The sequence below is a fragment of the Paenibacillus sp. FSL H8-0332 genome (assembly GCF_037963835.1).
In the GTDB taxonomy this organism is placed as follows: domain Bacteria; phylum Bacillota; class Bacilli; order Paenibacillales; family Paenibacillaceae; genus Paenibacillus_AQ; species Paenibacillus_AQ rhizoplanae.
On record NZ_CP150145.1, the window covers coordinates 5822801 to 6053486 of the forward strand.

General features: G+C 52.7%; 202 protein-coding genes, 3 rRNA genes and 1 riboswitch (2 of these 206 cut by a window edge). Of the genes, 63 read left to right on the top strand and 142 right to left on the bottom strand.

Features of this window, described 5'->3' with window-relative positions:
• Positions 1-73: the final stretch of a histidinol-phosphatase gene (locus NST43_RS25155; protein ID WP_339220031.1), read on the top strand. 737 nt of this gene lie to the left of the window's left edge; 73 of the gene's 810 nt are visible here — the last part of the coding sequence; its start codon lies beyond the left edge, outside the window; its stop codon occupies positions 71-73.
• Between the two features lie 187 nt (positions 74-260).
• Here NST43_RS25155 and NST43_RS25160 read toward each other — a convergent pair whose 3' ends face one another.
• The 8 genes from NST43_RS25160 to NST43_RS25195 form a co-directional block, all read right to left on the bottom strand.
• A complete protein-coding gene (locus NST43_RS25160) occupies positions 261-1001 on the bottom strand; it encodes an NADPH-dependent oxidoreductase (protein WP_339225523.1) in 741 nt (246 codons plus the stop codon).
• A gap of 344 nt (positions 1002-1345) precedes the next feature.
• Positions 1346-1888 carry a GNAT family N-acetyltransferase gene (locus tag NST43_RS25165; RefSeq protein WP_339220033.1) on the bottom strand — a complete coding sequence of 181 codons (543 nt, stop codon included), beginning with the start codon at positions 1886-1888 and terminating at the stop codon, positions 1346-1348.
• 52 nt (positions 1889-1940) lie between these two features.
• The gene (locus tag NST43_RS25170) at positions 1941-2876 is read right to left on the bottom strand and encodes a metallophosphoesterase (protein WP_339220034.1); all 936 of its coding nucleotides are present in this window, start codon (positions 2874-2876) and stop codon (positions 1941-1943) included.
• A 58-nt stretch (positions 2877-2934) separates the two neighbouring features.
• Positions 2935-3642 (bottom strand): ion channel, encoded by a 708-nt coding sequence (locus NST43_RS25175; RefSeq protein ID WP_339220035.1) that lies wholly within the window; start codon positions 3640-3642, stop codon positions 2935-2937.
• 99 nt (positions 3643-3741) lie between these two features.
• A complete protein-coding gene (locus NST43_RS25180; protein WP_339220037.1) occupies positions 3742-4575 on the bottom strand; it encodes a DUF3891 family protein in 834 nt (277 codons plus the stop codon).
• Between the two features lie 275 nt (positions 4576-4850).
• Positions 4851-5615 (bottom strand): succinate dehydrogenase iron-sulfur subunit, encoded by a 765-nt coding sequence (gene sdhB / locus NST43_RS25185; protein WP_209994542.1) that lies wholly within the window; start codon positions 5613-5615, stop codon positions 4851-4853.
• Between the two features lie 38 nt (positions 5616-5653).
• The gene (gene sdhA, locus NST43_RS25190) at positions 5654-7396 is read right to left on the bottom strand and encodes a succinate dehydrogenase flavoprotein subunit (protein ID WP_339220039.1); all 1743 of its coding nucleotides are present in this window, start codon (positions 7394-7396) and stop codon (positions 5654-5656) included.
• Positions 7397-7447: 51 nt separating this feature from the next.
• Positions 7448-8113 (bottom strand): succinate dehydrogenase cytochrome b558 subunit, encoded by a 666-nt coding sequence (locus NST43_RS25195; RefSeq protein ID WP_209994539.1) that lies wholly within the window; start codon positions 8111-8113, stop codon positions 7448-7450.
• 414 nt (positions 8114-8527) lie between these two features.
• Here NST43_RS25195 and NST43_RS25200 point away from each other — a divergent pair, with 414 nt between their 5' ends.
• Positions 8528-9427 (top strand): LysR family transcriptional regulator, encoded by a 900-nt coding sequence (locus tag NST43_RS25200; protein ID WP_209994537.1) that lies wholly within the window; start codon positions 8528-8530, stop codon positions 9425-9427.
• A gap of 114 nt (positions 9428-9541) precedes the next feature.
• Here NST43_RS25200 and NST43_RS25205 read toward each other — a convergent pair whose 3' ends face one another.
• The 8 genes from NST43_RS25205 to NST43_RS25240 form a co-directional block, all read right to left on the bottom strand.
• Positions 9542-11191 carry an ABC transporter substrate-binding protein gene (locus NST43_RS25205; RefSeq protein ID WP_339220040.1) on the bottom strand — a complete coding sequence of 550 codons (1650 nt, stop codon included), beginning with the start codon at positions 11189-11191 and terminating at the stop codon, positions 9542-9544.
• Between the two features lie 66 nt (positions 11192-11257).
• Positions 11258-12157 carry a carbohydrate ABC transporter permease gene (locus tag NST43_RS25210; RefSeq protein WP_339220042.1) on the bottom strand — a complete coding sequence of 300 codons (900 nt, stop codon included), beginning with the start codon at positions 12155-12157 and terminating at the stop codon, positions 11258-11260.
• Positions 12158-12171: 14 nt separating this feature from the next.
• Entirely contained in the window at positions 12172-13131 is a 960-nt protein-coding gene (locus tag NST43_RS25215; protein WP_339220044.1) for an ABC transporter permease subunit, read from the bottom strand.
• Between the two features lie 458 nt (positions 13132-13589).
• Positions 13590-14573, bottom strand: coding sequence for an IS3 family transposase (locus NST43_RS25220; protein WP_339225388.1), 984 nt, complete (start codon positions 14571-14573; stop codon positions 13590-13592).
• On the bottom strand, positions 14459-14755 hold the full coding sequence (locus NST43_RS25225) for a transposase (protein ID WP_339218171.1): 297 nt from the start codon (positions 14753-14755) through the stop codon (positions 14459-14461). Before NST43_RS25225 ends, NST43_RS25220 begins: the two co-directional genes overlap by 115 nt.
• A gap of 373 nt (positions 14756-15128) precedes the next feature.
• Positions 15129-17396 carry an AraC family transcriptional regulator gene (locus NST43_RS25230; RefSeq protein WP_339220046.1) on the bottom strand — a complete coding sequence of 756 codons (2268 nt, stop codon included), beginning with the start codon at positions 17394-17396 and terminating at the stop codon, positions 15129-15131.
• 242 nt (positions 17397-17638) lie between these two features.
• Positions 17639-18307 carry a TrkA family potassium uptake protein gene (locus tag NST43_RS25235; RefSeq protein WP_209994529.1) on the bottom strand — a complete coding sequence of 223 codons (669 nt, stop codon included), beginning with the start codon at positions 18305-18307 and terminating at the stop codon, positions 17639-17641.
• A 12-nt stretch (positions 18308-18319) separates the two neighbouring features.
• Positions 18320-19690, bottom strand: a complete 1371-nt coding sequence (locus NST43_RS25240) for a TrkH family potassium uptake protein (RefSeq protein ID WP_339220048.1) — start codon at positions 19688-19690, stop codon at positions 18320-18322.
• Between the two features lie 253 nt (positions 19691-19943).
• On the opposite strand from NST43_RS25240, the gene NST43_RS25245 reads away from it, so the two are divergent.
• From NST43_RS25245 to NST43_RS25260, 4 genes are all read left to right on the top strand, one after another.
• Positions 19944-20324 (top strand): GntR family transcriptional regulator, encoded by a 381-nt coding sequence (locus NST43_RS25245; RefSeq protein ID WP_339220050.1) that lies wholly within the window; start codon positions 19944-19946, stop codon positions 20322-20324.
• A 1-nt stretch (position 20325) separates the two neighbouring features.
• Positions 20326-21060 carry an ABC transporter ATP-binding protein gene (locus tag NST43_RS25250; protein ID WP_339220051.1) on the top strand — a complete coding sequence of 245 codons (735 nt, stop codon included), beginning with the start codon at positions 20326-20328 and terminating at the stop codon, positions 21058-21060.
• Positions 21057-22628 (top strand): hypothetical protein, encoded by a 1572-nt coding sequence (locus tag NST43_RS25255; protein WP_339220053.1) that lies wholly within the window; start codon positions 21057-21059, stop codon positions 22626-22628. The genes NST43_RS25250 and NST43_RS25255 overlap by 4 nt, the downstream gene beginning before the upstream one ends.
• 76 nt (positions 22629-22704) lie before the next feature.
• Complete coding sequence (locus tag NST43_RS25260; protein ID WP_339220055.1) at positions 22705-24408, top strand: CPBP family intramembrane glutamic endopeptidase; 1704 nt, start codon at positions 22705-22707, stop codon at positions 24406-24408.
• Positions 24409-24498: 90 nt separating this feature from the next.
• On the opposite strand, the gene NST43_RS25265 is transcribed toward NST43_RS25260, so the two are convergent.
• From NST43_RS25265 to NST43_RS25280, 4 genes are all read right to left on the bottom strand, one after another.
• Positions 24499-29073, bottom strand: a complete 4575-nt coding sequence (locus tag NST43_RS25265) for a discoidin domain-containing protein (RefSeq protein ID WP_339220057.1) — start codon at positions 29071-29073, stop codon at positions 24499-24501.
• A gap of 563 nt (positions 29074-29636) precedes the next feature.
• Positions 29637-31694: an excinuclease ABC subunit UvrC gene (gene uvrC / locus NST43_RS25270; RefSeq protein ID WP_339220059.1), complete on the bottom strand. Its 2058-nt coding sequence runs from the start codon at positions 31692-31694 to the stop codon at positions 29637-29639.
• A gap of 178 nt (positions 31695-31872) precedes the next feature.
• Positions 31873-32190: a thioredoxin gene (gene trxA / locus NST43_RS25275; protein ID WP_036701616.1), complete on the bottom strand. Its 318-nt coding sequence runs from the start codon at positions 32188-32190 to the stop codon at positions 31873-31875.
• Between the two features lie 241 nt (positions 32191-32431).
• Positions 32432-32923 carry a GNAT family N-acetyltransferase gene (locus NST43_RS25280; protein ID WP_339220062.1) on the bottom strand — a complete coding sequence of 164 codons (492 nt, stop codon included), beginning with the start codon at positions 32921-32923 and terminating at the stop codon, positions 32432-32434.
• Positions 32924-33062: 139 nt separating this feature from the next.
• Here NST43_RS25280 and NST43_RS25285 point away from each other — a divergent pair, with 139 nt between their 5' ends.
• Together NST43_RS25285 and NST43_RS25290 are read left to right on the top strand one after the other, a co-directional pair.
• Complete coding sequence (locus tag NST43_RS25285) at positions 33063-33224, top strand: YqzM family protein (protein WP_339220064.1); 162 nt, start codon at positions 33063-33065, stop codon at positions 33222-33224.
• Between the two features lie 208 nt (positions 33225-33432).
• Positions 33433-34806, top strand: coding sequence for a glycoside hydrolase family 43 protein (locus tag NST43_RS25290; protein ID WP_339220066.1), 1374 nt, complete (start codon positions 33433-33435; stop codon positions 34804-34806).
• 104 nt (positions 34807-34910) lie between these two features.
• Here NST43_RS25290 and dnaI read toward each other — a convergent pair whose 3' ends face one another.
• The 3 genes from dnaI to NST43_RS25305 all read right to left on the bottom strand — a co-directional run bounded on the left by dnaI (position 34911) and on the right by NST43_RS25305 (position 37923).
• Positions 34911-35870, bottom strand: coding sequence for a primosomal protein DnaI (gene dnaI, locus NST43_RS25295; protein ID WP_209994519.1), 960 nt, complete (start codon positions 35868-35870; stop codon positions 34911-34913).
• 18 nt (positions 35871-35888) lie between these two features.
• On the bottom strand, positions 35889-37436 hold the full coding sequence (locus NST43_RS25300; RefSeq protein WP_339220068.1) for a helicase DnaB: 1548 nt from the start codon (positions 37434-37436) through the stop codon (positions 35889-35891).
• Between the two features lie 190 nt (positions 37437-37626).
• Entirely contained in the window at positions 37627-37923 is a 297-nt protein-coding gene (locus tag NST43_RS25305; RefSeq protein ID WP_025707684.1) for a YuiB family protein, read from the bottom strand.
• Positions 37924-38193: 270 nt separating this feature from the next.
• Here NST43_RS25305 and hemQ point away from each other — a divergent pair, with 270 nt between their 5' ends.
• Positions 38194-38952: a hydrogen peroxide-dependent heme synthase gene (gene hemQ, locus NST43_RS25310; protein WP_339220070.1), complete on the top strand. Its 759-nt coding sequence runs from the start codon at positions 38194-38196 to the stop codon at positions 38950-38952.
• Between the two features lie 162 nt (positions 38953-39114).
• Here the strand turns inward: hemQ and NST43_RS25315 are convergent, their stop codons facing one another.
• Both NST43_RS25315 and NST43_RS25320 read right to left on the bottom strand, forming a co-directional pair.
• Positions 39115-39387: a hypothetical protein gene (locus tag NST43_RS25315; RefSeq protein ID WP_339220071.1), complete on the bottom strand. Its 273-nt coding sequence runs from the start codon at positions 39385-39387 to the stop codon at positions 39115-39117.
• A gap of 1 nt (position 39388) precedes the next feature.
• Complete coding sequence (locus NST43_RS25320) at positions 39389-40582, bottom strand: NAD(P)/FAD-dependent oxidoreductase (protein ID WP_173131751.1); 1194 nt, start codon at positions 40580-40582, stop codon at positions 39389-39391.
• Positions 40583-40883: 301 nt separating this feature from the next.
• Between NST43_RS25320 and NST43_RS25325 the strand changes: the two genes are divergently transcribed.
• Entirely contained in the window at positions 40884-41882 is a 999-nt protein-coding gene (locus NST43_RS25325; RefSeq protein WP_209994512.1) for an NAD(P)/FAD-dependent oxidoreductase, read from the top strand.
• Positions 41883-42010: 128 nt separating this feature from the next.
• Here NST43_RS25325 and sda read toward each other — a convergent pair whose 3' ends face one another.
• Both sda and NST43_RS25335 read right to left on the bottom strand, forming a co-directional pair.
• On the bottom strand, positions 42011-42154 hold the full coding sequence (gene sda / locus NST43_RS25330; protein WP_173131749.1) for a sporulation histidine kinase inhibitor Sda: 144 nt from the start codon (positions 42152-42154) through the stop codon (positions 42011-42013).
• A 327-nt stretch (positions 42155-42481) separates the two neighbouring features.
• Positions 42482-43144 carry a YheC/YheD family protein gene (locus NST43_RS25335; RefSeq protein WP_209994511.1) on the bottom strand — a complete coding sequence of 221 codons (663 nt, stop codon included), beginning with the start codon at positions 43142-43144 and terminating at the stop codon, positions 42482-42484.
• Between the two features lie 199 nt (positions 43145-43343).
• Between NST43_RS25335 and NST43_RS25340 the strand changes: the two genes are divergently transcribed.
• Together NST43_RS25340 and NST43_RS25345 are read left to right on the top strand one after the other, a co-directional pair.
• Complete coding sequence (locus NST43_RS25340) at positions 43344-43553, top strand: hypothetical protein (RefSeq protein ID WP_339220075.1); 210 nt, start codon at positions 43344-43346, stop codon at positions 43551-43553.
• Positions 43554-43890: 337 nt separating this feature from the next.
• Positions 43891-46686: an O-antigen ligase family protein gene (locus NST43_RS25345; RefSeq protein WP_339220077.1), complete on the top strand. Its 2796-nt coding sequence runs from the start codon at positions 43891-43893 to the stop codon at positions 46684-46686.
• Positions 46687-47080: 394 nt separating this feature from the next.
• Here the strand turns inward: NST43_RS25345 and NST43_RS25350 are convergent, their stop codons facing one another.
• The 10 genes from NST43_RS25350 to NST43_RS25395 all read right to left on the bottom strand — a co-directional run bounded on the left by NST43_RS25350 (position 47081) and on the right by NST43_RS25395 (position 56117).
• Positions 47081-47632: a GNAT family N-acetyltransferase gene (locus tag NST43_RS25350; protein ID WP_339220079.1), complete on the bottom strand. Its 552-nt coding sequence runs from the start codon at positions 47630-47632 to the stop codon at positions 47081-47083.
• Between the two features lie 114 nt (positions 47633-47746).
• Entirely contained in the window at positions 47747-48523 is a 777-nt protein-coding gene (locus tag NST43_RS25355) for a VOC family protein (RefSeq protein WP_339220081.1), read from the bottom strand.
• A complete protein-coding gene (gene proC, locus NST43_RS25360; RefSeq protein ID WP_339220083.1) occupies positions 48523-49338 on the bottom strand; it encodes a pyrroline-5-carboxylate reductase in 816 nt (271 codons plus the stop codon). The genes NST43_RS25355 and proC overlap by 1 nt, the downstream gene beginning before the upstream one ends.
• Positions 49339-49354: 16 nt before the next feature.
• Positions 49355-50188: a MetQ/NlpA family ABC transporter substrate-binding protein gene (locus NST43_RS25365; RefSeq protein ID WP_339220084.1), complete on the bottom strand. Its 834-nt coding sequence runs from the start codon at positions 50186-50188 to the stop codon at positions 49355-49357.
• Between the two features lie 12 nt (positions 50189-50200).
• Positions 50201-51220: a uroporphyrinogen decarboxylase family protein gene (locus tag NST43_RS25370; RefSeq protein ID WP_339220085.1), complete on the bottom strand. Its 1020-nt coding sequence runs from the start codon at positions 51218-51220 to the stop codon at positions 50201-50203.
• Positions 51221-51247: 27 nt separating this feature from the next.
• On the bottom strand, positions 51248-51907 hold the full coding sequence (locus NST43_RS25375) for a methionine ABC transporter permease (RefSeq protein WP_209993154.1): 660 nt from the start codon (positions 51905-51907) through the stop codon (positions 51248-51250).
• Entirely contained in the window at positions 51882-52925 is a 1044-nt protein-coding gene (locus tag NST43_RS25380) for a methionine ABC transporter ATP-binding protein (protein ID WP_209993155.1), read from the bottom strand. Before NST43_RS25380 ends, NST43_RS25375 begins: the two co-directional genes overlap by 26 nt.
• A 42-nt stretch (positions 52926-52967) precedes the next feature.
• Positions 52968-54128 (bottom strand): amidohydrolase, encoded by a 1161-nt coding sequence (locus NST43_RS25385; RefSeq protein ID WP_339220088.1) that lies wholly within the window; start codon positions 54126-54128, stop codon positions 52968-52970.
• A 21-nt stretch (positions 54129-54149) separates the two neighbouring features.
• Complete coding sequence (locus tag NST43_RS25390; protein ID WP_076161480.1) at positions 54150-54812, bottom strand: GntR family transcriptional regulator; 663 nt, start codon at positions 54810-54812, stop codon at positions 54150-54152.
• A gap of 945 nt (positions 54813-55757) precedes the next feature.
• Entirely contained in the window at positions 55758-56117 is a 360-nt protein-coding gene (locus tag NST43_RS25395) for an iron-sulfur cluster assembly accessory protein (RefSeq protein ID WP_339220090.1), read from the bottom strand.
• Between the two features lie 396 nt (positions 56118-56513).
• On the opposite strand from NST43_RS25395, the gene mqnE reads away from it, so the two are divergent.
• Together mqnE and NST43_RS25405 are read left to right on the top strand one after the other, a co-directional pair.
• Entirely contained in the window at positions 56514-57620 is a 1107-nt protein-coding gene (gene mqnE / locus NST43_RS25400) for an aminofutalosine synthase MqnE (protein WP_339220091.1), read from the top strand.
• A gap of 78 nt (positions 57621-57698) precedes the next feature.
• Positions 57699-58760 (top strand): NAD(P)/FAD-dependent oxidoreductase, encoded by a 1062-nt coding sequence (locus NST43_RS25405; protein ID WP_339220092.1) that lies wholly within the window; start codon positions 57699-57701, stop codon positions 58758-58760.
• Between the two features lie 22 nt (positions 58761-58782).
• Here NST43_RS25405 and NST43_RS25410 read toward each other — a convergent pair whose 3' ends face one another.
• The gene (locus NST43_RS25410; RefSeq protein WP_209993161.1) at positions 58783-59037 is read right to left on the bottom strand and encodes a DUF1450 domain-containing protein; all 255 of its coding nucleotides are present in this window, start codon (positions 59035-59037) and stop codon (positions 58783-58785) included.
• An 82-nt stretch (positions 59038-59119) separates the two neighbouring features.
• Between NST43_RS25410 and NST43_RS25415 the strand changes: the two genes are divergently transcribed.
• Positions 59120-59368: a NifU family protein gene (locus NST43_RS25415; RefSeq protein ID WP_036701687.1), complete on the top strand. Its 249-nt coding sequence runs from the start codon at positions 59120-59122 to the stop codon at positions 59366-59368.
• Between the two features lie 186 nt (positions 59369-59554).
• On the opposite strand, the gene NST43_RS25420 is transcribed toward NST43_RS25415, so the two are convergent.
• The 14 genes from NST43_RS25420 to NST43_RS25485 all read right to left on the bottom strand — a co-directional run bounded on the left by NST43_RS25420 (position 59555) and on the right by NST43_RS25485 (position 75814).
• Positions 59555-60418 (bottom strand): MetQ/NlpA family ABC transporter substrate-binding protein, encoded by an 864-nt coding sequence (locus NST43_RS25420; protein WP_209993162.1) that lies wholly within the window; start codon positions 60416-60418, stop codon positions 59555-59557.
• A gap of 58 nt (positions 60419-60476) precedes the next feature.
• A complete protein-coding gene (locus tag NST43_RS25425) occupies positions 60477-61145 on the bottom strand; it encodes a methionine ABC transporter permease (protein ID WP_339220094.1) in 669 nt (222 codons plus the stop codon).
• The gene (locus tag NST43_RS25430; RefSeq protein WP_339220096.1) at positions 61145-62161 is read right to left on the bottom strand and encodes a methionine ABC transporter ATP-binding protein; all 1017 of its coding nucleotides are present in this window, start codon (positions 62159-62161) and stop codon (positions 61145-61147) included. Before NST43_RS25430 ends, NST43_RS25425 begins: the two co-directional genes overlap by 1 nt.
• 100 nt (positions 62162-62261) lie before the next feature.
• Positions 62262-62396, bottom strand: a riboswitch (SAM riboswitch).
• A 91-nt stretch (positions 62397-62487) separates the two neighbouring features.
• Positions 62488-63234: a Cthe_2314 family HEPN domain-containing protein gene (locus NST43_RS25435; protein ID WP_339220098.1), complete on the bottom strand. Its 747-nt coding sequence runs from the start codon at positions 63232-63234 to the stop codon at positions 62488-62490.
• A 26-nt stretch (positions 63235-63260) separates the two neighbouring features.
• Positions 63261-65033 carry a UbiD family decarboxylase gene (locus NST43_RS25440; protein WP_339220100.1) on the bottom strand — a complete coding sequence of 591 codons (1773 nt, stop codon included), beginning with the start codon at positions 65031-65033 and terminating at the stop codon, positions 63261-63263.
• Between the two features lie 61 nt (positions 65034-65094).
• On the bottom strand, positions 65095-66030 hold the full coding sequence (locus NST43_RS25445; RefSeq protein ID WP_339220101.1) for a COX15/CtaA family protein: 936 nt from the start codon (positions 66028-66030) through the stop codon (positions 65095-65097).
• A gap of 94 nt (positions 66031-66124) precedes the next feature.
• Complete coding sequence (locus NST43_RS25450; protein WP_036722030.1) at positions 66125-66469, bottom strand: thioredoxin family protein; 345 nt, start codon at positions 66467-66469, stop codon at positions 66125-66127.
• A gap of 114 nt (positions 66470-66583) precedes the next feature.
• Positions 66584-68212: a polysaccharide biosynthesis protein gene (locus NST43_RS25455; protein WP_339220102.1), complete on the bottom strand. Its 1629-nt coding sequence runs from the start codon at positions 68210-68212 to the stop codon at positions 66584-66586.
• Positions 68213-68238: 26 nt separating this feature from the next.
• Positions 68239-68724: a DUF456 family protein gene (locus tag NST43_RS25460; protein ID WP_209993169.1), complete on the bottom strand. Its 486-nt coding sequence runs from the start codon at positions 68722-68724 to the stop codon at positions 68239-68241.
• A gap of 264 nt (positions 68725-68988) precedes the next feature.
• A complete protein-coding gene (locus tag NST43_RS25465) occupies positions 68989-69768 on the bottom strand; it encodes a Cof-type HAD-IIB family hydrolase (protein ID WP_209993170.1) in 780 nt (259 codons plus the stop codon).
• Between the two features lie 94 nt (positions 69769-69862).
• On the bottom strand, positions 69863-71977 hold the full coding sequence (locus NST43_RS25470; RefSeq protein ID WP_209993171.1) for a penicillin-binding transpeptidase domain-containing protein: 2115 nt from the start codon (positions 71975-71977) through the stop codon (positions 69863-69865).
• Between the two features lie 33 nt (positions 71978-72010).
• Positions 72011-74074, bottom strand: a complete 2064-nt coding sequence (locus tag NST43_RS25475; protein WP_339220104.1) for a penicillin-binding protein 2 — start codon at positions 74072-74074, stop codon at positions 72011-72013.
• A 107-nt stretch (positions 74075-74181) separates the two neighbouring features.
• Positions 74182-75321, bottom strand: coding sequence for a transglutaminase domain-containing protein (locus NST43_RS25480; RefSeq protein WP_339220105.1), 1140 nt, complete (start codon positions 75319-75321; stop codon positions 74182-74184).
• A 49-nt stretch (positions 75322-75370) separates the two neighbouring features.
• Positions 75371-75814, bottom strand: a complete 444-nt coding sequence (locus tag NST43_RS25485; RefSeq protein ID WP_036722049.1) for a hypothetical protein — start codon at positions 75812-75814, stop codon at positions 75371-75373.
• Between the two features lie 253 nt (positions 75815-76067).
• Here NST43_RS25485 and NST43_RS25490 point away from each other — a divergent pair, with 253 nt between their 5' ends.
• Positions 76068-77246, top strand: coding sequence for an MFS transporter (locus NST43_RS25490; protein WP_339220107.1), 1179 nt, complete (start codon positions 76068-76070; stop codon positions 77244-77246).
• A gap of 110 nt (positions 77247-77356) precedes the next feature.
• Complete coding sequence (locus tag NST43_RS25495) at positions 77357-77716, top strand: DNA primase (RefSeq protein WP_209993174.1); 360 nt, start codon at positions 77357-77359, stop codon at positions 77714-77716.
• A gap of 107 nt (positions 77717-77823) precedes the next feature.
• Here NST43_RS25495 and NST43_RS25500 read toward each other — a convergent pair whose 3' ends face one another.
• Both NST43_RS25500 and cyoE read right to left on the bottom strand, forming a co-directional pair.
• A complete protein-coding gene (locus NST43_RS25500) occupies positions 77824-78441 on the bottom strand; it encodes an SCO family protein (protein ID WP_036722056.1) in 618 nt (205 codons plus the stop codon).
• A 31-nt stretch (positions 78442-78472) separates the two neighbouring features.
• Complete coding sequence (gene cyoE / locus NST43_RS25505; protein WP_209993176.1) at positions 78473-79405, bottom strand: heme o synthase; 933 nt, start codon at positions 79403-79405, stop codon at positions 78473-78475.
• Positions 79406-79611: 206 nt separating this feature from the next.
• On the opposite strand from cyoE, the gene NST43_RS25510 reads away from it, so the two are divergent.
• Both NST43_RS25510 and NST43_RS25515 read left to right on the top strand, forming a co-directional pair.
• The gene (locus NST43_RS25510) at positions 79612-80616 is read left to right on the top strand and encodes a metal-dependent hydrolase (protein WP_339220109.1); all 1005 of its coding nucleotides are present in this window, start codon (positions 79612-79614) and stop codon (positions 80614-80616) included.
• Positions 80617-81167: 551 nt separating this feature from the next.
• On the top strand, positions 81168-81359 hold the full coding sequence (locus tag NST43_RS25515; protein ID WP_339220111.1) for a hypothetical protein: 192 nt from the start codon (positions 81168-81170) through the stop codon (positions 81357-81359).
• Here the strand turns inward: NST43_RS25515 and trpS are convergent.
• On the bottom strand, positions 81356-82351 hold the full coding sequence (gene trpS, locus NST43_RS25520) for a tryptophan--tRNA ligase (protein WP_339220113.1): 996 nt from the start codon (positions 82349-82351) through the stop codon (positions 81356-81358). The two genes, NST43_RS25515 and trpS, sit on opposite strands and share 4 nt — an antisense overlap.
• A 448-nt stretch (positions 82352-82799) precedes the next feature.
• Between trpS and NST43_RS25525 the strand changes: the two genes are divergently transcribed.
• Positions 82800-83768: an aldose 1-epimerase gene (locus tag NST43_RS25525; RefSeq protein ID WP_339220115.1), complete on the top strand. Its 969-nt coding sequence runs from the start codon at positions 82800-82802 to the stop codon at positions 83766-83768.
• A gap of 104 nt (positions 83769-83872) precedes the next feature.
• Positions 83873-84106 (top strand): alpha/beta-type small acid-soluble spore protein, encoded by a 234-nt coding sequence (locus NST43_RS25530; protein WP_036701727.1) that lies wholly within the window; start codon positions 83873-83875, stop codon positions 84104-84106.
• Positions 84107-84220: 114 nt separating this feature from the next.
• On the opposite strand, the gene NST43_RS25535 is transcribed toward NST43_RS25530, so the two are convergent.
• Positions 84221-84595, bottom strand: coding sequence for an O-methyltransferase (locus tag NST43_RS25535; RefSeq protein ID WP_339225524.1), 375 nt, complete (start codon positions 84593-84595; stop codon positions 84221-84223).
• A 391-nt stretch (positions 84596-84986) separates the two neighbouring features.
• Positions 84987-86786: a M3 family oligoendopeptidase gene (locus NST43_RS25540; RefSeq protein ID WP_339220117.1), complete on the bottom strand. Its 1800-nt coding sequence runs from the start codon at positions 86784-86786 to the stop codon at positions 84987-84989.
• Between the two features lie 105 nt (positions 86787-86891).
• Here NST43_RS25540 and NST43_RS25545 point away from each other — a divergent pair, with 105 nt between their 5' ends.
• Positions 86892-87080 carry a YycC family protein gene (locus tag NST43_RS25545; RefSeq protein WP_339220119.1) on the top strand — a complete coding sequence of 63 codons (189 nt, stop codon included), beginning with the start codon at positions 86892-86894 and terminating at the stop codon, positions 87078-87080.
• On the top strand, positions 87077-87307 hold the full coding sequence (locus tag NST43_RS25550) for a hypothetical protein (RefSeq protein ID WP_339220121.1): 231 nt from the start codon (positions 87077-87079) through the stop codon (positions 87305-87307). Before NST43_RS25545 ends, NST43_RS25550 begins: the two co-directional genes overlap by 4 nt.
• Before the next feature lie 119 nt (positions 87308-87426).
• On the opposite strand, the gene NST43_RS25555 is transcribed toward NST43_RS25550, so the two are convergent.
• Both NST43_RS25555 and NST43_RS25560 read right to left on the bottom strand, forming a co-directional pair.
• Entirely contained in the window at positions 87427-88131 is a 705-nt protein-coding gene (locus NST43_RS25555) for a DUF2225 domain-containing protein (RefSeq protein WP_339220123.1), read from the bottom strand.
• A gap of 29 nt (positions 88132-88160) precedes the next feature.
• Positions 88161-88544, bottom strand: a complete 384-nt coding sequence (locus tag NST43_RS25560) for a globin (RefSeq protein ID WP_339220125.1) — start codon at positions 88542-88544, stop codon at positions 88161-88163.
• Between the two features lie 483 nt (positions 88545-89027).
• Here NST43_RS25560 and ylbJ point away from each other — a divergent pair, with 483 nt between their 5' ends.
• The 4 genes from ylbJ to NST43_RS25580 all read left to right on the top strand — a co-directional run bounded on the left by ylbJ (position 89028) and on the right by NST43_RS25580 (position 94134).
• Positions 89028-90296 carry a sporulation integral membrane protein YlbJ gene (ylbJ, locus tag NST43_RS25565; protein ID WP_339220127.1) on the top strand — a complete coding sequence of 423 codons (1269 nt, stop codon included), beginning with the start codon at positions 89028-89030 and terminating at the stop codon, positions 90294-90296.
• Positions 90297-90428: 132 nt separating this feature from the next.
• Positions 90429-91226, top strand: coding sequence for an NAD kinase (locus tag NST43_RS25570; protein WP_209993187.1), 798 nt, complete (start codon positions 90429-90431; stop codon positions 91224-91226).
• Between the two features lie 244 nt (positions 91227-91470).
• Positions 91471-92649 carry a copper amine oxidase N-terminal domain-containing protein gene (locus tag NST43_RS25575; protein WP_339220129.1) on the top strand — a complete coding sequence of 393 codons (1179 nt, stop codon included), beginning with the start codon at positions 91471-91473 and terminating at the stop codon, positions 92647-92649.
• Positions 92650-92682: 33 nt separating this feature from the next.
• Positions 92683-94134 (top strand): S41 family peptidase, encoded by a 1452-nt coding sequence (locus tag NST43_RS25580; protein ID WP_339220131.1) that lies wholly within the window; start codon positions 92683-92685, stop codon positions 94132-94134.
• Between the two features lie 267 nt (positions 94135-94401).
• On the opposite strand, the gene NST43_RS25585 is transcribed toward NST43_RS25580, so the two are convergent.
• Both NST43_RS25585 and lipA read right to left on the bottom strand, forming a co-directional pair.
• Positions 94402-95049 carry a YutD family protein gene (locus NST43_RS25585; protein ID WP_339220132.1) on the bottom strand — a complete coding sequence of 216 codons (648 nt, stop codon included), beginning with the start codon at positions 95047-95049 and terminating at the stop codon, positions 94402-94404.
• A 453-nt stretch (positions 95050-95502) separates the two neighbouring features.
• Complete coding sequence (gene lipA / locus NST43_RS25590) at positions 95503-96408, bottom strand: lipoyl synthase (protein ID WP_209993192.1); 906 nt, start codon at positions 96406-96408, stop codon at positions 95503-95505.
• A gap of 234 nt (positions 96409-96642) precedes the next feature.
• On the opposite strand from lipA, the gene NST43_RS25595 reads away from it, so the two are divergent.
• Positions 96643-97752, top strand: coding sequence for a M23 family metallopeptidase (locus tag NST43_RS25595; RefSeq protein ID WP_339220133.1), 1110 nt, complete (start codon positions 96643-96645; stop codon positions 97750-97752).
• 59 nt (positions 97753-97811) lie between these two features.
• Here the strand turns inward: NST43_RS25595 and NST43_RS25600 are convergent, their stop codons facing one another.
• Positions 97812-99512 (bottom strand): alpha amylase N-terminal ig-like domain-containing protein, encoded by a 1701-nt coding sequence (locus NST43_RS25600; protein ID WP_339220134.1) that lies wholly within the window; start codon positions 99510-99512, stop codon positions 97812-97814.
• A 116-nt stretch (positions 99513-99628) separates the two neighbouring features.
• Here NST43_RS25600 and NST43_RS25605 point away from each other — a divergent pair, with 116 nt between their 5' ends.
• Positions 99629-100657 (top strand): LacI family DNA-binding transcriptional regulator, encoded by a 1029-nt coding sequence (locus NST43_RS25605; RefSeq protein WP_339220135.1) that lies wholly within the window; start codon positions 99629-99631, stop codon positions 100655-100657.
• Positions 100658-100847: 190 nt separating this feature from the next.
• Here the strand turns inward: NST43_RS25605 and NST43_RS25610 are convergent, their stop codons facing one another.
• The gene (locus NST43_RS25610; RefSeq protein ID WP_339220136.1) at positions 100848-101519 is read right to left on the bottom strand and encodes an alpha/beta fold hydrolase; all 672 of its coding nucleotides are present in this window, start codon (positions 101517-101519) and stop codon (positions 100848-100850) included.
• Positions 101520-101885: 366 nt separating this feature from the next.
• Between NST43_RS25610 and NST43_RS25615 the strand changes: the two genes are divergently transcribed.
• The 4 genes from NST43_RS25615 to NST43_RS25630 all read left to right on the top strand — a co-directional run bounded on the left by NST43_RS25615 (position 101886) and on the right by NST43_RS25630 (position 109249).
• Positions 101886-102902, top strand: a complete 1017-nt coding sequence (locus NST43_RS25615) for a DUF6385 domain-containing protein (RefSeq protein ID WP_339220138.1) — start codon at positions 101886-101888, stop codon at positions 102900-102902.
• A 162-nt stretch (positions 102903-103064) separates the two neighbouring features.
• A complete protein-coding gene (locus NST43_RS25620; protein WP_339220140.1) occupies positions 103065-105137 on the top strand; it encodes a glycosyltransferase in 2073 nt (690 codons plus the stop codon).
• A complete protein-coding gene (locus NST43_RS25625) occupies positions 105134-106780 on the top strand; it encodes a glycosyltransferase (protein WP_339220141.1) in 1647 nt (548 codons plus the stop codon). Before NST43_RS25620 ends, NST43_RS25625 begins: the two co-directional genes overlap by 4 nt.
• Positions 106781-107299: 519 nt before the next feature.
• On the top strand, positions 107300-109249 hold the full coding sequence (locus NST43_RS25630; protein ID WP_339220142.1) for a glycosyltransferase: 1950 nt from the start codon (positions 107300-107302) through the stop codon (positions 109247-109249).
• A 122-nt stretch (positions 109250-109371) separates the two neighbouring features.
• On the opposite strand, the gene NST43_RS25635 is transcribed toward NST43_RS25630, so the two are convergent.
• The 13 genes from NST43_RS25635 to NST43_RS25695 form a co-directional block, all read right to left on the bottom strand.
• On the bottom strand, positions 109372-109752 hold the full coding sequence (locus tag NST43_RS25635) for a hypothetical protein (protein WP_209993202.1): 381 nt from the start codon (positions 109750-109752) through the stop codon (positions 109372-109374).
• A gap of 321 nt (positions 109753-110073) precedes the next feature.
• Positions 110074-110964 carry a glycoside hydrolase family 43 protein gene (locus NST43_RS25640; protein ID WP_339220144.1) on the bottom strand — a complete coding sequence of 297 codons (891 nt, stop codon included), beginning with the start codon at positions 110962-110964 and terminating at the stop codon, positions 110074-110076.
• 31 nt (positions 110965-110995) lie between these two features.
• Positions 110996-112837 (bottom strand): beta-L-arabinofuranosidase domain-containing protein, encoded by a 1842-nt coding sequence (locus tag NST43_RS25645; protein ID WP_339220145.1) that lies wholly within the window; start codon positions 112835-112837, stop codon positions 110996-110998.
• 18 nt (positions 112838-112855) lie between these two features.
• Positions 112856-113626 carry a carbohydrate ABC transporter permease gene (locus NST43_RS25650; protein ID WP_339225525.1) on the bottom strand — a complete coding sequence of 257 codons (771 nt, stop codon included), beginning with the start codon at positions 113624-113626 and terminating at the stop codon, positions 112856-112858.
• Between the two features lie 56 nt (positions 113627-113682).
• Positions 113683-114570, bottom strand: coding sequence for a sugar ABC transporter permease (locus NST43_RS25655; RefSeq protein WP_209993206.1), 888 nt, complete (start codon positions 114568-114570; stop codon positions 113683-113685).
• Between the two features lie 85 nt (positions 114571-114655).
• Positions 114656-116059, bottom strand: a complete 1404-nt coding sequence (locus NST43_RS25660; protein WP_339220146.1) for a sugar ABC transporter substrate-binding protein — start codon at positions 116057-116059, stop codon at positions 114656-114658.
• 127 nt (positions 116060-116186) lie between these two features.
• Positions 116187-117953 carry a sensor histidine kinase gene (locus NST43_RS25665; protein WP_339220147.1) on the bottom strand — a complete coding sequence of 589 codons (1767 nt, stop codon included), beginning with the start codon at positions 117951-117953 and terminating at the stop codon, positions 116187-116189.
• Positions 117950-119545, bottom strand: a complete 1596-nt coding sequence (locus NST43_RS25670) for a response regulator (protein ID WP_339220149.1) — start codon at positions 119543-119545, stop codon at positions 117950-117952. The genes NST43_RS25665 and NST43_RS25670 overlap by 4 nt, the downstream gene beginning before the upstream one ends.
• Before the next feature lie 287 nt (positions 119546-119832).
• Complete coding sequence (gene yunB, locus NST43_RS25675) at positions 119833-120657, bottom strand: sporulation protein YunB (protein ID WP_339225526.1); 825 nt, start codon at positions 120655-120657, stop codon at positions 119833-119835.
• A gap of 583 nt (positions 120658-121240) precedes the next feature.
• The gene (locus NST43_RS25680; RefSeq protein ID WP_339220150.1) at positions 121241-121855 is read right to left on the bottom strand and encodes a VTT domain-containing protein; all 615 of its coding nucleotides are present in this window, start codon (positions 121853-121855) and stop codon (positions 121241-121243) included.
• 246 nt (positions 121856-122101) lie between these two features.
• Entirely contained in the window at positions 122102-122986 is an 885-nt protein-coding gene (locus NST43_RS25685) for a glycine betaine ABC transporter substrate-binding protein (RefSeq protein ID WP_339220151.1), read from the bottom strand.
• A gap of 14 nt (positions 122987-123000) precedes the next feature.
• Positions 123001-123837 (bottom strand): proline/glycine betaine ABC transporter permease, encoded by an 837-nt coding sequence (locus NST43_RS25690; RefSeq protein ID WP_209993213.1) that lies wholly within the window; start codon positions 123835-123837, stop codon positions 123001-123003.
• On the bottom strand, positions 123834-125033 hold the full coding sequence (locus NST43_RS25695) for a glycine betaine/L-proline ABC transporter ATP-binding protein (RefSeq protein WP_209993214.1): 1200 nt from the start codon (positions 125031-125033) through the stop codon (positions 123834-123836). The genes NST43_RS25690 and NST43_RS25695 overlap by 4 nt, the downstream gene beginning before the upstream one ends.
• Before the next feature lie 254 nt (positions 125034-125287).
• Between NST43_RS25695 and NST43_RS25700 the strand changes: the two genes are divergently transcribed.
• Positions 125288-125842 (top strand): GbsR/MarR family transcriptional regulator, encoded by a 555-nt coding sequence (locus NST43_RS25700; RefSeq protein ID WP_209993215.1) that lies wholly within the window; start codon positions 125288-125290, stop codon positions 125840-125842.
• Between the two features lie 309 nt (positions 125843-126151).
• On the opposite strand, the gene NST43_RS25705 is transcribed toward NST43_RS25700, so the two are convergent.
• On the bottom strand, positions 126152-131137 hold the full coding sequence (locus NST43_RS25705) for a carbohydrate binding domain-containing protein (RefSeq protein WP_339220152.1): 4986 nt from the start codon (positions 131135-131137) through the stop codon (positions 126152-126154).
• 282 nt (positions 131138-131419) lie between these two features.
• Here NST43_RS25705 and NST43_RS25710 point away from each other — a divergent pair, with 282 nt between their 5' ends.
• Positions 131420-132445 (top strand): LacI family DNA-binding transcriptional regulator, encoded by a 1026-nt coding sequence (locus tag NST43_RS25710; protein WP_209993217.1) that lies wholly within the window; start codon positions 131420-131422, stop codon positions 132443-132445.
• 217 nt (positions 132446-132662) lie between these two features.
• On the opposite strand, the gene NST43_RS25715 is transcribed toward NST43_RS25710, so the two are convergent.
• Complete coding sequence (locus tag NST43_RS25715) at positions 132663-133673, bottom strand: ketoacyl-ACP synthase III (RefSeq protein WP_339220153.1); 1011 nt, start codon at positions 133671-133673, stop codon at positions 132663-132665.
• 204 nt (positions 133674-133877) lie between these two features.
• Between NST43_RS25715 and NST43_RS25720 the strand changes: the two genes are divergently transcribed.
• Genes NST43_RS25720 through NST43_RS25735 form a run of 4 tightly spaced genes read left to right on the top strand, consistent with a single transcriptional unit; the run spans position 133878 to position 136077 of the window.
• Positions 133878-134447 carry a TetR/AcrR family transcriptional regulator gene (locus NST43_RS25720; RefSeq protein WP_339220154.1) on the top strand — a complete coding sequence of 190 codons (570 nt, stop codon included), beginning with the start codon at positions 133878-133880 and terminating at the stop codon, positions 134445-134447.
• Between the two features lie 12 nt (positions 134448-134459).
• Positions 134460-134969, top strand: a complete 510-nt coding sequence (locus NST43_RS25725) for a flavodoxin family protein (RefSeq protein WP_339220155.1) — start codon at positions 134460-134462, stop codon at positions 134967-134969.
• Positions 134966-135604 (top strand): hypothetical protein, encoded by a 639-nt coding sequence (locus NST43_RS25730; RefSeq protein WP_339220156.1) that lies wholly within the window; start codon positions 134966-134968, stop codon positions 135602-135604. Before NST43_RS25725 ends, NST43_RS25730 begins: the two co-directional genes overlap by 4 nt.
• A gap of 53 nt (positions 135605-135657) precedes the next feature.
• The gene (locus NST43_RS25735) at positions 135658-136077 is read left to right on the top strand and encodes a hypothetical protein (RefSeq protein ID WP_339220157.1); all 420 of its coding nucleotides are present in this window, start codon (positions 135658-135660) and stop codon (positions 136075-136077) included.
• Positions 136078-136211: 134 nt separating this feature from the next.
• On the opposite strand, the gene NST43_RS25740 is transcribed toward NST43_RS25735, so the two are convergent.
• The 5 genes from NST43_RS25740 to NST43_RS25760 all read right to left on the bottom strand — a co-directional run bounded on the left by NST43_RS25740 (position 136212) and on the right by NST43_RS25760 (position 142282).
• The gene (locus NST43_RS25740; protein ID WP_339220158.1) at positions 136212-137555 is read right to left on the bottom strand and encodes a glycoside hydrolase family 28 protein; all 1344 of its coding nucleotides are present in this window, start codon (positions 137553-137555) and stop codon (positions 136212-136214) included.
• Positions 137548-138675 (bottom strand): glycoside hydrolase family 88 protein, encoded by a 1128-nt coding sequence (locus NST43_RS25745; protein WP_339220159.1) that lies wholly within the window; start codon positions 138673-138675, stop codon positions 137548-137550. Before NST43_RS25745 ends, NST43_RS25740 begins: the two co-directional genes overlap by 8 nt.
• A gap of 68 nt (positions 138676-138743) precedes the next feature.
• Positions 138744-139619: a carbohydrate ABC transporter permease gene (locus NST43_RS25750; RefSeq protein WP_339220161.1), complete on the bottom strand. Its 876-nt coding sequence runs from the start codon at positions 139617-139619 to the stop codon at positions 138744-138746.
• A 21-nt stretch (positions 139620-139640) separates the two neighbouring features.
• Entirely contained in the window at positions 139641-140609 is a 969-nt protein-coding gene (locus NST43_RS25755) for a sugar ABC transporter permease (protein WP_339220163.1), read from the bottom strand.
• Between the two features lie 113 nt (positions 140610-140722).
• A complete protein-coding gene (locus NST43_RS25760) occupies positions 140723-142282 on the bottom strand; it encodes an extracellular solute-binding protein (RefSeq protein ID WP_339220165.1) in 1560 nt (519 codons plus the stop codon).
• A gap of 653 nt (positions 142283-142935) precedes the next feature.
• On the opposite strand from NST43_RS25760, the gene NST43_RS25765 reads away from it, so the two are divergent.
• On the top strand, positions 142936-144129 hold the full coding sequence (locus NST43_RS25765) for an IS256 family transposase (RefSeq protein WP_339220167.1): 1194 nt from the start codon (positions 142936-142938) through the stop codon (positions 144127-144129).
• Between the two features lie 234 nt (positions 144130-144363).
• Here NST43_RS25765 and NST43_RS25770 read toward each other — a convergent pair whose 3' ends face one another.
• Positions 144364-144675 (bottom strand): hypothetical protein, encoded by a 312-nt coding sequence (locus NST43_RS25770; protein WP_339220169.1) that lies wholly within the window; start codon positions 144673-144675, stop codon positions 144364-144366.
• Positions 144676-144786: 111 nt separating this feature from the next.
• Here NST43_RS25770 and NST43_RS25775 point away from each other — a divergent pair, with 111 nt between their 5' ends.
• Positions 144787-144966 carry a ribbon-helix-helix protein, CopG family gene (locus tag NST43_RS25775; RefSeq protein ID WP_339220170.1) on the top strand — a complete coding sequence of 60 codons (180 nt, stop codon included), beginning with the start codon at positions 144787-144789 and terminating at the stop codon, positions 144964-144966.
• 135 nt (positions 144967-145101) lie between these two features.
• Entirely contained in the window at positions 145102-145311 is a 210-nt protein-coding gene (locus NST43_RS25780; RefSeq protein WP_339225527.1) for a DUF6809 family protein, read from the top strand.
• Positions 145312-145379: 68 nt separating this feature from the next.
• Here NST43_RS25780 and NST43_RS25785 read toward each other — a convergent pair whose 3' ends face one another.
• Positions 145380-145784 carry a GNAT family N-acetyltransferase gene (locus tag NST43_RS25785; RefSeq protein WP_339220171.1) on the bottom strand — a complete coding sequence of 135 codons (405 nt, stop codon included), beginning with the start codon at positions 145782-145784 and terminating at the stop codon, positions 145380-145382.
• A gap of 201 nt (positions 145785-145985) precedes the next feature.
• Between NST43_RS25785 and NST43_RS25790 the strand changes: the two genes are divergently transcribed.
• On the top strand, positions 145986-147128 hold the full coding sequence (locus NST43_RS25790) for a Fic family protein (RefSeq protein ID WP_339220172.1): 1143 nt from the start codon (positions 145986-145988) through the stop codon (positions 147126-147128).
• Positions 147129-147439: 311 nt separating this feature from the next.
• Here the strand turns inward: NST43_RS25790 and NST43_RS25795 are convergent, their stop codons facing one another.
• The 4 genes from NST43_RS25795 to NST43_RS25810 form a co-directional block, all read right to left on the bottom strand.
• Positions 147440-148837 carry a helix-turn-helix domain-containing protein gene (locus NST43_RS25795; RefSeq protein WP_339220173.1) on the bottom strand — a complete coding sequence of 466 codons (1398 nt, stop codon included), beginning with the start codon at positions 148835-148837 and terminating at the stop codon, positions 147440-147442.
• A 251-nt stretch (positions 148838-149088) separates the two neighbouring features.
• The gene (locus tag NST43_RS25800) at positions 149089-149544 is read right to left on the bottom strand and encodes a GNAT family N-acetyltransferase (RefSeq protein WP_339220175.1); all 456 of its coding nucleotides are present in this window, start codon (positions 149542-149544) and stop codon (positions 149089-149091) included.
• Positions 149545-149566: 22 nt separating this feature from the next.
• Positions 149567-150028 carry a GNAT family N-acetyltransferase gene (locus tag NST43_RS25805; protein WP_339220176.1) on the bottom strand — a complete coding sequence of 154 codons (462 nt, stop codon included), beginning with the start codon at positions 150026-150028 and terminating at the stop codon, positions 149567-149569.
• A gap of 124 nt (positions 150029-150152) precedes the next feature.
• Entirely contained in the window at positions 150153-151682 is a 1530-nt protein-coding gene (locus NST43_RS25810; protein ID WP_339220178.1) for an extracellular solute-binding protein, read from the bottom strand.
• A gap of 185 nt (positions 151683-151867) precedes the next feature.
• Between NST43_RS25810 and NST43_RS25815 the strand changes: the two genes are divergently transcribed.
• Complete coding sequence (locus NST43_RS25815; protein ID WP_339220180.1) at positions 151868-154207, top strand: AraC family transcriptional regulator; 2340 nt, start codon at positions 151868-151870, stop codon at positions 154205-154207.
• On the opposite strand, the gene NST43_RS25820 is transcribed toward NST43_RS25815, so the two are convergent.
• The 3 genes from NST43_RS25820 to NST43_RS25830 form a co-directional block, all read right to left on the bottom strand.
• Positions 154182-154946, bottom strand: a complete 765-nt coding sequence (locus NST43_RS25820) for a hypothetical protein (RefSeq protein WP_339220182.1) — start codon at positions 154944-154946, stop codon at positions 154182-154184. The genes NST43_RS25815 and NST43_RS25820 overlap by 26 nt on opposite strands.
• Before the next feature lie 159 nt (positions 154947-155105).
• On the bottom strand, positions 155106-156935 hold the full coding sequence (locus tag NST43_RS25825) for an APC family permease (protein ID WP_339225528.1): 1830 nt from the start codon (positions 156933-156935) through the stop codon (positions 155106-155108).
• A 279-nt stretch (positions 156936-157214) separates the two neighbouring features.
• Complete coding sequence (locus NST43_RS25830) at positions 157215-157631, bottom strand: MarR family transcriptional regulator (protein WP_339220184.1); 417 nt, start codon at positions 157629-157631, stop codon at positions 157215-157217.
• A 143-nt stretch (positions 157632-157774) separates the two neighbouring features.
• On the opposite strand from NST43_RS25830, the gene NST43_RS25835 reads away from it, so the two are divergent.
• Together NST43_RS25835 and NST43_RS25840 are read left to right on the top strand one after the other, a co-directional pair.
• Entirely contained in the window at positions 157775-158248 is a 474-nt protein-coding gene (locus tag NST43_RS25835) for a DUF2798 domain-containing protein (protein WP_339220185.1), read from the top strand.
• A gap of 161 nt (positions 158249-158409) precedes the next feature.
• Positions 158410-159108 carry a DUF6710 family protein gene (locus tag NST43_RS25840; RefSeq protein WP_339220186.1) on the top strand — a complete coding sequence of 233 codons (699 nt, stop codon included), beginning with the start codon at positions 158410-158412 and terminating at the stop codon, positions 159106-159108.
• Between the two features lie 283 nt (positions 159109-159391).
• On the opposite strand, the gene NST43_RS25845 is transcribed toward NST43_RS25840, so the two are convergent.
• Positions 159392-160363 carry a LacI family DNA-binding transcriptional regulator gene (locus tag NST43_RS25845; RefSeq protein ID WP_339220188.1) on the bottom strand — a complete coding sequence of 324 codons (972 nt, stop codon included), beginning with the start codon at positions 160361-160363 and terminating at the stop codon, positions 159392-159394.
• Between the two features lie 138 nt (positions 160364-160501).
• On the opposite strand from NST43_RS25845, the gene ascB reads away from it, so the two are divergent.
• The 4 genes from ascB to NST43_RS25865 all read left to right on the top strand — a co-directional run bounded on the left by ascB (position 160502) and on the right by NST43_RS25865 (position 166069).
• The gene (ascB, locus tag NST43_RS25850) at positions 160502-161923 is read left to right on the top strand and encodes a 6-phospho-beta-glucosidase (RefSeq protein WP_339220189.1); all 1422 of its coding nucleotides are present in this window, start codon (positions 160502-160504) and stop codon (positions 161921-161923) included.
• Between the two features lie 550 nt (positions 161924-162473).
• Positions 162474-163946, top strand: a complete 1473-nt coding sequence (locus NST43_RS25855) for a hypothetical protein (RefSeq protein ID WP_339220191.1) — start codon at positions 162474-162476, stop codon at positions 163944-163946.
• Positions 163947-163961: 15 nt separating this feature from the next.
• Positions 163962-164648, top strand: a complete 687-nt coding sequence (locus NST43_RS25860) for a response regulator transcription factor (protein ID WP_209993253.1) — start codon at positions 163962-163964, stop codon at positions 164646-164648.
• Positions 164649-164650: 2 nt separating this feature from the next.
• Positions 164651-166069: a HAMP domain-containing sensor histidine kinase gene (locus NST43_RS25865; RefSeq protein WP_339220193.1), complete on the top strand. Its 1419-nt coding sequence runs from the start codon at positions 164651-164653 to the stop codon at positions 166067-166069.
• Between the two features lie 26 nt (positions 166070-166095).
• Here NST43_RS25865 and NST43_RS25870 read toward each other — a convergent pair whose 3' ends face one another.
• The 13 genes from NST43_RS25870 to NST43_RS25930 form a co-directional block, all read right to left on the bottom strand.
• On the bottom strand, positions 166096-166569 hold the full coding sequence (locus NST43_RS25870; protein WP_339220195.1) for an OsmC family protein: 474 nt from the start codon (positions 166567-166569) through the stop codon (positions 166096-166098).
• Between the two features lie 63 nt (positions 166570-166632).
• Positions 166633-167334, bottom strand: coding sequence for a metallophosphoesterase (locus NST43_RS25875; protein WP_339220197.1), 702 nt, complete (start codon positions 167332-167334; stop codon positions 166633-166635).
• A 76-nt stretch (positions 167335-167410) separates the two neighbouring features.
• A complete protein-coding gene (locus NST43_RS25880) occupies positions 167411-168208 on the bottom strand; it encodes a dihydrodipicolinate synthase family protein (RefSeq protein ID WP_339220199.1) in 798 nt (265 codons plus the stop codon).
• Between the two features lie 122 nt (positions 168209-168330).
• A complete protein-coding gene (locus tag NST43_RS25885) occupies positions 168331-169422 on the bottom strand; it encodes a hypothetical protein (protein ID WP_339220201.1) in 1092 nt (363 codons plus the stop codon).
• Positions 169423-169525: 103 nt separating this feature from the next.
• Positions 169526-170878, bottom strand: coding sequence for a HAMP domain-containing sensor histidine kinase (locus NST43_RS25890; RefSeq protein WP_339220203.1), 1353 nt, complete (start codon positions 170876-170878; stop codon positions 169526-169528).
• Positions 170879-170880: 2 nt separating this feature from the next.
• Complete coding sequence (locus tag NST43_RS25895) at positions 170881-171540, bottom strand: response regulator transcription factor (RefSeq protein WP_209993260.1); 660 nt, start codon at positions 171538-171540, stop codon at positions 170881-170883.
• Positions 171541-171736: 196 nt separating this feature from the next.
• Positions 171737-172603 carry a hypothetical protein gene (locus tag NST43_RS25900; protein ID WP_339220205.1) on the bottom strand — a complete coding sequence of 289 codons (867 nt, stop codon included), beginning with the start codon at positions 172601-172603 and terminating at the stop codon, positions 171737-171739.
• A gap of 277 nt (positions 172604-172880) precedes the next feature.
• Positions 172881-172997 (bottom strand): 5S ribosomal RNA (gene rrf, locus NST43_RS25905).
• Positions 172998-173145: 148 nt separating this feature from the next.
• Positions 173146-176074, bottom strand: a 23S ribosomal RNA gene (locus NST43_RS25910).
• A gap of 268 nt (positions 176075-176342) precedes the next feature.
• A 16S ribosomal RNA gene (locus NST43_RS25915) occupies positions 176343-177901 on the bottom strand.
• Together the 16S, 23S and 5S rRNA genes form the textbook arrangement of a ribosomal RNA operon.
• Before the next feature lie 194 nt (positions 177902-178095).
• Positions 178096-178980, bottom strand: a complete 885-nt coding sequence (locus tag NST43_RS25920; RefSeq protein WP_339220207.1) for a hypothetical protein — start codon at positions 178978-178980, stop codon at positions 178096-178098.
• A 156-nt stretch (positions 178981-179136) separates the two neighbouring features.
• On the bottom strand, positions 179137-179907 hold the full coding sequence (locus NST43_RS25925; protein WP_339220209.1) for a class III extradiol ring-cleavage dioxygenase: 771 nt from the start codon (positions 179905-179907) through the stop codon (positions 179137-179139).
• Positions 179908-179913: 6 nt separating this feature from the next.
• Positions 179914-180573 (bottom strand): alpha/beta hydrolase-fold protein, encoded by a 660-nt coding sequence (locus tag NST43_RS25930; RefSeq protein WP_339220211.1) that lies wholly within the window; start codon positions 180571-180573, stop codon positions 179914-179916.
• A gap of 159 nt (positions 180574-180732) precedes the next feature.
• On the opposite strand from NST43_RS25930, the gene NST43_RS25935 reads away from it, so the two are divergent.
• Positions 180733-181284 carry a helix-turn-helix domain-containing protein gene (locus NST43_RS25935; RefSeq protein WP_339220213.1) on the top strand — a complete coding sequence of 184 codons (552 nt, stop codon included), beginning with the start codon at positions 180733-180735 and terminating at the stop codon, positions 181282-181284.
• Positions 181285-181345: 61 nt separating this feature from the next.
• Here NST43_RS25935 and NST43_RS25940 read toward each other — a convergent pair whose 3' ends face one another.
• Both NST43_RS25940 and NST43_RS25945 read right to left on the bottom strand, forming a co-directional pair.
• Positions 181346-182134, bottom strand: coding sequence for an RNA methyltransferase (locus NST43_RS25940; RefSeq protein WP_339220215.1), 789 nt, complete (start codon positions 182132-182134; stop codon positions 181346-181348).
• 31 nt (positions 182135-182165) lie between these two features.
• Positions 182166-182825: a TrkA family potassium uptake protein gene (locus NST43_RS25945; protein WP_209994089.1), complete on the bottom strand. Its 660-nt coding sequence runs from the start codon at positions 182823-182825 to the stop codon at positions 182166-182168.
• Between the two features lie 195 nt (positions 182826-183020).
• Between NST43_RS25945 and NST43_RS25950 the strand changes: the two genes are divergently transcribed.
• Positions 183021-183257 carry a small acid-soluble spore protein SspI gene (locus tag NST43_RS25950; RefSeq protein ID WP_036700271.1) on the top strand — a complete coding sequence of 79 codons (237 nt, stop codon included), beginning with the start codon at positions 183021-183023 and terminating at the stop codon, positions 183255-183257.
• Between the two features lie 122 nt (positions 183258-183379).
• On the opposite strand, the gene NST43_RS25955 is transcribed toward NST43_RS25950, so the two are convergent.
• The 10 genes from NST43_RS25955 to NST43_RS26000 all read right to left on the bottom strand — a co-directional run bounded on the left by NST43_RS25955 (position 183380) and on the right by NST43_RS26000 (position 192800).
• Positions 183380-184966 (bottom strand): peptide chain release factor 3, encoded by a 1587-nt coding sequence (locus tag NST43_RS25955; protein WP_209994090.1) that lies wholly within the window; start codon positions 184964-184966, stop codon positions 183380-183382.
• Between the two features lie 325 nt (positions 184967-185291).
• A complete protein-coding gene (zwf, locus tag NST43_RS25960; RefSeq protein WP_209994091.1) occupies positions 185292-186842 on the bottom strand; it encodes a glucose-6-phosphate dehydrogenase in 1551 nt (516 codons plus the stop codon).
• A gap of 209 nt (positions 186843-187051) precedes the next feature.
• On the bottom strand, positions 187052-187855 hold the full coding sequence (locus tag NST43_RS25965) for a hypothetical protein (protein ID WP_339220219.1): 804 nt from the start codon (positions 187853-187855) through the stop codon (positions 187052-187054).
• 146 nt (positions 187856-188001) lie between these two features.
• Positions 188002-188661: a response regulator transcription factor gene (locus NST43_RS25970; RefSeq protein WP_036700278.1), complete on the bottom strand. Its 660-nt coding sequence runs from the start codon at positions 188659-188661 to the stop codon at positions 188002-188004.
• Positions 188662-188676: 15 nt separating this feature from the next.
• Entirely contained in the window at positions 188677-189711 is a 1035-nt protein-coding gene (locus tag NST43_RS25975; RefSeq protein WP_209994093.1) for a sensor histidine kinase, read from the bottom strand.
• Positions 189712-189747: 36 nt separating this feature from the next.
• On the bottom strand, positions 189748-190395 hold the full coding sequence (liaF, locus tag NST43_RS25980; RefSeq protein ID WP_209994094.1) for a cell wall-active antibiotics response protein LiaF: 648 nt from the start codon (positions 190393-190395) through the stop codon (positions 189748-189750).
• Positions 190396-190577: 182 nt separating this feature from the next.
• Positions 190578-191285, bottom strand: coding sequence for a PspA/IM30 family protein (locus NST43_RS25985; protein WP_036700284.1), 708 nt, complete (start codon positions 191283-191285; stop codon positions 190578-190580).
• Between the two features lie 3 nt (positions 191286-191288).
• On the bottom strand, positions 191289-191768 hold the full coding sequence (locus NST43_RS25990; protein ID WP_209994095.1) for a PspC domain-containing protein: 480 nt from the start codon (positions 191766-191768) through the stop codon (positions 191289-191291).
• 4 nt (positions 191769-191772) lie between these two features.
• The gene (locus tag NST43_RS25995) at positions 191773-192450 is read right to left on the bottom strand and encodes a PspA/IM30 family protein (RefSeq protein ID WP_209994096.1); all 678 of its coding nucleotides are present in this window, start codon (positions 192448-192450) and stop codon (positions 191773-191775) included.
• 47 nt (positions 192451-192497) lie between these two features.
• Positions 192498-192800, bottom strand: a complete 303-nt coding sequence (locus tag NST43_RS26000) for a hypothetical protein (protein WP_036731138.1) — start codon at positions 192798-192800, stop codon at positions 192498-192500.
• 110 nt (positions 192801-192910) lie between these two features.
• Here NST43_RS26000 and NST43_RS26005 point away from each other — a divergent pair, with 110 nt between their 5' ends.
• From NST43_RS26005 to NST43_RS26025, 5 genes are all read left to right on the top strand, one after another.
• Positions 192911-193129: an S-layer homology domain-containing protein gene (locus NST43_RS26005; protein WP_339220224.1), complete on the top strand. Its 219-nt coding sequence runs from the start codon at positions 192911-192913 to the stop codon at positions 193127-193129.
• A 124-nt stretch (positions 193130-193253) separates the two neighbouring features.
• Entirely contained in the window at positions 193254-193940 is a 687-nt protein-coding gene (locus NST43_RS26010) for a response regulator transcription factor (protein WP_209994098.1), read from the top strand.
• Positions 193937-194971 (top strand): HAMP domain-containing sensor histidine kinase, encoded by a 1035-nt coding sequence (locus NST43_RS26015; protein WP_339220226.1) that lies wholly within the window; start codon positions 193937-193939, stop codon positions 194969-194971. The genes NST43_RS26010 and NST43_RS26015 overlap by 4 nt, the downstream gene beginning before the upstream one ends.
• Positions 194972-195067: 96 nt before the next feature.
• Positions 195068-195766, top strand: coding sequence for an ABC transporter ATP-binding protein (locus NST43_RS26020; RefSeq protein WP_209994100.1), 699 nt, complete (start codon positions 195068-195070; stop codon positions 195764-195766).
• Entirely contained in the window at positions 195763-198267 is a 2505-nt protein-coding gene (locus NST43_RS26025; RefSeq protein WP_339220228.1) for an FtsX-like permease family protein, read from the top strand. The genes NST43_RS26020 and NST43_RS26025 overlap by 4 nt, the downstream gene beginning before the upstream one ends.
• 66 nt (positions 198268-198333) lie before the next feature.
• Here NST43_RS26025 and NST43_RS26030 read toward each other — a convergent pair whose 3' ends face one another.
• From NST43_RS26030 to NST43_RS26065, 8 genes are all read right to left on the bottom strand, one after another.
• Complete coding sequence (locus NST43_RS26030) at positions 198334-199119, bottom strand: helix-turn-helix transcriptional regulator (protein ID WP_339220230.1); 786 nt, start codon at positions 199117-199119, stop codon at positions 198334-198336.
• A gap of 28 nt (positions 199120-199147) precedes the next feature.
• Positions 199148-200119 carry an EamA family transporter gene (locus NST43_RS26035; RefSeq protein ID WP_339220232.1) on the bottom strand — a complete coding sequence of 324 codons (972 nt, stop codon included), beginning with the start codon at positions 200117-200119 and terminating at the stop codon, positions 199148-199150.
• A 51-nt stretch (positions 200120-200170) separates the two neighbouring features.
• On the bottom strand, positions 200171-200629 hold the full coding sequence (locus NST43_RS26040) for a hypothetical protein (RefSeq protein WP_339220233.1): 459 nt from the start codon (positions 200627-200629) through the stop codon (positions 200171-200173).
• A 48-nt stretch (positions 200630-200677) separates the two neighbouring features.
• Positions 200678-203104, bottom strand: a complete 2427-nt coding sequence (locus NST43_RS26045; protein WP_339220235.1) for an ABC transporter permease — start codon at positions 203102-203104, stop codon at positions 200678-200680.
• Positions 203101-203775, bottom strand: coding sequence for an ABC transporter ATP-binding protein (locus tag NST43_RS26050; RefSeq protein WP_339220237.1), 675 nt, complete (start codon positions 203773-203775; stop codon positions 203101-203103). Before NST43_RS26050 ends, NST43_RS26045 begins: the two co-directional genes overlap by 4 nt.
• Before the next feature lie 89 nt (positions 203776-203864).
• Complete coding sequence (locus NST43_RS26055; protein WP_339220239.1) at positions 203865-205001, bottom strand: HAMP domain-containing sensor histidine kinase; 1137 nt, start codon at positions 204999-205001, stop codon at positions 203865-203867.
• 38 nt (positions 205002-205039) lie between these two features.
• Complete coding sequence (locus tag NST43_RS26060; protein WP_339220241.1) at positions 205040-205714, bottom strand: response regulator transcription factor; 675 nt, start codon at positions 205712-205714, stop codon at positions 205040-205042.
• Positions 205711-206289, bottom strand: coding sequence for a transcriptional regulator (locus NST43_RS26065; RefSeq protein ID WP_339220243.1), 579 nt, complete (start codon positions 206287-206289; stop codon positions 205711-205713). The genes NST43_RS26060 and NST43_RS26065 overlap by 4 nt, the downstream gene beginning before the upstream one ends.
• A gap of 223 nt (positions 206290-206512) precedes the next feature.
• On the opposite strand from NST43_RS26065, the gene NST43_RS26070 reads away from it, so the two are divergent.
• Genes NST43_RS26070 through NST43_RS26095 form a run of 6 tightly spaced genes read left to right on the top strand, consistent with a single transcriptional unit; the run spans position 206513 to position 211871 of the window.
• Positions 206513-207394, top strand: a complete 882-nt coding sequence (locus NST43_RS26070) for a sugar ABC transporter permease (RefSeq protein WP_339220244.1) — start codon at positions 206513-206515, stop codon at positions 207392-207394.
• Positions 207395-207426: 32 nt separating this feature from the next.
• A complete protein-coding gene (locus NST43_RS26075; protein ID WP_339220245.1) occupies positions 207427-208269 on the top strand; it encodes a carbohydrate ABC transporter permease in 843 nt (280 codons plus the stop codon).
• Between the two features lie 34 nt (positions 208270-208303).
• A complete protein-coding gene (locus NST43_RS26080; protein WP_339225529.1) occupies positions 208304-209647 on the top strand; it encodes an ABC transporter substrate-binding protein in 1344 nt (447 codons plus the stop codon).
• A gap of 35 nt (positions 209648-209682) precedes the next feature.
• Entirely contained in the window at positions 209683-210567 is an 885-nt protein-coding gene (locus NST43_RS26085) for an HAD-IA family hydrolase (RefSeq protein ID WP_339220246.1), read from the top strand.
• Positions 210564-210905, top strand: coding sequence for a multidrug efflux SMR transporter (locus NST43_RS26090; RefSeq protein ID WP_339220248.1), 342 nt, complete (start codon positions 210564-210566; stop codon positions 210903-210905). The genes NST43_RS26085 and NST43_RS26090 overlap by 4 nt, the downstream gene beginning before the upstream one ends.
• Before the next feature lie 39 nt (positions 210906-210944).
• Positions 210945-211871, top strand: a complete 927-nt coding sequence (locus NST43_RS26095; protein WP_339220249.1) for a metallophosphoesterase — start codon at positions 210945-210947, stop codon at positions 211869-211871.
• A 123-nt stretch (positions 211872-211994) separates the two neighbouring features.
• Here the strand turns inward: NST43_RS26095 and NST43_RS26100 are convergent, their stop codons facing one another.
• From NST43_RS26100 to NST43_RS26175, 16 genes are all read right to left on the bottom strand, one after another.
• Positions 211995-212843, bottom strand: coding sequence for a MetQ/NlpA family ABC transporter substrate-binding protein (locus tag NST43_RS26100; RefSeq protein ID WP_339220250.1), 849 nt, complete (start codon positions 212841-212843; stop codon positions 211995-211997).
• A gap of 34 nt (positions 212844-212877) precedes the next feature.
• Complete coding sequence (locus NST43_RS26105; RefSeq protein WP_339220252.1) at positions 212878-213540, bottom strand: methionine ABC transporter permease; 663 nt, start codon at positions 213538-213540, stop codon at positions 212878-212880.
• On the bottom strand, positions 213533-214294 hold the full coding sequence (locus NST43_RS26110) for an ATP-binding cassette domain-containing protein (protein WP_339225530.1): 762 nt from the start codon (positions 214292-214294) through the stop codon (positions 213533-213535). The genes NST43_RS26105 and NST43_RS26110 overlap by 8 nt, the downstream gene beginning before the upstream one ends.
• Positions 214295-214599: 305 nt before the next feature.
• Positions 214600-215562 (bottom strand): carbohydrate ABC transporter permease, encoded by a 963-nt coding sequence (locus NST43_RS26115; RefSeq protein ID WP_209994117.1) that lies wholly within the window; start codon positions 215560-215562, stop codon positions 214600-214602.
• Positions 215562-216536, bottom strand: a complete 975-nt coding sequence (locus NST43_RS26120) for an ABC transporter permease subunit (protein WP_036700357.1) — start codon at positions 216534-216536, stop codon at positions 215562-215564. Before NST43_RS26120 ends, NST43_RS26115 begins: the two co-directional genes overlap by 1 nt.
• 90 nt (positions 216537-216626) lie before the next feature.
• Complete coding sequence (locus NST43_RS26125; protein ID WP_339220254.1) at positions 216627-218318, bottom strand: sugar ABC transporter substrate-binding protein; 1692 nt, start codon at positions 218316-218318, stop codon at positions 216627-216629.
• A 112-nt stretch (positions 218319-218430) separates the two neighbouring features.
• The gene (locus NST43_RS26130; protein WP_339220256.1) at positions 218431-219978 is read right to left on the bottom strand and encodes a response regulator; all 1548 of its coding nucleotides are present in this window, start codon (positions 219976-219978) and stop codon (positions 218431-218433) included.
• A 3-nt stretch (positions 219979-219981) separates the two neighbouring features.
• Positions 219982-221805: a histidine kinase gene (locus NST43_RS26135; RefSeq protein WP_339220257.1), complete on the bottom strand. Its 1824-nt coding sequence runs from the start codon at positions 221803-221805 to the stop codon at positions 219982-219984.
• A gap of 145 nt (positions 221806-221950) precedes the next feature.
• Positions 221951-223498, bottom strand: a complete 1548-nt coding sequence (locus NST43_RS26140; protein ID WP_339220259.1) for a response regulator transcription factor — start codon at positions 223496-223498, stop codon at positions 221951-221953.
• 375 nt (positions 223499-223873) lie between these two features.
• Complete coding sequence (locus NST43_RS26145; RefSeq protein ID WP_339220261.1) at positions 223874-224353, bottom strand: YbaK/EbsC family protein; 480 nt, start codon at positions 224351-224353, stop codon at positions 223874-223876.
• A gap of 19 nt (positions 224354-224372) precedes the next feature.
• Positions 224373-224936, bottom strand: coding sequence for an XRE family transcriptional regulator (locus tag NST43_RS26150; RefSeq protein ID WP_209994123.1), 564 nt, complete (start codon positions 224934-224936; stop codon positions 224373-224375).
• A gap of 412 nt (positions 224937-225348) precedes the next feature.
• Complete coding sequence (locus NST43_RS26155) at positions 225349-226740, bottom strand: ADP-ribosylglycohydrolase family protein (protein ID WP_339220263.1); 1392 nt, start codon at positions 226738-226740, stop codon at positions 225349-225351.
• Between the two features lie 3 nt (positions 226741-226743).
• A complete protein-coding gene (locus NST43_RS26160) occupies positions 226744-227700 on the bottom strand; it encodes a nucleoside hydrolase (protein WP_339220265.1) in 957 nt (318 codons plus the stop codon).
• Positions 227701-227957: 257 nt separating this feature from the next.
• The gene (locus NST43_RS26165) at positions 227958-228896 is read right to left on the bottom strand and encodes an ABC transporter permease (RefSeq protein WP_036700375.1); all 939 of its coding nucleotides are present in this window, start codon (positions 228894-228896) and stop codon (positions 227958-227960) included.
• Complete coding sequence (locus NST43_RS26170; RefSeq protein ID WP_209994126.1) at positions 228893-229939, bottom strand: ABC transporter permease; 1047 nt, start codon at positions 229937-229939, stop codon at positions 228893-228895. The genes NST43_RS26165 and NST43_RS26170 overlap by 4 nt, the downstream gene beginning before the upstream one ends.
• Positions 229932-230686: the 3' end of an ABC transporter ATP-binding protein gene (locus NST43_RS26175; protein WP_209994127.1), read on the bottom strand. The gene runs 808 nt beyond the window's last position; the window shows 755 of its 1563 coding nt (coding positions 809-1563); its start codon lies beyond the right edge, outside the window; its stop codon occupies positions 229932-229934. Before NST43_RS26175 ends, NST43_RS26170 begins: the two co-directional genes overlap by 8 nt.

A 230686-nucleotide genomic window follows, 5' to 3' on the forward strand; every position in this document is an offset into this window, starting at 1 on the left:
CAGGCTGAAGGAGATCGGATTTCAGTACTGGGTCTATTACAAGCAGCGCGGGAAGATCAAGGTTGCGCTGTAATCCTATAACGCAAAAAACCGTTCTGCAAGAAACTTGCGAAGCGGTTTTTTGCTATTCAGCTACGCCCATTCCCACCCGAATTCATTCTTACTTGGGCATTTTGCCCGGCGTTACGGACCGAGGAGCTCTTATTTCTGCTGAACCAGTCCCTAAGAGAGCTATCCCGTCTTCAATTGTACGTGAAGTATTATGCCTTGTTCAGATTCTCACAGGTGAAGCCCTGCTGCTTCAACGTATGCTGCGCATCCCCGTACTGCGGATTCAAGGCATAGAAGCGGGCAATCGTACTGCTCCAGTCCCTTTCCGTCAGCCCCTGCGCCTTCAGCGACTCACGGTGGGCCGCATTATATTCTTCGATCAGGCCCTTCTGATCGGGATTATAGACTTCCTCGTGATATACAGCCGCGATAGGCAGGCGTGGTTTCTTCGGCTGTTCTCCCGCCGGATAGCCAATGCAGAGGCCGACCACCGGGAATACATACTCTGGCAGCTGCAAAAGTTCAATCACCCCTGCCGTGTTGCGGCGCACGCCCCCAATCGGAATAATCCCCAGCCCCAGCGACTCGGCGGCAGCTACTGCATTCGATAGTGCAATGCCGACATCCGTAGCCCCAACGAGCAGTGCGTCTATGTCCGCAGCCGTTTCAAACGGCTGGCTTTCCAGCTCCGCCGCAAGCTTGGCCCGGTGAAAGTCCATGCAGAACACCAGAAATACCGGCGCTTCCGCCACATGCTTCTGGTTACCGCTCAGCACTGACAACTGCTGCCTGCGTTCCTCGCTGCGTACCGCAATCATCGATACCTGCTGGCCGTTCACCCAAGAGGGCGCCGCCTGGGCTGCCTCAATAATCGTCTTCAGCTTCCAAGGCTCCACCGCCTGCCCACTATATTGCCGGAACGAACGGTGGTTCATAAGTAATCTAATCACATCATTCAAAGGTTCATTTCCTCCCCATCTATACTTAACTTACCCATGTACCGTATACCATTTAAACTATCATAGCCCATTCCCCTTGGAGACTGCCAGCACACAATGTTTATACCGCAAGTGGGGTGGCTACGAATTCAGGGGCACTTATGCTCCTCATTCGCTCGTCCAGCCCACTTCAGGCCAATCCAATGGGATTTATCCCTTTCATCGGGAGCCCATGCCCGCACATGCCCAAAAAAAATGGACCCGAATCATCGGGTCCCAACAGCAGTTATATTTTCAAAAGGGGGTCATGTACTTAGTTTAACCGCTGACTGTTAGAGTTTGATAACGGCATTATTTCAATTGTGTAACAATGTGAAGACTTTCATTACGTCGCCCGAGCCGTCTGCCATCGGCAGGGTCCGCTCCAGGGTCAGGCCGTTCCTCAGCATGACCTGGGCGGACCGGTAATTATCTCCCCGGCAGCGCCCCTCGACCCTCTTCAGTCCAAGTTCACCGAATCCGTAGGCCAGCAGCAATCCCAGAGCCTCAGTCGCATACCCGCGTCCCCACCATAACGGATTCAGCATATAACCCAGAACCGCCTGGCCCTCCTGCCGGTTCCAGTTCTGCAGGGAGACTGAGCCGATCAGCTCCGGCTGGCCTAAGATATAGATTCCTGCATGTAGCGCGCCGGGATCATAGCCGTGCAGCATCCGGTTCACCAGCTTATCCAGCACACCCTGCCGGGAAGTCGATCCGTGGCGCAGCTGAATATGCGGCTGCACCTCCGGGTGGGAGAGCAGCGACTTCAGCTGCGCTCCGTCGCCGGACGCCATATTCTTCAGTTCTATCCTAGAACCTTGCAGCGACATCCCCATGATCATCTCATAAGTGCTCATGAACTTCTCCCTCTTCTTCTCCCGCCTATGGCGTCCCTCTCATGCAGTCCGTCTACCCCCGGCGCAGAGTCAGCACGGTAAGCTCCGGGCGGCACAGGAAGCGCAGCGGCATCAATGTCTCGCCGAAGCCCCTGTTCACATACACTGGCATGGCCTTATTCTCTGTATAATACAAGCCGTCTATGTATTTCTGAGATCCGTAGGGCGTGAACGGCGCGCCGACCAGCGGCAGGCGAATCTGACCGCCGTGGCTATGCCCCGAGAGCTGAAGGTGAAACGGGTACGCTTCCGCCACATCGGCGTAATCCGGCTCATGCATCAGCAGGACCGTGAAGATGCCGTCCGGAATATCCCGCACTGCTGCCTCCGGGTCCGGCTTGCCGTGCAGCATGTCATCCAGTCCTGCTACAGCAATCATCGCTCCGCCTTGCTTGATCAGATAGGACTCGTTCCGCAGGACGCGGAATCCGGCCTCCGTCAGCAGATGGGTCAGCAGCTCCGTATTCTTGTAATCGTGATTCCCGAGGATGGCATACTTCCCAAGCGGGGCTTCCAGCTCTGCGAGAATGGGGACCGAGTCGGTCAGATCTTCAGCATAGCTGTCTACGATATCCCCGGTGAAGCAGATCAGATCCGGCTGTTCTTCTATGATATGCTTCGTCAGCCGGGCCAGATCCTTCGCATCCTTGTTGAAGCCCAGATGCACATCGCTGAAATGGACCAGCCGGGTCCCGGCGAACGCGGACGGCAGCTCCGCAAGCAGCAGCTCCCGGCGAGTCACCTCTAACCAATTCGGCTCCCCTTGCCAGGCATAGCCGCCGGCGAGGAGGCCTGCGCCAACTACCGCGCCTGCTCCCCGGGCCAGGAACTGGCGGCGGGTCATCTTGCGGCCGCCCCGGCCTTCCGGCTTCGGTGGCCCTGTTCCCGCGCCATTCGCAGCAGCAGGAACCGTACGCTCGGGAGAGCCCCCGAACGGTTGTTTGCTCATAGGGAGATTCTCCTTTCTATCCTTGCAATCTATGCGGTTAATATCACTAATGATTTCCTTACGGACCGTGCGGGTCCATCTCATCCTGCTTCTCCGATACCGCTTCATCCACCTTGTCATCAATATCCACTTCTATCGCTGCCTCAACCTCTTCTTCCGTACCGGGTCCAAGGATTTTGCGGAACAAGCCCAGCATGGACAGCGCATAGGCGACCGTAATGAAGCTGAAGCAGATCTGCATAACTACAACCAGCCTTGAGGTATTGTCTATGGGAGCTATATCCCCGTAACCGACTGTCGTAAAAGTAGCCACGCTGAAATAAAGGAACGTAATCAACTGGCTAAGCAGATCCTGGCCCAAGCCTTCTCCCTGGAACGAGGACTGTCCAAACAGCTTATATATCGATGTATATACGATTGTAAAAAAAAGAATGCAGGTGAACGCAGCGATGCTGATCCGGACCAGCGTCTGCTGCAGCCTGACTTCCTTGCTGTTGGAATCCCTGATTTCATGGAATATAAACAGAATATAGAACAGGACTGAAGCCAGGACAAAAAACAGAATCAGTCCGCGCAGTCCCCGGTTGCCGGGCACAATCGTACCCAGATCGATCAGGTTCAGCAGGTCCTCCGCCGAGATCAGCGCATAGATCAGAATAGGAGCGAGCAGCACGCCTCTGCCCATCCAGTTCAGCTTCAACCGGGCAAACCTCAGTACCAGGAATACGATAACAATGATATTGAAAGCCCAGATCCACCATGCCATGGCCTTTACGCTCCTGTTCTATGCTCCCGGCTTCCCGCCGGGAAGGTCCTTATCCGGTCCTGCCGATACTCGCAGAGCAGCGGCTTGCCCGGACTTATACTAGCTCTTAGTGCGCTGACCGGCTCCGGTCTTAGCATGCGAATCTTCTTCCGGTCCGCTTATGACTCTGATCCGGCATTCTTCCTCAGGAGCCTCGCGGTAGGCGCGGGCAATTCCCTTATCCTTAATGTCCGCCCGGCTGACCCAACGCTGCTTGAAGCTAACTTCAACCTCCTGCGTGAACGGGAACGGAGTCAGGGTCAGCGTAGCGCTATCCTGCCACTCAGCCTCAATGGCACGGCCGGAGGTGAAGCTGAACTCCTCGCTGCCGGAGAAGCCGTCTGCGAACCAGGGATGCTTCTCTGATTCGGCGCTGCCCGGCTTGCTGAGCGCCAGGAACAACGACAGATCATCGCAGAATTGCAGCAGTCTCGCGTCATAATACAGCTCGCCTGCTTCAAGCGGCTTGCTCTGCTCCAGCGCCCGGTGGATACGGGCTCTACGGTCTGCCTCACCCTCCAGATATTGTGTCAGCTCCGGGCACTCCTCACCCGACACCTCAATCAGACGTTCAAAGTGCGAGCTGCACAGCAGCGCCCCGTATGGCGTCTTCGCTTCCACCTCATCGATTCCCCGTCTATAGAAGGTCAGCTTCGGCACAACCGGGAAATCGAGGAAGCTGTATGGCATTCCCTCCGCATCATTCCAGAACGGTGTCTCATCCAGATCAATCCAGCCCCGGTCATGGTTGCTTACTGCCCAAAGTACCTCAGCCCGGCGGCCTTCAGCGGGCGTATGCTCTTCCTTGAACCACTCAGCAAATTCTCCGGCCAGCAGCCCGTGCTCATGCTGCTTCGTCATTACAAGCATTCCATCCTGTTCACGACAAATCACAGTCATTCCTCCCCGTTATCCGCTGTCAGGCGGTTTTCTTCAGCTATGTAGATTATAACATATTCACCTATATTTATCGGAACCTGCGGACGTATGGCTATTCTATGCAGCTTCAGGCTCTTCATTACAGGCTGTCTACACATGTACCCTTTTTCCAGCCGACCAGAAACATCCGTACCTGTTACTATGCCAGGCGCAGCCAAACAGACCACCCAGGAATTATACCTGAATGGCCTGCTACGATTCTGCTTATAGCAAAAGGGTCTAGAATGCCGTCAGACACCCAGCCAGCGCTTGAACATATGCTTCGTCGTCTGCTTGTTGATCTCGGCAATAGAGGTTGTGAGCGGAATGCCCTTCGGGCAGGCCCGCACACAGTTCTGCGAGTTACCGCAGCCGTCGATGCCGCCGTCTTCCATGAGCGCATCGAGGCGATCCTCAGCGTTCATCTCACCTGTCGGGTGAGCGTTGAACAGGCGCACCTGCGAGATGGCTGCCGGCCCGATGAAGTCGGTCTTCTCGTTAACATTCGGGCAAGCCTCCAGGCAGACGCCGCAGGTCATGCATTTGGACAGCTCATAGGCCCACTGGCGCTTCTTCTCCGGCATACGCGGTCCCGGACCAAGATCATACGTGCCGTCAATCGGAATCCAGGCCTTTACCCGCTTCAGAGCATTGAACATCCGGCTGCGGTCAATCACCAGATCGCGGACGACCGGGAAGGTCTTCATCGGCTCAATGCGCACCGGCTGCTCCAGATTGTCGATCAGCGCTGCACAGGCTTGACGGGGCTTGCCGTTGATTACCATCGAGCAGGCGCCGCAGACCTCTTCGAGACAGTTGGATTCCCAGCACACAGGAACCGTATTATCGCCTTTTGCATTCACCGGATTCCGCTGTATCTCCATCAGCGCACTGATTACGTTCATCCCCGGACGGTAGGCAAGCTCGAACTCCTCCGTATAAGGGCTGGTCTCCGGTTCATCCTGGCGGGTAATAATAAATTTCACATTTTTGGGAGCTGCTGCTGTTTCCGCCATGTCAGTTACCTCCTAGAAAGTTTGGTTAGTCTAGCCGGTCAATCCTTCGAGTAATCCCGCACGCGCGGAGGAATCAGCGATACATCGACTTCCTCGTAGGAGATCTGCGGGCCGTCAGCTGTCCAGGCGGCTTTGGTGGTCTTGAGGAATTCCTCATCGTTACGCGTCGGGAACTCCGGCTTGTAATGTGCGCCCCGGCTCTCATTGCGCAGCAGCGCTCCAAGCGTCATGGCCTCCGACAGCTCCAGCATATTCCACAGCTGGCGGGTGAACGCTACGCCCTGGTTGCTCCAGCGCGAGGTGTCGCTCATGTTGATGTTACGGTAACGTTCCTTCAGTTCTTTGATTTTGCCGATCGTCGCTTCGAGCTTCTTGTTCTCACGCACCACGGTCATATTCGCCGTCATCCATTCGCCAAGCTCCTTATGGATCACGTAAGCATTCTCTGTGCCAGTCATCCCCAGCAGCGACTCATATTTATCGGTCTGCGTCTTGTGGAAGCTGTCGAACACCGTGGAGGAGATATCCTGCACCGATTTCTTAAGGCCCTTGATGTATTCCACAGCCTTCGGACCGGAGACCATCCCGCCATAAATGGCAGAGACCAGGGAATTCGCGCCCAGACGGTTGGCCCCGTGGTATTGATATTCACATTCCCCTGCCGCGAACAAGCCGGGAATATTCGTCATTTGATTATAGTCGACCCACATGCCGCCCATTGAATAATGCACAGCCGGGAAGATTTTCATCGGAATTTTGCGGGGATCATCCCCCATGAACTTCTCGTAGATTTCAATAATGCCGCCGAGCTTGACGTCAAGCTCCTTCGGGTCCTTATGCGACAGATCCAGGTAGACCATGTTCTCGCCGTTAATGCCCAGCCCCTGATCCACACACACATTGAAAATCTCACGGGTAGCAATATCGCGCGGCACCAGGTTACCGTACGAGGGATATTTCTCTTCAAGGAAGTACCACGGCTTACCGTCCTTATAGGTCCAGATCCGTCCGCCTTCACCGCGCGCCGATTCCGACATCAGCCGCAGTTTGTCATCGCCGGGAATCGCCGTCGGGTGAATCTGAATGAATTCCCCGTTCGCATAATGCACACCTTGTTGATACACGGCGCTTGCCGCAGTTCCTGTGTTAATGACCGAGTTCGTGGTTTTGCCGAAAATAATCCCCGGACCGCCGCTGGCCAGAATGACCGCGTCCGCCGGGAAGGTCTGAATCTCCATCGTCTTGAGATTCTGGGCGCTGATGCCGCGGCAGACCCGCTCGTCATCCAGAACCACCGAGAGGAATTCCCAGTTCTCGCTCTTGGTAACCAGGCCTTCCGCTTCCCAGCGGCGCACCTGCTCATCCAGCGCATACAGCAGCTGCTGACCGGTAGTCGCCCCGGCGAACGCTGTGCGGTGGCGCTTCGTTCCGCCGAACCGGCGGAAGTCGAGCAGCCCCTCCGGGGTACGGTTGAACATTACGCCCATCCGGTCCATCAGGTGAATAATGCCTGGTGCCGCTTCGCACATGGCCTTCACTGGAGGCTGGTTGGCCAGGAAGTCGCCGCCGTAGACGGTATCGTCGAAATGCTCCCAAGGCGAGTCACCCTCGCCCTTGGTATTCACGGCGCCATTGATGCCGCCTTGCGCGCAGACGGAATGTGATCTTTTGACAGGGACCAGTGAGAATAGATGTACATGCGCGCCGGATTCAGCGGCCTTAATGGTAGCCATCAGGCCGGCCAGACCGCCGCCCACGATGATGATATCGGCTGATGCCATGATTGTTCCCCTCCTAAAAGTGTGATGAGCCTATGGTTCTTCGCTTATATTCTAAATGAAACTGCGCACTGACTGCATCGCCGTAGCGGCAGTTTGGAATTCATCGTTACGGAAGGTAACCAGCGACAGGACGAACATGAAAGTAACGAGAACGAAAATACCGAGACATAGTACAGACGATACTCTCTGCGAACGCGGACCCACCGTGATTCCCCAGCTGATCAGGAACGACCAGAGACCGTTGGAGAAGTGGAAGCAGGCGGCCACGATTCCGACAATATAGAGAGTCATCAGCAGCGGCTGGGTCACAATGTTATGCATCACTCCGCCAAGCTGATCATGCTCCACCTTGCCGAGCGCTACCTGAACGCGGGTGTCCCACAGATGCCAGACAATGAAGATGAAGGTAACGACTCCGCTGATCCGCTGCAGCGTATAACGCCAGTTGCGCTCAAGATTGTAGCGGTTCAGGTTCGGCTTCGACTGGTACGCGATGTACAAGCCGTATACTCCATGGTACAGGAGCGGCAGCCAGATGCCAAACAATTCCAGGAAGAAAACCAGCGGCAGGCTGTTCAGCCAGAGCACACTGTCTGTGAAACCGGAAGCGCCACCCTCTACTGCTGCGAAGTTCGTCAGCATGTGCTCAAGGAAGAATGCCCCGAGCGGGATAACGCCGAGCAAGGAATGAATCTTTCTGGAATAAAAACCTCTCATGCAAAGTGTCCCCTTTCCATATAAAACAGCGTTTTCACAAGTCTTTTTAAAGAGCATACACCGCCGGGAGTACAGTTGAAACAGGGCAGCGGCAGGCTTGATTTACCGGCTAATAGTCTGTTTTCACCACTATCCATTGTTTTCCCGGACTTTGCTGAATAATTCACAATATGTGAATATCTTGTGTCACTTTTCATGTTACTCTTTTTTTGCTTATAAGGGAATTGCAATCTAATTATTAATCGTTATACAATAAATGCATAAGAATATTTTTTATCTGATAATAATTCTCATTTAGCTTCATTAATAACTGACAATCCAGGGTTGTCTTCCGGCCATTTGGAGAAGCCCGGTTCATCGGCAATGCTTTTTATCACAATTGAATGGGAATTTGGAAGAGAGGAGCACGATGAAATGTACGATGATTTAGATGCTTTTGCTGCGGTGGTGGAGCACTCCAGCCTGAACCGGGCCTCGCGCCAGCTCAACCTGTCCCAGCCGGCCCTCTCCCGCAAAATCTCCAAGCTGGAGGAACGGCTCGGCGTCGCCCTGTTCAACCGCTTCGGCAAACGCCTGGAGCTTACAGAGGTAGGCCGCCTTACCTACACCTATGCGCTGGAGCAGCGTCAGCAGCGTTCCAAATTCCTGGAAGCGTTATCGAAGTTCAAGGAGGGCGAGCCGCAGCTAGTGACCCTGGGCGCCAGCCTGACCACACTGCAGACAACCCTGCCTCCTCTGGTAAAAGCGTACACAGAGAAATATCCGGCAGCCGAGCTGAAGCTCATCACCGGGAAGACCCATGAAATGGTCACCGCTGTCAGCGAAGGTAAATGCGATGTCGCCATCATCGCCTCCCAGGTCCAGGAGCCGGGGCTGCGCTGTATCCCGCTATTCGAGGACCAGCTCCGGCTGGTCGTCTCCGAGCAGCATCCGCTGACCCTGACGCCGCGGCTCACGATGGAGCATCTCTCCCGGCTGCCGATGATTCTTTTCTCCAAGGGAACCTGGTACCGCCGGACGACAGATGATCTGTTCCAGCGCTGCGGGGTTGATCCCGATGTACGGATGGAGATCGACTCCTTCGAGGCCATCGTCCGTCTGCTGCCGACCATCAAGGCTGCGGCCCTGCTGCCGAATTCGTATCTGCGCCCGGAGCTGCTGAATGGCGGGGGGCTGGTCTCCCTGCACATCAAGGAGCTGGAACAGACGCAGCGGACCACTTGTCTGGTCTATCAAGGCAGCGGCGGACTCAGCACGGCAGCGCGCTGCCTGGTGCAGGTCACGGAGGATGTCTTCCTGAACAGCCGCGAGTAGCGGCGGGGAACACGGCAATCACCCGGCAAGCCTCCGTAATACTACGGATGGGTCTGCCGGGTGAGGATACTGCCGGGTAATTCTTTTGCTATACTAAGCTAGACATACACCGAATTAACGGAATTTGCCTGCATCAATTGCTGCCTGCTTCTCATCGAGAATCTCCTGGTAGCCTGCCTCCAGGTACGTCTTCTTGGCGGCTTCATACGTAGCATCAAATTCAGCTTCCGGAGCGAGTACCACCTTCACATACAGCTCCTGGAACAGCGTGTTCAGATCCGCCTTGTATTCGTTCACCTTCTCCAGCACCACATTGAACAGGGCATCCGGTGTACGGAATTCGGCAACCTCGTCATAATACTTCACCAGATCATCCGCCAGCGGCTCATAACCGGCCGGTGCCCAGTTGCGCAGGTTGGCCTTACGGGTCTTAGCTTCATCCGGGTACTGGGCAATTTCCGTCACCAGACCCCAGTAGTCCTTGTTATTGTTCTGTGCCAGCACCGCTTCGCCCTTATAATCCGGGTTCTTCAGCGCAATGCCGTCTGCGTCAAGCGTATAGTTCTCCCCTTCGATCCCGTTCTGGAACTTGAACAGGTTCTCCGGCTGGCTAAGCCATTCCAGATACATCCACACGGCTGCGCGTTCTTCCGGCTTAGATTCATAGTTAATCCCCATGATGAAGCCAAACGGCCAGTAAGCGCGTCCCTGAGGCTTATTGCCTTCTGGAACCCCGGCATACGGAGGCACTACCGCAAATTTGGCATCCGGGTTATTCTGTAGCGTAGCCGCAAAGACATCGGTGTTATTCGCCAGATAGAAGCCGAAGTTGCCGGTTTTGCCTGCCACAAATTCAGCCTTAATCTTCGGCTCATCATTGCGCAGATAGAATTCCTTATCAATCAGGCCATTATTATACTGATAATTGAGGTTACGCAGGTAAGCCTCTGTCTCCTCCGTAGTCAGATCGGCCACACTGAGATCGGAATACAGCGCACGATACTTCGCATCCACCGGCCATTTGCGGAACGGATAGTTGAAGTTGAAGAAGTTCTGCAGCAGATTGCCGCCGCTTACCCCGAGTCCGGCTTCCTTCCACTTGGCCAGCATCTCGTTATACTTCTCCAGCGATGTCAGATCCTCAACCTTCATGCCTACCTTTTCCACCCAGTCCTTGCGGATAATATTGACGAAGTTGTCAGCTTCAGGACGAGCAGCGAAGAAGAAGGTCTTCTGATCATCCACGGTACCATACTGTTCAATCGTCTCACCCATACTTTTCCAGTAGGTCGGCGCATAATTTTGAATCTCCGCATAATCAAGCGGCTGCATCACATCCTCACCATAATAAGTAAGCGCTTGCGGCATATCATAGTGGAAAATAATGTCCGGAGCCTTATGCGAAGCCAGGAGCTGTTCGAAATCCGTTACTTCTTTGGAGCGGGTAATCGGCACATAGTTAACCTCTATATTATATTTGTCGCCGAACTCCGCCTGCACCCAGCGGGTATAATAGTTATCGGACACGTTCCAGCCTTCATAGGCACGCTCATAGACGGGAATGTCGAGCGAGACTTTTTTCTCGAAGCCCTTGGAATAATCCGGATAGGCCCCTTCGGCCTGATTCGTAGCAGCGGCTGTCTCAGCCGGCTTATTGCTGGATTCGGCTGTACCCTTAGTATTATTTCCCCCGGAGCACCCGGCCAGCAGGCCGGCCGTCATGACGGATGCCATCATTAACGAATACACGCTTCTTTTACTCATCGCAATTCCCCCATTTTTTTGAATTTTCGTAATTCCAAAGAATGACTATATACCAGAGACGCAGGATTACTCCTTGACGGCTCCAAGCATAACACCTTGAACGAAGTATTTCTGGACGAACGGATACACACAGAGAATAGGCAAGGTAGCGAATACAACGACTGACGCCTTCAGGACTTCGGGATTGCTGAGCTGCACCTGGCTGGCCTCCAGCTGGAAGCTTTCACTTGCCTGAATGACCAGATAATACAGCTTGAGCTGAAGCGGCCGGAGCGAGGTCTCATGCTTGATGTAGAACAATGCGTCCTGATAAGCATTCCAGCGTCCCACCGCATAGAAGAGGGCGAGTGTCGCCATAATCGGCTTGGATAAAGGCAGCACAATGCTGAACAGAATCCGGAAATGTCCGGCACCGTCGATCCGCGCAGATTCCTCCAGACTGACGGGAATCCCGCTGGTCAGCGAGGTTTTCATAATCAGCAGATTGAAGGCACTGAAGGAGAGCGGCAGCACCAGTGACCAGATGGTATCCATCAGCCCCAGATTATTGATGTTCATATAGTCGGGGATAATGCCCCCGCTGAAATACATGGTGAACAGGAAGATGAAGGTGATCACCCTGCGGCCCTTGAACTGGGTCCTGGACAGCGGATAGGCGGCGCAGATGGTCAGGATCATACCCAGAATGGTGAACAGCACAGTCACGATGACCGAGATGTACAGGGAACGGAGGATGCTGGCATCCGCGAAGATTTTTTTATACGCTTCAATGGTGAAGCCCTGCGGCCACATAAAGACTTTATTGGCAATGACGTAGGAGTCAGAGCTCAGCGATTTCGACACAACATGAATGAACGGCAGCAGGCAGAATAACGAGATGATAATAATGACGAGACGGATCAGCGTTTCCCAAATATCGATACGTGCTTTATGGGGTGCGGCAGTGCCTCCGGCTATTGCTTTCATGGTTCCTCTCCTTTCTACAAAATCCCATCCTCGCCAAGCTTCTTGGCTACGCGGTCCGCGGAAATGACCAGAATAATTCCGATGACGGACTGGAATAATCCGATGGCGGTCGCCCGGCTGAAATTGCCGCTCTCGATCCCCCAGCGGTACACCAGGACGGGTATGGTAGTGGTGTACTCCGTGGTCGCTTTATTTTGCAGCGCATAGATACGCTCGAAGGAGCCGTCCATTACTTTGCCCAGCGCCATAATCAAGAGCGTCACAATTGTTGCCCGGATCGATGGAAGAGTGATATTCCACACCTTTTTCCAGCGGCCTGCCCCGTCTACCGTAGCAGCTTCATACATCTCGGGGTTGATCCCGCTCATCGCCGCCAGGTAGATAATCGTGCCCCAGCCCATGCTCTGCCAGACCCCGATCACGAGATAGCTGATCAGCCAATTCGTATCCTGCTGCAGGAATGGAATCCGGGTGCCTCCCATCAGTTCTATGAGGTTGTTGACCGCGCCGCCCCCCTCACTGAGGAGCTGATAGGCGATGGCTCCGATAATGACCCAGGACAGGAAGTGGGGCAAATAGAGCACCGTCTGATTGATTCTTTTGAACCGTACGCTCTTGATCTCGTTCAGCAGCAGAGCCAGCACAATCGGCATCGTGAAGCTGAAGCACAGGTCAAGCACGTTCAGCAGCAGGGTGTTGCGGACGGCCCGGATGAAATCAGGCTTGGCGAACAGGTCCTGGAAGACCTGCAATCCGGCCCATTCACTGCCCCAGAAGCCTCTGGCAATCTTATAATCCTTGAAGGCGATTACAAGTCCGGTCATCGGCAAATATTTGAATACGATGACAAAAGCCAGTGGAAGCATCACCAGCAGATAGAGCTGCCAATCCCGCTGTAAATAATAGCCGAACCCCTGTTTTCTTCTTAATAAAGGACTGTGATTTTTTTGTGAAGCGCTTGCAGCTTTCAACATATTCACCTCCTGCGTTGAATTCTTCTTGCCGGTTGCCGGCTTATGTTCTCCGGCCTGGTTCCCATGCTACTGCCTTTGCCGGGGTATGAATATCATGAGTATTGATGATCACCTATCACAATTGATTGCCGCCCGGCGCTCCAGGCCTCAGCCGCAGGAGAATAATCAAAACTGATAGGCATTCCCAAAATTAATAAAGCGTTTTCATTTATGGGTTCAGGTACAAACCGGATAAAAATGCATGGTGAGGGAGAGGACAGGGGGATTGGGGAGCGGTGAGGAGATATTTGGAAACGATCAGGGAGCAATTAGGGAGCAATGAAAATTATTAGGGAATGATTAGAGAGCTACTGTGGCTAACACCGCCTGCTTTTAACTAAATTTAATAGGATTTATACACTCCTACTTTCCACGGATTCAGGGGCACTTTGGACTCCTGTCAAGAAAGTAGACAGCAACTACATCGTTTTTCGCTTAAATGTGGCTGCAAACTGAACCGGAGAAACGTAACCGAGCGCCCCATGGATTCGTTTGCGGTTGTAGAAAAATTCAATGTACTGGAAAATGGCATCATACGCCTGTTGCTTCGTTTTAAATCGATTCCAGTACACCAACTCTTTTTTTAAGAGGCTGTGAAAAGATTCGATACAGGCGTTATCATAACAGTTCCCTTTGCGGCTCATGCTTGCGGTCATCTGGTACGTCTTTAGGCGTTCCCGGTAGTCTTCAGAGGCGTACTGGGAGCCTCGATCCGAATGGTGAATTAAGCCCTTCCCGGGGCGTTTGGCCTTGTAGGCAGCGTCCAGAGCGCCTTGTACGAGGTCAGTGGTCATCCGGTCGCTAAGCCGCCAGCCGACAATCTCCCGGGTACACAGGTCCAGCACACTCGCCAAGTACATTCGTCCTTCCCGGCAGGGAATGTAGGTGATATCCGCCACCCACGTCTGGTTCGGCTTTTCCGTGTGAAATTGCTGGTTTAACAGGTTGGGGGCAATGGGTAACGGATGGTTGGAGTCGGTGGTGCATACGCGAAATCTCTTTGCGACACAAGAGCGCAGACCCCGTTCTTTCATGTACTTGCCTACCGTGCGTTCACTGACCTGGTGCCCTTCACGCTCTAAGAGAACCTTGATTTTGGGGCTGCCATAGCGACCCTTAGAGTCATGAAAATGATAGGCAATCCGCTTCAGCAACAAGGCTTTGCGGCTGGCTTGAGGGCTGGGCTTTGCTGTTCTCCATTTGTAGTACCCGCTCCGGGACACCTGAAAGACATTGCACATCTTCTCCACGCGGAACTCGGAGCGATGATCTTCAATAAACTGAAATCTCAGTTCTTTGGATTGCTGAAGATGTGCACGGCTTTTTTTAGGATTGCCATCTCCTCTGTCAGCTCTGCGAGTTCGTGCTCCCGCTCCTTCAGTTGACGTTCCAGCTCTCTGTATTTGTCTGGAGTAACGATGGGCTCATTCTCAAACTGCCGGTACTGTCCTAGCCATTTATGCAACGTTTTGGCGGGGACATCCAGTTCCAGGGCCAGTTCCGCCACCGTTTTCGTCTGCTCCTGGATGTACTTGACGGTCTGTCTTTTGTATTCTTCATTGTAGCTTCTCCGTGTTCCACTCATGGGGACACCTCCTCGTTAAACTTATTATCTCTATTCTCTTAACGGGTGTCCACGGTTAACACTAACAGCACTTGTGCTCTTCATTTGCTCATTTAGCTAACTTCCGCTCGATTCAGGGGCACTTGTGCTCTTCATCCGCTCACTTCGGCTCCATCAGAGGGATTTATCCCTCTTATTTCCGCATCCAGCCCACTTTCGGCTCCATTAAAGGGATTTATCCCTCTCATTCCCGTTGCCTGCCCACTTTCCAAGGACAAGCCGAAACAACGCAGTCCTTGAAAGGAGTTACCATTCCGCCAGGGATGGGTTTCCATGGGTTTCTATGAGTTTCCATGGGTTTCCATGGGCTTTATGCCCATCTATCTATGAGCTTCTAAGAACTCTTACTCTTCGCCGACTTGTAGCCGCTTGGCGGCATGCCTTCATACTTGCGGAAAAAGCGGTTGAAGCTCTGCACATTGGCGTAACCGACCTCTGCGGCAATCTGCTTGATCGTCAGCCCCGAATCCAGCAGCAGCTCCTTGGCCTTCTCGATCCGCAATTGATTCACGAAATCAATCATGCTGCTTCCGGTTTGCTCATAGACAATCTTGCGCATATAGGAGTAGCTGATGCCTATCTGCTTGGCCATGTCCTCGAAGACAATCTCTTCCCGGTAATGCTGCTTCAGGTACTCCATGATCCGCTGCGCATAATTGGTCTCATGAGTACTGCGGTCCAGGCACTGTACAATCTCACAGTAAAAATCATACAGGTACTCCTCCAGCTCATCCAGCGTATCCATCGCGGCGAGAATCGAATACACGTTGCCCCGGCCCATAATCATCCGTCCAGTCCCAAGGTGATTCTCGCGTAGATGCTTGATCGTCGCGCCCATCAGCTGATAATAGATGAACATAATGTTATCGTAGGAGATATTGTCCTCTGCCGAGATCTGGCTGCGGATACTCTGCAGCTCCTTGAAAATTCCCGCCAGGTCGCCGGCATCCAGGAAATTCAGGATTCGCCGCTCGCTGCTCTCAGAGTCAACATACTTGCGGCTGTTATCCTCCTCGTCATGCCAGTACATAATGCTTCCGGCTCCCTTGATCATCCGGCGCTTGATCACTTCCATCGCTTCAAAGAGCCGCAGCGCCACCCGCTCGGGAGCATCCGTCCGCCCACTCACCCCAATCGTGACCGAATGCTCCAGCAGCTCAAGGGACTGGTCGCGGATCTCCTCCAACGCCTGGTGAATCAGTGTGCTGTGTGCCTCCCTCTCCTCCGGGGCAAAGTTCAATACAATCACTGTACAGCCTTCATTATGGTAGACGCTGCGGGCGACAATTGCATCCGGGAACAAGCTCTCATACTTCGCACTCAGCAAATACCGGTGATAGCTGCGCGTCTCGACATTGGTATGGCCCACGTATCTTCTATACTGGTCGATGGAGACCACCACCACTATGTAGCAGGCATGCGGAAAAACCTCCGTGATCCGCGCCGGAATCTCACCGCGCAGCAGACGGTGTACGGCCAAACTGCGGGTATCCTGTTCACGCTCCTGCAATAGCTGAAACAGACTCTCTTCCTCCTCCTGCATCCGTTTAAAAGCCAGATCCAGGAAGGCCAGCTCATTCTTGTTCACTACGCCCACATCAATCTTCGAGCGGATCGTCTGCACCAGCTGCCTCAGGGGCCTGGATAGCCAGGTGGCAAGGAAGATGGCCAGCAGCGTCCCCAGTACAATGATCGCCCCGGTCAGCAGAATAATATTCCCCTGCATCTCTCTGGATTTGGTCATCAGCTCATCCATGGAGCTCCAGCTTACATTCCACCACCCCGACAAGGAGGAGCGGCTCCAGGCATACACCGTCCGTTTGCCCTCCAGCTTGCGGAAGGTGTAGCCTTCACTGGCTTCCTGATTCAGAATCTCCTGTAAGAACGGCAGCTTACGGCTGTCGGAGAGCAGCATGGACCGATCATTGAAGGAGATCACCGTACCCGCAGCGTCCAGCAGCAGGTAGTTGCTGTCGCCCACCTCGGTAGCATGCAGATATTTGCCGATCTGGCTCTCCTTCATGTTGACGACAATCACTCCCCGGGTGGTGGTGGACAGGCGGTTGAGGGGATACACATAAGATACAACGTTCTCGCCCGACGCAAGCTTACGTGGCACCCACACCCCGCTAATCCCCCGGCGCCCCTTAAGCGCTTCAGTAATCCATCCGATAGGCTCATAGCGGGCAAGCGTCGTGATGCTACTGTCGGTAGAGAAGACATAATCCGAATCCTCCAGGACAAAGAATGAAGAATACACACCGTCCACCCGGCGGTTCAGGTTCAGCAGCTCCTTAGTCACGGACAGCGCCAGACTTACATTGTTATAGTTGGCGTTAATCTCATCGTAGGTCTCGAAGCTGCGGATGCGGTCAAAAATATTCGTCGCCGCCAGACGCGACGTATCCTGGGCCAGATTAGCAAGCGCGTTCTCGTTCAGCCTGCGGTTGGCATTAAGCCCGGCCAGCGTGGATTCCCCGATAGCTGCTTCAGAGTTCTGTATAATCTGTGACCCGCTATACCAGGTCAGGACGGCTGTAGGAATAGCCATAATGCAGAATAAAATCAACGCCAGCTGCAGGATCATCGGTGTTTTTTTCATCACATATCCCCCTAAGGATTTCTATGTTACCGCTTACAATATTTTTATTTTATCATTTCAGGATACATTTTACATATGTGTATAGGAAAATTTTTCAACCCCCGCTTGGCATGTTACAGGCTAGTGTACAGGCGCTCTGATGTGCGGATGCAGGCTTACGCCGAAACAACAAAAACGCCTGGATGTATAGCCATCCGGGCGTTTTTAGCTTTCTTTTATCGGGATAGGCTGGCTGGCAGTCCTTACTCCGCATTCACCGCTTCATCCTCGAATTCCTCGATACTGTGATTGGAGCCGATTACCACCATGATATCCCCCTGATGCACATGATCATGCGCGGTCGGGGCAACGATGATGCCGTCCTCGCGGTTCAGGGCAATGATGCTGCAGCCGTATTTGGCGCGGGTATTCAGCTCGGAGAGGCTTTTACCGTTCATGCAGGCAGGCACCGTCAGCTCAACGACCTTGTAATCCTTGGAGATCTCGATATAATCAAGCAGATTCGGCGTCACCAGCTGGTGAGCCACGCGGATACCCATATCCCGCTCCGGGAAAATCACCCGGTCCACCCCCAGCTTCGACAGCGCACGGCCATGCAGAATGGAAATGGCTTTGCCGACCACCTGCTTGACGCCCAGCTCCTTGAGCAGAATTGCGGCCAGAATACTCCGCTCCATATTATCGCCGATCGCCACAATGCCGCAGTCGAAGTTACGCACCCCGAGCGAACGCATAATCCCTTCATCCGTAGCATCCGCCATGACGGCATGCGTCAGCCGTCCGGTCATCTCCTCCACCCGCTCCTCCTGGTGGTCAATGCCAAGCACCTCGTAGCCCATAGACATCAGCTCCAGCGCCAGACTTGAGCCGAAGCGGCCCAGGCCGATTACAACAAACTGCTGTGGTTTCATGACTTGATTCCCCTATCCAATTATCATTTTGCCTTCCGGATATTTATATAATAGTTTCCCCTGTCTCGGACCGAGCGCATACGCCAGCGTCAGCAGTCCCAGCCGTCCGGCGAACATCGTCAGGCAGATCAGAATCTTGCCGACCTGCGTCAGCTCCGGGGTCAATCCCAGACTCAGTCCGACATTGGCAAACGCTGAGATTGTCTCGAACAGAATCATCAGATATGGCAGCCCCTCTGTGGTTGAGAGCATCATCGAGACCGTAACGATCAGCAGCAGCGCCAGCAGCGTAATGGTCAGTGCCTTGAACACGCGCTCCTGAGCCAGCCGGTAATGGAAGAGCACGATGTCTTCGCGGCCGCGCAGCATGGAGATTACAGCTCCGATCATCAGCGTGAAGGTCGTGGTTTTGATGCCGCCGCCGGTAGAGCCCGGGGAAGCCCCGATGAACATCAGAATCACGATGAAGAACTGAGTGGCTTGACGCAGCCCCGTGATATCCAGTGTGTTAGCTCCCGCCGTACGCGGTGCAACCGATTGGAACAGGGAGGCCCATAGCTTGCTCCCGAGGTTCAGCGGTCCCAGGGTCCGCGAATTAGTGAACTCGAAGATGAAGATGACCACCATTCCGGTCACAATCAGTCCGGCTGTCATCGACAGCACCACCTTGCTGTGCAGCGACAGCCGCCGGGTGCGGCGGAAGTCGGCCAGATCGGAGATGACGATGAAGCCGATTCCCCCGGAGATGATCAGGAACATAACGACCAGGTTAATGACAGGGTCTCCGACATAGCTGATAAAGCTATGATCATGCCCGCCGAACAGATCGAATCCGGCGTTATTGAACATCGACACCGCATGAAATACCCCATAGTAGACCGCGCGGCCAAACGGCATATCCACCGCCCAGCGGATGGACAGGAGAAGCGCTCCCGCAGCTTCAATGACCAGGGAATAGAGCAGCACCTTGCGGATCAGCCGCACAATCCCTTCCATCGAGCTCTGATTCATGGCTTCCTGAAGAATCAGCCGGTCACGCAGTGAGATTCTGCGCCTGAACACCAGCGCAAACAGCGTAGCCATCGTCATGAACCCGAGCCCGCCGATCTGGATCAGCACCAGAATGACCGCTTGTCCAAAGCCCGTAAGATGGGTCCCGGTATCCACCACAGCCAGTCCGGTCACACAGGCGGCGGAGGTGGCCGTGAACAGCGCGTCCAGGAAGCGGAGCGGCTGGCCGGGTACGCTGGATACCGGAAGCATAAGCAGCAACGTGCCGATGAGGATGACCGCAGCGAAGCTCAGCACCAGGATTTGCGGAGGAGCCAGCTTCAGGAATCGGAAGCCGGTGATCTTGGAAGACGGTGACGCCAAACTTCTCATCCTTTCAGGGTTCCTTATTAGAAGTTACGAATCGATCAGTATCAGATAAGCATACAAAATTATATACGTTATTGCCTAACTTCACAAAGACTCATTTTCTATATACAAGCAAACACAGCTTGAGAAGCATAAAAGTCCTGTTTTTCTAAAATACTTCTTGAAATTGTATGGTGCCTGGTGGTACACTAGCATCATAAAGTGTATGGTCAGTATCCATACACACCATAAAGAGAAAACAGAAGGGAGGACACAGGTGGATTCTACCTTTGAGCTATTACCGGAACACTTCCTGATTAATCCGTCACTTCCGATCTATGAACAGTTTGTTGGCGCTATCCGGGAACGGATTGTTAGCGGTATCATTCCACCGGGATCACGTTTACCCTCTGTCAGGGACCTGGCAGCAGGCAGAGGCGTCAATCCCACCACTGCCGCCCGGACGTACCAGGAGCTGGAGCGGATGGGGCTGATTGTGACCTACCGTGGTCAGGGAACCTTTGTCACCCGGGAAGAAAGTGTCATTAAGGACGCACGCAGGGCAATCATCCGGCAGGCTGTACAGCAGTTCAAGGACATTGCCGCTGCGCTTGGGCTTACCGCAGAGCAAATGCTGCAATTCGATGAGGAGGATTGAAATGATGAATATGAATAGACCGGCACAAGAGACACCCGCCGCTCCCGCTGCGGTAGAGTGCCAAGATTTACGGTTAGAGATTAAGAACCGGGTGATCCTGGACGGCATTAGCTTCCACATTCCCCAGGGCAGTATCACCGGCCTGCTTGGACCTAACGGTGCAGGCAAGTCCTCCCTGCTGCGGATTATATCCGGTCTGATCCCCGCAGGGTCCGGCACGGTCAGCATTAACGGAAGACCCGCTGGTGTTGAGCGGCTCGGAGAGCTCTCCATGCTTCCTGACCGCAGCAGTCTGCCCGGCTGGCTGACCGTGCAGGAATGGCTGGGCTTCGCCGCAGGCATCTACCCGGACTGGGACAGCAGCAAGGCCGCAGAGCTGCTACTCAGCCTATCCGTCACACCGGACTCACTAATCTCCACCATGTCCCGCGGCGAGGAAGCCCGCCTGCAGCTCTTAACCTGCCTCTCGCGTCAGGCAGCGCTAATTATTCTGGATGAGCCGTTCACCGGTGTGGATCTGATCTCCAGAGAAGTGATTGCCTCTGCTGTGGTAGGGGAGATGGCAGGCGGCTGCCGGACCTTCCTAATTGCCACCCATGATATCCGGGAAATGGAGCTTCTCTTTGACCGGCTGATTCTGATCGGCGGCGGTCGGATTCAGGGAATTGATGATGTGGATCAGCTGCGGCACTCCGGCTATTCTGTGGAGTCACGCTACCGGGAAGTGTTCGCATGACGGCGCTTAAGACTCTTGTGAAGCTGGAATATAGCCGCTATCGTCTGAATAAAGTACATGAGCTGCTGGCTGGCCTGGCTCTGCTGGCTGTATTGCTGCCTGCCGGCCTGTTCTTCCCGCTCTCCGGCATCACTCCACAGTCTCCGTTCCTTACGGCTGCGATGCTGCTGTGGATTATCGTGATGGGAGTATCCGCTATACATATGATAATTTTTTACGGGCAGCGGCATAAGGATTGGTTCCTGACTTTTCCGGTCCCGCGGCTTACCCTGCTCAAGGCCAAGGCGTTCAGCCTGCTGAAGCTCAGCCTGAGAATAGCCGTTCCCATCTTCACTGCCGCCGCTGTGCTCTACGGACTCTCTGTTCTGTCCGGCCGGTATGAGCCGCTGCCCGCCTTAAGGTTCATCTATACATTGATTGCTTACAGTTTGCTCATTCTCACTCTGTTGCCTCTGGCCATCATGAGCGGTCTGCTGATCAGTGTGCTATTGTCTATCCGCAACCTGGCACTGAATCTGCTGCTTGCCGTTCCTTATTCACTGCTCTGGCTGGCACCTTTAACAGCCGCCATTCTGCTGAATGATACCACTACAGCCGCTGCCTTCTACGGGTCTGAGTATCTCTCACCGCAATATATGCTAATATATAGCGTGATAGTGCTCGTTCTCGACCTGATCGCTTGTTATGTCCTGCTACCCATAATTGCCGGCAAGGGATTCCGTTCGCTCCCTCAGCCGGAGAGCAGGCTGTCCGGAACCTCGTCGCCCCTGCGTTCCGGCTCTACGCAGCCATGGAGAACAGCCCGTTCTGCACGTTCTACAGGCAGCCCTTCTCCCTTGCTGAGCTTATACAGACTGGATGCCAGCCGGCTCCGCTCCATGGAAAGGCATAGGAGTGTAATGGTATTGAAGCTCGCTCTTCCGGTTCTTATGGCGGTTGCCGCTTATTTCTTAACCAGCGACCTTGAGGCTTTCCTGACATGCATCGGAATTCCCTTTACCCTTCCTGTGATGTTCGGGTTCTTGTGGATGCTTTCCCGTAGCAGCCTGGAACAGAAACAGTTGTCTTGGTGGCTGCTGTTTCCCCAGAGCCGGCTGCGTCTGCTGCTCTCCGGAGTTGCCGCTGTATGGGTTACGGTCATGCGCATCCTTCTCGTGCTGTTCTGTTCCATGCTTGCCGGCATTGCAGCAACACAGGTTATCGGGAGTCCCGCTCCATATCACATAAGCTTATATATATCCTGGCTGTGGTATTCCCTGGTTGTCTATACGCTGGCCTTGACACTGGGGCTGGGTGTGCTGCAAAGCATCTATTACCTAATGAAATCCAAGGCACTGGCACCATTGCTCTTTGTAGTGATAATGGCCGTCATGCTCATCCTGCCCCAGATCAGCAAATATCTGTTTCCAGAGCAGTTCACCAGTGCTCCTTATCCGTCATGGTCCATTCCCGGCCTCGCCGCCCTGATCGGTCTGCCGCTTGCCATGTGCTGCACCGCAGCAGGCGCCAAGTATTTTCACCTGGCACTGGGAACAAATAAAGAGCAGGCGGTCAAGAAACAGGCATAAGCCCGGCCATCCTCACGTAAGAGGATAGTACGGCATTTCAAGAAAGCAAGATAAATTCAGACCAAGGAGGCGTTCCATGAATCCCGTCGGCCAGCCCCTGCATCAGCGGCCCCTTACTACCAAACTTATCCTTGCTGGAATTCTCGGACTGGTTCTATTTGTCATGTTCCAGATCGCTCCCCAGCTCCTCTCCGGCTCAGGCGGGGATACAGCCCTTCTCAGCAAAAGCGAAATCCGGGAGAAGGCCGCCGCATTCGCCGCTGGGCAGCTCGGACACGAAGCCGGAGGCCAGGATGAATGGGTCATTCTGTACAAAACGGACTCTTCCTTCTACGGCTATATGTCCCGCGAGAAGCTGCTCCCGGACTATTCTAAGAATAAGCTGGATCAGCGCTATCCGTTCGATGTCTACCATGCGGTGCTCTATACGTCCGGAGAGGCGGCAGCCCGGCTGGCAGTCGATCTCAATATGTATACCGGCGAGCCTGTGGCTTTTGCTATTGGCGCCGATGCCGATGCTGCGGCCGGACAGAATTACGGTGAGCGGCCTGCGGCAACAACCAAACGTACCAGTACAGCCAATCCTGTAAGCAGCATACCGGACCTGAGCCTGGAGGCAAAAGAAAGCCTCGCCCGCCCCTGGCTGAAGCTATGGGGGGCCAATCCCTCCAAGCTGAAGATTGAGGCTAACGCCGGTGGCTACGGGCTTGTCTATTCCGACAGCTCCGTCACCATAGGCGAATTACCGCTTAAGTATCAATTCAATTATCTGAACGGCGAGGTCTCTTATTTCCGAGCCGGATTCTCGGCTCCCGCCTGGCATGATACTTATGTGGACGGACAGACCTCACTTGCCAAGAAGCTCACCTTGTTCGGATACGGTCTGCCTACCCTGCTGCTGGGTATCCTGGCGATGATCTACGGCATTCTGCGCAGGAAGCATACTTCATGGAAGCGCGGAATTTTCCTGAGCTCCGTCCATTTCCTGATCATGATGGTCAGCAGCTACAATATAGTGTCCGAATCTGGCAGCGGCAGCGCTGAGGCAAGAGTTACAGCAGTAGTCATGTTCATCATCTACGTTCTGTACAGTCTGCTGATGTCGCTCCTGCTCTACTTCTCCCTGGTCGGAGGGGACGGCTTGTGGCGCTCCGAGGAGAAGCTGAATCCTTGGCCCCGGGCCTCCGAGCCCGGCTACGGCCACTATGTACTGAAGAGTATTCAGGCTGGTTATATCTGGGCCTTCATCCTGCTTGGCGTGCAGACCGTCATGTTCATTATTCTGTCCTATACGCTAGATAACTGGTCGACCACAGATGCCAGCCAGTCGCCTTACAATATGAAATATGCCTGGCTGCTGCCTATTGTAGCCTGGCTTGCCGGCCTCTCGGAGGAGGCGGTCTACCGTCTGTTCGGTATCCGCATGCTGAAAAAGCTGGTCAAGAATACGCTCATCGCTTCACTGATTACAACACTGATCTGGGCGCTCGGGCATACGCTGTACCCGATCTATCCGGTCATCTCGCGTCCGATTGAGCTGACGGTGATCGGTCTCCTGTTCAGCTATATTTTCATCCGGTACGGGTTCATCGCAGTGATGTTCAGCCATGTGGTATTCGACAGCATCCTGATGGGGGCTACGCTGATCTTCATGAAGGATACAGTGAATATCGGAGCAGGTATCGTCACGATTGTTCTACCGTTCATCGTAGGTTACCTGGTCTACCGCTTCAACCCTCCACGGGAGCCGGAGCTGGAAAAGCCGGTTCGTCTTCAATAAGCACATTCAGCGGCTGCGCCTCCTGATCCGGGATAGCGCAGCCGCTGCTGTATAGTTATGCTGTCCAGACTGACTTGTGCATTCTGTGCACTAATAGACGGACAATTCCCATAAAGAGTAGCCATATTGTGTGCCGCGCTGCGTCCCGTTCACTTTCACGTACCGCGAGCTGACCGGGGTGAAGCTGATATCGTCGATGTCTCCGTCCCCGGCTGTCGACGTATACGCCGTTGTCCAGTTCGTGCCGTCTGCTGAAGTCTCAATTGTGTAGGCTTTGGCGTATGCCCCCTCCCAGTTCAGCAGGACGCGGCTGACCGTCTGGGCAGAGCCGAGATCCACCTGAATCCACTGCGGATCACTGAAGGCCGACTCCCAGCGGGTGCCAAGATCTCCGTCCACAGCACCGGCAGCGGGCTGCTTCAGATTCTCCGAAGCGGTCACCGCCTTGTTCAGCGCAAGGTTCACAGTTGGCGTTGTGCCGCCGGTAATCACCTGCTGCACAAAAGCATCATTGTATCCCTCAGCAGTGACTGTAATCGTGTAAGTCTTCGCCGAGGGGAACAGCTCAGTGTTCAGTGTGATTGTACCCGCTGCCACAGTATAATTCGCTGCCGCTGCGGTCACTCCATCCACCTTCACCGCAGTAATTGCATTTCTCCAGGCCGCATTGTCCGTGAACGTCAGCTCAATCGGCTGACCGGCGGTGTTCTGGGTGGTATCGGCTGTCAGTGCAGGCGGAGCGGTTGGCGTCACGGCCCCGCCGCTGCCGTACACTTCCAGTTCCCATAAGGAATAGCCGTACTGCGTGCCGCGCTGCGTCCCGTTCACTTTCACATACCGCGCATTGACCGGAGTGAAGCTGATATCATCGGCAGCCCCGTCCCCGGTTGTCGTCATATACACCGTGGTCCAGTTTGTACCGTCTGCCGAGGTTTCGATCGTGTAGGCTTTGGCATACGCCCCCTCCCAGTCCAGCAGCACGCGGCCAACCGTCTGTGCAGAGCCAAGATCCACCTGAATCCACTGGGGATCACTGAAGTCTGATTCCCAGCGCGTGCCCGGGTTCCCGTCCACAGCTGCGGCAGCGGGCTGCTTCGGATTCTCCGAGACAGTCACCGCCTTGTTCAGCGCAAGGTTCCCTGTTGGCGTTGTGCTGCCGGTAATCACCTGCTGCACCGAAGTATCACTATATTTGTCCGCAGTGACTGTAACCGTGTAAGTCTTCGCCGTAGGGAACAGCACAGGGTTCAGTGTGATTGCACCGGCTGCTACGGTATAATCCGTTGCGGCCGCCGTCGTTCCATCCACCTTCACCGCATTGATTGCATTTCTCCAGGCCGCATTGTCCGTGAACGTCAGCTCAATCGGTTGGCCGGCTGCGTTCTGAGTGGTATCGGCTGTCATGGCAGGCGGAGTAAGCAGCGTATCCGTGGTGACCTTCGTCGGGTCCACCTTCACCAGCTTCTTGGCTTCGACTACAGCCGAGCCTGTCACTCCTCCGCTGTTGCGGAACGTAACGGTTATGGCCGCATTCGTCGGATTCCAGACCAGCGCGCGGTAGGCGGAACCTTTTTTATACACCGTTGCACTGTAGCCGTTCTCCGCCCAAATGTCTTTGGTGCGTGATCCAAGCGTGGCCATATTGTGCACGAACCAGTACGTGTTGTACAATTCGTTCTGCTGCGGCAGTGCCGGATTCCATTTATTCAGCACCGCCTGCGGATCGCTCAGCGCCTGGATCGGCCAGACAATATGGTACCAGTCCGGTTCCGGCCCGCCGTTATCGGCCACGAAGCCGCTGTATAATCCAGCCGCCTTAGCCGTATCGAACCCGTAGCTGGTTAAATATTCTGCTGTAGGCAGCCAGTGAATGCCATAGACATACACCGGATTCCCGTTGAAAAAGGTGCCGAAGAAATTCGAGCTTCCGTAAATCTGGCCCACCGTTTTATGCGTATAGCCCGGCAGCCAGTTATCCTGGTCGTAGTTGAACCAGTACTGCTGTACTGCTCTAAGCTCCGTCGTGAAGCCCATAATGGACGCATCGCGGAAGGCTGTATTGCCGGTCAGCGTGCTCCACATATATTGGCCGACCCAGCCGAACAGCGATTCCCCTGCTGCTTCCTGGTTATTGCCGCTGTCATTGTCCGCATACCCGCCGGCCCAGGAATGACCTTCATACGGGTCGAAGTTGCGGAAGTACGGGTACTTAGGGTCTGTCTTCGACGGATTGGCATAATCCCGGATCAGCTCATCGACCATTCCGCTGAATTTATTTCTGAAGTCGGTATCATAGGTGGCGAGCACGGCCGATGCAAAAACATAATAGCCATACGTGAAATGATGGTCCGTGATGCCGGAGTTCGCGCCGAACTCGCTGTTTTTATAGATCAGTGTTCCCCAGTCAGAGTTGTAGTCGAAATAATAATCGGTTTCCCCCGAGGTGTACGTATACCAGTCTGTAAGCACCGTCTTCATCCGGGAGAGGAACAGATTCTTGTAGCTCTCATTGCCGATCTGATCGGCGATCAGCACACCCATGGCCAGCGGATGCAGCTTCTTGCCCTGCCAGTACGCATCGGCCTGCATCAGATTGGTGGCGGTGTCTGTATCCAGCAGCGCCAGGTAATTCAGCAGATCCTGACGGGAATAGGTAGAATCGCCCGGCTCGGTGAACTGCGGCACAATGCCGTGGAATTTATCCGTAGTGGCGAACGAATTGCCCTCTGTCACCTTCATCGTTCCGCGGATGGACGGGAAGGAGACGGCGGTCAGCGGTGTTGTGGTCACCTTCCACTGGTGGGGAAGCTGTGCCATCAGCGTGGTATTCGGGAAGCCCGAACGCTTGAGTTCTGTCACCGCATTGAAGGTGGTCGTGACATCAGAGGTCGTCTCGTTGAAGGTATAGGCCACCTTCGTATCCATCACGAAGGCATAGCCGTGCTGGTAGAAATAATTCAGATTGGACGGTGCCGGAAGAGCCGACAGGGACAGGTAATTCTGGCCTCCTCCCAGCTGAATTTTGAGCTTGGCGCCCACCCGCTTGAAGGTTGTACCGGCCGGAGCATACAGACCATAGTGTCTGGTTACCATTTCAGGCGTTGGCGCCCCGTTGGAATTGGTGACCGCAATGCCGATATGGTCTGCAGTCACGGTGTCGCCGTCTGCAGCCAGAATCGTAGTATTGCTGTCATTAAAGAAGCGGGCCCCGGCCGGCAGATACACTTCAGGACTGGACGGATCGCTGAACTGCGAATAGAGGTAAGGCGAGCCTTTGACGAACGTTGTCTTCAGCTTCTCCGCAGCGCCATCGCTTAACACCGCAGTCGCCGACCAGTCGCCGTAACCGGTAATCCGATTCGACATCCCCGAAGTATTAATGTTGCCGGCCATCAGGAACAGGTCCGAGCTTCCCCCCGCTTCCTGCGCCTTGCCGTCGGCGCTTAAGTAGCCTGCACCCGGGTTCAGAATACTTAGGCCCTGCTTGGTATATTTCGATTTGAGCGGAAGAGTAACGATGCCGTTACCAAGCTGATTAATCATGATCGACTGCCACCATTCATTGGAAGGCAGCGGCGCAGTCAGCGCATCCGATTTGTACAGCGGATATTTAGGCTGGGGTACCGAGAGGTCATTCGCGGCATGGCTGCCCTGGCCTACGGCCACTGTGGTCAGCGCCGGCAGGGCCGGAATGTTATAGACCGGCTTGGGATCGCCTGCCACATAATCATAGGCCTGGAATTCAAAGATCGAGTACCCGAAGGAGGTGGCTCTGCTGATGCCCTTCATCCGCAGATAGCGGCCGCTGGCATAGACGGGAAGATTAAGTGTGCCTCCGTCGCCGTGAAGCTCGCGGTATACCGTAGTCCATGAGCTGCCGTTATTCGAGACCTGAATATCATAGATCCGGCCGGCAGCGGCCTCCCAGTTAATAATAATCCGGCCCAGCGTGCGCACACTGCCAAGGTCAACGCTCAGCCATTCATTATCGGTAGCGTTGGAAGACCAGCGTGTGCTCAGGTTACCGTCCGCCGCTAGTTCCGGCAGGGTTGAGCCGGGAGGGAGATAGTCGGCCACCTGATAGGATGAAGCTGCCGCAGACTTGTTCAAGGCCACATTCGGCCCCAGAACCACCGGAGGAGGATTAACGCCGCCGGTGCCATATACCTCGAACTCATAGAGGGAGATACCGTATTGCGTCAGGTTTCGCTCCGTAGCAAATACCCGGACATACCGGCCGGTGCCACTGAGCGTGAGCTCATCCACACCGCCATCACCCGTAGTTGTGGAGTAGACATCACTCCAGTTCAATTCGTCAGCGGATACCTGGATTTTGTAAGCTTTGGCGTATGCCCCTTCCCAGCGGAGCACAACGTGGTCTACCGTTGCAGTTGCCCCGAGATCCACATAAATCCAGTTCGGGTCCGTCCCCCATGAACTGCTCCACCGGGAACCTGTATTGCCGTCCACCGCCAGATCCGGGGTATTATTGCCCTCCGTGCCCGATGCATACGCCGGCCGGTCTGTGGAGAGCAGATAAGAGTCCGCGGCATATGCCCGTCCGGGCGGAAGAACCTGCACGAGACTCAGCAGCATGACGATGCTTAGAATAAGAGCGGTCCCGCTGATTCCCCTCTTGCGTCTTAAAGATTTTGAATATACCATTCCCTTTATCCTCCTCTTTACGATTGGATTGCAGCTCTTCAGCCTGTAAACCTGACTTTTTCCGGAGTCCATTTCCCGGAGTCTGCATCAGCCCCTTTACCCTGGTTCTGGAAGTTCACACCTTTCACACAAGCGCTTTCATAGATTCATAATAAGCGTACCCCTTACCGAAACCGGTTGCAATTGTTAAAAGCGACGATTTATGCAGAATATAAAGATTTAGCTAATTGTGCAGCGAAAGATTACGGAACTTCACCACATTTGCGCATTGTGTTCGATTTTCCGCACACATTCGGCTCGCGCACCCCCGCCATGCGCATTGTGTTCGGTTTTTCGCCTACATCTGGTCCACGCGCCTCCGCAACTCCCAATGTGTTCGGTTTTTCGCCTACATTTGGTCTACGCGCCTCCGCCATGCCCACTTTGTTCGGTTTTTCACACACATTGGCCTACCTTCAAGGGGATGTAGCGGGATTTCTGACGATACCCTCCATTCCTGACCAAACCCAAAGAAGCCGGCCCACATGGGGCCGGCTTCTGTTCCGTTACCGTTCAAATCTATTTTAGATTGACGGCTCCTCGTCCTTCAGCGCCTCCAGAATCTGGCCGGCCAGCTTCTCGCCGATGGACAGCACCTTGAAATCCTCAATGGAGGCTTCCTTGATCTTCTTGAGCGAGCCGAAATGCTTCAGCAGCAGCTTCCGGCGCTTATCCCCGATGCCCGGAATCGAATCCAGCTTCGAGGTGACCATCGACTTGCCGCGCTGCTCCCGGTGGAACGTAATGGCGAACCGGTGAACCTCATCCTGGATACGCTGCAGCAGGTAGAACTCCTGGCTGTCTCTGGCAAGCGAGACCGGCTCAGCGGAATCGCCCACCAGCAGCTGGGCGGTTCTGTGCTTGTCATCCTTGACCAGACCGCAGACCGGAATGAACAACCCCAGCTCATTCTGCAGAATGTCGATCGCCGAAGAGATCTGGCCCTTCCCTCCATCGACTACGATCAGATCCGGCTGCGGCAGATTCTCCTTCAGCACCCGTTCATAACGCCGCCGGATCACCTCGCGCATCGTCTCATAATCATCCGGCCCTTGTACGGTGCGGACCTTATACTTGCGGTACTCTTTGCGGGAAGGCTTGCCGTCGATGAAGACCACCATGGCCGAGACCGGATTGGCCCCCTGGATATTCGAGTTATCAAAAGCTTCGATCCGGTTCAGCGAGTCCAGCCCCAGGCTCTGCCCCAGACTGCTGGCCGCCCCGGAGGTACGCTCTTCATCCCGCTCAATCAGGCGGAATTTCTCATTCAACGCGACCCGGCTGTTCTGGCAGGCCATGCCGATCATCTGCTTCTTCAGCCCGCGCTGCGGCACCAGCACCTTGATGCCCAGCCATTCCTGCAGGGCGGCTGCGCCTCCAGCCGCATCCACGGTCCCTTCGGCTACCGCCTCCTGCTCCTCCTGCTCCTCCTGCCCCTGCACAGCGTCATCAGCCGCTGCCAGAGCAGCCGCAAGTGCCTCACCTGCGCTGACCGTCTCACCGGTCTGCACACTGGCCTCCGACTCATCCTCTGCGCCTAAGGCTGCCATCAGCGCCTGTCCGCTCGGCATTCCCCCAGCCTCCGGTCCGCCGCTTCCCTGACCAGCGGCGCTATCTGCTTCCGGCGGAAGCATTCCGGCACTTGCCATATCCGGCAGCAGGATCTCCTGCGGCAGCGCGGGATTGTCGCTGTAATACTGCGTCACATAAGACATGAAGTCACTGTACGCTTCCCCGTAGAACGGAAAAGCCGACGAGTGGCGCTGAATCATTTTACCCTGCCGCATATACAGAATCTGCACACACATCCAGCCCTTATCCACCGCATAACCAAAGACGTCACGGTCCTTGGTATCAGCCGTATTGATCTTCTGCTTCTCCATCACGGCATCGATGTGCTGAATCTGGTCGCGCAGCTCCTTGGCCCGCTCGAAATACAGCTCCTCGGCCGCCTCCTGCATCTTCTTCTGCAGATCCTTCCTCACCGCATCATGCCCTCCGCCGAGGAACGACGAAATGTTCTGGATGATCTCCTCATAAGCAGACTTCGGCACTTCCTTCTCGCACGGCGCCAGGCATTGGCCCATGTGATAGTACAGGCAGACCTCCTTCGGCATTACCCCGCATTTGCGCAGCGGATACATCCGGTCCAGCAGCTTCTTGGTCTGCTGAGCCGCGTAGCTGTTCGGATACGGGCCGAAATATTTAGCTTTATCTTTCAGCACCCGGCGGGTAACCTCCAGGCGCGGATGAGCTTCGTTGGTGATTTTCAGATAAGGAAAGGTCTTGTCATCCTTCAGCAGCACGTTGTAGCGCGGCATATGCTTCTTGATCAGATTGCACTCCAGAATGAGTGCTTCCATATTGCTCGACGTCACGATATATTCGAAATCCACAATATTGGCGACCAGCCGCTGCGTCTTCCCGTTATGGCTGCCGGTGAAATAAGAACGCACGCGGTTCTTCAGCACCTTGGCCTTGCCCACATATATAATCGTACCCTCTTGATTCTTCATCAGGTAGCAGCCGGGCAGATCGGGCAGCAGCGCAAGCTTGTTGCGGATATTATCCATATAATCCATAAGTTCTCCCCCACCTGTTACTACAGCGTTATAAGGTAAGTGTAGAATAGAATGTACTACAGATTCAAGCCTAAATATAGAACATCCGTTTGTATTGGACACACAAAGCGCCTTCGGTAGACCGAAGGCGCTTTGTGTGAAGGGGCCGCAGGCCCCGGTTACAGCAGGTTATAATCAATTATTGATGTTTGGCAACGATATTCTTAAGGGAATCCTTGGAGTTCAGTCCTACGACTTTGTCCACAGGCTGACCGTCTTTGAAGAAGATCAGAGTAGGAATACTCATTACTCCAAAACGGGAAGCTGTCTCAGGATTCTCATCTACATTCAATTTAGCGATCTTCACATCGTCACCCAGCTCGGTGGACAATTCCTCGAGAATAGGGGCAAGCATTTTGCAAGGGCCGCACCAAGGTGCCCAGAAATCTACTACTACAGTACCTTGACCTTCCACTTCGTTCACGAAGGATTGGTCAGACACGTTTACGATAGCCATGATATTGTTCCTCCTCAAAAAGTTTTGTTGAGCTTAAGCTGTACGAAATAACTTCCGCTTCTATTAGCCTGAGCCAAGTCCGCAGAATTTACTCCGAGATCATAGCGGGATAAAATGCTTCATGTAATATGATAACCAAATTATCATTTACCGACACATCCCCAGTATAACATAAATACAATGCATTTGTTATATATTTCGAGAAATTATATTGCATAAAATTAATTTGTCTTTTAACGATTTAGACTTTGTCCCTGAGATTCAGCTTCATAGTCCATGAGGTACCGGCTGTCCCGACATACTCGAAGCCGAGCTTGTTATATAACCGGACGGCCGCCTGATTCTCCGAATCAACACTGAGCGAAAGTGACGGGTATCCATCGGATAAAGCTTGCTGTATGATGCCCTCCATAAGCCTGATTCCCAATCCCTGCTGCCTGTAGTCAGACCGAATAGCAACGCCTAATTCCGGCGTCTGCGCATCCACAAATCCGTAGCCCTGGTTCGTCTCGTCAAATAGCCTGTACCAGGCAGCACCTGCGGGCTGATTGTCCACCAGTGCGATTACCGCCCTGTCACCTTGTCTCCCCCAATGTTCGTTGTACTTCGCAATCCCCGGAGAATTCAGCAGCTCACTTCTGGGAGGCTTCCCTTGTTCAATATGAATGGACTCGTAATGCATATCCATAAGAAAATCATATTCCTGCGGTTCCATAGGTCTTATATGTATCATAAAATCACCCTTCTATCTTTACATCTTCCCTGCATCTTCGTATACTTGAAGAAAGCGCATTAATTGTCAATGACTTCTCTCACATGTATAACTGTAACCCACTTCATGCAGTCATGCAACAGCAAGGAGGAAGAAGCGAATGGACGTCAATGTCAACGCACAGGTCCGTGACCCGCGGGAGCATATCAATGAGGAGCCCCGCAATGATCTCGGTGATCTGCTGGCCGGTTTCTTCGGAATGACCGGCTTCATGACCGTGGTCTTTTTCGGAATGGTGATCATCAAGTTTTTGTCTGAATAGCTGCGTAGTTGCAGTGTCCGGTATTCTTCGCCCAGGCATGGGCAGGATGCCGGGTTTTTTTTGCGTTCATTTTGCGCTCCAGCGGGAATTGCTGAGAATAACATAAATTTACAATTTCATAAAAAGAAAACACATTTTTGTTTCGCAGAAGCCGTGTTACTCTGTATGCGAAAGCGCTTTTATCTAATAAATGAAGGAGGAAGGAAGAATGAAAAAGCTTGTCAGCCTTGCTGTCGCAGGCTTGTTGGCATCGGCGCTATATTCCCCGGTATCGTTCGCCGACAACCCTGTTGTGCAGACCCTCTATACGGCAGACCCGGCCCCGCTTGTATACAATGACACGGTTTACCTGTACACCGGACATGACGAAGACAACTCGACCTACTATACGATGAATGATTGGAGGGTCTACTCTTCCAAGGACATGGCGAACTGGACAGATCACGGGTCACCGTTATCCTACAAGGCTTTCAGTTGGTCGAGCGGAGAAGCTTGGGCCAGCCAGGTCATTGAGCGCAACGGCAAATTCTACTTTTATGTCACGGCAAAAAGCACTTCGCTTGGTCGGCCCGCCATCGGAGTCGCTGTCTCGAACAGCCCGACCGGCCCGTTCGTGGACGCCATCGGCAAACCGCTTGTCTCCAGCAGCTGGGGCGATATTGATCCGACAGTATATGTAGACAGTGACGGCCAGGCCTACCTCTACTGGGGGAACCCGACGCTGAAATATGTGAAGCTGAACCCGGATATGATCTCATACAACCAGAGTACAGGTATTGTTCAAGTGCCTATGACCACAGAGAGCTTCGGTGTGCGAAACGGCAATGCTGACAGACCTACCCTCTACGAAGAAGGACCCTGGTTCTACAAACGCGGCAGCTTATACTACATGGTCTACGGCGCAAGCGGCATTCCCGAGAATATCGCCTACTCCACCAGCTCTTCGCCTACCGGCCCGTGGAAGTACCGGGGAATTATCATGCCCACGCAGGGCGGCAGCTTCACGAATCACCCGGGCATCATCGATTTCAAAGGGCGCTCCTATTTCTTTTATCACAATGGCGCGCTGCCTGGAGGAGGCGGCTTCACCCGGTCGGTGGCGGTAGAGCAATTCACCTACAACGCGGACGGGAGCTTCCCGATCATCAACATGACAACCGCCGGACCGCAGCCCATCGCCACGCTCAATCCCTATGTCAGAACACAGGCCGAAACCAGCGCATGGGCAGCCGGGGTAGAGACCGAGACCACCTCGGATACGGACGGGGGAATGAATGTCGGCTTCATCGATCATGGCGATTATCTCAAAATCAAAAATGTGAACTTCGGCGCCGGAGCTGCAGCCTTCGAAGCACGGGTAGCATCGGCAGGCAGCGGCGGCAATATTGAGCTGCGGCTGGACAGTCCGACTGGAACACTGGTCGGCACCTGTGCGGTCCAGAATACCGGGGGCTGGCAGAGCTGGGTGACCAAGACCTGCATGGTCAGCGGAGCAAGCGGGACCCATGACCTCTATCTGAAATTCACAGGCGGCAGCGGGTATTTGTTCAATATGAATTGGTGGAAATTCAGCGCCAACTAAATCTAAGCATAGCGAAAAGGGACCCCGGCCAGATGATGGCGGGGTCCCTTTTTGCGTTGAAAGTAACTTACCTTGCAATATGCTTAATGCTGCTACTGTACCCCTTAGCCTCTGGCACTGCCACGCTGGTTCTCCCCATGCAGGGGAATGACGTCCACGAACGGGGCGATCCGGTCCATCAGCCGCTGGCCCTTGTAGACCTCTTCGCCGTCCTTGCTGGTGATGCTGAGATGCTTCTCCAGCCCGTCCAGCGGATAATTTGAGGTGTAGAAGGTCGGCTTGCGGTTCATCCGGTAGTTCAGGATCGCTCCGAGCACATGGTCACGCGCCCAGGGATTGAGATTCTCGGCTCCGATGTCGTCGAAGATGAGCAGATCGCAATTCTTCATCGTATCGACCATTTCCTTCAGCTTCTGGTTGTCCATCATAATCAGCTTCAGTTCCTCGATGAAATCCGGCATATAAACAATCACGCCACTGTAGCCCGAGATGGCAAGCTCATGGAGCAGATAGCACATCAGGAAGGTTTTGCCCGTACCGAAGCTGCCCTGCAGATAAATGCCCCGCGAAGTCAGGCCCTCTGCACGTACTGTTGCTATATAGTCAAATATCTTGTTCACGGCTGAGGCCCGCCGGGGGTCCTTGCCCATAATATCCATCTCATCATATCCGCCGTTCAGTACCCGCTCATCCACATAGAAGCTGCGAATCCGCTTGCGGACATTATCCTGATTGTCCTGCGCAATCTTGAGCTTGCACGGCGTCTTGCGTTCATAGAGGTCTGTTACACCATTCACCGTCTCCACCGTAAGCTTGCTGTAATGCCCCTGGAAATCATTCGGGCAATTCGCCAGGCCGGGGCAGTTCTTACAATGCCGGTCCTCCTCAACATACTGGTATAACCGGCTCAAATGCAGCCGCAGCCGGGACTCCTCCAGCTCGGGATGCTCAGCCTGAAGCTCCTTGACCAGGGGATGGTTCAGCAGGGTCTGCTCCAGGTCACGGGAGCGCTGGCGCAGAGCAGGGTTATTCATCGAACGCAGCACTTCGCCCATGGACTCCATCGCTGCACCTCACTTTCTTCAGGGCGTTCTCAGAACGCCTTTTTTCTTGCTGGCCTTAATCTCGGCCGCTTTCTTCATCATCGCCGCGAATTCTTCTTCCGATACGGTTCCGGCACTGCCGTCATCAAGCACAATCGGAATCTCCTGCTTGCCGGAACGGCCACCGCTCTTCGTATACGAACGCTGGCGGGTTCCCGGGGTGCCTGTACCGGAGGAGGCGGAAGCCGCCCCCTTGCCCTTCACCTTCGACTGGTCGCGGATATAGCGCACGGCCTTCTCGTAAGTATTCACCTGCTTGACCAGCATATTGGAGGCAATCGCCTCCACGAAGTTGCGGTTCATCCGCTGATCGCCGCCGGAAGCCACCATCGTCATCAGATAATGGATCAGTACATTGATCACTTCGCCGTTCAGCTTATAGTTCAAATCAATCTTCTCAAAGATATCCATGAGCTGTCCCGGAACTGCCCCGGGGAAAAATGTCTGCAGCAGCCGTGTATAAGGCTCGTTGCGCAGCATCATATTATATTGGTGAATGTCGCATTTGGACAGAAATTGCGGAGGCACTTCTACATAAAATTCCATTTCGACCGATTGTTCCACCGGCGCGCCGGAAGGATCACTCTCGTCAGCGGCAGAACGCAGCGATACCACCTTGGCCGCGGCGATCTCTCTTTTCTCCTGGCGCTTCAGATCCTGGCGGAAATGCTGGCTCGCCTTGTATTGCAGCGTATCCAGAATCACCTCTCCGTCCGGCGTGAAGACATCGTCCTCATCCAGCAGACGGCACACATCCTGCGGGCCAAGCTCGTATTTGCGGGCCACATAATTAATGACGCCCATCTGATTATGGTCAAAACGCAGCTTCTCCACATGCGCACGGTTCACCGATTCACGCGGGAAGCGCAGGATAATATCGCTGTAGGCTATATTCGAATCCGCCTCTTGATTGGTGCCGGGCTGACGCACAGAAGCTACCTCGGCCAGAGCCTGCTCCAGCTCATAGTCGATCACATGGGTGTTCAGCTCAAAAATATCATAAAAGGGCAGTGAAATATTCTCTTTTCCCATCGACCGCCCGCTCCATTCCTCCGGTTCCCGGTGCCAGAACTGCTCGCGCAGCGACAACACGGCGAACTTGCCGATCTTATCCCGGAGCAGCAGCGTCAAATGCTGGGTTGCAAAAAAATCAGCCGGCGACAGCGGCGGCATTAGTTCGTACTCGTACATATAATCATCGTTCTCCGCGGCATACAGCCGGCAGGTCTGCAGCAGTCCCACCGCTTCCAGCCGGGAAGCCTGGTCTACCATATATTTACGGCCCTTCTCGTTGGGTTCAACGCCCAGCGTCATAAAGAGCCTGCGCTGCTGCTCCACCCCGGAATAACCGATAGATTCAGCCGGAATATGCTCGAACAGCAATCTGTACAGGCTGATGGCGAATGCGCCTACCATCGGCTGATAGACAGAGCCCAGCATCCGTCCGTCCAGATGGCTTAGACCGAATTCGCGGGAAACGCAGTACCGATGATGTTCAGTGAAATGATGCAGGTTGCTCATACGCATCTGCGGATACCTCCCCCTCTTCTATACGATATACGAAATCATATAGATTTCTATTCTATCACAAAACACCCGGCCGGAAATGTAAAATAAAGAGGAATCCTTGGCTCTTCTGGCGGAAAAAGCAAGAAAAAACGGCTTCTCCCCGGTAGGAGATTAGCCGTTTCTTGCTGTACTGCCCTTCAGGCGGCGCTTAGAACATTTTGTATCCGCCCAGCCGCAGCTTCTGAATGGTCCAGCCGCTCAGCACCGCTCCGGCAAGACCGGCTATGCCGGTAAGATAATCCACGATGTGGAAGGTAGAGAGGTGCTCCCATAAGGACATCGCGCTCCGGTCCCAGATGGAGTAGACCACCACCGGCAGAATGACAATAACGAAGAGATAGGCGGGAAACCAGGTGGTCTTCATTAGCATATTAAGAATGAAGCCAATGCCGAACATCATCACAAAGAATAAAACGGCCAGAACAAACACCGGAATAAATCCCATCGTACCGCCATCCCCTCTCTCTATAAAGAACCGCACACCCAAGCTTATATAATAGTAAGTTTACTAGAAAAAATGTAGCGAAGCAATGAACATTATCGCGCGGAATACCGGGATAAGCCTGAATGGGGGCCTCAGCGTTTGCTCTCTACCGCCCGCTGCGCTACAATGCAAATAGCACCCGACCTATGTTCATACATATTTAACGTATGCGAACAGAGAAGATTTTACGCGAAGGAAAATACACCCGATAACTTATAAGGAGTGAACAACTTGAACGAAGCCGCTTTGACACTGGAAGGCTGGTATGCGCTGCATGACTTCCGCTCGCTGAACTGGACAGCCTGGACGGCAGCCGATGACGAAGAACGGGCAGTTGCCCTGGAGGAGCTGCATGCCTTCATGCAGGAGTGGGGACCTGTCGAGGAAGCGAAGGAGGGCAGCTCTGCCGCCTATTCCATCGTTGGCCAGAAGGCTGATTTCGTGATGATGTTTCTGCGTGAGAGTCTGGAGGCGCTGAATGCGCTGGAGACCGCTTTTAACAAGATTGCCTTTGCCCAATATACGACCAAAGCCTATTCCTATGTCAGTATCGTTGAGCTCAGCAACTATGCCGCAGGAGGAAGCGCCGGAGACGGCAGCGATCCGATGCTGAATCCGCATGTGGCCGCCCGGCTGAAGCCTGTTCTGCCGCAAATGAAGCATATCTGCTTCTACCCGATGAACAAGAAGCGCGAGCTTGCCGACAACTGGTATATGCTCGATATGGACAAACGCCGTGAATTAATGCATTCGCATGGCCTGATCGGCCGCGGCTACGCCGGCAAGGTGAAGCAGATCATCACCGGCTCCGTGGGATTCGATGACTGGGAATGGGGAGTAACTCTGTTCGCCGAGGACGCGTTGCAGTTCAAGAAGCTCGTCTACGAGATGCGCTTCGATGAAGTCAGTGCCCGCTACGGCGAGTTCGGCCCCTTCTATGTCGGCAATCTGCTGACCGAGGAATCGTTTGAAGAGATGCTTAAGCTGTAACAGCATAAACGCAAATAGACCGCCCCCCTCTAGCAAAGGTATGCGGTCTATTTGTCGTATCCTGTTTGTCCGAGGCCTACCGCCCTTAAAAGCGGCTATTGCACCCGAGAGCCGCGCTTGCAACACGGCTCTCTTTGCATTGTACGTCTTTTCTACCTCCACTTATACCGAAGGTTCCTTATCGTCCTCGTCCGCTTCATCCTCATCCCGCAGGCTCTCCAGATATTCAGCCGTCGCCCGGTCACGTGCGCGGCCCTTATCCTTCAGGCGCTCAATGGCCGGGAGAATGAGAATGTCGATTTCTTTCTGGATATTGTAGGCCAGATCATACCGCGTCTGATCCTCCAGATAAGAGCCTACCTCAATCAGAGCGTTATAGCGGTCCAGCTCCTCACGCGTCAATAGTCCGCGAACTTGTACGCTGCAGTGACGCATCTTAGAGGAATCTTCCTTTTTTGAGCACGAGCGGAATACCGCCGATGATGAGCAGGTAGCGCATATCGACTACCTTCTTCAATTGCGCTGCGGTCCAGCCCTTATATGTCTTGTCGCCTACTACAGCAATTCCCTGGCCCTTGCCCAGCGAAGCTACGGTCCCCTTGTTGCTGAAGGCGAACTTCTTCGGCTGCTGGCTGCGGATGGCCGCTACGAGATTATGTGCACAGCACTCTCCCTGCTGCATAGCAATCTGTGCCGTCGGAGGGTACGGACGTCCTTCCGGATTAATCATAAGGGAGCCGTCACCAATGATGAAGATGTTCTCATGTCCCGGAGCCCGCAGATATTCGTCTACCTTCACCCGTCCGCGCATAGCTTCGAATCCGGCAGCTTCGATTAGACGGTTCCCGCGGATCCCGCCGGTCCATACGATTGTGGAGGCTTTGATCTCTTCACCTGTGGCCAGAATCACGCCGCCAGGCAGGCATTCCTTGATCGCTACGCCCATTTTGAAGGTTACACCCTTCTTGGTGAGTACGGTCATGGCATGCTCAACCAGCTCCGGCGCGAACCCCGGCAGCGCCGTAGGCGCAGCTTCTATATTATAGATGTTGACCATGCTTGGATCGACATCAAATTCTTTGCATAGTGCAGGAATCCGGTCAGCCAGCTCCGCTACAAATTCAATCCCGCTGAAGCCCGCACCGCCAATGACGAAGTTGATATGCTCCTGTGCATTATTCTCATTCTTGTATTTGGCGAACTGGTACTGGATATGCTCCCGGATCAGCCGCACAGAGTTGATGCTGCGGATGGTCAGCGCATATTTGTCGAGTCCCGGAATCCCGAACGTTTCAGGCTCACCGCCAAGGGCAATCACGAGGTAATCATACGAGAGCGTTCCATCCTCCAGAATAACCTTCTTCTGCTGAGTGCGAATCTCCTGCACCGAGGATTTGACAAGATCGATCTTGAACTCATCGATTAATTTGGAGATAGATACGCGTGTATGCTCGATGCTGTCCGTGCCCGCTGCAGGCATATGCAGATGGGTCGTGAAATAGTGATATTCATGGCGGTTAACCAGGGTTACATCGGCTTCATTATAATTCAAAGCTTTCTGTAGCCTCTGGGCGGTCAAAATTCCTCCATATCCCGCGCCTAAAATAACGATTTTGGGAATACTGCTCATGTTCCGGCTCCTTCCAACAGGTGAATCTGTCTATGTGTTATTTTTTGTTAAAAAATCAGGTTTCTTTTGTGAATTTATACACTTAAATTCAGAAGAATTTCCAATAAAACTTAAAGGATTTCTAAAATAACCATATCCATTGTAAACCTTAGTATCGTTTTAATCAAATATAATCATACAACAAAATGTCACACTTTTTCATTAAAATCAAGGCCTTTGCAGGCAGGTGTCACTATGTTTATAATGAGTAGGTACGCTTGTATGGCATTTTGAAACTATCAACTCGGAGGTGTAGTATTTCATGACAATAGAGCAAACCGTTCCTATGAGCGATATGCTAATTATAGGCGGGGGACCAGCCGGTATGTTTGCCGCATTTTACGGCGGTATGCGTCAAGCTTCAGTAACCCTTATTGAGAGTATGCCCCAACTTGGAGGGCAGCTTGCTGCTCTGTATCCTGAGAAATATATTTATGATGTCGCAGGCTTCCCTAAGGTCACCGCACAGGAACTGGTGGATAACCTTTCCCGGCAGATGGAGCTGTTCCAGTCCGATATCCGTCTGGAGGAGAAAGTCGTATCGGTTGTGAAACAGGAGGAGCGCCACTTCATCGTCACCACCGACAAAGCTGAATATCACACCAGAGCCATCATCATCACCGCAGGTGTAGGCGCATTTGAACCGCGTCGTCTGGAGGTCCCTGATGCACAGCGCTTCGAGAAAGCCAACCTGCATTATTTCGTCAGCGATCTGAATGCTTATAAGGATAAGAAGGTGCTGATCAGCGGCGGTGGCGATTCTGCCGTGGACTGGGCGCTTATGCTGGAGCCCATTGCCGAGCAGGTCACACTGATTCACAGACGGGATAAATTCCGTGCGCATGAGCATAGTGTAGAGAATCTGATGAATTCCAAGGTGAACGTTATTACGCCATCCGAGATTACCGGGCTGCACGGTGAAGAATTCATTACCAAGGTCACCTTGTCCCATATCAAGACCAAGGAAACTCAGGAAATCGAAGTAGACAGCGTTATTGTCAATTTCGGCTTTGTCTCCTCCCTGGGACCGATTGCCGAGTGGGGAATCGAGATCGAAGGCAACTCTATTGTGGTTGACTCCCGCATGGAGACCAGCATCCCGGGAATCTTCTCCGCTGGCGATATTACCACCTATCCGGGCAAGCTGAAGCTGATTGCTGTCGGATTCGGAGAAGCGCCTACTGCCATCAATAATGCCAAGGTGTATATTGATCCGGAAGCGAAGCTGTCTCCCGGACACAGCAGCAATCTTAAGCTCTAGAATTTATCGCTTATTGATAATAAAAGGGTATCCTTTCAGGTTGATTCCACCTCAACTTGAAAAGATACCCTATTTCTTGGTGCTTGCGGTTTAATTAATTCCAATGCTGCAGAAATGTGCTCTGATCTTTAATGAAGAACCGCATGGACTGGAGAGTGTAAGTTCCGTTTGCGAATTTCAGCGAGAAGCAGGGCGATGAAATCATGCTCTAAATGCAGCTCTATAGCTCTGTGATAGGAGTCCAGCAGCATCTCATCCGACAATTCAACCATAACGTTCACCTACCTTTCCTTTATTTGGATCTGAATCTATCATAGCAAACTATCATTTTTCGAACAAGCGTTCTCATTATCCACAAGCTGCTGTGGAGATCCTGTGTATAATATGTTAGTAAGGGTTATATTGTCAGGAATTCCGCAGTGGACTATGGGGATAACAGTTATACACAGGGCTGAAACCTGACATCTCCACAAAAAAACTTTTTTAGAATGTTCATAATTGGCTGGGATATTTCTTGTTGTATTACCTCGGATTTCAAACAACTAAACGCAATATTAGCCTATTACTATATTTATCGTCAAATATAAAAATTTTATTAATCATTTTGGTCTTGTATTTACTTCCAAAATCCAAATCTTCCCCCGATGATCCACGGCATAATCGAAGCCCAGTTCACCGATCCCAGGAAAATGACGCTCCAGCAGCTCGATACAGACTATAGTCAGCCTGCGCATCTCCGCCTTCTTGGAAGACGTCCCCACTCTCGGCAGTGATCTTCGCAGTCCCTGACGGCAGCTAAGCATTGTACCCCCTTTGCAGAGATTCGTAACGAACAATCCCGGCCGGGCTACTCTCCCTACCATAGAGCGGAACTCCCAGTGATCGCCGACCTTCACCACCTTGACCCGGTAATCAATCGGGCGCCCGGAGATCCGTGCAAGGGAGATCCCCTGCTGAATCAAATATTTCCGTTTCACCTTGAATCTGTCCAGTGCCTGGCGCATGGAAGTGAAGTCTCCATAGATACGTGTGTTCTGCATATACGTGAAGCCGTACCCCCTATGATCCCGGAACACCTTGATGACACCATATCCTCCTCCGCCTACAACCGGCTTGATGACAACATTACCGTAGCTTCCAAGCATCGCGGACAATCCGGCAGCACTATATTCCCGCGTTCTCGGAATGTAACCGGCAACCCGTGAATCGCTAAGCAGCGCCGCCGTCTTCAGCAGCTTGCTTGCCAGTTCTCTCCCCGCCATTATTTGCCCTCTCCTTTCGCATTCCCAGCCTACCCTATAGATTACTCACGAAAGGCCGTGCCCTCCTGTATGATTGTCCGTGGTATAGCAGTCCACAGCAAAAAAGGGCATATGGCTGCGGGGCCTTATGTCCCTGATTCATTTGACTGGAAAATCACTAAAATACGTTGTATTATTGCCTGAAAGGGAGGGTTTCCTAATGGCAGAGTTTTTTGAAATCCTGTATTGGTTTGCGATGATCGGCATGTCTGTTGTACTGGCAGGAACGACGATACTCGTCTGTGCGCTTGGCTTCAAATTCATCAAAGACCGGCGCAGACTGCTCGGTGCCGGCTGCATCGCCTTTTCCCTGGGGGCCTCCGCCCTGATCGTATTCATGATTAACCTGAAATTCATTCTCGCCGTCTGAAGCTTGTTCCCGAGCAGTGGCCCAGGAAGCGTATCGCCTAACTCCTGTCTCCACTGCTGCCTTCGGGCGGAACTCTTAAGCGTCCATTCAAATGATTCATAGATTCGCCCCGTTACATTATTCTATGAAAACTGCGGCAGGCTGGCCTGTGCAGACAGACTGCTTCATTCGCTGAGCAGGTTCCGGCCTATTCCCCACCTTTTTGCTCTCTCTCCCTCCTGCAAGACACTCCAATCTTTGAAATTTCCGTTCAGACAACAACTTTTTCACTTTATATCCGTAATATGTATGTGCAATAAATTGGAAGACCCAATATTTTGAAAAAGGAGATTCTATCGTGTCTAAACCTGTATACGGCAAGCAAGCTTCTTCATCCAAGGTTATCGAGAAAAGCCCGGGAGCAGCTTGGGCGCTCTGCATTGCATTCATCCTGTTCCTGGGCTGGGCACCCTTTCAGGTTGGACTATTCAACGGGATGAGATCAGAATTTGAGAAGCCCATTTATGTAGCTGCATTGCTGAGCGGCCTGCTCCTGCTGGCCTGTGCGATCCTGTATTTCAAAGCGTTCAGGCTGGAGGGACAGCGTGATCTGCTCACCGCAGCCGCCCTTCTGCTTCCCCTGACCTACGCTCTGTCACTGCTGGGTGCCGCTTCACATTATATGGCAATGAATATGCTGTTCACCCAATTTACCTATGCCGCAATTTTCATTACCAGTATGTATCTGCTCCGGCAGAAGCGGCTGAATTACACCATCCAGCTAGGTGTACTCACCATAGCATATCTGATCGTCGGCTTCGGTCTATTGAACTGGCTCGGGAGCTGGAAGCTTGCCGGCAGTCTTGTAGGCTGGTTCTCACCCACTGTGGTTGGGGGCAGGTACGGCGACGCAGTGATGACCGACTCGAACGGGCTTCGCCTGACTTCCATTTTTCAGTATGCCAATACATATGCAGCCTTCCTGATGGCGTTTCTGTTCGTGGCCGTATTCGCGCTGATCCGCTCCCGCAAATGGACTGGGCAGCTGATGCACGGCTTCATGCTGGTTCCAATAATAGTCTCCCTGCTTCTCACCTTATCCCGCGGCGGACTGGTCCTACTGCCGGTGGTATTCATTCTCCTGCTGCTCTTCCTGAAGCCGGTGCAGCAGATTCTCTGGACCCTGCATCTTGCTATTGCCGGCGTGTTATCCCTGCTGATTACGAATCCCGTCACCAGCCTGGGTCTGGAGCTGAACTCGGCATTCACCTCTTCGGCAGCCCTGAAGGGCTGGGGCTACCTGCTGGGAGCATCGGCCTGTACAGGCGCTCTCTCCCTCGTTGTCCAGCGTTACTTGGCCCCTTGGCTAAGCCGTAAGCTGGGCAGCACGGAATCACGCCGCTGGAGCGGAGTGTGGCTTCCCCTGGTGTCTGTGGCTGGCGTCGCGGCGATCGCCTTCTTATTCATCGGCACCAGTGCTCGCAATGTGCTGCCGGCGAATATCGGGACACGGCTGGAGAATATCAACTTCAGGCAGCACAGTGTCCTTGAACGTTTTACCTTTTACAAAGATGCAATGAAAGTAGTCAAGGATTATCCGGTATTAGGAACGGGAGGCGGGGGCTGGGCATCGCTCTATGAGCATTATCAGAACAACCCTTACCTGAGCCGCCAGGTTCATAACTTTTTTCTGCAATATCTGATCGAAGTGGGAATCGTCGGTTTCCTTGTGTTCATGGGCTTTATTCTGTTTATTTTCAGCAAATACATCCGAGGGTACGTGAAACGGGAGAACGACGACTACAATAACGGTTTCTTCTACCTCATTATTGCCTTGTCTATTCTGGTCCACAGCCTGCTGGATTTCAACTTAAGTTATGCGTTTATGGGTATCCTGGTGTTCCTGTCTCTGGGGGGCATGGCTGTTGCCATGGAGAGCAAGCCGCTCCGGCTTCAGTGGAACAAGCTCTGGGTTAGGGCAGGCTATTACGGACTGCTGGGGATCGGCACCGGATATCTGCTGTTCCTGTCTCTCGGGTACATCAGTTCAAGCTCTGAAGCTTATGCAGCCAAGAAGCTGATCCAAGTGAGCCAGTCCTATGAGGAGATCAAAGCTCCTTTGGTAAAAGCACTCAAAACCCGTCCGAATCACCCGGAATCCGCCACTTATCTGTCTCTGCTGGATCAGAAGGTGTATGAGCAGACCAAGAATGAGCAGTTCCTGGACGAGGCCTATGCGGTTTTGACCCTCGCGCTGAAGGATGAGCCGTATAACAAAGAGCTGCTGACCCAGCTCGCAGGCTATTATGACCTGAAGGGCCAGAGTGATGAGGCCTATCATGTCTATCTGGACAATGCGGACAAGTTCATGTGGGACATTAACTGGTACGACCAATTAATCAGCCGTGCTTCCCTCCTTGGATTGCAGGCCTACGCCAAGCAGGATGAATCAGGGCAACAGAAGTATTTCGATTCGGCATTAGCTGTGTATAAGCATATAACCGATGGTATAGAGCACCTGAAGAGCCTCCCTCCCGAGCAGCTTCAGGGCCGGGAATTCTTCGTTATCTCCACTACTGCCCTGAATGCAGGCCGAATCCAGCATATGACAGGTGATGAGGAAGCTGCACTGACAACGATCAAGCAGGGCTTCATCAATGGATATGAGGACCTGACGGACGCTGGACGCCTGTGGACTACAGAATGGTACAGCGCAGTCATAGGCCGGTCCCAGGAGCTGGGAGCCGCAGCATTGAAGCGGGCACAGGAGGCCTATTCCCTGGGGAATAATGATCTGGGGGATCAAGAGACACTGGGTAAGAACCGGTATTTCAAAACCGGGCTGGACGCTTATGCCCACGCGGCTGCAGACCGGGATGCGCAGCAGCAGGGCGTCACCATCACACCGGATATGCTCCTGAACACCGGAAAGATCCAGTATATGTCCCAAGACATGCAGGCCGCAGAAGCCACACTGAAGCAAGGCCTAAGTGAGGACTACAGCAATCCTGTTAACCGCGAGCTTGCCCGGTGGTTGCTGGCAGTTCAGCAGCGGATGCAGAGCGCCCAGGATCAGGCGGTCTATCAGAAGCTGATTGCCGCCGATCCTGAAGAAGCGGCGAAGATTAATGAAGTGGCGGGGATGCCGCTGTAACCGCACCATAGCAGTTATCCCTTAAATAACAGCAAAGAGAGCGCCTGCCTGCGGCAGTGCGCTCTTTGCTGTGTGCGGGGGCCGAGCCGCTATTTTATAGCCATTGGCTTGGCGGCTGATCATCTCTTCTTTTTGCTAGATTTACTCTGTATTTCTTGTTCTAATTGTATTTCCTACAATAGATACCGCTAAAATTCATCCAAAAAGACAAACTATTGCACTTCGTACAGCAGAATCTCAGCAAATAGGCATTATCAAACCATAATCCAAAAATCAAATGTATGAAATACAGCAGCATGCATTTTAAGGTGAAATAAAGTGAAATCTAGTGTAGAAAATGCAATCAGAGCGAGTGGGCAACCTAACTGGCGGGCTACAGTCCAACCCTTGAACCCTACAACCCGGCACGCGGATGCAGCGCCTTATACTCATCCTCCAGAATCGAATATTGATAGGAGTCCATCCACTTCTCTTTATGATACATATGTCCCCGCAGATGCCCTTCGTATGTCATACCAAGCTTCTGCATCACCCGGGCTGAACCGATATTCTCCGGGCGGCAAGTCGCATAGATCCGGTGAAGCTCCAGCTTATGAAAGCCCAAGTCCAGCAGTGCGGCAGCAGCCTCAGTAGCATAACCCTGTCCCCAGTACAGCCTGTTGTAGCAATAGCCGATTTCTCCCTGCCCTGTTCCGGTAATATGCAGGCCGCAGCCGCCGATCAGCAGCCCGTTCTCCTTCAGGATAACCGCATATTCGAATCCCTGGCGCGGCTCCTCCTGCTGCAATTCCAGCGTATGGCGGATATAGTCGCGGGTATCCTCCAATGAATTCGGCCCCCAGATCGAATGCGTTACCACTGCCGGGTCAGAAGCATACTCATGCACCTGCACCATGTCTTCCTCGATGAATTCCCTGATGATCAGACGTCTGGTCTCAAATTCCATATTTCTGCGGCCTCCTTCAGATTTCCCCATATTAGTGTAAAACTTTACCACAAAAAGGACAGGCCTGCCACCGCAAACTGCGGTAACGAGCCTGTCCCTTACGCGCTCACGCGTCTATTCAAATACATATTCTCCTTCACCCACAGTCAGCGTCTGTCCCTTAAGCTGAGGGGAATCGGTCCGGAGAATGACCCGGCTGAACTGGTTCTCCGTGCCCTGCACGAAATTGAAGGTCTGCTGATCTCCTGCCTTAAGACTGTAGCTGCCGTCCAAACCGTCCGCAGGCCCGCTCACTGGAAGACCGAACAGCTCACTCCAGTGGTTAGCGGCAGCGGCAGGCTCGGAGACACGGAAGACTGCACCCGCCATGTCTACCTTCCCGGCAGGATGGGGCTGATTGATTCCGGCAGCGTTCAGGCTGTCCAGCCGCTCCTCATCCGCCTGACTCCACTGGATAATGAACGGATAGACCAGTCCCTGAAAGTCGCCGTCAATGGTCATCATCCGCCACTCGATGATCCGGCCTTGGTTGTCCAGACGCCGGCCGTCAATAATGGGTGACAGTGCCAATCCCGCAGCCTTCAGTTTACCCTCTACTGCCACAATATCATCTGTCCGCAGCACCACTCTACTCAAGACCTCGTGCTCCGGCAGAACGGTAACGGCATCCCGCACAACTACGTTATGCTTAGTCCTACGCGCCAGCTCCAGGTTCTCGATCCCGAGGAACTCCAGGTAGGTGAGCCCGAAATAGCTCAAGGCGTTATACGTTCCCCAATCCTTATGCGATCCGCCCCGGAAGGCTGTCAGGCCATGCTCCGCGAAGAGCTTCACCGGCTGGTCCAGATCATTCACATAGTGTACCAGGTGATCCCATTTCAGCACGGCCATTACTTCTTCACTCCCAGTTCCGTGGTCCGCTTCACTGCGGCCAGTACACTCCGCTGCAATCCGGCAGCAAAATCACTGTTGTTCAGCTCATACAAGCCGTGCATCCCGACGCCGCCAGGCGAGTTATTGATATCCAGCAGTTGTCTTGGATGCAGTCCAGTCTGCTGTAGCATCGCTACCGCTCCCAGCATATTCTCCAGCGCCACCTTCCAGGCTTGCTCCCGTGGCAATCCGGCAAGAACTCCGGCATCCGTGAACGACTCAATGAAATAATAGATGTAGTTCGGTCCGGCTACCCCGAAGCCGGTGAAGATATCAATGTAGGACTCGTCCAGAACCTGCACCTTGCCGAAGCCAAGCAGGAATGCTTCCACCTGCTCCAGTGAAGCGGCTGCATTCAGGGCTACACCGCTGTAGCCGTAACCGGTATCGGTCAGGGTGTTCGGGATAACGCGGACAATCGGGCGTTCGGCTCCGAAATAATCTCCGAGCTGGGCAATCGTTACCCCCGCCACAATCGATACAATGACCGCAGACGGTGCGGCGGATTGCCGGATCAGGGCTCCAAGTGCAGTCAGATCATCCTGTGGACGAACAGCAATAACGATTAGCTCTGCGCCGGAGAGGGCCTCTTCCTGTGCGCTCTCCGTGTCTACGTTATATTTGGTTTTTAGAAGCCCAAGCCGGCCCTCATTAATATCTGACACACTGATCTGTCCGGCAGCCAGCGTACCGCCTGCCAGGCAGGCCCGGATGATCGCTTCCGCCATCTGCCCGCCGCCAATGAAATGAATCTTGCCTTTTGACACTTCCATTCACTCCCTGATTAGATTAGTTGTTAGCCCAAGCCTCCGGCAGAATGAACCCGGCATATTTCTCCTGTCCCTGGATGTAAGCCTCGAACTCCTTGGATTCATACGCAGCCTTCAGATCCTTGGCCCACTGGGCATCCTGATCCTTCTTGTTCACCGATACGATGATTCTATGCTGCATAGGCGTATTCTCAATCTTCAGCGCATCTGTAATCTTGCGGTCGGGAGCGTTAGCGATATAATTCCCGTTCACTACACCATAATCAACATCCTGCAGCGAGACCAGAATCTGCGCAGGGTCCAGCACCTTAAGATCAATCTTGAACTTGTCCGGCTCCACGCTATTCACATTGAAATCCACTACCCCGGCGCCCTCTTTGATCTTGACCCAACCCAGCTCCTCCAGAATTCGCAGCGCGCGCTCCTGATTAACCGGGTCGTTCGGAATCGCGACGGTAGTGCCGTCTTTCACATCGTCAAGCGAAGTGTGATTAACGGAATACAGCCCCTGCGGAGCGCCTGGAACATAAGCAACCCCCACCATATCGGCGCCAATTTCCTTATTGATGGCATCCATATAGGCCGTGCTCTGGAAGATACTCGCATCAATCGAGCCTTCCTTCATCGCCGGGTTGACCTGCATATTCTGCGAGAAGGTTTTGATATCTACAGTATACCCTTTTCCTTCCAGGATCGGGAGAATGGATTGCCGGAACTGCTCCTCATACGTACCTACGCCGAATCCGACTGTGATTTCCTTCTTGTCCCCGGAGCTTGCCGCTTCCTTATTGTTGCCGCAAGCCGCCAGCACCGCCATCGAACTAATCAGTAGAACCGCCAGTAATTTTTTCATCACTCTCATCCCCTATCCTAATACTGTGTTTTTAAAATGCACTAATGCCTCGTCAGTAACCGTCAGCGGAATGGCGCAGTTGGGCGACAGAATAAACGGCTGCCCCTTCATCTTGGCCAAGGCTTCCTTAGCCTGCTGTTCAATCAGCTCCAGATGATTTCCGGCAAACAGCCCGTGATCCACTCCGCCCACCTTCGTAGCCTTGAGATCAGCGTCCAGCTCGGGATTGCCTTCGGCTACCGTATCCCAGCTGATCCCGTCAATCCGGTAATCATTGAATTTCGCAGGCTGGGCATGAGCACCGCAGGTATGTAAAATATTCTTGCCATAGCTCGCCGCCTCCAGCACGATGGAATCATAGGGTCTGGACAGCTCATCAAACATCGCTTCATCGAATAAACCGGGGTGGGCTGTGCCTGTCACCGCATAGAACAGTCCATCTGATCCCGCCTGACGCAGCTCCTGCACATAATCGGCCAAGGTCAAGGCAATCGCATGCAGGGCATGATGCGCAGCGGCACGGTGTTCCTTGAAGAGCGATTCCAGCGTCACCGGCTGCTCAATCCCGAATACGGTCTCCGTAACATAAGCAGAACGTCCTACAATGAACAGCAATACCGTGAGCGGGGAGAACACCGTCTGAATCAGCGGCGTATCCGGCAAGCCCTGGCGGATCTTCCTTACGGCCTCCAGATGCTCCAGCAGCGAAGGGGTTTGCACGGCTTTTTTCACCTCAAGATCCCAGAGATTCGCGGCAGCCGGAACCGCCGTAGTCAGTTGTCTCGGGAATACCGTCCGGTAATCTGCGAAGTTATACTCATTTCCCCAGGCTTCCGCCAGATAGGTTGCTCTCGGGTTGATTTTGACCCAGTCCCAATCATATTTGTCCGTAAAAGAAATCGTAGATGACGCCAAGTCCTCAGCGTTCTGCTCCTTGTCAATAAAGTGACGCCATCCGCTAACCATCGGACGGTCCGCAAGTTCCCCGGATAAGATCGCCTGAAAACGCTCCTGCTTGCTCCATATAGTCATTTGCCGGTCTCCTTTATATGTAATAGTCTAGTAACGCCGGATCTTGCGCGCCAATGTGTTGCCCAGGGACTGAATACCCTGCACCAGAATGATCAGAATAATGACCGTCGCAAACATGACCACCTCGTCAAAACGCTGATAACCGTACACGATTGCCAAGTCGCCGACCCCTCCGCCGCCTACTGCCCCGGCCATTGCCGTAGCACCGATCAGCCCGATCGTCGCTGTGGTCAGGGAGAGAATTAACGAGCCCACCGCTTCCGGCAGCATAAAATACCATATTACCTGCAGTGGTGTTGCACCCATCGCTTCTGCAGCTTCGAGAATGCCCGGATTCACTTCCAGCAGTGAATTCTCCACCAGCCGTGCGATATAGGGTGCGATATAGATAATCAGCGGAACAATTGCGGCACTGGTCCCAATCGAGGTATGAACAATTGCTCTTGTTAACGGAATAATTGCGAACAGCAGAATAATAAACGGAACCGAACGTATAACGTTAATTAAGGGATTCAGTAATGTATACAGCCACTTGCTATCCAGCACGCCGCCCGGACGGGTAATAACTAGCAGGATGCCCAGCGGAATACCCAGCAGCGAGCCGATGAATAGCGATACGCCCACCATCTGAATCGTTTCAATAATTGCCTTCAGGAATTGCTCACTTGTGATCGATGTCGAGAACATAGGACTTCACCTCCTCTACCCGGACCTCATGCTGCTTCATGTAATTCAAGGCTGCTTCCATCTGGGCCGCTTCACCCTGCAGCTGTACGATAATCGTGCCGAGCGTCGTCTCTTGAATCTCTGTCGTATTCGCAAACAGAATGTTAACCTTAACGCCATAAGAGCGGATGATCTCATACAGCACAGGCTCAGAAGCGCTCTCCCCGGCAAAATTCAGCTTATACACCCGGCTCCCCTGCTCTGCCTTCAGTGTTCTGCGGACGCTTGTGGTCATGCTGTTCTGAATGACAGTCTTGACGAAATTCTGCGTCGTCAGATGCTTCGGTTCTCCGAACACATCCAGCACGCTGCCCTGCTCGATAATCCGTCCCTCTTCCATCACGGCTACCTTGTTGCAGATCTCCTGAATCACCGACATCTCATGCGTGATGATCATCACTGTGATGTTGTATTCCGCATTGATCCGTTTGAGCAGCTGCAGTATGGACTGTGTCGTCTGCGGGTCCAGAGCGGAAGTAGCTTCGTCACACAATAGTATTGAAGGGTTCGAGGCAAGCGCCCGGGCAATCCCAACCCGCTGCTTCTGTCCGCCTGACAACTCGCTCGGATAGCTTCCGGCCTTGTCGCTTAGCCCGACGAATTCGAGCAACTCCTCCACCCGCTTGCGGATTTCCGCCTTGCCCTTTTTCAGCAGGACCAGTGGAACGGCCACATTGTCGAACACCTTTTTGGACTCCAGCAGGTTAAAATGCTGAAAAATCATGCCGATGTTTTTCTTGGCTGCCCGCAGCTCTTTGTCGCTGTACGCGCCCAGATCATGTCCGTCTACCAGCACCTGGCCCTCAGACGGCCTTTCCAGGTAATTGACCAGGCGGATTAACGTGCTTTTTCCGGCTCCACTGTAGCCGATGACGCCGAAGATATCGCCCTTCTCCACCTTCAGGCTGATCCCCTTCAGCGCTTCAATCTTCACCTCTTTGCGGGTGAACGTCTTGTACACATTCCGTAGTTCAATCATAGTTGTTCCCCTCAATCATCTGGTAAATTTAGGATTCAGGATTCAAGCCTGCTGCTTCAGCTTCACAAGCGCCCCTTCTGCCAGCAGAGCGAAATACTTGGCTGCCGGCAGGATGGCCGCCTCATCGACATCGAAGCAGGGATGATGCAGCGCATGGTTCGGGCCGGTTCCGATGTTCACAAAAGCACCCGGGATCTGCTGCAAATAATAAGCGAAATCCTCGCCGCCCATCTGCGGCGGAATATCATGTACCTCATAACCTGACTGTGCCGCGACCTCTTTGGTGAAGTCTGTCCATGCTCCGTGATTGACGGTAGCGGGCGGGCCGGGATACCAGTGCAGCTTCGCCTCTGCTCCGGCTGCGGCTGCAATCCCTTCTATGATCCTCGTCATTTGGGCCGGGATGCTGCTGCGGATCTCTTCGTTATAGGTACGTACTGTACCTTCCAGCTCCACCTTCTCCGGCAGGACATTCCAGGTGAAGCCCCCGTTGATCCGGGTCACACTGAGCACGACCGGCTCTTGCGTGTTATTCAGGCGGCTGACTACGGTTTGCAGCATTGTAATCATCTGCGCGGCAGTAACAATGGTGTCTACCCCTTTCTCCGGTGTAGCTGCGTGAGCGCCGACCCCTTTTACCGTAATCTCAAAGCGGTCTACCCCCGCCGTTAAAGCTCCCGTTCTTGTACCGAACGCCCCGTTAGGCAGGTCCGGAGAATTATGTAATCCGAAGATGGCCTCCACCCCGCTTAGCCCGCCGGATGCCAGTACGTCCTCCGCACCATGCCCCGTCTCTTCTGCCGGCTGGAACAGGATTCTGACCTTGCCCGGCAGTTCATGCTCACGCTGCTTCAGCAGGCTGGCCGCGCCCAGGATGACAGCGGTGTGGAAGTCATGGCCACAGGCATGCATGGCTCCCGGAATTTCTGATGCGAAAGGCAGGCCCGTCTGCTCTTCAATCGGCAGGGCATCGATATCGCAACGGATCGCTACTATGCTGCCGTCACCTTGTCCAATCTCCGCTATAAGTCCGGTCTCCAGCGGGAGGTCCAGGATCGATATATTCTCTTCTGTCAGCCATTTACGCAGCTTCTCGGTGGTTTTATATTCCTGATTGCTAAGCTCCGGTTCACGGTGCAGGTTCCTCCGCACTTCGGTTAGCCGGGCTGCCAGTGCTTCTTCCGTCTCATGCTGTGGTCTCATAGACTTGTTCTTCCCCCTTCATTACGTATGCTCAATTCCTCTAATCCGCTCCAGTGCAGTCGCAAGGCTACTTAAGATATGCTCCCGCATTGCCCGCTCCGCACCCTCTTCATCCCTGGCTATGATTCTCTGCAGAATCACAAGATGCTCCTCATCCGCCTGCGTATTCCAGTCCCCGTGCAGAGAGACGTAACGACAATAACGGAGGGAACGGTCTCTTAGCTGGTTCAGCACCTTCTCAAAAGTCTTCAGCGCGCTGATCTCCCACAAGTAATCATGGAATTCGAAGCCATAGGATACAACATCCTGCTGATCCCCCATCTGGAAGGATTGCTTCAGCTTCTCCAGAATCAGCGTTAACTGCTGAATATCCTTAATGGTAGCGTTTCTGGCGGCGCTTCTGGCGATATGGCCTTCAAGCATGCTGCGGATCTGAAAGATCTCCTCGACCTCCTTAATCGTTAAGGGGGCTACACGCAGCCTGCCGTTAGGCTGGCGCACCAGGAAATCCTCATTCTCCAGCCGCTGAATCGCTTCCCGTAACGGAGTCCGGCTGACCCCGAGAAGTGCTGCCAGGCTCTCTTCGTTAACCGCCTGATCCGGCTCCAGCTCGCTGTCTATTATTTTTTGCTTAAGTGCATAGTAGGTATTATCCTTCGACAATCTTCGTGAACGCATTTCCATAGATTTCATTGCTCCTCGCCATTCATTTGCGGGTCGCCCGGTCAACTGTATAATTGTATACAATTATTAAAGATGAGAGATATTCAAGATAAAATGAAAGTATCGGTTGAAAATCTCTCTGTGCAATCAAGCTTTTTTCATACTATAATCCCATTATCCCCACTAGTCAAGTGTGTTTTATAGGGGAATCAATAATCGACACTAATTGGACAATTAAAGTCGTATTTTCACAAATTGATTTAATGATTTTTATGTTTGGGATTAGCCGTGACTCCAGAGAAGTTTTGGACTTCCGGCCGCTGTTGTCTGCAGATTTCATGATTTATACCGTTTTTAACGGTTGAAATCCGCAGACAAAGGCGGTCGCTACCGCTCCTCCAGTTCCAAAATTCCCCTCCGCCACTTTTCCCTTACCTTAAATAATTCAAGTTCATTCTATAGGGCACGGTCTTTTAAAATCTAACGTAAATGATGAATAACCCTCCTGCACCTATTAGGTGTGGAGGGTTATTCATCTTAATAAGTTTCAAATACTATCTCATCACTTGCCTCACTCTTCTTGAACGGGTGACTATATTCTTTGAGCCTAAATTGAATTCCCAAAATCTCATCAGGTAAGGGTGGAGAAATCATGTATTTATAAGATGCATGATCTGATCTGCTCCCACCATTAATCATTCGGCAGTCATATTGGTCATTAATATATAGTTCGTAATGGCTATGCTGATGAGATTTGGATTCAATTCCCTGCTCATTGTCCCAATCTATATTCAGTGTTAGCACACTTGCATTTGTGTATTGTTTCATCACTATTCTTTAACATATAATGGTTTAACTCAACATAAAAAAACCTCCTAATTAAGTACAGTTTGCACCATACACAATTAAGAGGTCTCGGAAGCCGCAATCCACGCTTACTTTATCAATAATTCAGCATTCACAAGCTTAGCAGGGCTCCGCCGCCGGATTCCCTGCCTCTTCCTTCGTACGGAAGGAAGACCCACAACCACATGTAGCGCTGGCGTTGGGGTTGTTAATGGTGAAGCCGCCGGTCATGCCGGATTCCTCGAAGTCGATCTCAAGACCGTTCAGGTAACGGATATCGTCTTTGCTGACGACCACCTTCAGACCCGAAACGTCCATGTAGATGTCCTGCTCGGTTTCGGCATCATCGAAGCCCATCGCGTACGAGAATCCGCTGCAACCCCCGGCGGTTACGCCCAGACGGAGGAACATGTTAGGCACTTCCTGCTCAGCCAGCATCGTCTTCAATTGGCCTGCTGCTGTTTCACTTATGTTAATCATAATGATAACCTCCCGGAGAATGAATTAGTTTGTTTATCAATCAGCCTTCCGGCTTCAAGTTAAGAACGGAGTGGCGAAACTTATAATGAATATGATGTAAATCATTTGCTGCGCCTCATAAATTCAGTATACTCCACTATTCTTCTGCCCTCAAGTCACAAACTCTCCGCTGATATGCAATTTATACCGGAAGTCCTGCGGTTTCTGGCGGTTGCTCCCCCTCAAGTAGAGGTTTATAATAAGAAAAGCGATAAAATAGTCTATTTTCAAAAAAATTCGGAAATTTGTCACGGAGGTTGCAGCTAACCTCTATTTATAATGCCGGCTGTTGCCGGATATGCTCAGGTACACGATTATGCGATGCAGTCGCCTCGCCAACCTTCAGGAGGAACTTATATGTCTACCCTTATTACACCCCACACAGATGCCCGGATGGCGAACATCATTGAGAAGGTTCGCGGCGGAGAACGATTGAATTTGGAAGACGGCGTTTATTTATATGAGAGTAAAGATCTTTTAACAATCGGACAGCTGGCCAATGAGGTCAATCTGCGAAAAAACGGGAATAAAGTCTATTTTATTGAAAATATGAGCCTCTATTTCACCAATGTCTGCGAATCCCGCTGCGCATTCTGCAATTTCCGCAAGGATGAAGGCGAAGAAGGGGCTTATACCCTTTCCGGTCAGGAAATGGTGCAATATGTCGAGCAGCATATTCATCCCGGCGTGCGCGAATTCCATATTGTCGGCGGTCATAATGATAATGTACCCTTCCAGTACTATGTTGATTCGCTTTCGGCCTTGAACGAGCGCTTCCCGGAGGTCACTCTCAAGGCTTACACTGCGGCAGAAATCGACTTCTTCACCCGCATCAGCGGACTCAGTATCCGTGAAGTGCTGGAGCAGCTGCGCGCCGCCGGATTGAAGACCCTTACCGGTGGAGGAGCAGAGATCCTGTCCGACCAGTACCGCAAAAAAATGCGCGTAGATAAGGCCAACGTTGAGGAGTATCTCGAAGTGCACCGGACGGCCCATCACCTCGGCATGAAGACACACACCACCATGCTGTACGGGTCCATTGAGTCCCGCGAGGACCGCATCCGTCATATGCTGCAAATTCGGGACCTGCAGGACGAGACCGGCGGATTCATGGTATTCATTCCGTTGTCCATGCAGCCAAAGAACAAGAATGCCGGCATTATGCGCCGCAACTCTGCTTACGAGGATCTGAAGACCATTGCGGTCAGCCGTCTGATGCTGGATAACTTCGACCACATCAAGGCTTACTTCATTAATATCGGGGCCCAGCTTACCCAGGTAGCTCTTAGCTTCGGAGCCTCTGATGTGCATGGTACCATCCTTAAGGAACGGATCAGCCACGCGGCTGGAGCATTGACACCAGAGGGACTGACCCGGGAAGAGCTGATCTGGCTCGTGAAGGGCGCCGGACGGATTCCGGTAGAGCGGGATACCTTCTATAACGAGATCAAGGTATACGAATAAGAAAAGAACAAGCTTACCTCAGCCTGTGAACGCAGAACTGCCTTGTCCATTATGTACCCGAAAGGAAGATCAGTTCGCATGAGAACCCTACTTGTCCTGGGCGGCGGCTACGGCGGTCTTGCCCTCATTCAGCAACTGCTGGATAATCATCTCCCTCTTGATTGGGAAATCATTCTGGTGGACCGGATGCCCTATCAGGGGATCAAGACCGAATATTATGCACTGGCCGCAGGCACCGTCACCGATTACCATCTGCGGATTCAATTCCCGGTACACCCCCGCCTGACCGTACGTTACGGGCAGGTGGGCTCCATTGATCTGGCGAGCAGGCTGGTCCTGCTCGATTCCGGGGAGCCGATAGCCTATGATATCCTGGCGATTGCCCTCGGCTGTACGGATAATTACCATAACATTCCGGGTGCAGAGGAATACACCTGCAGTATTCAGAGCTTCGCCGGAACCCGGGAAACTTACCGCCGGCTAAATGATGTGAAGCCTTATGGAACCGTCAACATCGTGGGCGGCGGGCTAAGCGGCGTAGAGATTGCTTCGGAGCTGCGGGAGAGCCGGCCGGATCTGAATATCTCGCTTATGGACCGGGGAGAACGTATTTTGTCTTCTTTTCCGGCCAAGCTGTCCAGGTATGTCGAGGAATGGTTCAGTGAGCATCAGGTGGAGACGATTGGCGGGGTGTCGGTCTCTCATGTAGAAAAGGATGCCATCTTCAATGGCACCCAGGGTATTCCTGCTGATGTTACGGTATGGACTGCCGGCATTCAGCCGGTGAAGGTCGTGCAGCAGCTTGAGCTTCCGAAGGACCGCGGAGGCAGGCTCATAGTGGGGGAATATTACAATATCGCTGATTATCCGGAGGTATATGTGATCGGAGACTGTGCCAGCCTGCCCTTTGCGCCCAGTGCACAGGCGGCGGGGGCCCAGGGCGAGCAGGTGGGCCAGATTATTCAGGCGCTATGGCGGGAGGAAACCCCGAAGCTGCATAAGATCAAGCTGAAGGGAACCCTCGGTTCACTCGGCAAAAATGCCGGCTTCGGCCTGATGGGCCGCCGCTCCGTCATGGGCCGGGTTCCACGCCTGCTGAAGAGCGGCGTCCTGTGGATGTCCAAACGCCATTTCGGCTGATAATCCCGGCTTGAATCCCGGCTTAGTCAATCTCCAGGCTGTCCCAGGCCTCTGCTTCTCTTATAGCGGCTTCAATAGCCTCTTCCAGAGCAGCGGGGGAATCGGCTTCAATGATCTCGCCATCAACCATGGCGAACGGCTGGAGGTAACACTCTCCGCAGTTGTTCAGACAGCCGTACTCCACTACATCATATTCAGGGTTTTGTTCCAGCTTAAGCTTGAGCGGTTCAGTGCCGTGGCCGATGTTGCTGGCACAGAATTCTATAATTGGTCTCATGATGATCTCCCTATTCTGCCTTAACCATTTTATTTTTTAACTTTTTGTACTATAATAAACATACGAAAGGAGTGATTGAGAAATGAGTGAGAACGTACAAAGCGCAACCATGTATGATGAAGTACTGGAAGTGCTCGATAAACTTCGTCCGTTCCTGCAGCGCGATGGCGGTGACGTGGAACTGATTGATGTTGAAGACGGCATCGTCAAGTTGAAGCTTATGGGTGCATGCGGCAGTTGCCCAAGCTCCACGATCACGCTAAAAGCCGGGATCGAACGCGCCCTGATTGAAGAAGTAGAAGGCGTGGAAGAAGTCGTTCAGGTATTCTAATCCCGTTTCATAACCATCCCGGCCTCCGCTAAGAGGCCGGGATTTTTTTTATTATAGTGGATTTCGCCTGTAGGATCAACCTTCTGGCTATTTCAAAAAAAAACCAGAAGCCGCTCCGCCAGCCATCTCCGGCTACCGGGCTTCTTCTGGTCTTCTTAGGATTATTCAGCTTCCCTAAGCTTAAGCTTAGAATGCCGGAACAATCGCACCTTCATACTGCTTCTCGATGAACGCCTTCGCTTCCGGGGAAGTCAGCGCTGCTGCCAGCTTCTGGATCGCATCGGAGTCCTTATTGTCAGGACGGGCTACCAGCAGGTTGGCATATGGAGAATCTCCGCCTTCAATGAACAACGCATCCTTCGTTGGAGACAGCTTGGCATCCAGTGCGAAGTTGGTGTTAATCAGCGCCAGGTCCACTTCATCCAGCTGACGGGGCAGCATGGCTGCATCCAGCTCAATGATATCCAGCTTCTTAGCGTTCTCTGTGATATCCGCTTTGGTGGAAGCAATATCCGTATCATCCTTCAGCTTGATCAGACCGTTCTTCGCCAGCAGAATCAAGGCCCGGCCTCCGTTCGTCGCATCATTCGGAATCGCAACCTTGGCACCTTCTGCCAATTCGTCGATCGATTTGATCTTTTTGGAATAGGCACCAAATGGCTCTACATGAACAGCAGTTACAGATACGAGATCCGTACCGTTCTTGGTGTTCTGATCATCGAGATAAGGCTTGTGCTGGAAGAAGTTCGCATCGAGCTGCTTCTCAGCAAGCTGTGTATTGGGCAGGATATAATCCGAGAATTCTTTGATCTCCAGCTTAATGCCTTGGGCTTCAAGCTGCGGGGCAATCGCTTTGAGGATTTCCGCATGTGGTACAGCAGAAGCACCAATTACCAGGGTTACCGGGTCGGCAGCAGGCTCTGTAGCAGCCGCTTCTGTAGGTGCCTTTGTCGCAGCAGAGCTCGTGGCGTTATTCGCCTTGTTGTTTCCGCAAGCGGCAAGCACCAATACCAAGGTCAGGCTGAAGAATGTAAGCAGTACTTTTTTCATCTGTAAATCCCCCTCTAATCCATATGGTTTATTGAATAAGGCTATATGTGGACGTACCTTATTTCCGTGTAAAATGTCTTACCAGCCGGTCACCGGCCATTTGCAGCAGCTGCACCAGTATCACTATCAGAGCTACTGAGATAATCATGACTTCCTTCTCATAACGATAATATCCGTAACGGATCGCCAGGTCTCCCAGGCCGCCGCCGCCAATAAATCCCGCCATGGCAGTATACGAGACAATGGTCACTATAGTAATGGTTATTCCGGCAAGCAAGCCCGGACGAGCCTCCGGCAGCAAGACGCGCATGACGATCTGCCCGGTGGATGCCCCCATACCCTGCGCTGCTTCAATAATTCCCCGGTCAACCTCCCGCAGCGCCGTTTCCACCAGTCTGGCGAAAAAGGGAGCCGCACCGATCACCAGTGCCAGAATGGTTCCACGCACACCGATGGAGGTGCCCATAATGATCTTGCTGAGCGGAATCAGGGCGACCATTAGAATGATAAACGGAACGGAACGCAGGATATTTACGATGAACGATAATACCGAGTAAACACCTCTGATAATAACGTTATTTGATCCACCCCATAAATATAGCATAATTCCGAGCGGTAAACCAAGGATAATTGTGAATATTCCTGAAATAACAACCATGTTAAGTGTAGCCACCGTTGCATCGAGCATTTCTGCCCAATCAATCTTATTAAAATCCAGTCCGCCCATCAGGAAATCACCTCCACATCAAGACCCTGCGCTACTAACTCCGTGAGCGTGACTTCAACAGCATCGGCAGGTCCCTCGAACCGGACGATCAGCTGCCCGTAAGGAACATCCTTGATCGTTGAGATGGTGCCATGGAGAATGGCGAAATGAACCCCGGTTCTCTGAACTACCTGGGAGAGCGTGGACCCGTAAGTCTTTTGCCCGAGAAAAGTGATCTTTACCGACTTCGTATAGCCTGGCTGTACAGCATCAATCGCCTGCCGGAGCGGTCCGCCCGACTGAGTCTCACTGCGGATGAATTCTTTGGTAACCTCATGCTTCGGCTTCAGAAATACCTGGGCCACTTCACCCTGCTCCACAATTCCTCCGCCATGAATCACGGCAACGCGGTCGCAGATGCTCTGAATCACATGCATTTCATGGGTAATCAGCACGATGGTCAAATGAAATTTGCTGTTGATATCCATCAGCAGGTGCAGAATGGAGTCTGTCGTCTGCGGGTCAAGCGCCGAGGTCGCTTCATCGCATAACAGAACGTCCGGATCACTCGCCAGCGCCCGGGCAATCCCGACACGCTGCTTCTGTCCGCCGGATAGCTGGGCCGGGTACTTATTCCAGTGCTCCTCCAGTCCGACCAAGGCGAGCAGCTCCTTGACCTTTTGTTCAATCTCGGTTCTTCCAGCTCCGATCAGCCGCAGCGGAAACGCGATATTATCATAGACTGTAGCCGATGAGAGCAGATTGAAATGCTGAAATATCATCCCGATCTTGCGCCGCTGCTCCTGCAGCTGTCCCTGGCTGAGCGCTGTCAGCTCCACACCGTCCACCCACACCTCGCCCGCAGTCGGGCGCTCCAGCAGATTAATGCAGCGGATCAGCGTGCTTTTGCCGGCCCCGGAGTGACCGATCACCCCGAAGATTTCACCCTTCTTAATCGACAGGCTCAGCGCAGAAAGTGCAGTTGCCTGCTTACTGCCTTTGCCGTACACTTTGGTTATATCCTTCAATTCTATCAACCGCTGCGTCCCCCTTCTGTTCTAGCTTCCCTCATTGCAAAAAAGACCCCTTACGATCCGTGCAGATCGCAAGAGGCCCTGTGTGTATAATGACAATGCCTTCTCATCTGCCAAATACCCCGAATTGAAGGCATTGTAGGAATTAGCACCATGACATTTGGATGCAGCACTTAGCTGTATTCAAACCGGTTGCCGGGCTTCATCGGGCCTATCCCTCCGCCGCTCTCGATAAGATAAAAGTATGAAGTTATATATTCCGTATCCTGTCAGAAGTTAATGTATGCCTAAGTATATTCAGTTTCGAGTTTTTTGTCAAAGGTAAGTTTTTACGAACGGGCATGTCCGGATTTCAGGTCTGGGGCCGCTTTATTCTTGTGCCATTGTTCGTTACCGTACCTGTATGCGGCAGCCAGAGATTGGCATACCATCTCCAGGCTCTGCTTCAAATCCTCCAGATGGCTGTCGAGATCCTCCAGACGAATCTTGTCATGCAGTCCCTGGTGACGCTGCCAGAGATCGTCCGTCATCTCCGCGTTCATGTAATGGATCTCAGCGTTGCGCCGCTTGCGCAGATTCTCTACCGGCTCCCGGTAGGAGTTCCTGATTCGCTCCAGTTCGTCCGCCAGCGGATGGTGCGCCTGAAGCAGCTGAAATTGCCGCAGCACCGTGAAGTAAGAGAAATGCACCTTCACCTTGGCGGTATTGAGATTGTACAGATTATTCAGCACCGTGCCCAGCTTGTCCAGCAGCGAGAAGACACGAATGAAGCCATCCTTATAGAAATACACATATCTGGCGTACTCCCCCTGCTCGGTGGACGACATATCATCCATATAACCGGCAACCACTGACTTTCGGAAAAAGGCGGCTGCGAACCAGCTCTGCTCCAGCTCATCCAGGGAGGAGATCAGGCCGCGCGTCCAGATTTCCAGTTTGCGGTATTCATGGTCATGGTCTTCATGTGCCGCCATCTCCTTGCGCAGCATGGAGGCAGCCTTCGCCATGGACTCCATAGCTTCAGCCAGCACACCGCTATTCACGCGGGGCGGCTCTCCCAATAATGTCCGCAGCATATTTTGACCCTCCTTAAAGTTCACTTTTACACTAGAGGAAAATAACGGTTCCAGTTGCGGTCTACCCGCTTTGCAATATCCTCGCTCGGAGCCAGCTCCTCCGGGTATCCCGGCTTCATCCGGGCATCTATAATGATCGGCAGCGTATAGCTGACAGTGCCGCGGTGTACCTGGGCCGCCGAATAGATATCATCCGCCGGATTGAAGCGGGTGAATACGCTCCACAGGAATGAGGTCTGCGTGCTTACCGCTTCTTCCGCCTGATCGACCAGCACAATCAGCGGCCAGGCGGTCTCCCTCTCCTTGAAGACAGACACCAGCCGCTCCGGCAGCTCCGGGTCCTCTTCATAGGATGCACCGGAAACGGCTAAACATCCTCCGCAATAAGGCACAGCGGCGGTGATTGATGGAAGCAGACCCTCTGTATACGTCCTTGGCAGCTGACGGACCGGACTGCCGAGGCCCGCCAGCACCGCTTTGCTGCCGTGATTCAGCTTGCGGCCGGTATAATCCAGCGTATCCATGGAGGTATTGGCAAAGATCGTCAGATCCGATTGCGGGTTGAAGCGCTCAAGCACCGTTTCGAGCAGCTTAGGGAAATCGGTCAGCTCCACCTGAACATTTGTCAGCAGCAGGAATTTGGTTAAGGAGAGCTGGCCTTCCCCCAAAATACGAAACGCTGACACCATATACTCACGCGGATAGCTTTCCCTCACAACCGCTGAAGTCAGTGAATGTGAACCCGATTCGGAGTAGGACCATAAGGCTTTGACCGAAGGAATCAGCAGAGGATAGGCCGGAGCGAGCAGCCGCTGCAAATAATCCTTCAGATAATAGTCTTCCTGGCGCGGCTTGCCGGTGATGGTCGCCGGGAAGATGGCATCCTTGCGGTGCCACATCCGTTGAACATGCATGACCGGGAAATCATGCTGCATGGAATAGTAGCCGGACTGGCTGCCATACGGCCCTTCCGCTCTCCGCTCCAGCGGAGACACACGCCCCCGGATGGAGAACTCCGCCTCGGCCGGAATCTGGTGCCCGCCCAAGGGGTCCTTCACCATGGGGAGCTTGCCGCCCAGCATCAGCGAGGCCAGCAGCAGCTCTGGAATCCGTTCCGGAACCGGTGCCACTGCCGCAGCAATCAGGGCCGGCGGTCCGCCGATGAAGACAGACACCGGCAGGGTCTCGCCGAGAAGCTCTGCCTGCGAATGATGGAAGCCGCCGCCCTTATGAATCTGCCAGTGGATGCCTGTGGTGCTGTCGTCATACACCTGAATCCGGTACAATCCGAGATTATGATCCTTCGGGTTAGTGATATTCTCCGTATAGACCAGAGGAAGCGTGATGAACGCCCCGCCATCCTTAGGCCAGGCTGTAATCCGGGGCAGCTCCTTCAGAGGGTCACTGCTGCTGCAGACGCCGAGCACCGGAGCCTCTCCTTGCGGTATATTCTTGGTGCCTGCCCTCAGCAGCTCAAGCAGCACCGTCTTTTCCCGCCATACGCCGGCGGCGGAAGGCGGAATCAGCTGCTCCATCGCCGTTGTCAGCGACTTCAGCAGCTGCTCCGGTCTTGTCCCAAAGGCTTTGTTGACGCGCCGGACTGTACCGAACAGATTCGTAGCAACCGGGAACGGTGTTCCTTGCACGTTCGTGAACAGCAGTGCCGGGCCTTCCTCCTGCACCACCCGGCGGTGAATTTCGGCAAGCTCCAGATAAGGATCAACAGGCGTATCTATCACTGCCAGATCCTTATCCCTGCGGAGCTGCTCGATCCATTGTCGTAAATTACCGTAACGCACTATAGCCTTCCTCCTCAAACAGGACGTTATGCTTATCCCGTCCACCGTTGCCGTATGCTTATCACTTGCTGCTCCTGCCAGCTCCGCTTAATTGCCAGACCCTTACACTCATGTAGCACAGAACCCCGAAGAGCCCGGAGATCAGCACAATATGAGACATCGCAGCAAATATGTACAATTTTTCATTATTCAGTGTGTATACCACAGCCGCTCCGCTGAATACCTGCATCAGGCATAGCAGAACTGCCGCTACTCCCAGAGCCCTCAGTTCAGGCAGCTCCTTATACTTCCAGAAGGCCAGATGCCCAAGGATAGCCGTCAGCAGGAAAAGAATCGCCGCCGCCATCCGGTGCACGAATACGATTCCTACTCCGCCGCTCATCTCCGGAATCCATTGTCCGTTACACAGCGGCCAGCCTGAACATCCGCCCTGGGAGCTGGTGTGGCTTACATAGGCCCCAATGTAGACAACGATATATGAATATACTGCAGTAACCCAGGTTAAGTTGCGGAAGGCTGGGCGGACTTTGGGACTTCCCGTGCTGACACCCGCTCCTGGGGAGAATGTCCGCCGGGTCCCAAGCGCCAGCATCAGCGAACCGGCGAAGGCGATCAGCGAGAAGCCCATATGCAGGGCCATAACCGCGGCCGACTGCGATTTCACTACTGCAAGCGCTCCCATCCCGCCTTGAACGATGACGAAGATCAGGGTCAGCAGGGCATAGACCAGCAGATCCTTACGGTGCCTGGCATAACGCCAGAAGGCAACCATGGAAGCCAGGGACAGCAGGCCAGCCAGGCCGCTGAACAAGCGGTGTGTATATTCAATCAGAGAGCCGATCGTATAGGCCGGAATCAGCTTCCCGTGGCACAGCGGCCACTGATTTCCGCACTCCAGTCCCGAACCGGTCTTGGTCACCACAACCCCGCCGAACAGCGCCATGAACATAATGAGACAGGTCAGATAGCTGAGCCATTTTAATTGAAGTGTCGTCAATAATATCACCCGTATTGTATAGGAATGAGTAGCGTCAAAGGATAGAAAAAAAGCACCGCTTCTGCTCGGATAGGGCGAAAGCGGTGCTGCGGAATTACTTGTGAATGCTGAGATAAACGTCCAGCGCCGTATCAAGAAACTTCTCAATTTCCTCCCGGGACTTCCGGAGCTTGTTCACAAACCGGACCAGTTCCCGTCCATCAGTGTACGCGACAAAGCTAGGAATGCCCAGTATATTCTGTTCCTGGCTGACATCGCCTACAGCATCGACATCCACTTCGACCAGGGTAAGACGCTCAGCATATTTCTGTTCCACATCAGGCATGAACGGATCAATAAATTTGCAATCCACACACCAATCTGCCTTGAAGACTGCCACCGTCAGGCGCGGAGACTGAATTGCTACCTGGAACTGGGCAGGCGAGCTGATTTTGTCCATCAATTGACCATTCCCTTCTCTTAGAAAGTTCCACACGAAGCTTGCTCTTTAAGTGAATCAAAATGTACGGAATAAGTCAAACAATAATGACAAATCAAGACAATAGTCATATCATTATTCACCAGCGCGTACACGGGCCGGCTGCAATTTCATCAGAGGACCCAGCACCTTGCGCAGCGGACGGGGATAACCGGCAATCTCCTGGCTGCTGAGTACGCCCAGAATAATCAGGAGAACCAGATAGACAATCACGACTGCCGCTCCAACTACCAGACAGGTAATCAGGAAGGCCAGACGGGCCGGCATCAGATTAGTCATCAATAGGCCTGCTTCATTCAGACCATAGCCGATGCCTGCCGAGGCCAGGACCGCAATGGAGAAGCCTCCCCAGCGTTTGCCGAGAATGGCGAAGGGGACGATTTTTTTGAGCATCCGCAGATTAAGCAGCGTTATGACAATGAAACACAGGGCTGTGGAGCCGATAATGCCATAGATGCCGAACCACTGGCTGAACAAGAAGTTAGAACCAAACTTCACGAGGATACCAACAAGCACGTAATACATGGATATCCGCGATTTGCCCATTCCGAGCAGGATCGAGTTGGTAGTCATCATCGTAATCTGGAAAATAGTACCGAGCGTCAGCATCGCCACAATACCGCTGCCGTCCAGAGTTTTGAACAGCAGGCCATTAACGGAATAGGCAGCCACGACCAGTGAGAGCACAACCGGTGTGCCGGTCAGAATGGACACCCGCATGGCCAGTGTGATCTGGCGCTGCAGGTGCTGCTCATCTTTGCGGGCAAAGGCGGCAGATATAATCGGAATCAGCGATGCACTTAGGGCGATCGACAATACCGGAGGAATACCGGCAACGCTCTGTGCACGGCTACCGAAGATACTTAGGGCCCAGGTAGCCCGCTCCATCCCGATCTGACCGCTAAGCAGCGGTACAATAAAAGAAGTATCAATAAAGTTCACTACAGGCACAGTAACGGAGGATAATACAATCGGTATGGACAGCTTGAAAATATCCTTGTAAATCTTCAGAAGAGGCAGACGTGCTTCACTGGATTCATAAAGAGCAATCTTCTCCTCGCTGTTGCGCAGCTTCCTGGCATAATACAGCATCACGCCGAAGGCGCCGATACTGCCGAGCACACTGCCGAAGGATGCACCTGCCGCCATCCAGGTGTTACTGTATCCCTGGCGCAGCAGAATGAACGCAAGCAGAATGGCCGTGGATACCCGGGCAATCTGCTCGACAATCTGTGAAATGCCCCCGGCCATCATATTATTACGGCCCTGGAAATACCCGCGCATCATCGCGATTGCGGGGAACAACAGCAGCGCCGGAGCAATCGCCCGGATGGCCAGCGTACTCTCGGGAACCTTACTGTATTCTGCATAATACGGAGCGGCTATGTACAGCGCCACACTCATAAGCACACCAACAATTGCAGCAAAGATGAGAGCGGCCCGGTACACCTGCTGCGCTTCATGCGGGCGGTTCAGCGCGTAACGCTCGGACACCATTTTACTCAGTGTGCTGGGTATTCCGGCTGTCGCCAGCGGCAGCAGCAGCAAATATACATTATTAGCGATCGTAAATGATGCATTCCCTGTTGTATTGAATAGATGCTCCAGCGGCACCCGCTGGGCAAGCCCGAGGACACGTGCCACCAGCGCGGCGGCTGCCAGAATAAGCGTGCCTTTGACAAAGGATTCTTTCTTGGTGGACAAACTGTTTCGCCTTCTTCACAATAAATTTAAAACCGCCCGATCCAGATAAAGAAGAGGACGACCATAACAATCTGCAGAACAATCTTGACGACTGTACTGCTGAATAGCCCCAGCAGAGCGCCGAAGCTGACCTTCACCGCTTTGCCGGCCTTCTCGCCGGCAATCAGCTCGCCGATGAAGGCACCTACGAACGGGCCAATCAGCAGGCCAAACGCCGGAATCACAAATGGGCCGGCAATCAGACCGATGGTGCTGCCAATGACGGAGGCGCGGGAGCCGCCGAACTTTTTGACGCCCCAGGCCCCGACCACGTAATCGGCAATGAACAGAACAACAACGATCAGCGTCTGGGCAATCCAGAACCAGGGACCGAAGGAGTCGAAGGAAAAGAACCAGCCATATACAAAGAAAGCCAGGTAAATCGCAAGCGCCCCCGGCAGGATCGGATATACCGCCCCCGCCAGCCCGATTGCGAACAAAGCAATGATCAGAATCCAGCCCAGAATTGTCAATTCCCTCAACTCCTTAAGTTTGTTTCGATAGGTAAACTCATGTGATCTGGAATTCTCTAATGGTGTCGGTCGTAACTGCGGTGAATTTTGGCTTCCGGCCGCTGTTGTCACCAGATTTCTTAATTTAGTTAGCGGTGGAAATCCGGTGACAAAGGCGGTCGCTGACGCTCCTACAGCTCAAACTTCCCCTCCGTTACTCCCACGGTCATTATCTTTTCATGTATTACGTTAAACCTTTCCAAACCACTTTACTCGCCTCTCAGCCTAAGCCTGCTTGGATATGCGTCCGGCCGAGGTTCCGGCCTCTGTGAGGATGTACTTCTGGATCACTTCCGCGATCCCGTCTTCGTTGTTTGAAGCCACAACCGCATCCGCTTCCTGCTTAACAGTTTCCTGCGCATTGCCCATAGCCACTCCGAAGCCGGACTGCTGGATAGCTGCCAGGTCGTTGAGGCTGTCGCCTACGGCAACAACCTGGGACATGTTAATGCCCAGCAGCTTGCAGACTTCAAGTATGCCTGAAGCCTTGTTGACGCCCAGCGGATTAATCTCCAGGTTGAACGGCGAGGAGTTCGTGATCTCCAGCCCGCCCAGCTCCTGCAGCCGCATAAGCAGCTTATGACGGATATCGTTATCCTCGGTGGAATAGCCGAATTTCAGCCATTCTCTGCTGTCAATCTCCCCGTCCCAGCTATCCCGGTTGTACACTTCATCTACGGAGTAGGCCCAGAACCAGATATCGAATTCTTCAGCGATCTTGTGCATCTCTTTGACCAGTTCTACATCCATCAGGGACCGGCGGTACAGCTCATGAGGCGCACGCCAGACTTCACTTCCGTTGACCATAATCATCGGAGTATTCAGGCCAAGCTGTTCTGCATAAGGCATCGCACTACGCGAGGAGCGCCCGGTAGACAAGCAGACATGTACACCTGCCTCCATCGCTTTTTTGATCCATTCTACCGTAAGCGGGGTAATCTTCTGTTCGTCGTTCAGTAGGGTTCCATCCATATCCAAGGCTAGCAGGCGGTATTTGGCAGTCATTTGCCACCCCTCCATTCTTGGTTGCTCTTTCGTTTGAAGGCAACCGTATATTTGGTGTTCTCGCTAATCCATGTCCATCTTGACTATAATATCATCAGTTTGTTGCCGGAGTATTACCGGAAGTGTCACCGGAAGCAGCGCCATCATTTGGGTTCGCTGTTTTCAGGCTTTTCTTAGGCACACCGTCCAGCCCGTATTCCCAGTCATAAGCGTCGAAAATTTTACGTGCAACCGGAGCGGCACTATTAGAACCGAATCCCCCTTCCGGAATGACCACAGCGACCGCTAACTTAGGATTATTACGCGGGGCGAAGGCAATAAATACCCCGTTATCGCGCAATTGCCCTTTTCCCAGCTGCTGGGATGTACCTGTTTTGCGGGCAAAGTCATAAGGAAAATCGTTGAAGGCGGTAACCTTACTGTTCATGCCCTTTTTAATTTCTCTCCAAAAGGACTTGTCAAAGGTCGTCACTTCATCCAGAACCTCGCGCTCAAACTGCTTGACTACCTTGCCCTCTGAATCCGTGATCTTGCTGACAAGCTGCGGCTTGATCCGCACCCCTTCATTCGCAAGCGTCGAGGCATACTGGGCTAGCTGCAGCACCGTATAACGGCCCTGCTGTCCGAAGGAGGCATAGACCAGCGCGGCTTGCGCACTGCCCGCTGCCTTAGTATCTGTGTAGTTGATCTGTCCCAGGTATTCATTAGGGAGACCGCTCTGCGTAGATACGCCCAGGCCGAATTCCTTCATATACTTATCCCAGATATCAATGCCCTTACCCTTGTAATGCTCATAAAGCTTCTTGCCGATCATATCCACCATGAACACGTTGGAGGAATCTTCAATCGCCTTAGCCGGACCCATCCGGCCGTATACGTGACCCGAGGAATTGCGGACAGAGGATTTATCATCCTTACCGAAATAGGCTATCCCTTTGTCAGTGTACGTAGAGGAAGTGCTGAAGAAGCCTTCATTCAGACCAACCAGTACCGTCAGCGGCTTAATGGTGGAACCGAGCAGCACCGTGGAGCCGAATCCATGACCGGACAGGCCCGAAGAATACGGTGTGATCGTCCCGTTCTGGTAATTGCCCATGATCTTGTTCCAGGTGTCCGAATCCAGCTTCTCCGCTGTCCAGACATTGGTATCATAATCCGGCATACTGGCCATGGCCACGATATTGCCGGTATCGACTTCCATCGCCACCGCGTAGCCTGTCTTGGCGTCAGGATGAGTCTTGCCCTGTACAGAGTTGCGGTGCAGCCAATTAATCTGTTCGGTGATGGCCTGCTCCGTCTTAAGCTGAACATTCTTGTCAATCGTCATCCAGATATCATTACCCTTGACAGGCGGCACAACCTCTTCCACCTTCTCGGCCATGTTCTGCGGATTCACCGAGATGACCTGATAGCCGTTCTTGCCGCGCAGCTCCCGCTGATATTGCAGCTCCAGGCCGTCGAAGCCGACGAATTCATCGTCTTTATAATTCAGGCCGGGATCTGCGCTGATCTTCTTCATCGCACTCTGAATATTCTTGTAGATGTTGAGCGTGTTGGAGGATTTGAAGGGCTTGATATACCCGACCGTCTGCACGGCAACGGTATCCTTGTCATAATGACGCACGCCTTCTTCTACGATCTCAAGGCCGGGGAATTCGCTTTTATGCTCCATGAAATAAGCGATTTCCTTGGTGGTCAGACCGGTTTTGATCTTACGGGCCATATAGCCCGAATATTTCTTGAAATATAAATCCAGAGAATTAATCACTTCATTAACAGTCAGCTTCTCGCCGTTCGGGTCGCCATATTCGTCAAATTTCGCAACCAGATTATTCGCCAGTGCATACGCATTGGCCCTGGCCTCCGGCTTCAGCGAGCTGATTCCCGTCGCCTTATCCAGTGCCTTGGCTGTATATTCCTTAGTAAGCGTAACATACAGCGTTTGAACGGAGGTGGAGTAGGCAATTTGCTCGCCTGCGGCTGCACGGATGCCTCCACGGATGGAGGCAAGGGGTACACTTTTGGTATCCCGGCTGGTCTCCACCTCGGTCAGCGTGGGTCCTTCCACAAATTGAATAACTGCGAGACGAATAATAATGACACAAAAAATAACAAACGTGCTGAAGAAAAACACGTTAAGCCGCAGGCCAAGCGAGCTCTTGCTGTCCTTCTCTTCCGGGGGGGAGGCCTGCTTTCGGAAAACACCCACAGTTTTTCACTCCTCTACATCAAAATAAACCGTTTAGTCCACCCTTGACTCGGGCACATTCTTCTTAGGCACTCCATCCAGGCCATACTCCTGGTCATAGGCTTCAAAGATTTGGCGGGCTACCGGTGCTGCACTGTTCGCCCCAAAGCCGCCTTCGGGAATAATCACAGCCACCGCAAGCTTAGGATGCTCACGCGGAGCATAAGCAATGAATACCCCATTGTCACGGGTGGCCCCGAAGGCTTCCATCTCAGACGTTCCTGTCTTGCGGGCGAAGTCATACGGGAATCCGTCAAACGCCTTAACCTTAGTATTCATCCCGCGCTTGATCTCCTTCCAGTAAGAAGGGTGAAACGAAATGCTGTCCAGGACTTCCCGTCCAAATTGCTTAACCGTCTTCCCATCGGGATCTGTAATCTTACTGACGAGCTGGGGCTTAATCCGTACGCCTTCATTCGCAAGTGTTGCCGTGTACTGGGCAAGCTGCAGTGCGGTGTATTTCCCCTTCTGACCGAAGGAAGCATGGACCAGCGCCGCCTGAGTAGAGCCTGCCTTCTTCGGATCAAGATAATCGGCAACTCCGGCACTTTCACCTGGAAGCCCGCTTTGCGTAGACACCCCAAGCCCGAATGCCTTCATATATTTGTCCCATATGGCAATACCTTCTCCCGGATACTTCTTGTAGAGGGCATTTCCGACCCACTCTACCATAAAAGCATTCGAGGACTCCTGAATAGCCTTCGCCGGACTAAGCGGGCCCAGGACATGGCCGGAGGAATTCCTCACCGAGGAGCTGTTATCCTTACCGAAATAAGCAATCCCTTTATCCATGTAAGTATCGCCGGTAGTGAATAAGCCTTCTTCCAGACCGATAAGGACACTTAACGGCTTAATCGTGGAACCCAGGTAGATCAATGACTTCAGCCCGTTGCCGGAGACACCGGAGGAAATATCGTTAATCGTCCCGTTTTGATAATAGCCCTCAATTTTGGCCCACACTTCTGGCGGCAGCCTCTCGGCATTCCAGACATTCGTATCATAGTCCGGCATATTCGCCATTGCCACTACATTGCCTGTATCGACTTCCATCGCAACGGCATAGCCGGTGATCGCATCCTTATGAAGCTTCCCCTGTACAGGGTTGCGGTGCAGCCAGTTGAGCTGATCCTTAATCGCCTGCTCCGTTCTCATCTGTACATTCTTGTTAATCGTCATCCAGATATCGTTGCCCTTGACGGGCGGGACCAAAGCTATAACCTTCTCGGCCATATTCTGGGCATTCACAGAGAGGGTCTGATACCCGTTCTTCCCTCGAAGCTCGCGCTGATATTGCTGTTCTAGACCATAGATGCCGACGAACTCATCTTCCCTGTAGCTAAGCCCCGGGTCCGCATCCGTTTGTTTCATGGCGCTGCGGATATTTTTGTATACATTATAATCCTCTGTAAAACGGAATTGCTTCATATAGCCTACCGTTTGGACGGCCACCGTGTCCTTGTCATAATGGCGGATACTCTCCTCCACAACAGATACTCCGGGATAGCGCTGCCTGTTCTCCATCAGATGGGCGACTTCCTTCATCGTAAGACCGGTCTTGATCTTGCGCGGGACATATCCCAGCGACTTCTTGTAATCAAGGTCCAGCAGCAGCAGGATATCCTCTTTGAGCAGCTTCTTCGCAGAGGGATCACCATATTGTTCAAACACGGATGACAGCCCTGCCGCCAACGCCTTCGTATTCGCCTTGGCTTCAGCGGTCGGTTCATATAAGCCGGTCTTCTTATTCTTGACCTTCGCGGTGTATTCTTGGGTTAATGTAACGAATAATGACTGTATCGGTGTGGAATGTGCAATGTCTTCCCCGCCCGCCGCGTGAATAGTCCCCCGGATCGCCGCAAGCGGAACATCCTTGGTCTCCCGGCTGGCCTCCACCTCGCTAAGCTCGGGACTCTCTACAAACTGCAGTCCCGCAAGCCGGATCATCATGATCACAAAAATAAAAAAAGTGCCGAAAAAAAACAGATTTATGCGTAAGCTCAGGTAGTTGGTGGTCTCTCCATTGCCCGGGCCGGAGCCCGTTTTACCGAACCATCTCACAGCAAGTCCTCTCCTTGTATGGTTTGCAGTGCTGCTTATGTGTCAGATCACGGGCAAGAACTTGCCCGCTGTTATTGTACCATAGATACGAGAGCGTACGCTCCTTCTCAGAGGATGTTCTCCTTGATATGTGTGGAGTCGAAATCCCCCGGATTGAACCAGTCGCCGCTGCTGGCCCAGGTGGAATCGAGCGGAATCCAGGCTGCGCTGCTGCTGATATAGACCTCATTCCAGGCATGCGGTCCATAACCGCCTTGACCGTCATAGCCTTTGCCGGTGACGACACGCACCTGAAGCCCTTGCGAGCGGGCCATCATGGCATAGAGCCGCGCGTAATCAATGCATACTCCAAGCCGCGTATCCATCGTATCCTGCGGGGTCTGCTCATGCCAGATTCGTCTCTCTTCATAATTCTCCGCCTTAGTATAGTCATAGGCAATGCGTGAGCCTACCCAGTCATAGAGCAGCCTGGCCTTCTCTTCATCGCCGCTTGCTTGTCTGGCAATCTCTGCGGCTGCACCGGCAATATCCGCCGAAATATCGTGGTCAATCACCTCATATTTGCGCCGGAGAATATCACTCATCTCGGCGGCCACGGCCTTGGTCAGCACCGGGAGCTTCCCTCTGACCTGTTCACCGGCCAGCGGCTCAAATACCGCTTCCGCACTCTGGCTGTAGACCGGCGACGATTGGACATAGCGGCTGAAGCCGCTGTCCGGGTTCAGAGCGACGCTGATGAACAGAACAAAGACCAGCACCAAGGCGCGGGTAAGCCCTGCGGCGGTACCGAGCACTGCCCCGACAAACCGGCTGGCGCCTGTGATCCGCCCCGAACCCCTCCCGGACTGGCGCGGCAGGCGGAATGGCAGCAATAGGAATAACAAACCCAGCAGCAGACGAATTAAGCTGTAGCACAGCAAGAGCAGCAGCAGGAACCGCACCACTGGTGAATTCGCCAGAACGGAGGCACCGGTATAATATAGCTGTTGCCATTGGCTTAGCTTGTCCTCAGGCGGAGTAATGCCGGATGCCCAGTTCCCGGCAGCAGGCGAGAGGTACACGGCTGCCGGAATCGCCATCACCAGCGAAGCTGCTGCAAGCACTCCTGATCCAAGCATGCCGAACAGCCCTCCGGCTGCTCGGCGGAAGCCCCGGCTCCAGCCCTGCAGCGCAGAGAAGAGGACCACCAGCAGCAGAACAATGGAGATGATATTGGCTTCACGAAGACTTTCTATCCAGCTATTCAATGAACCACTCCTCCTTCTGCTGCCGCAGGTGAACCTGAGCTAGCTGCTGTTATTTACCCGCCTGCTTCCGGGCTTCATCGATGAAGGTCTTGGTTGTATCCGTAACGCTCCACTTCCCGAGGCTGACTCCGCGGAAGACCACTTCCACCTTGTCCTCTGCAGCAGAGCCCTTCACCTCAAGATTAGGAGTAGTGATGGTGAAGGTGCCGTCACCGCCAGAGGTATAGACCGCCTCCTGCGCTTCTTTGAGCATGACCTCCTGCGCCTCATTCTTCAGCGTACTGACCGTCCCGTCCGCCACTTTGTTAACGGCATTACCGATCTGGTCCATGGTTACTCCGCTATAAATGAACAACCCCACAACAATAACGACAACGATAGCCCATTTCAGCATAGTCTTAACGATGTTAACGACTGCGAACAGCAGGACAAGCGCAATAACGATAACAAGCCAATTCTCTCTAATAAACTGTGACCACACTTCCGGATTCATCAATTTCACAACACCCCAATCGCAAATTTCGCCACTCCGGGACGCTGTCCCGTCAGACATTTCATTAATATTAATTATTATACATGAATGCCCCTTATAATTCATGGTTGCCGGAATGCAGAACCGCATACAGGGGCTGGCCAAGAAAATGGTATAAGCCCCCGCTGCCGCACGTAAAGTACAAGTAGGCTGTTCCCTCTGCTGGAATCCGTTCCGTCATCAGCGGCTGGCCGCTAATCTGGAGGTGTTATCCGTGAAAACTGCAATGTGGCTGTACCTCTTCATGTTCCTGGCGTTCTTCGATTTGCATGCCCAGTATCCTATCCTGACACCCTTTGCCATGTCACTGGGAGCGGGCCCCGCCTTTATCGGCTGGATGATGGGGATGTATTCCCTGACCCACCTCCCTGGCAATCTGCTGGCCGGTGTGCTTGTAGACCGCAACGGCAGCCGCCGCTATATCGTGTTTGCCCTTACCATAGCAGGGCTGATCCTGCTCTTGCAGGCCCATGCCCAGCTGCCTTGGCATCTGCTCGTGCTGCGGGCGGCGAGCGGGTTCGCCTTGGCCTTCCTCTCCCCTGCCTGTATGACCCTCTTGGCCTCGCTCTCATCTGATCCTGCGACGCAGGGCAAATACATGTCAGGCAACGGAATTATCCACACGCTGGCTTCGGTGGTCTCCCCTGCCGCTGGAGCCTTCATCGTAGCCAAAGCCGGTTATTCCGGCACGTTCAGTACATTAGGGTGGCTCCTGATCTTCACCGGTGTGATGGCCTTCTTCAGTGTGCCGAAGCATAATCCGGCCCTGGCCCTGCATAAGCCTGCACTCCCGGATAAGGAGAAACTGCAGCCCGGGCTGGCCGCTACCGCCCAGCCTACCGTCTCCAGACGTTATTATCTGCTGCCCTTCTTCGTCTCCTGCTCCCAGGGCGTACTGTTCTTCGAGCTTCCGCTGTCACAAGGACAGGACGGAATGGTCTCCACCGGAATTCTGCTCTCTCTGCTCAGCCTTGGGGCGCTGGCGACCCTCTGCCTGTTCTTCCTGAACCGCTTCTCCCCGGGCATCCGGATTGCCGCTGCCCTGCTGGGGATGGCTCTCTGCTTCTTCACCCTGGCTGCCTTCCGCAGCATCCCGGCCGGAGTGGTTCTCTTCCTGCTTGGTTCAGCAAAAGGGGTGTTATTCCCGGCAATGGCCTCTCTCTTCATCAGCCTGGGCAGCGCAGGACGGCTGGGCCGGACCTTCTCGCTGCAATCCATTGCCATGTCCCTCGGGGCCTTCGCTGGACCTGTAGCCGCCGGACAGCTAAGAGAGTATGTCTCCCCCTACTTCATCGCCTTCGTACTGCTGATGACAGCTCTTATGCTTCTGCCTCCGGGCAGATCAGGCCGTCTCTCCTCCTACGCTCACGGCTGGAACAGCCCTGCCGCCTGAATGCGACATTTCCCGGGGAATGAATACATATTGTTCCGCCACGCTGTTAAAAATAGCGCAGCTTAGGTACAATATCGTCATAACAACTAAGATCCGGGGGCTGATTGCATATGTCCATCACCATTATTGTCGAAGGCAAGAACGACCGCAGCAGGCTGAGGCGGCTGCTTGAACCAGAGGTCGACATTCTATGCACCTTCGGTACGCTGAATACCCTGAAGCTGGAATCCCTGCGAAATACCATCCGGGACGGGGAAGTCTACCTGTACATGGACAATGACAGCTCAGGCAAAAAAATCCGTGCAGTCCTGCGTGACGCCTTTCCCGATGCCGTTCATATGTATACCCGCAAGGGTTATGCCGGCGTGGAAGGGACGCCAGATGAATATAACATCACCCAGCTGGAGAAGGCCGGACTTGATGATTTCATTATTTACCCCCAGCCGTATCCGCAGGGAATAGAAGGATAATTCATCGCATGAAGCATATACATTCTTAACCTTTCACCACAAAACGAGGGTGTCCTGTGCAGCAGCTCCACTGCTCCACGGACACCCTCGTTTATTGCGTTCCTGTGCTATTCACGGGCCAGCTTCTTAACCGTTCTGGCCAGAAACTCCGGTGTTACATTCTCCGTATCCCCGGCATCGTACAATCCTCGGAGCCGGTTGTTCTTGTCCACCAGGCCAATGAGGTTCGCGTGGGCGAAATCATCCTTGCTTGTGCCGTAGATCAGCACCTTGAAGGACTCCGCTGCCAGCTTGCGTACCTGCTCCTGATCCCCCCGCAGGAAATACCAGCCGTTATAATCAGCATGAAACTTGTCGGCGAAGGCCTTGATCGCTTCCCTTGTATCATTCTTCGGATCAAAAGAAATCGAGACGAATTCAACGTCTTTACCGAAGCTGCCATCCTTAACCAATATATCCTGCGTCTCTGACAGCATATAGGTGGTAATCGGACACACATCGGGACAGACCGTGAAGAAGAAATAGACCAGCCTTGCTGTGCCTGCCGTATCCGCCAGACTGATCTGCTTTCCGTCCACATTCTCCAGAGAGAAGTCCTGTACCTGACCGATGACAGGCAGCTTCTTCTCACCGAACCCAAAGGACTGGACTGCCAGATAGCCAGCCATAATGATTGCAATTAGCAGCAGCAGCCAGGTCCACTTGTAGCGCTTCAAGGTCTGCATAGGACGCCCTCCCCCTCTATCCTAAGAATGCTTACACGTGAATGGTATTCAGCACCAGGGCAATCAGACTTAACGTCAGATAATTAATGGAGAAGAGGAAGCTTTTCTTCGCCCATACCTCATCATCCTTTGCCTTGAATCCGATTAGAGTTAAGTAGAGCCAGCCCACTGAGAGGGCCAATGATACAACCAGATAATAAACACCTGCATAATCATAGGCATACATCAGCACAGGCACCGGCAGCAGCAGCGCCACATAAGGAATCATCTGGAATTTGGTGCGGCGCGTCCCCTTCACAACCGGAAGGAGCGGAAATCCTGCTGCTCTGTACTCCTCCTTGCGGCGGATGCCAAGTGCCCAGAAATGGGGCGGCTGCCACAGAAAGAGCATTGCGAACAGCAGCCAGGCTCCGAGATCCACTGTTCCTGTAACAGCCACATAGCCGATGACAGGAGGCATAGCCCCCGAGATCGCACCTACCGAGGTGCTCCAGGTAGAGGTTCTTTTGAGCCAAAGGGTGTACACTACAACATATACGAACATGCCGACTATGCCGAACAACCCGGCAAGTACGCCGCAGAATGCGAACAGCACGCCCAGCCCGGCAATGCCGAGTCCAATGCCATAGATAAGTACCGTTGTCGGCTTCAGCCTTCCTGTAGGCAATCCGCGTTCCCGGGTCCGTTCCATCTTCATATCCAGATCGCGGTCAAAATAATTATTGAAGACACAGGCTGAAGCCATGACCAGCATGGTACCGAGCAAAGTCAGAATCAGACGGCCATACTGTACATCCCAGCCTGATGCCACCCAGTAGCCTGCGAATGCCGCAATCAGATTGGAGCGGATAATGCCGGGCTTCGTAACGGTAATAAAGTCACGCCAGCTTGCACCTTCCGGTGGAGACTTGGCAGACATTGATGCGGAATCAGAAGAAGCTTGATATCTCAATTGATTGTCCACGTATCGGGTTCCTCCTTCTAGGGAACTTCTAACACTCCGCTATTAACTTTATCATAGCAAACTGGGAAAGACTTTGACAATGATTGACCATGATGTTCATTAATTCGACAATTACGTGACAATATTTATTTCCCCGTCCGTAAATAACTGAGCCCAATAATGGGTAGTTATTAATAGAGAACTTCCGTACAAAGGAGATCTGACTAATGGATACTGCCACACATTTTGTTATGGGACTTGGACTTGCAGGTCTGTCCTTCGTCGATCCGCTCGTCGCTTCGAATGGAACGCTTGCCGGAGCAGTGATGGTAGCTACTGTACTGGCTTCTCAAGCACCGGATGCCGATACCGCCCTGCGTCTGAAGGATAACGCGGTATATATCCGCAATCACAGGGGAATTACTCATTCCCTGCCCTTTTTACTGCTGTGGCCGGCATTGATCACAGTAGTCATCGGACCGTTGTTCGGCTTCACGGACCTGAGCACCTTAAGCCATATCGCGCTCTGGAGCTTCATCGGCGTTGCCGTCCATGTATTCTCCGATCTGTTCAACACCTACGGGACTCAGGCTGCCCGCCCGTTCACCGAGAAATGGATCGCCTGGAACATCATCCATATCTTCGATCCGTTTATCTTCGGCAGCCATGCCGCAGCGATTATTCTCTGGATCAGCGGAATGGTGCCGCCCGCTCCGCTGTTCATTACCTTGTATGCCTGCATCGTGTTGTATTACATTTGGCGTACCCTGGTGCATGCACGCATTACACGCAGCATCCAGAACAAGGATGTTCACCACCATGCAGGTGACCGTTATTATGTGATCCCCACCATTTCGCCAACGCGGTGGAATGTGGTCAAAGCCAAACCGGACGGCAGCTACAACGTAGGACTGCTGAACAGCGGACGGCTGGAATGGTTCAAGCATGCGGTGTGCTCCACTCACCCCGCCGTCGAGTATTCCAAATCCCATCCGGATATCCAGTCCTTCCTGTACTTCACCTCGTACGCCGTAGCGGAGGTTGAGGAGCTGCCCTCTGGTTATATTGTACGCTGGGGAGATGTCCGTTATTTACACCGTAAGCAATTCCCGTTCGTGGCGGTCCTGGTAATGGACCATGAGTATAGACCGCTGAATACTTATGTCGGCTGGCTAAGCAGCGAGAAGCTGGACGAGCGCTTCGCCATTGATCCGGGAACAGTCAAGCTGTAGGAAGTTTTTTGAAGACAGATGGCATCTGCCGGAGCAGATGCCATCTTTTTAATTACGTTAACCCTAAAATACATAAACTACCTGTTCCAGCAAGAAAATGAGTCAGCCTTGCTATGTAGTCAGAGGCCAAGCTCAGATGTTGTAAATATTGCAACACTGAATCGTGATACTGGGCTAGTTGTATGGAATGTTGCATGAATTGCAGGAATTTCTTCGCTCAGCTGCTTGGAGGAGGAAGAGTGCTGCCTTTTGTGCAACATTTTTTGATTAGCAGCGATTTATTAATGGGAATGTTGCAATTTGTGCAGGATTATCTAGCTCATATGATATATTATAGGCTATATTTACCGGGGAGCCATTCTCTTGACGCCCCCTTGACGCCCGGGTCGGCATAAGGCACAATCACAATAAAGCGGTTACAGCGCAGCATGTATTTACTCACCATATTTACTTACTATATTCACTTACATTCAAACTGATAATCCCGGAGTGCTTCCTGCACTCCGGGATTCACCTAACGCTATTGCAAACAGAAAGGAAGGCTGGAACATATGAGTAAAGGTCTGTCACTATGGTTCGCCTGCTCTTCAATTCTATTACTCACAGCAGCTTCCATCTCGATCAGCTATAACATTTGGCTGGCACTGCTGCTCGGCGCGCTGTGCGTGCTCAACATCGGCTGGGGCTTCATCGTCAAAGCCAGGCTGAGACGCAAGGCGGAGAGCAACCAACCTACCCCTTAACTTAGGCGGGCAGGCAGGAAGCCCATCCGTCCCTTCACGCCCTCCAGCGTCCGTGCGGCATTCATACGCGCATTCTCAGCGCCCTGAGCTAGAATATCGCTAAGCATCCCTGAGCTGCGGATGTCCTGGTATCTTTGCTGGATCGGCTCAAGCAGGGCTACGACTACTTCAGCCAGCTCTTTTTTGAAGCCGCCGTACATTTGACCTTCATACTGGTCGGCAATCTGCTGCAGGCTCATTCCCGAGCACTCGGCATAGATGCTCATCAGGTTGCTGATCTCCGGCTTACCCGCCTGGTCGAAGACGACCTCACGTCCGGAATCCGTTGTAGCCCGGCTGATCTTTTTGCGGATCACATCAGGCGGGTCCAGAAGATTGATTCTGCTGCCGGGATTAGGATCGCTTTTACTCATCTTCTTGGTGCCGTCATCCAGGGACATGATCCGCGCCCCGACTTCTGGAATGTAAGGCTCAGGGATCGTAAAGAATTCACCGAACCGGTGATTGAAGCGTCCCGCAAGGTCCCGGGTCAGCTCCAAATGCTGCTTCTGGTCTTCGCCTACCGGTACCAGATCCGCATTGTAGACCAGAATATCGGCGGCCATCAACGACGGATAGACGAACAGACCTGCGCCCACGGATTCTTTACCTGCCGACTTATCCTTGAACTGTGTCATCCGCTCCAGCTCACCCATAGCAGTAAGAGTCGTCAGAATCCAGCCTAGCTCGGCATGCTGCGGCACGTGGGACTGCATGTAGACATGCGCAATGGACGGATCAATGCCTGCGGCCAGATACAGGGCGGCTACCGATTCCGAATTCTCGCGCAAGGCTGCGGGGTCCTGGGCTACCGTAATGGCATGCAGATCGACCACCATGAAGTAACATTCGTATTCCTTTTGAAGCTTGACGAAATTCTTGATTGCCCCGATATAATTACCGAGTGTGAGTGAACCGCTGGGCTGTATGCCCGACAATACTTTTTTAGTCATCCTCTTATCCTCCATCATCATTAAATGTCCGCTAGCGCAAAGAACGCAAAAAGGCCCCACATCCGCAAGGGACGTGAGACCGTGGTACCACCCTTATTCGCTGCCTGGAGTCCCCGGAGGGAACTTACGCAAACAGCCTTGGCTTCCGTTAACGGGGAAGGGCCGGCCGGTCTACTTGAGGCCTATGCAGCCTGTTCGATCGCGGCGCTCGAGGGTCCATTCAGTCAGAGGTGCACCACCGGTTCACATCAGCCACCGGCTTTCTGGAGGTACAGTCCATGCTTACTTGTCCCTGTCATCACATTGCCTGTATTTCATTGATGCCTCCATCATAGAGCGAGCCGGAGAAGTTGTCAAATCGCTAACCTCTGCCGGATAAATCTGGTATGATAAGGGTATTCGTGTGTATGTAATTCTGATTACAGCTTATCAAAGGAGCATATCTCTTATGAAACAGGTGACCAAAGGACAGTGGAATGGTTATGATACGTATATTTTGCATAGCCGCGAACTGGAAGTCACACTTCTGCCCCGGCTGGGTAATAACGTAATTTCATTATGGGACCGCATTATGGAGCGGCAAATCCTCCGTCAGCCGGATGAGAGCGACCTGGCTTCCTATATGCAGAAACCTTATCACTTCGGCCTGCCGCTCCTGGTGCCGCCAGGGCGTATACGCGGCGGGAGCTTCGTGTTCGACGGCACAAGCTATCAGTTCGACCGGAATGCGGGAGAACATCATATTCACGGATTGCACCGCGCCCAGGCCTGGTGTGTCAGCGATATTGAAGAGGACGAGGAAGGCTGTGCGGTCACCACTGAATTCATAACCACGGATGATCCGGAGTGGATCAGACAATTCCCCGAGCCGCTGAAGCTTGAAATGACCTTCCGTCTGCAGGATGACCGGCTCCAGCAGACGCTCAGGGTCACTCATCTCGGCACCAAGCGTGTTCCTTTCGGCGCAGGCTATCATACCTGGTTCATGCTGGACGGAACGCCCTCCCGCTGGAATGTTACCCTTCCTGCCGAAGCTGTCTGTGAGCTGAGTGAGGAACTTCTGCCTACCGGACAGCTATTGCCGCTTGGTGAGCTGGAGGGCCTGCCTACCCGCCTTAATCTTCAAGGTGCGGACCTGGATACCGTCCTGCGTATAGCCGAGCGCCAGCCTGCTGAGGCTGTACTGCTGCGGGAAGATGGCTACGGGCTTCGTTATTCATCCGATCCTGAGTTCTTCCGTCACTGGATTCTCTATACCAAAGGCGAAGCTGACCAGTTCCTGTGCATTGAACCGCTCACCTGCCTTCCGGATGCGCCTAATCTGCAGCAGGACGCTTCCCTCACCGGGCTGATCACGCTTGAACCCGGCCAGACACTTGTTCTGGGTAATACCCTGCAGATGATTTATCCGAAATGATAAATTTCATATAATTACCATCCTATAAAACTTTAAAAACCGTGCATGAATTCTCCCCCTCGCGCTCATACTATCTTCACAACGGGCGAAGGAGGTGAGCACACATGGGTCAAGCAGGTCAACAAAGTCGTGGTAGCCGTTCTAACAACCTGGTCGTTCCTCAAGCGAATGCAGCGCTGCAGCAGTTGAAATATGAAGCAGCACAAGAGCTTGGAGTAACTATCCCGGCTGACGGTTATTATGGGAACTATACCTCCCGCGAAACTGGTTCTTTGGGAGGATATATCACCAAACGTCTGGTACAACTGGCAGAGCAACAACTGTCCGGTCGTTCGTAATCGCTACCTTATCTTTACAATCCGTCTAAGCCGTGAGGCATAGACCGAGCAGCTTCACAGCCCTCCCGCGCTTCTCGTCGAAGCGCAGGGGGGCTTTTCTATATCTATATAGAATCAGCCGAAGGATTGGTCCGAGGCATCGCCGTGACTGCTGCGCGGATAGCGGATCATCAGGTTCGCCATATTGTAATTGGACTCCAGTGTGGCATCCACCACCACCATGCCCTGGCGTACAGCGAATTCGTAGCTGATCTCTCCATGCGTCCACCGTTTCTTATACTTCAGGCTCTCCAGCGCCATGACGCGGAATGAGGATTGCTGGCCGGAAGTCAGCCCCTCCTGCTCGGCTGCGAAGCTTCCGCTGCGTCCGGCGAGCGGATTATGGCGGACCCCGAATTTACCGATGATATTATTCCTGATCTGTACAAATACGGTTCCTGAATTCAGTCCTGACAATTCCTCCTGCAGCTCATGAAATACCAGATCCATCTGTCTTGCAAGCGATAATTGTTCCGTCCTCACATGCATTTCCTCCTAAAAGTCTTGTGGGTGATGCAGCCTCATGGCTCTGCTCACACAAAACTTGCTTCGTAAGCAGTTGTTTGAATTTTGTGGGTCTAGCAGCGCTTATATAAGGCTTTAGGCTCATTATAGGGTACTAATTAAACACGCACAACATTATTCAACATAATTGGGTTATAATCCCTATAAATGCGCAAATTATTTAGTGTTTATAGCAAAATACAAACTTTTGTCGTCATTTATCGACAAATACGCAGCATAAAAAGACCCCGAAACCGGGGTCTTTGCGCATTCATACCATATTCAACCGCCATCATTTTACTGCAAAAAAACAATTCGCCTCATTTTCGACAAATTCTTAGCCGCGTTGTTCCGTCATTTCCAGGAATTCATTAATATCGGCAACGATTAAATCCACAGCCCCCTGCCAGAAATCCGGCTTGGACAGATCCACGCCCAGATGCTTCGACACCAGATCCTCCAGCGTCATCACTCCGGTATCCTGCAGCAGGCTGTCATATTTATCGGCAAAGGATGCCCCTTCTTGCAGCGCAAGCCGGTATAGGCCGGTACTGAACATATACCCTACCGTATACGGGAAGTTGTAGAACGGCACATCCGTGATATAGAAATGTAGCTTGGACGCCCAGAAATGAGGATGATATTCGGAGAGAACCCCGCAGAAGGCTTCCTTCTGGGCTTCCTCCATCAGCGCGGACAATTCCTCGCTGCTTACAAGACCAGCCTTGCGCATCTCATAGAAGCGGGTCTCGAACAAGAAGCGGGCATGGATATTCATGAAGAATGCCACACTGTTCTGGATCTTCGCTTCAAGCAGCGCCAGCTTTTCTTCGTGGTCCGACGCCGATTTCACCTGTGCATCCGACACAATGACCTCCGCAAAGGTAGAAGCCGTCTCCGCCACGTTCATCGCATAGTTCTGGTTGAACAGCGGCTGGTCCTCCAGCAGGAAGGAATGATAGGCATGACCCAGCTCATGCGCAAGTGTGGATACATTGGACGGCGTACCGCTGTAAGTCATGAATATACGGGATTCCTTGCTCTCCGGGAAGGAGACACAGAAGCCCCCCGGACGCTTAGCGGCCCGGTCTTCTACCTCGATCCAGTCCTTGTCGAAGGCACGCTCGGCGAAATCCGCCAGCTTCGGACTGAATTTGCGGAACTGGGTCACGATGTCGGCGGCTGCCTGTTCATAGGGAATTTTGCCGGAGGACTTGCCGACTGGCGCATCCACATCGACCCAGGCGAGTGAGTCCAGACCCAGAATTTCCGCTTTGCGCTTAAGATAGGATACCAGGGCTGGCTTACTCTTCGTAATAACATCCCACATCACATCCAGGGTCTCACGGGACATACGGTTGATGCCCAGCGGCTCCTTCAGCACATCCTCCCAGCCGCGGCCTTTATACAGCTTCAGGCGGAAGCCTGCCAGATGATTCAATGTATCTGCACAATAGTCGGCCGCGCCGCCCCAGGCCTCTTCCCATTTGCGGAACATCGTACTGCGGACCTCCGGATTCTCATCCGTCAGCTTGTTGAAGGCTTGCCCGGCAGAGAGCAGCTTCTGTTCCCCGTCTTCTTCACAAGGAATCTGGATCTGTCCGACAATCGTCTCGTAATGCTCGCTCCAGCCATGATAGCCGTCAACTGCAAGCTCCAGTGCCAGGCTCTCCAGCTCCGGGCTCATCTTCTCACGGGCCAGACTCCGGCTCTCACTGAGCACAAAATTCAGCGGGGCAATCTCCGGCCGGGCCATCCACTCCGTCCATACCGCGTCAGAGGTCTGACGCAGCACGTTATCGAAGGCAGAGCTGATGCCCTCATATCCGGCGCGCAGCCCCGTCACCTTGGAGGACAGTCTCACAGCCCCCTTGTCGAGCTGATTCTGCGCACCCAGACAACCGGCGAATTCCGACGCCTGTGTAAGGCGGCCCGCGCAGCTCTGCAGCAGCTCAATGACCGGGTCCAGCAGCATCGTCGAGGCCGCATCAGCCGGTACAGCAGCGGCAGCCACCTGTCCGCGTAAGCTCTCAATGTCAGATTCGAGCACACTCAGGAAGCTCTCAAACTGCGGAGAAGCAGAGCCTCCCGGAAAAATCGATTCCAGTTCCCATGTCAGTGATAAAGGTTGTTTCATGTATGTCCACCATTCCTTCGTTATAGAGTAGTTTTCTTTGTATTTGCGGTACAGCCATGGTAAAGTGAATCATGATACTCCACTAATTGTAAGGAGGGCATCCTTGTGAAGCCACTGCAAATATCGCCGGAGACGGCCATTATCTTATCGAAACAACTCGGCGTTCCGCTGGAACACCTGATGCATATGCCCCAACATATCCTGCTGCAAAAGATCGCTGAATTATCCAAGAAGGCCGCTGGTGAGGCCCCCGAAGGCAGCGCTGCTCCCTCTGATGAGAAGGACAAGCAATGATCCCCTTCAGCCATACCTGGCCTTATGACATTATTCTTGGCGACATGTACGTACAATACTGCCCCTTCTGCGACCATGAGAATGTTCTTCTGCCAATGAAGCCTAAGGAGCTGCAGATTGTGCGTGACGGCAAAAAGAAGCTGCTGGTCTTTCCCTGCTGCAGTGCAAGTCCCACCGTCATTGATAATGACAATGACTACCTGCTGTTTGACCGGGCGGTCCGTTAAGCGCGGAGGTCCGGCTGAGGCCCCGCTTAAGCGGGCAGAGGCGTAGAAGAGGGATTCCTTCTACGCCTTTTTGCGTACCGATATACCGGATAGACGCTCTAACACCCTCATGTAACCTTCTATGTACCTGCGGGAAGCCCGTCCGGATCAACGTCCAGCCCGCGCATCTGCTCACGCAGAATGGCCCATTGCTCGCGCGAAGCCCGGATCATGGCCGCATCCGTAATCCGCTGGTCATTAATAACCCTTGAGAACCACCGCACAGCAGCGGCGAACTCCCCAATCCGGCGGTTCAACTCACCAATCAGATACATCAGCCGCGCATCATTACCACCGGATGAATCAGTCTCAAACACCTTCACATACTCATCCAGCGAATAGGCCAGGAAACGCTGCTCCTGCACCGAATCCCCTTGATAACGGTACAGCCAGGCAATATGGTGAAGCAGGCTTGCTATAATACGTTCCTTGTCCTTAATGCTCTGCGCGCAGATCAGGGCCAGCTTGTACGTCTCCAGGGCTTCCTCCCAGCTACGCTTCTCTCCGAAGTCGCGGGCCTGCCACCGTCTTCCTACTTGGGCATCGAAGGACTTCCGCTGCCAGTCGGCCAGCTTGTCTGCTGAGTTCTCCGTGGAGGCAAAGCCGCACTTCGGACAGACCCGTACCACATAATAATCGGGATTCTCCGCCTTATAATAGGAGCAGAAGTCCGCATCGCGGCGGATGGCTTTTTTGAGGCTGGGACGTACTCTTGAGGTTGAAAATTCATGTTCACAGTTACAGCAGGTAACCTTAATCGAGTACAGCGGTATTAATTCCGGCACGGGTGCCCTCATCCTTTCACAATTACACTTTATTCATGGGGCATATTGACAAAATGATGGGCGGGACCCGCCAGCCGGCTCAGGACAAACGTACGCAGGGACTCCTCCACACCGGTCTCCTCCAGCGCCGCCTTCATGCAGGCGAGCCAATCCTCTGCCAGAGCAGGAGTGATGGGGATATGCATATGTCTGGCTCGCATCATGGGATGGCCGTGCTGCTCGGAAAACAGGGCAGGGCCTCCAAAAAATTGGCTCAAGAACTGATATTGCTTCTCCAGCACCGGAGTAATATCTTCAGGGAATAACGGGCTGAGCTGCGGGTGACGCTGCACCTTGGAATAAAACACAGTCACCAGGCGGTGTATCCCCTCAGCGCCTCCCAGGCTGTCATACAGGCTCTCTTTCGGATTCATTTGGAGGTTTCGCCTTCTTCCATATTAATCTAACTAAGCAGTTGCTTATCATTATACCAAAAAACGCGCTGCACAGTTATCCCTGCCTAAAGACATGTTCATATTCCGGGACAGGAAGGGCAGGATGCTGCCCGTGTGCAACAGAAAGCCCAGATTATTTCAAGTTTTAAACAAAAAAAGGCGCCAAACCGGAGTTCAGCGCTCGTAAGTTAATCAGTATGTTCTAAATTCTTCATCACCAGGCGGGACAAGGGAGACCCGGATCACATATACAAAAGCACAAACGAGCACTCCGGCAACTACGCTCATCACCATCACTCCATCCCTGAAAATCTATCTCAACAAGATGTGCATTAATTAAGTTTATAATACCATAATTTCAGTGAAAAAGCACCGGTAAATGTAACCGTTTTCTTCGTTTTTTTGTGCTGTTTGTCCAGCTTTCGGCATACAACTAAGCATAGAACTGGAGGCGAGAAACCGATGACCCTGAACAAAATCGCCAGCCCCCTGCTCGGAATCGTGCTGGCGGGCTGTATGCTGCTGATGCTGGTGCATCCCGCAAGCTCTCTGGATGCAGCGCTGCGCGGGCTCGCCGTCTGGTGGGATGTGCTGTTTCCCTCGCTGTTCCCGTTCTTCGTCATCTCTGAAATCATGCTGGGCTTCGGCATTGTCCATCTCTTCGGCGCTCTGCTTGATCCGCTGATGCGCCCGCTCTTCAATATACCCGGCAGCGGAGGCTTTGCCCTAGCGATGGGATATGTATCAGGATACCCTGTAGGCGCGAAATTAACCGCCAAGCTGCGCGAGCAGGGAATGATTAGCCGAATTGAAGGCGAGCGGCTCGTCGCCTTCACAACCTCCTCGGACCCGATTTTTCTGCTGGGTGCGGTCTCTGTGGGGTTCTTTCATGACGCCTCTCTGGGGCTTGTGCTTGCCCTTGCCCATTACGGAGGAGGGCTGATTGTAGGTCTGCTGATGTCCTTCCATGGCCGAGGCAGGCCGGAAGAAGCGGATACGAACGCCATCCTTACCACTCCAGCCAGCTCTTCTGCATCTCTGGAAGGACAAGGCTCCGGCAGGCTGCGGTCTGCGCTGAACGCGATGGCAGACGCGCGCCGGGTAGACGGCAGGAGTCTCGGCGAGCTGCTTAAGAGCGCTGTTACCTCCTCACTCCAGCTTATTATCGTTGTCGGCGGCCTGGTTGTCTTCTTCAACGTGCTGATGGAGCTGCTAGCCCGTGCCGGTGTAATGTCCGCCCTGTTCAGCATGACCGGGCGGATGCTGTCGCTGGCCGGCTTCCCGCCTGAACTCTCTGCGGCCCTGGTCAGCGGCTTATTCGAGGTGACGCTGGGCGCCCGGGCGGCGGGCGAAGCTGCCGGAGGGGTTCCGCTGCAATATAAGGCTGCTGCCGCAGTGTTCATTCTCTCCTGGGGCGGCTTATCTGTTCATGCACAGGTTGCCAGTATCCTGAACGGCACCGGACTGCGCTATCTCCCTTTCATGGCCGCCCGTCTGGTACATGCCCTGCTCTCAGCGGGTCTGCTTCTCCTGCTCTGGAAGCCGGTGGTCCGCTCGGGGCTTGCCGGACAGTGGACCCTACTCCCCGCTGCCTCCGGGCTGGCCGCTCCAGAATCCGCCCTGCTCAGCAGCGTCAGCCTGCTCTGCCTGCTGCTGGCCTTCATGCTTGTCCTGTCGCTTGTGGTTCTGCTGCTGGGTAAGCTGCGGCGGCCTCCCTATGTCCGCAGGTAACTCAATATGCCACGGCTCTGCCGCTGTAGCACTGCAGCGGATTCCGGTTTTTCACAGCGCTAATATTGTGTTCCGGGTCAAGATTGATTATGATCGGTGTATGACTGAATTAGACAAAGGAGCCTGTACATCTTGAGATATTATGTTCTGGACCGCGGAGATGAATTGTCCATCCAACTAGCGGAGCAATTTCACAAGCTGGCGGCAGACCGGAATCTGGAGCTGGATGCCAAGTCACCGGAAATCGTAATTTCGATTGGCGGCGACGGCACGATGCTGCACGCTTTTCATACGTTTATCGATCAGATCCCGAACCTCGCATTTGTTGGCGTCCATACCGGCCATTTAGGCTTCTATGCGGACTGGCAGGCCGAAGAGCTGCCGTCCCTGATTGATTACATGTGCGGAGAGGTAGGGCCGCATAAACCGCGTATCGTACAGTACCCGCTGCTCGAACTGGAGATACATAAGAAATCCGGCTCCAGCAAGCACATTGCCCTGAATGAATTCACCCTTAAGGGGGTGGACGGGACGGTTGTGATCCAGGTGGATATTAATGATGTGACCTTCGAGATGTTCCGCGGGGACGGCCTCTGTGTATCCACACCTTCCGGCAGTACCGCCTATAACAAAAGTCTGGGAGGCGCTATGGTGCACCCCTCGATCGAGGCGCTGCAGATTGCTGAAATTGCCTCCATTAATAACCGGGTATTCCGGACCATGGGCTCGCCGCTGCTGCTGCCGGGGCATCATCACTGCGATATCTTCTCGCGCAAGGAGCAGCGCCTGCTGCTGACTATTGACCATAATAATATCCCGGTGGATGATCTGATTTCGGTACGCGCTCAGGTAGCGGACAAAAAAATCAGCTTCGCCCGCTACCGCCCCTTCCCCTTCTGGAACCGTGTCCGGGAGGCCTTCTTGGTCTAGCCTGATCCCTGTTGCTCATGCACAAGCGGGAACGGTATTGCGCCCTTTACAAAGGACGGTCCGTTTCCCGCGGGATATCCATAATAAAAGCCGGAGATGCGCCTGCTCTCCGGCTTTTATTATGCCTATTTCCATGAACCGTGCTCTGCTCTGCAGCAACCCGCAGAATACGTAGACAGACGGAAATTTCAAATGGTATAATGGATCTATTTTACATAGTTTTCTATTTGAAGGAGCGAATCTATTGAAGAAATTAGTATCCCTGCTAGGCATCAGTCTGCTGGCCCTTGTGCTGGCGGTTCCCGCTTTTGCCGCAGACAAACCCATTAAAGTGTATATTAACGACAGCAATCTTGCCTTCACAGCCGGCACTCCTTATCTGAAGGATAATACGGTGCTTGTGCCTTTCCGCGTTGTTTTTGAGAAGCTTGGGCTGCGGGTGCTGTGGGACTCCAAGACGGGTACGGTGACTGGCACCGGAACAGGCCTGGATATTAGCCTTAAGGTAGGCAGTAAGCGGGCCAGTGTCAACGGAACCGTCAAGCAGCTTACTGTCGCTCCTGTCTCTAACGCCGGGACCACTTACATCCCCTTGCGCTTCATCGCAGAAGCTACCGGGGGCACAGCGGTCTGGGATTCGGCCAGCCGCAGCGTGAAGATTACCGCATCGCCCTCCTCCGCCTCCAGTGAGCAGGAGATCAAGGCTATCATTCAACTAGCTAACCAATATTATAATGAAGAGAAGGCCATCAGCTTCTATTCGCTCGTTGATGCAGAGTCGGATAATACGGAAGCTGTAAGCAATATGAATTCCCAGTTCGAGCTATATGACATCAAGAACACGATCGAGAGTCTTAAAGTCCTCAGTGTTACGGGCAATGAAGCTACAGCCTATACTGTCGAAAAAGCAGTACGAACCGGCGGTTATTATACACCGGATGAGCAGTACGAATATTTATATACGCTGATTCGTCAAGACGGCGCCTGGAAGATCTCCGAAATGGAGCTGCAGGAATCCTCCGTGCTGCTGACACGTGAACAAGGCATGAAACCGGCTGTGCTGCCTCAGGGCGATCAGACCGCGATTAAGGATACGCTCAGCAAATACTATCAGGGTATGAATGACCGCAATGCTGACGCAGTCCTTGCCTCTATGACCTCGTACGGTGCGGAAGTGGATGACTCTTACAAAGAGGAGCTGCGTGATCATTTCAAAACCTACGATCTTAGCTATGCGGTGTCTTCCTCAAATGTCTTCTATTATGCTGCCGATGAAGCCGCAGTCTATACGGATGTGGTCATTACCGACGGTGAATCGAAGGAGACCTATACCCAGTCTCTGATCCTCCTGCTCTCCAAGTCGGAGAGCGGTACCTGGACGATCGACAACACTTATCATATAGAATTCACCGTGAAATCCTAAATTCAAAAATTCATCAAAAGGATGTATGAACTCATGAAATCAGCCAAAATCGTTACCGCACTCTTAAGCGGCTGTCTGGCGCTATCCATCGCCTGGGCTCCTGCTGCCTCAGCGGCTGACGCTGCCACCACCACCGACGCCGCGCAAGCCTCGAAGACGGAGATCATCAATGAAATCATGCAATATCTGGAGTATTACAACGTCGAGGGCGTAGACCAGGATACGCTTATCCGCGGTGCGATTGACGGTATGGTAGGCACACTGGACGATCCTTACAGCCAATACTTCACGAAGGAGGAGGCAGCGGACTTTGGCCATCAGGTCGATCTGGAATATGTCGGCATCGGGGTCCGGCTGATGTATACTGCCAAAGAGCTGTACATTGAAGAGGTCATGAGCGGTTCCCCGGCCGAGGCTGCGGGACTAAAGCGCGGTGACTCCATTCTCAAGATCAACGGGGTGCGGGTGGCTGAGACGAATGGCGATGAGCTGAGCGGCAAAGCGGGCACGAAGGTGTCGCTGCTGATTCAGCGAAACGGAGCTAACAAATCCTATACGGTAACCCGCAGTGAAATTGCTACAAGCTCGGTAACCAGCAAGATGCTTAGCTCCAAAATTGCTTATATCTCCATCAACGGCTTCACCCAGACTGCCGATGAGGAATTCTCCGCCGCGCTGGACAAAATGCGTTCGGGCGGCATGAAATCGCTGGTTCTTGATCTGCGCGATAATACGGGCGGTTATATGGATAGCGCCCAGAATATCGTCTCCAAGTTCATGGATGCCGGCATTATGATGTACACCTCCGACCAGACTGGTACACTTAAGCCGGTCGCAATTACGGACGGCAGCAAGATCGGCGTTCCTGTAGTGGTATTGACCAATGAATACACGGCCAGCGCCTCTGAAGCCTTAACCGGTGCGCTTCGTGACAATAAGCTGGCTACGGTTGTAGGCACGCGCTCTTACGGAAAGGCACGGATTCAGAGCCTGATTCCTATGTCCGGCGGCGGCGAGCTGAAGCTGACCACCATGAAGTATCTGACTCCGAACAAGGAGGATTTCAACCATATCGGACTTGCACCTGATATCGAGGTCAAGGGAAAAACCGCCCAGTTGATTACCGCGCTGCAAATTGCCGGGATGAAGGAGATTGTCGCCTCTGGTGACCATCATATTCTGGATATCAACGGCACTGCTTTTGCCGGAAATGTAGGTCTGATCAAGCAGGGCGATAAGGTATATGCCGCCTCTCGTATATTGTCTGCTCTTGTGGAGAATGAAGTCTCCTGGGATGCCAAGAACAAAAAGGTGCTGCTGACCACCGGCGCCGGTAACGTATCCGGGTTCACCCTGGCCTCCAAAGAGTCGCTGTTCCAGGACGGTGAGACCTTCATCGAGCTGAATGCCTTCAAGAAAAAGTTCCCTGCGCTCGTATGGAGCTACAATGCTTCACTGAAACAGCTCAAATTAGCTGTGAAATAGAATCTGCCCGCTTATGGGGGCATCCGGCAAAAACAGGGGCATTATTGCCCCTGTTTTTGCTTATTTGAGCTTCATTTGAGCTTTATTTGGACCATGCCCGCTCGCATCATCACATTGTATTCGGTTTTCCGCATACATTTGGCTCATGCACCCCTCACGCCAGCTCATTGTATAAAAAAGCCCCTTCAGCTATTTGCTGAAGAGGCTTTTTTAAGTTGCATCGAGAAAACCAGGGGTGAACAAGAAGTTCCCCCTTGGCTAATCGTTCTAACTTTCCTGCTTGTCCTGGTTGTCTTGCTTATCCGGTCTATCCTGCTTGTTCTGATTCGCCTGCTTGTTTGACCGGTTGTCTTTGTGTTCTCTGTTCTGCTTGGCATTATTCGGCTGGCCTTGCTGGCCTCTGCCTTGGAACTCTTTATGGCTCTTCTTGCCCTGGCCTTCTTTGTTGCGGTGATTCCGGCTCTGATGCTCACGCACCGGTCTGTCCTTGGTTGCATGCTCCCGGCCTGTACCCTTCGCCTGCGGCTCCCGGAGTTCTTTTACACTTACTGCCGGTTCATCCTCCTGCTCCAGATCATCGTCTAACCCGGGCTCCGGTACTTCCTTAATCAGAATATCCTTGAAGGTTCCCTCCTGCGGGGACTCCTTCAGCTTATGCAGCACAAAGTACGCACAGCCAAAATTACAGTATTCGTTAATATAATCCACCATACCTGAGATGGCTGTATCCCGGTTCACCTTGGGGTGATTATCCCGGTAAAAGCCTTTGAGGCGCAATTGGCTGTAGCCCCAGTCACCGATTATATAATCGTACCGTTCCAGCACTTCGCTGTATCTTCCGCGAAAAGCCTCCGGGTTCCAGCCGTCCTTATGATCGAGCATCAGCTCGTAACCTTTTCCACCTATAACGATCAAGCGTGTGTCGCCTGCCTTTCAATAATATCTGGGGGGGGGGCGCGTTGATAAGCCGTCATTGCGCGGGATTTTGAATTTCCGGCCGCTGTTGTGGTCTGATTTCCTCTTTTTAACCGCTAGGCGGTTGAAATCAGACCACAAAGGCGGACGCTCCCGCTCCTACAATTTCAAAATCCCTCTCCATGACTCCATCAACGCGAAGGGGGTGCAACCGCCAACCCAAGAACCTCGCCGCTCTTGCGGCATTGGTTCTTTCAGCCTTCAACCCCTTTTAAAACCTAAAACCTAAAACCTAAAACCTTAAACCTTAAACCTTAAACCTTAAACCTTAAACCTTAAAAGCAAAAAACTGCCTGTGACTTCGTCATGCGGGGAATTTGCACAGCAAATTCTCAAAAGTTCAAGTTCAAGCGGCTTCGATAATTGCGCTACGAAGTACGGCGTTACCGTTATTTATGCCTGTGAAACGGCACGCGCTTCACGGGCCACCGCAGCAGACTTCACCTGCTCATGGGCACGATAAGAGCTGCGCACCAGCGGGCCGGCCTCCACATGGCTGAAGCCGCGCTTCAGGCCCTCTTCCTTCAGCACCGCGAACTCCTCGGGCGGATAGTATTTCTCCACGTTCAGATGCTTCGGCGAAGGCTGAAGATATTGTCCTAATGTCAATATATCACAATCTACGGCTCTAAGGTCATCCATCGCTTGCAGAATCTCATCCCACTGCTCACCGACGCCAAGCATAATACTCGATTTGGTCGGAATCTCCGGCTTCATCTCCTTGGCCCGGCGCAGCAGCTCCAGGGAACGGCGGTATTTGGCTCTGGCCCGGACACGGTCAGACATCCGCTCCACGGTCTCAATATTGTGATTCAGGATATCCGGATGGCTGTTCATCACAGTCTCCAGGCTCTCGCGGTCTCCCAGGAAATCAGGAATCAGCACCTCAACGCTGCACAGAGGAAGGCGCTTACGGATCGCAGACACGGTCTCGGCAAAAATCGCCGCACCCCCATCCTTCAGATCATCGCGGGCCACGCTCGTAACCACACAATGCTTAAGCTGCATGCCCTCGGCAGCCTCTGCCACACGTTCCGGCTCCAGCAGGTCCAGCTCAGTCGGCAGGCCTGTATTCACCGCACAGAAACGGCAAGCGCGCGTACAGATGTCCCCCAGAATCATGAAGGTCGCCGTGCGGTTAGCCCAGCATTCATAAATATTCGGGCAGCGTGCTTCCTCGCATACGGTATGTAACGTCTTCGAGCGCATCATACCCTTGATTTCCTGATAATCCTCACCGGTGGTTAACTTGATTTTGATCCAGTCTGGCTTGGGCTGTTTGGCTGTTCGATTAGTCAAAGTGATGAGACCCCGCTTTCGATCTGAATGTCAATGTCAATTTATTTCACAGTCAAAAGTTGCTGCCTCATATTATAGCATGTGAAGTAGGCGTTTGCCTGTTTTTGTGAACCTTGGAGTGGTCATGGATAAAAAAAGTCCTTTTGCTTCAATCTAAAGAAAAGCACCTGGCCCGGGTGCCGCTTCCGCAAACATATATGCAATTCATGCGTCCAAACGCAGGAGGATGAGATCATGCTGGCCTTATTAAAGAGCCCCTACACCCGCAGAACCTTGATGTGCATGTCTGCCGCCGCCCTGCTCTGGAGCGGTAGTCCTGCCGAAAGTACCCAAGCTGCCCGTTATCATAAAATTCCCGAACTCAGCTCGGGCAGTCCTGCTCCCGCAGACAGCAAAGAGACTGCCGCCGCTGACCGCAAGCAGCTCTTTGAGCAGATGGGTGCGGCAACCGGCATTCCCTGGTACCGCTTCGCTGCCATTGATCAGTACGAACGGTCCATCGCCAGGAAGAGCAAAAAAACAGCCGCCGCAGAAAGCCCTACTACAGCGGCCAAGCCACGGCTGACCGGAATTATGATACCGGCGCCGGTATGGTCCGGTCCGCTGAACCCGGATCAGGACGACAAGCAACCGGATTCGATCCGCTTCTTCGGCGGCTTCGGGCAGGACGGCTCGGGGGACGGCATCGCCGATCCCGGCAATGATGCTGATATACTCTACAGCATGGCCCGCCACCTGCTCAAGTACGGGGATTCCGCAACGGACTTCAATATCGGGGTCTGGGAGTACTATCACAACGGGCGGGCCGCCCAGCGCGTCTCCCAGTTCGCCAAGCTATATGAGCATTTCGGACGGCTGGACCTGTCCGGCAGCGCATTTCCGCTACCGATAGGGACCAATTATGCCTACCGCAGCACGTGGGGAACCGGCCGGAGCTGGGGCGGCGCGCGCATTCACGAAGGCACGGATCTGTTCGCGCCGCATGGCTTAACGGTGCGCAGCACCTGCTTCGGCATAGTCGAGACCAAGGGCTGGAACCGCTACGGCGGTTGGCGCATCGGTATCCGCGATATCGAGAACCGCTACCATTATTATGCCCACCTGATGGGGTATGAGAAAACCCTGCTGCGCGGGGATATTGTCACTCCGGGACAGACCATCGGCTGGGTAGGCAGCTCCGGCTACGGCAGCCCGGGTACCCAGGGCAAGTTCCCGCCCCACCTGCATTACGGCATCTACCGTGACCGCGGCATTACGGAATGGGCCTTCGATCCTTACCCGCTGCTCAAGCAATGGGAGAATCAGGAATTCCGCCTGCTTCGGCAAAGCAAAAAGAAAAAGTAACACCTGCATGATGCGCACCCAAATTCTGTTTCGCTTTTGCCCGGAACAGAGGTTACAGGTTAGTGCAGCATCAGACAGCCAAACGGCTCGATGTCGACTAGAATTTTGCTTGAACTGCGGAGGGTGAGTCCGCTTAACAGCTCGGTCAGCACATTTTTGTCAGAACGGAAGCTGGTTAGCTCCAGATGGTAGCGGTTGGGGGAGTTGTTGATAATCAGCCCCATTCTATCCTGCTCACTGCGCCGGACATAGCCCAGGACCCCACGCGTCTCATCTGTGAACCAGGGGCGGAAGGCCCCTCTGCGCAGCACCTCATGCTCTGTTCTCAGCGAGATCAACCGCTTATACCAGTCCAGTAATCCGGTATGCTGATTCTGCTCCTGCCAGAGCATCGGCCGCCGGCAGTCCGGGTCCGTGGCACCTTCCATTCCAACCTCATCCCCGTAATAAATCATTGGCAGGCCTATATAGGTCATCTGGAAAAAGACAGCCAGCTTCATCCGGCTCATCGCCGTAGCTTCCCGGTCCCAGCCCCGGCCCCCCTCCTTGCAGGCGGTCAGGAAACGCAGCGTATCGTGACTGCCCAGCAGCTGGAACATCGCCGAATTGGCCTGATCATTGTACAAGGCCTCCTGATGCAGCAGTTGCTCCATGAACCGGGCCGGACCCGCCGACTGCGCTGCAAAAAACTCCAGCATCGCATCCCGCAGCAGGTAATTCATGCCGCCGTCGAACTGATCTCCCCGCAGCCAGGGCCCGGAAGCATGCATAATCTCGCCGATCAGCAGCAGGTCCGGGAATTCCGCCTTCAGCTCCCGCCGCAGTCTGGTCCAGAAGGCCGGAGTCACCTCGTTGGCCACATCCAGCCTCCAGCCGTCGATCCCCGCTTCCCGCACCCAATACCTGGCTACATCTATCATATAATCCGCTACCTCGGGATGATCCATATTCAGCTTCGGCATACTGGCCTCCGCCTTGGCGAAGGTCTCGTAGTCAGGAGCCGGCGCCCCGCCGACCGGGAAGGAATGGATGAAGAACCAGTCCTTGTAGCGCGAGGCCTCCCCGTGCTCCAGTACATCCCGGAAGGCAAAAAAAGTATCACCGGAATGGTTAAAGACCGCATCCAGCAGAACCTTCATCCCCAGCCGGTGAGCAGTCCCGACAAGCGTCTTCAGATCGTCAAGCGTCCCGAATCCAAGGTCTACTTTATAGTAATCGGAAGTATTGTACTTATGCCCGGAAGGCGATTCAAAGATAGGTGTCATATAAATAGCACTCACGCCAAGCTGCTGCAAGTATGTAAGCTTGTCTGTGATGCCTTGAAGCGTCCCCTGATGGTAGCTCTCAGGGTAAATCTCATAGACTACCGCATCTGAACTCCAGGCAGGCAGTGCGATGGCCTGCGGACGGTGAATATAGGCATATTGAAAGGCACCCGCCTGCTCCCTGTTCTCCGAAATTCCACGTTCCCCGTACCATGTGTATCCGCCTGCGGGATTCCCAATGTGGAACAGATACCGGCATTTGCCTGTCTCGGCCGGGACCAGAGCTTCATGTATGTCATACGCTCCGGCACAGCCGATCCGCTCCATCTCCTGCGGAAGCTCATGGCCGGGTGAATCATAACGGTCAGCGTGGACAACCGTGCAGGACAAGTTCTGTCCGCTCTGCACGAATAGTCTGAGTTTGAGCAGGCGGGGGCCTGCCGGGAAGGCGAAGGGGTCTTCCGCTGTGTGATATACGAATAACCGGTTAAGCATACTGTATAGTCTCCTTTTATGCCGCGTAGAGCAGCTTGAGCAACTGTGTTATTATGACAGGTAGAACAAAGTTCGCCATTAAGGCGTAACACACCGTAAGGACGGGAGGGAAAGCTATGAAAGTTACTATTAAGGATATCGCCCAGGCAGCGGGTGTCGCCAAATCCACTGTATCCAAGGTGATGAACGACTCTCCCAAAATATCCGCAGAAACAAAGGCCCGGGTCCGGGACATCATCAAGCAGATGAACTATACTCCGAGCAGCATCGCCACCGGACTTGCCAGACAGAGCAGTAATACGATAGCTATCCTGATTGATATGTCCAAGGAAAGCGAGTTTCTCAATCAGTTCTTCTATAACATTATCGGCGGGGTGGAGAGCATCATTGGCCCTCTGAAATATGAGCTGACCATTGCCAATATCCAGCATGACCATGCTGAAGGGCATTTTCTGCAGAGGCTGGTGCTTAATAAGCGGGTGGACGGTATTATTGCCAACACCTCGGTGCTGACTCCTGATCTGTGTGCGGAGCTGAACCGGCTTCAGTTCCCCTATATCTCCATCGGTGAAATCAATGCTCCGGGAATCTGGGTCGATTGCGACAATGAGCTGGGCGGATTCATGCTGACCCGGCATCTGCTGGACCAGGGCTACCCGTCTGTGGCCTTCATTGGCGGCGAAAAGGATGAGCCGCTCTTCCTGCGCCGTGCAGCCGGCTACCAGCGGGCACTGGAGGAGGCCGGAATGGTTGTGCAGAGCGAATGGATCATCCATGGCCGGGCGGTTGAGGAAGATGGCTATCAGGCGGCTAAGCAGCTGCTACAGAGTACTAATCCTCCCAGCTCCATCGTGTGCATGAGCAACTTCGCTGCTTACGGCGTGCTGCAGGCGGCCCGTGAATTGAATATCTCCATTCCTTCGCAGCTGGGCATTGCCACATTCGATGAATATCCCTTGTCCCCCTACACCACCCCTCCGCTGACTTCACTTGATATGGATACCTTCCAGCTCGGTGCATCCGCAGGACGGCTATTGATGGACAGGTTGGATAACAAAGCGGCGGTCATGAGCGGTCAACTGCTGGAGCCGGAGTTAATTCCCCGGTTATCTTCCAAGCGAAGCGGCAGTGTTACTGCGGAATAACCAATGGAATAACTAACGGAATCATGAAATAACGGAATAGCAGAATAGCGGGAGGAAGGTAATCATTCCTCCTTGGGGAAACCGGTTTCCTTGAGTTGAAAATACCACGCCCCCTCCTCAATGTCAACGTCAAATCATAGAGTAAGCGTATAAGCAAAGAACCCTTTCCAGCTCTGGAAGGGTTCTTTGCTTATACGGAATCGCCCGAGCGGCGGATAAACCGGAGCACTTCATCCATCATAGCGGGACTCTCCCCGCTGTGACAGACCATATGTCCGCTTCGCTCCATAATCAGCACCTGTCTGCGTTCAGAAGGAATGGTCTGCCGGAGATAGTCAGCACTTTTGAACTTCACCAGATGATCCCGCCTGCCCTGTACAATCAAGGTCGGCACCTCCAGCTGCGGATAAACCTCGAAGCTCTCACGGACCAGCCGCTGGAACTCCCGAGTGGCCTTCATGGGTGTAGAACCCCATTTGCTGAGATAATTCCGGAGCATCTCCGGGCGGACCAGTGTGCGCAGAATCTCGGCCAGGTTGAGCGGATACACCGGGGTAGACAACAAGGTGAGCGACTGAATTCTGGAAGAATACTGAACAGACAGCCGCGACGCAATCAGGGCTCCGGTAGAGAAGCCGATCAGATGTACTTTTCCGGAGCTTGAGAATAGCTGCTTCAGTTCCTCCTCGGCGCTTAGCTGCCAGTCCCCCCGGCTTGAATGGAGCAGTTCCCTTCTGCTGCCCCCGTGTCCATGCAAGGTAAACATTCTGGACCTATAGCCGTTCGCCTCCAGAAACTGCGCAAGCGGAGAAATCTCGTATTCGCCTCCGGTGAAGCCGTGTATAAACAGACAGCTCTCCATGCTTCCTCCTCCCAATCTTCTAATTCATCCATTTATAGAAAAATAAACCTTAACCAGCGGCTGGTTATTCTGGTTAAAGACAGTCTCATTCGGCATATGCTCACTCCTTCTGTCAGTCTAGCATATTTTCATAGTATTCAAAGCTGTCCGGCAGGTTGTTTGGCGGCTGCGTATTTTTGCAGAGTAAACCCAGTCATTCTCTTAAAAGCTCCATATCCTAATATCACACCATTCGAATGGTCCTGCCCACCTACGTGCTTCTCTATTAACCCGGCAGCTATACATGCTTAAGGACCCAGACGACGGTTTGGGTCTTTTCATGAGCAGGCTGACGGCAAAAATTGCCCACAGAAAGGATGACTCCATTTGCCAAATTTCAGTTCATTTCAAGCGAATCCGGATAATTTGCGCACACTTATTTTTGGCCGGGACCCCTCGACCCTGATCGACCGGCCGCTAACTACGGATGCCAGCGGGAACCTGACCACCGTCATTTTAAACGGCACCATCTCTAGCGTGCTTGGTGCGACTATCACTGCTGGTACTCTATCATCTGCTGGTACAGTGACCAACCTCTTAGACGGTACGATTACTAGCGTGCTTGGCGCAACCATCACTGCTGGTACATTAACTTCGGCTGGTACGGTTACAAACATCCTCGCCGGTACGATTACTAGCGTGCTTGGCGCGACTATCACTGCCGGTACTCTATCATCTGCTGGTACAGTGACCAACCTCTTAGACGGTACGATTACTAGCGTGCTTGGTGCGACTATCACTGCCGGTACTCTATCATCTGCTGGTACAGTGACCAACCTCTTAGACGGTACGATTACTAGCGTGCTTGGTGCGACTATCACTGCTGGTACTCTATCATCTGCTGGTACAGTGACCAACCTCTTAGACGGTACGATTACTAGTGTGCTTGGCGCGACTATCACTGCCGGTACTCTATCATCCGCTGGTACAGTGACCAACCTCTTAGACGGTACGATTACTAGTGTGCTTGGCGCGACTATCACTGCTGGTACTTTGAGCAGCGTAACGTCTATTTCCCAGCGCAGCTTCATTGAGCTGCCTACAACGGCAATTGCAACCTCGGATACCTATACGCCGCTGCCGGCCAACAATACCAGTGTCCTTGGCACCTATTCCTACTTCATTGTGAATACCGGAGCCAATCCGGTGAATACACGGGTCGAGATTAGTGCAGACGGAACCAACTATTTCGTCGATACGACCGGAGACAATCCGCTGCCAGCAGGTTCTGTAGACGTTATTGTGCCTGCCCGGTTCCTGAAATACACCCGCCTCTCCTATCAATCTGCCACGCCGGGTGCGGCTTCTACGCTTAATGTTATTTTTGATGCACAAGGAACGTAAGCATAATTTCCGTCATACGATGCAGGAGCCAAGAGTGCATGGATACCCATGTACTCTTGGCTGTGCGTTATTCCGCATCTACATAAGACGGCAGCAACGCATGTACATTCTTATTTTTGCAGAATACCCGGAGGAATTAAGGCCCGCGAAGGAGGAACGATCTTGAATCCATCTGCCAAACCTACACTCGGCGTACAGCTCATTGTCAACAATGAAGCCGAGCTGCTCCCCCGTTGTCTAGCCAGCCTGCAGGGCGCCGATGAAATCATCGTTGTCGATACCGGCTCAACCGACCCGTCTGTGGAGATCGCCCGCAGGTATGGGGCAACGGTCATTGAGACCCACTGGAATAACCATTTCTCAGAAGCACGCAATACCGGTCTCTCTCATGCATCTAGCAGCTGGATATTGGTCCTGGATGCGGATGAAGTCCTTCAGACCTCCATAGAGTCAATCAAGGAGATTCTCAGGGGCAGCACAGCTGAAGCCTACACGGTGCGTATAGAGAACCTGCTGGGAAGCAGGCCCGAGGATCGTCTGTATCATAGTCCCGTGCGGCTGTTCCGCGGTGGGCAGGGCTATCTTTTCAGCGGAAGAATTCATGAAAGTGTAGAGTCCTCTATTCTCACAAAACATGGGTCCGCCGCCATCGAGGCCAGTCCTATAGAGATTCTTCACTTCGGCTACCTGCCCCCGGTCATGAGCGCCAAGCATAAAATCAGCCGCAACGAGCAGCTGCTGCGTCTTACGCTTGCAGAAGAGCCTGACGATGTGTTCGCCCGTTATAATCTGGCGGTCACCTGCTGTCAGGATGGAAGGCTGGAAGAAGCCGGAGAACTGCTGCGCCAGTCACTTACCCTTGCTCCGCTTCAAGCCTCTTACCGTCCCTCAATCATTCGCGATCTGTGCAAAATCGATCTGGCCGCCGGTCATGTAAAAGCGGTCGACAGCCTGCTGACCCGCGAGCTGACACGTTATGGAGATTATCCTGACCTGCATTACATGCAGGGCCAGTCCTGGGAGAGCCAAGGACTATATGATCGCGCCGTCCAGTCTTACCAGCATGCCATAGATACCATGTCTGCCCCAGCTCCGCGCAGAGCATACGTCACCGAACAGGGCATGGACAGCTTCCGCCCGCTGCACCGGATGGGGGCCATCTTCCAGCAGCTAGGGAAGCAGAAGGAGGCCGCGCAGCTGTTCCATCGTGCGCTTCAGCAGCACTCCCTGTATCTCCCCGCTCTGGAGGGGATTGCTTCTGCTTTTCAGGAGCTGGAGGTGCCGGAGGGAGAGATTGCCGCACTGTTGATACAGCTGACCGGTACAGCGCAGCGTGCTGCGAGAACCGCAATTATCGGAACTTTATATCGGCTGGGTGCTTATAAGGCAATTGCAGAGCTGCCGCCTGCGGTCTGCCCGCTGGAAGAGGACACCTTGCTGTTCCTGCTGTCTTCCTGGATCATTACCGGAAAATATCATACGTTCAGAAAGACTGCCGCCAAGCTGCGGGCTAACCCCACCCAGCTGTCACCCGAAGGCCTAAATGCGGAGACTATACAGCAGCTCTGCCTGCTTGAGGCCATTTTAACCTGTGAGCTAGGCGGGAAGCTGCAGGAGGAGCTGTGGCTGCAATCCCCTGCGGAAGTGCGCTCCGCAGTGCTTGAGATCGACAGGCAATTGTCTCTCGATTCCACTGAGCCGCAGGCAGAATTCGCTCCCTCCGGGGAGTCCCCGCTGCTGGCCGAGGTGATAAGGCTCGCTGTGAAGCACCAGTTCATCGCGCTGGGCAAGCGGCTGGTTGGACGGTTTCCGGCACACACAAGCACTCTGGCAGAGGCGCTCTATGAGGAAGGCTGGCGTGCAGAGGCGGGGGAACTATTCATTGGCCTTGCAGGCAGCAAGGAGGCTTCAGGGGCAACCCTGCGGTATCTCGGAGAACTTCTGATAGATAAAGGGCATTATGCAGAGGCTGCCAGCTGGTACCGGCTTGCTCTGGGGGAATCTCCTGCAGACGATGCAGTTAGCACCGGACTGGCGCTCTGTTATCTGCATCTGGCGGAGCAGCGTCTCGCAGAAGCTGTAGAACGTCTCCAGGGGAAGGGGCAGCAGCCTCATGGTCCACTTCAGGAAGACAGGGCAGCGGTTGCCCAATCCATCGCGGTGCTGCGCTGCACACCCTGGCATACGAAGTGGAATTACACTCAGCGGCAGAGAGGAGTTGATCTGAGCTTATGACTACGAAACCACACCAACCGCGGATTTCCTTGTGTATGATCGTCAAAAATGAAGCCGACAACCTCGCCCGCTGTCTGCGTAGTGTACGCGGAGCTGTGGATGAAATCATCATTGTGGACACCGGCTCCACCGACGCCACCTGTTCCATTGCCCGCAGCTTCGGTGCCCGGATTATTGATTACCCGTGGAACGGGGATTTTGCCGCCGCACGCAATGCCGGTCTGGCCCTGGCGCAGGGCACCTGGATTCTGGTGCTGGATGCAGACGAGGAGCTGGAGCCGGGGAGCCGGGATGAGCTGCTGGTGTGCGCGAAGCATACGGAGTATGAGGCTTTTTTTGTGCGGATTCATAATCATCAGGGAACGGAGCGCGCTTCGCAGACGCTTACGGTTAACCCGATCCTCCGAATGTTCAAGAACCGCCCGAATTATCGCTTCAGCGGCATTATTCATGAGCAGATTGCAGCTGTCATTGTGCAGGAGACCCCGGAGGCCGCGATGCATATGGGCACCGTCATTGTCCATCACTACGGCTATGCCGACGGGGTCGTGGAGCGGAAAGATAAAATCAGCCGTAATCTCGGATTGCTGAAGCAGCAACTGGAGCAAAGTCCTGGAGATGCTTTTCAGCATTTCAATCTGGCAGTTGAATATATGCGGCTTAACGATTACGGGCAGGCGCTGGAGCATATCGGCACCTCGCTGAAGCTGGCCGAGCCGGGTACCAGCTATGTTCACCTGCTCTATAAATACAAAGTACGCTGTCTGGCGGTAACCGGTGATTACCCGGGTGCGTTGGAGGCCTGCGGGCAGGGAAGCACGCTTTTCCCGGATTATCCCGATCTCCACCACCTCAAGGGTGCGTTATTGCTACAGGTGTCGGCCTTAGCCGAAGCCAAGACCGCGCTGTGCCGGACACTGGAGATCGGAGCCTCGCCTCCCCTCTACCATACGGAATCCGGGTTAGGCACCTATCTCACCCACACGCTGCTGGGGCAGGTCTGCCAGCAGATCGGGGAAGCGCATGAAGCGGCAGCCTGCTTCACCAGGGCAGCCCAGCTCCAGCCGGACCCCTGGCCGCTGATCCCCCGGCTCACGCGCCTGTTCAAATGCACGGGCCGCGAGCCCGAGCTCCACGGCTGGCTGGCCGGGCAGCTGCCCGGCATCCTGACGGAGCAGCGCCAGGAGCTACTGCGCCTGCTGGTAAGGGATGGCTGTTACACAGCGGCGGCTGATGTGCTTGGGGCTGGGGTGAGGGATGCTGCGGTGCAAGATGCGGGTAAGGTGGATGGTATGACGCAGAGTGCGGGTGAGATCGATAGCGTGATGCGAGATGCGGGAGCGGTAGATGATGCAGAGCCGGAAGTGTCGCCTACTGCTGATTTGTTGGAGCTGTTGCAACGGGCGGAAGCGGCTTCCGCAGCTGAGCTGAGCTACGATGATATCACCGGGCTGCTTAACCATCCTGCAGTTGTCCCAGCGGACCGGAACACAGCACTGCCCTTATCTGCTATTGCTGCGGCTGTGCAGCCCTGGATTCTTTTGGCTGACAAGGTTCTGGCTGTGCTCGTAACTTCGGCCATGTATTCACCGGCGGCTGCGGCTGCGCGCATCACTCTTCCGCTCCCCAGATCGACCGATTAGTACATCATCAGATGATCGGAGTGGCGATAGGCTTAATTGTATTTGGTACAGCTAAAACGCCTGATTGATCACCAATTTCCCGTTTAGTTGTAATTCGGGCATTTAAACATCCGCTGATTCTTCCTTTTCCCCTTTTGGGCCAGATTTAGTTGTACAGACTATAATTATCCATAGAAAGTATACCTTTTCGCTGGTTTTACGTGTACATTCTGCAACTATCCTGCATAGTCGGTTTTTTATCAGGTAGAGCGTTGGTGTGACTGAGCGTTGCGGACTGAGGATCGTTTATTTTGGAGAAAACGCATGATTGGGAAGAGTTACGGACTCCACGGCGCTTAAAGGCGGATATGCTGCCCCAAATCATCGGTTAGAGAGACAATAGGGTCCTCTCAGTCCGCCACTCCGTAAAAAGTGCTGTTTGTGGGGAAATAACGGCTCTCCAGTCCGTCAGGAGTATACCCGCTTGCTTTGCACTCCCGCTTTTTCAATCAGATACTGTTAGGAAGGAGCTTACAGACCATGGATACTCCCGGGATCTCGCTCTGCATGATCGTCAGGAATGAGGCGCAGCACCTGGAGCAATGCCTGCTGTCTGTTCAGGGTAGGGTCTCGGAGATCATCATTGCAGATACCGGATCAGAGGATAACAGTATGGCTATCGCCCGCAGGTTCGGCGCCCGGGTGATCAGGCTGCCCTGGGAACACGATTTCTCCAAAGCCCGTAATCATACCCTGCAGCTGGCCTCCTATGGCTGGATTCTGGTGCTGGATGCAGATGAAGCCCTTGCTGACTGGAAGCTGGATGACTTGCAGAGTCTGCTGGAATCGGAGCGTGCGGACGGGTATTTCCTGCCTTTTATCCATTATGTGGGGGAGGGATCCGGGCGCGAATACGTGACAGACAATGTGTGCCGGCTGTTCCGTAATGATTCACGTATCTGTTTTCGAGGGAGCATTCATGAAGAGGTGGCCTCCAGCATCTGGAGCCTCCCCGGAGGACATATCGCTTATGCCCATCTGCCTGTGCACCATTATGGCTATCTGGATGATGAGCTTCAGCGCAAAAATAAAGCCAGCCGCAATCTGGAGCTGATCCACGCTGCTCTGCGGCTTGAACCAGACAGCGTTCCTCTGCGGTATGCACTGGGCACGGAATATTACCAGCAGGGACAATATCAGGCGGCAGCAGATCTTCTCCTGCCGCTGCTGGAGGAAGCTCCGCCAGAGTCCGGTTATACCGCTGACCTGTATCTCAAGACAGCCTTTGCCCTCCAAGCGGGCGGGCGGCCTGTGGACGCGGAGTCTGTCTATCGGGCCGGGATTGGGCTGTATGCAGATTTCACCGATCTGCTGGAGAGCTATGCGGGGCTGCTGCTGGAGCAAGGGCAAGTATGGCGGGCGTACCCTCTGCTCCAGCAGGCGCTGGACAGCGGGGATACCGCGCATAAATACCCTTCCTCCTCCGGCAGCGGAACCAGCCGCACCCGCATGTTCGCCGGGCGGGTCTGCGAGCGGCTGTTCCTCTTCGAGGAAGCGCTTGAGCATTACAGGCAGGCGATCAGCTACGCGCCTGACGATCCCGCCGCTTGGGAGCAGCTGGCCACGCTGTGCCTGCTGTCCGGGCAAACGGAGCAGCTGACGGCATTCACCCGTCAGCTGCTCCCTGCCCTGCCCCGGCGAGTGCTGAGCAGGCTGGTGCCTGCCGCACTCAATGCCCGCGCCGCCCCGTGGCTGGCGGCGCTCTGCGCAGCACCGCATCTGCCGGAGGATATCCGGCAGGTGCTTCAGGTGCTGCTAGGGACGCTGTTCCGGGACCCGGAACAGCCCGGGGCCGCATCCGCCGGGCTTGCGCGGATGCGGGGGGATATGCCGGATAACCCTTGGGTATCCGGCTATCTGTGGGCCTTGTCCTGCCGCAGCGGCGGAATCGCCGCGGCAGGACAAGGCCTGGGGCGGCTGGCGGAGCTGCCGCCCGGGCCCGCGGCCGATTCGGAACACCGTACAAATACACCGCTTAGCTTTGCAGATTATTCTTACGAAGCACAACTGCTCCTTCAGGCAGGTGCTTGGGACACATTGCTCCTGCTTGGCAGGCCTTTTGGCGCTGCACATTTTCTCTGGAGCAGACTTCCCCTGCCGCTACTGCGAGGACTACTGGATGCACCTGTTGCATTTAAGTTGCAGTGGTGTGCGGATTACACCGGGCATTTACAACACCATAGCCTTCCCGGTGATGCTGCGGAATGGCTGCTCTATGCAGCCATTGCCCAGTCTTGCGGGCAGGTCCCGCAGCTTACGTCCGCCGATGAGCAGACGCTGCGCCAATCCGGCAGCACTGCCGCAATCACTGGTCTCAGTTATTACATGCTGCTTCTTGCGGCTGAGGTTCACCCGGAGGGGAGCATCACCGCTACGGGCAGCATTCCGTGGCTGCTGCTTGTGAAGTCGGTGCTTCAGAGCGGGGGATGACAGAGATAACAATGTCTGAGGCTACGATTGGTTTCAAAGATTAACTCATTCTCTTAAAACACTCATAGAAACGAAAGACCCTGAGGGATAGCTCCCTCAAGGTCAACTTTAAAACTTTCTGTTCAGTTATAAATATTATACTCTTTAGCAACTACCCACCCATTAAGACCATACGAAGCGGAGATCACATAGTAGTTGTAATTTTCATGTAGTAAATATTCAAGAAAATCCGCTCTTTTTTCATAATACATCGGCCAAGCGAAGTCCTTTTGCTTCTCTAACAACTCCTTGTTATCTTTGACAAATGAACTTATTTCGAATTGGCTGATATCAAGAAGAATACTCCCTTGCAACTGCGTTTCAAACCTATGCGCCAAGACATCAATGAACTCAATCATGACGGGAACTGAATTGTCTTTGCCGCCCAATGTTTGGAATGTAATTTTTGACTTTTGCAAATCAACCGTATAAGAAACAATTTCATTATCATGAATATTTTGCATTTCCCCCCAACCTCCCAGTGAAAATCCTGCTCAAAATACAACATTCCAATGCTCATCCCGGCTACATTTCAAAATTGCTGCATAAAAAGCAGGATTTTTCATCCTAAAACGCTTAGCGGGGGGCAATTCTTGCATTTTATACAACAACTCTATCATATCCCCGGATATCCCGGTCGCCGTGTTGCAATATGTACAACATTATGGGAATACAGGGGTGAAAAACATTAATTGAATGACCGTTCCTCCGGCGCCACGGCAAAAGAGGCCCCTCATAGCCAAGGCCTCACTCCTCCTGTATTCACCTGCGATAAGCCGACAAGCTTACCACCGGTCGGTCATTCTTACCGGCTTGATAACGCCTGCACCGAATTCCAGTCTGTCGATGCATAACATGCGGTTGCCCGGCTCCCGGTCCCCGATAATTCTCCGGTGATAGACAATCAGCCATTCATCCCGCTCCGGCAGATGCAGATATCCGTGATGGCCGGGGCCTTCCGCTACAGGCTCCTGTCTCTCCAGAATCGTCCCGTGGTTCGCGAACGGTCCCAGCGGATTGTCGCTTACGCCGTAAGCTACCCGGTAAGTCCCGTTCGTCCATCCTCCCATCGACCACATCAGATAATATAGACCGTCCTTGTTAATCATACACGGCCCCTCCACATATCCCGGAGGGGTGACGGAACGGATAACCTCTCCGTCCGGGAACGGAACAAACCCCGTCATCTCCTCATTCATCCGGGCCACGTTGCAATGCCCCCAGCCCCCGTAATACAGATAGATTACACCGTCATCATCCTTGAACAGATGGGCGTCGATCGGCTGCGCGCCGTGAATGAACCCGCCGATCAGGGGCCGGTGGAGATACCCTCTGTAGGGGCCTTCGGGAGCATCTGCAACAGCAATCTCCAGCCCGCCGGCTTCGCCGTCCTTCTGGATATCGTTGGAGGCAAAGACCAGATAATGACGGCCGCCCTGCTCAATCTGGGTCGGAGCCCATACCGCTCTCCAGATCCAGGGGAAATCCTCCATTTCGATGATCCCCTCGTGGGTCGTCCAATGAACCAGATCCCCGGAACTGAAGGCATCCAGATTCATCTGCCGGGTATATTCCGTAAAAGATCTGGTGGCATACACATAATGCCTGTCCTGATAGGTTCTTGCTTCGGGGTCTGCATACCAGCCCGGTACAATAGGGTTCGTGATTCCTCGCAAGCGAAACCCTCCTTTCTCCGCAACCTGCAAATTAAAAGCTGTAGAGGCCGCTCTCTTCCCGTTCCCGAATCCAGACCTGCATGAAACCGGGCTCCCTGTTGTCCCAGGCATAATAGGGAATGAACCGGAGCGGCCTGCCTTCTTCATCCTGGCTCCATAGCACCGTCACCCCGCCCAGCAGCTCCGGCAGGTGCTCCACCCGGAACGTCGCCCCGGCCGGAATAGAGAAGGCATCATAGGACCATCCAGGATGATCCGTCTGCTCCAGACAATACACCACGGGTCCCCGCTGAACGGCAACCCGCCCTCTGTCCGCCTCCACTTCCGGCTTGGCCCGCACGATATTCACGGGCATATCCAGCTCTAGCACCACCTTGTCTCCCGGCGACCAATGCCGGCTGAGCACAAGATACCCTTGATCCGTCAAGGCTCCTGCCCCGCCAATTCTGGCGCCGCCGGCCTCCAGCCGATATCCCCTGCACCATTCCGGCATACGCAGCCGGATGCTGAATTCAGCGCTTGCGGCAGGGTTCACTTCAAGCTCAATTCGGCCCTTCCAAGGATACCGGGTGCTTAGCTTCAGCCTGACGCCCAGCCCGCTGGCCAGCACCAGCTCCGCTTCGCTGTTCATATATTGATTCACCGCCAGGCCATCCTCTGTAACAGCATAGGCGTACTGGCCCAGGGATGGCAGGAAGCGGGCCAGATTGGTCGGACAGCAGGAGGTTTCGAACCAGGGCACACGATGATGTCCCCCCTGTGAAGCAAGCGGATTCTCATAGAAATATTGATCCCCGGAGAGGGAGATTCCCGACAAAACGCCATTATACATTTCACGTTCTACGACATCGGCATATTTGCCGTCCCCGAACGTCAGGTTCATCCGGTGATTCCAGAACACCATGGCAATGGCCGCGCAGGTCTCGCAATAGGCTGTCTCGTTGGGCAGATCATAATCGGAGGTGAAGCCTTCATTGTGCCTGGACGGTCCGATGCCGCCCGTTATATACATGTTGCGCTCCACCGTATGTGTCCAGACCCGGTGCAGAGCCTCCGCATAAGCGGAATCGCCTGAAGCATGAACAATATCCGTCATGGCCGTATACAGATACATCGCACGGACGGCATGGCCGGTCACCTGCTTAATCTCGCGGACGGGAACATCATCCTGACAATAGGCCGGCCCCCATTCCGGATTATCCCAGATCGCGCCCACGCCATGCCCATGGCCGCGCTCCTCCAGCAGCCACAGCGCAAGCTTCCAGTAACGCTCAGCCCTGGTCACGCGGTACAGCTTCACCAGCGCCAGCTCAATCTCCTGATGCCCCTCCACCCAGTGCCGCTTGCCGGGGCCGAACACCCCGTCAACATGATCCGCCAGACGGCAGGCGACCTCCAGCAGCTCACGCTTGCCCGTGGCTTCATAGTAGGCCACCGCCGCTTCAATCAGGTGGCCGCCGTTGTACATCTCATGCTTTTCCATATCCGTCCATTTGCCCTCTGGATTCTCCAGTGTGAAGTAAGCACACAGGTAGCCGTCTTCTTCCTGCGCTGCGGCGATCAGCCCGATGATCCGGTCGGCCTCAGCCTCAAGCCGGGCATCCCGCTCCGACATCAGCGCATAGGCAATGCCTTCAAGCACCTTGTAGACATCCGAGTCATTATAATATTTGCCTTCGTAATGCCCTTCCAGCAGGCCTCCGGCCTTGGCGAAGTTCTTGATGCGGCCGGTCTCCTCACATTTGGACAGGCAATCCGGCAGCATGGTCTGCCGGAGCACCTTCAGGCGCGGCAGCCAGAACTCATCATTGATTGTAACTCCCGTAAAAGACACACCCTGCCAGGCATGAATCTTCGCTTGTTGCTCTGCCATTTCTGTTCCCCGCCTCCTTTATCCTTTTAATCCCGTTAAGGTTATGCCCTCCAGGAAGTAACGCTGTCCGGCCAGAAACACAATGACGCAGGGCAGAACGACGGTGGCCGAAGCCGCCATCAGCAGATCCCACTGGGCGGTATAGGTGCCCTGAAACATTTGCAGGCCCAGAGCGAGGGTGAAGAGACGGTCGCTTTTCAGATAGATCAGCGGACCCATAAAGTCATTCCAGGAAGCCAGGAAGCTGAATAAGGCAACCACGATAATCGCGGAACGGCTTAAGGGGAAGATGATCCGGGTATAGATTTTCCAGTAGTTGGCCCCGTCCACAAAGGCCGCTTCATCGAAATCACGCGGAATGCTCAGATAGAATTGCCGGAGCAGGAAGATGTTGAAGATCCCCCCGCCGAAATAAGCGGGCACAATCAGCGGATACAGCGTATCGTATAACCCCATCATCTGCCAGCCGAGGAAGCTAGGGATCATCGTGACCGCCGCCGGGAGCATCATGCTGGTCATCAGGACCGCGAACACCATATCCCTTCCCTTCCACTGAATCCGTGAGAATCCGAAGGCTCCGATGCTGCTCGTAATTACGGTTCCCACCAGCACGGTGACCACGATGATGAGCGTATTCTTGAAGAAGACATCGAACGGCAGCACCGTGAGCGCCTTATGGAAATTGCCCCATTGAAACGGCGCCGGTATCCATTCGGGGGGCATGGTAAATATCTGTGATAAATTCATCAGCGAGCTGCGGATCAGCCAGACAAACGGAATGATGAACATACCGGAGATCAGGATCAGCGCCCCGTAGCCTGCGGTAAGTGAAAGCTTTGACGGCCTCAAGTCCGGTCCCCCCCTTCGTAATACACCCATGACTTCGAGGTTCTGAAGACGATGAAGGTGAAGAACAGAATAATGACGAACAAGATCCAGGCCAGCGCGGACGCATAGCCCATTTCGGCATCCCGGAAGCCCGTTCTCCATAAATAAAATACATAGAACAGACTCTGGTTATTCGGTCCGCCCTGCGTCAGAATGTAAGCTTCGTTGAAGACCTGAAAGGACCCGATAATGGTCATGATTGTATTGAAAAAGATCGTGGGGGTGACCATCGGAATCGTCACATGGCTCAGCTTGCGGAACCAGCCGCCCCCGTCCACCTCAATCGCTTCGTAATACTGCCGGGGGATACCGGAGAGTCCGGCGAGGAAAATAATCACCGTGCTGCCGATCCCCCATAGCGTGGTAAGTACGACCGAGGGGATAACGCTGCCTTCCCCGTACAGCCAGTTGCTGGTCGGCAGATGCAGACGGCTCAGCAGCGAATTGATGAGTCCCAGATCGGGGTTGAGCAGCCACATCCAGATCATAGCCGAGGCCACCGCCGGAACAATACTCGGGAGGTAGATGATGGTACGGAAGATGGCCCTTCCCTTCACATTGAGATTCAGCAGCAGCGCAATCCCGAAGGAGAGGAGAATCACCGCAGGAACGCGCAGCACGACGAAATAGAAGGTGATCCCCAGCGATTTATAGAACAGCTCATCCTCGCCTGAGAACAGCCGCATGTAATTATCCAGACCCGCAAAGGCAGTCTGCTCCTTGAACACATTATAGTCGGTCAGGCTGAGCACCAGGCTGGCGATCATGGGACCCAGCGTAAAGATGGCAAACCCAAGGATGGCAGGGGCCGTGAACAGCAGCCCGTAGAACATTCCCTTTCGCATACCGGCCTCCAATCTCGAAATTTCGGCAAAAAGAACGGCGAACGAGGATTCGGACGCCGCTCCCTGCTGCTAGTTTCGCAGTTAGTTATTCCTTAATATCACGGCGTCCCTTAATCTGAGCCTGAGCTTTTGCAGCGATCGAGTCCATCGCTTCCTGGGCGGTCTGCTGGCCGAGCCATACCTTATCCAGGGCGGGATTGACCAGATCCATAATATTGTTGAAATTCTTCACATATCCGGTCGGCGTCTGGTGGCCTTTGGTCAGAATCACATCCACGATAGCTTCTTTATAACCGGAAGGTCTGGCATCCAGATTCTCCGTCCATTTGGCCAGCAGCGCAGGATCGGTATACCAGTCCTTGGGAGACGGCATCCAGGTTCCGGCTGTAAGCATATCAATGGAGGCTTCGGGGTCAAGCAGCGCCTTCAGCAGCTCCCAGGTTTCCTGGGGATGCTTGGTAGATTTGAAGATGGAGAACATGCCGCAGACCACCGTGGTGACCGGCTCCTTCATTACAGGCATCACCCCGACATTGAAGTTGAACTTCGATTGGGCGAGTCCTGCGCTTGCCCATTGTCCATCGACTGTCATCGCTACCTTTTTGGTCTGGAGAGCCACATTCGTTGCGGGAATGTTCTTGGACTGTACAGGTGAAGGGGATACATGATGCACATTCATCAGATCGGATATTTTCTGAAGGGCTTCGACCGCTTCCGGCTGATTAAGGCCGAAGGTTTTGCCGTCCGCCGAGATGAAATCCCCGCCGTTGGAATAGATGAAGTTGCTGTACACCCCCCACCAGGTGGAGATATTTGCTCCATATTGCTTGATTTTTGCCGGATCAAAGTCCGGGTCGGCCGCTGTTTTGCCGTTCATGTCCACGGTCAACTTCTTGGCAACCTCGACAAATTCATCCCAGGTCCAGGCATCCGCCACATTCGACGGAGGTGGTTCAACACCGGCCTCCTTGAAGATATCCTCATTGTAGAACAATCCGAAGGATTCCGGTCCCGGTCCGATGCCGATGACATTGCCCGGCTCCAGCGAATAGGTGATATTAGGCACCAGTGTATCCGGACTGATATCAGCATCCGTATCCAGGAATTCCTGAAGATTATAGAATTTGCCCTGCTCCGCCATCGGAAAAGCAATCGTGCCCGATTCCATCATGGCAATGTCGGGAACATCATTCCCGGCGACCATAGTCGTCAGCTTGGTATCATAATCAGCGGCAATATGCTGAAGCTCGACCTTAACGCTCGGATGCTTGGCCTCGAAATTCTGAATCGCTTTTTTATATGGAGCCACTTCCTCCGGTGATCCCCAGACAGTCATCCGCAGCTTAATATTCTCCTTCGATCCGGAATTTCCGGAAGATGCGGAAGTGTCAGGGCTTGCAGTATCCGACTTCGAGCACGCAGACAGCACGGCGGCAAGCATCAGAACCAGAGCCAATGTGATGAAGACTGATTTTCTGGGTTGCGACATATTCCAAGCCCCTCTCGATTTCTAAGTTCAACGGGTTCATAGCTGCAGTCTATGATGCCTTTATTATAAAATATAAGATAGCGCTTACATAACCCTAATCTCTTTGGATTGGTGGACCTGGATTGGCTTATAGCGGCAACGCAATCACTACCTTCGTGCCTGTTCCCGGAGTCGAGGAGATGGATATCCCGTACTCGCCGCCGTAGGTCATCTGAATGCGGTCAATAGTATTTTTAATGCCCACGGAAGAAGATTTCTGATACAGAATCCTCTGTACCGTCTCCGCACTCATGCCCCGGCCGTTGTCGGCCACCTCGTAATGCCGGGTTCTGCCGTTAATCCAGCCGCGGATTCCAATGAGTCCGCCAGAGCCGGTCTGATCGAAGCCGTGAAGAATCGCATTCTCCACAAAAGGTTGGAACAGAAGTCTGGGCACATCGTATTCAAAAAGCCGCGGGTCCATATCATACTCCACGGTGAACTTATCCTCGAAGCGGATCGACATAATATAGAAGTAATTACTCATCCAGCTCATCTCTTCGGACAAAGGTACGGCATCCCATGTCTTCCTGGAGGTATAATGCAGCATGTTGGACAGGCAGACAAGCATCCTGCTAAGCTCCTGCTGATCATTCTCAATTGCCGTCCAGTTCATCACATTCAGCGTATTGTACAGGAAATGCGGATGCATCTGCATGTTCAGTGCCTGTATCTCGGCCTCCTTCTCCTTCAGCTTGATCTCGTAATTCTCTGTCACGAGCAGGTGAATCCGGTCATTCATCCGGTTGAAGCGCTGCGTCAGCATGCCGAACTCGTCATTGCTCACCACATCCACGCGGGTCTGGAAATCGCCTTCGCCCACCGATCTCATCGCACTGAGCAGACGCTTGATGGGCTTAGTGATTTTACCCGCAATGAAATAAGCGAAGATCAGGGCCACAATCCCCATCACAACGGCCAGGGCGGTAATAGAAGTCCGGATCACTGGCACCAGGCTGCTCACCAGCCCTGCCTCCGGTATCCACACGACAGACATCCAGCCGGTCACCTCCGAACGGTCGAAACAGACGATCACGGCTTCGCCGTTCAGCGTCATTCTCCGCGCCCCGCTTTTCTCCCGCTGGAGCTCGTCCAGCCACGCTTCCTTATAAGTCTGGGCAACGTTCCCCGGCTCACTGCTGGCGACCACCTTATCCTGCGGATCAAGTACCATGTAGCGTGAGCTTCCCGGAATGCTGTCTGCATACAAGGATTTGAGCACCTCAGATTTGAAGCTTATGGCAAGTACGGGGCGTTCCACTCCGGCATCCATTTTGGCAAGCTTCGTATTGCTCAGATAGGTGAAATCCAGCAGCCGTGTAGCCGAGAAGAGATAACGGAACTCCAGGTTTCCGCCTTGCAGATAGGACTGGTTGAACATGGACGCGAACTCATAAGTCGGTATCCACACCAGCTTCCCTCCCGCCTGCCGGGCCATACGGTATATATCCGATTGCGTCGGTTCTCCTTGAGGCAGGGGTTGTCCGAAGGTGAAATAGGAGGTCCATAGCTGATAGGCAAAGATATCCTGGTTCTGGGAAAATGTTTTGCTGAGCACAGCCGTCACCTGCCGGTCAGCTGCGAACAGCTCCGCTTCATTCGCGGGGTCCAGCTGGTTGAAGATGCGGAACAGATCCTTATCGAGAAACAAGGACATGCTGTTCTGGTCCACGATCCGCAGCTTGGTGTCCATAACTTCATTATTTTTCCTGACAATCTCATACACATTCTTCTGCGCCTGCTCTGTGATAATCTTCAGGCTGGTCCGGTAGAACAAAGCCCCCAGAACGAGCAGGGGAATGGCGATCAGCAGAATATAGCTGGCCAGCAGCCGGTAACGGAAGGTGATCTTCATGCCTCACGTTTCCTTTGCGAGAGCGCGTGTTTATAGGCTTTGGGCGACATGCCGTAATACTTCTTGAATACGCGGCAAAAATATTTCGTATCCTGAAATCCGCATTCCAGGGATACCTCATATATTCGGAGCGGCTCCCCGGCGAGCAGCACCTTAGCCCGCTTCATCCGGGCCGCCGTCACATGCTCAGAGAACGTTTTTCCCGTCCTGTTCTTAATCAGTGTACTGAAATAGGAAGGGTTAAAATGGAAATGATCGGCTGCCCGCTCCAGTGTAAGCTCCTCCTTCCTATGCTGCTGTATCCAGCTTAGGCATTCAGCGATCATGCTCTCCCCCTGATCCTGCCGGGATACGGTTAAGGCCAAATGCGCTTCCCGGAGTGCCTGCCCCAAATGGGCCACCAGCTCCCGGTACGAGCGGCATGAGCGGATAAGCATCGTAGCCGTACCGGTCAGCTTCTGCTGCGCTCTCTTATCCAGAATGTCCTGATGCTCATTACGGATCTGCAGCAGCATCAGCGATGCCTGCTCCTTCAGCAGCATAGGGCTGGCCTGTCCACCGTCCGCAAGCTGGCAGAGGGCTTCCACACAAGCTTCCAATACCAGCGCAGCATCATCCATTTTCAACGCCTCATAGACCTTGCTCCAGTCAGGAACGGCCTCAAGGGAAGAAGACCTAATCTCATCTGAGAACAGCAGCCCCTGCCGGAAATCATAGAAGTTGTAACTGTTGGCCGTTCTGGCCGCCAGATAGGACCGCGGCGCTTCCTCCCGGAGAGAACGGCATTCCGGGCCAATCCCGTGGGTGAGCTGTCCGGTATGCGCCCAATCCGCAGCCAAGGACTGGGCGATGGACCGGGCTTCTTCCCGCTTGTCCCCGGTAAGGCCTTCCAGGGTAATCAAGGTAACGGCGGCAAGAGGGCCGACCTCCGTCATCCCGCTCAAGGGAATCGTGATGGCTTCCCCCCACCTGCTCCAGGCCTGCTCCAGAGCACGGATAAACACGCCGCTGTCCTGCCTCTCCCCGCTGTCCTGGCAGGAGTTCAGCTCTGAATACACAGCGACACCGCTCTCCCGCAGCCAACCATAACCGTTCAGCTCCGCCAGCTCGGCCACGGACGCACTGCCGTTCAGCCAGGACAGCATGAGCCGGTTCAGGTAGGCGGAAGAAGCGAGCTTAAGCCGGTGCTGCATCTCTTCCTCTTCACGGCGCTGCCTCTGTTCCGCTGTCAGCAGAAGGTCGATCCGCCTTAAGACCTCTGCTATTTTCTCAATCTCCACCGGCTTCAGCAGGTAATCATAAGCGCCATGGCGAACCGCCTTCTGCGCATACTCGAATAGATTGTAAGCGGATACCATGACAACCCTGGTTTTAATATCCTCTAGCTTAAGCCGTTCCAGAAATTCAAGCCCGTCCATGCCAGGCATGCGGATATCCGTCAATATGGCATCCGGGTGGTGAGCCTTCACCGCTTCCATGGCCGACAAGCCATCCTTCGCCACTTCCACCTGATCCTCCGGCCGAAGGCGCCCGATCAGATTAACCATCCCTCTAAGATGCCTGGGCTCATCATCTACGATCAATATTCTCACTATGCTCAGCCTCCCCGGCAATGGTTTGCAGTTCATAACAGCCGCAGTGTTGCCCTTATTATAGAAGCCATTCCGGTTCATTCCTAGTGGATTCATATTGGAAAGGTGGATTTGAATTAGATGCTCCGCCAGCCTGCCAACTAATTCCGCACTGTATCCGCATAAGCCCATATCAACCCGTACCTACAATAAAAAGGACTCCCATTCAGCCATCTAATGACTGCCGGAGCCCTTTCCCTATTTTCTATTTCTATGTTTCTCTGCTCCTTATTCCCGACCTATTCCCCTTACTCCGACCCTTCCCCGGCATTCCCGCTCACATCCGGGGCATTATTACCGCCTGCGGCAGGCGCGGGGCTTTCCCCGCTGCCCGCATGTCCGTCTGATCCGCTGGAGTTGGAGCTGCTGTTACCGCCTGCTGGTGTACTGTCCACGCCGGGGCTGCTCTTCTCGGTACTCAGCGAAGGGGCCGGAATGGCGATGCCCGGCGCACTACTGCCGTTCTCGCCGACGGGCTTGCCCTGATTGTCATAGTAGTACATCGGAACGTCACCGACTACCATCAGGTAGGAGACGGGGATCTCTGTATCCACCACCTGCGGCTCCATATCAAATGGAATGACAACGGCTACCTCGGTAACAATATGAATGAAGACTTCAACGAGAATCATATTGATTCCCGCATTCTGCTGCCGTGTGTTCAGCTCGACCTTCACTGCCCCCTGAGGCTCCACCTTGATCGGAATATCCGGCCCATAGGAGGCAATCAGCGGACTGCCGAGCGCCTGCCCGAGCGGAATATATTCCGTCCGGTTATGCAGCTCCTGGAGCGTGGACTGGATGACTTCGGCGGCCTGCGAGGTAATCCGCATATGCTCCTTGTAGTTGAGCATGAAGCCGGAGATTTTGCCGTTCTTGTCCGTCTTCCAGTCAATCAGCGCCTCGGCATTCCCGCCGTCCGCCACCTGGGACGTAATCGCCTTGTTAATCGATTCCGTGGCGATCTGCTTCACCCGGATCTGTGCCAGATGGAGAATCGGCGGCTTCAGATGCTGCTCCACATAACGCAGCCCCTGCAGCACCGCCATAAGCAGCAGCAGGCTCAGAACGATCCAGAATCTGCCCCTTCTGCGCGGCTTCTGCCCCTTGCCCCGGGCAGCTTCCTGCCGCTGCCCGTCCCTGCTGCCGAACAGGCGGAAGCCACCGCCACCGCGCCCGGCCTTACGCCAGGCCCGCTGGCCCGGAGCGCCCGCTGCCCTCCCGGACGGCTTCACTGTCCCGTAATCCGCTACATCCCCGTCCAGCCGGACGCCGGACCTGGAGGGCTTCGCCACGAAGCCCCCGCTCCGCCCCCAGCTCCGGCCAGGCAGACCCGCGCCGGGTCTTGACGGCTTCGCTTCGAACCTTGCTCCCGGACCCGCGCCCGGCGGCCGGATTCCCGCTCTGGACGGTTTGGCCTTGAAGGCCTGGCGGCGCCCGACCGGCCCCCTCAGGCCGCTTCCGCTGAAGTCCGGCAGACGCAGACGCCCGAAGAGCGGTACGCCTGCGCCTCGTTTCCCCCATTTTCTGATTCTGCCCATGCCCTGCAGTCCCTCCCGACATTCCTGCGGTCAAGCCGCTCCCTGTACTAATAGGCTATTCGGCGCACACGCAAAATAACCCCACAAAAGTGGGGTTAGCCTGGAAGTGAAGAACCTAATGCCCCGCCCGCTTGCGCTTATCCTCCTGAAGATGCCCCCAATGCAGCCGGACAAAGATAGCAAGCAGAATCAGCATAAATACGCCGTACCACAACAGAAAACCGTTCCAGTCCTCACGCGGGACAATGAGCGAGGAGCTGAGCGTACCGAACAGCCAGATAAAAGACAGATTGCCGAGCACCGTCCCCCAGACAAAAGCTGCCGGCTTCATCGGAGACACGGCTGACATCAGATTGATGATATTGCTGGGCACAATCGGAATCGTACGCAGCAGCACCAGCGTCCAGATGCCGTAGCGATCCAGATAGGTCTGCCATTTCTCATACTTCTTGAGCTTGTAGCCCCATTTGCGGTCGAACCAGTCGAAGAGATAGCGCCGGAAGAGAAAATAAACGACTACCGCGCCCAGGTTGCAGGCCAGCCAGCTGACAGCCATCCCGCCGATCACTTCGAATACAGAGACATGGAGCACAATCAGAATCGCCAGGGGGAAAAATCCGAACAAGCTTTGCAGCACGGCGAGCGGAAGTGTAGCGAATACAATGGACGGTCCGCTAAGTCCAAGACTCTGCAGCAGCCAGTCAATCCAGGCATTAATCATCTCGGTCATGGAGCGCTCTTCCTTTCCTGACTCCTTGCAGCATGTAAAGGAACCGCTCATTAACGTTGAAGAAAAACACCCCTCGCGGGGTGTTTATTGACAATAAATTGATATATTCTACTTGAAGAGCCGCTTAAAACAGGAATAGGAAAAGGACAGTGGTTAGCGGTACAAGTTACAGAATTGTTGCTTATTTTCTCTCATCATAGCACACATCGGTTCCCGCCGCCAGATCACTGAACCTCCAGATTTCACTTAAGCAGAAACGCCGGCCATCCACTCATTAACCTTCGCTTCATTGCTCTCTACCCAGTCCTTGGCCGCTTCTTCAGGCGATTGTCCGCCTTGAATCTTGACCATAACCTGCTCCATATCCTCTGCGGTCCACTTGAATTGGCTCAGGAACTTGTGTACATCAGGCATATCTTCCTTCAGGCCTTTGCGGACCATGGTATGAATCTGCTCGGCACCGCCGTAGACATTCTTCGGATCGTCCAGGTACTTGAGGTCCATGTTGGCGAACATCCAGTGCGGAGTCCAGCCGGTGACTACAATCGGTTCATTCTTGTCAAAAGCCTTCTGCAGCTCCTGCGCCATCGCCGCCGACGAGCTTTCCAGCAGCGTATAATCGCTCAAGCCGTAGGCTTCGAGCGCTTTTTCCGTAGCCGTCATAATTCCGGCTCCCGGCTCAATTCCGATAATCCGCTTATCCAGCGTTGCCGCAACCTCCGCATTGTTCAGATCCTCAATGGAGTTAATCTCCATATAAGCGGGAACGGCAAGCCCGGTCTTCGTTCCATCCAGATTCACACCGGCATCCTCAATGTCCTTGCCGTATTTCTCCACATAAGAGGCATGGGTGCTTGGCAGCCAGGCGGCTACCATCGCGTCTGCGCTTCCGTCAGCAATCCCTGCCCACATCGGTCCGGCATCGACCTGCAGCATCTCCACCTTCATGCCGAGCTTCGTCTCCAGCACTTCCTTGACTACGTTTGTACTGGCGATCTCGGAATCCCAGGCCACATAAGCCAGCTTCACCGTACTATTATTATTGGACGAACAACCAGCTACCAGGACTACTGCCATGAGCAGCATCAGCAAAATTAGCGGTCTACGCTTTATCGATTGATTTCTTTTCATATTATTATACACTCCTATCCTTGTGGTTTGGATTTGAACAGCTTCTGGGTCAGACGGTCCAGCAGTATGGCAATAATAACAATGGCGATCCCCGCCTCGAAGCCCGCGCCGGTCTTGGCCTGCGATACCGCACGGTATACATAGGCTCCGACCCCCTGGGCTCCGATCATGGACGAGATAACGACCATAGACAGTGACAGCATGATCGTCTGATTAATACCGGCCATAATGGTCGGCAGTGCGATCGGCAGCTGCAGCTTGAACAGCTTCTGGCTTGCGGTTGAACCGAAGGCATCCGCAGCTTCCACAAGCTCCGGCGACACCTGACGAATACCCAGGTTAGTTAAGCGGATCGTTGGCGGAATCGCAAATATAATAGAAGCAATGACGCCGGGAACAACCCCCAGCGAGAAGAAGGAGACGGCCGGAAGCAGATAGACGAACGCCGGCATCGTCTGCATGAAGTCTAAGATAGGGGTGGCGATATTCTGGAAGGTCCGGCTCTGCGCACAGAATACTCCCAGCGGAACCCCGATAACTACAGCCAATAAGGAAGCTGTCAGCACAAGGGCCAGCGACTGCATCGACGGGCCCCATAACCCCAGATTATCTATCAGCAAAAGCCCGAGCACCGCAAACAGCGCCATCCGCCATTTGCCAATCCAGTAGGCCAGAGCAGCGATAAGAAGGGTCAACACAATGGCTGGCAGGAAATTCAGCGCCGCATCAATCCCGCTCACCATTCCCCCGATTACAGCATGAATGAAATCAAATATAGGGCCGAAGTAGGTCGTGAGCCAATCTTCGATCCATTCTACGCCCTTTCCGAGCGGTATCTTGGGTATATTCATGAACCTAATCCTCCTTCAGGAACCGCGTTACCGGCCAGAGCAGACAGCACAGCCCCTTTGATAACAATGCCCTTCAGCTTCTCGCCTTCCCCTACTACAGCAACGGGCAGATGTGTCTCCGACATCAGCTCGAACAGATCATTCAACAGGGTATCCGGCTGAACACGTGGAATATCACGCAGCATCACATCGAGTATGCTGCGGTTCTCCTTCAACGCCTGTGAGGCATTATCCGCAGTCAGCAGACCTTGCAGCCGCATCTCGTTATCCGCCACATACAGGCTGGATACGCCGCTGTCCCGCATAAGCTGCAGGGCAACCCGGGGTCCGCGTTCCGGGCGGATCATCTCCGGCTTGCGCATCACATGAGAAGCGGTCAGGACTTTGGACAGATCCACATCCTCCACGAAGCGCTCCACATATTTGTTCGCAGGCTGGATAAGAATTTCTTCCGGCGATCCGATCTGGACAATGACCCCGTCCTTCATCAGGGCAATACGGTCCCCGATCCGCAGCGCCTCATCCAGATCATGCGTGATGAATACAATCGTCTTCTTCACTCTGGACTGCAGCTCCAGCAGCTCCTGCTGCATATCCTTGCGGATCAGCGGATCAAGCGCACTGAACGCTTCATCCATCAGCAGGATGTCAGGATCATTGGCCAGACCGCGCGCCAGGCCGACACGCTGCTGCATGCCCCCGCTAAGCTGATCCGGACGGTGATTCTCCCAGCCTTTTAGACCCACTAGCTCAAGAGCCTCCATTGCAAGTCGGGTTCTCTTACTTTTCTCCACCCCTTGAACTTCCAGTCCGTATTCTGCGTTGGCCAGCACACTGCGGTGCGGGAACAGCGCGAACTTTTGAAAGACCATGCCGATATTCTTGCGCCGGAATTCTCTTAGCTGCTCCGGGCTCATCTTGACAACATCCTTGCCCTTGAACAGCACCTGGCCCCCGGTGGGCTCAATCAGCCGGTTCAATAGACGGACGAGCGTGGATTTACCGCTGCCCGACAAGCCCATAATGACGAATATTTCTCCTTCTTCAATGCTGAATTCGGCTTTGTTCACTCCGACCGTCAGCTTGGCTTCCTTGGCGATTCTTTCTTTGGACCAGCCTTGTTCCATTAATGGAAGCGCCCGTGCTGCATCATGACCGAATACTTTGGTTAACTGTTTCACCTCTATAATTGCCATGGTGACCTCCTTCTCCCCTTATACTTTCGGGTTAATGCTACTGACCTAGTGTAACGGACTTACGAAAAGAGAAGCAAAGCGCATATTCGGTTAAAATTTAGCGTACAGTTTTAACTTTACAAACTTTACGTATAGAATACTCTGTTTAACGCCATATTCCGTTACTGATGAATTCTTTACTTCTTGCCAAGGATTTGATTACAATACACTGGAGAGGTTTCTAGCCTGTCAGCCTATTCCTCAGGAGGGACATCATGAACGATTTAGAGGGGCTTCTGCCCGAGCAAATAGAGAAAATCAGCAAGGCCCGTGAACGAGTGATCGATTCTATCGGCAAAAACATGGATTTATACGGCATCACCTTGTCCATCGGGCATTTATACGGTTACATGTACTTCAAGGAGGGCCCGGTCACACTGGATGAACTAAGCAGTAACATGGGCATGAGCAAGACCTCAATGAGTACTGGAGTGCGTACACTGCTGGATTTGAAGATGATCGACAAAGTCTGGGGCAAGGGCACCCGCAAGGATCTGTTCGAGGTGGTGCCCGACTGGCATCAGAACTTCAGCGACTACTTCTCCATTAAATGGAGAAAAGCAGTGGAAGGAAATATGACCGCCCTTAACAAATCGCTCGCCGAAATCCGGCAAATGCAAATCGATTATGCGGACGAGCCGGACCTCTCGCGCCTGCTCCACACCGACGAGATCAAGATTGAGGAAGCCATCAAATATTACCGCTGGCTGCTGAAGCTGATCGAGTCACTTGAAACCGGCAAGATCTTTGAATTAATCCCTAAAGAATAATATCAGCTATAGGCGTTCAAACTATTCTGGACAAAATCATCCTAACGGATGAATGGGATTACCTCCACGCTGGCAAATGTAATATTGTTTTCCACATGCATTCGGGCCATCGCCTGCGTTTGAGCACATTGTATGCTGTTTTTCGCATACATTTGGTCCATATGATGCTCTACCAGGAAAACTATAGTTTCCATACAAGTATCAAAACGGCCGCGCCCCTTGAATTCAAGGACCGCGGCCATTTTCGCATGCTGATGTGCTGTCTTTCGGCAGTTATACTACCGGCAAATCACGCCGTCTTCCGTTAGCTTACGAGTTCTCCACCAGACTGACGTCATCGATGTAGATATGATTGCCTGCCTCGATAGCCGCATTCGTCTCTGTGCTGTTGCCGGGATTCAGCCCCAGCAGAAAGACCAAATGAACACCTGCATCGGTCCCGCCGTTCATGGTGAAGGTGTAGCTGAAGCGCTGCATTTCGCCAGTCAGCGCAGCGGCGGTTGTCTGCAAATATTTCGTATATTCCCCTCCGAAATGCTCGACTGCTACTTCAATCAGCCGGGTGATATCCGAACGGGCGCTGAAGGCCAAGGTATAGCTTTTACCCTGAGTGAGCTTCAGATCCCTGTAATCTACCTGGGCGGCGTAGTTGGCAGATCCCGTGAAGCCCAGCGACACCTCAAGCTCGCCATTCTGGACTGCAGCATTTCCGGCGCCCTCGAAGTACTGGGTCCAGCCCTTAAGAGCCGGCTGTTCATCGAATGTACCGTTATCCAGTGTGCCGCTGGCAGGCTCCGTGTCCGGTACGTCCGTTACCTTCCTAAGCACAATGTCGTCAAAAGAAATCGTATGCGCCGTATGGTTCGCCGTCTTATCTTCACCCAGTGTCGCACCAATCAGATAATTCAGCTTCAGCGGATTGTCATTCGTCACACTAAACTGTGTGCTGTAAGTCGCCCATGTGGCTGTAATGTCGAACTTCGACTGAGCCGCTTGGGCAGAGGTTCCGCTGTATTCCACGACTATCTGCCGGGGAACGGTAGATTTCGCTCTGAAGCTCAGCTCATAGGTTGCGCCGGCTTCAAGCGGGATTTTGTCCTGATAGAGCTGGGTATGCCAGGCTTGTGCCCCGGCCGCCGTGATCAGCACCTCCGCTGCTCCGTCCACCACTTGGAAGGACGAGGCTCCGCCTTCGCCGGACCAGGTGGACCAGCCTGAGCTGCCGCCGGTGAATGATCCGTTAACGACCAGATTGTTATCATTCGCCAGTAAGGTCTGCACCACACTAGCGTTGACATACCCTTCGGCTTCCACGGTAATGATATAGCTTCCCTCTGCCGGGAAGGCGGCAGGCTGAATTGTGATTGCTCCCGGCCCTACATGATACAACTCTGCCGCAAGCGTGGCGCCGTTCACTTTAACGGACTTAATGCTGCCGGACCACTCTGCTTTCTGGATGAAGGTCAGCTCAATCGGCTGTGATACCCGGTTGGCTGTGGAATCTGCTAGCAGCTCCTGCGGCTTCGCCGGGGCGTCCTTGATCTCGAATCTGACATTGTCGATGATGATGTCATGACTCTGCGGAACACTCACCCCGCCCACCTTGCCGAGCAAGAATTTCAGTGACAGCGTATCATTCGCCCCCTGCCGGAATTCGAACCGGTAATGCTTCTTCTCCGGTGTCAGCTCCACCGTCTTATCGATGGAAGGGGAATAGCTCGCATTCTCTGCCTTCACATTGATCTGCCGGGCCACGCTGGCGCTGGCATCGAATTCAACCACATAATCGAGGCCCGCCGCTGCCTTCAGGTTATTCTGGAAAAGCATCACCGAATACGCCTGATTGCCGGTGTTCGTAATGCTGAATTTGGCTGCTCCATCCACCGCAGCCGCAGTGCTCTGGCCGCCGTCTTCTGTAAGCAGCCGCTCCCAGCTCGTAAGCCCGAAGCTGAAATCCCCGTTCAAGAGCGGGTAATAGGTCAGATCAGGATCATAATAGGAGCTGGTGCGTACCAGCATGAATTGATCCAGCAGCACTGTTCCAGTGCCCCCGGTCAGGCGCAGGATGAATTGTCCGAGATGATCCGTAGCTCCCGCGAGATTCTTGAACACCGCTTCAGCCTGCTGATGGCCCGCACTCAACTGAACCGGCTGGGAAGCATAGACTACGCCGTCATGGCCGCGCAGTGTGGCAATTGCTGTCCTTGCGGAGGAGCTGTCTGCCTCGAAGGTCAGCTTGTAATCCTGGCCTTGCACCAGGAAGATCCCCTTCTGTTGCAGCGTAACCTCGCTGCCGCCGGTGTCAGCGCCTGTAATGTCCAGCTTCAGGCGGCCTTCAGTGTCAACCTGCGGATTAACCTCCGCATCTCCTGAAGCATCGATATGCCAATAGCTCATCCGGTCCGGTTCGCCCAGATCGAAGCTGCCGTTGTAGAGGTGATTGCCATTGCCGAGCGGCGCCTTGGCGCTGTCATGCTCGAAGGGGATACTGCCGATTTCTTCAAGCCGTGCATTGCCAAGCCATACTGGGGAAGCATTGGTCCCCAGATTGAACTCAATCCGCGCGGCATTGTCCGAGTTCTCCTTCATCTGGAACATCGTCTCGTAATGCTGAAGCTGCGGGGTCAGCACCGCCTTGAACGCCGGGGAATAGGACGGGAAGCCCAGCGGTGCGCCGCCGGTCAGCCGGGCTGTGAACTCCCTCGCCGTATCCGTTCTGGCGTCGAAGCTTAGCTTGTAATATCTGCCCTTTGCCAGCGAGACAATGGCCTGCGGCTGAATCGAATAAGAGTTACCGCCCGGCTTCAAAATGTTTACCTTGAGGAGATTCACGCCGCCTGCCTGCTCCAGAGACAGAGCCGCATCCGCGCCTTCATCCTTGTAGAGTATCCAGTGGGCTGTATTCGGGATGCCCATCCCCGGATCTCCCTCCACCTGCTGCGTGAACCCGCTGTTATAAATGAAGTTCCCATCTGCCAGCGGCGGCTTCGCCCCCTCAAGATAAGGCTCTTTCTCCAGCTCAACCGGAACCGGCTGCCGGTATTCGCGTCCGGTCAGCTCATAGATTCTGACATAGTCAATCTCCATGGAACTCGGAAATACCGTTTCTTCCGTAGGGTTACCGTCAAAGTTGCCGCCGACTGCCAGATTCATCAGCAGGTGGAACTTCTGGTTGAACGGTGCCGGATACGCATTGATAGCGGGCTGTCCGCTACTTTTGCTGTACCAGTCATTCTTGGTGGAGAACAGCACCCCATCCACATACCAGCGGATCTCTCCCGGCTCCCACTCAATGGAGTAGGTGTGGAATTCTTCAATAGTGGAACCGCCCGGCAACACATATTCCTTGCCGGAATAGACATTATCCGGCCACTGGGAACCATAATGGATCGTTCCGGCAACCACATTCGGGCGGCTGCCCCAGCCTTCCATAATATCCAGCTCCCCGGAGGCCGCCCAATTGCCGTACACATAATTCTCCGGCAGCATCCAGATCGCCGGCCAGAGCCCCTTGCCTGTTGGCGCTTTCGCCCGGATTTCGAATTTGCCGTACACCTTGCTGTACAAGCCATTGGTCTTGATTCTGGTGGAAGTGTACGGCTTGCCGCCCATTGCCTCCTTGCGCGCGGTAATGATTAACTTGCCGTCCTGCTCCTTCACATTCTTCGCGTCATTGGTGTAATACTCCAGCTCATTATTGCCCCAGCCGGGATTCCCGACAGCGGTGCCATCGCCGAGATCATAGGTCCACTTCGCAGGATCGATAACATTGTCATCGAATTCATCATTCCACACCAGACTCCACGGAACACTGGTCGGCGTTGGCGTCGGCTCCGGCGTAACTACTGGCTCCGGCGTCGCCGTGACAGCCGGTGTAGCCGTCGCAATCTCTCCTCCCCCAGCAGCAACAGGCGGCTGGCTGGCCTGCGGCGAGGCCAGATTCAGATTGCTGTGGCTGCCCGGCTTGAGCACGATGCCCCCGGCCGTCACAGCCTCCGCCTGATTCAGCACGGTGCCGAAGCTGCCGCTGCCCGTAATCGTAGTACCCCGGGCCCCGGCTGTAAGGAGCAGCTCAGCCACCTGCGCTTGATTCATCAGCATCAGCTTGCCGGGAACGCCCCAGATCAGCTTGGATAGCTTGCCTGACAAGCTCAGCATGAGGTTGCCTCCCGCCGCATCAGCGGTGGATACCACCCCATAGTTACCAATAAGAGTGACAATCTGCTCCCCTGCCGGGAGGACAACATTACCGAATCCCTCCCCGGTAAGCGTACCTTCTTCAAGGATAACACCGGAATCAAGGTGTACTGTTCCGGCAGTTGTCGTCCCGCTGGCAACGATGCGGACGCTGCCCTTCGGCTTCGCTACCTGAACAGCCCCAGGACTGCTGTCCGTAAGGCTTATGCCCTGCCCCCCGCCGCCGCGAATATAGGTTGTGCCGGTAACCTGCACCCCCTGAAGCCGGATTACTCCTTCCCCGATTCCCTCGGTAAGATAGAGATTTCCATCAATGATACTGTCCCTCAGTGTAATATCCCCATGGCTCAGCACCACATTGCCCTTCACCTTGCCCAGCTTCACTTCCCCGGCTGCGGAGCGGAGCTCCGGCACCAGTGTATCTGCCAGCTTCGCCAGCTCAGCACGGGTAATCCCCCCGTCCGGCTTGAATAAGCCTCCGGGATAGCCCTGCATATAACCGGCTGCTGTAAAAGCATCCGCCGCAGCGCTTACTGCACTGTCAGCTCCCGCCAGGTCGCTATACATGCCCTTGGCTTGACGTTCAGTCTCCAGCCTCAATATCCGCTGCAACGCCACAGCTGCCTCCCCGCGCTTCAGCGGAGCCGCAGGTTCGATACGCTGATTTGCGTCTGTACTCAGATACCCCACTGCTACCGCTTTGGCAATATCGTCCTTGTACCAGGCCGCCGCCGGGATATCCGCCGGAAGCACAGCCGCCATATCCTTATAGCCGAATATCCGGTTGACGATTGCCGTGAATTCTGCCCGGGTTACCTGCTGCTCCGGCCGGAAGCTGCCGTCTCCGTAGCCGGAGATCACCCCGCTGCGGCTCCATCGCTGCACTGCTTGAGCCGCCCAACTGCCCTCTTTTACATCGGTAAACGCTTTCAAATCACTAGTCCCCAAGCTTCCGCCCTGCAAGGCGGCCGTTGTCTCCGCAGGCGCTGTCAGTCTGCTCTGAACAGACTTCGCCTCAGCCCCGCCGCTGCCCAGCGGCGATAAAAGTCCGGTAACGATTACTGCGGCTGCTAACAGCGCTGATATATTCCTTTTCATTCCGTATATGCCTCCTCAGGATTAAAGTCTCCTCTTACCGCATTTCCATCGCCCCGCTGCCCTCAAGCCCCGGACCGAAATCGGTTTCGATTTTCTCCGTGCCATTCCTCTGAATGCAATTAACCTTTGACTTGTTTCGGCAAGTTGAATAGACTCTAGAAAGGACTGCTGTTTGACAGCAGAGAGTGTCCAAGTGAACGGTCAGTAGCCTTGAGAAACCCTGGCATACCCGTCTTTTGGCCCTGTTATAACTATTCAGCGGGGGTGAGCATAGTCATGCAAATGAATATCAAAAAAATTGCCGAAATGGCCGGGGTCTCTGTATCGACTGTGTCCAAAATCATGAACAATTACAGCGATGTTTCCGAAAAAACGAAACGAAGAGTGCTCGAAATCATCGAACAAACCGGATATACCCCTTCAAGCTCCGCCAAGACGCTGGCCACCAAGAAATCGAATCTGATCGGGGTTATTTTTGCCGGTGAGCTGAATGTGGAATTTACCCATCCTTTTTTTGTAGAGGTGCTGAATTCGTTCAAGAAGCAGATGGGGGTGCTGGGGTATGATCTGATTTTCTTCTCGAATGAGAAGTTCATTAACAGCGGCGATTACTACTCACGTTGCCTGCATTTCCATGTGGATGGCTGTGTTATTATCTCCGGAGAAAAGATGGAACCCGCCATACAGGAGCTCGACCGGAGCCATATTCCCTGCATCGGCGTTGACCTGGAGCTGACCGGCAAGAAATCCGGCTATGTCATGTCAGACAATTACCAGATTGCTTCCAAGGTGGTGGAGCACTTCTACCTGCTCGGGCACCGGGAGCTTGGCTTCATAGGCAGTACAGCGGATTCGGATATCTCCAACCGGCGCGAAGCAGGGTATGTCCGAGCCATTGCCGGCTTCGGCCTGGCCATGAATCCGGGGTGGTTCGTGCATGGCGGTGATTTCTTCGAGCCCAGCGGTTATGAGGCGATGAACTCGTTAATTGCATCGGGAAATTTGCCAAAAGCGGTCTTCGCCGCCTCCGATCTCCTCGCCCTCGGTGCCATCCGCGCCTTGAAGGAGCAGGGTCTGCGTGTTCCCGAGGATGTGGCCATCATCGGCTGTGACGATATCGAGGCCTGCCAGTATACCAGCCCTACACTGACTACCATCCGCCAGAACAAGGAACGCCTGGGTGTGCTCGCCGCCCATATGCTGTTCGATCTCATCAACAACCAGTCTGAAGGCGGCTCGTTTGTCGTTGAACCGGCGCTGATCGTCCGTGAATCCTGCGGCAGCGGGCTAACGCACCTGAACCGTTGAACCATTGAACTCCTGCTTCTCCCGGATCTGTCCTGCACCCCCTCCCCTCCAGCTCAGAACTTCGCTTGGCTGCATTCCGCACCCAGCCGATAACGCTTTCGATACTATAATCGCTCATTTAACGGGCTGCTTCAAGGCACCGTTTTTCTGGTTTTGGGGACCATTTTTCGGCTTGGCCCCCACATTGGCCTGTACTTGCTTCCCTATCCTGTCCGCATTACAGCGGAGCAGGCTCGGCTACCTGAGGGTCCAGCGACAGTCTGACCAGTTGGCCCGCATGGGTAAGACCCGCACCGAAACCGTACAGCAACACCTGCTGGCCGCTGCGCACCTTCCCTTCGCGGATGCCCAGATCCAGCGCAAGCGGAATACTGGCTGCCGAGGTATTACCGAAGGCTTCAAGACTGTACAATGCCTGCTCCAGAGGATAGTTCAGCCGTTCACAGATGGGTTCAATCATCCGCAGATTGGCGCTGTGCGGGATGAACCAGTCTACTTCCGCAAGCTCTGCTCCGGCGTTCTTCAGCACCTGCTGTACTCCCTGCGGAACCGTACGGACCGCCCACTTGAATACTTCCCGGCCATTTTGCACCAGCAGCCCTGTCCCGGAGAGCTCCACTCCGTTCACCTTCTCCGCCAGCCCTGTGCGATAGACATGCTGCGCTCCGCTTCCGTCACTGCCGAGATTGAACCCCATGAAGTCGTCCTGCGCCCCGCCGCTCTCCACCAGTACAGCCCCTGCTCCATCCCCAAACAGAATACAGGTACTGCGGTCCGTATAATCCGTTATTTTGGACAGCGTATCGGCACCGATGACCAGTACCTTATGATGCAGTCCCGAGGACACCAGCGCATGAGCCGTATGCAAAGCATATACGAATCCGGCACAGGCGGTGCTCAGATCTATCGCTCCCGCCGTCAGCGGAATGCCCAGGGTATTTTGTACAATCGAGGCCACAGATGGAAAAGAGAAGTCTGGCGTGCTGGTCGCCACAAGCACCATATCGACATCCTGCACACTTTTGCCATAACGCTTCATCATATCCCGGACGGCAGCTGCACACAGATCGCTGGTATATTCATCCTCGCGGCTGATTCTGCGCTCCCGGATACCCGTCCGCTGCACAATCCACTCATCGTTGGTATCCACCATCTGCTCCAGGTCCTGATTTGTAAGTCTGCGGGCCGGCACGTAAGATCCGATCGCTGTTATTTTTGCACCTGTCAATAGATCCACCTCAGCTTATGATTTTATTAGTATCTGATATTAGTACTTGGTACTAATTATAACCTGCTTCTGACTATTTTGCAAAATGTATACCCGGAATCGCCCGGCGGCAATCATATCTTAACATTGTAAAGATCACAAACACATGCTACAATCTTTACAATGTTAAGATGACAGGCAAGTATGAAAGGAAGAATGCATACCTTGAAAGATAAACCTTACCACCACGGCAATTTACGCAACCAGCTGATCGAAGCTGGCATCAAGCTGATTAACTTGGACGGCATGAATAGCTTTTCCCTGCGCAAAGTAGCCGCCGAATGTGCAGTCAGCCATACCGCCCCCTACAGCCATTTCAAAAATATAGATGAACTGGTAGCCGCCATGGGGGAATATGTCACGAGCCAGTTTATGGACACCCTGCATGCCTCCGTTCAAGGACAGGAGGAGAACCCTGATACGATTATCCTGCTGGGGCAGGCCTATATTGATTTTTTCATAGAGCATCCACAGTATTTCCAGTTTCTGTTCTACCATTCAGGCATCGTTATTGATCTGGACAACTACGATTCTGACAGCTATCCGCCATTTGCCCTATTCCGGACAACGGTCTATGAAGTGTTCCGCAGCAGCGGGCTGCCTGAGTCAGAATTCACCAAGCACTTAGTTACACTCTGGGCCATGGTGCATGGAATTACGGCTTTGCTTACCAATAACGGAGTGCGTTATTCGGGCAACTGGCGCGATCTGCTGGAGCTTAAATCTATCTTTTAGGGAGATGAAGTCTTGAGAACGATCATCCACGATCTGCAGGAGCAAGAATTCGCGGGCTGGCTGGGGGATACGGCGCAAGAGGATTTAACAATTATCTCGGATAACGGTGCGATCCGTTCATGCATGGGCTGCTTCGGCTGCTGGACCCGGACTCCCGGGACATGCGTCATTAAGAGAGATGGCTACGACAATCTGGGGGAGCTGTTCTCCCGCAGCGATGAGCTCATGATCATCAGTAAATGTATGTACGGCAGCTATAGCCCCTTTGTGCTGAATGTGCTGAACCGGAGTCTCTCCTACATGCTGCCCTATTTTGTCACCACACACGGGGAGACACATCACCGGCCCCGCTACAAGCACCAGTTCACATTATCCGTACATTTCTATGGCAGTGACCTTACGGAGGCTGAGCAGCATACGGCCCGAATGCTGGTCGCGGCAAACGGCCTGAATCTGTATTCGTCAGAGAACAACGTCTATTTCCATACCAGCCCGCAGCACATTAACGAGGCCCTCCAATGAACATTGCGCTGATTAACGGCAGCCCCAAGCCAAACGGCAGCAACTCGGGCATACTGCTGTCCATGCTCGAGCCGCTGATTGCGGACGGGAACGAACTGCACGCCTATACGCCGAATAAAAGACCGCTCGCCCCCGGGCAATACAGCGAGCTATGCGGCATGGATGTGCTCGTTCTGGCCTTCCCGCTGTATTATGACGGAATTCCGTCACACTTACTCCAGCTGCTGGTTACCCGGGAAGGATATCTGAAGACCGGGCGCGAACGGGAGATTTACGTCTATGCGCTGATTAACAACGGCTTCTACGAGGGACAGCAGAACCATATTGTGGTGGAAATCCTTAAGAATTGGTGCGCGCGCGCCGGTGTTCACTTCGGGCAAGCCATAGGCCAAGGCGCCGGGGAAATGCTCAGCTCCATGGATAAGGTTCCTCTGGGCCGGGGGCCCCTGAAGAATCTGGGCCGTGCCATGCATAGCCTGGCCGAGAGCATCCAGTCCAGAAGCGCCGGGGAATCCCTGCTCTTCAGCCCGAACTTTCCTCGCTTTGCCTGGAAATTCTATTCCACCCGTTCCTTCTGGCACCGCACCGCCAGGGAGAACGGGCTGAAGCCGAAGGACCTGCGGCGGAGGATGTGATGATTTAATATATATTTACATTTATTCCATGTATATAAAAAAAGGAGATGGCTATGTACCGGAAAGGGAAGTTAGTATTAGCGCTGCTTATTATAGTGATGATTACTGGGTGTAGTAAATTCAGTTCTATGCCGTTACCTGAGATGGTCGCTACTTTGGATACCGGCGAGACAATTCCTGTGGAGATTAGTACATATAGATGGGGTGTCAAAGAATTATACGGTGGTCCATGGGAAGCTATGGAGGAGAAAGATGCGGAGGTTATTCCTGCTGGAGCTGAAATTCAAATTAAATTCGATTATCCGCCGGATTCAATGCTCGTAAGAGAACAATTCAGTAAGTATAAATTCAAAGATATAACTGACTTGAATCAATTCAATGTTCCGGATAGTGCAGGCACCTACATCTACGGGGTAATGGCTACCTGGAAGAAAGGTACTGCTATTTACGCCTTGAAAATCCAAGTTCAATAGTACAAAACTCTCTGTATGTAACCTTAAAAGCCCGGTCCCCAACAGGACCAGGCTTTTCCACTTACAACCTTTATTCGCATGCCCAAAAGAATGACTCCTTCTGATCTCACCAGGTCTCACCGAATCCCCAGGCGTTATCCTTCCGCCAGCGCCACCGAAACCTGCTCCACCAGCTTCTCCGGCTTGGCCGTGTTCCTGGAGCGGCAGTTCAGGAACTCCACTTCTTCCCCATTCTCAACATAAAAGGCCGGGCCATCGTGGTTCTCAATTGTGACCTGCTGGAACTGCACCTCGCGGACATTGCCGAGGAAGAAGCCCCGGCGCTGCATGTCCTGAAGCCCTGCCATCATGTCCGGCTGGCCGGGCACCGCGTGCTCCGCCATCGAGATATCGATGTTGGTGAAGGAGATTTCCGAGATGGCCTGCTCCGCCAGCCCGTACAGGAATCCCGCCGCCGCATGGACATTGCGGGCCGTAATATTGGCATAATGAATCCGCCGGAACTGCGGGGTCTCCTCCGTCACCGGATACGGGTTCTTGTCCCAGACGTATTTCTCCTTACCCCGGGGTCCGCAGAAATAATAGAGATTCAGCGTGAAGGGGCAGATCACATCCTCCATCACTATATTGCTGATTCGGATATCCTCAATAATTCCGCCCCGTCCCCGCCGGGACTTCATGCGGATGCCGCGGTCCGTCTGCTTGAACACACAATTGCTGATCGTCACATTGCGGATATCGCCGCTCATCTCGCTGCCCAGCACCACCGCTCCGTGGCCGTGGACCATCACGCAGTTGGTAATCGTGATATTTTGGCAGGGAATCCGCTCCCTGGTATCCTCGGTGCCTGCCTTAATGGCAATGCAGTCATCGCCGACATCGATATGGCAGTTGCTGATACGCACATCGCAGCAGGATTCGGGATTGATTCCATCGGTATTCGGGGAATCTGCAGGATTCAGAATCGACAGATTATCGATCACCACATTGCTGCAATTGATCGGATTCACTGTCCAGCTTGGAGAATTAATCAGCGTCAAATCCCGGAGAGTCACCCGGCTGCAGTTATCCAGGCCAATTAATCTCGGTCGGGGATACTCCAGTTCTTCGGGATGGTTCCGGTGCTTGTCCCACCAGGGTGCTCCATTACCCTCAAGAGTCCCGCTGCCGGTGATGGACACATTCACCAGATCCGCTCCATAGATGCAGGGCATATGGACTTCCCGCTTCACCCCTTCCCACCGTGATTCCACGGCAGGATAATCGGCCGGATCGGTACTGAAGGACAATACCGCACCGGGACTGACATACAGCTCAATATTGCTGTATAGACGGATTGCGCCGGTCAAGAAGGTACCGACAGGAATATATACCGTCCCGCCGCCGGCAACGTGCGCTGCTGCAATAGCATCCGCAATCGCCTGCGTTACCGGTACCACGCTGTCCCGCTGTGCTCCATAGTCTAATATGTTATACACGGTCCGCCTCCTGTGCTCGATACAAATCCTGCATCTCCACACAAGCCATCACCAGCGCGCCCACACCATGCAGATCATTGCTGACCTTCGGACGGGTTACATAGTTACGGTAATCTCCCGCCGAGGTCCCGATGCAGATATCCGGCAGCAGCAGCCGGCCCTGCTCATCCCTCTGGAGCACCTGAATTAAGCCTTCGTAGCCTTTACGCGCTGCTTCCGCCGCTTCATCCGCAACTTCAGCCGGAAGGATACCCAGCTTCACCGCCCGGGCAATGGTGTAGACGAACAAACAGGAGCCGGAGGTCTCCAGCCAGTTGTCCGGCTCATGTCCCTTATCCACGACCTGATACCACAGGCCGCTCTGCGGGTCCTGATAGCGGATCAGCGCCTGCACCAATCCACTGAGTTCGGCTGCAAGCTCGGCCCGGCCCGGATCAGTCTCCGGCAGTTCATCCATGAACTGCGAGACGGCAAGTCCGTACCAGCCAAGCGAGCGGCTCCAGAATTCCGGCGAGCAGCCAGTGGCGGGATTCGCCCATGGCATACGGCGGCTCTCATCCCAGGCATGGTAGAGCAGGCCGGTCGCCCCGTCCTTCATGTATTTGCGCATCAGGCGCTCCTGGTGCAGGACTTCGGCCCGCAAGGCATCGTCTCTATAAGTATTCGCGTACTTCAGCGAGAACACCCCGGCCATGTACAATCCGTCCAGCCACATTTGGTTCGGATATTTGTCCTTATGCCAGTACCCGCCCTCGGAGGTCCGGTTCAGCGTCAGCAGCAGATGGCGCAGCTTGACTGCCGCCTCCCGGTATTTCCGCTTGCCGGTCCGTTCATACAGCGTGAAGAGCAGCAGCCCCGCCTGTACAGCATCCAGCTCATCGCGGGCAAAGTCGAAATTCCCCTGCTCATCCACCAGATCATCCACATACTGCTTAATATAATCGATATAGCGGTCCTCCCGGAGTGTCTTCCACAGCAGCTCCATCCCGCACAGGAACACGCCCTGATGATAATGCCAGCGGTGCGCAGGCGGGAGCTCTCCCGCCTCATACGTATCCATCAGTGAATCACAGGCCTTTTGCGCCCATTCGATCGGTGTTTGCGGCAGACTGCCTATCATCGTTATGCCCCTTTCAATAATTCAGAATATCCGGTCTTCCCTTAGCATCAGCGATTCCCCCGTCAGCATCAGCCCTTCATCGAGCCCAGCATTGCACCCTTGGCAAAATGCTTCTGCAGGAACGGGTACACCATCAGAATCGGCAGCGTAGCGACCACGATAACCGCCATTTTGATCGTCTGATCCGGCGGCGGAACCGTACCGTCCAGTGTCGCGCTATGATCCATCCCGCTGGCCAGCACGACAATCTGCCGCAGCAGGACCTGAATCGGCCATTTGGCGCTATTATCCAGATAGAGAATGGCGCTCATATAAGTGTTCCAGTACGTCACGGCGTAGAACAGAGAGATCGTGGCAATCGCCGGCAGCGACAGGGGCAGCACGATTTTGAACAGAATCCCGAAGTCATTGCAGCCGTCAATCTTGGCCGATTCCTCCAGCCCCTCAGGAATGTTCTGAAAAAAGTTCTTGAGTATAATCATATTGAACGCACTGATCGCGGAAGGAAGAATCAGTGCTGCATACGAGTCGATCAGCCCCAGCTCCTTCACCACGAGGAACGTAGGAATCATTCCCCCGTGGAACAGCATCGTGAACACCACCAGGAAGTTGAACACCCGGCGGCCGTCCAGATCCCTGCGGGAGAGACCGTAGGCCATCAGCGCCGTGATGAACATACTGAACAGCGTGCCTATAAGCGTGACTCCAATCGATACCCCCAAGGCTCTGAAAATTGTATTCGTGGAGAAAATAAATTTGTACGCCTCTAAGCTCCACACCTTCGGAATCAGCACAAACTTGTTGGCAGCCAGCTCAGCACTGGTTGTGAAGGAGCCTGCTACAACGTGGATGAACGGCAGCACCGTTACCAGCGCGATAAGGGCGAGCAGTATAAAGTTGACGGCAGCGAATAGTCTGCCGCTGAACGTGCGGTCTTCTACCATTTGAATTCCTCCTGCGGCATTTTAATATACGCCTTCTTCTCCTATTTTCTTGGACACCTTGTTGACGGTCATGACCATGATCAGGCCCACAATCGACTTGAAGAAGCCGATGGCTGTACTGTAGCTGAACTGCCCTTGCCGCAGACCGGCGGTGTAGACATACGTATCGATAATTTCCGCAACCTCGCGGTTCATGGAGTTGAGCAGCAGGTAGACATGCTCGAAGCCCAGGTCGAGAACGGAACCGATTTTCAGAATAAACAGGGTAATAATCACTCCCCGGATGGCCGGAAGCGTAATATGCCAGACCTGTCTGAGCCGTCCGGCTCCGTCCATACGCGAAGCTTCATAGAGCCCCGGATCAATAGCCGCAATGGAAGCCAGATAGATAATCGTGCCCCAGCCTGCTTCCCGCCAGATGACCTGAAGGATATACATCGGCCGGAACCAGCCCGGACTCAGCAGGAAATTGATCTTGGAGAATCCGAAGTAAGCCAGCAGCTCGTTGATAATCCCCCCGTCCATCGTCACCATGACGAAGGAGATCGAGACGACGATAACCCAAGACATGAAGTGTGGCAGATACACCAGGGTCTGGAAGAATCTTTTGAAGAAGGTGCCTCTGAGTTCATTAAGCATCAGTGCCAGAATAATCGGAATCGGAAAATAAATCAGAATATTCATCCCGAACAGAATCAGCGTATTCGCCAAAATGTTCAAGAAATCAGGCTCGGTGAACAGCCGGCTGAAATGCTTCATGCCCACCCATTCGCTACCGGTAATCCCTTGGTAAGGCTTGTAATCCTGGAAGGAAATAATCAGTCCGTACATCGGCAAATATTTGAAAATAATGAAATACAGCACGCCGGGGATCAGCATGACATAGAGTAATTTGTTGCGCCACAGCCGCTTCTTCAGTTCACTGCTGCTCTTGTATTTCTTCGGCTGCGGTTCGGGAACTACGCGGGGCGGGGCGGTTACTTCCTGCATGATTCTCTTCCTTTCTCTGTAAATTATTCGGTAGTGGAAAAAAGGCTGCTGGAGCGCTAACCCGAGGCAGCCCTCTTCCTGTTCAGTCCGCTGCTATAGCGGCTGTGCTCTGCTTATTTCGTGTACGCGGCATTATATTCTTCGATGATCTTCGCCCCGCCCCGGCTCTTCCAGTTCTCCACTTCCTTCTCGAATCCGGCCTTATCCAGCTGACCGTACATATATTTGTAAGTGGCATCCGCAATAATCTGCTGAAGCTCTACGCCCTTGGACGTATAGGTAGCCGAGTCGAGCGCCGCCGTAGGATCTGCGACCCCGTATTTCACGTTCTCCAGCACCAGCTCCTCCGCATGAATCCGGCCCGGCAGCACGTTCAGACTCTGATACATGCCGTTCGTTTCGTATTCGCCGATGACGCTGTCTTTGAAGCCTTTGACCTCACGCTCGATCAGCTCTTTATTGTCGGTCGCTTTGGCCTTGCCGTCCACGACGGTGTAGTGCGTTCCTTCAATACCCCAGTACATCAGGTTCGATACTTCAGGAGTCATCATGTAGTCGAAGAACTTCAGGATCTTCTTCAGCTCCGCTTCATCCTTCACCGCCGATTTCGGGAACAGCACGACGTTGTTATAGCCGGGAATCATCCACTGGGCGAACTTGCCGTCAGGTCCAGCCACCATACTATGCGTATCCAGTACGGCATCCGGCACGTTCTTGATCAGGTCCTTGTTCAGGGAATCGATGTCCTGCATCGAACCGCCGATATAGAGCCCCGCCTTGCCACTGGTGAACATATTGACCGCATCCGTCTTGCTGGTTGCCGCGAAGTCCTGGTTCATGTAACCGCCTTCGCGCAGCTTTTTGAAGAAATCCATCGTATCGATGTATTGCGAAAAAGTGAACTCCGGCGCAAGCTGGCCGTCCTTCTCGGCCCAGTTGTTCGGCGTGCCGAACCAGGAGGAGACGGTTTTGAACGCACCATACACTAACTCGTTGCGGTCAACAACACCGATGGTATCCTTTTTACCGTTGCCATCCGGGTCCTGCTCGGTAAAAGCCTTAGCCATCGCGAACAATTCCTCCGTGTTGGCCGGCGCTTTCAGTCCCAGCTTATCCGCCCAGTCCTTGCGGTAAATAATCCCTTGGCGGGCCAGCGGACGGCCGATGTACAGGGTATACAGCTTGCCGTCTACCTTCGTGTTACCCAGAATCTCCGGCTTCAGCTTGTTTAGGTTCGGGAATTCGCTGAGCAGCGGCCCGATCTCCCAGAACTGCCCGTCCTTGATCGCTTCCTTCATCTGCAGGAAGGTGGTCTGGTTCTTCAGGTACGTCACCTGCGGCAGGGAGCCTGTGGCGAACGAGGAGTTCAGCTTCTCTTCATACGTATCTGCCGGGAAGAACTGATAGGTCAGCTTCGTATTCGTTACTTTCTCCACTTCCGTCTTGATCGTATCCGGTGGAGTATCTGTCGTATTCAGCGGTAGCATAATCTTGATCTCTGTGGGCTTCTCCGGCTCTGCGGCCGGGTCCGTGGTTGCGGTTGTGTTGGTCCCGGTGCTGGCGCCCGGGTCTTTCGTGGCTGCTGCCTCTTTGTTGTTGTTACCGCCGCAAGCGGACAACATGCTGAGTGTCAGCAGCGAGCTTAGGAGCAGGGTGAAGGATTTTTTCGTCATTCCTCTTTGACCTCCGTTTAACTTGTATTGGTTACAAGCCTCACATTACGCTCTGCGCTGGATTACGAAAACAATCATTTGCTCATAAAGGTGCGCTGCAGCGAGAGGTGTGGGTTAATGATTATCGTGTGATGGGGGGATATGCATTGAAAGCTAGTGCGCGGGGGGCGGGTCTGCGTTGCGGGTGGGTGCGGCGGGGGGCGGGACTGCGTGAGCTTTGGACTTCCGGCCGCTGTTAGGTTTGGATTTCTTGATTCGGACCGCTGCTAGCGGTAGAAATCCAAACCTAAAGGCGGACGCTACCGCTCCTCCAGTTCCAAACCTCCCTCCGTCCCTTTCTGCCGCTCCAGTTTGGGGGCTTTCAAGGCCTATCCTTGAAAGGGGGGCAAAGGAATAGCCCCGCCGCTTCGCGCGGCGGGGCTTTGTTGAAAGAGAACGCTGATTAGTCTGCTATTACTCAGAAATCCTGCACAAATTACAACATTCCTCTTCATAAACTAACCATAATCCAAAAATGTTGCAGAAAAAGCAGCATTCTTTCTCTTCTAAGGATGGCGTAAAGTAAGTTGTGTACCAAGATTTGGAGCCTAGTCAAGCACCAAAAAAGTAGGGTATCCTCGGGATTGCGAAACCACCAAGGAGGAACCCTACCAATGAATATTTTACCCGAAAGTTCTCTGAATAATCTATTTGAAAAACTTGTTAAAGATTTTGTGAAAGACAACATGGAACTCTTGTTGCGCGCCGAGATCCAGGGGTTTATGGACAGTGAAGAAGCAGGTGCCAGCAATAGTCGCAACGGCTACTATACGCGAGACTTACACACGAAATACGGCCATATCGAGGACCTCCAGGTGCCCCGGGACCGCCAAAGCCTTTTCCAGACGCAAATGTTTGAGCCGTACCAGCGGCGGGACGGATGGTTAGAAGAGGCCGTCATCCAAATGTACAAATCGGGCATGGGCACGCGGGATGTGGCCCGATTCATTGAAAGTATGTTTGGCAGCCACTACTCCCCCACCACGGTCAGCAATATTACAGCTACGGTGCTTGACGATATCCACCAGTGGCAGAAACGGCCACTGAGCAAACGGTACTCCGTGATCTACTTGGATGGGCTCTACGTGAAGCTGAAACGGGGCACGGTTCGTGGCGAAGTGGTCTACTTTGCGATGGGGATTGACGAGGAGGGACAGCGTCAAATTCTCGGGTTCTACGTGGGTGGCCAAGAGAGTTCAAATGGCTGGCGAGAAGTGCTCAAAGACCTGTACAACCGCGGAGCGCAGGAAGTACTGCTGGGTGTGTTTGATGGACTACCGGGGCTGGATGCGGCTTTTAAAGAGACCTATCCTCAGGCGGATGTACAGCATTGCGTAGTGCATAAAGTGCGGGCCACGTTCCCTAAAATCCGGATGGAGCACAAAACCGATGTCATTGAAGCGTTGAAAACCGTATATACAGCACCGGATGAAGTGGTAGCCCGGGCTAACTTTGATACGGTCAAAGCCAAGTGGAACAAGCTGTATCCGAAGGAAATGAGGTCCTGGGAGGAACAGTTATCCACACTACTGACGTTCTACAAGTATCCGGAGTCGATCCGCAAAGCGATCTACACGTCGAACCCCATCGAGCGGATGAACAAGGAAATCCGCAAGCGCCTGAAACCGATGAACAGTCTGACGAACATGGATGCAGCAGAGAAAATCGTGTACCTGGAGATGCTTGAATACAATGAACGTCATGCAGGGCGGGTCGCCCAAGGCTTTGGCATGGATGCCGTTAAAAAGAAGCTAAAAGAGCTATTCGAAACACGCTACCCCTCTTTGCCCACACCGGAAGAGGCGTAGCAGAGGAATCCAGTTTCTGGGGGTCGGGGTTCCCCCTCCCCCCAGAAACACTACATACCAACCCGTAACCCGGGGGAGGCACTTCTACTCTCTTACACAAACTTCTTGACGCTACCCTTCTAAGCCGCCCAAAGAGAAAATTCCTGCATTTCGTGCAACATTCCTTTGTTATATCCTGATATGAGCAATTCAGAGATGCATTATCTGCAACATTTTAGCGCATCTCCAGGAGAACTATATTCCTCTTACAGCCTTCTTTATATAACTCTTCGCTTCAACCAGGGTTAACTGTGTAGATTTAATGGATACCTTTAATTCTTCTTTAGTTGTTTCATTATATAGTGATTTCTCACCCAATGAATTAAGTTCTCCAATTAATTTGTTTCCCAAAGAAGGGAGGTTACTTTGAACCTCGATGATGGAGAAATAATTATCTTCAGTCTGTACAGCAAAGAAACCTAATCGTCTATACTCCACATAGACTTGACCGCTCATTAACCCATTCCTTCCCCTTGCCATTATGCTTATCTTATTCTGTATTTTCATCGGCGTTAGCTTCATTTTTCGGCTGAAAAGATAGATCAATCATGAACGACCTCATTGACTTATTGTCCGGTCAACAATATATTAATGTCAGGGCAAAAAAGGGGTGATGAAATGTCCTCTAAAAAGATGGGGCGTCCACCATCTGACAATCCCAAAAGCAAAACAATTGAGATACGTGTCGATCAGGAAATCATGAGCAAGCTTGATGCTGCTGCCGAAAAGCTGAATACGTCACGTTCTGCAATTGTCCGCAAAGGGATTGAAAAGGTGTTTGACGAGCTCCAAAAATAAAAAAGGAAGCAGCGTAAGTCCCGCGAAGAACACCGCTACTTCCTACCACGCAACCGCTTAGATAAGCAGACTGCATAAATATCCTACCATGTGCAGGTATCTCATTCAAGCGCTGCGATGAAGCTTCAACCCGATATGAATATTGTGCCATCACATCCAGAATATCGTTCTGCATACAGACAGGTAACAGCGGAGACACAGCAATGGCGTGAACGGTTAGGGGAAGAAGTGTTTCGAGAATTAGAGGAATATTTGGACTTGTGCGACAGCGTGAACAGTATGCAGGTGGAAGCTGCCTTTCATCATGGATTCAAGTTGGGGGCAAACCTATTACCTATTAATTGAAGTGATGAGCAATCGGGAGACTCCGTAATAATCAACTGGCCCGTATCATTCCCGGGAGAAGTGCGGCATTAGACCAACTCTGAAATAAACATAGGCGTAGCTCCATGCTCACTCGAAAATCCACACTTATAATAAAATTCCACTGCACTCGGATAAGAAATCAGCACTTTATTTTTATATTCTTTATATCGTTTGAGCATAGTGGTCATCATTTCTCTACCTACTCCTTTCCCCTGATAACTGGGATCGATAAGCATATAATGGAAATACACTGTTAAAATACCATCAGACAGAGCATTTACCAGGCCAATAAGCCTATCTCCATCCCAAGCCGCCACAATGGAATGAGAGCTTTGAATTGCTTGCAGAAGCTCATTCGGATATTTCCCAGACTCCCAATTTACAGATAGAAATAACTCTTGCAGCGCCTCCTTAGTGATAAACTCAATATTTGAAGCGTAACGAATACTCATCTCAGCACCATCTTTCATTCATGTTTATTAGATACAGATCTTTTCCTCTGGACAGATTAACATTGAACAGATATAAAGATAATGGAACTTTCGAAGGAATATTTGTATTAATCAGCATAAGTCTAAGGAATGCCTTCGCGCGGCGGGGCTTTAGTGTAGACTGGTTTAACAATATAAAACCATGTAAACGGTGGTGTAAGAGTGCCTTACGTATCTGCATATAAACATTTCGACAACGCAAAAGACAGGTTAGTGTATCAGCCGAAAATAAATCCTTTTGATTACGAGATTCAGCAGCTTATTTTAGAAGCGGAGAGGAATATAGGTGCATTAGCAAGACTCGGCTTAAAAAGCCATCCTTTAACTCCTACTATTTTACGTAACTCTTTAGTTAAGACAGCGCATTTCACTACCAAAATCGAACAAAATAAACTGGAATTCAAAGAGGTTGAACAGCTTTATCAAAATTACAAAAAAAATCCAATGACGATTAAACAAAAAGCTCAAATCGAAGTTAAAAACGTTTTTGAAACTTATGAGTACCTGTACACCTTAAATCCAACCCTTGACTTTTCAGATATGGATGAGTCTGTACTAAAGAAAATACAATATATTTTAATGAAAGAATTGACCAGTTATCCCGAAGGATATAGAAATATTCCAGTAGCTCTTCATGATGGTGATGGACATGTCAGTTATCAACCCCCAGCCTCTACTGAGGTTCCGCGTCTCATGCAGGCTTACTTCGCTTGGTTGTATACCAGCGTAACCGGATACAGTAACCCGTATGATACTACAAATGCTGATTTTAATAAAAAACTCCATCCACTCATCATTTCTGGAATAACTCATCATTTAATTGGCTATATCCACCCTTTTCCTGACGGTAATGGAAGAACCGCTCGTGCATTTTCTACCTTGGTCGGGTTGATTCATAGTGATTTAGCCACCATAAAGGATGCATTTAGTGTTGAAGAATTCTTCGATAAAAGAATTGAAGATTACTATGATACGCTGATGGAGGCCACTCAAGGTAATTTAAAACCATTCATTGTTTTTTATCTGGAGTGCGTAAACGCATCACTTACGAAGGTTCTTAGACAACTACAGCGTTACGATAAAATCAAACATACTCGTGAATTGCTGGGCAAAGGACATGCCAAAACGATGTTTGAATGGATTAGCAGGATGGAAGATGGGGAGGTTTTCCATAGACAATTATTTGATAATACACTGGATGCCTCATCCTCAAGTATTGCGAAGAATATTTCAAGACTTAAAGAACTGGGCGTAATTAAATCAGGCAAGGGCCGCGGAGAATATATTGTCTGTATCGTAGATTAGCCCCCTATCAAGCCCCACCGCTGAAGCGGCGGGGCCTTCTTTTTGCATCAACAGCTCCATTGTGGAAATACGTATATTTCTGCACATCGTTCAGGTGTGTGCTTGAAGTCTGCTTGATTGGGGAAACGAGCTGGCTGATGTTACTGAAAAAATCCCACCACAAGAATCTGTAGTAGGACTTTAAGTTTAGCTTGTAGGATGATGGTGATTTGAGACTTGAAGGAATTATTCAGCCTTCTCCGTGATTGAACAATGTAATTCCAGGAGAGCTAGGCACGGTTGGCCCTACCACAATTGGCACTAAAATAATGCTAAAAACCGTAAGAAATATAACAACCTTTTTCTTCATGAGAAAACCCTCCTAAAAGTTGAGTTTGATACTGATCCTGAATTTCTTGATTGGCTACGTTTCTAAACCTTTCAAATAGAGTCACACATTCAAGTATATTCTTTTCATTATTTAAGTTTTGGAAATTTATTATAGTTTTTAACAATAAATCAAAACCTTTAGAGTGCTCCTCTTTATTTAAATAATAATAAGCAAGTTCATATATTAAATTAGCTTGCCGATCCATAGCAAGGTTTCTGGAATAGCTGCCTTTAACAAGATCATTTAATATCTCTTCTATCTCTTGCTGATATAACTCAAGTGTTCTATCAATATTAAGTTGATTTTTATTAGCTGCTCTCAAAATATGTAATAATCCCATGACTAGTTCATTTCTGTGTTTATCAATATATCCGACATATGATTCCAATACTGTGATGTCTCCACTTAACAGCTTTGTTATATAAATATTAGCTATGGACCATTCATGAAATAGATTTCTCCAATGCTCGACCTCATCGCCCTGCTCACTTACCCAACTTAGATCAGAATATGAATATTTGTAACCCAACGCCCCCTCATAATCCCCAAACTCATCACAAACATTGCCCCGCAACAAGTCACTGTAGGCGATATAGAAGAACAGGGGTCTGCCGGGGAGCTTGGTAGACTCGGACATTCGCCGTTCAGGCCGGACCTTCAAGTCATATTGAATTCTAGCTTTGTGACCCATCTTGGCGGCGCATTCATCGACCTTGTCCCAGCGCTGTAAGGAACGATATGTATTGGCAAGCTCTTTGAGTGCATCCAGCTGATCTATTTCGTCCAAGCGCTCAACGAAAGGTTCAAACTGGTTGGCCACCCACAGGTTTCTGTCCTGATCATCGCTAAGCGAAATAGTAAACAACCGGTAATGGCAGAGCGCCAGCCGCTCTGAATGCTGGAATCGTTCGGTCTCGGCGACAATCTCGTAGATTGCGGCAGCAGCCTCCTTTTTCCCGGCGTTAAACAGCTCTTCAGCCGTATCGAACAACAGGGGGGCATACATCAGATTATCCATAACATGGCGGGCAATTCTCCGAATACTGCCCAGCTTGTCCAGCTCAGCACAGCGTAGCAACAACGGGCCAACCCTGCGCCAGTCTGTCGAACCTTCAATAATGTAATTAGTGATGTATAGATCGTAGAAGAATCCCTCCTCCTGTCCCATGGCCCGGGTGATCCGGTCCAACTGCTGCATCGCAATAGGCCGGTGCCCATTAATAATATTACTGAGTGTCCCGGAGTGAAGCTGTGAACGCTTGGCGAATTGGGTAATCGTCAAGTCCGTCTGTTTCAGATACTCCTCCAATTCCGATAAAATTGTGCTTGTTGCCTCCAAGTCACAACCACCTTTCTTATTATTTTTGGCAATAAATTGAATAAAATCCCTTTTATCTATACAAAATATACCAGTGGTCGATTCAATTTTCAAGCTTTATTTATGTATTTTTCCTAAAATTTAAATTTTTGGCATTATGATTGCCACTATTGGTATAATGGCCATCCCCCTCACTTTCATGAATAGAGTAATGCATAGTTTCGGACGCAAAAAAAAGACCTTGAGGATTCACTCAAGGCCTAAGAAAATGCTCACATCACATAACCCAATATAATATCCCCGTTATCTTCAAACTCCCCAGTCTCGGTGAATCCCACATCCTTATAGAGCTTATTGGCGGTTAGATTATGCGGAATATGCGATACCCTGATCTGTTTGCAGTCCTCCCAGGCTCTGAGCATCTTAATGACTTCTTGAATGGCTAATTTCCCATAACCTTTGCCCTGAAATTTGCCGTCAATCATAAATCTCAGAATCCAATAGTAACCGTCAGTATATCTCTCATTGTCAAACAGGATAAATCCGACCATCGTTCCTTCAGCAAAAATGCCGTAGGGTACAGAGGTAGGCTCATTTACCGCATGTACAAGGGACTCTGCATTACTTGCAACCAAGTCCAACTGCTCCGTGCTCACGCTCAATTGAGTGCATTCGTGTTCCAGCTCGGGGGTAATCTTATGTAATTCAACAATAGTCAAAGTGTTCACAACCTTCATTATGAATTGATCTTCAGCCAAGCTGAATGGTATAGATGATCTCCCCATCCTGGTTCAAGCGCTGCTCGCTGGTGAATCCTAATCCTTCATACAGCTTCTGTGCTACTGAATTCTCTTGTTCCACCGTTAAGGATATTAGGCTGCACTTCGGATGAACTTCTTTAATGAACTTAATGATTTCTATCATTGCTTGTTTCCCGTAGCCTTTTCGTTGGTGCCTGTGGTCAATCTGAAACCCGCCAATCCAGTAATTATCTGAGCTTCCGGGAGTAAATGAAAGATAGAAGAATCCGATAATTTCGCCATCAATGGACAGAATATACGGATCTAACGCTTCATCCCACGGCTTGATATAGGCATATGCTAGCGACTCCATCACTGAAGGAACGAAGTGCCTATGCTCTTTACAGACAGATATCTCTAGAGCTTCTTCCCAATTCTGGGCGTTGACAGGTTGGATAACGATTGGTTTCATGTTTTCTCCTTATAATCCAGAAAGTTAGAATAACCCTTATCTTACCACAATTTAGAAGTTGTAAGCGAACATGGAGCGGGTTATCTCTGAGTTGGCCGTAATTCCGTCTCTGCCCCTGTATCCCTCACTCCTCCAACCCCCGCGCCTTCGCCCCCGCCTCCCCATACTCCTGAATAATCAGGCTGCCGCCGCTGGTCTTCCATTTCTCAACCTCTCCGGCGAAGCCGGCGGCGTCGATATTACCGAGAATATAATTGTAGGTGGCATCCACGATGATGGCAGACAGCTCGGCGTTCTTCTCGTCATAGGTCGGCGAGGTGAGTGACACGGTGGGGTCATCGACCAGAAACTGCTCGTTATCCCGGCTGAGCTGGTCGGCCAGGGCGGTGAGCTGCTCCTTTTGTGCGACCTCCTTGATATGGGTATTGCCTACATCAGCGATCATAAGGGAATTGAGCGGATTGACCTCATACACCCGCAGCTGGGACGTTTCTTCCGGAAGAATCACTTTGCCGTATACATCCAGCTTATAGTGGCGGCCCTCGAAGCCGTAAGCCATCAGGTTGGCTACATCCTCATCCATCGTGCGGTCGAAGAATCCCAGCACCTGCTTCAGCTCCTGCTCGGTAGCAATGGCTTTACGTGAAAAGAGGTACAAGCCGTTGTACTTGGGTATGGACCATACCTTATATCCGTCCGGCCCTTTAATCCGGTTAATCAGCGTCAGCTCTGCCTTGGGGTTGATCGCCTTGGCCTCAATAGAGAGCCGCTGCACATCCGTCATGCTCCCGATGAAGATCCCGGCCGTTCCCCGGATGAATTTGTCCCGCTGCACTTCCTTGCTGGTCAGGGCGAAATCCTGGTTAATGATCCCCTCCTTGTATAATTTGCGCATGAAGTTCATCGTGTCCATATATTCAGGGGTGGCGAATTCCGGGATGAACTGTCCATCTTCGATTTTCCAGTTATTCGGCGTGCCGAAATAGGAGCTTAACGTCTTGAATACCCCGTACACCAGATCGTTGCGGTCCACCAGTCCAAGGGTGTCTGCCTTGCCGTTGCCGTCCGGGTCATTGATGGTGAATTGCTCCATCACCTCATACAGCTCCTCCAGCGTTCCGGGGGGACTGAGTTGCAGCTTATCCAGCCAGTCCTTGCGGATAATAATGCCCTGCCGGGAAGCCGGCCTTTCGGTATACAGGCCATAGATTCCTCCGTCCACCGAGGTCTGCTTAAGAATCGCCGCATTCAACTGACTGAGATTCGGAAATTCTGCCAGATAGGGACCAATCTCCCAAAAAGCGCCCGAGCGGATCATATTCTTGACCGGATTATAATCGGTGAATTTCACGAACGTTACTTTGCCGAGGGAGCCGGTGGTCAGTGCGGTATTCATTTTGTCCGTGTAGACGCCCTCCGGCACCCAGGTAATATCAAGCTGAGTCCCGGTCAGTCTCTCAATCTCGGCGATCAGCTCCGCTGAAGGCGTCTGCGGAAAATGCAGCGGTGCCAGAATCGAGATCGGTGCCGGTACACCCGCTGAATCGGAACGCCCAGACTTATCCCCGCTGCAAGCGCTTAACATCATGAACGATAAGAATAGGATGAAGCACCCTGCAAGAGCTTTCTTCCTGCCCGTTAACCGGTTGAACATTCCATAACCCCCTGAAGCGTAATATTTATCTGCCTTAGAAGCCTATCTATTGAATAATGTAGCTTATGTATGAATGATTAGAGAAAATGATTATTGCGACACCAGATGATTATTGTTATTATCCTTCGTGATGCATACACTTAAGACAGTGATTTCCATATTTCATGCAAAGGTGCTGAACGCTGTTGAAACAGCTTAGCTTTCTCAGTAAATTAACTATGTTCGCGTTCGCCATCAGCATCCTGCCGGTGCTGTTCATTGGCTCGTTCTCCTATTTCACATCCTCCAGCGAAATTCAAAAAAATGTTAACGAAAGCAAAAAGGAACTCATTTTACAAATCACCTCAAATGTAGAGCATAAGCTGAATACTGTCAACCACACCTTGAACCAGGTCGTGAACTCTTCGGTGCTGAAGAAGGCGCTGAACAATCCGCTGAATGAAAACGATTTCATTTTATATAACGACATCCGCAATGAGATCCGTAATATGCAGTCCTTCGATACGCGGCTGGAAGATGTCATCCTGCTCAATCAGCGCCAGAACTGGATGATCAAGAACTCCGGGCTCTACCGGCTGAATGAATACCGCAATTACGAGCAGCTCACGAATCTGCTGAATGTGGAAGGCTCCTCCTCCTGGGTGCTGAACCCCTCCTCCCTGTTCTACAGCGAAGAGAGCATTAACGTGACCGGCTGCAAGTACAGCATCAGTCTGATTAAGAAGCTGCCCACGACCAAGCTGCAGAAATACGGACTGGCTCTGGCCAATATTCCCGCCTGCAGTCTTCAGGACTTCATTAATCCCGATATGCAGCCGCTGGACAGTATTATGGTGCTGGATAAAAGCGGACGGATTCTGCTGCATCCGGACCGCAATCTGATCGGAGAGCCTGCCGCAGCGGCCGGATTCACGGGCTTCGAGCAGATCGCCGCTGCCGCCGAGCCATCGGGACAATTCAAGATCAAGCTTAATGAAGCCGATTACTCGATCACCTATATGCGTTCCCAGTTGAACGGCTGGATCTATTTGTCGGCCACCTCCATCAAGAGTCTGACCCGCGAATCCGGCAAAATCGGCACCTACACGGTATTCGTCTGCACGTTCATGCTGCTGTTGTCTGTGCTGCTGGCCTGGCTGGGCTCCCGGCGCATGTACACACCTATCGAACGGCTGCTCACTCAGATTGGACTGCGCCGTCCCGGTCTGCGGGCAGGGCGTACGGATGAATTCCAGCTCATCGGCGAGCAGGTGCATTCCCTGTTCCAATCGAAGTCACAACTGGAGAAGGAGGTTAGCCAGCATCTCGGGCAGGTGCGGACCTTCTTTCTGATTCAGGCGTTCGGAGGCAATCTGAGAAGACGCGAGCTGATGGAGGAGCTGGAGCAATACGGGTACGGCAAGCAAGTCAAGGAGTGGAAGACGATGGCTGTCATTACGCTGAGCATCGACTTCTCCGAGGAGAACAGCTATGAGAAAAAGGACCTCAATCTGCTGTTATTCGCAGCTCATAATATGACTCAGGAGCTGGTCTCTGTGCAGCACAGGCTAACCCCTGTGTTGATGGGTCATGCGCTGGCGGTTGTCATCGGCAGTGAGGATGAGGGAACGGAAGCTTTTCACCGGATGCTCTATGCGCTTACGGAGAAGCTCCAGCAGGAGATTAACGAGGTCCTGAAGCTGCAGGTCAGCATTGGGCTGAGCCTGCCGTTTCATTCGTTTGACAAAATGTCCATTGCCTACAGGGAAAGTCTGGAAGCCCTGAAGCACCGGATTACCCTGGGCAAAGGCATCATCATCCAGTACGAGAACCTTAACTCTGGCAAACATTATCTCAATTTGAACTACCCGACCCACACGGAAAATGACCTGATGGATGCCATCAAGCTGGCTGACAGCGATAAGGCGAAGGAGCTGCTGCATAAGCTGTTTAAGTGTATTTTTGCGCTGGGACTCTCGCCGCAGGAATATCAGATTCCGCTGACCCGGCTGCTGAACAATACGCTCATTATGATGCAGGAATCGGGAATTACGCTGAATCAGATCTACCACGCGAGCGGTTCCCTGTTCGAGGAGCTGACCGATCTGCATATCGTGGCTGAGATTGAGGACTGGTTCTGGACCATTGTGATCCAGCCGGTCATCGTCATCTTCCACAGCAGGCAGAACGCCCAGTATCATAATATCTCCGAGAAGCTGATCGACATCGTCCAGCATGAGTATGACCAGGATTTGACGCTGGAGGAGTGTGCTTCCCGGCTGCATTATAACGCGAACTACATCAGCAGTGTATTCCGCAAGGAAACGCAGTATTATTTCAGTGATTACCTGATCATGTACCGGTTCAAAATGGCCAAAAAATGGCTGGAGGAGACCGATATGCCCGTGAAGGATATCGCCTCCCGCCTGAGATACAACAATTCACAGAACTTCATCCGTTCCTTCCGTAAGCAGGAGGGGATGACCCCCGGCCAATACCGTGACAGCTTCCATACAAAGCTTAGAGCGGTCCCGGACGATGAGTAGGCGCCGTGGCTTCAGGCGGGGCCTTGAGCCTCTTCAGCTTTCTTTTTCTGATAAACCATGTAAGAAGTACGGTCAGAATAAGCAAGATGCCGCCTGCAGTAATCGCAATATTCCTGATATCTGGTACATAGACTACCAGCTGAATCGGCTCGGAATCCGCAAGGGACACATGCCAGGTTAACGTGTTGCCGTCTTGCTCGGCCGCATTATTAGCCCCGTATAGATCATAGGGAATCGTTAATTTGAAATCGACGGAGAAGCTGCCCATCAGCAGCCGCACCAGGGACTTAGGGACATTCAAGCTGCCGATGCCGTCGATAATCTCATCAGAGTAGGCATTCAGCTTAGGCTGGGCAACCACATCGTATTTGGTATACAGCCACCTGTCCGTCTGTCCCACCTCAGCCTCCACAATATCTATGCCACTGCTGCTGTTCTTCAGCTCCTCCATTGAAGCATACGATTTATGAAATTGATATTCCGTTGATTTGCCGCTTGCCGTCTTCTTCAGCTCTATGCCTGCGGCCGCCAGCCGGGTGGTCAGAAGCTCCTCCACCTTGCCGCTGACCAGCTTCTCTGCCCGGGCATCCAGCATAAGACTGAAGGCCAGATCCAGTGAGCCGTCCTTCTTCACGGTCACATGGGCCGTGCCTTGCGCACAGCCTGTAAGCAGCAGGACAAGCATAAGCATAATCAGTATTGCCTTGATTCTATTCCCGTTCAACCTGCGTTTCTTCAACCTCTGTCCCTCCATCCGCTGACTGTTGTATTGCCTAACCGAACCTTGCAGAAGCAAATCTGCGCTTATGGAGTCAAGCTTATCACATGGCGGGGAGGTACAGAAAGCCCCCAGCCTGCGGATATCCGTAAGCTGGAGGCTTCCCTGCGCATAATCTTGTTATTTTTTCAAATGATAAGGGACGGTAGTAATAATTACATTGCGCCGGTACAGCAGATGCGCGCGGATCAGCAGACTGGACTGGTTATGCAGGATGTTATGCCAGCCCTTCTTCGGTATGAATTGAGGGACGATGACGGTAACCTGATAATTCGACTCGCTGGCCTTGCGCTGAACCGTATCAATGAACTTGGTCAATGGATGAATGATGCTGCGGTAAGGTGAATACAGCGTTACCAGCCGTACTTCAGGATGGAATTTCTTCCACTTTTCTTCGAAAATAGCGTCATCCTCCCGCTCGAACGGGATGTGGACGGCGATAATCTGCTGCGCACTCAGCGACTTGGCATACCGCAAGGAATTCTCCACCACATGGGTAATCCCTGCTACCGGCAGGATGATGATATTCCCTTCAATCGCAAGCGGCGGCTCCCCGCAGGTGGCTACCCGCAATTGATCGGCGACCGATTCATAATGCTTGTAGATGCGGTAGAAGAACAGGATAATCAGCGGCAGGAAGACCAGGACCGGCCAGACCTGCGTGAATTTGGTCAGGAAGAACATCATCGTGACAATGAAGCTGATCAGCGCCCCGATTGCATTGATGATCAGCTTAGGCAGCCAGCCCTCCGGCTTGTGCCGGAGCCATTTGACGATCATGCCTGTCTGCGACAGGGTGAACGGGATGAAGACCCCGACTGCATACAGCGGAATGAGATGCTCCGTCCGCCCCTCAAAGGCAATGATCAGGATGATCGACAAGATGCCCAGGCTGAGAATGCCGTTCGAGTACCCCAGCCGGTCTCCGCGCACGGTGAACATCCGGGGAATGAATTTATCCTTCGCCAGATTCACAGCGAGCAGCGGAAATGCGGAATATCCGGTGTTCGCCGCCAGAACCAGAATTAAGGCTGTCGTTCCCTGCACGACATAATACATGAAGTTGCGGCCAAAGACATGCTCGGCAATATCGGATACCACCGTGACCTGTTCACGCGGAGCAATGCCGTAATAATACGCCAGGAAGACGATGCCTGAGAATAACAGCGCGAGCAGAATCCCCATCGCCGCCAAGGTTTTAGCTGCATTATTCGGTGCCGGCGCCTTGAAATTGGGGATCGCATTCGATATGGCCTCCACCCCCGTCAGCGCCGAGCTGCCCGAGGAGAACGCCCGCAGCAGCAGGAACAGGCTGATTCCGGCCACCGGTGTTCCCAGTGAGGTGTGAAGCTCCGCCGGTACTCTTCCGGTCAGCACATTGAACAGGCCCAGACCGATCATAATGAACATCGCCAGGACGAACAGATAGACCGGATACGCCAGGAAGGATGCCGACTCGGTGACCCCGCGCAGATTGAGTGTCGTGATCAGCAGTACGAAGATGATGGCAATTATCACATTATAAGGATGCAGGCTCGGAAAAGCTGAAGTGATCGCATCCGTTCCCGCAGAGACACTGACCGCTACGGTTAGAATATAATCGACGAGCAAGGAGCCCCCGGCAATCAGACCCGGATATTTACCCAGATTCTCCTTGGATACGACATAAGCCCCGCCGCCCTGGGGATAGGCGAAGATGATCTGCCTATAGGAGAGTATCAGGGCCAGCAGCAGCACCAATACCCCGCCTGCAATAGGTATAGAGTACCAGAACGCGGCTGTACTAATCGTGATCAGCACCAGCAGAATCTGCTCCGGGCCATAAGCCACAGAGGACAAGGCATCCGAGGACAGAATGGCTAAGGCCTTGGTTTTGTTAAGCTTCTGTTCTCCCAGCTGATCGGACTTCAGCGGCCGTCCGATCAGGAACCTTTTTACCGAAGACATCATCATCACTCACCGACTTTTTTATTGTTATATTACCCCTGTTGCACAAATAAAATCTGGACCTATATTTGGATACAGACACTATTTTTGCTGCCGTTCGATACTACATTAATTCTTTTATCACCATCTGTATATATGCAGATATCCTAGACAAACCCCAAACAATGAATAACAAATGAAATTCGCCGAAAGACACAGCAAAAGGGACCAAGCAGGCTTTCCACTTCGTCCCGTTTGCTTATTTCAGCTTTTTTTGCTATATTCAGCCATTTTCAGGATGTCTCAGAGCCAGTCCTGAGTAAGCAGCGTACGCAGCAGCTCCACCTGCTCCCTGCCGATCCGGGCCGTGATTTCGGCCTCAATATTCTGCTTGATCTCCAGCATACTCCGGCAAGCCGCTGTCCCCTTCGCAGTGAGCACGATAGGCTTGTCCCGGCTGTTCCCTTCCTTAGCAGCAGTATCTACGTAACCTTCGGCCAGCAGATTGTTGATCGTCTTTTGCGTGCCCTGGCGGGAAATGCTGATCAGCCTGCTGATCTCCGAAATGGACAGAACGCCGTGCTGCTCCAGCATCGCCAGAATATGCGTCTCCGTCTTATTCAGCGGCTCGCCGCTCATCTGGTTTACCTTGTCCCGCAGCACCTTATGCTTTTCGCTGATCATATCGACCAGATTCAACCCGCTTATGTACTCATTCATCTACAAAACCTCCATGATAGAAATGCAGTTCTGTCTTAACGACAATCCCTGTCGTCCAAATTGTCAACTAGGTTGACATTAATCCATCCCACTGCTACTATAAGTGAAGTTTGACAAACTTACATTTAAGGGAGTTCGGAAACATGGGCCGTAACAAAAAAGAAGCTTTAATTTTCACCAGTATGATGTGTTTTTGCATGGTTGTCTTTATGTCTTTTTACAATGTGATTATAGCTAACGGATTCAACAGCAGGCTGTTCATGGATGTGGCTGTGGGCTTGCTCCCGGCACTTGCCGTGGCCCTGTTCTGTGATATTGTGGTGGTTGGCAGAGTTGCCAAAGGGCTGGCCTTCAAAATAGTGAAGCCTTCTGCGCCCCAGATCCGCAAAGTGCTGACGATCTCGTGCTTCATGGTCTGCGGTATGGTCATCCTCATGTCTCTATACGGCACACTAGCACACTTCGGATTCGGGGACAACTTCTTCCGTCATTACTTCTCCATCCTGGGGCTTAATTTCATCTGCGCCCTGCCGCTACAGCTGCTGGTGGCCGGTCCGCTGACCCGCTTCCTGTTCAGCCGGATGTTTCCGGTCCGTACGGCAGCACCGGGCGTCTAAGGTTAAGGTTGGCTGAAACCCGTTCTCCGCGTTCCCGCCATACCAAAAAGGGTGTTCAGCAGGCTAAACCAATCTTTACCTGCTGTTTTCATCACAGACAGGGGAGCATAGCACGTAATATGATAAGCACATTATCATATGGTTGAAGGAGCAGCTTTTGCATGACGATGAAACAAGAATTCGATAATCTCATGGCGTTCGCCAAGGATTTAATCAATGAGAATCTCGGCTTTTATTACGATATCAATTATGGTTATTTCCAGCCGGAGACCCACCCGATCGTGGACTTCATAAGGCTGATAGGTAGGCGTATTCAGAGCCAGCTCATGCTGACGCCCGCGCTCTATGGGGAGGTCGATCAGATGGAGCGGATGTTCTCGGACAACCTGTTCTTTGATGAATGGGCCGAGGTTACGCTGGACGGACGGAGCTTCCACTTCCTGATGCGGCAGATTGACAACAGCAGCAGAATCATCAACCTGGCACGTGATCTGGTCTTCCCCTCCCCCTGGATTCCCCGCAAGCTGCGCGACAGTCTGATCCGTATCGGTGAAGGTACCCTGAACGGAAGCTGGCGGCAGGATAAGGATCATCAGGTTACCCTCTGGCTCCCTCTTGGCATCTCCTTCGTGGAAGGCTCAGGACATCATTCTATCACGGCGGGGATCGCCAAGGGCGAAGGGGAGCTCTACCCCACCTCGGTGTATGACATCAGCCTCATCTATGATCACGTGTATACCGACGGCAGGTATTACTACAGAACGCATGACCATTCGATCATCTCCGAGGTTCATTTCGTGGAATGCGCCGCCATCTTTGAGATCGGCCGGATCATGGCGGCGCAGAAGATTATTTTCTGAAGCTCCTGCGGGGAGTTCAACTTGAACGAGGGCTATGCCAAGTGCCGTAAATGGCTGCTTGGTATGGCCCTTTGTCTGTTTTACGAGGCACCCCGCTTCGCGGATTCAGAGGGATTTATTCCTCTCGTTTGCTCGTCCCGCCGACTTCTGGCGGATTCAGGTGCACTTTTGCTCCTCCTTTCCTCGTCCCGCCCACTTACGGCGGAGACAACGCAAACTTGCTTTCAGCATGAGCAACTCAAAAAGCCGCGAACCCGCCCAAATTGGACGGTTCACGGCTTATTCAAGTAGTAGCTCTCTGTACGAGCTGGAATTCAAGCTCCTGCTGCCCGGTCTCTTTTCCCCCCAGCTTGCTGATAATCAAATAGAGCGCATTCTGTGCCTGCGCGGCAATCGGATTATCAATCGAGGTGATCCCCAGCGTATGGGACAGCTCCGTATTGTCGAATCCGACAATCGCCAGTTCCTCCGGCACCTTCACCTTAAGCCTGCGGGCCTCGCTCAGTATACCTGCCGCCACCATATCATTGGCGCAGAGGATGGCGTTTGGATGCCCTCCTGGACTCAGCAGCAGCTCCCGGATCAGCTCCTCACCTTGCCGGATGGAGTAGATGCCCGTCTGCGACCATTCCGGGTTCACCTCCAGATGATATTTGCGGGTAGCATCCCTATACGCCTGTATCCGCCCGGAGGTATTCATACTGGTCGGCCTGCCCCAAGCATTGGCAATCCGCGTATAACCCTGTCCGATCACATGCTCAAGTCCCAGCATGTACCCGTCATATTGATTCATGGCGACACTCTGAATCTCCGGAAGCTCCATCCGCTGCCAGGAGACAATCGGCCCGTATTTGCAGTAGGAGCCAAGGAGTGCCTGATCATTGACGCAGGTGCTGATCACCAGCGCATCGACTCTTTTACGGCGCATATCCTCGAAGGCTTGCAGCTCTTTGGCCGGATCGCCCCCGGAGGTATAGATGATTGTCTGATATCCGTGCTGGCTGGCGGTCTCCACGAAGCTGTTCAGAAAAGGCAGCATCACCTCATTGATCCCCTCCGTAACCATCCCAATCTGCATCGTCTCTCCTCTGGACAAGGAAATGGCATTGCCGTTCGGCACGTAGTCCAGCTCTTCCATAATCTTCAGGATGCTCTCCCGCGTCGCCTGACTTACATGGGGAGAACGATTCAGTACTCTTGATACCGTAGCCTTGGAGAATCCCGACAATTTGGCGATTTGATCCAGATTCGACATGATGGCACTCCTTACATAAATTCTCATCTTTTAAATAATACTTGACATGTAACGCGTTACAACATTTAGCATGGAATTATGGGACATATTAATAGCTTACCATATCTGATCATAACTATAAAAAAGGCGGGATAATCCATGAGTACTCCATTTCCTGAAGGCTTCCTGTGGGGCGGCGCAGTAGCTGCCAATCAATTGGAAGGCGCATATAACGAGGACGGCAAAGGCCTCTCCACCCAAGACGTAGCTCCGCAAGGAATCAAGGGTCCGATCACCGAGGTGCCTACCGAGGATAATATGAAGCTGGTCGGGATCGACTTTTACCACCGGTACAAAGAAGATGTTAAGCTTTTTGCCGAAATGGGCTTCAAGGTCTTCCGAACCTCCATCGCCTGGTCGCGGATCTTCCCGAACGGGGATGAGCTGGAGCCGAATGAGCAAGGCCTGCAATTCTATGATGACCTGTTCGATGAATGTCACAAATACGGCATTGAGCCGCTGGTGACCCTCTCCCACTACGAGACTCCGCTGCACTTGTCGAAGCAGTATGACGGCTGGGTTAACCGCAAATTAGTCGGCTTCTACGAACGGTATGCCAGAACGGTATTCACCCGCTACAAGGATAAAGTTAAGTATTGGCTGACCTTCAACGAGATCAACTCGATTCTGCACGAACCCTTCATGAGCGGCGGAATTTACACACCGAAGGACAAGCTGAGCAAGCAGGATCTGTATCAGGCGATTCATCACGAACTTGTAGCAAGTGCTACAGCGGTCAAAATCGGACATGAGATCAACCCGCAGGCCCAGATCGGCTGTATGATTCTCAGTATGCCAACGTATCCACTCACGCCTAACCCGGACGATGTCATTGCGGCAATGAAGTCAGAGCATATGAACTATTTCTTCGGGGATGTGCATGCAAGAGGCGTGTACCCTGGCTATATGAAACGTTACTTCAGAGAACACGGCATTGAGATTCACATGGAGCCTGGAGATGCGGATATTCTCAAGCATACCGTTGACTTTATCTCGTTCAGCTACTATGTGAGCATCTGTGAGACCGGTGACAGCAGCAAACGTACCCAGGAAGGCAACCTGATCGGCGGCGCACCCAATCCATATCTGAAGGCCTCCGAATGGGGCTGGCAGATTGACCCGCAGGGTCTGCGTTATGTGCTCAATATGTTCTATGACCGTTACCAGAAGCCGCTGTTTATTGTGGAAAATGGACTCGGGGCCAAGGATGAGCTGATTACCGGCGAAGACGGCGTGCCGACTGTTAATGACGACTACCGGATTGGGTACCTGAATGACCATCTGGTGCAGGTGGGCGAAGCCATCGAGGACGGCGTTGAAGTCATGGGCTACACCTCTTGGGGCTGTATTGACCTGGTCAGTGCGTCAACTGCTGAGCTAAGTAAACGTTACGGCTTCATCTACGTAGACCGCCACGATGACAATACAGGAACACTGGAGCGCTACCGAAAGAAATCCTTCCACTGGTACAAGGATGTTATTGCTACCAACGGACAGAGCCTGCGGCGCTCAGGCGAATAGAATAACCAGACATCACAGGTTGTCCCGAAAAGCCTCAAAAAGGCTGATGGGGACAGCCTTTTTTTCATAGGGAAAGATAACATCTTGCGTTCTTCATGGCTTCAGATATAGGCTGCAAGACCCATGTTGCCCAGCCTGGATTAGACTGTAGGAACGGTAGCGGCAACGACCCATTCCGCCGATCTTGGCCTGCCCCTCCCCCCGATAACTGAAGATATCAATTTCAGTTGAATAAGCCATTAACTAAAAGCGGAAAGGAGCGGAGGGGAAATTTGGAACTGTAGGAGCGATAGCGACCGCCTTTATGTTTGGATTTCTACCGCGCCCAGCGGGTTCAATCAGGAAATCCAAACATAACAGCGGCCGGAAGTCCAAATGTTCACCGCAGCGACGAGTTTAAGCTTTGCGTTACTACCATTTCATCTCATATTCCATCTCGTATTCCATCTCATATTAATATCTTCAGTCAGCTCCTTTACCATTTTGAAACTAATTGCCCAAAAGGTTAGGATATACTAGCCACAGATGAATCCTAAGGAGCGTAACTGGAATGAACAAATATACCTTCGGCCTCAGCAGCCTCTTATTCTTTAGCCTGATCGCCTCCGGCTGTGGCACCATGAAGACACCGAGCGATCTGCTTCAAGCCCCATCACAGGGGAATAGCGACGGCAATCTTACCGGAATCGTCAAATCCTTTCTACCGGCCAACGCGCATTTAACGGTACCGATCCATTCAGAATCCGGCAGTGCGATTCAATTACAGGATCTGGACAAGGACGGGCAGGAGGAGCTCCTCGCCTTCTACAAGACAGACAAAACCGATTATGAGATTAACACCCTCCTACTCTCGCAGCAGGACGGCAAGTGGACCAAGCTGGCTAACCTTACCGGGGTGGGCAGCGAATTGAACGAAGTGTCCTTCACAGATGTTACCGGTGACGGAGCGCAGGAGCTGCTGCTCGGATACGGCGGCGGGGAGGGATTAAGCAAAGAGCTGGCGGTCTACAGCCTAAGCGGCGGCCAGCTGGCCGAGCTGCTTAAGCAGCCTTATGACCAGCTGGTTCTTGGCGACCTGACCGGGAGCGGGCATACCGACATTACCTTGCTTCAGAGCACCTACACCACAGATAATTTACGTGAGACCCATCTCCTGTTGCTACGGCTCAAGGAAGGTAAGCTGCAGACCTTATCCGACCAGAAGCTGGACGGTAATGTGATCGAGGCCCAGTTCGGCAAGGCGTCCCCTACACGGGACGCAATCGTCATAGATGCCGCCATTGGCGCACATGCTTCTTATACTTCATTGCTAACTTGGGAAAAAGACAGATTTACTGATATACTGGCAACAGATGATTATCAGCGTACCGCGCTCGCTGCAAGCAAGGATCTGGTGCTGTCTCCGCCAGCCGTCTCTCCTGACCTGCTTGGCAGCAGCAGTATTGCAATTAAGGACTACCCGCAGTCCAGCCTGGATGTGAATAATGACGGGATCTTGGAATTCGGCTTCCTGGTGCCGCCAGCCGGTACGAAGAACATGGCTCCCCTGGCGACCCCATTCATCACCAAATATTATCAGTGGGACGGACAGTCCGGCCTGACCTTCGTGCAGGAGCAGTTCGACCGCTGGGGCTTCAACTTCCGTATTCCCAAGTCCTGGGCGGGCCAGACTCTGCTCGAGGTTCCGGGAGAATCACCCCAGCCCTGGGAGAAGCTCCAGTTCAGCTATAAGAATGCCGGGTCTGCTGTGAAGGCTCCGCTGCTGGAGCTTCGCCTGCTGACGAAGAAGGCCTGGGCTGCCGCAGAGGTTCAGCTGAAGGCTGAGAATAGAGAGTATAAGCTGCTGTATGAGCAAGGGAACTCTAACAATGACACGGAGCCTACCCTGTTCGTTGCCGTAATGCCCGCAGCGGATGCCGCCGGCAAGCTGCAGGGGTCCGACCAGCAGAATTATTATCTGCTGAAGCTGACACTGGATGAAGTCGTTCAGCTGGCCGGCACACCCCAGAAGCCCCGGCAATAAGAAGGAGAGCTGTTCATGAAAGTGCTGATACTGGAAGATGAGAAGCCGATCCGTGATCTGCTGTGCATCAACCTTAAGCGGGCAGGCTTCGAGATCGCGGAGGCTTCCACCGGTGAAGAGGCGCTGAGGATTGCCAGGGAGCAGAGGGATTTCGATATTGCGATTCTCGACCTGATGCTGCCCGGACTCAGCGGGTTCGAGGTGTGTACCCTTCTGCGGACACAGTTCCCCCGGCTGGGAATCATTATGCTCACCGCCAAAAGCCAGGAAATCGACAAGGTCATGGGCCTGGAATCCGGCGCAGACGACTATGTGGTCAAGCCCTTCAGTCCAGTGGAGCTGGTCGCCCGGGTGCGCTCACTTTACCGCCGGATGTATCCGGGAGAAGCGCTGCCGCAGGAGAATCTCATCGAGCTTCCACCTTTTACTCTAATGCTGGATGAACGGAAATTATTGAAGGACGGACAGGATATCCCGCTGACCCCAACCGAGTTTATGATCGTTAAGCTACTTATGGAGCAGCCGAACAAGGCCATGAACCGGGACGATATTCTGACAGCCGTATGGGGGCAGTATTTCATGGGAGATCTTAAAATTGTAGATGTGAATATCAGCCGAATCCGCCAGAAGATCGGACAGGAGTCCTCCGGGCCGCAGTTCCTTGAGACGGTGTGGGGATTCGGATATATTTGGAGGGGCTAATCGTGCTGAAGGGAATCAGGTCCAGGCTTATCGTCTATATTACCCTTATGCTGCTCCTGATCGTGCTGCTGCTGGAGGGAGTGTTCATCGCTGCTGTCCACTATTATTATCTGGGCAGTGCGATGGAGACATTGAATACAAGGGCTACGACTTCAGCGACCTTTTTCAATAAGTATCTGGAGAGTTATAGCTTGAATGAGCGGGCGCGTTATATTCTGGAGAATCTCTCCCCTGAGGAGAGCAGTAAGGTGGAAGTGCTGAGTCCAGCTGGGCACGTGGTCATTAATTCCTTCGGCTTCTCCAGTACAGAGCAGGTGAGTACCCCTGATGTGAGAGCAGCCCTGACCAGCGGCAAAGGAAACTTTCAGAGCCTCAAGCCGGTGAACGGGGAACGAATTATGGCAGTTTCTATTGCACTGAAGGAGTCGGGGAGCACGATCGGCTTGCTGCGCTACTCGGTTTCGGCAGAGCCCTTATATCACGTTATTGTCAAAATCGCGCTCAATGCAGCCTTCATCGGCCTGCTCGTCATTGGATTCGGCTTCATGCTCAGCCTGATTATCGCCAAACGGATCGTCGGGCCGATCCAGCAACTGACCGGTGTCGCCAAGGAAATGGCCACCGGTAATTTTGCCGTCCGGGCAGAGAGGCGATATGACGATGAAGTCGGCACCCTTGCGGTAACGCTGAATTATATGTCGGAGGAAATCCTCAAGAGCGAGAAGCTCAAATATGATTTCATCTCCTCCGTCACCCATGAGCTGCGGACCCCGCTTACCTCCATCAAAGGCTGGGGGGAGACGCTGCTGGTCGGTGATTTGTCGGATAGGCAGGAGACGCTCCAGGGTCTTGAGGTCATGACCGGGGAGACGGACCGGCTGATCGGCCTGGTGGAGGATCTGCTCGACTTCTCCAAATTCCAGGCCGGAGAGATTCGCATTGTGCGCCAGCCGTATGATCTCAGAGGCCTGCTGGAGGATCTGCTGCTGCAGTTCAGATACCGGGGGCAGACGAAGCAGATCCGCCTCTACGCCGACCTTCCCGATCAGCCGCTGCCGGTGGACGGTGATTTTAACCGGTTGAAGCAAGTGTTTGTCAATTTGCTGGATAATGCGTTCAAGTTCACCCCTGCGGAGGGTGAGATCCGCCTTACCTCGGTGCTGGAAGGCGAGCGGATAATTGTCACCGTTGCTGACAACGGCGAAGGCATCGAGGCCGCGGATCTGGCGCAGCTTGGCACCAAATTCTTCAAAGGCCGCTCCCGTCAATCCGGCAGCGGTCTGGGCCTCGCAATCTGCAAAGAAATTATCGAACTGCATGACGGGCAGCTGCGGATCGAGAGTGAATTCACCAAGGGAACCTCGGTAATTGTTGAGCTGCCGCGTTACGAGGTGGAGCAGCATTTTTCCTCACCAGTGTAGCTCTAGCTGCATATCCCCCTGTGCTTCTATAACTCAACCCGGGCTTGTCCGCTCCCGCGCGCGATTCCCACTACTGGCTGAGTCTCAATAGAGACATTCCCGGCCACGGCTCTGGAGATCATACAGGAGGCTTCAGCCTTATGTGCCAGCCGCTCTGCCATCTTGAGCTGCGCCGGTGTCGCATAAGCCTGAAGCACAATGCTAGGCTTATGCACGATCCGTTCGTACGTGAACACATTATTCGTGACATCTACTGTCGCTTCAGACGCCAGGGTCAGCTCCTCTGGAACAATCTCCGAACGCTCCAGCATTGCGGCCAGAGTAATCAGGTAACAGGTCGCTGCTGCACCCAGCAGCATCTCATCCGGGTTCGTGCCGGTTCCCGGCCCGCCCATCTCCTGCGGAATCGATATAACCGTCCGCAGTCCGCCCGCATCAATATGCCCTTCGCTGTTCCGCCCTCCATTCCATACCGCCTTCAGGTGAAAAGGATGCTTCATCTCACTCCGTCCTTTCTTTTCTTCATATCAAATAAGCACTCTTGTCTTGTGTCGCTTCTGGGGCTAGATACGCCCGATCCGTCTGATCTCCAACCACTGGTCTGCCTGCCTATACACATGGTAAGTCATCTCCGTCAGATTCACCAGCCCAAGCGACCTTTCTTCAAGTATCGGATAGGTATTAGACCCCAGATCGCAGTTCATCCTGGCGCCGTCACCATAGATCCGTTCAACCGGCGTATGCCCATGAATTACCGGCCTGCCATTCGTTAAGGCAAGCAGCGCTTCACGCGGCTGGCGGTAGAATTCATATTCTGTCATCCATAGAATCTCCCGGCTCTGCTCCTCCAGTGGCTGCTCTGTATACAATCCTGCATGTGTATATACATATTCATCATCCTCAAAGTACAGCGGCAAAGAATACGCCCACTCCATCAGCTCCTGCCGTTGATCCGGGTCGGGATAAGCCTGCTTCAGGCTCTCCAGCGTCTCGCACCCGCCATGGCTCAGCCAGAGCTTGTCTCCGCTTTTTATATAATCCCCCATCATTTCTTCATGATTGCCAATTAGCGCATGAACCTGACCCGGATGCCGCTCTGTAAGCTGCTTAAGATAACCAAGCACTCCGGCCGAGTCCTTGCCCCGGTTGATCATATCTCCGCCGATGACCAGCTGGTCTTTTCCCCAGTCCAATCCAGACTGCCGGAGCAGAAGCTCCAGCCCTTTTTGATCCCCATGGATGTCCGTTATGAAGAATTTGCGCATGAACTCCCTCCTTAATAACAATTACCGCAGGCCCCTTAATTAGCCGCTCAAAAGCATTCCACCGTCATTGTAGGCATCAGATAAGAGGCGCCCGGCAGATTCCCGCATGAATGCCTAAGCTGTTGTAATGCTGCTTGATGTTAATTAGGGCATGGCCGCTGAACACTCGGGAGACCCTCTCTTCGATGGGACCCACCTCTACCTGTTCCTGCCGCAGCAGCCGCTCCACCGCGACCTTGATCTCCCGGGGGTATATATTTCCGGCCACACTGGAGAGACCATTGCAAGGGCCTGAGGCGAAATTCTCCACAAGCTTCATATCCCCTGCGGCAAAAAGAATGAATTCCTCCGGGTACTCCACCCCCACATGCCGCTGCAAATCGCCTGTTTCCTTGTACCCTACAATGTTCGGATAACGGCGGATTAACAGATTCAGCGATTCAGGAGCCAGATCGAATCCGGTCCGGCCGGGGTTATTATACAATGCCACCGGCTTGGCCGTATGACTAAGCAGCTCCTCCACATAAGCGATTGCCTGCTGCTGTGTAGGCCGGATATATGGTGGGAAGCCAATCATAATCGCATCCATCACCGATGTCTCCAGCGCCTGAATCAGCGTTACCGCGTCACGGGTTCTGATGGCAGAAGCCCCGAAGACCAGCTCTATCCCTTCGAATCGCTGCTGATTGAAGTACTCAATGATTTCCAGTCTCTCTGCGATACTCATCGAATGCTGCTCACCCGTGCTTCCTGAGATAAGCAGCGATTCGATGCCGTTCTGCTTCTGGTAGGCGACAATGGCTTCGAATCCTTCTACATCCAGACCTTCATCACTGTAAAAAGGCGTAGGAATCGCTACATTTAATCTTTTCATATTACACTCCTTTTGTAATAGACCTCGCATCTTCTATCTCCAATGTAACAAAAAATCCCGATGAATCAAGAGAGACTTGATCATCAGGACAAATTCAGTTCTATACCCACTCAGCTGTCTGCTTATTTAGCCTTGCCCGCAGGCTCATAGATCAGACAACGCAGCTGCTTACCCGGATAGCGGAATTCCACATTATATTTGCTGCCATCTTCCAGTAATACATCCACGGCTACCATCCCGCGTTTATTGTTTACCTCAGTGCCCGTCAGATACGCCTTCACTATTTTTCTTTTCTCTCCCTGCTTGTCCTTTACAATCCGGGTAGCTTCCTTTATCCAGCTGTCATCCTTCTTTATGGCAGCCGCTGCTGCCGCGTCGATAGGGGTTCTTTTTATAATAGAGTTAAAAGCTGTCGTATCTACCACCACCCCGGTGTCAGGATCGATCTGTACACTATATTGCCAGTATTCCTGACCTTGTCCAAGCAGAGTAAGCGACTTATATGGTGCAGAGTGAACCGACCAAAATGAGGGTATGCCATAACCCGGTTCCACCAGCGTAACATTCGTTCTCAGCTTGGAGACATCAGCATCGAACAGCTTACGTACACTTTCAGCCGCCCGTGCCAGTACTTCATCCTTGCTGAATTTCTCCGGTACGGCAACGGCCGGAGCAGTTATATTGCGTTTAGAAGACAGAAGATTAACCCGGTAGTACCAGTCAATCATTTGCAGCAGCTCTTCATCCGTCCAGGTGCGCTCCGGTTGATGATACGTATTGGTCTTTATATCGAGATACAATTCTCCTTGACCCGCCTGTAACGGCAAAGGCTTCTGTGGCCGCACACCATCATACACATACTGATCCTCCAGCACCCGCCTGCGATTGATCTCCGCATCGCTCATCGCCCGGCCTGAAATGCGGGGATCGCCTGGGAGCTCTATATAGTCGTAGATTTGCTGGATTTCTGCCTCCGTCATCTGCTTCAGCAGCAGATCATCATTCACGGTAGATACCGGGGCCGGGGACTCTACCTTTAGTACAGGAACAGCACTTCCTGCCGGACTTGCTTTAGCATTGACCTGAGTTGCCGTACTGTACTTCGCAATGACTGCTGAGTTCGCCAGACTGGGGACAAGGAGTCCGCTGAATGCGAACATACCGCCTGAGCATAGGACAACTGCCACAGTAACAGACCACTTTTTCTTGTTCAATTGTATTACCTCCATCAGAATTCAGGATATTCTTTCTATCCATAGCATAATTCCGGGATGTTATAGAGTGGAGGAGCAGTTGTTATGGAGTTGTAAAATAGCTTCACAAAGCGGAGCTTAAAAAAAGGCGGATGCGCGTTCCCTCCCCAGGAGCAGATAGCAGCTCAATTCTGGCCTGATGCGCTTCGGCGATCTGGCGGCATAGAGAGAGACCCAGACCTGCATGGCCATAAGCCCGCGAGCGTGAAGGATCTGCACGGTAGAACGGCTCAAATGCCCGCCTGCTCTGCTCTTCTGTCATTCCACTCCCGCTATCCTGTACTTCAAGCACCCTTTCTCCATCCTGCTGATAGGCCAACACACAGATCGTCTGCCCTGGCCGGGACACCGGAATCGCATTCTCGATCAGATTCACCAGCAAAGCTGCCAGAAGATCAGCATCTCCCCATACGGCAGGAATAGAACTATCCATTTCCAGCAGTAATCCGTTATCTGTTACCCTCTGCTGCTCGGTCTGGGCCACTATGTCGAATAGCGAAGCCACATCTACCTCTGCCAACACCAGCGGCTGATGCCGCAGAACGGACAGATCCAGCAGCTTGAAAGCCAAATTCTTCAACCTCACCGTCTCGCTAAGAATATAGTGCCCCGCCTTGACCTGATCCTCCTGATCTATGTTAGCAGTAGTCAGCAGCTCCGCGAATCCCTGCATACTGGTCAGCGGTGTCCGCAGCTCATGAGCCAGATTATCGACCATCCGCTGCTTATCCTCAGCCATGCCTGCGAGATCGGTTATCCGCTGCTCGATCACTGAAGCCATCCGGTTGAAGTTTACGGCCAGCTCCCCGAACTCATCCCTGCTGTTCAACTCCACACGATTGGAATAGTCGCCTTCGGCAATCGTCTTCGTCGTCTCTGACAACAGCTTGAGCGGCTTGGTCAGATGCCGGATCAGAAGGTAGAGCAGCACCACAAGAGTTGGCCCCACAATCCAGTTAATCATCACAAAAAAACGGTTAAGCTCCTGCTGCTGGGCATACAGCCCGCTAATATCGCGGTTATAGGCCAGCTCCAGATGCTGGTAGGGAGCCGGGAGCGGCATCGCTAACGTCATGATATGCTCCTCCTGACCGGGACTCCCCCCGTCCTCAATGGGATAAAGCAGCCGTCCATTCTCCCGGAGTTCCAATTCTATTCCCTGTTTGCGGTAATGCTGACCATAAGATTGAGTCACGTTTACCAGCAGTTCAGGGTTGAGCGACATCCCTCTGAACCGATTGGATTCCAGATTCTCATATATACTGTTTGTAATTAGCAGTTGCTCGCTGGCCGCGCGTTTACGCTCACTCGCCATGTTCAGCTGCCAGCTTTTCTTCAACACCATCACGACACTCACATCAAGGGCCGCTATAAAAAGCACCAGGACAGCAAGAAGAATCTTATGCCAGAACCGCATGGCTAGACCTGAACTTCCAGCCGGTAGCCCAGCTTGAACACGGTTTTGATCCGTTCTTCCCAGCCCAGCTTTTTACGCAGCTGCCTTATATGTACATCCACGGTACGGGTATCACCTGCATAATCATAGCCCCAAGCCAGCTCCAGCAGCTTCTCTCTGGAAAGAGCAATATTCCGGTTGCGAATTAGCACTTCAAGCAGCTCGAATTCTCTGGCTGTCAGATCCACCAGCAGCTGTTCCACCCACACCTGACGCTCCGTGAACCGGATTTCAACTCCATCGCATACAAAAGCAGAGGCAGCCTGCTCATTCCTCCGCAGCACAACATTAATCCGGGCCAGCAGCTCCAGAATCTCAAAAGGCTTAATAATATAATCATCCGCCCCCAGCTCGAAGCCCCTGATCCGGTCAGAGAGTGCACCCCGGGCCGTAATCAGAATCACCGGAATCCGCAGTGGAGCAATCTGCTCCATCACCCCGAACCCGTCCAGACCGGGAAGCATGACATCCAGCAAGACCAGATCCGCACGTTCCTTCTCCAGCATATCCGCTACCTCCGAGCCGCTATAGGCTTTGGCATACGTATGTCCCACCAGCTTGAGATTCATCGTTATTAAATCATTAATCGCCTGTTCATCCTCAACAACAAGTATATGAGCCATCTGTCGAATATCCTCCTAACTGTAGCCACAGGGTGCCTGTTCATAGGTAACCTAATCTTAATCATACCAGATTACAGAGCATCCATAACCTATAAGCCGAACCTGACATTACACACCCGCCTGCCAAAAAATCCTGACGAGTCAAGAACTGCTTGATCGTCAGGACTAGTTTGTTCATTGAACATAAGCTTCCCGCTTATTTCCCCTTATTGGCAGGCTCATAAATGAGGCAACGCAACATCATACTCGGATAGCGAAATTCCGCATTATATTTGCTGCCGTCTTCTAATAACACATCCACCGCAACCATTCCGCGCTTATTGTTTACCTCGGTATCGGTCAGATAGGTCTTTACGATCTTCCTTTGCTCTCCTTGCTTGTCCTTAACAATCCGTATAGCTTCCTTGATCCAGCTAGGATCCTTTTGGACTGATTTAGCCGCAGCCTCATCAATAGGCGTTCTTATCGCTGCCAAATTAACTGCTGTCGTATCCACTACCACTCCGGTTTCTGGATCAATCCACACATTGTATGTCCAGACCTCCTGCCCTTGCCCACGCATGGTGCGCTCCTTGTAGGGAGAGAAATACACCCACCATTGTGAAGAGAAGCCATATTCCGCTTTTCTCAGATTAGTTGCCATTTGCATCTTAGACACATCGGCATCGTAGAGCTTCCGCACACTTTCAACCGCACGCATTATGAATTTAGATTCGCTGTACTTTTGAGGAAGAACAGGTTTTTCCGGAAAACGTTTAGAGGCTGCATGCGCCTGGCGATAGTTCCAGTCTATAAGCTGCAGCAGTTCTTCATCGGTCCAAGTTCTATCTGGAACGTAGAGCGTATTGGTCTTTAGATCCAGATATAAATCTCCTTGTCCCGCCTCGAAGGGCAGGGGCTTCTGAGGCCGAAGGCCATCATACTCATACTGATCTTCCAGCACCCATTGACGCTTAGTTCGAAGGTTAAGCTCAGATTCGGTTTGATCCTGGCCGCCAACTACCGTGGGCTCAGGTGCTTTACTCAGAGAATCATAAATTTGCTCCATTAGCTCCTTGTTCATATTCTTCCGCAGGTAATCATCGACAGTAGATACTGGCACGGGTGTCGCTACTTTCAATACAGGAACTGTACTCTCCGGCAGTGTCAGTCTGAGATCATTCTGTGCTGCTGCGCTGCCTTCTCTACCACTACCTTACTCTCAACATGTTATAAAGTAGAGTGACAGTTGTTATGGAGTTGTAAAATGAGACCATATCTCCTGGTTTGGTTGGCCTGCCTTCAGTCAGCGCCGAAAATACAAAAAGACCACTGTCGAGGAATCAACAGTGGTCATGTGTGCTTGGCAACGTCCTACTCTCCCAGGACCCTTCGGTCCAAGTACCATCGGCGCTGGAGGGCTTAACGGTCGTGTTCGGGATGGGTACGTGTGGAACCCCTCCGCTATCGCCACCAAACGGGCATTTGAATATCAAATGCTATAATTCAGGTCTCAACATCGCCAAATGTTGAAAACAAATCTCCTTTACAGAACTGCTTGAGCTCTATAAATTCCAATTTGATTCCTGAAAACTGAATCCGAAATGAATCTGCGTTGTAGCATTTTTGGATAAGCCCTCGACCGATTAGTATTGGTCAGCTCCATGCATTGCTGCACTTCCACCTCCAACCTATCTACCTCGTCGTCTTCAAGGGGTCTTACATACTGGGAAATCTCATCTTGAGGGGGGCTTCACGCTTAGATGCTTTCAGCGCTTATCCCGTCCGTACGTAGCTACTCAGCCATGCTCCTGGCGGAACAACTGATGCACCAGCGGTACGTCCATCCCGGTCCTCTCGTACTAAGGACAGCTCCTCTCAAATTTCCTGCGCCCACGACAGATAGGGACCGAACTGTCTCACGACGTTCTGAACCCAGCTCGCGTACCGCTTTAATGGGCGAACAGCCCAACCCTTGGGACCTACTTCAGCCCCAGGATGCGATGAGCCGACATCGAGGTGCCAAACCTCCCCGTCGATGTGGACTCTTGGGGGAGATAAGCCTGTTATCCCCAGGGTAGCTTTTATCCGTTGAGCGATGGCCCTTCCATGCGGTACCACCGGATCACTAAGTCCGACTTTCGTCCCTGCTCGACTTGTAGGTCTCGCAGTCAAGCTCCCTTATGCCTTTGCACTCTGCGAATGATTTCCAACCATTCTGAGGGAACCTTTGAACGCCTCCGTTACTCTTTAGGAGGCGACCGCCCCAGTCAAACTGCCCGCCTGACACGGTCCCCGTACCCGGTAAGGGCACTAGGTTAGAACCTAGATACGATCAGGGTGGTATCCCAACGGCGCCTCCGCAGAAGCTTGCGCTCCTGCCTCAACGGCTCCCACCTATCCTGTACAGATCGTACCCAAATTCAATATCAAGCTGCAGTAAAGCTCCATGGGGTCTTTCCGTCTTGTCGCGGGTAACCTGCATCTTCACAGGTATTAAAATTTCACCGGATCTCTCGTTGAGACAGCGCCCAAGTCGTTACGCCATTCGTGCGGGTCAGAATTTACCTGACAAGGAATTTCGCTACCTTAGGACCGTTATAGTTACGGCCGCCGTTTACTGGGGCTTCGGTTCACAGCTTCGGGTTGCCCCTAACCACTCCCCTTAACCTTCCAGCACCGGGCAGGCGTCAGCCCGTATACTTCGCCTTACGGCTTCGCACAGACCTGTGTTTTTGCTAAACAGTCGCTTGGGCCTTTTCACTGCGGCCCCCTCGGGCTATTCACCCTACCGAGGCACCTCTTCTCCCGAAGTTACGAGGTCATTTTGCCGAGTTCCTTAACGAGAGTTCTTCCGCGCGCCTTAGAATTCTCTTCTCGCCTACCTGTGTCGGTTTGCGGTACGGGCACCTTCTCCTGGCTAGAGGCTTTTCTTGGCAGTGTGAGATCATGACCTTCGCTACTGTAATTTTCGCTCCCCATCACAGCCTGGCCTTAGTAGTGTGCGGATTTGCCTACACACCAGCCTCACTGCTTAGACGGACATATCCATCAGTCCGCGTCACTACCCTCCTGCGTCACCCCATCGCTCATAGCGGATTACGGTGGTACAGTAATTTCAAACTGTTGTCCTTCGACTACGCCTTTCGGCCTCGCCTTAGGTCCCGACTTACCCTGAGCGGACGAGCCTTCCTCAGGAAACCTTGGGCTTTCGGCGGATCAGATTCTCACTGATCTTTTCGTTACTCATACCGGCATTCTCACTTGTATGCTGTCCAGCGCTCCTTACGGTACACCTTCAACCTACATACAACGCTCCCCTACCCCAGATGCAAAGCATCTAGCCATAGCTTCGGTGGTGTGTTTAGCCCCGTTACATTTTCGGCGCAGAGTCACTCGACCAGTGAGCTATTACGCACTCTTTCAATGGTGGCTGCTTCTAAGCCAACATCCTGGTTGTCTGTGCAACTCCACATCCTTTCCCACTTAACACACACTTGGGGACCTTAGCTGATGGTCTGGGCTGTTTCCCTTTTGACAATGGATCTTAGCACTCACTGTCTGACTCCCGGCAAGAAGTACATGGCATTCGGAGTTTGACTGAGCTTGGTAACCCTTGCGGGCCCCGCACCCAATCAGTGCTCTACCTCCACGACTCCATTCACCGAGGCTAGCCCTAAAGCTATTTCGGGGAGAACCAGCTATCTCCGAGTTCGATTGGAATTTCTCCGCTACCCCCACCTCATCCCCGCATTTTTCAACATGCGTGGGTTCGGGCCTCCAGTGCGTGTTACCGCACCTTCACCCTGGACAGGGGTAGATCACACGGTTTCGGGTCTACGTCCACATACTCATTCGCCCTATTCAGACTCGCTTTCGCTGCGGCTCCGGCTTCTCACCTTAACCTTGCATGTTAAACGTAACTCGCCGGTTCATTCTACAAAAGGCACGCCATCACCCAGTTATAGGGCTCTGACTTTTTGTAAGCACACGGTTTCAGGTTCTATTTCACTCCCCTTCCGGGGTGCTTTTCACCTTTCCCTCACGGTACTGTTTCACTATCGGTCGCCAGGTAGTATTTAGCCTTAGCAGATGGTCCTGCTGGATTCATACGGGGTTTCACGTGCCCCGCACTACTCGGGATCCGTCTCGGAGAGAACACAGTTTAGGCTACAGGGCTTTTACCTCTATCGCGGGCCTTTCCAGACCTCTTCGCCTACCATCTTCCTTTGTAACTCCATGTGAGACGTCCCACAACCCCAAGAGGCAAGCCCCTTGGTTTAGGCTGTTCCGCGTTCGCTCGCCGCTACTGACGGAATCACTATTGTTTTCTCTTCCTCAGGGTACTTAGATGTTTCAGTTCCCCTGGTCTGCCTCTGCGTATCCTATGTATTCAGATACGAGTAACTGCGAATTACCACAGCTGGGTTTCCCCATTCGGACACCCCCGGATCAAAGCTTGCTTACAGCTCCCCGAGGCAGTTTCGTTGTTCGCCACGTCCTTCGTCGGCTCCTGGCGCCTAGGCATCCTCCGTGTGCTCTTAGTAGCTTAACCAATGCTCCGGCGTTTCGCTTGTTTGCACAATCGAAAACCTTCGCTTAGCATCACTAAAATATTGAAACTTGTTTACACAAGTTCAGCTTAAAGGAATGTTCTAAAACGCAAATTCATTTCGGTATCCAGTTTTCAAGGATCAAGTTTAAAGATGAGAGCTTAAACTCTCAAAACTGACCAACGAGTGAGTATTCGAACCCAAGGGTTCTATTGTGGAAGCTAAGCTTCCGATTTGAATGTTTCCGTTGCAGGAAACGATTCTCCATAGAAAGGAGGTGATCCAGCCGCACCTTCCGATACGGCTACCTTGTTACGACTTCACCCCAATCATCTACCCCACCTTCGGCGGCTGGCTCCCTTGCGGGTTACCCCACCGACTTCGGGTGTTGTAAACTCTCGTGGTGTGACGGGCGGTGTGTACAAGACCCGGGAACGTATTCACCGCGGCATGCTGATCCGCGATTACTAGCAATTCCGACTTCATGCAGGCGAGTTGCAGCCTGCAATCCGAACTGAGACCGGCTTTGCTGGGATTGGCTCCACCTCGCGGCTTCGCTTCCCGTTGTACCGGCCATTGTAGTACGTGTGTAGCCCAGGTCATAAGGGGCATGATGATTTGACGTCATCCCCACCTTCCTCCGGTTTGTCACCGGCAGTCACTCTAGAGTGCCCAGCTCAACCTGCTGGCAACTAAAGTCAAGGGTTGCGCTCGTTGCGGGACTTAACCCAACATCTCACGACACGAGCTGACGACAACCATGCACCACCTGTCTCAACTTTCCCCGAAGGGCACCTGATGCATCTCTGCTTCGTTAGTTGGATGTCAAGACCTGGTAAGGTTCTTCGCGTTGCTTCGAATTAAACCACATACTCCACTGCTTGTGCGGGTCCCCGTCAATTCCTTTGAGTTTCAGTCTTGCGACCGTACTCCCCAGGCGGAGTGCTTACTGTGTTAACTTCGGCACCAAGGGTATCGAAACCCCTAACACCTAGCACTCATCGTTTACGGCGTGGACTACCAGGGTATCTAATCCTGTTTGCTCCCCACGCTTTCGCGCCTCAGCGTCAGTTACAGCCCAGAAAGTCGCCTTCGCCACTGGTGTTCCTCCACATATCTACGCATTTCACCGCTACACGTGGAATTCCACTTTCCTCTTCTGTACTCAAGTCACCCAGTTTCCAGTGCGACCTCAGGTTGAGCCCAAGGTTTAAACACCAGACTTAAATGACCGCCTGCGCGCGCTTTACGCCCAATAATTCCGGACAACGCTTGCCCCCTACGTATTACCGCGGCTGCTGGCACGTAGTTAGCCGGGGCTTTCTTCTCAGGTACCGTCACTCCGATAGCAGTTACTCTACCGGACGTTCTTCCCTGGCAACAGAGCTTTACGATCCGAAAACCTTCATCACTCACGCGGCATTGCTCCGTCAGGCTTGCGCCCATTGCGGAAGATTCCCTACTGCTGCCTCCCGTAGGAGTCTGGGCCGTGTCTCAGTCCCAGTGTGGCCGTTCACCCTCTCAGGTCGGCTACGCATCGTCGCCTTGGTGAGCCGTTACCCCACCAACTAGCTAATGCGCCGCAGGCCCATCCCCAAGTAGCAGATTGCTCCGCCTTTCATTCTCTCTTCAGGAGAGGAAAGAAATTATCCGGTATTAGCTACCGTTTCCGGTAGTTATCCCAGTCTTGAGGGCAGGTTGCCTACGTGTTACTCACCCGTCCGCCGCTAAGTTAATCAGGAGCAAGCTCCATCATAACTCCGCTCGACTTGCATGTATTAGGCATGCCGCCAGCGTTCGTCCTGAGCCAGGATCAAACTCTCCAAATTGGTATTTAGAAAGAGCGATTGCTCATTTTGAAACATCTGACGAGAATTTTCATTCTCATTTTCGGATCTCGCCGAAGCGATTTCCGATACTCACTCGTTGTTCAGTTTTCAAAGATCAAGCTCGTTGTCAGCGCCGCTCACCGCGTCACCAGCAACTTTTATAATATAACATGGATCAAACAACTATGCAACTATTATTTCAAAAGTTTCTGCTGAAGCAATACCGTCAGCTCTTCCGCAGTATCCCAAACCAGAGGACGTATCTCCTGAAGATGTATCCTTAACTTATCGGCCTCATCGCTTCTTACCGTCCAGATTACCGGAATGTTCAGCCCAAGCGCATAGCCCGCTGCCAGATACACCTCAGCTGACTGGCCTGTGAGGTCCGCAACAACCAGCTTGCTGTCCGCCACAGACTCCAAAGAATTCGCAGCTTCGTTCTTGCTGGCAAGCAAACGGGGTGAATAGCCAAACTGCTCGATTTTGGCCCAAAGCTTGTCCTGCCACTCCGCCTGCAGCTTCTCATTATCCGGCAGAAGAACGGTGCATTTCTGTAAGGTCCGGCCTCCTGCTGTTGCCACTGCTTCCTCCCACCCCAAGGGGGTCAATGTAAAATTCATACCTTCCCTAATTAACAGATCCTCATTTTGCAGCCTGTCGATAATATAGACCAGTTCCTGCAGATTGGGCGAGTACGTCAGATTGTAGCTGCGGGACAGAGGGTGAATGACTACTGGCTCTCCGGGGACATCACAATGCCTATGCAGATAATGCAGCAGCCGGTCTCCTTTATCCTCAGCCGTTACCGGAATACCCGGGGCATCCACAATATCCTCCAGATCGCTGAACGCAAGGATCACCTTCTCGCCACAATCCGTCTTTTCGCGGATATAACCTGAGATCAGATGCAGCATGTCCCGCTTCTGCTGGAACGAGAGCGCAAGAATCGATTCATAGCTGTCTCTAAGCAGGCTGTAGCTTCCGCCAGGAGAGCAAGAGCAGTCGATATACTGATCGTACTCACCGTCTGCTGTAATTGGAACAATCTGATCGCAGAATGCACAATGTTTCTTTTGCATAACCATCACCTCTTCAGAATAGCAGTCCCCCTACCTTACCAAGAATGTATTGAAAAGTGGACCGGAAATTCCTTCCTCCCCGACAGCTTGGCATGCCTGATTTCGGAAGTATGCCAAGGAGATTGCCGAAGCGGAGCATTCGGAGTTCACCACATTTTAATTAAACTGCCAGCAGCTCAAGCTTAGATTACCATACTGATAACTCCGGTGTAGCAGCTGTGCATTACGCCCCTGGTCTCCCGCTCCCATCGCGATGAACAGCGGAATAAAGTGCTCACTCGTTGGGACCGCCATCTCTGCATAGGGAGCAAGATCCTCATATTGGAACAGCGCTTCTGTATCCCATGCTTCCACCTTCTCCTGAATCCAGTGATCGAACTGCTCGGCCCACCCGTTGATCTCATCCGAATTCCAGTTCAACCTCCGCAGATTATGAACGGTTCCCCCGCTGGCGATGATAAGCACATCCTGTTCACGCAGCGCCGCCAGCGACTTGCCGATCTCATACTGCTGCGCATTAGGCAGATCACGATTCACGGACATCGCTACAACCGGAATATCCGTCTCCGGATAGAGCAGCTTCAGCACAGCCCATGCTCCGTGGTCGAGTCCTCTTTGTTCATTCCTGACATTCTTCACACCGCCCGCGGTCAAAAGCTTCTGAATCTGCTCCACGAGAGCCGGATCGCCATGTGCGGGATACGTCATCTGGTATAGCTCGTCCTGGAATCCGCCAAAGTCATAAATGGTATCGTACGTTGCCGCTGCGCCCACTGACTGCACAGTTTCCTCCCAATGAGCAGAGAAGAGAATGATGGCTTTCGGTTTGGGCATATGGTCTTTGAACTCTTTTAACAGCTTGGTGTAGGCATTATCTTCAAGAACAATAGATGGAGCTCCGTGTGCAAAAAAATAGGAAGGCATCATCGATAATCACTCCTTATTAATGGTTAATCCGGCGTCATGCTTGAGCCATTGCAAGAAATCACGCTGGTTCTCTTCAGTTACGCCATGGTCGGACGGATAGAGTCTGAAGGTCAGCCGTTCGGTTTGCCCCTCAAGATAAGCGGCAGTCTCATGGCCAATGCGGACCGGGAACACCGAATCGTATTCACCATGCGAAGCGAAGACAGACACGTTCTTAAGACTACGGAGCTTGTACTCCATTTTCACAAAATCAGGAATATACCCATTCAGCGCGACAATCCCTTTGAGCTGCTCCCCCATCGTAAGTGCAAGCGTCATGGACAGAATGGCCCCTTGGCTGAAGCCCAGCAAATAACGTCTGTCCGGATCGACCGGATACTGCTGCGTTGCATAGTGAATGAAGGCCTCAAGATCGCTGACAGCTTGGTCAAACATCTCGCGGATGGGGTTGCCCAGGCTTTTCAAATCATAATATTGATACCCCGTACCCAGCGGCAAATTCCCGCGAACCCCGATAACAATGAACTCCTCAGCCAGCGGCGCCACCAGACCGGACATATTGCGCTCGTTAGATCCTTTGCCGTGAAAAGTAAAGATCACCGGGTATTTCCTGCCCTGCTCCAGCTTATCCGGTAAGTGAACATCATATGAATACTTAGGATTCATTTTATTTTCCTCCATACTGAAGATCATCACTTAAATATTAGTTATAAAAATATATTTTCTGTATGAGTAATTTATCGCAAGGCACATTGACTTGTCAACAATAAAATTGTTAATATAAAAATAAGTTTAGTATTACAAATATTATGAAGGTGTGATCCCATGGATATCGGCGCTACAATACGGGCAATCCGCAAGCGGAAAAATATCACCATCGCGCAAATATGCGACACTACCGGCCTCTCCCAAGGCTTCATGAGCCAGGTCGAAACCAATAAGACATCACCTTCCATCGCTACACTGGAGAATATCGCCCAGGCTCTGAAGGTTCCTCTTGCTTATTTGCTGCTAAAAAAAGAACAACGCATGCAGATAGTCCGCAAGGATGAACGGAGAATAACCACCAGCGGCGCAGCTGAACTAAGGGTCGAACACCTCAGCTCCACCCAGAACGTCAGGATGTCGATCGTCGAGTTCCCTCCCGGTGCCATGATTGGGGATGCCCCCCATGCGCATGAAGGACAGGAGGTCCATGTCGTCATTAAAGGGACCATTTACGCGCAGCAAGGGGAAGACGGAGCCGAATTTACCGAGGGTGATTCCTTTAGCTGGAATGCCTGCACCCCCCATTCCGTCAAAAATACGGGTCAGGACACCGCGATTGTGCTAATCTCCATCTACACAGAAAGCGAAAATGGACAGGATGTCCTCTGAACATTCAAAAGCCCGTACTCTGGCCTGATAGGCAGAGTGCGGGCTTTTATTCACATATTCACTATCTCCCCCGCTGCCGCATCCCCTCAAATAGCAGGATCGTTGCCGCCATTGCGGCGTTCAGCGATTCGGCGCGGCCGGCCATCGGGATGAGGATGCTTTTGTCGACTAGACGGGCTGTCTCGGGCGAGATGCCTTGGCCTTCGCTGCCGATCAGCAGCCACTGGCTGCCGTGAAAATCATGGGTGTAGCAGGAATCCTCCGCCGTCAGCGAGGTGCTGACCAGCAGCGCTCCGCCCTCCCGTGCCTGCGGGAGAATGGTACTTAGCTCTCCCTCCACTACCGGGAGATGGAACATCGAGCCCATCGTGGACCGGATGGTCTTCGGGTTGAAGAGATCAGCGCAGCCCTGACCGAGGATCACACCGTCCGCACCCGCTGCATCCGCGCTGCGGATGATGGTGCCTACATTGCCGGGGTCCTGGACCCCGTCCAGGACCACAACCAGGCTGTCCGGCTTCGCCAGAATCGCCTCTATCCCCTTCTGTTCCTTCCGCACAATGGCGAACACCGGTTGCGGTGTACCTGTGCTGCTGCACTTGGCTACCACCGCTGCTGACACGCCGATGACCTCCATGCCCTGTACGGCCTGAAGCAGCGGCTTCAGCTCAGACGGCATGCCTTTATCGAGGTCAAAGGCCAGGCATTCCACATCCGCTTCAGCTTGCAGCGCCTCCTGCACCAGATGAATGCCTTCCACGATATATTTACCGGACCGGTCACGGTGCTTCTTCTCCTGCAGTCCGGCCCATTCCTTCACCCGCGTGTTCTGCGGAGACATAATTTCCATAGGGTCCTACCTTTCTGTTGCTTACAGATTCCTATTGATAAGCCATTTCCAGCTTCGTCAGGTTATCCTTCCGTCCGACAATGACAAGGACATCACCATCGGTCAGGCGGTCCTCCGCTCTGGGGGAGATATTCATTTCCTCGCCCCGGCGGATAGCCATGACATTGCAGCCAAATTTGGCGCGGATGTCAAGCTCCTGCAGGTTTTTGCCCAGCATGGGTCCCGAGACCTTCATGTCGAGAATGCTGTACTCCGGTGACAGCTCGATATAATCGAGGATGTTCGGAGAAGCGAGATGATGCGCCACCCGCATCCCCATGTCCCGCTCCGGATAGATCACCTTATCTGCTCCGATTTTGCCCAGCACCTTGCCGTGCAGCTCACTTTTGGCTTTGGCGATAATGGCAGGTACGCCCAGATCCTTCAAGATCAGCGTTGTCAGAATGCTGGCCTGAATATCCTCACCGATGGCGACTACCACCACATCGAAGTTACGGATACCAAGCGCGCGCAGCGCCTCTTCATCCGTGGAGTCCGCAGATACGGCATGCGTCACAATATTGGAGATTTCCTGGGTACGCTGCTCATCCGCATCAATGGCCAGCACCTCATAACCCATCCCGCTGAGCGCTTTGGCTACACTTGAGCCGAAACGCCCCATGCCGATGATGGCATACTGTTTTTTTGCCATTAAGCCTTGTCCCTCCCGCACGTAATAATACATCTCACACAGTATAGCATAAGCCGTTATAAACTTGAATGTTCAGCGCTCCCGCAGGGCACCTTATAAGAAGGCTGCTTACCTGACTAAGCCCCTGCTTTCGAAGTCAGTTTTGCGATGCTGATTCAGGAAGCAGATGCTCACAAAACTTTAAGGAGGCCGATTATGCCAGTCACCCTTGATTTGCGCCAGGCCATCATTCACAAGGTGCACGGCCAGTCCGAGGAAGGTCTGCGGGAGGTCATTGAGAATTCCGTAGACGGGCCGGAAGCCGCGCTTCCCGGACTGGGTGTCGTCTTTGAGATGATCTGGAAGGACCTCGACCCTGCCAAGCAGGACCGGGTTCTCTCTATGCTGCACAGACATCTGGACAAGCTTACACCAGGGTCCATCACCTCCTAGAGGAGGCCCATCCCGCCAAAAACCTCCGCACCCCACCGTGCTGCTGCACAGGTGGAGGCGGAGGTTTTTTATAGCCTAATCATACATATGCTTAACTGCTCAGCTTACTTCTATTACACCCTTCAAGGCGCAGTCTCCAGGAACTTAGCGGTCGGATTCTTCTCAATCGCGGTCCGCATGGCGTATTCATTCTCGAACAGCACTACGTAATTGCCCTTCTTGTCCGTAACCAGAGTGGAGTTGATCCGGAACTTGCTGGCATCCGGCTTGTTCTCATCCACGATCCAGCGTGCGAACTGGTAGCTCATACGCTGCAGCTGTACATCCACGCCATACTCACCCTTCATGCGGTACTCGAACACCTCGAACTGCAGCTGTCCCACTACACCCAGCAGAATATCGTCGAAATTGACGGTACGGAACACCTGGATCATACCCTCTTCGGTCAGCTGGTCAATTCCCTTCTGGAACTGCTTCGACTTCAGTGCATTCTTAATGGTGACTTTGGAGAAAATCTCCGGCGAGAAGGTCGGCAGCTCATCGAACTCCATATCTCCAGCCTGACTGAGCGTGTCGCCAATCCGGAAGATACCCGGATCGAACAGACCGATAATATCCCCCGGATACGCCTCTTCAACAATATCCCGGTCCTGGGCAAGGAACTGCTGCGGCTGGGACAGCTTGATGTCTTTGCCGGCACGTACATGCTTCACACTCATCCCGCGCTCGAACTTACCGGACACGATACGCAGGAAGGCGATACGGTCACGGTGTGCAGGATTCATGTTCGCCTGGATTTTGAATACATAGCCGGTGAATTTCTCATTCGTCGGTTCTATAGAGCCAGCTGTACTGCGGCGTGGTTCAGGTTTAGGGGCAAGATCCAGGAAATTATCCAGGAATGTCTGTACACCGAAGTTGTTGATGGCACTGCCGAAGAATACAGGAGTAATCTCCCCGCGCAGCACCTTCTCATAGTCAAAAGGATCGCCCGCTACATCCAGCAGCTCCAAATCGGCGCATAATTGATCATGCAGGTACTCCCCCGCCATCTCACGGATAATCGGGTCGCGGTAGCTCTCCACCTTCTGCACCTTAATCACGGAGTGGTCATCGCCCTGGAACAGCTCGACCTGATTCTTCATCCGGTCATAGACGCCGCACAGCTCACGGCCCATCCCAATCGGCCAGTTCATCGGCACCGAGCGGATGCCCAGCACATTCTCCAGCTCCTCCATCAGATCAAACGGGCTGCGGCCTTCCCGGTCCAGCTTATTAATGAAGGTGAAGATTGGAATGCCGCGCTTCGCGCAGACCTGGAACAGCTTGATTGTCTGTGTTTCTACACCCTTGGCTACGTCGATCAGCATGACCGCACTGTCAGCCGCAGTAAGCGTACGGTAGGTGTCCTCACTGAAATCCTGGTGACCCGGAGTATCCAGAATGTTCACCCGGTGGTCCAGGTAATCAAACTGCATCACAGAGGAGGTTACCGAGATTCCGCGCTGCTTCTCAATTTCCATCCAGTCACTGGTGGCGTGCTTGCTTGCCTTACGGGCTTTGACTGTGCCTGCCAGACGGATGGCGCCTCCGAAGAGCAGCAGTTTCTCTGTTAGCGTGGTTTTACCCGCATCCGGGTGGGAAATAATCGCAAAGGTTCTGCGTTTGTCTACTTCACTCTGAAGCTTATGGTCCGTTGCTTTATTCATTGCACATATCCCTTCATCTATAAATTCATGCTTGCTTCTGCCTCTATTGCCGGATCAATCAAATCGGACTGCTATTCATGGATTCAGATCCTTTCCTTAGAAATTCAACGTCTATTTCTTGAACGTAACGTTTACCATGTATAGGATCATCTATAGCGCTAGGCTTAGAAATCTTTATGTTGAAAGCATCCTTCTCAGTATAGCAAAATCCGGCAGAGATTATCTACAAAAAAGCGGCTGTTGTCAAATATCTTGTAATATTGTGTACAAAAGATCCCCCTGCAGCAATATGCAAGGGGATCTTCATCGGTACTCTATTCAGGATCTAGCGGTTAACCTGCCAGACCACATTGTCTTCATCCTGGCCGTTGACCGGCCACCAGTGGAAGCCTTCTCCGGCAAGCAGCTGGTCGGCTTCAACCGGACCCCAGGAGCCCGCAGGATAGGAAGCCAAGTCGTTGCTCTCTTCCTTCCAAGCCTTGGCAATCCGGTCCACGAAGGACCAGGCCGAGGATACTTCATCCCAGCGGGTGAAGTAGGTGGAATCGCCGCGTGCAGCATCATGCAGCAGACGCTCATAAGCCTCCGGCGAGTTGATGCCGATCATGCAGCTCTGGCAGAAATCCATAGCCAGCGGCTGAATCTCGGATTCCGAGCCCGGCTTCTTCGCATTGATCTTCACGTAGATGCCTTCCATCGGATTGACGCGGATGACGAGCAGGTTCGGCTCGAGCTTGTGCTTCTGGCCCAAGTAGACATTGGTCGGCATTCCTTTGAATTCTACAACCACTTCCGTGGTCTTCACAGGCAGGCGTTTGCCGGTACGGATATAGAAGGGAACTCCGGCCCAGCGGAAGTTATCCACGAATACACGGGCTGCGAAGTACGTCTCTGTATTCGATTCCGGGTCCACTTTGTCTTCCTGGCGATAAGCCGGAAGCGTCTTGCCCTTGTAGAGACCTTGAGTGTATTGGCCCCGGACTACGTTCTCGCGGACTTCATCAGCGGTAGCGTAAGGACGCAGCGAACGTAGAACCTTCACCTTCTCATCACGGATATCTTCAGCCAGCAGACGGCTAGGCGGTTCCATAGCGATCATCGTCAGCAGCTGCAAAATATGGTTCTGGCCCATATCGCGCAGCGCCCCCGCATGGTCGTAATACCCGCCGCGCTCTTCCACACCCACTGTCTCGCCGAGTGTAATCTGAATGTTGGCGATGTGCTTGTTGTTCCACAGCGGCTCGAAGAAGGCATTGGCGAACCGGATCACTTCAATATTCTGAACCATTTCCTTGCCCAGGTAGTGGTCAATCCGGTAAATCTCCTCTTCCTTGAAGACCTGGCGGATCTGTTCGTTCAGTTCCTCAGCGGATTCGAGATTATAGCCGAACGGCTTCTCGATGACCAGACGGTTCCAGCCTTTGGCCTGCAGCATCCCGCCTGCCTTAAGGTTGAAGGATACGCTGCCGAACAGCTCAGGTGCAAGCGCCAGATAGAACATGCGGTTGCCCGGAATATTGAACTTCTCTTCCAGCAGCTCCGTCTGCTCATTCAGCTCACGGAAGCCGTCAATATTATTGATGTCGAGTGACTTGTATTCAAAATGCTCTACGAACTCGTTCCATTCCGCAGCATCTCCTGCCTGATAACGGCAGAACTCGCGGATGGATTCCTTCACATCTTCCCGGAATTCATTCTGGGTGCGGGGACGCCGAGCCACGCCAATGACCGCAAAATCTTGGGTCAGCTTGCCTTCACGGTACAAACTGTAAATCGCCGGGAAAAGCTTACGCCGGGCCAGATCTCCGGTTGCCCCGAAGATAAAGAATACAGCACCGGGTGTATGCAGTGCATCAAGGGTTTGATTTTCAGCCATGGCTCCTCATCTCTCTGTATGTAATATAGTTGACATTCATTCTCAACGCCTAGTATAAGACAACATACGACTATAGGCGTGATGTCATTTTATCATAATTGCACGGAGGATGCCATCACATTCCTGACAGTTTTTCTCGGGATTTCGCACTTTTCCATTACTCTTTCTTATGCCTTCACCGGATTACGCTTATATTACGTCACTTAACCTCAGTATTCGATTGTAATTAATGGCATTCCAAGAGTTATCCGGTTCTCGTCCGCGTTGACGTTCTTGTGAACTGCCAGCTGGAGGGCCAGGCTGTGGCTACCGCTGCTGACTGTGCGCTGAAGACCCGGCACACTGTAAGAATGACTGGATGTAGAGACATCGGCGTAGCTCTCCTCTGCCTGAAGACCGGGGAACTGCGCATCCAGTAGCCGCTCCGTAGCAAGGAGTGCTGCCTGCGTTCCGCCCTGCTCCTTCGCAGGTGCCTGCAGCGAAGCATTCCACTCCGCAGCAATGCCCGATTGCAGCATTGCCCGTCCGGCGTCAGCCGCTGCGTCCGGCAGCTCCGGCGAGCTCAGAAGATCCGCCGTCTCCAGAGTAACAATACAGTAGCTGCGTCCGCCGCCAAGCTCACTCCAGAATAGGGAGATCTGTGTACCTCCACTGAGCTGCGCACCAGAACGCCAGGCCCGGTGCCCTTCATCATCTGCGCTGCTCATTTCACCCAGCCCAAGCCGCGTGGCAAGGCTCTGTACGGCAGCCTCAGCAGACGCTGCGCCGCTGTACTCCCCTTGCCATTTCAATACGAGCCGGAGCGGTGCTCCCGGAGCGGAGGCCTGGCCGCCTAGTGTGGTCAGCAGAGCAAGGGATTCCTGAAGTTCTCCGGCACCGGCAGAAGCAACAGTACTCTGTACCCCGCTTCTTCGTGCGGGTTCCGCGCTGCGGAACCCGCTCAGCAGCATCAGCGCACATATCCCCGCCAGCACCAACACCATTATCCCCTTACTCTGCCCTTTATTCCCCACTTCGCATCTCCCTCTCAACCGATCTAGTAATCTACTAGACAGGTTATCCAATTTCAGAGAAGGATATACGAATGCATGCAAAAACACTTCCAAGTTCATCCGGGCGGATTCGCTTGAAAGTGCTCCATGGCTTCCATAGACCGGGCCTACTCCGCCAGTCCATTCTTATATGCATAAATAGCCGCCTGGGTCCGGTCTTCAACCCCCAGCTTGGCAAGGACATTCGTGACATGGAATTTCACCGTCTTGATCCCAATAATTAATTGATCGGCAATGTCTTGGTTAGACTTGCCTTGAGCTAACAGCTTCAGAACTTCCATCTCGCGTTCAGTAAGCTCTTTGTAGGCCGGTGCCTCTCCTCTTGCATTGGAACGGAACCGGTTCATCATCTTGGAAGCCACCTGCGACTCCAGCACGGACTGGCCTCTTGCGGCTGCCCGGATCGCATCTGCGACTTCGCTGGCCCGTGAGGTTTTGAGCAGGTAACTGAAGGCTCCCGCTTCAATCACCGGATACATTTTCTCATCATCCAAATAACTGGTCAATACAATCACCTTACAGTCCGGGTACAGCTTCAGCAGCTGTCTAGTCGTCTCGATTCCATCCATGCCGTCCATGACCAGATCCATCAGCACCACATCCGGCGTGTACTCCTGGGCCAGACGGATGCCCTCCTCACCGCTTCCCGCTTCCCCGACGACTTCAATGCCATCCTCGGTGCCGAGCACCGCAGCAAGTCCGATCCGGACCATCTCATGATCGTCTACCAGCAGGACCTTGATTGCATCATCTTCTTCTATCTCCATTGTTACACCTGCCCCCTATTCATTGACTACCGGTACGGTAATGTCGATCCGCAAGCCTTTGCCGGGAGCGGTGATGAACTGGATCGAGCCTCCGATCTCTGTAATCCGCTCCTGCATATTCGACAGACCGTAGGAGGTCTGCTTGCTGTCATCCATCTCGAAGCCGATTCCGTCATCGCGCAGCGTCAGCCGGACCGTATCGCCCCGGCGGTGGAGGCGGATCTCCATCTTCTCCGCTTTGGCATGACGAAGCGTATTCGAGATGGCCTCCTGCACAATACGGAACAAGTGATTCTCGACGCCCTTCAAGAGCTCTACACCCTGATCCATCTCGAACAGAATATCAATCGGAACCTTGATCTTCAGTTCCTTAATCAGCTCCTGCAGACCTTCCTCCAGCCCCTTGCCTTCCAGGTACACCGGTCTCAGATGCAGCAGCAGTGCCCTCATCTCCGACTGGGCTACTGCAGACATCTCCTCGATCAGCGTGATTTGCCGCTGTGCCTTGTCGAAGTCCTTCTCCAGCGTCCGGCCTACGGCCGTTGCCGTCATCGAGATGGCGAACAGCTGCTGCGATACCGCATCATGCAGCTCCCGTGCCAGCCGCTGCCGCTCCTCAATGATTGCCGTGACCCGAGCCTGCTCGGCAAGCTTCGCATTATTGGTGGAGAGGCGCTGCAGCGTATTGACCTGATTCTCCCACTTGCCGCTGATCCGCCCGAGCTGTTCCCCGAGCCGCCCCAGTTCATCGTTGCCGAGGTCCGGCATAGCCGGGGTGAGATTGCCTTTCTCCCAGGCGACCAAGGTGGCCCGCAGTAATTCCAGCTTACGCTTGCTGCGGAAGCCCTGATAGAAGCCGTATCCGATTCCGAAAGCCATCGGCAGCAGAATTAGCGTCAATCCTGTCCTTACGCCAACCTGCCAATCCTCGAATGGCCGTAGTAAGCCATATGTATACATAATATATGTAATAACGAGCAGCATGATAAAAGAGAACAGAGCTCCCTCGCCCATACTGCGCGTTACCATGTTACTGCTTTTTTTGTCCATGCCGGGAGCCCTCCCTTCTCTTCGTCTAACATACCCTTAAGGGAAGCGTACGTCCAGATCCCCCATCAGATAAGAAATGTTAAACTTCACCTTATGCTCGCAGCTGTCATAGTTGGGAGACTTCCAGTTCAGCCGGTTCAGCATCCCCGTATCGCGGTTACTGCCAGACTCAATCGAGCCGAACAGCACGAATGCCTCAATCTCCACCCCGTAATCCTCAGACAACAGAATATCCACATCGCCAAAAATCCCCTGGTACAGCATAATCGTCTCCTGCTCTTCCGCCATGGCCAGTGAAAGGTCCACATCCACCTCACCCAGCACATGCCAGGCGCTCAGGCTGCGCATCACCCAGGGCGAGAGGTCCCAGTCAAATCTGGAAGAAAAGCTTTGCTTCTGCACAAACCCGGCCTTACGCTGCATTCTTTTCGATTTGACAAAGAACATCCCCAGTGAAAGCAGGCAGATGCCAAGCACCAGCAGCAAATGGTCCAGGAGCAGGAGTACCGCCCCGACTCCCATAAGCTTATAGCCTTGCTTGACCTTGCCAGACGTCGTCCGGTAGATTCCCAGCAGCAGCAACAGGAGTGCGACAAAGGAAAAGAAGCCGATCCATTTGCCAAATATCATCAAACAGCCTACACCAATCAATCCGATGGCAATCAAACGGTTCCGTTTATCCATATACGCACCTCCTTAGAGTTTTGCGAAGCAAAACTTACTTCGTAAGCATTAGCTGAGTTTCACAAGGCTACACCTTCAGAATACTGCATCCGCTACAAAAGCCATACCGGTATGGAGAATCCATACCGTATGGCTTTACCTTGATCAGCATATCATATCCGGCTGTTCTTTAGGAACAGGGATTATTGTTCTTTTTTATTCAAAGGAGGGGCTGCTGGGGTTGAGTTCAGCTTGTTCTTTAGTGCGGCAAGCTGCTCTTCCACTTTCAGTTCCTTCTCAGGATCTACCGGCTTAGCATATGCGGTTGCCGAAGGGCTATACGGAGCGCGCATCACATCTGCTTCCGCTTCGAGCTGCATGATCTTTTCTTCCATGCGGTGGAAGCCAAGGGAGGCACTTCCGCTTTCAATGGAATGTACGCTGCTGATCTGGGACATTTGCTTCTTGGCCTTAGCCATCTGAGCGCGGGATACCAGTTCATTGCGTTTGTTGCGCATCTTGTAGAACTCATCCTTCATATCATGCAGCTGCTGCACCAGTTCCTTGGCCTGTACTTCAGCCTGTGCGTGAAGCTCGCCATACTCGGTAAACTTCTGGTCGAAGTAGATTTTCTCTTCCAGCAGCTTACGGGTAACTTCCTCCTGCCCGTTCTTCAGCGCAAGCTCAGCCTGTGCCCCGCGTTGTCCGGCTACCTTGGCAGCTTCGTCCACACGCTGTTTCATACGGCGTTCATTAGCCATCTGCTTCGCTACCGTTACTTCAGCCTCATGAATCTCAGCCTCCATATCGCGCAGATACTGATTAAGCATCACAATCGGGTCCTCCACCTTATCCAACATATCATTTACCGATGCCTTAGTCATATCTTTAATCCGTTTGAATACTCCCATAATTTACACTTCTCCCTTCTCGTATTTAGCAAGTTTTTGTTTGAGCTCTTCCACTTCTTTTTGCAGTGCCTTCTTCTCGATATCCTTCATCATGGCATCCAGGCCAGAATCGGGAGCTGCGTGAGCGCCTGCCTTGTCATAACCGGGATTGTAGCCCGGCTGTCCGCCATAGGGACCATATCCCTGAGGTCCTTGGTGCGGAGCCTGTGGTCCGCGGCCATATTCAGGTCCGCCGGAGTAAGGTCCACCGTACGGGCCACCCGGCGCACCGGGTCCGGGACCGAAGGGATTGTACTGGTTAGGCTCCTTGGCAATCACCATTGCTGCGATAAAGTATACGAGGATTGTAGCTCCACCGCTAAATGGAATACTGATCACCAGCAGAATCCGGAACAGTGTAGAGTCAATGCCGAGAGTCTCGGACAATCCGCCTGCCAGCCCTGTCATTACCTTGTCTCTTGTTGAACGATACAATCGGGTCATACTACTACTCCTTTCTGCCATCATTGTTCAGCTTCTCCTTTAGACGGGCCATTTCTCTTTCGAGTACGGTGGCCACGGTCTCTCCGGCCTGCACCGCATATTCCTGTCCCATCCGGCGCAAGTCGCTCAGGCTTTTGGCTTCAAGCTCCCAGTCGGACATCTTGTCTTCCAGACGGCCGAACATTTTGGGAACATCTCCGCCGCCAAAAGCGCCGGCTCTTTGATTCATGCGCTGCTGCAGCCGCAGCGACTCCATCCGTGCTGCATAGAACTGACGTTTGCTGTATACCGTCTGATACTCCATTTTGAGCTCGTTCAGCTGGGATTCCAGTTCGAAAAGTGATTGCTGACTCGTCTCCAGCAGCCCGCTGTATTGCTCCAGCTTTTCCTCGTGGATAATCTTCTCCTGCAATGCCAGCTTGGCCAGATGATCTTCGCCTGCCTTGAGTGCGAGGAGCGCCTGCTCTTCACGTTTGTTCCTCATGGCGGTGGCCTGATTCACCTGCTGCTGCAATTGCTTCGTATGAGAAGCGTACTGCTGGTACAGCCGCTCGGCCTCCCCGATCTCTTCACGGGTTGAATGTAGAAATTGATCAATTAGCTTCACCGGATCTTGGCTCTGTTCCAGGCGTTCATTCAAGTTGGCTACGGTGATGTCCCTCATTCTGCGAAAAACACTCATGATTTCCTGCTCCCTCCCTGCTTCTTAATAAGTATGGACTGTGTGTATTAGTATGTTCTGCTTTGTTTGCCCCTCAGTACCGAGATGCCCCACACTACCAGAGCAATACCCAGCAGCGGACCGATAATCCAGGAAAGCTTGGAGATCAGAGACATGACACCGATGAACAGCACCACCCAGCCGATAATCTTGCGGCCGCTCTTAATTCCGTAGTATCCGAGCACAACCAGCACTGCCGGGAACAGGATACCGAAGATTCCTGAAATCAAGTGAGGCAGAATGCCAAGCAGCATTACCGCTCCAATTACAATCAGCGCAATCGCAAGTCCGTTACCTTTGTTTCTTTGCATTTGTTATCACCGCCTTTCGCTGCTCTCTTTCTTATATCCTTATTCTAGGGCAATCCCGCATCTTTCAAAACAGACTGTGGACGGTTTTATGTACTGGACCTTAGTCGGGGATGGTTGCAGGACTGGAAGCGGCTATACATCCTGAATATAATCTATTGCTGCTTCCTGCAGATGCGGAGAAGTTCAGCTTCAGCGATGTAAGCAACAGCTCATGGATGTACAAATATGTAATGAAGATCGCTACACTGGGGTTTGCCGAGGGAGATACTGCCGGAAATTTCAATCCAAAAGCGCCACTTACTGCTTTGAGGACAAGAAGTTCAAGGTGAATTTCTACCATAGAGATGCCTTTTTATTGTCCGACGAATCAAGACTGCCCCGCCCCACTTGCAGGATATTCCAGGGTTGGCCATAATATTGGGAGAATACCTGATTACTAAAGGAGTCATGCCCATGAAGACACTACTCATCGTTGAAGATGATCAAAGCTTGAACAAGGGGATAGCCCTGTCACTGGCCCATAATGAATTGCATATAGAACAAGCCTATTCACTGGCAATGGCTGATCAGATTATCTCCTCCACCCAAATTGATCTCATTCTGCTGGATGTGAACCTTCCGGACGGAAGCGGACTGGATTACTGCGAAAGAATCCGCGGAACCTCGCAGGTACCGATTATCTTCCTGACGGCCAACGACATGGAACCGGATATTGTAACGGGGTTTGCTCTGGGGGCTGATGATTATATTACCAAACCGTTCAGTCTGATGATTCTGCGGGCCAGGGTAATGGCCGTCCTGAGAAGGAGTGATGCGCTTACCCATGAGAGGATCGTTGTAGGCCTGCTTGAATTTGATTTTGGCAAAATGGAGTACTTCAAGAACGGCCGACCGCTGCTGCTGAGCAAATCCGAACAGAAACTGCTGCGCATACTGGTAACGAATAGGGGAAACATTCTGACCCGTGAGCAGCTGATCGACAGAACGTGGAGCCAGGAGGCGGTATTCGTGGATGAGAATGCACTAACGGTAGCCATCAAAAGATTGCGGGCCAAGATCGAAGAAGAACCCTCTTCGCCTCAATATATCAAAACTGTATATGGTTTAGGGTATACATGGACAGAAGGTCCTGTTCTATGAAGAGACAAGAACGGCTTCCGCATAACCAATTGGTGAATGTGGCATTCGCTGCTGCTTTTACCATTCTGGTTCTGGTATATGTGACTTGTATTATATTGCTGGAGATCACCGGTTCATCGCTGCTTGGATTCTCTCTTCTATTCATGATCTGCATGCTAATCCTTGGAGTTGCCTGGTACCGGTCGCTCAGGAATATGGTCACTTCTTTCATGGGAAAGGTAGAGACATTGGTAGACAATGCTACTCACGGGCGTGAGCCCACCTATAATTATGAAGAAACCCTTCTCTCCTCCATAGAACATAAATTAATGCGGTACATAGAGATTGCAAGAGTGAACGGACAGAATCTGGAAACGGAAAAGAACAAAATTAAAGAACTGATCTCCGACATCTCCCACCAGACCAAAACGCCCTTATCCAATATTATGATCTACAGCCAGTTGCTTGAGGAAAGTCTGGTGAATGATGAACATACGCTTCAGCTTGCTGTACAAGTTAAAAAACAGTCGGAAAAACTCGACTGGCTGATCCAATCCCTGATCAAACTGTCCAGGCTGGAGACAGGCATGATCTCTTTGCGCATGGAGCCTTGTCCTGTGATCCGTGCGGTTTCTGAAGCAGTCTCCCAGATCCTCATCCAGGCAGAGAACAGCCGCATCACTATCAGTATAAACTGTGAACCTCACATCACAGCGTGCTACGACCCCAAATGGACAACCGAAGTGTTATCCAATCTGCTGGAGAATGCTGTGAAATATTCAGAACCAGGGGGCAGCATCCATATCACTGCGGAAGCGAATGAGATGTTTATACGCCTGGATATCGCAGATACCGGCTGTGGAATCTCCCAGGAAGAGCTGCCCCAAATCTTCAGGAGGTTCTACCGGGGAAAGAATGTGCGCGATGCAGAAGGTGTGGGAATTGGGCTCTTCCTGGCCCGGGAGATCATCACCGCTCAAGGCGGACATATGAAAGCTGCTTCTGTGCCCGGACAAGGCACTGTGTTCTCGATCTTCCTGCCGCTATTCTGAATATGTCCATTCCGTCAGATTTCAGACACTCCCCTGTTAGATTTGTCTGATACCTTGTAGATGTGGATACGAACATACGCACAGGAGGAAGATAACATGTCTATTCTACGAATAGAGAATCTCAAGAAATATTATGGAAAAGGAGAGCATACGGTCAAGGCCCTGGACGACGTGTCTATAAATGTAGAAAAAGGGGAGTTCGTGGCAATCGTAGGCACGAGCGGCAGCGGAAAAAGCACGCTGCTTCACATGCTCGGCGGTCTGGACCGGGCTACAGAGGGCAAGGTTTATGTCAACGGGCATGATATTTTTCAGATGAGTGATGAGAAGCTGACCATCTTCAGACGCCGTTCTGTAGGATTTGTCTTCCAGAGTTATAACCTGGTGCCGATCCTGAGTGTGCTGGCAAATATCGTCCTGCCCATTGAGCTTGACGGAGGCCAGATTGACCAGGAATATCTGAACCTGATTATCTCAAGTCTGGGGCTTCAGGAGAAAGTTGGTAACCTGCCTTCTGCGCTCTCCGGAGGCCAGCAGCAGCGTGTAGCTATCGCAAGAGCACTTGCTACCAAACCTTCCATTATTCTGGCCGATGAGCCCACCGGCAATCTGGACAGCAGGACCAGCCAGGAGGTACTTATCCTGCTGAAACAGCTCAGTGCCAAATTCGACCAGACCATTGTGATGATCACACACAACGAGAGCATTGCACAGATGGCGGACCGGATCATCCGCATTGAGGACGGCAGGCTTGCCTCGGGATCGACGCAGGCCCCCGGGGAGAGCCGGTTATGATCGCGACGAACAACCGGAAGACCATATTAAATCTGGCGATGGCTAGCCTGAGAGCCAACAGGCTGCGGAATCTGGCTGCCATCTGCGCCATTATACTGACTACACTGCTCATCACCTCCATTTTCACCATGGCTCTGAGCATTAACCAATCCATGCAATACGCACAGATGAAGACAGTCGGAAGTGACTTTCACGGAGGGTTTAAATATCTTAGCCCGGAACAAGTGGAGACGCTGCTGAAGCACCCTTCCATTAAACAATCCGCCCTCTCCCTTCATTCCGGCATATTGCATAATAAAGCATTCGACCAGGACCGGGTTGAGGTGCTGCAGGTTGACCAGAATTACGCTGATCACGGCTTCATAGAATTCGTTGAAGGGGGATTGCCTGCCGGAGAGAATGAGGTTGTCCTGAATACCTGGGTTCTGGGCAAGCTAGGGGTGCAGCCGGAGCTAGGGAAGGAAATCACGTTGCAGATCGATACCGGAGAACGGATCATTAACCGGAAATTCACCTTGTCGGGCTATTATGAAGCGGACAAGCAATTGGCGATGGCAGGGTTGGCTTTTGTGTCCAAGGCCTTTACCGATAAAAACCTCTCAGACATTGATCCCGTACAATCGAAGGAAAGCGGATCCTACGTAAACACCTCAGAACTGAGTGTCATGTTCAACAATTCATTTCATATTGAGAAAAAACTGAACAGGATTCTGGCTGATACGAGGATTACGGCTCCCATCGGGATCAATTGGGCATACTCCAGCGTATCTTTGGCGGACAATGTTGAGAATATCCTTCCATATGCCGCAGTTATCTTTATCATTATGCTTAGCGGCTACTTGCTTATTTACAATATTTTTTATATTTCAGTGATCCGGGATGTGAAGTTCTACGGCCTGCTGAAAATGATTGGCACCACCCCGAGACAACTGAGGAGAATCATCGCTATTCAAGCCAGGCTGCTGTACCTTATTGCCCTGCCGTTCGGCCTTGGCTCCGGCTATATGACCGGCAGATGGGTTACACCTCTGACTACTTCGCTATCAGGGGAGGTTAAAGGAAATTCTCTATCATCCAGTCCATGGATATTTGCAGGGGCAGCCCTCTTCTCCTTCCTGACCGTGTGGATCGCAGCGCATAAGCCAGGCCGGCTGGCAGCGGACATCGCTCCGGTGGAAGCCGTTAAATTCTCAGGCGTTCAGAATAGCGGAAAAAGAACCTTCAAGCCATCCAAGCATGGAGCCAGACTATACCGGATGTCGTTCTCCAACCTGTTCCGGAGCAAGAAGAAGCTGAGCCTGATGTTATCCTCGCTCTTCTTAAGCATTCTGCTATTTAATACGATATTTACGGTGATCTCCTCCATGGATGTCAATAAATATCTCAGTGCATATATTCATGGAGATTATATGATTCACAACAAGGGAATTATCCAGCAGGAGGGGGAACGCTCAGTCAATGAAACCGAGCTATCCGAGGAACTGTGTGCGAAGCTGAAGCATCTGGACGGTGTGGAAAGTATCGATAAAGTATATTATACCCTCTTCTCTTATCCTCCGGATGATTCCGTCCGTGCTTCAGCCGAGTCTTCAGCCACTCCTTCTGCCCTTCCCGCCAAAGTTCATACCCAGCTCTACGGGCTTGATTCCGGCTGGTACGATCTCGCAGATCAGGATATACTTGAAGGTCACTTTAACAGGGAACAATTCGATTCCGGAGATTACATACTGGTGGCGGAGACTCTTACAGGGCCAGGTGCTTATACAAGCTACTATCATCCCGGGGATACTATCAGCTATTCCGGATTAAAGAGGAGATACGAAGTGATGGCCGTGCTGAAATATAATGCTTTCTATGCAGCAACCAGTCAAACGTATTTCGGTAACGGCTACAATGCCTTTTTGCCTGCAGCCGAACTCCGGCAAGCCACTTTGGAGAGCGGGACTCCGGCAGACATCCTCTCGCTTACTCTGAATGCAGCCCCCGGCAAGCTTGATGAAACGGGGCAGCAGATCAGGGAGGCTATCCGCCCGCTGGATGCTCTGCAACTGAAATCAAGAGAAGATTACAGGAAGGAGTTAAGCGATAATATCCGTATTTTTCAGATTATAGGGTATGGACTGAGTCTCGTAATTGCACTTATTGGTCTGCTTAATTACATTAATTCTGTCCTGACCGGAGTGATCGCCCGCAGGCATGAATTTGCCGTTCTAGAGAGCATTGGAATGACCAAACAGCAGCTCAAACGTATGCTCGTCTACGAAGGCATGTACACCGTGCTTCTCACTGCGCTGCTTACCTCTACTATAGGTGTGCTGCTGACTTACTGCACCGCCAGGGGTATTGCCGCAGGGATGGCCTACATGGAATTCCGGATGATGTGGCTGCCGTTTATTCTGATCATCCCGATCCTGGCAATCCTCTCTTATCTCATCACTTTAAGCGCCTATAAGCCGCTCGCCCGCAGCCCGATCGTCGAAAGGCTCCGTGAAATGGAATAAAGGCATGCTGAAACAGCCGGATGCTCTGAAAGAGTAACGGCTGTTGATGGGTATAGGATAAGGCCGTTATTTGTTGAAGGCTTGCACAGCAAGGCTATCCAGAATTTCCTCACTGAGGAACGGGGCGAGGGGCAGGAGCGCTTTAACGCCTTCTTTTGTAGAAATAGCTACAGCAAGTTGGTCCAGTTGTTCGTCGCTTATAAATGGAGCGAGGTCTACCAGTGCCGCCGAACCTTCCTGCATCAAGACAGTCTCTGCAAGTTCATCCAGCATCTCATCACTTATAAATGGAGCGAATTCCACCAGTGCCTTCAGACCTTCTGCGGCATATACGAGCTTGGCCAGCTCGTCCAATGCTTCATCACTGACAAACGGGGCCAGCTTCAGCAAGGGCTCCATCCCTTCCCTTTCAAACACCTGCTTGGCGCATGAATCGAGAGTCTCTTCGCTTAAGAATGGTGCCAATGCCAGCAGATCCTCTATAGCCACCGCCTCCTTCACATGCTCAAATGCTTCACCAATCTGCTCGTTATGAAGGATTGGCGCAAGGTCCGAAAGCTCTCGAGCCGTTCCTTCCCCCCGTTGAAAATAATCTGTGCCGCCATGCCCCAGTACGCTCTCGATTATGCGGGAGCCCTTCCCTTGTTCTTCCCCGAGGATCTCATCGATCCCCACACCAAAGATTTCTGCCAGCTGCGGAAGCTTGGAGATATCCGGCATACTGTTGCCTCTCTCCCAATTGCTCACCGCCTGATAACTGATGCCCAGCTTGTCCGCAAGCCCCATTTGAGTCAGACCGGCCAGACCTCTTAATCTAACGATATTCCGGCCCACCTTTAACATATCAAACATACTTACCACTCCTTCTGCTAAGATGCTCTCAGTGTAGCGACTGCTGCTGCGGTTGTATATCAAGCGCTGCTTGAGTAGCCGCCGGCTGTGGCTTACTACGGAAAATAGTCACCAGAACCACAGCCCCGATAATGATCACGGCAGCGATCAGGGTGTTCAAGGTAAGCTGTTCTCCAACCAGTAGCCAGCCAAGCAACACAGCGACTACCGGATTAACGAAGGCATAGGTGGAGACGAGGGTAGCGTCAGCATTCTTAAGCAGCCAGATATAGGCTGTATAGCCGACAATGGAGCCGAAGGTGATCAGATAGGCCAGAGCCAGGTACGATCGCATAGAAATGCCGGACATATTAAGTGTGGACCAGTCGCCGGTAAAATAAGAGAATATCACCAGCAGCGCGCCTCCCGTTAGCATCTGCGCCGCTGTCGCCATCAAGGGTGAACCCGGCATGGTCGCGCTTCGGGAATACATGGACCCTACGGCCCAGCTGATGGAAGCTGCCAGCACGGTAATAATTCCGATCAGATCGGTAGCGGTGCCCGTCTCCCCCTTGCCCGGCTGGAAGACCAGTACAGCGATGCCGAGCAGTCCAAGTACAATTCCGGCGATGACTCCGGTATTCGGCCGTTTGCCGCCGCGTCCAAGCCAGCCCATCAGCATCATCCAGACGGGAACGGCTGCCACGATAAGCGAAGCGATGGAGGAAGAGACTCTTTGCTCTGACCAGGCCACAACCCCGTTACCCCCGAGCAGCAGCAAGGCGCCAACAATTGCGGAGGCGCGCCATTCACGCGTTACCGGACGCTTCGCTCCGCTTAATCTGGCTATGATATAAAGAACGACTCCTGCCGCAAAAAAGCGGACACCCGCCATCAGAAAAGGCGGCATCGTCTCGATGGCAATCTTCATGCCGACATAGGTACCTCCCCAAAATAAGTAAACAAATAATAGCGCAGTCCCTACTGCGTATACCGAATTGACTTTCGATTTCTGCTTCATGCAGCATCCTCCTTCTCTTCTGTTCTAAAATCTCATTATACTCTAAATATTCTACGAATCTGCTGTGTATCTCAATGTAAGCGGCTGCTCCTCATCAATTCCTATATTCGTTATATCTCCATCTTCAATGATGTTATTTATAAACAGCTTCCATTGGTTTGTTTGATTATTCTCTATCTTATCCACCTTAACTATTTGTCCTTTCTGATCCTTTTCAATTAGCATTCCCTGTTCAGCATGGTCTGAAATGGCCTGCAGTGCTTTCCAAACAGTAGGATTATCATCTACAATTTTAACGGTCTGTAGAAACAAAACCTCATCTTCATTGTAAATAACCACATTAACTTTTGTTTCCAAAGTACCTTGTCCTGTGTACTTTACGCCATGATACTCAGGAGAAATCCCATCCCCCTTTTTACTTCCACATGCTGTTATCGATAATGCAATGACCATTACCAACATTAATATAGTGTAGACCGGTTTTGTAAAATGCACTTTAGATTGAAACACTATTATTGCCCCCTCAAAGATAATATTCAGCTATTTGCTGTCCCTCGCTCATTCACTAAACCGGATTCGTTCCATCAGGCTCTCCTTGCTTAGGCGCCACTGCATATAGAAGGTAGTCCCTACTTGAACTGTAAAATAGGCGCATACTAGGGTCAGCATGGCTGCCATTGGCAATTGATACTGAACATAGCTCGCTGATTGCTTGAACATTCCCACGCCAAAGTATCCGGCAGGTATACCCAATGAAAAGGTGATTAACAAGCTGAACAGAATGACAATGAAACCTTCACCGCCTAGCTGCATGGTTAGTTGACTCCGTGACATGCCAATGGCTTCAACTAAACTAATTTCCCGCTTCCTAGCATACATACTGGTTAAATTAGAATTAATTAAGTTAAATATACTGATAATCAGCAATGCTGAAGTAAGGCTATTAGCCGCCAACTGGAGTACTTTCTTCATTCCATTGAACTCCTGATAGGTCTCCTGGAACGAAGTGAATGTTATTCTTCGATCAGCAGTTGCAATGCCTTTTAAATTCCGTTCCACTTCCCCTTGTTGTCCTTCATTAACTTGAACGCTAACCTGCTTGATACGCTGATCCAGATCCAATCGTTTAAACAGGTCCTGATGAGCAATAAGAACTCCTCCATCTGAAGAATTACCTTTATACGTAACATAGTTGGGCAATACACCAACAATAGTGAATACACGTTCTTTCTGTCCTTCGCCATACTTTGCCAATCGTATTTTATCTCCCACTTGGTACCCTCCATCTTCCGCGACCGCAATGAGATTATCACCATTTCTCAGTTCTGTAAGCATAGAATCATCTTTCCCTAGCCTCTTGAGTGTAATTTTCATTAAGGCATCATCGTAAGCATAAATATCCGTTCGAATTTCCGGGTTTTTCATACTCGCCAAGTCCTTGAGATGAAGGTTTGCATCCTGCTTGTTATAAGTCGAGACAGCATACATTTCTGTCATTATTTTTTCAATACCTGGAATATCACTAACTTGTTTAAGGATTTTCTCGTTTAACAAATCGAGTTGTTCGTCAGAGTCAAGGTTAGCAGCACTTAGTTTATAGTCTCCAGGCACCATACTTCCAGCCATATTATCAATATTCATACTACTGAAGATACTCCCTGTGACCACAAAAATAAAACCCGTCAGCGTAATGGATATTACAGTCACCCAGGTACGTTTACGATATCGAATAAGCTGTGCCGACACCAGGGAAAAACCGCTAATTGAATTTTTCAATTTGCTCTTGGTGTCGAGGCTTCTCTTTCCCAGGGGTTCAGCCGGATTATAACGAATCGCTGCAATCTCTGTAAGGCTTCCTACTTTTCTAGCAGGCATATAAACAGATAGCATAACGAGAATCAGACCCATAACAAAAACAGCACAAGCAATATAAGGGGACAATTCAACATATAATGCGGAGTTTCCACTAGCCGTATTTCCTAAGAAGGGAATGAATGCCGTGCTTCCCCCTCCCCCCAACAGAAGACCCATGGAGCTGCCCGCCAGTGAAATAATAAGCCCTTCTGTCAGGATCATGCTGCTTAGCTGCTTAGGAGTCATTCCTATCGCTTTCATCATGCCAAATAAACGGATCTGCTCGGATAGATATATATTGAAAATATTATAAATAACCATGGCTGCACTAATAACAATTACAAATACGACAACGGCTGCTTTCAAGATAGATACAGGATTCTGCTCATATGCGCCGCTATAACGCTCATTGATTTGGATCTGATCTTCTCTTAGCTTAGCTCCCTCACCAATTCTATGTGCCGTAGATGTGGCATTGAAGTCCGAATTTAAAAGAGCAAATATAACAATATCCGGGTTAGGACAATATTGCCTGGAAAGACTTTGAGAAATAAACATCAGACCAGCTCTAACCGTTTTACGTACGGCGATATCATCAACAATGCCCACCAGCTTAAAACTTTTTGTTATATGTTCCATTTTCCCTGCTCTCTTAATTTGTAAATCTAAGGGTATTACTTCTCCCAGCTTGGAGGGAAAGCCCATTTCCTCTATGACCCACTTATCCAGTACCATTTCGTCGTCCGTTACCGGGGCTCTCCCTTCCCTTAATTGAATCAGTCCTTCATTAATTCCCTCTATATAACTTATAGCCATATTAATATTCAATTTTTCAAACGTGTCCGATTTAACATTTTTACTGATATAGGAAACATAGTGCTTTTTTATCTTCGGATTATTCTCGATAGCTTGTTGCTGCTCCGGCAACAAATGCTCATACTGCACATGATAGGCACCTAGCTCATTAATCGCTTCCCGTTTACTCCGCTGGTCATTGGAATAGAAATAAGTCAGCACTACAAAAATCAAGGCTACGGCTAAAGCAACTGTACCTACAGTCAATACTGTCCTGCTTTTGTGATGACGTAAATTTTTTAGAGATACCTGGTGAACCGAAATCCTATTTTTCATTGTTCTACCTCTGCTGCAATGGAACCGTCTACTACCCGAACCGTCCGGTCTGCAAGCTTAGCCACTTCGTCATTATGCGTTACAACAATCAAAGTCTGATTATATTTCTCTACGGATAAACGCAGCAAATCCAAAACGTTATTGCTAGAACGGCTATCGAGATTTCCTGTGGGTTCATCTGCGAGCACAATAGCCGGTCTGGCTGCCAAAGCGCGTGCGATTGCTACCCTTTGCTGCTGCCCGCCAGACAATACTGTGGGCAGACTGGTCCGTTTTTCATAGATCCCCAAAGTATTTAATATATCTTCAATATAGCTAACCTCTGCCTTCTTTCCATCCAGCCCGATGGGTAAAATGATATTCTCCCACACATTAAGTGAGGGTACCAAATTAAAAGCCTGAAACACAAATCCGATCTGGCGGCGGCGAAATATGGCTAATGGACTCATTGGCATTGTATAAATGGAAGTCCCATTGATGATGACCTCCCCGCTTGTAGGTGCATCCAAGCCGCCAATGATGTGCATTAATGTACTTTTCCCTGCACCCGACTGCCCGACAATAGAAATAAACTCCCCTTTTGCCACAGCGAAATCCACATCATGAATGGCCTTCACTTGACTCTCTCCAGTGCCATAATATTTGCACAATTTCTTCCCTTGCAGAATCATATCGGCGCCTCCCTTTATATATGGATACAAAAATATCCTCCCCCAGGTTGTTCTCTAGGAAAGGATATCCAATAAATATCTATTTTTTATCAACTTTGATGCAGCATTATCCATACTTTCACACAGGCGCCGCCTGACTTATGGTTTGTTAGCTGAATACCGCCCCCCAGCTTCTCAGCCAGTACCTTGCAAATATTCAACCCCATGCCGTAATGGCTCTCCTCAGCTTCCGTCCTGCTAGTATAGAACGGAGTGGTAGCGAGCTTCAGATCCTGGCTGGAGAACCCTTTGCCATCATCACTGACTGTAATCGAAAAGAATCCCTTATCCATTTCAAATCGTACAGAAATCGTCTGACTCGCATAACGAAGGGAATTGGCAATTAAGTTTTCGTATATCCTGGTAACCATTCCTGTATCCATATACAAAGATGGTTCAGATATATGATTTTCAAATGAAAATTCCAGTGACTGTTCCCGTGCCAGAAATTCAGCTAAACTGCTTAGTTGTTCCAAAAAAACGGAAACCTCTACTTTGGTCCATGCTACCGAGATATCTTCGAGTTTTTGGGCCTCGCCCATAATTTGCACATAGTTCTCCAGCCGTAATATATGTGCGCTCATAGTTGATATCGTATCCAGCAGCTTCTCTTCGCTTATTTTATCTTCTGGCAGATATTTATTTAAAAAATCCGCGTAACCCCGCAGTACTGTCAGCGGTGTCCGCAAATCATGTGAAAAAGCTGCATTTAACTGTTTTCTATCCTCTATGGATCGCCACATCTGACGGTTATTATCCTCCAGCGCGGCTCTCATTCGCTCAAAAGACCCGCATAGCTGTCCCATCTCATCTTCACTAGCTTGCGGAATACGAAAGTTCAAGTCGTTGCCGGATATTTTTTGAGAAGCCTCGCGTAAAGTCCCAATCGGTTGTTTGAGTTTATTATGGTAAAACAACCAGGAGGCCGACAAGGTAGCCAGCCCAAAAAATATCAAAATGGACCAGGAGTCCAGAAAACTGCATAACTTAATAATTTGTTGATCTTTATACGAATAGTCTGTATTGAAGTCCTTCATATTGTAGATAATTGCCGGGTTCTCGATATCCGCTGAGGTGTAAGACGCATTATACTTCAGAAACATATTATTACGTATCTGGCCTACCCCAGTAATGGTAATCACACTAAGGAGTCCGGCAATAAGTACAAATATAAGCATATAGATCATAAATGTCACCCTGATGGATAAGTTACGAAAACCTTTTGTTAACCTACCCATTTATAGCCCACACCCCATACTGTTGAAATGTATACATGATCACTAATCTCAGTAAACTTAACCCGGATTCTTCTGATATGCTCTGCAACAACGGCGCTGTCTCCCTCATGCTCCAGGCCCCAGACCCTTTCAAAAATATGTTCCTTATCAAATACTTGACCGCTGTTCATGGATAATAATTCAATGATCCCAAATTCTTTCTTGGCAAAAGTTATTGGACATCCTTTGCAGTAAACCATTCTGGAAGAATAGTCTATTACTAAATCCTCTGAAAATTTGGTTTGTGTCTTAATGGATTGTCTCTGTTCACGGCGCAGATGTGCCTCCACCCTCGCTCCAAGCTCGTCAATGCTGAAGGGCTTCACAATATAATCGTCACCACCGGCGCGAAGGCCATTGATTTTATCAATTTCTTCTATTTTGGCGGTTAAGAATATAATAGGGCAGGATACATAATCCCGTATGCGGGCGCACACTTCAAGACCATTAATCTCCGGCATATTAATATCCAATAAAATAATGTCTGGACTATACGCTACCTTTTGCAAAGCCTCGGTTCCACTTCGTGCGGTTAAGACCTGATAACCATTGATCTCAAAATAATCTTGCAGCAGCTTAATAATATCCGCCTCATCATCAACGATCAAAATTTGATTGGTCATAGCTTATATTCCGCCCCTCCCCCCGGCAATTCCCCGCCGAAGATCTCCCCTTCCGCAAGTCCTGACACGAAGCGCTGCAGCCAGACGTAATATTCAGCTGCATGTCTCAGCTTCTCCAGATCTCTGAGGCAGGACTGCCGCTCCTCTTCGGGTGTGTCTGCTGCATGGGCCAGTGCCTGGAGGTCGGGGACCGCGGCTCCCATGGCTTCCTGCATCACATCGATCTCCCGCTGAAGCTTCAGGGTGAAGAAGTTCCGGAAGGCCTCGAAGAAGTCCGTCTCCGCTGCGTACAGCTCCTTCCGCTCACGCTTCTCCGGCAGCTTCGTTACCATCCGGGAGGCGATTAGGGAGCGGACACCGTAGCTCATGTTGCTTTTGCTCATATTCATTACCTGCTTCATTTCCTCCAGCGTCATTGGCTTGTCCTCAAAGAACATCACCCCGTACAGCTGTCCGAAGGAATAGTTCGCTCCATATAAATCCATGGTCTGTGCTATGGCATCAATCATCGGGCCGAGCAGTTGCTCCCGGGGTGAACGATGCGGGTTGTCCCCGCCAAATGCGGCCTGCTTCATCAGGTGGCACCTCATTTTCGGATAGAATCGTTCCCTCTACATTACACAATACTGAAGCTTTAAGGCAGTCATTCTACAAATTTTACACAAATTCCAACCGGGCTTTACTCCCGCTTGACCATAGGTCTGCTTCTTGAGTGTACAATTTTTTTTGAACAGAGGTGTTGTCCTCTGCATTATATCGCATCAAACAATGTGAATGGAATGGGGAATCCGGACGAAAATGACACGTTCAAAGTTTATCGGCGGCTTGAAGCCCGTGCTGTTCACCCTGCCGGCCATGATCCCGTTCGTCGTGTTCTGGCTCGCGCCGCTGCTGTATGTGCTGTATCTCAGCTTCACGGAATGGGATTTCATGAGCCCGGAGAAAACCTTTGTCGGCTTGCAGAATTATACCGATCTGCTCAGTAACCCGGCTTTTTACAAGGCGCTGAGGGTGACCGTCCTCTTCTGCCTCGGCAGTGTGCTGCCGGTAATCCTGCTCGGGCTGGGTCTGGCCCTCCTCATGAACAGAAAGCTGAAGGGCTCAGCCCTCTATCAGGTCCTGCTGTTCTCGCCTTGGGTGACGCCGACCGTCGCTGTGTCTATCGTCTGGTCCTGGATCTATCAGCCTGAAGCCGGACTTGCCAATGCTGTACTGAACGTCTTCGGCCTAGAGTCGATCGGCTGGCTGCAAGACCCCAAATGGGCATTAATCGGCGTCCTGCTGGTCACGATCTGGAAGTCGGTCGGCTGGGCAATGATCTTCTATCTGGTGGCGCTGCGCAATGTGCCCTCCGATCTGCTGGAAGCCGGAGAGCTGGATGGGGCAAGCCCGGTGCAAAAGTTCCTGCGGATCACACTGCCGCTTATCTCGCCAACCACCCTCTTCCTGTTCGTGGTTCAACTGATCTCGGCGCTTCAGGCCTATGATCAGATCAATGTGCTGACCCAAGGCGGTCCGTCAGGCTCCACCCGTACGCTGCTGTATCTGTATTATCAGTCCGCCTTTGAATCCTTCCAGATCGGAGAAGCTTCATCTGTAGCGGTTGTCCTGGTCTTGATCTGCATGCTGCTGTCGGTCCTCTCTTTCGGGATCAGCAAGCGGACTACTCATTATCAATAGAAGCTTCATTATTCACAAGGAGGTCTCACCGCTTGCCTATATTCACACGTATCAGCGGGCTGGTCCGCCAGATTTTTTTCGCCGCGCTTGCTCTTCTGATGGCCTTCCCGTTCTATTGGATGGTTACGAGTGCCCTCAAAACCAATGATGAAATCTGGCGCTCCCCGCCCACTCTCTGGCCCGAGGTGCCACTGTGGGGGAACTTCGCCGCAGCTTGGAACGAGGCTCCGTTCGCCAGATATATGGGTAACAGTATCTTTGTCGCAGGCTCCATTGTCATCCTGCAGATCATCAATTCCGGGATGATGGCTTATGCGCTGACGCATATGAAATTCCGCCTGAAGGGCGTTTTTGCCGGAGTGATTCTGTTCGGTTATATGGTTCCCGCTACGGCAGTCTATCTGCCCGGCTACCTGGTCCTCTCCGAGTTACACTTGCTGAACTCTTATGCGGGCCTGATTCTCTCCAACTCTGTGAGTATTTTCGCCATCTTTCTGATCCGGCAGGCCTTCCTCCAGGTCTCGCATGAGCTGGTGGAGGCCGGTGAAGTGGACGGTGCCTCGCATATGCGGATTCTATGGACCGTACTGGTGCCCGTCACCAGATCCTCATTCGCCGTACTGGCGCTGATTACCTTCATTGACCAGTACAACAATTACTTCTGGCCGATGCTCATTACGAAGGACCCCAGCCTGCAGCTGGTCTCGGCCGGTCTGCGCAGCTTCTTCGTGGAAGGAGGTGCATACGGACTGAAATGGCCGCTCATCATGGCCGCCAGCGCCTTCACGATTGCCCCGCTGCTGCTAGTCTTCCTGCTGGCGCAGAAAACGATAATGCAAAGTGTCAACATGACCGCAGGCTCAAGTAAAGGCTAACACCTAAACTTCCATACCCAAGAGGAGAATGATGATGAACGTATTCAAAAGGTTGTCCGCAGTATCCATGATCGCCGGTCTCTCCGTACTCACCGCTTGCGGCGGGAATGCTGCTTCGGGTGAGGTTACAGCAGCGGACGGCGCAGCCGTACCTGCTGCCAATGCCGCTCCGGCAGGAGGCGCACCGGTCACGATTGAATTCTGGTATGGACTCGGCGGCAAGCTGGGTGAAAATATGGAATCGCTCATTCAGAAATTCAACGCCTCCCAGCAGGAGGTTGTTGTCAAGGGGATCGTGCAGGGGGATTATACAGAGACCGAACAGAAGCTTCAGGCAGCTATTGCTGCCGGGCAGGTCCCGGCGGTGGTCCTCTCCTCCAATATCGCTTGGGCGCGCAAGGGGTATTACGCCCCGATGGATGAGCTGATTGCCGGGCAGCCGGACTTCAATAAAGAGGATTTCGTCCAGACCTTCCTGAACCAGGGCCGGGTGGACGGCAAGCAGTATTTCCTCCCGATGTATGGATCGACCCAGGTGATGTACTACCGTAAGGATGCTTTTGCGAAAAGCGGCATAGACGCCAGCCAGATTAAGACCTGGGAAGACCTCGCTGCGGCCGCGAAAAAGATGACCGTCTCCGAAGGCGGCAAAACCACCTTCTACGGCTGGGAACCGATGTGGGGCCCCGGCAATATGATTGATGCCGCTCTCAGCAAAGGAGGCAGTATTCTTAGTGAGGACGGCACCAAGGTCACGATTGATTCCCCGGAGTGGATCGACACCTGGGAGTTCTTCCGCAAGTCGATTCATGACGACAAGATCATGCGTATCCACTCCGGCGGGCAAGGCTGGGAGTACTGGTACAAGACGATTGACGATGTGATGAAAGGCCAGGCGGCCGGATACACCGGCTCCAGCGGTGACCAGGGCGACCTTGATTTCAGCGTCGTCTCCGCTATGGAGCAACCGGGCTGGGCCGGAGCCGGCGAAGGCAAACCTGTCGCCGGGGCGAGTATGGCCGGTATTCCTGCCCAAGCCGGAGATGCCGAGAAGCAGGCAGCGATGAAATGGCTGACCTACTTCACAAGCTCCGAGAATACCGCGTTCTGGTCCATCCACACCGGATATATTAGCGTCCGCCAGTCTGCGCTGGAAGATCCGGCATTCGTCACCTTCAGTGAGAGCAATCCGCAGATCAAAATTCCCCTGCAGCAGGCAGCTCACGCCTCGGCCCCCTTCCAGGACCCGACCGGCGGCAAAATTAATGATGCCCTGACCATCGCAGCGGATAAGGTACAGATCGAGAATATCCCGGCAGCCGAGGCGCTGAAGGAAGCGCAGCAGACTGCTCAGGCGGCACTGGATAAGCTGAAATAAACGAAAAAATCGTTAAAGGTAAAGGGGAATGCAGCATGACTGAGCTTATCACTCCGCAAGGGAACTATCCCGTATCCGCCATTCTGTTCGACAAGGACGGAACGCTGCTGCAGTTCATCTCCCTCTGGGGAAGCTGGGGCGAATGCTTCCTCACCCAGTTCAACCGTCAGCTTGAGCAGCGCGGCCTGAGGTTCCCCACGCAGCATCTGGCCTCCCTGCTGGGAACGGTTCATGATGCTGAGGGGAGGATTACAGATTATGACCGTAACGGCCCCCTTGCCATGGGGACGATGAGCGATCTGTATGCCATTCTGTCCTGGCAGGGTTATCTGCTTGGCCTATCCTGGGCCGAAGCGGTTGAACTGGTGGACTCCTGCCGGAATGTAGCGGATGCGATGCTGGAGCAGAGCCGTCCGGTCCGCTCTCTCCCCGGGCTGGTGCCCTTTCTGGACGCGTGCGCAGCCCAGGGCATACCTATGGCCGTAGTGACTGCCGATGAAACTGCGGCAGCCGAGAATCATTTGTGCTGGATGGGCATCCGCCAGTATTTCACCGCCGTGATCGGCACGGATCAGGTGGAACGGGGCAAGCCCTTCCCCGACATGGCGCTGCTGGCCTGCCAGCGGCTCGTGGTATCTCCGGCTGAAGCCGCCGTCATCGGCGATACGAACGGAGATATGCGGATGGCTAAGGCAGCGGGCGCTGCCGTAGCCATTGGGATTGCCGGCGGAATCACCGCCGGGCTGGCGGCTTCAGCTGCGGCGGAAGGACCGGACGCAAATGCGGGCGGGAACGGGCAGGCGGCAGCAAGCCGGGTTACTGCGGCGGCAGACACGCAGGCTGCCGGGACTCTTTTGCCGGATGCAGATTGTGTAGTATCGTCTTATGCGGAGCTTGGTGTAGGAAGGATTGCACGATGAAGGCCGAAGGGGCCTTGGCCTGGGTATTTCTTGCCTTGGCTATTGTCTTCGAGCTGTCTGGAACGGTCTCCATGAAGCTGTCTCATGGCCTCACACGGCCCTGGCCCTCTGTGCTGATGTTCGTATTCTACGGAATCAGCTTCACCTCACTGAGTGTCGCACTCACCTCCATCAAAGTTGGAGTCGCTTATGCCGTATGGTCCGGGGCAGGTATCCTCCTGATTTCTCTGGCGGGGGCATTGTTTTTCGAAGAACGGCTGACGGGCTCCTCCCTCCTGTGGGTGACTGTGATTGTAGCGGGGATTGTTGGCTTGAACATTAGTGCCAAGGGGCATTAGCCTAACGAATAAAATATTTCAAGGAGGCTTCGCTTACCTATGAATACATCTTCCATACCGGGCGTTACTGAACCGCTGCTGACGTTCCAGATTATCACCGATACCCATGTCACCGCCGATCCGGAACACGAGTACAACCAGAACTTCGGGCAGGCATTGCAGGATTTGGCCTTACACGCACAGGGCAGCAGCGGCATCATGCATATTGGAGATATTACGAACAATGGCTTCCCGGAGGAGTATGAGGAGGTCCAGCGTATACTTGAACAGCATCAGGCCTCACTGCCGCAGCTTCGTTACACCCTGGGCAACCATGACGTCGGCCTCGGCCATTGGGATTCCCGTCTTGCGATGTATACTTCCCGCATGGGGATGCCAGGTCCTTATCATGATCACTGGACCTCTGGGTATCATTTCATCTTCCTGGGCACTGAGGAAGGGCTGCAGACGTTCTGCCATTTATCCGGCGAGCAGCTGCAGTGGCTGGACCGGAAGCTTGGGGAATGCGCACCGGACAAACCCGAGCCTGACGGGCAAATGCAGCCGTACCCGGAACAGGCTCACCTGCCGAATCAGCCCGTCTTCCTCTTCCTGCACCAGCCGCTGAAGGATACCGTAGCCGGTTCGCTGGAGTCTCAGGAGTGGTACGGAGTGACTCAGGATCAGGAACTGCGCTCTATTCTGTCGCGGCACCCGCAGACCTTGCTGTTCACCGGGCATACCCACTGGGAGCTGGAAGTCAGCAATACTATGTATCCCGGCAACGGACAGACAGCCACGATGTTCAATGCCGCTTCTGTAGCCTACCTCTGGACGGATCGGGATGAACATAAGAGCGGCAGCCAGGGCTACTATGTAGAAGTGTATCCCGACAAGGTGCTTGTCCGGGGACGGGACTTCACTACGGGGACATGGATTGAAGCGGCGCAATATGAGGTGGCCTATCCCGTTAACGCTCTACGGTAAATTAGGGAATCATTGATGTATCAAGCAGGAGCAATGTGCTTCCTGCGCAACAAAAAACGGCCTCTCTCCCAAGAGAAGGCCGTTTTTTGTTTACTTCGGTATAGGATGTAACCCGTTTATCTACTATTTAAAAGCAGGCAGCGCGATATCCGCGTAATTATCCTCCAGGAACTTCTTCACTTCCGGGCCGCTGATCGCCTTCGCCAGCTTCTGGATCACTTCGGAATCCTTGTTGTCCTCACGGGCAACGAGGGTAATGGTGAAGGCGGAATCTTCACGCTCGGTGATCAGCGCATCCTTCTTCGGAGTCAGACCCAGCGGGCTCGCGTAGGCTGGTGTCATTGCTACCAGATCCGCATCATCCAGCATCCGGGCCAGCATCAGCAGATCGACTTCCTCGAACTTATAGTTCTTTGGATTGGCGGTAATATCGGCTTGCGTAGCCTGAATCCCTATTCCATCCTTCAGCGTAATTAATCCGGCATCTGCGAACATTTGCAGGGAGCGTCCAATGTTGGACGGATCATTGGCCATGACGAGCGTTGCTCCCTCTGGCAGATCGGCAATGTTCTTGAAGCGTTTGGAGTATCCGCCGTAGATGGCATCATATACAGGCTGAACGGGCACTAGCTTTGCACCTTTGCTAGCATTGAACTGTTCCATGTAAGGGACATGCTGGAAAAAGTTCGCATCCACCTCTTTGTTCGCCAGCGCTTCGTTTGGCTGCACGTTATCGGACAGCACGACAACCTCCATGTCCACGCCTTCTTCCTTCAGAATCGGCTTCACAAGTTCGAGGATATCCGTCATTGGCGGAATCAGCGAGGCTACCTTGATCTTCACAGGTCCGGTGCTGGTTGCCGCCGGTGTCTTTTCCGCTTCTTTACTGTTGCCGCAGCCCGCAATTGCAAGCGTCAATACAAGCAGTACCAGTGCAAACGTGGTGGTCATTCTTTTTCCTGTTCTTTTCATGATATCTCTTAAGCCCCCATTATTGTATAGTATTCTAGCGTTTGTCGAGCAGTCTGGCTATCGTGCTTCCCGTGAATTGAATGAGCTGCACCAGCACAATCATCACGAGTATGGCGTAGACCATCACTTCTGTCTCGAAGCGCTGATATCCGTAGCGGATGGCGAAATCGCCAACCCCGCCGCCGCCGACAACCCCCATTACGGTTGAAAAAGAAATGAAGCTAATCGTAGACGCAGTGAGTCCCAGCACCAGCCCAGAACGGGCCTCTACATATAGAAACTTGAAAATCATTCCCGGCTTCGATGCCCCCATCGACAATGCCGCTTCAATCGTTCCCCGCGGAACCTCCAGCAGTGACTGCTCCACCAGCCGCGAGTAATACGCAATGGCAACGATGGACAGCGGCACCGTGGCTGCCAGGGTGCCAATCGCAGTACCCACCACCAGCCGGGTGAACGGAATCAGCGCCACCACCAGCAGCAGAAACGGAAAGGAACGGATGACATTGACGATGCTGTTCAGTACTAGAGACAGTCCTCTATTCTCATATAACTGGCCTTTGCGGCAAAAATAAAGCAGCGTCCCAAGCGGAAGGCCCAGCAGCAGCGCAGCGCCAATTGAAATGCCGACCATAACAAAGGTCTCTCCGATAGACTGCCACATCTGATCCTGGTATTTCAGCATGCTCTCAAACATGGGAGGCCCCCGTTCTGCCGGTGATCCGCTCGCGGAAGGAGCCTGAATGCGTTCCTGGAGGAAGGAAGCCGCCCTCCCCACGGGAGAAGGAATCTACGATCCGTCCGCTCTCCATGACGGATACCTCGGAACAGATGCTCCGCACGACATCCAGTTCATGGGTAACGATCACAATCGTTACGCCCAGGGAAGCATTGATATGGCGCAGCACCTCCAGAATATCTGCCGTGGTGCCCGGATCAAGCGCAGATGTCGGCTCATCGCACAGCAGCAGCTTCGGACTGTTAGCCAGTGCCCGGGCAATCGCTACCCGCTGGCGCTGTCCTCCGCTGAGCTGGGCCGGATATTGCCCGGCTTTGTCCGCCAGGCCTACGAATTGCAGACATTCCTCCACCCGCTTCATCCGCCCTGCACGCGGCACTCCGGCAAGTTCCAGAGAGATCGCCACATTCCGGCTGACAGTGGCATTGCCGATCAGATTGAAATGCTGAAAGATCATACCGATTCTCTGCCGCTGCCGGCGCAGCTCCTTATCCGGCAGCTCCGTAAGCCGCTGCCCGTCAACCATAACCGTTCCTTCATCGGGCCGCTCCAGCAGATTGATCAGCCGCAGTAGCGTGGATTTACCTGCGCCGCTGGTGCCAATAATACCGTGAATGGCACCCGCCTGGACTTCAAGCGATACCTGATCGACAGCTGTATAAGGGCCGTCCTTCAGCGTGAAGCTCTTGCTAACCTGACTCAGCGAAAGAATATGAAGCCCTCCCTTACAGACTGCCTGAACGTACTCTCTGAACCTCAGGATTTATTGTACTATAATTATTTAAAAACTGTTTTAATAAAAATCTCTTTAAATAATAAGGTATTTCTTCCGCTGTGTCATCATTTTTTTAAAAATGATTGCTACGTCTATGGACGAGCAGAGCATTATAAGGATGCTCGGGGCTCTATGGGATTATTCAATGGAAGCAGAATAGTAGCACAAAAAGGGGTGCAGCCCCTGATAGGACTGCACCCCTTTTGCTATTTTGCATAGACAAGTCTATTCGCTCTGAACGCTTATTCTTTCACACTGCCGACATTAAGACCCACTACGAAATACTTCTGCATGAACGGATACACCAGCAATATAGGTACTGAGGCGACCACGGTGATGGCTGCCCGGATCGAAATCGGCGTCACCATCGCCCGGGCTGAATTCTGATCCATACCCACCCCGTTGGTTACGGTAGGGTTCCCGTTAGAGTTCATCGTTGAAGACAGTAGCTTCATCAGCTCATATTGCAGTGTACTGAGGTGCTGCTTGGAGGAGGTGTAGATGAAAGCGTCGAACCAGGCGTTCCAGGCTCCAACCGCCACAAACAGTGCAATCGTCGCGAGCACCGGCTTACAAAGCGGGAAGACGACCCGCATGAAGATTTTGAAATCCCCGGCACCGTCGATTTTTGCCGATTCCATCAGGCTCTCCGGTATCGTACCGATGTAAGTGCGGATGACGATCATGTTGAACGCGCTGATCATCGATGGAATAACGTAGACCCAGAAGCTGTTCAACAGGCCCAGGTCCTTGATCAGGAAGTAGTTCGGGATCAGACCTGCGCTGAAATACATCGTCAGCACGAAGATTACCGTAATGAACTTACGGAATACATACTCCCTGCGGCTTAAGGTATACGCCAGCATGGTGGTCAGAAAAATATTAAGCAATGTAGAAACCACTGTACGTGCCACAGATATCAGGAAAGCATCAAAGATCGTTCCGGTGGCAAAAATCGCCTTGTAATTCTGAAAGGTCCATTGTCGTGGCCATAAGTAAATGCCGCCGCGGATCGTATCATTTCCTTCATTAAATGAAACAGCAATCGTATTGATGAATGGATATAAAGTCACAACCACCAGACAGACCATGAAGACCGTATTGAAGGAAGTGAACAAAAACGGTTCAAGTCTGCCGGTGCCCAGGTTTCTTTTCGCCGTAAAGCCTGCTTTATGCCCAGGGCTAATCTGCCGGTTATCCGCCATTATAACAACCTCTCTTCCCCAAGCCGCTTGGAAATCCCGTTAGCCATAAGCAGCAATGTCACGCTGACCACCGTTTTGAAAATCCCGCCAGCGGTTGCGAGTGAATAATTCCCTTGTGCAAGTCCGTATTTAAGCACGAAAATATCTATCGTTTCGGCCCAGTCTACTACCAGTCCGTTGCCGAGCAGGTACTGCACTTCAAAGCCTGCTTCCAGCACATGTCCTATGGACATAATCATCAGAATAACAATGGTCGCCTTGATGCCAGGCAGGGTTACGTGCATCATTTTCTTGTAACGGTTCGCACCATCAATCTCCGCAGCCTCATACAGGGCAGGGTCAATGGAAGCGATGGCTGCCAGATAAATAATAGTATTCCAGCCCACTTCCTTCCACACATGTGAAGCCCCTACGATTCCCCAGAAATACTTGCCTTCACTGAGCCACAGAATCGGCTCTTTAATCAGATGCAGCTTCATCAGAACGATATTTACAATCCCGTCATTGATGGACAGCGAGGTGGCCACAATGCCGGTAACGATAATCCACGATAGGAAATGGGGCAGATAGGAGATCGTCTGCACGGTTCTTTTCCAGAATACTTTCTTAATCTCGTTAAGCAGCAGCGCCAACACGATGGCTGTAACGAAGCCGAGGATCAGATTGATAACCCCCATGGCCAGCGTATTGCGCAGGACCCGAATGAAGTTATCATCGGTGAACAAAAACTTGAACTGCTTCAGTCCCACCCATTCCTGCTCGCCAAAGGACTTGGCCGGTCTGTAGTTCTGGAACGCCATTGTCCAGCCCCATACGGGAACGTAGGCAAAAAGGATAATGTAGAGCATTAGAGGCACGGACATCCAGATCAGCTGATTCTGATTCTTAATTACGCGCCAGGTAATCGGCTGCTTTTTCTTCTTGTTCTTCTTCGGACGCCGGACGCCAGTATCTATTTCTAAGGTCTCATCCATATTCGTTGTCTCCTACTCCATCAAATTAATGTAAGGTGGAAGGCCGTCACCCGGCCTTCCACCTTCTAAAACCCGGTACCAGACCTTACATTATTTACTCCAGTTCTCGATTCTCCACTTAATCTGCTCATTGATCTTGTCTTCGTAAGCCTTCACATTGGCTTTCTCGATCTGTTCCGTATAATCGGTCCATACGGAATCGAATTCGGCCGGCTTGGCAAGAATGGCTTTCGGCAGGAACTTGGTCTGCAGTTCATTTAGCTTGGTACTGGCAATTTTGGCATCCGAGCCTTCAATCAGATCGATGGACCATGCAGGATAATAGACAGGGTTTGGCGGCGGATCGCTGAAGAAGTCCACATAAGAGTTGAAGCCGTAGGCATCCAGAACTTCCTTATCGAACGGCTTCAGGCCTGCTTTGTATTCTTCCGGCTGTGCAGCGGCATCGGTGGAGTTGCCGTCGCTGTAGCTTCCTTCTGTTTTAGGCAGATATTCAAACAGTGATTTGGCTTTGTTGCCAAGCTGCCACGTAGCATCGGCTGCATCATCACGCTGCTTCTGGGTTCTCATGAATCTGCCGTTCTCAACGATATAATCCTCGCCTTCCACACCCCAAGAGAACAGCTTCTGCCACTTCTCATCCATCAGGGTGTCGAGCAGCTTGATAATCTTCACCGGATCTTTGGCATTAATGCTGATGCCGAAGCCGTTGTTAAGGTTGAGCACCGCAAGATCGCGGTAGTGATCTTTGGTCGACTCGTCGTATACCAGCGGAAGACCTACATAAGTGCGTTCGATTTTATTCTGAGTCGTCAGTGAATCCTCAGCAGCGTTGAAGTTCCAGTGCTGGTCGAACATCCCCAGAACGGTACCGCTGGACAGCTTAGCCATGTACTGGTCGTAGTTCTGCACGAAGGTTTCTTTGTCGATAATGCCCTTCTCGTTCATCTCGTTCAGCTTCTGATAGTACTGCTTGGCATAATCCTTATTGGCAAATACTTCGGCTACGCCGTCCTTCACGACTACCCCGCCATCGTTCGGATGTCCGATCAGATGCTGAGGTGCGTTGAACAACCCCCAGTTTTTCCAGTCATAGTTCAGAATTTCGAACCCGATGGTCGGGCTTCCATCAATTTTCGGATACTTTGCTTTATATTGCTCAATCAGGTCAAAGTATTGATCCAGTGTCTTAACCTTCGGATAGTTGAATTCCTTAAGCACTGCTTTTTGAATCCAGAAGGCCGGTCCCGAATACCATGAGCTGTTGACCTTACCGTTATATACACCGTAGTTAGGCAGAATATAAATATGTCCGTCATTCGGGTCCTTCATCATGTTCCAGTAGTCTGCATAATGCGCTTTCAAATTCGGCGCATGCTCTTCGATCAGGTCTTCAAGCGGGATATAAGCCCCTGCTGCTGTCAGCTTGGTGCTTCCGGTCATAAGGTCCGGATAATCCTGACCTGCAATCATAACGCCCAGCTTCTGGTTAATGTCGCCTGCTAAGAATTCCATATCGAAGCTGGCACCGGTCTCCTCTTTGATCTTCTTGTAAATCTTATTATCCGGTGTCGGCTGTTGCCCGGCTACCCCGATAAATGCGCTAACTTTGAACGGTTCAATCTTTCCTCCATTGTTAGCTGAAGCAGATTCCGTGGATGCTGGCTCCTTAGCACTGCCTGTAGTAGCAGCATTGTTGCCCCCGCAGCCTGACAGTGTGAAGCTAAGGGATAACAGAGCAATCAGGGAATACTTGTACGTAACTTTCAACTTGCCCCCCATAAAGCACCTCCATAGTGTATTTTCTTTAATTTGTAAGCACTTACACAAATGAATTATAGAGGTGAACCGTGTGTTAAAATACGACCGAACTAAAGGTATACCCCCGAAAATTTTAGAACTTGGCGTGGCGGTACTCATTCGGGCCCATGTGCAGCTCCTTCTCGAACCGTTTCAGAAACTGTCCGTAATTGGCATAACCGACACGTTCGGCAATCTCTGAGAGCTTCAGCCTGCTCCCGCGCAGGAGCTCAGCCGCCGCCTGAATCCGCAGGCGATGCAGCTGTTCATTGAAGGTTATCCCGTTCTTCTTAATCAATAGCTGCCCCAGGTATACCGGATGCAGAAAGAAGATCTCGGCCAGCTTCTGAATGCTCAGACTCTCCTGATAATGCTCCCCGATGTACTGGTTGATCTCCCGGACAATCCCATGCGACATATAATTCTGCTCACGCACCAGAAGATCTATGGCCTTCCCGCCGTAGGACAATAAGCGGCTGAGCAGCCCGCTCAGCGGGGTCATCGCCTGCTGAATCTCTGATACCTCAACACCCGATGCCACTCCGCCCTCCTCGCCTGCGGCTTCTGCCCCGGGTGCGAGTGCGAATATCCGGTACATGAGGTGAATTACGAATTTGCGCACCACCTCCGGCGCCACCTGCTGTTCCCGGAAGCTGCGGGCCGCCGCCTCCAGTGCCTCGCGGTAGCCATCCGCGTCCAGGAGATTCACGCAGTCCAGCAGAGCATCCATCAGCCCGATATGGTCATAGTGATAACTGAAGGGCTTGTCCTGCACCCCGCTGTAAGCCAGCACCCCTGCCTGCTCCGGCTCGTAAAAGAAATGTAAAAGAGTCTCTTTGGCCCGGCCATAACTGCCCTCTATGGACAACAAGGAGTCCTCCGGGGTTCCCAGCGCGATATGGACATTCCCTCCCCCGTACTCGCGCAGCAGGGTATCCAGCGCTTCAGCTATTCGGCCAGCGTCCCCGCTGCCTGCCATCATCCCGTACACGATCCCGAGCAATCCCGCTTCCAGATCAATCGTCACCATTGCCTGATATCCGGCCAGCAGGGAGACTGTCCGGCTCCGCACCTCTGTGTACAGCTCCGGGGCCGTCCGGATCAGGCAAATGTTCCAGGAAGTGCTCTCCTTGAAGCCGGGCAGCGTCTCCAGCCATTCCATAAGCTCGGGTTCACCCTTTTTGCCATGAAGCAGTCCCTTGATTAGGGTTGCCGCCTCTTCCCCGGAAGCTGTCTCATGGATTCTTCTGCGGTTCGCCTCCTGTTCCAGCTCCAAGCGGATTTCCCGCAGCTCCTCGGTAGCCTCCTCCGGGAAGACCGGCTTCAGCAGATAGTGATTGATTCCGTAGCTGATGGCCGTGCGGGCATATTCGAACTCACTGTAGCCGCTCAGAATGACGAACTTAGTCGAATCCGTCCCCTCCTGCCGCCACTCCCCGATCATCTCCAGACCATTCATCAGCGGCATATGGATATCGGTAATGACCAGATCCGGCTGAAGCTGCTTCATCATCTGCAGTCCCTCCCGGCCGTTGCCGCAGGTTCCGCACAGCTCGAAGCCCAGCTCCTGCCAATCGATCCACATCTCCATACCTTCCAGAGCGCTCGGCTCGTCGTCGATTAATAGCACTTTGTATTTCATCGTCTATACCTCTCTTTCCAGGGAATAATTCTTCTCAAGCAGCTTCAGGGGAATGCCAAAGGTCACTACGGTTCCCTGATCCGGCGTACTGGATATCTCGAAGCGCACCTGATCCGCGTAATTCAGCTCCAGCCTGCGGTATACATTGCGAATCCCGATGTGAGTCCCGGAGTAATCCTCCTTGCGGACCGCGAACATCAGCTCCTTCAGCTTCTCCGGCTCTATGCCTTTACCATTGTCGGATACTGTAATCTGCAGCCTGTTATCCAGCACGGCCGCAGCCACCTTGATGACGCCCAGCCCCTCAATGGTCTGCAGGCCATGCTTGCAGGAATTCTCGACCAGCGGCTGCATGCTCAGCTTCGGTATTTTATAATCCAGGGACTGCTCATCGATCTCAAAGGTATAGTCGAATTTGTCCCGGAACCTGAATTTCTCAATCCTCAGATACATGTCGATAAATGCAATCTCCTCGCGCACGGACACCAGATCCTCCTTCCAGCTCAGCAGTCTGCGCAGCAGCTTCGACAGGCTTTTCACAATATCGGTGACATCGTTATATTTGTTCTTGGTACAGACCACCAGAATCGCATTCAGCGTGTTGAACAGAAAGTGGGGGTTCATCTGGCTCTGCAGGAAATTCAGCTCCGCCCTGACGCGCTCCATCTCCAGGTTCTTGCTCTGGATCTCCAGCTTGTACACATCGTTGATCAGGGAGTGGATTCTGGAGGTCATCCGGTTAAAATTGTGGATTAGCCCGCCAATCTCATCCCGGCCCTCATCGATGGCGATCAGCTCGAACTTCTCGTTCGTCACCTTCTGCATGTGCCGGGCCAGGCGTTTCACCCGGTAATTATAGGAGCGCAGCATGATGTATATGAATATGCTGGTCAACAGAGTAAGCGTTGTCGCTAGGCCTGCTGCGTACAGCCGGATATCGAGAACCGCCTGGGAGATCCGCTCCCCCTGCGTAATTCCGACAATCCGCCAGCCTTTGAGATAATTCGCCGTACCTACAGCCATTACCCGCACCCCCTCGCTGTCGTCCTGGCTGTCGCCCCACTGATCGAATAGAGGATAGGGATCATCCGTAACGTGCTGATAGCCGCTGTCCGCTGACATCACAATCTTGTTTTCGCCATTGATCAGATAGAGGCTCAGGTAATCCCGTTCCCGGACGATAATGTCATAGATCTCACTGAGATCCAGATCAATCCGCAGCACCTTCTCATAGTTGTTCAGATTACGGTAATTGTCCATGGTCTCGATAATGCTGAGCGTAGGGGTGGACGAGGCCAAATTCTTGTTCTCCATCGTCCGGTAAGCAGCAACATATACCTGGGTGGTGGCCTTCTTCGCCTGCCGGTACCAGTCGCTGAACCATACTTTATCGTTCATTACCTGGTAATTGCCCCCGGATACAACCGTCTGGTTGTTCGTGTATATACTGATTCGTTCCAGCTGATTATTAACAGGCATATAGCTGTTCATCCGGTCTCTGAGCTGTTCGTTGAACATGCTGTAGAACTCGATAGAGTCCGTATAGGTCCGGTCCAGCATCTCGTACAGGTTCTTATCCGCAGCCAGCGTGTAGCCGACAGAGACCCCCCCTTCAATAAAATCATGAATATCCTTCCGCGCCCGTTCCATAGAAATCTCCAGATTCTGCTGCTCCCTCGATTTGATGAGATCCGTAATCCGCTCCAGGAACACCAGATTCAGCACCATGATCGGCAGGAGCACACCCACAATGTAGATGAGATAGAACTTGTAGCTTAGCGGAATATCATTGACGATGGTGCCGAATTTAAACCGTTTTGTCGCCATCCCTCACACACACCCGGCTTTCTTAAGATTTCGGGGTCCCCGCAAAGTACCTGAGTAACCTTCGAAGCCAAAGCCCCACTTTGTAGGGGTATTATTTCTCGCTGAAACGGTACCGTCCTTTAAAGGACGGCAAAGCCGTTTCCACTTAGAGCTGTTTATTGTTGTGGGCATTCTTGTACACCGAAGGTGACGAACCCACCTTATTCTTGAACTTGTCGATGAAATAATCGGTATTGGAAAAGCCCACCTGCACCGCGATATCCGATATCTTGAGCTGCGTTCGCTTCAGCAGGCTCTTGGCCGCTTCGATCCGCTTCTCATTCAGATAATCGCTGAAGCTGCGCCCCGTCTCCTTGCGGAACAGCTGGCCCAGATAAGCCGAATTCATATGAAACTGCCGGGCGAGGTCCTGGAGCTGCAGCTTGCTGCGGAATTCCAGATCCACGTATTGGATCACATTATAGATGGTATTCCCCTCGTTGCCTGCCCGCAGCTCGGTAAGGTACGCCGCTGTCTCCAAACAGAGCCGGTCCACATACAGGCTAAGCTTGTAATAGTCCGTGAGTCCGCCAAGGTTGCCGTACTCCTTGTGCATCGCACACATGATCTGGTCGGGGTCTCCCTGCATCTCGGCAATGCTCCGGCATAAGGTCATCTCCAGATGGGCTACCTCAGCCTGTGCAGCGTCAATATTCACCCGCTTGGCGGTCATGGCTGCGAAGGTTTCCCTAGCAGCGGCCCGGATTCTCTCAGGCACGCCTTCCTTCACCTCATCCAACAAACGCGTAAAGCGCCCGTCAGTGAATTCGGGAGACAAGCGGGCCGTACGCAGATCGTTGTAGTAGAAAATCCCGCCCCGCTCCTTCCGGTACTTCAGCCCCCACACCTCAAGTGTCTGGGTGTAAAGCTCTTGGACGGAGCGCAGACCGTTCCCCCGGCCGCTGATCATTACAGCCACCGGTACCCCCAGCTTCGCTGACTGCACCTTTTGCACCTGAGCGGCTGCTGCCTCCAGCGCTTCAGTGGACAGTCCGGCTGAGCGAACCAGAAGCCCGGCCCTTCCGGCCGGGTCCTGGAACACATAGCCAAGGTGATCCGGGAAGCCTTCGGTATCCCCTTCGTTCAGGCTCACCGTACCTGAACCTGAGATGGCAGCAGCAAGAATGCATTGCAGCTCAGTATCCGGCTGAAGCCCCAGCAGACCGCAGGCGGCGTGTTCCAGCTCCCCACTCCAATCCCCCTGGACACAGCGGCTGATCAGATTATGCACCAGAATATTGTGCTTCTTCTGACCTTCTAATCTGGAAGCGGTTTCATATTGAATAATAGCACTGATCTTCCCCAGCAGCTCCTCGATCTCCTCATCATCCACCGGCTTCAGTAGATAGCCGTCCACCTTATAGCGCAGTGCAGTCCGGGCATAGTTAAAATCGTCATACCCGCTCAGGATCACGAACCTCGGCGGCGGGTCCACTGCTTCCTTCACCGCCGCAATCAGCTCCAGGCCGCTCATCACCGGAAGATTGATATCCGTCAGCAGCAGATCCGGCCTGTGCTCCCGGATCAGCCGCAGGGCATCCCCGGCGCTAAGCGCTTCAGCGCATACCTCGAATCCGGATTTCTCCCAGTCCACCATTGTCCTGAGTCCTTCCAGAACCCAGGGTTCATCGTCCACAATCATGACTTTCAGCATGAGCCCCGCTCCCCTCTCAATCCTCTAAATTTGGTAAGTAATTGAATTACAAGTAATGCTAACATACAAGTTCAATCATGTGAATGTTAACTTAAGTGGATGTCATGCCCTTATCTAGCATTACTTATTCAGCACAAACAGGGAAGACCGCAGCCATTGTCGTATGGCGGTGGTCTTCCCTGTTCTTTTGACACTTGATTTATCGTGCGCTGAAATATTGATCAGGCAGATACTGTGGATCGATTCGTGCGATACAATCCGGTTACTCAGTTTCTACCACGAATCTTTTTATTACTGTATCTCCATCTTGGCAAAACAACCTCCAATTGCTGATATACCCTACTGGACGAGATAGCTGCATTCTGCGAGAGCAAGTTACGTAATCGACATCACTTGTCCGCCTGTCATGGCGACAAGCTGCTCGGCAGTTACCTCGAATACCGTTTTCGGATGTCCGGCGGCAGCCCATAATGATTTGTATTGAAACAGATCTTCGTCAACAATCGTCTGAACCGGCTGGATATGTCCAATCGGAGACACGCCACCAATGACAAAACCGGTTTTTTCCCGTACAAAATCTGCGTCCGCTTTGCCAAGGCGCCGGTCCAGGACGGCCGCGATTTTCTTTTCATTGACCCGGTTAATTCCGCTCGCAATAACTAGAAGCGGACTGTCGATTTCTTTCAATCGAAATACGATCGACTTGGCAATTTGTGCGACATCGCAGCCAAGCGAGTCCGCGGCTGCTTGTGCGGTATGGGCGTTGTCGGACAGCTTGACTACCTTGTTCGGGTAACCTCCTTCGGTCAGTGCGGCTTGTACGCGTCTGCTGCCTTCGTTGTGCAATAATTCCATATGAAATTCCTCCTTCGGATCATTCCTCTTCGTTGTAGTACATCGTAACCTGAACCGTGGTTATCGTTGCAGATGGGTTGATATATTGATGCGCGGTATGCCCGGCAAACCTGATCGCTTGTCCAGTCTGCAGCGTATATGATTCGCCCTGTATGTTCATTTGCAGCGTCCCGTCCGTTACGGTCAAAAACTCATATACTCCTTGCTGGTGCGGAGTGGAAGTAAAATCGGTGCCAGCATCCAGCACCATTGTGAACAGCTCCATCCTCGTTTGCGGATCAAACGGAAACAACATATAGACGCGGCAGCGACCGCCGTCCTCTGTTACGTGCGGTATATGTGCCGGGGTGGCGACAACAACGGCCGCATCATCATCACGCAGCAGGGACGAGAACGAAATATTGAGCCCTGTTGCAATTTTCCAGACGATGGTGACCGTCGGTTGAATATCACCCCGTTCCATCTGGTGCAACATGCCTTTGCTGACATTTGTCAAGGCTGCCAGCTTGTCCAGACTAAGACCACGCTGCTTGCGAATTCGCTGCAAATTCTGTCCAATACGGACGTGAATAGCACCTTCCAATGAGGCACTCCCTCCTATGTCTCCGGTTCGTCGCTTCCCTTAGGCGCGATCAATAAAAGAATGGAGCAATCCGTTGTCCAGAAATGGCGTGGTGGCGCGTAGGACAAGGACAACATCAGCTCTGCTATTTTTCGAATGCGCCTGATTTAATGTTTTGCAGCGAAACGGTTAATGGTTCGTTTGATTCGTATATTATAATATACATTCATCCGTTTATACAATACGAAATAAATACACACAAACAGTGGATCTTCCCGATTTCGTATCTTGAAAAAGTGTAAGAACCTTAATCTATTTTTAAGAGAGCAAGCCTTTGATACTAAAAAACGACAAAAAAGCCGCCCAACCGCACCGGATGTTTTCCCCTGAAAACATCCGGTGCGAGGCGACCTCACTGTACCTTAACTCTAATTCATTCCCCAAGCTCCGCCCGCAGCTTCAGGAACACCTGATAACTGCGCTCAGCGACCTCCGAAATCGCAATCGGGTGGAAGCCCGGCAGATCCGCATACAGCAGGTCGTTCAGCGGTGCGGTCCACCTAACCGGAAGTCTGGCAGCCCCCAGCTTCGCTCCCATAATGGAGCCGACGGTGGCCCCGTTGCAGTCGGTATCCATTCCGGCCGATACGGAGGTGACCACCGCTTTCTCGAAGTCGTCGCCGCCGTAGATCAGCGAGGCGGCCACAATGGCAGCGTTGTTGTTCGTATGCACCGGGTCGTAATGGCTGAACTCGTTCCAAAGGGTGCTGACCAGTTCACGCTCACTGCCTGCCTGCTGTGCAATTTCTACGCCCCGCAGCACATCCTTAGCCAGTCTGCTCGTCTGCGGAATCTCACTCAACCCGATCTGCACAATCTCCTGATTGCTGAGGCCTGCGAACGCCGCTGAGATCATGGCTGCATTGAACATCTCTCCATAGATTCCGTTCTTCACATGCGAGAACGACGCATCCCGCCAGCCCAGCTCCGCAGCCAGCTCGGGATGTCCGGCCGCTCCATAAGCCAGGGCATCTGCGCGGATTGCTGCACCGATCCATTCCCGGTACGGATTCAGATGCATCCGTACCCGTTCCTGCCGCAGCGGCCAATCCGCCGGCTTCTCCCCGTGCAGATGGGAGGTCTCCTGAGCGAAGTTCATATAGCTCTGCGTTTCCGCCGTGCAGACCTGACTGTAGGTCAGATGCCCGTGCCACAGCTTGCCGATATCCCAGGAGTCCCAGTTCAACCCTTTTTGCTCCAGCAGCATCAGGCCAAGCACGGTATAACGGATATCATCATCGCTCTCCATATAGCTGATCTTCTCGCGCGTGCTGGTGAAGGACCAGTCGCTTAAGCCCAGGCCGTATTCCTCCCTTGCCGTGGAATGCTCAGGAGTATAGCCTGTAATCGGCCAGGCATCCGCGCCGCGGAACCACAGCTCGATATTCTCCCAGCCGGTCCGGCCATCCTTCCCGTACAAGTAGTCCCAATATTCCAGCGGCTTGCCCAGCGCGCAACCTACACTCCGCCCAAGCCAGGCCCCGTAGAACCTGTCTCTCCACTGGTCCGGCGTCCAGTCCACCGCAAGCTTGCGCGGACCTTCCGGACGAAGCTGCCTGATCGCTTCCAGATCGGACGGCTCCTGGTAAGGGAAGCTTGCATCCACAGGAAGTGCCATCAGCTCCCGGTATACCTCCATCAGCTTGTCTTCATCGCTCCCGGCCGCATCCAGCTTCTCCGCCAGACTGCCCGGCTGGCAGCCTTCCTCGATCCGCTGCTGCAGCTCGAATCTTACCGTCTCCTGCAGACGTTCCCAGCCCGCCATCCGCTAGGATTCTCCTGCCGGAGACCCCAGCTGCCGGTCTAACCGTTCCAACGAATCGAACAGCAGCTTGATGAAGGCTTCGCGGTCTACACCAAGCAGTACCTCGGTATTCGCAGGCTGGTCCGGCTTCTTGCGGCGGTCCGCCACAGTCATGCCGCGGGTAAGCTTGCCTTCGGTCTCTACTGTTACATACAGGTGCTCGGATTCGAACAGCTCCGGGTGCAGCAGCCAGGCAATGGCGCAAGGGTCATGCAGCGCATTGCCGACAAAGCCCATTTTCTTCCCGTAGATCGAATAGAAATCCAGCAGCTCGCCGACCATGACGGACACGGGGCCGCGCGTCTTGAGCTCCTGAATCTCCTCTTCAAAGATCGCTGCCTTATCCGTCACATCCAGTCCGCTCATGACAATCGGAATGCCGGATTCAAAAACGATCCGCGCCGCCTCCGGGTCTACATAAATATTGAACTCCGCTGTCCGGGTCACGTTGCCGTAAGCCAGTCCGCCGCCCATTAGCGAGATCTTCTCGATCCGCTCCTTCACTTCCGGGTAAGCGGTAATCAGCAGGGCGATATTCGTCAGCGGGGCGGTAGGCACCAGAGTGATCTTCTCTTCCGAGGCGCGGATAATCTCCAGCATGAATTCTACTGCCCCCTGCTCTACGGGCTTGAACTTGCTCGCCGGCAGCGCCGGGCCATCCATGCCCGACTCCCCGTGGGCTTCCTCTCCGGTAACAAGCTTGCCCAGCAGCGGTGCCGCAGCGCCCTTGGCTACCGGAATATCTGCATTTACAAAGCTGAGAATCCTGAGTGCATTGTCGGTGATTTTATCCAGAATCTGGTTGCCGCCAACGGTTGTAATCCCCCGGATATCCAGCTCTCCCGGATGTGCCAGCGCAAGCAGAATGGCAATCGCGTCGTCATGCCCCGGATCGCAGTCAATGATGATAGGTGTTGGCATCGTTGTCACTCCCTCGTATTAGTTGTGAGTGGCTAGATAAGACGCACTTAAGAGTTGAACTCCAAGCTTGGTCGTCACTGCGGTGAACATTTGGACTTCCGGCCGCTGTTGTCACCAGATTTCTTTGATTTTATCCCTCTTCGTCGAGGTTGAAATCCGGTGACAAAGGCGATCGCTAACGCTCCTACAGTTCCAAATTTCCCCTCCGCTTCTTTTTGCTTTTCGTTAATTTCTTTCGTGCGTCTTATCTACCTGGTTTATTTCGTAACAGTAGCCTTAAGCTTCTTGTTCTTCTTCCGTGTCTCCGAGATGGCGTAGATAATCAGGCCGATAACCGTTGCCACATAAGGAAGCGTAGCAATCAGCTCAGCCGGAATCTTCAGCACCTGCAAGGCATTGGAGAGCGCATCGGCTGCCCCGAACAGCAAGGAGGTCAGCGCTGTACCTACGGTTGTACTCCGGCCCATGGACTCTGCAGCAATCGCGATCCAGCCCCGGCCGGCAATCATATCACGGGTGAACAGTGACAAATACCCCATTGACATATAGGCTCCGCCCAGACTGGCAAAGAAGCCGCTGAGCAGCAGCGCACTGTACTGGATACGGACCACACTGACTCCGACGGACTGGGCCGCATGGGGATTCTCGCCCACCGAGCGGATACGCAGCCCCAGCGGTGTACGGTTGAGCAGATAATAGACTACGAGCACTGACAGTATAGAGAAATACGTCAGAATGTGGTGGCCCGACAGAATCGGTCCCAGCACCGGAATATCCTGCAGGAGCGGAATATTCACACTCGGCAGCACTTTACTCGCTAGGGAGGTGGAAGATCCTTTGTCGCCGCTCAGCAGATACAGAATAAATACCGTACCGCCGGAGGCGAACATATTGATCGCCACCCCGCCGAGAATAATATGGGTCTTGAATTTTAAGGTGAAAAAAGCCAGAATGCCCGCAATCAGCGTTCCTGACAGCACCGCCCCAAGCAGTCCCACCCAGGCGCTCTGCGTATAGGCGCTCACAATAACCCCTGCCAGCGCCGAGACCAGCATGATCCCTTCCATCCCGATGTTAATGATTCCGGCACGGTTGGAGATCAGCGCCCCCAGTGCAGCAAACAGAATCGGTGTGGTCACACGCAGTACAGAGAAGGCAAAATCCGTCGTCAGAATGACATTCAGCAGACTGTTCATGCTTCCTTCGCCTCCTTCAGCAGCATGCGGTTCTTCCAGAACTTGAGGAACTGCTCAGCGGATATCAACAGAATAATGACAGCCTGAATGATCGAGATCATCTCGGAGGGCACATCCGACAGACGCGACATCATATCGGCGCCAATGCGGATATAGGCCAGGAAGAGCGCCGAGACAATGACGGAGAGCGGATTATTCTTGGCCAGCATGGCCACCAGCGCACCATCCATACCGTAGCCCGGCAAGGAGGTCCACTGAAACCGGCTGTACATCCCGAGCACTTCCACCGAGCCGCCCATACCGGCAATGAACCCGGCGATCAGATGGACCAGAATGATCACTTTGGCCGTCTTCATGCCTGAATAACGGGCGAAATCCCGGTTGACCCCGGTCATCCGCAGTTCATAGCCCCATTTGGTCCGGTAGAGGAACAGATGGGCCAGCACTATAAGCACCAGCACGATAATAAGTCCAGTGTGAATCCGCGTCCCCGCAAACAGCTTGCTGAGCTGGGCCGTTTTCTCGAATTTAAAAGAAACGTTGGCAAACGCCTTGGCATCCCGCAGATGATAGTTCAGCAGGTACAGCCCCACCCCAAACAGGATGTTATTGAACATCAGCGAGGTGACCAGCTCATTGGCGTTCCACTTCGCTTTGAGAATACCGGGGATGGCTGAGAGCAGTGCCCCTACGATCGAGCCCGCAAGAATCGCCACTACCGGATGGAACCAGCTGTTCAGGCTGAGATGAATCGCCAAGGCAGTAGTCACGACACCGGAGAAATAGAAGATCCCCTCCGCTCCCAGGTTGAACATATTGGCCCGGAACAGCAGGGAAACCGCAAGGCCGGTGAACATCAGCGGAATCGCCATTTCAATGACGTTTCCGATATGGCCCTTCGTGGACAACGGCTCCCAGAGGAAGATTCCGATCGTCTTCACCGGGTGGTCACTGACCAGCGAGATGATCAGGAACGCGATAATAAGTGCAATGACGATGACCGCCGCTGTGCGGATCGCCTCGAAATATTTGACTTTAAACATGATTTGCGGCCCTCCCGGTCTGCTCTTTGTCCTGCCGGTTAATTCCCAGCATGTAGAGCCCCAGCTCTTCCTCACCGACTGCTGACGGATTATCGAAATAGGCAACAATCTGGCCCTCATACATCACGAGAAGACTGTCGCTCAGCTCCAGAATTTCATTCAGATCCGCTGATACCAGCAGCGTGGCACAGTTCGCCGAGCGCAGCTCCAGCAGCTTCTGGTGGATGAACTGGGCAGCCCCGATATCTACGCCCCGGGTCGGCTGCTCGGCGATCAGCAGCTGCGGATTCGTGGAACACTCCCTGGCTACGACTACCTTCTGCATGTTACCGCCGGACAGCATGCCGATCGGCTGCTGCGGGCCAGAGCAGCGCACCTTGAATTCTTCCACCAGCGCAGAGGCCAGCGCAGCAATTCTTGACCCGTGCAGGAAAGGCCCTTTATTCATATCCTTCTGACGGTAGCGCGTAGAGATCAGATTGTCGGCAATGCTGGCTTCTCCGGCAGAGCCCTGGCGCATCCGGTCCTCAGGGATATAGGATACCCCCAGGTTGCGGATGTCCAGAATATCCAGCTCACGGATATCCTTCCCCTTCACCTGTACCGATCCGCTGCCGCCAACCCCGCGCAGGCCGCCGGTCAGCGCCTCGATCAGCTGCGTCTGTCCGTTCCCTTCAACGCCGGCGATGCCGACAATCTGGCCTTCACGGACCGAGAAGCTAATCTCGGAGAGCAGCGCTTTGCCCT

Excerpts from the sequence above, each read along its gene's own strand:
- NST43_RS25165 (WP_339220033.1), bottom strand. The coding sequence starts at position 1,888 with ATGAGCACTTATGAGATGATCATGGGGATGTCGCTGCAAGGTTCTAGG.
- NST43_RS25170 (WP_339220034.1), bottom strand. The coding sequence starts at position 2,876 with ATGAGCAAACAACCGTTCGGGGGCTCTCCCGAGCGTACGGTTCCTGCT.
- NST43_RS25175 (WP_339220035.1), bottom strand. The coding sequence starts at position 3,642 with ATGGCATGGTGGATCTGGGCTTTCAATATCATTGTTATCGTATTCCTG.
- sdhB (WP_209994542.1), bottom strand. The coding sequence starts at position 5,615 with ATGGCGGAAACAGCAGCAGCTCCCAAAAATGTGAAATTTATTATTACC.
- sdhA (WP_339220039.1), bottom strand. The coding sequence starts at position 7,396 with ATGGCATCAGCCGATATCATCATCGTGGGCGGCGGTCTGGCCGGCCTG.
- NST43_RS25195 (WP_209994539.1), bottom strand. The coding sequence starts at position 8,113 with ATGAGAGGTTTTTATTCCAGAAAGATTCATTCCTTGCTCGGCGTTATC.
- NST43_RS25200 (WP_209994537.1), top strand. The coding sequence starts at position 8,528 with ATGTACGATGATTTAGATGCTTTTGCTGCGGTGGTGGAGCACTCCAGC.
- NST43_RS25205 (WP_339220040.1), bottom strand. The coding sequence starts at position 11,191 with ATGAGTAAAAGAAGCGTGTATTCGTTAATGATGGCATCCGTCATGACG.
- NST43_RS25210 (WP_339220042.1), bottom strand. The coding sequence starts at position 12,157 with ATGAAAGCAATAGCCGGAGGCACTGCCGCACCCCATAAAGCACGTATC.
- NST43_RS25215 (WP_339220044.1), bottom strand. The coding sequence starts at position 13,131 with ATGTTGAAAGCTGCAAGCGCTTCACAAAAAAATCACAGTCCTTTATTA.
- NST43_RS25225 (WP_339218171.1), bottom strand. The coding sequence starts at position 14,755 with ATGAGTGGAACACGGAGAAGCTACAATGAAGAATACAAAAGACAGACC.
- NST43_RS25230 (WP_339220046.1), bottom strand. The coding sequence starts at position 17,396 with ATGAAAAAAACACCGATGATCCTGCAGCTGGCGTTGATTTTATTCTGC.
- NST43_RS25235 (WP_209994529.1), bottom strand. The coding sequence starts at position 18,307 with ATGAAACCACAGCAGTTTGTTGTAATCGGCCTGGGCCGCTTCGGCTCA.
- NST43_RS25240 (WP_339220048.1), bottom strand. The coding sequence starts at position 19,690 with ATGAGAAGTTTGGCGTCACCGTCTTCCAAGATCACCGGCTTCCGATTC.
- NST43_RS25250 (WP_339220051.1), top strand. The coding sequence starts at position 20,326 with ATGATGAATATGAATAGACCGGCACAAGAGACACCCGCCGCTCCCGCT.
- NST43_RS25255 (WP_339220053.1), top strand. The coding sequence starts at position 21,057 with ATGACGGCGCTTAAGACTCTTGTGAAGCTGGAATATAGCCGCTATCGT.
- NST43_RS25260 (WP_339220055.1), top strand. The coding sequence starts at position 22,705 with ATGAATCCCGTCGGCCAGCCCCTGCATCAGCGGCCCCTTACTACCAAA.
- NST43_RS25265 (WP_339220057.1), bottom strand. The coding sequence starts at position 29,073 with ATGGTATATTCAAAATCTTTAAGACGCAAGAGGGGAATCAGCGGGACC.
- uvrC (WP_339220059.1), bottom strand. The coding sequence starts at position 31,694 with ATGGATTATATGGATAATATCCGCAACAAGCTTGCGCTGCTGCCCGAT.
- trxA (WP_036701616.1), bottom strand. The coding sequence starts at position 32,190 with ATGGCTATCGTAAACGTGTCTGACCAATCCTTCGTGAACGAAGTGGAA.
- NST43_RS25280 (WP_339220062.1), bottom strand. The coding sequence starts at position 32,923 with ATGATACATATAAGACCTATGGAACCGCAGGAATATGATTTTCTTATG.
- NST43_RS25285 (WP_339220064.1), top strand. The coding sequence starts at position 33,063 with ATGGACGTCAATGTCAACGCACAGGTCCGTGACCCGCGGGAGCATATC.
- NST43_RS25290 (WP_339220066.1), top strand. The coding sequence starts at position 33,433 with ATGAAAAAGCTTGTCAGCCTTGCTGTCGCAGGCTTGTTGGCATCGGCG.
- dnaI (WP_209994519.1), bottom strand. The coding sequence starts at position 35,870 with ATGGAGTCCATGGGCGAAGTGCTGCGTTCGATGAATAACCCTGCTCTG.
- NST43_RS25300 (WP_339220068.1), bottom strand. The coding sequence starts at position 37,436 with ATGCGTATGAGCAACCTGCATCATTTCACTGAACATCATCGGTACTGC.
- NST43_RS25305 (WP_025707684.1), bottom strand. The coding sequence starts at position 37,923 with ATGGGATTTATTCCGGTGTTTGTTCTGGCCGTTTTATTCTTTGTGATG.
- NST43_RS25315 (WP_339220071.1), bottom strand. The coding sequence starts at position 39,387 with ATGCGTCACTGCAGCGTACAAGTTCGCGGACTATTGACGCGTGAGGAG.
- NST43_RS25320 (WP_173131751.1), bottom strand. The coding sequence starts at position 40,582 with ATGAGCAGTATTCCCAAAATCGTTATTTTAGGCGCGGGATATGGAGGA.
- NST43_RS25325 (WP_209994512.1), top strand. The coding sequence starts at position 40,884 with ATGACAATAGAGCAAACCGTTCCTATGAGCGATATGCTAATTATAGGC.
- sda (WP_173131749.1), bottom strand. The coding sequence starts at position 42,154 with ATGGTTGAATTGTCGGATGAGATGCTGCTGGACTCCTATCACAGAGCT.
- NST43_RS25335 (WP_209994511.1), bottom strand. The coding sequence starts at position 43,144 with ATGGCGGGGAGAGAACTGGCAAGCAAGCTGCTGAAGACGGCGGCGCTG.
- NST43_RS25340 (WP_339220075.1), top strand. The coding sequence starts at position 43,344 with ATGGCAGAGTTTTTTGAAATCCTGTATTGGTTTGCGATGATCGGCATG.
- NST43_RS25350 (WP_339220079.1), bottom strand. The coding sequence starts at position 47,632 with ATGGAATTTGAGACCAGACGTCTGATCATCAGGGAATTCATCGAGGAA.
- NST43_RS25355 (WP_339220081.1), bottom strand. The coding sequence starts at position 48,523 with ATGGCCGTGCTGAAATGGGATCACCTGGTACACTATGTGAATGATCTG.
- proC (WP_339220083.1), bottom strand. The coding sequence starts at position 49,338 with ATGGAAGTGTCAAAAGGCAAGATTCATTTCATTGGCGGCGGGCAGATG.
- NST43_RS25365 (WP_339220084.1), bottom strand. The coding sequence starts at position 50,188 with ATGAAAAAATTACTGGCGGTTCTACTGATTAGTTCGATGGCGGTGCTG.
- NST43_RS25370 (WP_339220085.1), bottom strand. The coding sequence starts at position 51,220 with ATGACTATATGGAGCAAGCAGGAGCGTTTTCAGGCGATCTTATCCGGG.
- NST43_RS25375 (WP_209993154.1), bottom strand. The coding sequence starts at position 51,907 with ATGTTCTCGACATCGATCACAAGTGAGCAATTCCTGAAGGCAATTATT.
- NST43_RS25380 (WP_209993155.1), bottom strand. The coding sequence starts at position 52,925 with ATGATTGAACTACGGAATGTGTACAAGACGTTCACCCGCAAAGAGGTG.
- NST43_RS25385 (WP_339220088.1), bottom strand. The coding sequence starts at position 54,128 with ATGAGACCACAGCATGAGACGGAAGAAGCACTGGCAGCCCGGCTAACC.
- NST43_RS25390 (WP_076161480.1), bottom strand. The coding sequence starts at position 54,812 with ATGGAAATGCGTTCACGAAGATTGTCGAAGGATAATACCTACTATGCA.
- NST43_RS25395 (WP_339220090.1), bottom strand. The coding sequence starts at position 56,117 with ATGATTAACATAAGTGAAACAGCAGCAGGCCAATTGAAGACGATGCTG.
- mqnE (WP_339220091.1), top strand. The coding sequence starts at position 56,514 with ATGTCTACCCTTATTACACCCCACACAGATGCCCGGATGGCGAACATC.
- NST43_RS25405 (WP_339220092.1), top strand. The coding sequence starts at position 57,699 with ATGAGAACCCTACTTGTCCTGGGCGGCGGCTACGGCGGTCTTGCCCTC.
- NST43_RS25410 (WP_209993161.1), bottom strand. The coding sequence starts at position 59,037 with ATGAGACCAATTATAGAATTCTGTGCCAGCAACATCGGCCACGGCACT.
- NST43_RS25415 (WP_036701687.1), top strand. The coding sequence starts at position 59,120 with ATGAGTGAGAACGTACAAAGCGCAACCATGTATGATGAAGTACTGGAA.
- NST43_RS25420 (WP_209993162.1), bottom strand. The coding sequence starts at position 60,418 with ATGAAAAAAGTACTGCTTACATTCTTCAGCCTGACCTTGGTATTGGTG.
- NST43_RS25425 (WP_339220094.1), bottom strand. The coding sequence starts at position 61,145 with ATGGGCGGACTGGATTTTAATAAGATTGATTGGGCAGAAATGCTCGAT.
- NST43_RS25435 (WP_339220098.1), bottom strand. The coding sequence starts at position 63,234 with ATGCTGCGGACATTATTGGGAGAGCCGCCCCGCGTGAATAGCGGTGTG.
- NST43_RS25450 (WP_036722030.1), bottom strand. The coding sequence starts at position 66,469 with ATGGACAAAATCAGCTCGCCTGCCCAGTTCCAGGTAGCAATTCAGTCT.
- NST43_RS25465 (WP_209993170.1), bottom strand. The coding sequence starts at position 69,768 with ATGACTGCCAAATACCGCCTGCTAGCCTTGGATATGGATGGAACCCTA.
- NST43_RS25485 (WP_036722049.1), bottom strand. The coding sequence starts at position 75,814 with ATGAATCCGGAAGTGTGGTCACAGTTTATTAGAGAGAATTGGCTTGTT.
- NST43_RS25495 (WP_209993174.1), top strand. The coding sequence starts at position 77,357 with ATGTCCATCACCATTATTGTCGAAGGCAAGAACGACCGCAGCAGGCTG.
- NST43_RS25500 (WP_036722056.1), bottom strand. The coding sequence starts at position 78,441 with ATGCAGACCTTGAAGCGCTACAAGTGGACCTGGCTGCTGCTGCTAATT.
- NST43_RS25510 (WP_339220109.1), top strand. The coding sequence starts at position 79,612 with ATGGATACTGCCACACATTTTGTTATGGGACTTGGACTTGCAGGTCTG.
- NST43_RS25515 (WP_339220111.1), top strand. The coding sequence starts at position 81,168 with ATGAGTAAAGGTCTGTCACTATGGTTCGCCTGCTCTTCAATTCTATTA.
- trpS (WP_339220113.1), bottom strand. The coding sequence starts at position 82,351 with ATGACTAAAAAAGTATTGTCGGGCATACAGCCCAGCGGTTCACTCACA.
- NST43_RS25525 (WP_339220115.1), top strand. The coding sequence starts at position 82,800 with ATGAAACAGGTGACCAAAGGACAGTGGAATGGTTATGATACGTATATT.
- NST43_RS25530 (WP_036701727.1), top strand. The coding sequence starts at position 83,873 with ATGGGTCAAGCAGGTCAACAAAGTCGTGGTAGCCGTTCTAACAACCTG.
- NST43_RS25535 (WP_339225524.1), bottom strand. The coding sequence starts at position 84,595 with ATGGATCTGGTATTTCATGAGCTGCAGGAGGAATTGTCAGGACTGAAT.
- NST43_RS25540 (WP_339220117.1), bottom strand. The coding sequence starts at position 86,786 with ATGAAACAACCTTTATCACTGACATGGGAACTGGAATCGATTTTTCCG.
- NST43_RS25550 (WP_339220121.1), top strand. The coding sequence starts at position 87,077 with ATGATCCCCTTCAGCCATACCTGGCCTTATGACATTATTCTTGGCGAC.
- NST43_RS25560 (WP_339220125.1), bottom strand. The coding sequence starts at position 88,544 with ATGAATCCGAAAGAGAGCCTGTATGACAGCCTGGGAGGCGCTGAGGGG.
- ylbJ (WP_339220127.1), top strand. The coding sequence starts at position 89,028 with ATGACCCTGAACAAAATCGCCAGCCCCCTGCTCGGAATCGTGCTGGCG.
- NST43_RS25580 (WP_339220131.1), top strand. The coding sequence starts at position 92,683 with ATGAAATCAGCCAAAATCGTTACCGCACTCTTAAGCGGCTGTCTGGCG.
- NST43_RS25595 (WP_339220133.1), top strand. The coding sequence starts at position 96,643 with ATGCTGGCCTTATTAAAGAGCCCCTACACCCGCAGAACCTTGATGTGC.
- NST43_RS25600 (WP_339220134.1), bottom strand. The coding sequence starts at position 99,512 with ATGCTTAACCGGTTATTCGTATATCACACAGCGGAAGACCCCTTCGCC.
- NST43_RS25605 (WP_339220135.1), top strand. The coding sequence starts at position 99,629 with ATGAAAGTTACTATTAAGGATATCGCCCAGGCAGCGGGTGTCGCCAAA.
- NST43_RS25610 (WP_339220136.1), bottom strand. The coding sequence starts at position 101,519 with ATGGAGAGCTGTCTGTTTATACACGGCTTCACCGGAGGCGAATACGAG.
- NST43_RS25625 (WP_339220141.1), top strand. The coding sequence starts at position 105,134 with ATGACTACGAAACCACACCAACCGCGGATTTCCTTGTGTATGATCGTC.
- NST43_RS25630 (WP_339220142.1), top strand. The coding sequence starts at position 107,300 with ATGGATACTCCCGGGATCTCGCTCTGCATGATCGTCAGGAATGAGGCG.
- NST43_RS25635 (WP_209993202.1), bottom strand. The coding sequence starts at position 109,752 with ATGCAAAATATTCATGATAATGAAATTGTTTCTTATACGGTTGATTTG.
- NST43_RS25645 (WP_339220145.1), bottom strand. The coding sequence starts at position 112,837 with ATGGCAGAGCAACAAGCGAAGATTCATGCCTGGCAGGGTGTGTCTTTT.
- NST43_RS25650 (WP_339225525.1), bottom strand. The coding sequence starts at position 113,626 with ATGTTCATCATTCCGTTTGTCTGGCTGATCCGCAGCTCGCTGATGAAT.
- NST43_RS25655 (WP_209993206.1), bottom strand. The coding sequence starts at position 114,570 with ATGCGAAAGGGAATGTTCTACGGGCTGCTGTTCACGGCCCCTGCCATC.
- NST43_RS25660 (WP_339220146.1), bottom strand. The coding sequence starts at position 116,059 with ATGTCGCAACCCAGAAAATCAGTCTTCATCACATTGGCTCTGGTTCTG.
- NST43_RS25665 (WP_339220147.1), bottom strand. The coding sequence starts at position 117,953 with ATGAAGATCACCTTCCGTTACCGGCTGCTGGCCAGCTATATTCTGCTG.
- NST43_RS25680 (WP_339220150.1), bottom strand. The coding sequence starts at position 121,855 with ATGACCGAGATGATTAATGCCTGGATTGACTGGCTGCTGCAGAGTCTT.
- NST43_RS25685 (WP_339220151.1), bottom strand. The coding sequence starts at position 122,986 with ATGAAAAGAAATCAATCGATAAAGCGTAGACCGCTAATTTTGCTGATG.
- NST43_RS25690 (WP_209993213.1), bottom strand. The coding sequence starts at position 123,837 with ATGAATATACCCAAGATACCGCTCGGAAAGGGCGTAGAATGGATCGAA.
- NST43_RS25695 (WP_209993214.1), bottom strand. The coding sequence starts at position 125,033 with ATGGCAATTATAGAGGTGAAACAGTTAACCAAAGTATTCGGTCATGAT.
- NST43_RS25700 (WP_209993215.1), top strand. The coding sequence starts at position 125,288 with ATGAACGATTTAGAGGGGCTTCTGCCCGAGCAAATAGAGAAAATCAGC.
- NST43_RS25705 (WP_339220152.1), bottom strand. The coding sequence starts at position 131,137 with ATGAAAAGGAATATATCAGCGCTGTTAGCAGCCGCAGTAATCGTTACC.
- NST43_RS25710 (WP_209993217.1), top strand. The coding sequence starts at position 131,420 with ATGAATATCAAAAAAATTGCCGAAATGGCCGGGGTCTCTGTATCGACT.
- NST43_RS25730 (WP_339220156.1), top strand. The coding sequence starts at position 134,966 with ATGAACATTGCGCTGATTAACGGCAGCCCCAAGCCAAACGGCAGCAAC.
- NST43_RS25735 (WP_339220157.1), top strand. The coding sequence starts at position 135,658 with ATGTACCGGAAAGGGAAGTTAGTATTAGCGCTGCTTATTATAGTGATG.
- NST43_RS25745 (WP_339220159.1), bottom strand. The coding sequence starts at position 138,675 with ATGATAGGCAGTCTGCCGCAAACACCGATCGAATGGGCGCAAAAGGCC.
- NST43_RS25750 (WP_339220161.1), bottom strand. The coding sequence starts at position 139,619 with ATGGTAGAAGACCGCACGTTCAGCGGCAGACTATTCGCTGCCGTCAAC.
- NST43_RS25755 (WP_339220163.1), bottom strand. The coding sequence starts at position 140,609 with ATGCAGGAAGTAACCGCCCCGCCCCGCGTAGTTCCCGAACCGCAGCCG.
- NST43_RS25760 (WP_339220165.1), bottom strand. The coding sequence starts at position 142,282 with ATGACGAAAAAATCCTTCACCCTGCTCCTAAGCTCGCTGCTGACACTC.
- NST43_RS25765 (WP_339220167.1), top strand. The coding sequence starts at position 142,936 with ATGAATATTTTACCCGAAAGTTCTCTGAATAATCTATTTGAAAAACTT.
- NST43_RS25770 (WP_339220169.1), bottom strand. The coding sequence starts at position 144,675 with ATGAAAATACAGAATAAGATAAGCATAATGGCAAGGGGAAGGAATGGG.
- NST43_RS25775 (WP_339220170.1), top strand. The coding sequence starts at position 144,787 with ATGTCCTCTAAAAAGATGGGGCGTCCACCATCTGACAATCCCAAAAGC.
- NST43_RS25780 (WP_339225527.1), top strand. The coding sequence starts at position 145,102 with ATGAATATTGTGCCATCACATCCAGAATATCGTTCTGCATACAGACAG.
- NST43_RS25785 (WP_339220171.1), bottom strand. The coding sequence starts at position 145,784 with ATGAGTATTCGTTACGCTTCAAATATTGAGTTTATCACTAAGGAGGCG.
- NST43_RS25805 (WP_339220176.1), bottom strand. The coding sequence starts at position 150,028 with ATGAAACCAATCGTTATCCAACCTGTCAACGCCCAGAATTGGGAAGAA.
- NST43_RS25810 (WP_339220178.1), bottom strand. The coding sequence starts at position 151,682 with ATGTTCAACCGGTTAACGGGCAGGAAGAAAGCTCTTGCAGGGTGCTTC.
- NST43_RS25825 (WP_339225528.1), bottom strand. The coding sequence starts at position 156,935 with ATGATGTCTTCGGTAAAAAGGTTCCTGATCGGACGGCCGCTGAAGTCC.
- NST43_RS25830 (WP_339220184.1), bottom strand. The coding sequence starts at position 157,631 with ATGAATGAGTACATAAGCGGGTTGAATCTGGTCGATATGATCAGCGAA.
- NST43_RS25835 (WP_339220185.1), top strand. The coding sequence starts at position 157,775 with ATGGGCCGTAACAAAAAAGAAGCTTTAATTTTCACCAGTATGATGTGT.
- NST43_RS25840 (WP_339220186.1), top strand. The coding sequence starts at position 158,410 with ATGACGATGAAACAAGAATTCGATAATCTCATGGCGTTCGCCAAGGAT.
- NST43_RS25845 (WP_339220188.1), bottom strand. The coding sequence starts at position 160,363 with ATGTCGAATCTGGATCAAATCGCCAAATTGTCGGGATTCTCCAAGGCT.
- ascB (WP_339220189.1), top strand. The coding sequence starts at position 160,502 with ATGAGTACTCCATTTCCTGAAGGCTTCCTGTGGGGCGGCGCAGTAGCT.
- NST43_RS25855 (WP_339220191.1), top strand. The coding sequence starts at position 162,474 with ATGAACAAATATACCTTCGGCCTCAGCAGCCTCTTATTCTTTAGCCTG.
- NST43_RS25860 (WP_209993253.1), top strand. The coding sequence starts at position 163,962 with ATGAAAGTGCTGATACTGGAAGATGAGAAGCCGATCCGTGATCTGCTG.
- NST43_RS25870 (WP_339220195.1), bottom strand. The coding sequence starts at position 166,569 with ATGAAGCATCCTTTTCACCTGAAGGCGGTATGGAATGGAGGGCGGAAC.
- NST43_RS25875 (WP_339220197.1), bottom strand. The coding sequence starts at position 167,334 with ATGCGCAAATTCTTCATAACGGACATCCATGGGGATCAAAAAGGGCTG.
- NST43_RS25880 (WP_339220199.1), bottom strand. The coding sequence starts at position 168,208 with ATGAAAAGATTAAATGTAGCGATTCCTACGCCTTTTTACAGTGATGAA.
- NST43_RS25890 (WP_339220203.1), bottom strand. The coding sequence starts at position 170,878 with ATGCGGTTCTGGCATAAGATTCTTCTTGCTGTCCTGGTGCTTTTTATA.
- NST43_RS25895 (WP_209993260.1), bottom strand. The coding sequence starts at position 171,540 with ATGGCTCATATACTTGTTGTTGAGGATGAACAGGCGATTAATGATTTA.
- NST43_RS25900 (WP_339220205.1), bottom strand. The coding sequence starts at position 172,603 with ATGAACAAGGAGCTAATGGAGCAAATTTATGATTCTCTGAGTAAAGCA.
- NST43_RS25920 (WP_339220207.1), bottom strand. The coding sequence starts at position 178,980 with ATGCAAAAGAAACATTGTGCATTCTGCGATCAGATTGTTCCAATTACA.
- NST43_RS25925 (WP_339220209.1), bottom strand. The coding sequence starts at position 179,907 with ATGATGCCTTCCTATTTTTTTGCACACGGAGCTCCATCTATTGTTCTT.
- NST43_RS25930 (WP_339220211.1), bottom strand. The coding sequence starts at position 180,573 with ATGAATCCTAAGTATTCATATGATGTTCACTTACCGGATAAGCTGGAG.
- NST43_RS25935 (WP_339220213.1), top strand. The coding sequence starts at position 180,733 with ATGGATATCGGCGCTACAATACGGGCAATCCGCAAGCGGAAAAATATC.
- NST43_RS25940 (WP_339220215.1), bottom strand. The coding sequence starts at position 182,134 with ATGGAAATTATGTCTCCGCAGAACACGCGGGTGAAGGAATGGGCCGGA.
- NST43_RS25945 (WP_209994089.1), bottom strand. The coding sequence starts at position 182,825 with ATGGCAAAAAAACAGTATGCCATCATCGGCATGGGGCGTTTCGGCTCA.
- NST43_RS25950 (WP_036700271.1), top strand. The coding sequence starts at position 183,021 with ATGCCAGTCACCCTTGATTTGCGCCAGGCCATCATTCACAAGGTGCAC.
- NST43_RS25955 (WP_209994090.1), bottom strand. The coding sequence starts at position 184,966 with ATGAATAAAGCAACGGACCATAAGCTTCAGAGTGAAGTAGACAAACGC.
- zwf (WP_209994091.1), bottom strand. The coding sequence starts at position 186,842 with ATGGCTGAAAATCAAACCCTTGATGCACTGCATACACCCGGTGCTGTA.
- NST43_RS25970 (WP_036700278.1), bottom strand. The coding sequence starts at position 188,661 with ATGGAGATAGAAGAAGATGATGCAATCAAGGTCCTGCTGGTAGACGAT.
- NST43_RS25975 (WP_209994093.1), bottom strand. The coding sequence starts at position 189,711 with ATGGACAAAAAAAGCAGTAACATGGTAACGCGCAGTATGGGCGAGGGA.
- liaF (WP_209994094.1), bottom strand. The coding sequence starts at position 190,395 with ATGGATAAACGGAACCGTTTGATTGCCATCGGATTGATTGGTGTAGGC.
- NST43_RS25985 (WP_036700284.1), bottom strand. The coding sequence starts at position 191,285 with ATGGGAGTATTCAAACGGATTAAAGATATGACTAAGGCATCGGTAAAT.
- NST43_RS25990 (WP_209994095.1), bottom strand. The coding sequence starts at position 191,768 with ATGACCCGATTGTATCGTTCAACAAGAGACAAGGTAATGACAGGGCTG.
- NST43_RS25995 (WP_209994096.1), bottom strand. The coding sequence starts at position 192,450 with ATGAGTGTTTTTCGCAGAATGAGGGACATCACCGTAGCCAACTTGAAT.
- NST43_RS26000 (WP_036731138.1), bottom strand. The coding sequence starts at position 192,800 with ATGCAAAGAAACAAAGGTAACGGACTTGCGATTGCGCTGATTGTAATT.
- NST43_RS26005 (WP_339220224.1), top strand. The coding sequence starts at position 192,911 with ATGGTTGCAGGACTGGAAGCGGCTATACATCCTGAATATAATCTATTG.
- NST43_RS26010 (WP_209994098.1), top strand. The coding sequence starts at position 193,254 with ATGAAGACACTACTCATCGTTGAAGATGATCAAAGCTTGAACAAGGGG.
- NST43_RS26015 (WP_339220226.1), top strand. The coding sequence starts at position 193,937 with ATGAAGAGACAAGAACGGCTTCCGCATAACCAATTGGTGAATGTGGCA.
- NST43_RS26020 (WP_209994100.1), top strand. The coding sequence starts at position 195,068 with ATGTCTATTCTACGAATAGAGAATCTCAAGAAATATTATGGAAAAGGA.
- NST43_RS26025 (WP_339220228.1), top strand. The coding sequence starts at position 195,763 with ATGATCGCGACGAACAACCGGAAGACCATATTAAATCTGGCGATGGCT.
- NST43_RS26030 (WP_339220230.1), bottom strand. The coding sequence starts at position 199,119 with ATGTTTGATATGTTAAAGGTGGGCCGGAATATCGTTAGATTAAGAGGT.
- NST43_RS26035 (WP_339220232.1), bottom strand. The coding sequence starts at position 200,119 with ATGAAGCAGAAATCGAAAGTCAATTCGGTATACGCAGTAGGGACTGCG.
- NST43_RS26045 (WP_339220235.1), bottom strand. The coding sequence starts at position 203,104 with ATGAAAAATAGGATTTCGGTTCACCAGGTATCTCTAAAAAATTTACGT.
- NST43_RS26050 (WP_339220237.1), bottom strand. The coding sequence starts at position 203,775 with ATGATTCTGCAAGGGAAGAAATTGTGCAAATATTATGGCACTGGAGAG.
- NST43_RS26055 (WP_339220239.1), bottom strand. The coding sequence starts at position 205,001 with ATGATCTATATGCTTATATTTGTACTTATTGCCGGACTCCTTAGTGTG.
- NST43_RS26060 (WP_339220241.1), bottom strand. The coding sequence starts at position 205,714 with ATGACCAATCAAATTTTGATCGTTGATGATGAGGCGGATATTATTAAG.
- NST43_RS26065 (WP_339220243.1), bottom strand. The coding sequence starts at position 206,289 with ATGAAGCAGGCCGCATTTGGCGGGGACAACCCGCATCGTTCACCCCGG.
- NST43_RS26070 (WP_339220244.1), top strand. The coding sequence starts at position 206,513 with ATGACACGTTCAAAGTTTATCGGCGGCTTGAAGCCCGTGCTGTTCACC.
- NST43_RS26080 (WP_339225529.1), top strand. The coding sequence starts at position 208,304 with ATGAACGTATTCAAAAGGTTGTCCGCAGTATCCATGATCGCCGGTCTC.
- NST43_RS26085 (WP_339220246.1), top strand. The coding sequence starts at position 209,683 with ATGACTGAGCTTATCACTCCGCAAGGGAACTATCCCGTATCCGCCATT.
- NST43_RS26090 (WP_339220248.1), top strand. The coding sequence starts at position 210,564 with ATGAAGGCCGAAGGGGCCTTGGCCTGGGTATTTCTTGCCTTGGCTATT.
- NST43_RS26095 (WP_339220249.1), top strand. The coding sequence starts at position 210,945 with ATGAATACATCTTCCATACCGGGCGTTACTGAACCGCTGCTGACGTTC.
- NST43_RS26100 (WP_339220250.1), bottom strand. The coding sequence starts at position 212,843 with ATGAAAAGAACAGGAAAAAGAATGACCACCACGTTTGCACTGGTACTG.
- NST43_RS26105 (WP_339220252.1), bottom strand. The coding sequence starts at position 213,540 with ATGTTTGAGAGCATGCTGAAATACCAGGATCAGATGTGGCAGTCTATC.
- NST43_RS26115 (WP_209994117.1), bottom strand. The coding sequence starts at position 215,562 with ATGGCGGATAACCGGCAGATTAGCCCTGGGCATAAAGCAGGCTTTACG.
- NST43_RS26120 (WP_036700357.1), bottom strand. The coding sequence starts at position 216,536 with ATGGATGAGACCTTAGAAATAGATACTGGCGTCCGGCGTCCGAAGAAG.
- NST43_RS26125 (WP_339220254.1), bottom strand. The coding sequence starts at position 218,318 with ATGGGGGGCAAGTTGAAAGTTACGTACAAGTATTCCCTGATTGCTCTG.
- NST43_RS26130 (WP_339220256.1), bottom strand. The coding sequence starts at position 219,978 with ATGAAATACAAAGTGCTATTAATCGACGACGAGCCGAGCGCTCTGGAA.
- NST43_RS26135 (WP_339220257.1), bottom strand. The coding sequence starts at position 221,805 with ATGGCGACAAAACGGTTTAAATTCGGCACCATCGTCAATGATATTCCG.
- NST43_RS26140 (WP_339220259.1), bottom strand. The coding sequence starts at position 223,498 with ATGCTGAAAGTCATGATTGTGGACGATGAACCCTGGGTTCTGGAAGGA.
- NST43_RS26145 (WP_339220261.1), bottom strand. The coding sequence starts at position 224,353 with ATGGAATTATTGCACAACGAAGGCAGCAGACGCGTACAAGCCGCACTG.
- NST43_RS26155 (WP_339220263.1), bottom strand. The coding sequence starts at position 226,740 with ATGGCGGGCTGGGAACGTCTGCAGGAGACGGTAAGATTCGAGCTGCAG.
- NST43_RS26160 (WP_339220265.1), bottom strand. The coding sequence starts at position 227,700 with ATGCCAACACCTATCATCATTGACTGCGATCCGGGGCATGACGACGCG.
- NST43_RS26165 (WP_036700375.1), bottom strand. The coding sequence starts at position 228,896 with ATGAACAGTCTGCTGAATGTCATTCTGACGACGGATTTTGCCTTCTCT.
- NST43_RS26170 (WP_209994126.1), bottom strand. The coding sequence starts at position 229,939 with ATGTTTAAAGTCAAATATTTCGAGGCGATCCGCACAGCGGCGGTCATC.